Source organism: Colwellia sp. 12G3, assembly GCF_002836775.1.
Lineage (GTDB): Bacteria > Pseudomonadota > Gammaproteobacteria > Enterobacterales > Alteromonadaceae > Colwellia.
Map to the genome: position 1 here is coordinate 115,344 of NZ_PJAQ01000068.1, position 230,686 is coordinate 346,029.

Sequence of the window (230,686 nt, forward strand, 5' to 3'; positions counted from 1 at the left end):
TTTGTCCAAAATTCAATATGTGTTCGCAACAGCCTTGGCTAATACAACTCAATAAAGTAATTTTAAAATAATGTGAACTAAACAACAAAACAGCGCTCTTACTTAACAGTTATGTTATTCCCTTAGTGTTTCATGTTTTATGCGCTCTCTAAAATTAGTTGGGCGCTTTTTTTTGTCCAAAATTCAATATGTGTTCGCAACAGCCTTGGCTAATACAACTCAATAAATTAATTTTAAAATAATGTGAACTAAACAACAAAACAGCACTCTTACTTAACAGTTATGTTATTCCCTTAATGTTTTATGCGTCCTCTAGTTTTAGTTGGGCGCTTTTTTTTGTCCAAAATTCAATATGTGTTCGCAACAGCCTTGGCTAATACAACTCAATAAAGTAATTTTAAAATAATGTGAACTAAAAAACAAAACGACGCTCTTACTTAATAGTTATGTTATTCCCTTAGTGTTTCATGTTTTATGCGCTCTCTAAAATTAGTTGGGCGCTTTTTTTTGTCTGAAATTTAACACCTATCAGTATCCGGCATGTTATACCAAACGGATTTATTTGCAGGGTTATTGATTTTGACAAGGACGTTACATGGATGGTGTTCTTAGAGAATGGAGCATATTCTCCTGAATAACCATTCTCATCAATCAATGCCTTGTCTCTAAGCCTTTTAATTCTCGCTGAGTGGGAAAGAACTTAATAAACTTGGTATCAGATTGATATTGTTGATGGTCTGATTTTTCAACGTTTATCTTAGGAAGAAAAAATGACATGTTTTATATAACAAAGGACTCAATTTAGCTTTCGTGGTTATATGAATGATGGGTCAGTTATGCAAGGGAGAAGGTGATTAATGTGATTATTTTAAATAAAATGAACTTATCTGTCATTACGACGTCTTAATAAGTGAAACATTCCTCCCTGGATTGCTTTCATTTAATTTAAGTCTTGTTTGCTTAAATAACCGGCGCGTCACCTTGACGCGCTTTTTTTATAGCTATTTTCTATGCGAAATAATCAGTCAAAAAATCATCAAAGTTAAGTTTGTCACCTGCTTCGATATCCGCTTGAGCTTGATGTGAGGCTGGTACACTCTGGTCAAAAAATTCTTGGTCATAAAACTGATAAGCACGTGTTTTAGCTTCGCGTTGATATTCACTTGCTTTATTCAAAGCAAAGCCCGATAAAGATTGTTCTTGAATAATAGAGAGCAGCTGCGCTGAAGGCGTTAAACTAGCGTCATTGATTTTAGCTTGTTCACGAACAATAGCTTCACTATAGTTACTCGTTTGGTATGCCTTATCTAATAGCTGTGCAACCTGCTTCATCTGTTCGAACAATTCATTGCCCCACTCAGGAACTGATTTAAGTTTAACTTCACCAGAACAGTTCGCATCACTCAGCAATAACTCAGGATCTCGACCACGTAGGACCACTGCATCCATATTCTTTTCATGAAGTGCCTGGCGCGTACAATCAAACTCTTTGTTATCAATAAAAGCGCAAAAAGTGATAAATATATCTAAGAAATGAACTTGCTCAAGACTAATGCCGGTATCGACAAAAGGATTTACATCAAGCGCTCTTACTTCAATGTATTCAACACCGCGCTCTCCTAGGGCAACTGAGGGCTTTTCACCTGGTTTAGCTACTCGTTTAGGTCGAATAGGTGCATACAGCTCATTTTCAATTTGTAATACGTTATCGTTAAGCTGTTGGTATTGACCATTTACTTTGACACCAATACCAGAAAAAACCTTAGATTTTAATTTTATCGCTTGTTGTACACCATCAACATAATCTGCCAAATTATTATAACAAATTTTTAATGCTGCCTGCTCAGAGCTGGTATAACCTAAATCACTCATACGTAAAGAGGTAGCATGCTCAAGGTAAAGAGCACCAAAAGGTGATTTTTTAAAGGGTAACTTATGATCTTTACCTTGTAAGAAAGATCCACAAATCGCTGGAGAACTACCGTATAAATAAGGAATTAACCAACAAAAGCGTTTGTAATTTCTTAAAATAGAAAAATACCGTTCAGAGATAAAATCATCAAGAGGCAATGATTTTTCGCCTGATGATTGATGGAGTTTTTGCTGAATCTGCCAAAAATCTTGCGAGAATGAAAAATTAAAATGTATACCTGAGATAACTTGCATCATCGAGCCATAGCGATTTTTCAAACCTTGACGATAAACTGTCTTCATTTTACCTATATTAGAGGGACCAAATTGCGCTAACGGTATCTTTTCAGCATCATCCACAAAGCATGGCATACTCATTGGCCACAACAATTCGCCTTCAATATTATCAAAGGTATATTTTTGAATATCTTGAAGTTGAGCAATGGCTTGCTCTGGTGAATGACTTACAGGGGTAATGAATTCAAGCAAGGTTTCTGAATAATCAGTTGTTATCTGTCCGTGAGTAAGCGCTGAACCAAGTTGGTAATAATGACCATGCTCGGATAACTTTCCTTCTGGTAATATTCGCAATGCTTCTCGCTCTATACCGCGTCCAATACCTGCAACGGCAGCCAAATTTTCACTTTGGCTAAAAGCGCCAATATAATCGGTTAATGAAAGTGTCAAAATAATTCCTATATATACTAATCAGCCGAACTCTTAGCTTAACTTAGTATTTAGCGAGTAAAGGTATAAAGCAAAAAGCCCCTTATAGATAACCATATAAATAAGGGGTTTTTAACGATTTTCAATGCTTTGTAAGGTAAATTCCGCTTTATTTTTTATGCCGAATGATTTACTTAGCTAATTCCAGTTCCACCACGTCGATATTAAGTGCTTTTAATTGTGGTCTTACTACTTGACCGTCACCAACGACAATCCATTGCATAGGTTTTGATAATTCTTTAGCTGCAATGGCATTTAACTGCTCTATAGTGATGTTGTTTATTATGTTGCTTTGCTCTTCACCATAATTAACAGGTAAATTGAACTGCAATAACTGTCTTAAAAAACCACTTTTTTGACTTGGTGTTTCAAAACTTAAAGCTTCATTTTGTGAAATAGCTTGACGCATAAAGGTGACTTCATCTGCCGTTAAACCATTTTGCTGGTAGTTCTTCAGTTCAGCTTCAATCTCAACCATCGCATCATAAGTATGTTCTTTTTTGACACTAGCGCCGGCATTAAAACGACCTAAGGTTTTACCCGCAGAAAAGTAGCTTGATGCGCCATAGGTATAACCCTTATCTTCGCGTAAATTTAAATTGATACGGCTATTAAAAGCACTACCTAGCGGGTAATTCATTAACGTCGCTTTGAAATGCTCACCTGTTGCATCATAAGTCATTGCTCTGCGAGATAGTTTAATCACTGATTGGCTAGCATTAGGTAAATCAACAAAATAAAGCTTGTTTGGTGTAACCTCAGGGAATTTATACTCTCCGTTAATCTTATAATCGTTACCTTTCCATGCTTTTAATGGCCATAATCTTTCAATAAAGTCTGCTTTATCAATATCACCAACCATCACTAAGCTCGCTTTAGCCGGAGAGAAGTATGTTTGATAAAAGTCTTCAATATCATCAAGAGTTATTGCTGATACAGTAGCAATAGTACCACTATCTGCTATACCAAAACGGTTGTTTTTACCGTAGGTAACTTGCTTTAACGCTTTACTAGCTAATGTGTTAGCATCTTTATTGCCTTGCTCTAAGCTTTGAATCAGCTGATTTTTAACTCTATCAAAATCATCTTGTGCAAATTCTGGCTTAAACATCATTTCATTCATTAAAGCTAAGGTAGCATCAAGATTTTTTACTAAGCTATTCACTTGAATGTAAGTATTACGTCCACCAGCGCCAATAGAAATATTACTACCAAGTAGCGCTAATTCATTCGATAGCTCTTCTTTACTATGAACAGTAGTACCTTCATTCATCAAACTTGCAGTTAAACTTGCTAACCCAGCTTTTTCTACAGAATCAAGTAACACACCACCATCAAGACTTAATAACAAACTTATAGTAGGAGTTTCACTATTTTTAGTGGCAATAATTTCAATGCCATTATCAAATTTTTCACGCCATAGGCTTGGTACGGTAATTTGTGGATTAGCACCCGAGGTTGGCATCACACTACGATCAAAGCCACTCGCATTTTTCATAATTGGCGTATCAAGTTGTGCGAGTTTTGCTGGATTACTTACGTCAGGTAACGCAAAGTTATTTTCTTTGGCAATTAAGGCTTCTTGTCCCTGTGGTACTATCGATAAAATAGCAGCACCTTTACCTTGAATATATTGCTTAAAGACACGCATAACATCAGCTTCGGTCACTTTATTATAACGAGCAACTTGCTGCTCAGTGTAATTAGCATTACCTAACATTGTCTGATAATGCGCTAAGTTAGATACTTTACCTGAGACACTTTGCAGACCATAAATAGTACCTGTTTCAATACCCACTTTAGTCTTTAATAAATCATCCGCATTAACACCGCGTTGTTCAAACTCAACTAAGGTGTCGTTGATTACTTGCTCTATTTTTGTTAAAGATAAACCTTGCTGTGGGTTTGGCAGCGCATAAAAGCTCATTTGACAGGCTAATTCTCGACAAGGGTGACTAGCACCAGCTTGCACGGCAACACCCGACTTAACAAGATTCTTATAAAGTAATGAAGTTGGGCCATTACCCAAAATATTAGCCAGTACATCTAAGGCTGGCTCATCTTCATGCATACCATAAACGGTAGGGAAGCTAATATAAAGTAAAGGTAGGGAAACGTTGTCAGTAAATGAATAGTAACGATTATCTTCTAGGGTCACTGACGTTTTAGCCATGCTTTCTACAGCTGGTCCGGCATTTAATTTACCAAAATATTTATTAACCCAAGCTAACGTTTGTGCTTCATCAATGTCACCACCTATAGTGACTACCGCATTATTTGGACCATACCAACGAGAAAAGAACTCTTTTAAATCAGTGACTGTACCTCGGTCAAGATCTGACAAATAACCAATAACTGGCCATGAATAAGGATGTTCCCGTGGAAAAATCATTTGGCTAACGGTTTCATTTAATCGACCATAAGGACGATTATCCACATTTTGTCCACGTTCATTTTTAACCGTAGCGCGTTGTATCTCAAACTTTTCAGGGGTGATAGCTTCTAATAAAAACCCCATGCGGTCAGACTCAAGCCACAACATTTTTTCTAACTGATTTTTAGGTACTGTTTCAAAGTAATTAGTACGATCTGAGTTGGTGGTACCGTTTAAATCTCCGCCACTTTGGGTAACGACTTTAAAGTGCTGTTCATCGGCAACATTTTGAGAACCTTGAAACATCATATGTTCAAAGAAGTGAGCAAAACCGGACTTTCCTAACTGCTCTCGGGCTGAGCCAACATGATAGGTAACATCAACATGTACTAAAGGGTCTGAATTATCTTGATGTAAAATTACCGTTAAACCATTGGCTAACTTATACTTTTTAAAAGGAATATTAAGTGTATCTTGCTGAGCGGTAACCGTTTCAACCAAACTTACCCCGATAGGTAATTGTGCTGTTTCTTGACTACTACAAGCAAACAATAATGCTGTAGTAGCGGCTATCGCTGTGATTCTAAATTTATTTATTAACTGTGTAGAAAAGCGGTTTTGAGGAGAGTATCGCAAAATAACATCCTGTAAAAAGAGTAAAAGGTAAAAGTTTGAATTATCATAGCAAACATAAAGACTACTCGGTTAATTAAAATGTATAAAATTATTGCTGAACATCCTGATTTTATTGTTGTTGATAAAGCAGCAGGCGTAAACTTTCATGACGAAGGTGACATTGGCTCAGGGCTTTTTTCGCAGGTAAAGGACATGGTTAAGAGCCAGGTAAAGGGCATGGTAAAGAACCAAGTTAAGAGCCAAGATAAAAAGCAACCGCAAAACCAAGATGATAATGTAGAGCTATATCCGGTGCATCGCTTAGATAAAATGACATCAGGTTTAGTCATTTTTGCCAAAACCTTAGCTTGCGCGCAAACTTTTGGCCAGCTATTTAAAGATCACGATATAGAAAAATATTACCTTGCCATTAGCGATAAAAAACCAAGTAAAAAGCAGGGGCTAATTAAAGGTGACATGGGAAAAAGCCGTCGCGGTATGTTCAAGCTATTACGGACAATGGATAACCCTGCCATCACCCAATTTTTCTCATATAGCATTCCTAATAAACAGCGTTTATATCTGCTTAAACCTCATTCTGGTAAAACTCATCAATTACGTGTCGCACTTGCAAGTATAGGTGCGCCCATTGTTGGTGATCCCTTATATTACAGTACTTCACCAGCAGACCGAGGTTACTTACATGCATTTGCCCTACGATTTAGCTATTTAGGTGAAGCTTTCGAGTTTACCTCGCTACCAACAAAAGGTGAATTCTACTTAGACCCACAAGTGAATGAGCAATTATTGGCAATAAAAAAGCCTTGGCAGTTAAACTGGCCAAGGCTTTAATTAATAATATGTCTCGTCCTAAAAATTTAACTAAGAACTTTGCTTTACAGCGACATGTTTGATATTTAAGCAAGGCAGAGTATGTGACGTGTAGTCCCCTACACGAACATGCGATAACGTAGCTTAAATTTTAAACATGTGCTGCTAAAGGGAGTGCCAAAATACTAAGGCGATTGCTGTTGGGCAAACAAACTTAGTATACCAAGGCCAAATCTTCCAAAACAGGCTGTGTTCCGCATGTTCATTGCCTTGTTTAATCTCGGCTAAAATATCACTTCTATGCCATATCCAACCAGCAAAGACACAACACAACATAGCAATGATTGGTTGACCATATTGCGTTGATAAAATAGCGATAAAATCTAGCATCCATTCTAAATTAACAACAATAATAATACTCAACACTAAAATACCTAAACCTATAAAGGTTGTTGCCTTTTCTCGTGGTATATCATGACGTTCAACCGCAAAAGATACTGGCCCTTCAAGCATAGAGATAGAAGAGGTTAATGCTGCTATCGACATCAAAACAAAAAAGCCAAAAGCGACGAATAAACCGACAAATCCCATACCAGAGAATAATGCGGGTAATACAGTAAAGACTAAATTTGAGCCTGAAATAAGGCTGCCATCTTCGGCAAATATGGCGACGCCTTGTGCTTGAGCAACATACATTGCAGGGATTATTAATAGCCCAGCTAAAAAGGCAATAGAGACATCAATCAGCGTTACTTGTGCGCCAAGTGTGACCAAATTCTCTTTTTTAGCAATATAAGAACCGTAAATGATCATGACACTGGTACCCAATGACAAAGAGAAAAACGCTTGTCCTAAGGCACTTATCAAAAGGTCTGGCTCTAATATGCGAGAAATATCAGGATTTAAATAGGCATTAAAACCTTCTCTTGCCCCATCCAGTGTAAAGACATAAATGATTAAGAGTATTAACAAACCTATTAACATAGGCATAAGACGTTTTGACCACTTTTCAATGCCCTGCTCAACACCTCGACGAATGATAAAAATGGTTAGCCCCATAAAGAGTGCCGTAAATAGGATGTTACGAATTAACGAGTGATTTATCAACCAGTCAGCAACACCTGTTAACCCGCCAAGTCTTGCTAAAGGTTCAATAGCATAAGACATCATCCAGCCAGCAATTATGCCATAAAAGCTTAAAATGAGTGCTGCGCAAATAATACCGCCAAAGCCGACAACAAAACCAAAGCGCTTTTGCCAAGGATTACGGGCAATTTTTTGCATACTGCTAACGGCATTTGCCTGACCATATCGACCAATTAGCAACTCAGCCATAAAAGCGGGGTAAGCTAAACAAAATGCCAATACTAGGTAGACTAATACAAAAGCAGCACCACCATTGCTTGCGGTTTGGGTTGGAAATCCCCAAATATTTCCCAAACCAACAGCCGAGCCGGCTGCTGCCATGATAAAACCGAAACGCGAACTAAAGCCGCCTCTTGAAACACCCATTTACTTCCTCACTTTCTTGCATTTTGTCTGAAAAATATCCGTTAAGTTTAGGTCGCCCTTATTTTCTCAAGGATAATATTATTTTTATAATGACTCATATTTTTATGAGTGCCCTAATCTACGCAATTACGGCTAAGAAAAATAGAGTTAGGGGGTAAATAAAGAAAAAAGCCCCGTGTATCACTCTCTGTACAGAGTTTTACACAAGGCTTTACACGTTTTAACACACTAATCCGTTAACTTTATCCGTAGATTACTTATTATAAACGATAAATATTATCGGCACTGTCTCGGTCAATATATTTTACAAAAGGGTCTACGCCAGCAAAGGTAGGCTTACCTTGAACTCGAATAGTCACTTCATTAGTACCTGTTTTAATTTGATGTTTCGCTAGGTATAAAACAAAGTCCTTTGCTGAAAGGTCTTCAGGGTCTGCGCTAAACAAACCAATATCAATTGAGTCAACAAAATCAACTTCGGTTTCTTTCCCTTGGCCATCGGCTCTTTTAAGTGCAGCATCAATGGTTAGTGTTACATCATAAAAGTCATCCATACCTTCAACAGCAACGACTTTTACGTCACTCGTCTTTAAGTCATATAAACTAATATGCTCAAACATATTGCTAACAAAAGACTTTTCTTCCTCTGTTGCATCATGCGTAATATAAGCGATTAAATCTAATGTGGTTGGATAAGGCGTACTTTGATATTTAAAGTCTTCTAAGAAGCGTTGCAGTGATGCATTAACTCTTTCTTCACCAAAACGATCTTTAAGGGCCATCATGACAACGGAGCCTTTACGGTAATGAATATATTGCTGATTCTCACTACGGAAAAGCGGCATTTCTTCAATAGACTCGACGCTACGCCCACGTAAATATCGGTCTAACTCGTATTTCAAAAATTTACGAATTTTTTCTTTTCCGTATTTTTTCTCCATAACCATCAATGCGCTGTATTGTGAAAGACTTTCAGAAATAATGGCACTACCTTGTACGTTAGCAGCACCTACTTGATGACCCCACCATTGATGAGCAACTTCATGAGCGGTTACATAATATGCAGGATCAATGTTTTCAGGATCACGTACATCACTAATAAAGCCAATTTTTTCAGAGTAAGGTACGGTATTAGCAAAACTTTGCGCAAAACTTCTATAACCAGGAAACTCAATAATACGCATTTGCTTGTGTTGGTACGGTCCAAAGTTATCGGTGAAATAATCGATAGAGTCTTTCACTGACTCTATCATACGGTCAACATTCATCCCGTGGGTTTCATGATAATAGACTTCAATACCTATCCCTTTGTATTGTTCTTTTTTATTAGCGAGTTTGGCTGACATCACAGAGTAAAAATTAACCATAGGGGCGTCCATTTTATAATGGTATATTTTACGCTCACCTTCGGTTTTTTCTGATTGTAAATAACCTGGCGCGATAGCAAACTGATCTTTAGAGGTTGAAATTGTCGCTTCAAAATCAATGAAACCTACACCATTGCCAAAAAAGCTTTCATTATAAAAACGTTTATCTTCGAGTTTATTAGCTCGTTGTAACGGCTCTAAATCGTGGTTCCTGCGATCATGACGATCACTGAGTTGATAACCTGATTGATAACCAAATACTGGAAACAACTCAAAGTTATTAATAAAAGTACCATTTTTAACTAAGCTGAAATCATTATTACCGTCGGTAAAACCATTGTTATCGCGTGTTGCCGTTAGCTTACCCTGACGTATTTCACCTGGCTGTAAAGGCTTATCAAAGACAAACCATGCGGTATTGAATTTAGCATCAACTTCGCCTAATTTACCGCCATCAATTTCAACATTCCATTGCTGTGTATGCTCAGGTTTAGCGACTAAAAACTGTTCAATCGCTTGGCTTGATGTATTGGTTAACGTTAATTCAGCTACCGCTTCAATACGTCTTTCTTTAGGATAGATATCTACTTTAGCGTGAGTTTTAGTCACCGTTGGAATAGCCGCATTAAGCTGTTCAACATACTTTTTCTCATAAGCAGCTTGCAAGTCTTCACGATCGTCACTAATCACATATTCATTCACAACGCGAGTATTGTAATGAATAACACTCCCTGCCCCGACGAATAATACTAAACCTAAAGCTATGGTTACTTTACCTGGCGTAGCAAGGTAATAACTCACTCTATTTAAACGTGTTTTAAGTTTTTGTGCTGGACCTCTGTGCCAAAGTGCATAAGTTAAACTAGCCAGAACAAGCGTTAAGCCGCCCCAATAAAGCATATACCAATGGTTACTTTCTAAAAAGCTACCATAGCCATTAATATCTGAATAAGGTACTTGTGGTGCATTAGCAAACTGAAACATATTATGGCTAAAACCAAAATTACTTAACGTCAATGAACTAATGAGAAAGAGTACAAATAACATCATACCAATATATTTATTTGGGCTAATAACTTGTAAGAAAAAGGCTAAAACGGCTGTGAAAATTAATGGCACTAAACCTAAGTAACCTAGACGAACAACGTATTGAGAGAGATCAATATTGTTATAACCTAGCAACCACTGATTGACAATAGTCACGGCTACACCACAAATATATAGCAGTACCAGCACCAAACTTATCGCGATAACTTTTGATAGCCAAAAAGTTATGTTATTTACCGGCATAGAATCAACAATATCGCCCATGCCCGAATTACGTTCACGCCAGACAATTTCAGCACTGTAATAAGCCAGTACTATCATCATTAATAAGCCTGTTGAACCGGCTATAAGTTCAACCATATTTTGCGTTAAGGGCCAATTAGGGGTACCGAACATACCTTGAGGGTCTACTAGCGGCGCAACAAGCATAAAAATAGTTAACACAGCTAACACTAAAAATGGCGCGCTAAATATTACTTGTTTTATTTCAAATAGTATTCGCATACGTAAATGCGCTGATGTTTGTACGCCAGCACTTTTTGTTGAAATATTATTATTTAATAACTCCGGTATTTTTTCTGTTTGCAACGTTAATTGCTCTTCAGCTTTTTTAAGTGCTTTGTTACTTTGTTTTTTCACTTGTCCTTGGCTTAAGCGTACTTTAGACCTAAAGCCGCCAAAAAGTGCCATTATGACAACAGAAATGCCAAGCCAAAGTAAGCGGTTCTCAAGTAAAATTCCACTTAGCTCAATCGGGCTATTATTTTTATCAAACATGGTCCAATAACGTGTTACTTCGCCAAAGGTATTTAATGCAAAGGGGTCAAGCAACGCTGCTATTGTTCGATACTCTGGCTCATTTAATAACTGACCTGAAATAGTGTAAAGTATAAATAGGCCAACCGCTGAAAGGTATACCGCCATCATCGAACGAAATTTAACAGCCACTGCATAAAAAAAGCAAGACAGCACAAACAAGCTAGGTAAAGACAAATAGAAGTAAGCGGTGAAATAGTGGCTTAAGTTAGTTGCCCCTAAACGCTCAGGATCAATCCAGCCAACTAAGCCACCTAATAAACTACCAATAAGAATACCTAATGGTACAAAGGCAAAAACGGTAGCAACTACAGCAAACGATCCTAAAAATCGCCCTAACTGGTAACTTAGCGGATTAATCGGTTTACTATAAAGTAACTCTGACATTTTACTGGTGTCGTTTCTTGTCGCGGTACTCGCAACAAAATTGACCACTAAAAACATGGCAAATAAGCCCATAATCAGTAGTGTTTGGGCAATAGAAAATGGTCCGTTATATAAAACATTTCCGCCGCCACCAATTTGTACATTTTCACTTACTGTCGCAAAGAAAGTCAGTAAAAAGAAAATCAAACCGGTGACATAAAAAGAGGGTTGTTTCGTGAAATAGCGCCACTCAAAAGCGAACATTTTCATTAACATAAGTAATTCCTTATTCTTTGTTAGCGCGATTAAGCAACGTTGCTCTTTACTGAAATATCAGCGGATGCTTCGGCTGATGTCTGAGCTGGCGTTTCAGATGTGCTTGAACGATGTTGATTCAATGTTGAGAAATAAACATCTTCTAAGTTAGCTGGTGCGGCTTCAAAACCTAATGGCGCATTGTCAGCCATAACATGTACTATGGTTTGTCCGGCAAATAAACGCTTAGAAATAACATTGTATTGTTCTTCAATACTACTTAACTCAGCTTGAGCAATAGCTTTACGCCATATTTGCCCATTTAACTGATTAGTTACCTCAATAGGATTACCTTCAAGTACAATTTTACCTGATGCTAACACCGCCATATTAGGGCAAAGCTCGGTGACATCTTCAACAATATGCGTTGATAATATAATGGCTTTTTCTTCACCTAGACTTACGAGGAGGTTATGAAAACGGTTACGCTCTTCAGGATCTAAGCCTGCGGTTGGTTCATCTACAATTAATAAGTCAGGATCACCCAATAACGCCTGAGCAATACCAAAGCGTTGACGCATACCACCCGAGAAACCACTCACGGCATTTTTTCTATGCTGATAAAGGTTAGTTTGTGCTAACAACCCCTCAACAGCTTCTTTTCGTTCGGCTGAGTTTTTTAAGCCTTTTAATATAGCTAAATGATCAAGTAGCTCGTAAGCGCTGATGCGTGGGTAAACACCAAAATCTTGCGGCAAGTAACCTAAACGTTGTCTTAATGCTTGAGGATCATTGAGTACATCAATACCATCAAAATCGATACTACCGCTATCTGCATCTTGTAATGTGGCAATAGTGCGCATTAAGGAAGACTTTCCAGCTCCATTTGGACCAAGTAACCCGAACATACCTTTTGGTACTTCTAGGCTAACATTATCAAGTGCTTTAACTCCATTATCATAAGTTTTGGATAAGTTTTTTATTATTAACATTATTATTCCTTGCGTTAAGTTCTTTATTATTTTTCACAACAATAGACTACTGCATTGTTAATGCCATGTAAATATTGATAAAAAACAAAATAATTATCAATGGTTCACAAAGAGTTCCGCAACTTATTACACAAATAAAAAAGCCCGTAGTCATATAACTGACTACGGGCTTTTTAATCGTATCTGTACGATTAATTTTGCATTGATTTTACCACAAAAAACTTATTCAGTTTCAGGACGCATATGCGGGAATAAAATAACATCTTTGATTGTTGGTGAATCAGTAAACAACATGACTAAACGGTCGATACCAATGCCTTCACCTGCTGTAGGTGGCAAGCCATATTCTAAGGCGTTGATATAATCTGCGTCATAATGCATCGCTTCATCATCGCCAGCATCTTTTTCTGCTACTTGTTTTTGGAAACGTTCAGCTTGATCTTCTGCATCGTTAAGTTCAGAGAAACCGTTAGCTAGTTCACGACCACCAACAAAGAATTCAAATCTATCTGTTATGAATGAGTTGTCATCGTTACGACGAGCAAGTGGTGAAACTTCCCATGGATATTCAGTGATAAACGTTGGTTGATCTAATAAGTGTTCTGCCACTTCTTCAAAGATTTCACAGATATATTTACCAGGGCCCCAAACTTTAGAAGCACTGTTTTCTTTAACACCAACAGCTTTAGCCATGGCTTTGATTGCATCAAAATTATTTTCAGGGTCACGTAATACCGCTTCATCAAGGTGTGCTGCTGCGCGATGATCTTTACCGTAAGTTAAGATTGCATCAACCATTGATAAACGAACAAACGGCTTACCTAAGTCGTAGAATTTCTCTTCTACTACTTCACCTTCAGAATTTTTAACGGTATTACGAATAGTGGTAGTACCTAATACATCTTGTGCAATAGTACGTAACATTTCTTCGGTGGTGTTCATCAGGTCATGGTAATCAGCGTAAGCTTGATAGAATTCAATCATAGTGAATTCTGGATTATGACGCGTTGAAATACCTTCGTTACGGAAACTGCGGTTAATTTCAAACACACGGTCAAAACCACCAACGACTAAACGTTTTAAGTTAAGCTCTGGTGCTATACGTAGGTACATATCAAGATCAAAAGTATTATGATGCGTCATAAAAGGCTTAGCCGTTGCGCCGCCCGGTATGATTTGCAACATCGGCGTTTCAACTTCCATAAAATCACGCTGCGTTAAAAAGTTACGAATGCCAGCGACAATTTTTGAACGGATTTTAAAAGTATTACGGGTATCTTCATTGATAATTAAATCAACATAACGCTGACGATACTTCATTTCTTGATCCGATAAACCATGAAATTTTTCAGGTAATGGACGAAGTGACTTAGTTAGTAATGAGTAATTATCCATGTTCACGTAAAGATCACCTTTACCTGATTTATGTAAAATACCTTTAATACCAACAATATCACCAATATCTAATGAACCCCATTTAGCTCTTATTTCTTTTTGAACAGTTTTTTCAGCATAACCTTGAATACGACCAGACGAGTCTTGTATTACTAAAAATGGTCCGCGCTTAGCCATTACTCGACCGGCAATAGCATAAGTTACTTGTAGCGCTTCAAGTTCTTCTTTAGTTTTTTCACCATGTTCAGCTTGGATGTCAGCGGCTAAATGTTCACGATTAAAATCGTTAGGAAAACCATTAGCTGAACAATTAGAGCGAATTTTTTCAAGTTTTACACGGCGCTCAGCAATCAGTTTATTTTCATCTTGTGCTACGGGTGCATCACTGGCTTTAGTGGCTTTATCTGTCATTTTATTTCCAAAGTTATCTTTAATTTGTTCAATAATTTAATTGGTTTTTGTAAGTGTAATACTACAAACCAGACTTTAAACTGGCTTCTAGAAACTTATCTAAATCGCCATCTAATACAGCTTGGGTATTTCTATTCTCAACACCCGTGCGTAAATCTTTAATACGGCTATCATCTAATACATAAGAGCGAATTTGACTGCCCCACCCTATATCGGATTTACCATCTTCTAACACTTGTTTATCGGAATTTTGCTTTTGCATTTCCATTTCATACAATTTAGCTTTAAGCAGCTTCATTGCCGTCGCTCTATTTTTATGCTGCGAACGATCTGCCTGACAAGCAACCACAGCCCCTGTGGGCTCATGAGTAATACGGATAGCTGAATCGGTTTTATTTACATGCTGACCACCAGCGCCAGATGCTCGAAAAGTATCGATACGTAAATCTGCTGGGTTGATATCAATTTCAATGTTGTCATCAATTTCAGGGTAAATAAAGGCTGACGCAAATGAGGTATGACGGCGACCTGAAGAGTCAAACGGTGACTTTCGCACTAAACGATGTACACCCGTTTCAGTACGTAACCAACCATAAGCGTATTCACCGGTATATTTAATAGTACAACCTTTAATGCCGGCAACATCACCATCGGTCACTTCAATCACTTCAGTTCTATAACCGTGTGCTTCGCCCCAACGTAAATACATGCGCATTAGCATTTCTGCCCAATCTTGCGCTTCTGTACCACCTGAACCGGACTGAATATCTAAATAGCTATTATTAGCATCTTGTTCGCCAGAAAACATTCGGCGAAATTCTAGTTTTTCTAAGACCTTATCTAAAGCATCAGCTTCAACTTCAGCGTCATCAAAAGTTTCTTGGTCTGACTCTTCTACCGCCAGTTCAACTAAGCCTTCAATATCTTCACAACCCGTTTCGAGTTCAACAATAGTATTAACGACTTCTTCTAAAGAACTTCTTTCTTTACCAAGGGCTTGAGCACGTTCAGGCTCATTCCAAACATCGGGCAGTTCTAGTTCGCGAGAAACTTCAACTAAACGTTCAGCTTTAACATCGTAGTCAAAGGTACCCCCGAAGCAGATTAGCGCGCTCACGGATTTCTTTTAATTTACTTAATATAGGGTTTGTTTCGAACATAAATCTTCAAAAATAAATTTAATGAGTAGCCTTTACCGACATAGGACGGAAAAGACAAATAGTGGCGCATTGTAACGTAATTAAAAGGGTAAATAAATGGCTATAATCGCAGGTATTTCTTAAGTCTACTATTTTATTAATACATGACTTTTTCATGAGGACATTAACACTTAAATTGGCTTCAACGTAAACTGAAATTTACTGGGAGAAAGTTATATATCTGAAAGATATATTCAACTAAATAGTTTATCTTTTAAATGGTACTGGTTCGATAACGCGTGTTTAATGAAGAAGAAGAATAACTTACCGGTAAATAGCTGACTATTGTCAGTGACTTCAATGTAGGGATTGTTACAACTTTTAATGCCATTGAGATAAATTAACAACCATCATCAATAATGTCATAGGCCGGACCGATCGTTTCTGACTTTGCTTGGGTATATCTAAAGTAGCAATTATCATCACTCACTTGATTGTTTTCATTGAAATCATAACCAATAAAGACAAGGTCATTACCTTGCTCTTCAAAAACTTTACTACCAGAGAGTTTAAATTGCTCAGACACTTCAACTTGTTTGTAGATTTCATGATTATCGATATAAGAATGTAATAACCTTAAATCAACACCACTAAGATCAATAACGCCATTACGGTCTATATCAATATCAATTAAATCAGGTCGGCTAGTTACAGGAAATGTACTATAGCTTGGCATTTTTGATTTCAAAAAAATCAAATCATTTGCTGCCTTTACGCTAACACTAAACTGGGTTAACACCGCTACTTTCGCATCTTTTGACAAGCCGATAAATTTAGGTGCTGCCGTTACGGCTAAAATCCCTAATATTACAATGACAACGACTAATTCAATTAAAGTGAAACCTTTACTACTCATAGACTATATACACACGATGATCATTTTGTTGCTTAACGATACAGACATAAACGTTAAGTGGTACGACAAGTAACACATATTCTAACAATATTGCGACCAAAAACAAGTTGTTTGGATTTTGCTTAGCTAATTTTTTTTGTACTATTTTTATTCAAAATTAAGAATATAGCCGAGGCTAAACCTGCTGAGGAAAAAACCATACACATCACCATAATTTGATAACGTGCTGCAATAAAGGGCGAAACGCCAGCAAGAATTTGCCCTGTCATCATTCCTGGTAACGAGACAATACCCACAGCAAATAGGGCGTTAACATTGGGGATCATAGATGCTTTAAAAGCAATGTTACGTGCATTTAGGTAGCTTTCACTGCGATTGATTTCAGCAAAAAAACGTTCGCCACATAAACTTACACTATTCATGCCATTGGCGAAAACCATGCCAGCAAGTGGCACGAGTATTTTTGCCTCATGCCAAGGTTCGAGATTTAACACGCCTTGGGTAATAACCAGCAAGACCATAACGCTACTGATAAAGATGGCCCAGAAAGCACTATTAAAAAGAGACTTCCCTGGTGATTCAATATTATTTAAAGCTATCCAACTTGAAAACAACACCATAACAAGTAATAAGGCGCCGATAATCCAAGCATTGTCACTTTCAAAAATGTAACTTAAAACATAGCCCACCAGTAATAACTGCACTAACATGCGAACCAATGCATGCCAGGTGCGCTTTTGTGGCAGTGACCAACAAGCTAATAGAATCAGTACAAATACCACAGGTATAAAAGCTATGGCTAGTTGAGTTAATGCAATAGTGGCCAGTGCTTGGTCCATAGTTATGTCCTTGTTGCTTTTTTCTTTTATTAATAGTTAGACCGTCACTATCTTTTATACGTTTAAGCGATGCGAATATCTTCAATCATTAACTGTACGGTGCGCTTACCACGAAACTCATTAACATCGAGGCGGTAAGCAAGGTGAACTTGTTTCACTTGGGCATTAGGCCAAGCGTTAACATCAACATTAAAGGCAATACCATCGAAAACTTGCTGACTTTGTGCCCCCGATTGATCAACAACCGTTTTTTGCACCACTATTTTCAAATGTTTTTCACCTACAATTCGCTGCTGTACTAGTGTGAAGGTATCGTCAAATAAAGGTTCGGGAAAGTTTTGTCCCCAAGGACCTGCTTCACGCAATTGCTCGGCAAAGTCAAGGGTCAAAAACTCTGCATTTAATTCGCCATCTGAGAGAATGATGCTGTCTAAATCTTCAGGTTTTAACCATTTACCAGCCACAGTATTAAAGTGCTGTTGAAATTGAACAAAGTCTTTTTGCTTAATCGATAAGCCCGCAGCCATCGCATGCCCACCAAACTTGATAATTAGCCCTGGATTCTGGCTATCAATATGTTCGAGTAAATCACGTATGTGTAAACCAGGTATTGACCGAGCCGAGCCTTTAATTTCTGCATTGCCATCTTGTTCACTATCATCACTCGCATTAGCAAATACAATACAAGGACGGTGACATTTTTCTTTTAAACGACCAGCAACAATACCAATGACACCTTGGTGCCAATCTTTTTGATATAAGGCGATGGCAAACGGTAGCGGGTTTTCTTCGCTACCTTGCCCAATATTGCCATTTACATCAACAGAGCTCATCACGCGCTCTGCTTCTTGTTGCATACCCTGCTCTATTTCTCGGCGAGCTTTATTGAGATCATCAAGTTCTGCTGCCATCACACGCGCACTGGATAAATCATTAGCAAGTAAACAATTGATGCCATAAGACATATCATCTAAACGCCCTGCTGCATTAATTCGTGGACCGAGGGCAAAACCAAAATCACTGGCAACAAGTCGTTGCTGATTTTTATTGGCTATTTCAATAAGCGCTTGAATGCCCGGTCGGGTTTGTCCCGCACGAATGCGCTTTAGACCTTGGGCCACTAATATTCGGTTATTTGCATCAAGTGAAACCACATCGGCGACGGTGCCTAAAGCAACTAAATCTAATAGCTGAGCGATATTAGGCTCTGCAATACCTTGCTCTGAAAAATAGTGATGCTCACGACAATATTTTCTTAAGGCTAGCATTAAATAAAAAGCGACACCCACGCCAGCAAGAGCTTTACTTGGGAAGTTACACCCATGTTGATTAGGGTTAACAATCGCGTCAGCAATAGGTAAAGAGTGCCCAGGTAAATGATGGTCAGTGACAATAACTTGCATACCTAACTCTTTTGCACGTTTTACGCCAGCAATACAGCTAATACCGTTATCTACTGTTATTAACATCTGTGCATTTTGCTGAGCTGCAATATCAACAATTTCAGGCGTTAAGCCGTAGCCATATTCAAAACGATTTGGCACAATAAAGTCGTGATTGTTACTGCCAAATAAACTCAAGGCAATCATCATCAATGCTGTACTGGTGGCGCCATCAGCATCAAAATCGCCAACAATGATGATACGCATTTTATTGACTAGTGCGTCATGGAGTAACTGACATGCTTTGTCCATTCCCATCAGCGCAGTTTCATCGACCATACCCTGTAAACGTGCAACGTTAAGCTCGAGCTCTTGTGCTGATTGCATACCACGGCTGGCATAAACCTGTTTTATGATTTCTGGTAAGCTATCCGGCAAGTGGTTCGTTGATACTTGCGCTCGGCGAATAATTTTTTTATTCATGTTATTCGTTCTCAGTGATTCTGGTGATTAGAAGGTATTTTCGGGGCTATTTTTGACATAAAAAAAGTACTTGGTGAAAATCAGCAAGTACTTTTACAAGGTTATCTATAAAAATAATGAATTACGTGTTTTTCAACAATTCTTCTAATTGTTCTGGTGGCTGATAACCAGGAATCATCATGCCATTTGATAAGATAATCGCAGGCGTTCCGCTAACACCAATTTGTCGACCAAAATCAAACTGAGCTTCAATAGGCGCATCACAAATTCGATCAGCAATACCCGTGCCTGATTTCGCTTTTGTTAATGCTTTCGCTGTATCGTCACTACACCACACTGAACGTAAATCTTTAAAGCCTTGGCTCAAGTTGCCTGTTCGATCTTTAATACCTGAACGTGGGTAGGCTAAATAACGGAAGGTAATACCACGCGCATTGTAATCTGCCATTTGTTTGTGCATTTTACGGCAATACCCGCAAGTGATATCGGTAAATACCGACACGACATACTTTTCATTTTCAGCTTTATAAACAATCATATCATCTTCAAAGTTTTTCAAACCCGCTAGACGAACTTTAGCTAAGCTCTCTTCGCCGATGTCTGTCACTGTGGTGCCTAAGCTGTAGACTTTACCTTGAATAAAAAACTCACCATTATAACTCGCATAAAACAAACCTTGGCTGGTAACGAGTAAAGCAATGCCTGGTACGGCAGTTTTTTCAACTTTAACAACGGTTAAACCTAAAGCACTGTTAATTTTTTCTTTTAAAAACGCTACATCAAGCACACTTTGATCACTTGCTGGCTTGGCTAATGAGGCAGGTACATTAGCAGGCGCTGCTGCATTTGCCCCCTGTAACAATAGAGGTAAAGTGAGAGTGGCAAACACGGCGCTAAAAAATAATATTTTATACATAATGGTTCCTAACAACTTCCTAACAAGTAATAGCAATAAATCTATAAAAATAAGCAAAATAAACATACTCATTACAATAGACCTAGTTATGTGCAAGGAAATTACAGCGATGAGGCATTATTTGCAACTTAAAATAGCCAGTAAATTGAATTAACTTGTAAACAAAGAGAAATGTTTTTGCTAAAATCCCACTCAAATAGTTCGTGTTAAAATAAAAATTGGAAGTAGCTTAATGAAAATTGGTTTATTTTATGGTTCAACCACTTGTTACACTGAGATAGTTGCCGAAAAAATTCAGGCAATAATTGGTGCCGATTTGGTTGATATATTTAATATCAAAGATCAACCATTAGCGCTGTGCCTCGATTATGATTTTATCATTTTCGGTATATCCACTTGGGATTTTGGTGAACTTCAAGAAGACTGGGAATCAATTTGGAGTGATATTAATCAATTAGACCTTTCAGATAAAATTATTGCCTTATATGGCATGGGTGATCAAGTGGGTTACACTGAATGGTTTCAAGATGCTCTTGGTCTACTACATGAACAAGTAACAGAGCAAGGTGCAAAAGTTATCGGTTTTTGGCCAAATCAAGGTTATGATTTTATTGCTTCAAAGGCATTAACAAGTGATGAAAGCCAATTTGTCGGTTTGTCGTTAGATGAAGATAGTCAATACAGCTTAACCGATGAACGTTTAGATACTTGGTGTGAGCAAGTCTTACTCGAGTACAGTAACTTACTTTAGTTATCCCCCAAACGCTAAATTTTTCCTTAGCGAATTTACTTAATCAATTACTTAGCACTTGCGATAAATAGTTACAGCAAGGGCTAAAACCACTATAATTGCCTGCATATTATCATTATACCAATCTCACTAATTAATTAATCATTTCTACAGGTTAAAATAACCCACTACGTCGTTATTTATTTAATAATTAGAACAACTAGTTATTTAAATAAATGTCTTGTAATTGGCATTTTTTTCTCCGTATAAAATAGATAGATTATGTAATGGAATGGGTATTACCAACTCTTAGTGAACTATCCCCTATGTTTGAGCAATTCGATCTAGACTCAGAATTATTAGCCAGTATAAACAAAATTGGTTACACCAAGCCTACCTCAATTCAAGAACTTGTAATTCCACAAGCGATGGCCGGCAAAGATATATTAGCATCAGCCCCCACTGGCACTGGTAAAACAGCCGCATTTTTATTACCTATTGCTCAACACTTGTTAGACTATCCTCGCACCCAACCCGGCTTTCCGCGTGTATTGATTTTAACGCCTACACGTGAATTGGCGATACAAATTGGCGCAGATAGTGAGCAACTTACTGAGCTAACAAAAATAAAAACTGGCGTGATAACAGGTGGCGTTAATTACGGTAGTCATGCAGATATATTAACAACGACTACGGATATTTTAGTCGCTACACCAGGTCGATTATTAGAATATATCGAAAATGAACAATTTGATGCCCGCGAGATAGAGATTCTTATTTTAGATGAAGCTGATCGCATGCTCGATCTTGGTTTTAGTGAAGCGATTAATCGTATTGTTGGCGAAGCTCGCTGGCGTAAGCAAACTATGCTATTTTCAGCGACGTTAGCCAGTGCTGGCGTAACACGTTTTGCCGAAGAAGTACTCAATGATCCTATCTTTTTAGAGTCGACGCCATCGCGTAAAGAAAAAGCAATAATTCATCAATGGCTTCATTTAGCTGATAATTTTGATCATAAGCTTAATATGTTAGTTCATACGCTTAAGCAAGAGGGTGTAGAACGTACCGTAGTATTCGCTAATAAACGTGAAACTGTACAGTACCTTTCAGGCAAGCTTTATGCTGAAGAATTACCGTGTGTTTGGCTAGAAGGAAAAATGCCACAGGACAAACGTAATAAAGCCATTGAACGTTTTAAAAGTGGTGAAATTAAGGTATTAGTAGCAACCGATGTGGCAGCAAGGGGTCTAGATATTGATGACATCAGCCATGTAATCAATTTTGATATGCCACGTAAAGTTGATATATATATTCATCGTATTGGACGTACAGCTCGTGCTGGTAATAAAGGTACCGCTATCTCCTTAGTTGAAGCACATGATATGGCCGTTATAGGCAAAATAGAGCGTTATACCAAAGAACGCCTATCTCGCCGTTTTATTCAAGAGTTACGACCAAAGAATAAAGAATCACGTGTGGTTAATAAAAAGGCAAAAATTAAACTCACTACTTCTCAGAAAAAAGCAAAAACGAAGAAACAAGTGAAGAAAAAGGCTAAGCGCGCAAAAGTAGCAAAATAAACGTAGCACCATTTTACTCTCCCTAAGTGTTACATTGATGTGACACTTTTATTACACTTTAGTCTTGATGTGTAATATTTCTGTCATAAAGCGATGTTGTAATAGCGCCGCATTCACTTTATGGATGAAGTTATACCAAACCTATTAAATAACTGTTCTACATTGACCCGTTAATTAATCTGTTTGGTATTAAACAATCGACATTTATTAGCGTTTTATTCAGACAATGAGTAATAGCCTAAAATTGGGTCTTCAACTTTATGATAGTAATTAATATGAAAAATCATACATTAACTAATAAAACATCCGCACGTGTAAAAACAGTTCTTGCACTTGCTGTGGCCACTTCTCTTAGTACTTCATTCGCTCACGCACAAGCAACTGCAAATGAAGAAAATGAAATAAGCACTCAAAATCAAAACACAGTAGTAAGCCAACATACTGAAAGCAGTGTTGATGATGCTTGGAGTTTTGCTGATTTATATGACAATGAACAAGGTGATTACTTAAAGTTATCAGGCCGATTACAGCTAGACTCTGCTTGGGTTGATAGCGATCAAGGTGATTTTAACGATACTGCATGGCGTCGTTTTCGCTTTGGTTTTAAAGGTAAGTATGGTGACTTAAAAGTCGCTCTAGAAGCTGATGTTAATTTAAATGATTCACTAGACGATGCTTATAATCGTCTAACCGATGCTAACGTTAGCTGGTCGTTAGATAAAGACACTGAACTTAAGTTCTTAAAACAATCTACTGGTTTTACCTTAGATGGTAAAACATCTTCAAAGAAACTACTTACCCCTCAACGAAATAACCTTACCAATAACTTATGGTTTACCTCTGAGTATTTTACTGGTGTTAGCGTTAAAAGTAAGTTGGCTGATGATTGGTCGTATAAAACTGGACTATTTTCTAGCGATGGCTCTGATGAAATATCGATTAGCGATGCCAGTTACTTCGCGATGTTTTCAACGGCTAAGAAATTAGCAAAAAATAGTCTTTGGGATAAAGGTGAGATAAGTTTTGATTATGTTTATAACGATACTCACGAAGATGGTAATACCCGTGACTTCTCCCAAATAATTAGTACTTCTAGTAAGTTTAAACAAAATGACTGGGGTTTACTCAGTGATATATCTTGGGGTAAAGGTGATTTAGGACAAAGTGATATTTTTGGTGTTGTTGTTATGCCTACGTATCAACAAAATGAAAAAATTCAGTGGGTTGCTCGTTACACCTACTTAAGTAGTTCAGAAGATAACGGCGTTCGTTTAGGCCGTTATGAAAGCAAAGTCGTTGATGAACATGGTCAAAGCAGCGTAGCTGGTGAGCGTGGCGATAAGTACCAAGAAGTTTATGCGGGTGTTAACTGGTTCGTAAACGACCACAAATTAAAGCTTCAAGCTGGCTTACAATATGCAAAAATGGATGATAACGCCAATGATGGTGGCGCATTTGATGGTTGGAGTTTCACTGTAGCTATGCGTAGTTACTGGTAAAGATTCTAATAACATCGAAAGTACAAAGACCGGTTTGCTTTGCGCAGCCCGGTCTTTTTTTATAGTTAACATTTACTCAAGTATTAATAGTTGGTTAAGTAAATGCTCAACGCAATAACCTATTGGCATACTCAGTTAACTCGCGTCTTGTTCTTCTTTAGCCACTAAGCGGTATAACTTTGCGCCAACAAAGCCACCCACAATAGGAGCAACCCAGAACAACCATAATTGTGCCACAGCCCAATCACCAACATATAAAGCAACACCCGTACTACGTGCTGGATTTACTGAAGTATTTGTTACCGGAATACTGATCAAATGAATTAATGTTAAACACAAACCAATCGCGATAGGTGCTAAACCTGCGGGTGCACGTTTGTCTGTTGCCCCCATAATGACAAAAATAAACATCATAGTTAACACTACCTCAGCGACAAGCGCAGCGGTCATAGAATAACCGCCAGGCGAATGCTCACCAAAACCATTAGAAGCAAAGCCTGCAGATAAATCAAAACCTGGTTGTCCACTCGCGATAAGATATAAAGCACCGCCGCCAAGAATAGCACCAACAACTTGTGCAATGATATAAGGCGTCAGTTCATTAGCAGGAAAACGTCCTCCTGCCCATAATCCTACCGATACGGCGGGGTTTAAATGACAACCTGAAATATGGCCTATCGCATAAGCCATAGTTAGTACCGTTAAACCAAAGGCGAATGATACACCGAGTAAGCCAATACCTACGTCAGGGAATCCTGCCGCTAATACTGCGCTACCACACCCCCCAAGTACCAACCAAAAAGTGCCAATACATTCTGCAATATATTTATTCATTGTTATTCCCTTAGCTGTTAATAAAATTATATTCACGTGCATTAATTCATAAGTAGAAAATCGCGTTAAAATGTTTTTTTGTTTGAACGCTTAATGCTCCCTACTTAACCAAATAAGTCGCCCAGTTTATTTTTCAACTTATCTTTGGCTTTATCTTCTAGTTTTTTCTGTTGTTGTTTAACAATATCTGAATTCTTTAAATCATCTAGTGCTTTATCGGTATCTGTTAATAACGCTTCAAGGTCAAGTAACTCTGCTGTTTGACTATCACCTAACTTTAAGGCATTAGCCAGTTTTTCATTTAAGCCTTTACTTACTTTTTGTTTAAATTCATCTAATTTTCCTGCAACTTGTTGCTTAAAAGCGCCTGTTAATGCGTCATTTAAAGACGATGCAATAGTAAAGTTTGGCTTGTTAAGCTCCCCACTTACGCCAACATCAACCGTTAAACTATCTAAAGACTTAATGGTATCAAGTAATAACTTAGTGATTTTAGATTGAGCTTCACCTTGATAACTCGCTTGATTAAGTGAGAAGTGATTAGTCGCATCAACTTCGCTATTGATCAAATTAAAGCTACCTTTACCGTCAAGTTGTGCAGAGCTAAGTGATAACGTTAACGCGGTGGTTTTCGTTAATTGCGTATTCGATAACGTTCTATCATTCACAAGCCATTCGCCATCAGCATTAAAATCACCTGATTGTGTTAAGTTAAATTTACTGTTTAGCTTAAGTTCACCATTATCTATTGAACTAATATTGATAAGGCTATCTTTACCTCTAAGCCAATGTTGATGAGTTAACTCACTACCTGTTATCGTTACTTCCCCTTGTTCAAGTTGAACTGAGAATAATGCCTTTTTGATTAATACCGATGGTAACGGAGTGTCTTCTTTGAAATAAATAAAACGTCCCTTAGCATGAGACTTCACTTCACTGACAGTACCATCACTTTTCATATTTGCCATAAAAGGAGAAACTTTATCATAAGCCCATTGCGCCTTTTGCACATACTCTCTTGCTTGTTCGCCAAAGATAATATGAGCAAAGTATTCCGTATCAATGCTGTCCAGTTGATAGGTTTTTTCTATTTGCTGCCAATCTTTAGTCGGAGCGCCTTTTAGTTCATCAACTTGCTTTGCTAATAAGTTTTTACTGGCTAATACCTGTTCTTTAGCTTTTTTAACTAATGCCTGTTCTGCTTTAAACTCAGTTTTAATTTTTTCAAATTCAGTTTTTATTTTTTCTATGTCAGCTAATGAATTCACTTTCATCTTACCCAACGCTTTTACTTTATCTTGGTAAGACTTCAATTTAGCTTTGTTAGGTAATTGAGTTTTTAACGCTTTAAGTTTCGCTTGCTCTACAGTATAACTTTCTTGTAATTGAGTAGTCGCTTTAACCGTTAGCAAGTTACTGTCATTAAGCAATGTTTTGACATCAGGCAACTTCATATCTACTTCGGGTAGCATTGCCTTTGCTTGGTCAGATAAGCTTTCTTCTGCTTTATCGCTTGCTTCATCATTATAATAAACGTTACCGGCTTTAGATCTAACACTAGAAAAGGCAAGTTGGCTTACTTCAAGTTCTTCTATAATAATTTTACCGAATAGATATTGCCAAATATCCACAGCGGCAGTAGCTCGCTCAAAACTAAATAAGTTCTGTGTCGGGGTGTCCTTGTCAGTAACTTGCAAACCTAAAACACTAATTTTTAAAGGCGAGTATGCTAACTTTACTTCAGCAACATTCACTTCAGCACCAAAAGCACTTTCAGCAGAACTAACAATCGCTGTTTTAACTAAGCTTTCTGCAAAAAAATACAATAAGCCAACGACTAGCGCAGTTAAAATAACAAAAGCCATTATGCCTTGCCAACGAATAAAACGAGCCATTACAGACCTCCTTTGGTTAGGCTAGATTCACCTGAGAAACTGGTATATAAGCTATAAAACTTAGAGGCTTTTAGTGCTTTGACAATTCTAAATTTCTCAAAGAATGTCATGATATGCACTCGATACTTCTCAATAATTAACTTGCTGATAAAATATATTGGCGCACATAAGACAACGCCTAAAACAAATGCACCTAATATATAGGTGTGATGCCAATGTGCTAATTTAAACAAGCTGAGTTGATATAATGAGGTAAAAAAATCAGTCAGGCCTGGCTGGGTAAGTATGGACTCACCTACTTGAACAATTATTGGAGATAATAAATAACTCAGCCCTGAAAAGAAGCCAACTGCAAGAATAAAGCTACCTAAATGCACACGAATAATTAGCACAAAAAATATTATGACAATATTGTGTAACGTTAAGATTGGCGATAAACCTACGATAAAGCCTAACGCAATGGCTAACGCTATTTGTCTGATAGAACTGTCACTGTTTAAGGCATGAAATAGCTTTGCTAGTAAAGTTAACATGTCACCTCCTGTTAAAATGTTTAAAATTTCTGATAATCAAAACCATCAAACTAAATTGACTATTGGTTAAGTTGCTTATTATTCGCTTTCTTTACGCGTAAAAACCCAATCATTGTCTTTAGACATAGCTTCGCTATATTGATAACCCGCCAAATCAAATGCCTTTATTTGCTCAATAGAGGTTAGCTTATTTTGAATGATGTAGCGCGCCATAAGACCGCGTGCTTTTTTAGCAAAAAAACTTATGATTTTATATTGACCATTTTTCCAGTCTTTAAATACTGGTGTAATAATAGTGGCCTTCAACGACTTTGTCTTTACAGATTTAAAATACTCAGTTGAGGCAAGGTTAATGAGCACATCATCATTTAATTCATTTAACGTTTTATTAAGTTCATTTGTTATGATATCACCCCAGAATTGGTATAAATTATCGCCACGACTATTACTCAGTTTACAGCCCATTTCTAAGCGATATGCTTGCATTAAATCAAGGGGTTTTAGTAATCCATATAAACCTGATAAAATTCTAAAATGTTGTTGAGCATAATCAAAGTCTTCATCGCTAAAGGATTGTGCGTCAAGTCCGGTGTATACATCGCCGTTAAAGCTTAATATAGCTTGCCTGGCATTATCTTGGGTAAAAGGTGTTGACCACTCCCCAAAACGTGCAGCATTTAATCCGGCCAGTTTATCACTGAGTTTCATTAAGCTAGCAATATCGCTTGGTGAAAGCTTAATGCAGTCATCCATCAATAATTGGCTTTGCTCTAATAAGTTAGGTTGACTAAATTTATCTGTAGCTAGTGAGGATTCAAAATCTAATTTTTTCGCTGGTGAAACAACAAGTAACATATTTTTAAGCCGATTTTTGTTAGTACTTAATAACACATAATATATCATAAGGTTTGAGCAAGTTGACAGTGTTTAATCCATGGCAATATATGGCTAATTAATCACGTTTGGCGTAACTTACAAACAAATACACAATATATTGCTAAAAATACCGCAATAAAGGGTGCTTTTTTATTTTTATGTTGTAATATTTCACCAGCTACGTTCATTATCGAATTTAGAAATGACCCGCAATCAAATTTCCAGAATAATACTAAGGTAACGCCATGACAAATTCTTCATCACAGCTTGCACAATTAAAACAAATGACCACGGTTGTGGCTGACACAGGTGACATTGAAGCGATAGCAAAATTTCAGCCTCAAGATGCTACAACCAATCCTTCGCTTTTATTAAAAGCCGCTTCGATAGCTAACTATCAAGGGCTAGTTAAAGACTCTGTTGCTTGGGCAAAAACACAGTCAACTAGTGCTGAACAACAAGTTATTGATGCTGCAGATAAGCTGTCAGTATTAATTGGTCTAGAAATTCTAAAAATTGTCCCTGGCCGTATCTCTACTGAAGTTGATGCGCGATTATCTTTTGATACTGAGGCATCAATTACTAAGGCGCATAAACTAATCGCTATGTATCACGAAGCAGGTATTAGTAATGATCGAATACTGATTAAACTTGCTTCTACTTGGGAAGGCATTAAAGCGGCAGAGCAACTTGAACAAGAAGGCATTAATTGTAACCTAACTTTACTCTTTAGCTTTGCACAAGCACGTGCCTGTGCTGAAGCTGGCGTTTATTTAATTTCTCCGTTTGTCGGTCGTATTCTTGACTGGCACAAAAAAGATAGTGGTCGTAATGACTATGCAAGTTTTGAAGACCCTGGTGTTGTCTCAGTAACGAGTATTTATAACTATTATAAACAACAAGGCTTTAATACCGTAGTGATGGGCGCAAGCTTCAGAAATATTGGTGAAATCCTTGAGTTAGCGGGTTGTGATCGTTTAACCATCAGCCCACAATTGATGGATGAATTAGCCAATAGTACTGACACTGTTGTGCAGAAGCTAACGACTTGTGAAGCAACAGCAGAAAAAGAAGCCGTGTTAAGCCAAGCACAATTTCGCTGGTTGATGAATGAAGATGCGATGGCAACCGAGAAACTTGCTGAAGGTATTCGTAACTTTGCAATTGATCAAGTCAAACTTGAGAAACAATTAGCTGAAATGCTCTAGTAGATACTCTCTATATTTCGAACAAATAATGACTATTTAAAGCGCATGTTTTATAAAAAACATGCGCTTTTTCGTTTTCATGACTAAAAAACTGTGGTAGAAATAGTACTAAGCCTAACGGCTTATAGAAAAGGCATTTGTTTTTCGATGTGATGGTAAAAATAAGGGGCACTTAATGGATAAGATAAACCAAGTTTTAAAATCAACAAGTCAAATAGCACATAAACGCGCAACATCAACAACTAAAAGAAAATGGCGAGAAATTGAATCAATTCGAGATAAATTTCAGCTAGAAAAAGATCTGCGCATGTACGAAGACTCATTAGAGCATATGTTAGAAGAGTTTTAGCCTGATAAATAGGTCAGTAAAAACCACGTAAAACACAAAAGCCCAGTATACTGGGCTTTTTTATGGCTAGAATTTGCTCGCTATAAAATAAGTAACTTGTTGACAAAATTCAAACACCCGTTTAAATTTTATTTACAGTTTTATCTATAAACAAACCTATGCCAAAAAATGTAATCAATTTTGCCCACGCAAATGGTTTTCCTACGGGAAGCTATCAAACATTATTTAATTATCTGCCTGACAATACCCAAGTTATCGCATTAGATAAATATGGACATGATCCGAAAAAGCCCGTTAACCATAATTGGCAAGCGCAAGTTGAAGAGCTAATAACTTATGTTGAGGGGCAACAAGTTGATAGTAATAAAGTCATTTGCCTTGGTCACTCATTTGGCGGCGTAATATCTTTTATTGCCTGCTGTCAGAGACCTGACTTATTCAAAGGCCTTATTATGCTAGATCCGCCAGCACTTAGTGGAGTTGGCGCATTAGCGGCGAGGTTATTGAAGAAAACAAAATGGATAGATAAATTTAGCCCCGCAGGTAGAGCTCAAAATCGCCGCAGTCATTGGCCTTTAGGCTCTGATATTGCATCAAGCTTTGCTCGAAGAAAGCTTTTCAGACCATTTGATAGTCGTTGTTTAGGCGATTATATAACCTATGGTATTTGTGAGCGTAATAATCAATTAGAGTTAGTATTTGATGCCCAAGTTGAAGCGGATATTTTTAGGAATATTCCGTCAAACTTACCCAGTTATAAAAATAAATTAACCGTACCTGCAGCTTTGGTTTACGGAGAGACAACCGATGTTTTCCCCCACCATATTTTTCGTAAGTTTATAAAATTGAATAAGCACATAAAACTAAAGACAGTTACCGGAGGCCATATGTTCCCCCTCGAAAGTCCAAAGCAAACAGCTAAGTTAATCGCTGAAATTATAGAGGGTTTTCCTGATACTTAGCAATATAGTTTCGTTACTCAGTTGTATTGTATTTATAAAAAAGCGCGGTTACAACCACGCTTTCGCATTCAAAAAGACTTACAAACTATCTAATATGGCTTATAAGAAATTACGATAAATGTTGTATCTTGTTGTGCAACTTTCAAACTATAAGTTTCAATATGCGGAATAAAATACAATGGTAAGTTTTCTGTATCAAAGCTAAGTTTGGCCAAATCTTCAGGGATTTTATTCATCACATAATACACTCCCATATTATTCTTTATTTTAAAGTCAGGAAGTGAATTTTTATAAAATCCTACCACTTTTTCTACACTGTCTTTTGTAGTGAAAGTAGCCACAGGTAACGTTGTTTTACCCATACTATTTTGCATGCCACTGCTGTAATGAGAGGACATAGTACTTGGACTATAGACAGGTAAGCTGATTTTATCTTCAGTGCCTTCACTAGATTTTTTCATCAACGCAGCCATTTCTTCCATGCGTGCCATGCCTTCGGCCTGCTGTTTTGTTAATAGTGCTGCTCTTTCCTTTTCTGATAAGGCAGAGTAATCGACTGCTTCTTCCTGTTCGGCAACATCATCATCTGGAATGCATGAATCGAACTTAGCTTTTGATATGCCAAGTATTTCTGGTGCTAACTCCTCAATGCAATTCCCCTCCAGACCGTCTTTAGGAATACAAGCTTCTACCGTTTTTGTATACGCTTTGATAAAATTTGTTTCTGTTACGCCTAAACAGTTACTCAAACTGTCTAGTTGAACCGTTTGCTTCATCATATTAACGACCATTTCTACCATTGCATCGTTTTTATCTGCTTTGGCTGTTACTGAGAAGCTAAGTAGTGCTGTTGTGACTATTATGGTGACTAGTTTTTTCATTAGTTTTAAATTCCATTTAAAAGTGTGTTTGACTTACTTTTAGTAAGCAGTTGTACAAGTGTTTTTAAATTTTCAGGGGGAATATAACAATGTTTATTTCTTTAGGAAAGTCCATACCTTTTAATAGATAAAAATCTGTAGCCTTACGTTCGTATATGATTGCGATAAAATTTAGACATAAAAAAGCACAGTTGCCTATAGAGGGTCAACCGTGCTTTATTTATCTTCCAGTGTGAACTATGAACTAATTCGCACTTGAAAGTATAATAAGGTAAGACTGAAGCTAATGGTTAAAAGAACAAGGCGCTTGCACGGAGCTGACGTTAGTCAGTGAGTACATGCAACGAAGTTATTTTAACCAGAAGCAAAGGTATTAATTATTATTGACCTTTAACTTCTGACAAGCCATTAAATATAGCTTTATCACCTAAGAACTCTTCGATGCGTAGAAGTTGGTTGTACTTAGAAACACGGTCAGAACGACATAAAGAACCGGTCTTAATTTGACCAGCAGCAGTACCTACCGCTAAATCAGCGATTGTTGCATCTTCTGTCTCGCCGCTACGGTGAGAGATTACAGCAGTAAAGCCAGCATCTTTAGCCATTTTGATCGCGGCTAATGTTTCAGTTAGTGTACCAATTTGGTTAAATTTGATTAAGATAGAGTTACCAATACCGTTTTCAATACCACGTGCTAAAATCTTAGTGTTTGTAACGAATAAATCATCACCAACGATTTGAACTTTATCACCAAGTAAATCAGTTTGGTATTTGAAACCATCCCAATCTGACTCGTCTAAGCCATCTTCAATTGACACGATTGGGTATTCTTCACAAAGTGTTGCTAAGAAGTCAGAAAATTCGTTCGCTGTAAATTGCTTGCCTTCGCCTTTAAGGTCATATATACCTTTGTCTGCATCGTAAAACTCAGAAGCAGCACAATCCATAGCTAAAGTTACATCTTTACCTAATTCGTAACCCGCAGCTGCAACAGCCTCTTTTATTACCGCTAGTGCATCAGCATTTGATGCTAAATCAGGGGCAAAGCCACCTTCATCGCCAACAGCTGTATTTAAACCTTTTGCTGATAACACTTTTTTAAGTGCATGGAAAATTTCAGCACCCATACGTAAAGCTTCACGGAAACTTTTAGCGCCAACAGGTTGAATCATAAATTCTTGGATATCAACATTGTTATCCGCATGTTCACCACCGTTGATGATGTTCATCATTGGTAATGGTAATGAGTAAACACCTGGCGTGCCATTTAAGTCAGCGATGTGTTCGAATAACTGCACGCCTTTATCTGCGGCAGCAGCTTTAGCAACAGCTAATGAAACAGCAAGAATTGCGTTAGCGCCAAATTGTTCTTTATTTTCTGTGCCATCTAAATCGATCATGATTTGATCAATGTTAGCTTGCTCTAAAGCACTTTGACCGATCAGAGCTGCTTGAATGTTAACGTTTATTGCTGCAACAGCTTTTAGGACGCCTTTACCTAAATAACGTGCTTTGTCACCGTCACGTAATTCTAATGCTTCACGTGAGCCTGTTGATGCACCTGAAGGAGCTGCCGCACGACCAAAGGCGCCTGATTCTAGATATACATCGGCTTCAACTGTTGGGTTACCACGAGAATCCATGATTTCACGTGCTAAAATCTTGCTAATTTTTGACATTATCATTCCTACTAATTTTTATGACGCCCAAACAAAGTGTTGAGCAATAAAGGTAATTTTTAATTTTTCTGTGGCTACAGCTAATTATAAATGCGTAGCCTAATATTATTCTTAAACTTAAAGCAAAAACCGTAGCAATAGCTACGGTTTTATATGGTGTTTTCGGTTAGCTTTTTTGCAGTTTAAAACTAGTTGCAATAAAGCTTTCGAATAACGGGTGACCATCACGTGGAGTAGAATTAAACTCTGGATGGAATTGACCCGCAATAAACCATGGGTGATCCGCTATTTCAATCACCTCAACTAAACTTTTATCTGACGATAAACCCGAGAAAATCAAACCAGCTTTGGTTAATTGTTCTCGGTAGTTATTATTTACCTCAAAACGATGACGGTGTCTCTCATTGATTGTTTCACTACCATATACGTCGCAAGCCTTGGTACCTTTCACCAAGTGACACAGTTGTGAACCTAAACGCATAGTTCCACCTAAATCTGACTTCTCATTTCGGTACTCAACTTGTCCTTCTTCGTCTAACCATTCACTGATTAAACCAACCACTGGATGTGGAGTTTCACTATTAAATTCAGTACTATGCGCATCCGTTAACCCAGCAACATTACGAGCAAACTCAATTAGTGCTACTTGCATGCCTAAACAAATACCTAAATAAGGTATTTTGTTTTCACGCGCATATTGTGCCGTTAAAATTTTACCTTCAACACCACGTTCGCCAAAACCACCTGGAACTAAAATAGCATCAAGGTCAGCTAAAATTTCAATGCCTTTGACTTCTACATCCTGCGAGTCGATGTATTTTATATTAACAGTGACTTGATTTTTAAGGCCTGCGTGTTTTAAGGCTTCGTTTACAGATTTGTATGCATCAGGTAATTCAGTATATTTACCAACCATACCAATAGTGACTTCTCCAATAGGATTTGCTTCATGGTAAAGCACTTCTTCCCATTCAGTTAAGTCTGCTTCTGGTACGTCTAAACCAAAGCGCTTAACAACTATTTCGTCGGTACCTTGTGCTTTAAGTAAAGCAGGGATTTTATAAATACTGTCCACATCACGCATTGATACAACCGCTTTCTCTTCAACATTAGTGAAGAGAGAAATTTTAGCGCGTTCTGCGTTAGGAATAGCTCTGTCTGAACGACACACTAAAATGTCAGGCAAAATACCAATAGAACGTAAATCTTTTACTGAATGTTGTGTTGGCTTAGTTTTGATTTCACCCGCAGCAGCTAGGTAAGGCACTAAGGTAAGATGCATAAACATAGCGCGATCACGACCAACTTCTAATGCCAATTGACGAATAGCTTCTAAGAAAGGCTGTGATTCCATATCACCAACCGTACCACCTATTTCTACCATGGCTATGTCGTACCCTTCAGCACCTTCAATAACACGACGTTTAATATCGTTAGTTATGTGAGGAATAACCTGAATGGTTGCGCCTAAGAATTCACCTTTACGTTCTCGTGCTAAAACATCTTGGTAAATTCGACCTGTGGTAAAGTTATTACGCTTAGTCATTTTGGTGCGAATAAAACGCTCATAATGGCCTAAATCGAGGTCGGTTTCTGCGCCATCTTCGGTAACAAAAACTTCGCCATGTTGTATAGGGCTCATGGTACCTGGATCAACGTTAATATACGGATCAAGTTTTAGCATGGTAACTTTTAAACCACGTGCTTCAAGAATTGCTGCCAATGAGGCTGCGGCAATGCCTTTACCAAGAGACGATACTACACCGCCAGTTACAAAAATATATCTAGTTGTCATGTTTACACCGATGTCAGAAAAAACAGAATTTTGTGCTTAATTTGTTAATATTTATAAACTTTATTTCAAACTTACTTTTATATATGACGTTATATTTATGTATTAAAGAAAACTTAAACACAGTATTAACGTAAATATTAAGTAGTAGAAGTAGGAGTTTTGTCAAACAAGCAGGACGGGAAAGTATTATACTTAAAAGCTCAACGAACAACAATAACAACAAGCCATCACAGCTATAAAATTGTCTGTTTATTATTATTTTCTGCTCTGATTTAATCAGGTCTGATTCTTTTTTTATTCGTTGCACGTATAATGATGCTACTTTCCCTACTTAAACCATGATTTATTTTAAAATGACTATAGAAAATTTAAACAATACTTTATCCGCCATTGACGAAATTAATCGCCAAGATCCGAATACAATATTATCTAACGGTAATAGCCAAGCAAAGGAATTGGTTTACGGGCAACAAATGACTGAGTGCTTAAAACAATATTGGCCTGAGGCAAACGAGTTATTACAAATTGCCGTTCGAGCGCAACATATTAAACGTTGGCAATTAAAGCGTACTGAGTTTAGCGACGGAAAAGCAGGATACTATCAATGGAGAATTGCACAGGGTAAGTTTCATGCTGAGCTAACGGCAAGCATTATGCTTGCTCAAGGTTACACTACCGCTCAATCAGAGCAATGTGCTGCGATTATCAGAAAAGAAAATTTGAGTACCAATAGTGATAGCCAAACTTTAGAAGATGTTGCCTGTTTAGTTTTTCTGATGCATTACTTTAATGAGTTTGCCGCTAAATATACCAAACAAGATAATGAAGCGAAAATTGTTCGTATTGTGCAATTAACATGGAAGAAAATGTCAGAACAAGCTCATGATATTGCTTTAGGTTTAACACTACCTGAACATTTAGCTGTAATTGTGACTAAAGCACTCGCTTAAGTTGCTTTGGAACCGAGTACAGTATGCTCTTTATAAGTAAAGACATACTGAATAACTCGGTTATCTGCTTTGTGATTATCTACTCTCGGGTAAACGTGCTACAAAAATAAATGGTCCAATAATCAATGCGACTACAAGTGCAGTTAATAACATACTCTGCAGCATAAAAGCTGACCAGCATACTGAAAGAATCATCATGAATAAGGCGATGCGTTTAGCTTTTTTTGGGATACTACGATATTTTTGCCAATCATGAATCATTGGCCCAAAGGTTTTATTTGCCAGTAATTTTTGTTGCATGCGCGGTGAAGATTTAGCAAAACAGGCCGCCGCCATGATGAGAAAAACAGTGGTTGGTAACACTGGTAATATCGCACCCAATATAGCTAAACCGACACAAAATAGTCCAGTGATGTTCAACAGTAGAACCTTCACTTTACTCTGTACAGAGGGTGACACAGGACAGGAACTGATGTTTATTTTTGCATCTATGGTTACTTCTCGCTCAGTACTAATCATTCTTTCCATATATGATTACTCACCCTTAAGGTAGTTAATTGCCGATGTTAGTTTTAACTTTTGATGTGTTATTCGTATCACGACTTTTTCGAATCAAGGCATTGTCCGCTAACATTGAGTTTTTCTGATTAGTCAAAGATTTTGCTAATCTGTCATAGAGTAAAACATTAACCGTTGCCGCTAGATTCATACATCCCACAGTTGGTATATAAACCACGTCATCCGCTATATCAATGACGTCTTGTTTTACCGAACTATCTTCAGGGCCAAAAATATAAACAGCCTCAAGTGGATGAACAAAATGTGGCAGCGGCGTTGCGCCTTCCACTAAGTCTACACAAATTATTTTAGCAGACGATGGAATACTTTCCAGTGAGTCTTTAATACTTATAAAACTTTCTACCTGCAATAACGGGATTTTATCTTGCATGTTGAAGGTATCAGTTTGTAATGTGCGTTTATGATACTTGGCAGCTTGTGCATACCGATTACCGTTATAAATAATTTGATCCGCTTGATAACAACCTGCTGCGCGCATTACTGAACCAACATTAGTTGGGGTTTTTGGGTTAGTTAGCGCGATGGTAACGTGAGCTTTAGTTATAGTGCTTTTTTTAGTCATATTTTCGGTCATATTTTATGTCTTATTTCTAGGTATAAATGTATCGAGGACACATCCTAACCTTGCTTTTCTTGGATTTTAACTTGCTGCCAATAGTTTTCTAACTCAGCTAAGTCATGTTCAGTAAACGTTTTACCTGATTTATTTACTTGTTCTTCAACGCCAACGAAGCGCCGGCTAAATTTTTTATTCGCCTGACGAAGCAGTGTTTCTGGGTCTTCTTTGGCATGACGACATAAATTTACTACCGCAAACATTAAGTCACCTAATTCTTCGGCTAGCGCTTTTTTATCAAGTGAGTCAGCTTCTAACTCATCCTTAACTTCTTGTACTTCTTCTTCAATTTTAGCGAAGACATCTGTCATGTTATCCCAATCAAAGCCGACATGAGAACAGCGCTTTTGAATTTTTGCGGCTTGAGATAAAGCGGGTAAATTTTTAGGAATGTCTGCCAATATGCTTAAATGATTCAAATCACTCGAGCCCTCAATAATCCCGTTTTTCTGCTGGTTTTTCTGTTGTCTTTCTAGCGTCTTTTCATTTTCCCAATTGGCTTTAATTTCTTCATCTGTTTGCAAACTTGCCTGAGCGAATACGTGAGGGTGACGTCGGATAAGTTTTTCACAAATTGCAGCGATTACGCTATCAAAGTCAAAGTGCTGTTGTTCTTTACCCAGTTGGCTATAAAAAATCACCTGAAAGAGTAAGTCGCCAAGTTCCTTCTCAAGCTCGACAAAGTCGCCTTGTTCGATGGCATCGACGACCTCATAAGCTTCTTCTAAAGTGTGACTTGTTATAGAAGCAAAATCCTGTTTAATATCCCACGGACATCCCGTTTCAGGGTCACGTAACTCAGACATAATCCAACGTAGTTTGGTTATTGAAGCTTGTTCATTTAGCATTATAATTACTTCTTTTTTTACTTATTATCATTTTCAGGCGCCTGGATATTTATATTTAAGAGGTAAACTAAATCCGTTTTACCTGAGTAACATCATCTAATTGGCGTAATTTGTCTAAAACACGCGTTAACAACTCACTACTGGCGACTTCTAACTTTAGGTTCATGCTCACTGTTTGTTTAGTTTTATCCGTATTACTATCCATGCCAACAATACTGACTCTTTCGTTAGCAATGATGGTAGAAATATCGCGTAACAAACCTTGTCTATCACTGCCAATTATTTGAGCTGAAGCTTGATAGCTTTGCTTATTCTCACTGCCCCATTGCACTTCAACTAAACGTTCGGGTTGTAAATTAAGTGCATTGGCCAATTGTTCACAATCTTCTCTATGTACTGAAATCCCACGTCCTTGGGTGATAAAACCCGAGATAGTATCCCCCGGTACTGGTTGGCAACATTTAGCCATATGCGTAAGCAAGTTACCAACACCAGAAACAGTAATGCCGTTATCGTCTTGCACTAAAGCTTTATTCGTTGAGCTTTGCTTAACTAAACTTTGCGGATCTATTTCAGCGGGTGGTTTTAGCTTACTATCAAGTTGGGTAAAGTGATTAATAACTTGCTGTAATCGTGCATTACCCGTTCCTATCGCAGCATAAAGGTCATCAACCGTTTTCATATTGAAACGTTTTGCTGCCGCTAATAAGTCTATCGTTGCTATGTCATGCTTAGCTATTTCACTCTCAAATAGCTCTTTGCCTTGGGCAATATATTTATCTCTATCAAGTAATTTAAAAAAATGCTGAACTTTAGCACGAGCACGTGAAGAGTAAATATAGTTCAAATTAGGGTTAAGCCAGTCTCGGCTCGGATTAGGTTGCTTACTTGTGAGTACTTCTACTTGATCACCCGTTTGTAGCTGGTGAGTAAAAGGAACAATTTTTCCAAACACTTTAGCACCAATACAGCAATGGCCAACATTAGAGTGAATGTAATAGGCAAAATCTAAGGGCGTTGAGCCCATAGGTAAATCGATAACATCGCCACTTGGGGTGAATACATAAATACGATCTTCAAATACCTGACTTCGTAATTCATCAAGTAATTCCCCACTTTCAGCGACATCATCTTGCCACTGTAATATTTTTCTTAACCAGCCAATTTTATCATCAAAGCTATTACTTTTGCCGCTAGCATGACCTTCTTTATAACGCCAATGCGCCGCGACACCAAGCTCAGCATCATCATCCATTTGCTTGGTTCTAATTTGTACCTCAACCGATTTCCCTTCTGGCCCTAGGACCACGGTATGTATAGATTGGTAACCATTAGCTTTTGGCGTTGCTATATAATCTGAAAACTCTTTGGCAATATGCTGCCACTCGGTATGGACAATACCCAAGGCAGAATAACAATCTTGCACTCTTTCGACCACTACACGGACTGCTCGAACATCAAACAACTGTTCAAAATCAAGTGACTTTTGCTGCATCTTCTTCCAGATGCTATAGATGTGTTTAGGGCGACCATAAACTTCGCCATTGATGGCCAAAGCATTAAGTTCACTATCTAAGTGACCCACAAAACTGGCCATGTATTGCTCTCGTTCTAGCCGAGTTTCATCCAAAAGCTTGGCAATCTTTTTATAGACCTGCGGGTGAAGATATCGAAATGAAATATCTTCCAGTTCCCATTTTAATTGACCTATACCTAAACGATTCGCTAGCGGTGCGTAGATATTCGCGCTCTCTTTTGCTACCAGCACACGAGTTTCTTCATCACTATTTTTCTTTTCACGTAAGTCACATAAGCGCTCAGCTAACTTGATCACTACCGCACGTACGTCATCCACCATCGCCAGTAACATACGACGAATATTATCTATATTTTGTGGATCTTGGCCATTTGACTGATTACTTTGTTGACGCAAGGCTTTAATAGCAGCCATCTGTTCAACACCTTGGCAAAGCATAAGGATATCTTTAGAAAACTGCTCTTTGACAAATTCAATGTCGATAATACCGTCAGCTAATAATGGTGCTATAAAAGCAGCGACTAACGAATCAGCATCGAGATTTAAGCCACTTAAAATTTCAACCATTTCCATGCTTTTGTTAAGTAACTCGAGCTTTTCTGCACCTTCCTGCTGATAACAGTTGGACACCTGTAACCATAAAGCTGACAGAGCCTTGGTTTTAACATCGGTTAACTTCAAGTCTGTTAACCATTGTTCAAAACTTTGCACTGTTATCTGATGTGATTTACGTACGGAAACCATGGTTATCTCTTTATTATTTGGAAAGGTAGCTTATCTATTACTTATAAGTAGTTGACTGATACTTATAAGTAGTTGACTGATACTTAGGATAAATATTATTGAGTAAACAATACCATAGTCTCAACATGCTTTGTCTGTGAAAACATATCCAGAAGTGATATTTTCTCAAGGTTATAGCCCTGAGAAACAAGAATTGCACTATCTCTTGCTAAGGTTGCTGGATCACAGCTGACATATAATACGCTAGGTATTTTTAGTTTCGCAATTTGATTCACCGCCTCTTCTGCACCTGCTCTTGCAGGGTCAAGTAATACCTTATCAAAAACATGCCCGCTAGCCCATGACTCTAATAACCACTGGCTATTCAAATCGGAATGATAGAACTGGCAATTATCAAAACCATTAATTTGGGCATTATGGGTCGCTTTATCAACCATCACTTGCACCCCTTCGACACCAACAACATGTTTTGCTTGTTTTGCCAACGCTAAGCTAAAATTCCCTAGACCACAAAATAAATCGAGGACATTATCGGAGGGTAAAACATTTAACCATGCTAAGGCCTGGCTAATCATGGCATTATTAACCTTGTGATTAATTTGAATAAAGTCACTGCTCGAAAAATAAATTTTACTGTTATCAGCTAATTCATAAGAAAGTACAGAAGGGCTCCCCTCCTTGTGACTATTAAGCGGTTGTTGTTTGTCACCTTCATCAATAATGACATGCCAGTCATGCTCTTGAGCATATGATTGCCACAGCCCGATATCAGTTTCATTCATCGCCCTTAGTTGGCGAATAACAAGGACAACTTGATTCTCTTTTTGACTATTATTTTCAGATGTTGTATCAATTAAATCCGCTTGAATTACTTCGATATGACCAATAGCCGATTTTACCGTAAGTTGTGCTAATAGCTTTTTTAACAAAGGAAAAATAGCATTAAGTGGCTCAACTAAAACAGGGCATGATTTTATCGCGGCTAGTTGGTTAGTCGATTTTTGTCTAAAGCCGATAGTCGCTTGGGAGTTTTTGTCGAATTGTACCCCTATACGCGCTTTACGACGATAATGCCAGGGACTACTTTCTACCGTAGCCTGCCATGGCAGATCTTTTTGCCCTACTTTTTTAACGATATTATGATCACTAAAACAACGGGAGAAAAGTTCGCTAATTTTATTTTGTTTGAAGTCAAGTTGCGCTTCTATATCAAGCATTTGCAGATCACAGCCACCACAGACACCAAAGTGCAGACACTGAGGTGTAACTCGACTATCACTTGGATTGTTAATAGAGATAAGTTTTGCTCGAGCATATTTATTCTTTTGCTCGATAATCTTCACCTCAACAACTTCATGAGGTAAAGCGCCAGCGATAAAGACTGGTTTATTTTGCCAACGAGCAACCCCCACACCGTTCATGTCCAGTTTATCAACATTGACTGTCAATCGCTGATTTGACGTTTGTGGTTTAACTGCTGCTTTAAAATAATTTGCCATTTTCACCCTAGAATTTACGCTAACTTTATTAATTAATACTTATTTTAAGTAGATATATACCCGCTCCACTTGAAGATGCTCGTTTCAGGAAACCTGAACGAATCATAATCAAGACACATTTTTTGTTAAGGGTCACTCCCTTAAAAACAAGTGTAACGACGAGTATGGTTTACGCAGTTTCCCCAAAGGGCTGGCTTATAAACGCTTTATGCTGCGTTATTGATTTCGACAATAACCCTACATGGATGTCGCTTATTAGAGAATGCAGGAGCACATTCTCCTGAATAACTATTATCTTCAATCAATGCCTTGCCTAAAGGCGTTTTTAATTCCAGCTGAATCCTGCATGTTCAATTGGAACGGGTATACACCAATCAAACTAATTCATTAATCCGATTGGTCTTAGCTATCGATACTATAAATTTATAGCAGCTTATGAGATTATTTATGTTAAGTTGGATAATCGATTAGATAGCTCATTATTTCAGTGGGTATTTTACCCTAAATTTATCAAAAAAGTTCAACAAAAAAATGCATAAAATAAGCCTGAAAGACTGGGTTATCATACTCACTATCATTCCAACCACTCTGATCGGTTTTGGTTTAGCCAGTTATTTTTCTTATAGCCGTTCTGTTGAACTAAATGATTTCCTTGAACAACGCGCAAAAAGCATCATTGAACCGATTGCAATTGCAAGTAAAGACCCATTACTAAACAAGAACAGAGATAAACTGCGTCAACTAATAAGCTTCACTCACCGCAATCAATCAAGCATTGTTAAAAGCATTGTTATTTTTACTGAAGATAATCAAGTTTTTGTTACTAGTGCATATCATGGTGATACGAATCTAATGCGACTAAAAGCTGGAGCAGAATTACCAAGCCACACGACTATTCAATCTTTATCCGATTATATAATTTTTAGAACACCTATTATTGATGAAAACTATAACTCTCAATCTAATGCAAACTTTACTGCAACGGCTAGTTCACAATATAATTCTGCGTTCAATAACTCAAAACCTGTAATTATTGGCTATATAGCCATGCAAATTGATAAAAATCACCTAAACTTTCAACAACAAAGCCAATTCATAGTTGCTTTTACCTTTGCTTTACTCGGCTCTTTACTTAGCGCTATCTTTGCAATCAGGCTTATTAAAAAAGTAACCAAGCCTATTAACTCTATGGTACAAGCAATTGAACGTATTAGAGAAGGAAAACTGGAAAGTAGAGTCAGTGGCCAACTCATTGGCGAGCTTAATTTTTTGAAGAATGGCATTAATGCCATGGCACAATCACTCGACAGTTACCAAAATGAAATGCATGCCAGTATAGATCAAGCCACCATAGATTTACGTGAAAGTTTAGAGCAATTTGAAATTCAGAACGTCGAACTTAGTATTTCTAAGCGTAAAGCACAAGAAGCCAATAAGGTGAAGTCAGAGTTCTTAGCTAATATGAGTCATGAGTTACGTACACCACTCAATGGTGTAATTGGCTTTACTCGACAAGTACTGAAAACACCACTCACTGAAAATCAGCGGGATTATTTGCAAACCATTGATCGTTCAGCAAACAACTTATTGACAATAATTAATGATATTCTTGACTTTTCCAAACTTGATGCCGGCAAAATGGTTATTGAAAATATTCCTTTTTCTTTAAGAGAGTCTATTGAAGATACCCTAATTTTATTAGCACCCGCTGCCCATAAAAAGAATATTGAATTATCTATCAATATCCCACAAGAATTACCCGATTCACTTGTCGGTGATACAATGCGAATTAAGCAAATTATCACCAATTTGATCAGCAATGCGATAAAATTCACACCACAAGGCTGTGTTGCTGTAGATATTACCAGTGAAGAAGTAAATCAAAAAAATATAAAGTTAAAAGTCACGGTTAACGATACGGGTATCGGTATGACCATTAACCAGCAAAGAACTATTTTTGATGCGTTCACCCAAGCTGACCAAAGTATCACGCGCTTATATGGTGGTACAGGTCTTGGTTTAGTCATTTGTCAGCGACTTGCACAAGAAATGACTGGCGATATAGGTTTTACCAGTGAAAAAAATCACGGTTCTAGTTTTTGGTTTACTTTTCAATGTGAAGTTAATTCTATGCCATTAATGTTGGAGTTAGATAACCAGCACTTGGCAAATAAGACGGTACTCTACTTCGAAGAAAATGATCACAGTCGTGAAGCAACCAAAAATATATTAAAGCATTGGAAAATGCGCGTTACTAGTGTAATAAACAGGCATCAATTATCACAAGTACTTTCCCATAGTAGCCAAGCTAAACGAGGCTTTGATTATGCACTTATTGGCCATAACCAGACAGCTACAGCATTAAGTGATCTCAAAAAAACCATCGCACTGTTAATGCCTATTTCTAGTAATATACATTTAGCTTTAAATAATAATTCTCCAAGCTTACAGGAGGCATTAATTGCTAGTGGTGCGGTTAGTTGTATGAGTAAACCATTAACCTCAAGCAGCTTAAGTAGAGTATTACAGCCCGCTATAGAAGCTAAGTCAGAAAGACTCACGCTAAATGCACCCATCGGAAAAATATTACCAATAAAAGTATTAGCTGTTGATGATAATGAAGCTAACTTAAAATTAATTAAAGCACTGCTGTTAGAACAAGTGGCGGAGGTCGTTGTAGCCGACAATGGCTTAGTAGCGATAGAACTTTGTAAAATTGAAACCTTTTCTTTAATTTTTATGGATATTCAAATGCCTGTTATGGATGGCATCAGCGCGCTAAAAGAAATAAAGCAGTTAGATAATAATAATAAAAATACTCCTATCATAGCGGTTACTGCACATGCATTAAGTGGTGAAAGAGAAAAAATGTATCAACAAGGCTTTAATGCCTATATGACAAAACCAATAGATGAAACGATGTTACGACATATTATTTATGAATATTGTGACTTTAATCACCTAGTAAGCCCTTCTGTGCCAGTAATATCAAGCAGCACTTCGAATCAGACAGAACAACTTACCAAGGTAATTGATTGGCCTTTAGCCCTAAAACGCAGTGCTAATAAAGCAGATTTAGCCAAAGAAATGTTCCTAGGGTTAATAGAGAGTTTGCCTGAAACTCAACAAAATATCAGTGAAGCAATTGAAGCTCAAGATATAGCTTTGATTAAGCGTTTAGTACATAAGCTTAACGGCGCTTGTTGTTATACTGGGGCTCCCAACTTAGCCAAGATTACGATTCAATTAGAGACCCAGCTGAAAATGGGATTAAATTTAGAAGAACTTGAACCTGAATTTTTAGAGTTTTTCGAACATATAGAGCAAGTACTGTTTGCAGTGCCTGAAGCACTAAAAGAAATGAGTCTAAGTAACCAGGACTCTGCTTAATATATATTCCTCTAGCTGCCATTTTTACTTACTTCTGCGTTAAATTTATTTGTAATAGACCAGCTATTGACGCGTAAATTAGCCTTGGATAATGAAAATTTATCAAGCTAGAGCTATTGCAATAATTCTAGTATTTTAATTACATGCTTTAACTATCTATTAAGAGTTTAGGTTATACCAATTTGATTAAATTTCTTCCCAACTCAGAGCTCTGCTCGATGTTCAATAACAAGGCAAATTTGTTTCGGTTTAGTCATTCTAAATCAAATAAACTTAACGATGTTAGTGAACATCGAGAAAGCTCCCAGAGGGCGAGTTTAAAAGGTTTACATGCTGTGTTATTGATTTTGATAAGGACGATACATGGATGCAGATTATTAGAGAATACAGGAGCTTATTCTCCTGAATAACCATTCTCTTCAATCAATGCCTTGCCTCTAAGCCTTTTAATTCTGGCTGAGTGGGAAAGAACTTAATCAACTTGGTATTAAGTAATATTTACCTTCAGCTTACATAAAAAAAGCAACAGATACTGTTGCTTTTTTATGTAATATCACTTGGATTATTATTTATTCATAACTAACTTACGTATAATTAGCGAATTATAATATTTGATGACGTATCTATATCACCATCTTCAGAAATAACTGCAATCCCGCCACTACATTGTAGTACAGCTATACTATGACCATTTTCATTACGAACAAATTTCAGCTCATAGCCAAATTTCCCCAAGCTACTCGCTGAGAATTTTTGTGCTAATGATAACTTATTCCACCAAACTGACTGCTCTGGAGCTTCCCTTCTGCGCTCTAGCATTGGTTTCATCTGTGTATGCATTATTTATCCTCACTTATTTTTACGGAGTCCTTTCCGCACTATATCCCTTATAGTGTAGACTATAATTTATACAAAGATAAAATAAATGAACAAATAAATGAACAAATAAATGCGTTATTAAAAATGTACTAGTTTGAACTGAATACTCGCTCTAGCTGAAGGTACATTTTTTAGAGCCTACTTTGAATAGTAACGGACATGAATACTATGAATTATAAGATCTTGCTTCTAACATCAATTTTTTCATATCACGAACCGCTTTATCTAGACCATCAATAACTGCTCTAGCAATTATTGCATGGCCAATATTTAATTCGATAATCTCTTTAATAGCGGCAATAGGCTTGACGTTGAAATAATTTAAACCATGACCCGCATTCACTTTTAGCCCTAAGCTATGAGCATATTTAATACCTACGGTTAAGCGTTCAAGTTCTATCTGCTGCTCTTCCTCTGAGGTCAGGTCAGCATAGTGACCAGTATGAATCTCTATATAAGGCGCTTTACTGGCAACTGCAGCATCAATTTGTGCTTTATCAGCATCAATAAATAAACTTACTGCAATACCTGCTGCTGTTAGCTGTTCTGTAGCCTTAGTTATTTTATCTAACTGCCCTACAACATCTAAGCCACCTTCTGTAGTTAGCTCTTCACGTTTTTCTGGCACTAAACAACAAAAAACTGGTTTCACATCACATGCTATCGCTATCATTTCATCCGTGACAGCCATTTCAAAGTTCATACGAGTATGCAATGTCTGCTTTAAGACATAGATATCTCGGTCTTGGATATGACGTCTATCTTCGCGTAAGTGCACGGTAATACCATCTGCTCCAGCATGTTCTGCAACACTGGCGGCATAGACAGGATCAGGATAATTAGTACCACGGGCTTGTCTTAGAGTGGCAATATGATCAACGTTTACACCTAATAATAATTCAGACATTTTTAATCTCTTTTTTAATTTTATTGAATATTTTCTAACGTTATAAATAACTCAACTGTATGCTTTATTTGCAAAAAGTTTACGGCTATTTAATGGTTTATTCCCTAATAACTGGTTTATAACCTGTCGCATTAATAACTTAAAAGTATAACTAACTTCTTCTGCAACTTTATTTTCAGATAAAGAGCTTTGGTATAGAGATCCCCGTTGAGCAATTGCTTGTAAATGGGTCCTATCGAAGCATTGGGCGCTGTTTTTTGGGGAAGTACTATATACAGGAACAAAGCCTTGCTCGGTGATATAATGAAAGTATGTAACATCGTGCTCAAATACAGGACTAAAGTCAAATGACAGTCCTAACTCTTCAAGCAGTGCTAGTTCAAATAAACGTAGATGTGGGGCAATTTCTTCGCCTTGAGCTAAGGCGGTCAACGTGGCTTGATATTGAAAAAATAGTTGCTGACAAGCAATTTGCTCTGTTAATAAACGAATCATCAATTCATTAATATAAAAAGAGCTAAACAGGCTATGTTTTTTCAGCGAATATGACTTTGCAATAGAGTCAACTTGGGTGATCTGCTTAACATTACCTTGGCCTTTTAATAGTAATCTTAGCGGTAAAAAAGGCTGAATTAAGCCTTTTTTAATAGAACGCTTAGATTGACCAACATAAACTAAAGCCGTTAGTTTTCCATCATGCTCTGTTAATAAATCAACTATTTGCTGATTTTCACGGTACGGTCGACTATGCAAAACAAAGGCGTTTTGTTCAATCATTTACCGTACACCTACTAACCTGAGTAATCATCACCATAACCTAAGCTACGTAATGCTCGTTCATCATCAGCCCAACCTGACTTCACTTTAACCCAGGTTTCAAGGAAAACTTTACTCTCAAACAAACTCTCCATGTCCCGTCTGGCTTCTTGACCAATGGTTTTCAAACGCTCACCTTTATTACCAATAACCATACGTTTTTGGCTATCACGTTCAACTAATATAAGCGCATTTATATGAATAATCCCCTTATCATCCATCTTAAATTGCTCGATCTCTACCGTGATAGAGTAAGGTAACTCATCACCAGTAAAGCGAATTAACTTCTCACGAATAATTTCAGAAGCCATAAAGCGACTAGAGCGATCAGTAATGTGATCTTCTGGGAACCAAAAAACGCCTTCAGGCAGGGTTGTTAAACACAACTGACGAATAGTATCAACGCCATGACCTTTAGTCGCACAAATAGGCACTATATCTCTAAAGTCATGCATTTCGCCTAATTTTTGCAGGTGAGGCAATAACTCATCTTTATCTGGTATGTTATCTGTTTTATTCACCACCAATATACAAGGTGTACCGCTTTGTTTAACTTTAGATAACACAAGCTCATCATCTTTTGTCCAATGAGTTCCTTCAACTAAAAACATGATTAACTCAACTTCGGCAATTGAGCTACTTGCAGCACGGTTCATTAATCTATTTATGGCACGTTTTTCTTCTGTGTGTAAACCAGGAGTATCTACTAATACTGCCTGTCTATTTTCTTCAGTCAAGATCCCTAAAATGCGATGACGAGTCGTTTGTGGTTTTTTAGAGGTAATACTAATTTTTTGCCCTAATAAGGCATTTAATAACGTTGATTTACCAACATTTGGGCGACCGACAATAGCAATTAAGCCTGCATAGGTATTTGAGGTATCGTTGTGCATAATTTATTTTCTCAGGCTGCTTTTTTTGCTTAGGTTACTTTTAGTATGTCGGGAATTTGCTAATTTAGCTTGCTTTGACGGCTTTATTTTCACTTCTTTCTCTTGTTCAATTATGGCAAGTATCTGCTGTGCAGCTTGTTGCTCTGCCTTTCTACGACTCGTTCCTTTAGCCACAACCACTTCACTTATCACTGAGGTTTCACAGCGGACCGTAAACTCTTGGTTATGTGACTGTCCCGTAGTGTCAATCACTTCATAAGTAGGAAGAGGTATTTTTCTTCCCTGTAAGAATTCTTGTAGCCGTGTTTTGGGATCTTTTTGTTCATTACCTGGCTTAATCACAGTCAAACGTTTCTCAAACCAACTTAATATAAGCACTTTACAACGCTCAATATTTGAGTCTAGATACACTGCACCAATAATAGCTTCAATTGCATCTTCTAATATTGACTCACGACGGTGGCCGCCACTTTTTAATTCCCCTGGCCCAAGTATTAAGCATTCACCCAAATTAAAGTCACGCGCCAATTCAGCCAACGTGACTCCCTTAACTAAACTAGAACGCATACGGGTAAGGTCACCCTCATCATGTTTTGGGAACTTATCATAAAGCGCTTCAGCAATAACAAAACCTAAAATTGAGTCTCCTAAGAACTCAAGTCTTTCGTTATGTTCACCTTTAGCACTGCGGTGCGTAAGTGCTTGGACCAACAATGAAGGGGCATTAAATTCATAACCAAGCTTTTTGGTTAATCTAGCGAGATTATGGGGATTAACGTTCAAGATATAACTCTTTATGCCATGTAAAAAAAGTAGCCATGTTAAATAATTGCGCCTATGCGATCAAAACGAATACCTGTTGGCAACCATTGAGGCAAGAAACTATCTGCATTTCTATCGAAATCAAAACTCATCCATATTGCAACAGCTTCACCAACAAGGTTTTCTTCAGGTACAAAGCCCCAAAAACGCCCATCTAAAGAATTATCACGGTTATCGCCCATAACAAAATAATGCTTTGCTGGTACCAAAAACTCATCTGCAGCAGTCCCTGATTGTTGGAAATAGTGAGATATTCTAGGTAAGGTTGGCTCATCATTTAGTATCTGATGACTTTTATTCAGCATTTTCGATTCAAATTGGTTCATACCAGATTCAGCATCTGGTCCTGTATATTGACCAACAAGATTTTGTTTTATTTGTTCAAAACCAGGGCATTTCTCATCGGATTCTTGGCAAGCACGTTTAATATAAAGTGATTTATTTCGGTAAATAATCCGATCACCCGGCAAGCCAATAACGCGCTTAATAAAGTCAACTTTAGGGTCTTGTGGATACTTAAAAACGACAACATCACCATGTTCAGGTAATCCGTTTTCAAGGAACTTGTGTCTTACAACAGGGTCTTTTAAGCCATAATTGAATTTATTCACAAGAATAAAGTCACCATCAAGTAATGTAGGCATCATTGAACCCGATGGTATTTGAAAAGGTTCGTACAAAAAAGACCGTAAAATTAAGACAAAGGCAATCACTGGAAAGATTTGTACCGCAGTATCCACTAAAGGCGATGGCTCGGTTAACGTTGCTAGGGCTTGTGGTGTTAATTCTGCAGCGCAATCCTCTTTCGCTGAAAGTTGCGCTAAGGTAGCTTTTAATATGCGCTGTGGTGCTAAATAAAACTTATCAGCAAACCAAACGATCCCTGTTAATACGGTAATTATCACTAAAATAATCGAAAAATAAACGGCCATACAATTCCTATTTTAAAATTCTATTAATTAAAACTTAATGACAGCAATTATTTACTGTCATTACTTTTTAAATTAACTTAACGGCTTAAACTAACTATCTAGCTTAAGCACGGCTAAGAACGCTTCTTGTGGTACTTCAACATTTCCCACTTGCTTCATACGTTTTTTACCGTCTTTTTGCTTTTGCAGAAGTTTCTTCTTACGACTGATGTCACCACCATAACATTTAGCGGTAACGTTTTTACGTAGTTGTTTCACTGTAGTACGGGCAATAACATTATTACCAATAGCGGCTTGAATGGCGATATCAAACATTTGACGATGTATCAACTCTTTAAGCTTATCAACGAGTAATCGTCCACGTGCAACCGAGTTTGCTCTGTGAGTAATCATTGCTAATGCGTCAACGCGATCACCATTAATCATGACATCTACACGAACCATGTCTGCGGCTTCAAAGCGAATGAAATGATAATCCAATGAAGCATAACCTCGACTCGTCGACTTAAGCTTATCGAAAAAGTCCATTACGACTTCAGCCATAGGAAGCTCATAGGTAACAGCAACTTGGTTACCGTGATAAATTAAATCTTTTTGTACACCACGTTTTTCAATACATAATGTAATAACGTTGCCTAAATATTCTTGGGGTACTAAAATATTTGCTTGAACGATTGGCTCTCGAATTTCTTCAATATTATTAATTGCAGGAAGATCTGCCGGATTATCTATAGAAATAACATCACCATTAGTTGAAGCTATTTCATAGTTTACTGTCGGTGCAGTGGTAATTAAATCGAGATCATATTCGCGAGCTAGGCGCTCTTGAATAATTTCCATGTGCAACATTCCAAGAAAACCAATACGGAAACCAAAACCTAATGCTGAAGAGTTTTCTGGTTCAAAAAATAATGAGGCATCGTTTAGGCTCAACTTGTTAAGCGCATCTCTGAAGTTTTCATAATCATCTGAGCTAATAGGAAAAATACCGGCGTAAACTTGTGGTTGCGCTTTTTTAAAGCCTGGTAAAGCTTTTGCAGTTTCTCTCTTACTGATAGTGATGGTATCGCCTACTGGTGCACCATGAATCTCTTTAATGCCGGCAATAATAAAACCTACTTCGCCAGCTCTTAATACACCGGTATCTTTTTGTTTTGGTGTGAATATACCAACTTTATCAATTTGATGAACTTGTCCGGTCGACATGACCAGCATTTTATCGCCTTTTTTAACTTCACCATTGATAACACGAACCAGTGAAACAACACCTTGGTAATTATCAAACCATGAGTCAACAATTAGCGCCTGTAGTGGTTCATCTACACTGCCCTTAGGGGGCGGTATATTTTTAACAATCGTTTCTAAAACATCTTCAATACCAACACCTGTTTTAGCTGAACACGTTACCGCATCGGTTGCATCGATACCTATGATATGTTCAATTTCTTCACAGACACGCTCAGGGTCAGCTTGAGGTAAATCAATTTTATTCAAAATGGGTAAAACTTCTAAATCCATTTCAAGTGCGGTATAACAGTTAGCAACTGTTTGCGCCTCAACACCTTGGCCAGCATCAACAACTAGTAGTGCGCCTTCACATGAGGCTAATGAACGTGATACTTCATAAGAAAAGTCTACATGTCCTGGCGTGTCGATAAAGTTCAGTTGGTAAGTTTCACCATCCTTCGCTTTATAGTCTAACGTTACACTCTGCGCTTTAATTGTTATACCACGTTCTCGTTCAATATCCATTGAATCAAGTACTTGCGCTTCCATTTCGCGCTCTTGTAAGCCACCGCAATGCTGAATTAAACGGTCAGATAGTGTTGATTTACCATGATCGATGTGGGCAATAATTGAGAAGTTTCGAATATTTTTCATAAAAGGCAGTCAAATAAAGGGCGTTAAAATAATATAATGGCGTGATTTTAACGAATTTACTGCCTTGGGGCTATCTTTTGTTCAGATATCTTTTGTTTCAAGCCGTAACAGGCTAAGACTTTATTTACCGAGGTTTGTCGAAGGAATAACTTCTATAATTTTAGGTTGTAATTTTTCACTGTGCAGACCTTCTTTTTGCTGAAATTTAGCCAGCCTATAACCTAAATATCCTCCGGTAACTCCAAACCCTAAGGCATATAGTTCATGGGGTAATATTTGTTGTTTTAACAACCACTGCCCAACAGCAGAAAAAGTAATTAAGCCAAGTAGAGGTAATAAATAAACTTGACCTGCACTCGATAAAATATGCTTTTCAGGTAAAGCTAACACCACACAATCGCCCTGTTTTAACTCCTTTCCTATTATATTAATATCATAAGGTAAAGTTAGGGTCAGTTTAGCTTGCGGTAATGCTTTAGCAATTTGCCCACTACCACAAGTATCAAGTTGTGCACAACCACTACAAGTTGATTTTATTTGACTTGTAACAGTAACTTGCCCTGCATCAATTGCAACAACATTAGCGAGTTCTTTTATCATCTTATTTTTCTCTTACCGAGTGCGGGGAGTCATCTTTGATATCATCAACCTTTGCTGGGACAATTGATTCTGCCATTTTTATAGCTGTGGCTAAGGGGATATCACCAACAATACCAACTTCTACTCCCTGCAGTATATGGTTAAATACCATTGTCGCGCCATCACTAGCATATTCAGCTGCTCTAAATGTTTCTTTGCTAGGGTTAACGTAGACCGAGACTTCAGTTAAGCCGTCAGAAAACAACATAAACTCAACCGCTTTATCGTCACCACGATTATAAGTATTTAGATTATGCTGATTTGATTTTATTACAGCAAAACCCGGTGGCAACCAATCGACCTGCCATGAGAGTACTTTGTTTTGTTTTTGACTAGTTACCTGAATAATATTAGGTAGTTCAGTTAACTGTAGTTGCGCTAAGTTATCTGATAATTGCTCACTCACTTCAAGGTGAGTAAATTGAATTTGCTCTAGTAGCTGTCCTTGACGTGTCAGTACCGCCATTTTTAGCAGTAAACCTGTTTTCTGATCTAGCCAAAGCCAATAACTAAAGCGATATTTGTCTTTTGCGACAATGCGTACTAGTTGAGCAACACGTCCCAAAACTCGGCTACGGCCAACAGAAATGAAGCGGTAACTTTCTTCAAGCTTGGTGATTTCACCCCGAAATATCGCAGGAATTGGACTCTGAATATCATTAGAAATAAGTGAATAGGGTTCTTGTTCAGGTTCAATATAACTAACAATCGCACCTTGACGTAGGACATCACGTCGCGGTCCATTTAATCGAGTAAATATCTCTAACTCTTGTTCCTTATCACCAATACCATGCAACCAATGATAAGGCTCTGCTTGGTTGTTTTTAACCACCACAAAAGAGGTAGTGAAATTAAGTTGACGTAATGATTGAGAGAGTCGCTCTAGCCAAAGCTTAGCGGACTGTGTATCAGCAGTTATAGCTGATACATTAAAGCTAAACAGCAATAAAAGAAGTGCTGATAATTTCATATATTCTCGTAGGTGATGGCTGAAAGGTTAATTATCAACTAATTCAGCCAATCAAGCTATTGTATATTACTACCTAATTTCACTTGTTGGTTATGATCTTTTAGCAGTGCTTGTAATCGACGTTGTTGTGCAACTCTTTCAGCAACTATCTGCTCATTCATTGCTTGCTGCGTTTGTTGCTTACTTTGAAAACTCTGCTCTGGTTGAGCAGATTGAACACTAAAGCTAACTGGATTAGCATAACCAGTTAAAGGCACAGTTTGTACTACTTGGCTTGGTGTAATCTCATTATTGGCAACATTATTTTGAACACCAACAATCATCAAAGCGGCAGCAGAAGCAGCTATAGCGACCTGTCCCATCGGCTTAACTAAAGCGGATATTTTTGCTTTAAAACGGCTCGTTGCATCAATAACACGATTATTACTTTTCTCTTCTTCAATTTTATCGCCAGTAATGCCCTTACCAGAAGATGAATCATTGTTTTGTAATACACTCTGCGAAAATGCCTGCATTGACGAATTAGGTGACAATATCGTTGCTTCTTGCGCAATGGCAGCTGAAATTGTTTTACTTAAATCTAACTGCAATGATTGTGGCACTTCATCTCGCAATACATCACCTATTAAATGATAGTTTTGCCATGTACTTGATAAGTGTTCATCCTTGAGCATATTATCAACTAAATGCGCACTAACACTATCATCTGTTGATGGAGAGTAATTATCGACTAATGAAGATATTGACTCTGATTTAATTTCACTCATATTTTACCTTAATAAAACTTAGTTAATTTCTGCTTTCACAAATGACTTAATTATTTTTTTGCAACAAGGGTCTAATCTTCTTGTCAATTGCATCACGCGCTCTAAAAATTCGCGAGCGTACGGTGCCTACAGGACACTCCATTATCGTAGCAATCTCTTCGTAGCTTAAGCCCTCGATTTCTCGAAAGTTAATGGCTAAGCGCAGATCATCCGGTAGTGATTCCATAGTACTAAAAATAACTTTTTTAATTTCAGCTGTAAGTAATATTTTCTCTGGTGATGCTGTCTCTCGCAGGGCACCACCTGTATCATAAAGTTCCGCATCACTGATTTCGACATCATTACTTGGTGGCTTTCGACCCAATGCTACACTGTGATTTTTTGCACAATTAACAGCAATCCGATACAACCAAGTATAAAAAGCACTATCACCTCTAAAGTTAGGTAATGCTCGATATGCTTTAATAAAAGCTTCTTGGACAATGTCAGGTACATCACTATGATTTTTAACATAGCGACTTACTAGGTTTGCAACCTTGTGCTGATATTTCGTTACCAGTAAATTAAACGCATTTTTATCACCACGCTGAACCCGCTCAACTAATTGTTGATCTATATTTGGTTCGCTCTTTTGAGCCATATCTTTTAACACTGACAATTGATTTGTACTCATATTTTCCATTGCCTCGTAACAAACGCATAAAGTAGGACTAATGTTTTTCAAAAAAGTTCTTTTTATTTGTGATCTTTTTTAATAATTAGACTTATGGACTTATTAAGCAATGATATTATTAATTACCAGAGTGTACTCAAGCGTTAATTAAACGCAATTATCTGGCGGCTTATACCTATGTATTATAGAATACCTGAAACTTCTTTACTTAAATATTCGCCTTAATAGCCGAACTTAATCCAAAAGTATGACTCAACAAAACAATTGTGATGTTTTAATCATTGGTAGTGGCGCCGCAGGTTTAACTTTGGCTCTGCATTTAGCTAAAAGTGCTGATGTTGTCATTTTAAGCAAGGGCCCATTAAACGAAGGGTCAACTTTTTATGCCCAAGGTGGCATTGCTGCAGTATTTGATGAAAATGATAGTGTCGCCGCTCACGTTGAAGACACTCTTATTGCAGGTGCCGGTCTATGTGACGAAGAGATTGTGCAATTTACTACAGAAAATGCAAAATCTTGTTTGGAGTGGTTAATTGACCAAGGTGTTGCCTTTGATAAAGAGCAGAGCAATACGGGCGAAACCCGTTATCATTTAACTCGCGAAGGCGGACATAGTCACCGCAGAATATTGCATGCCGCTGATGCAACAGGACAAGCAATCCAAACCACTTTAGCGGATCAAGTAAAGCAACATTCTCGTATTCGTATATTTGAGCGTTTTAATGCTATTGACCTAATTTGTCAGTCAAGCACAACAGGTAAAAAACCCAAGAAATGCATAGGCGCCTATATTTGGAATAGAAATACTGAAAAAGTTGAAAGTATTTATGCCCAAAAAACTATTTTAGCCACAGGCGGTGCGAGTAAAGTTTATCAATATACTTCGAATCCAGATGTAGCCAGTGGTGATGGTATTGCTATGGCATGGCGTGCAGGTTGTCGGGTAGCAAACATGGAGTTTAATCAATTTCATCCTACTTGCTTATTTCACCCTTCTGCTGGCACCTTTTTGCTTACGGAAGCACTTCGTGGTGAAGGCGCTAAATTAAGACGCCCTGATGGTAGTCGTTTTATGCCCGCCTTTGATGAGCGCGCAGAGCTAGCACCTCGTGATATTGTCGCGCGTGCTATTGATTATGAAATGAAGCGTTTAGGTGCAGATTGCATGTATCTGGATATTAGCCATAAGCCCAGCAGTTTTATCAAACAACACTTCCCAATGATTTATGAAAAAACCATGTCTTTGGGTATTGATATCACTAAACAACCTATTCCTATTGTACCTGCCGCACATTATACCTGTGGTGGAGTCATGGTTGATAAACAGGGTAAAACCGATGTTAATCAACTTTATGCTATTGGTGAAATGTCATACACCGGCTTACACGGGGCTAATCGCTTAGCAAGTAACTCCTTGCTTGAGTGCCTTGTTTTTGCTCGCGCTGCAGCCCTAGAGATTAGTGAAACTTTAATACAAGACAATCGTATTTTAACTCTTCCACATTGGGATGACAGTCGCGTAACCGACTCAGATGAAGAAGTTGTTATTCAGCATAACTGGCATGAGCTTAGATTATTTATGTGGGATTATGTTGGTATTGTTCGCACAACTAAACGTCTAGAGCGTGCATTACATCGTGTTGAATTACTACAGCAAGAGATGGAAGATTATTATCAAAATTTTAAAGTGAGTAATAACTTACTTGAGTTGAGAAACTTGGTGCAAGTTGCAGAGCTAATAATAAAATGTGCTATGGAACGAAAAGAAAGTAGAGGTTTACACTATACCTTGGATTATCCTGAGTTATTAACAATTGTTGAGCCAACAATACTGACGCCGACTTCATAAAACGGCTCAACCAACCGTATTAATAAAGAGAAAACAGAAAAAGAAACTATTCTAATTGTTTTATCACTCTGGCAATACGGGAGTAATCTTGTTTATTTATACTATCCCTGAAAATAAATACTAGTTTAGGGATAGTTTCGGATACATTGATACGTGGAGAGAGTAAAGGAACATCCTTTATCATAACTAGCCAGCAGCCAATAAAACTGAGTCGGCTATCAGATAAAAGTTGATAACTTACTTGCTCGTTATTAAAATGAATATTACCCGTATTCGTTAAAATTAATGAGTTGGTGAAGGGTTTATCATTACTCACTGTTAACAATAAACTAAGAAAAATAATGCTTACTACAGCTACAGTTTGAGCCAGGATATAATAAAAAGTAAAACTAACCAAAATAACTAAGAAAATGAATATTCCTAAAGCGCTATAACCGACCAGTTTATATCGAGACTCTCTTACATTAATATTATACTTTAACGCGTTTGAGTATAAATTGAACGATGGCGTTGAGCTCTGTATCTTCACAAATTTCATGTCCCATAAACCATGCAAATAACTCAGGATCTTGGCCGGTAAGTAAACGTTCAAAAGTGAATTGATCTTTCGTTGATAAGTCATCATATGCTTCTTCAACAAATGGAATAAACAACATATCTAACTCTAACATACCGCGACGACATGCCCACTTTAAGCGAGCCTTATTGACTTTTAAGAGATTAGTCGAGTTTTCATTATTTGTCACTGTGTTGCTTGAAGCTTCGTTACCTGACATAAGTACCCCTTATTGATTGATACCGTTAATCAATAGTGTAGATTAACGCAATTAAATTTTACGTCGACATTGTAACAATAACTCTCAAGTCACAGCTATACAAAACAGCCATTATCACTAATTAAATCTACCATAGTAGTTGTTTTTACTCTTTTCGCCCCTATCCTATAGTTAACCTTAAATATATTAAGCATAGCTAATCCCACGCTTTTTCATAGAGTTCATTATGACAATTATCGCCAGCACACAATTACCATCTCTAACACAACTACCAGAGACCTACCTTATTGAACTTAGCGACTTTGGGGCAATATCTTTATCTGGTGCAGAACAAACTAGTTATTTACAAGGACAAGTAACTTGTGATGTTAACAACAGCACAGAATCAAACTTACTTGTCGGTGCTCATTGCGATGCCAAAGGAAAAGTTTTTTCCGTTTTTCGATTAATCAATCGCTCTTCTGCGCATTTATTATTACAACCTAAAGCCAGTATAGAAAGTTCACTTAAAGAACTGAGAAAATTTGGTGTATTCGCTAAAGTTACCATTGATGCGATTGAAGATTTAAGCTTTATTGCTTTAGTTGGTGAGCAAGCAAATACCTTGTTACAACAAGAATTCTCACAAGTCCCAGATAGTTTAAGCCCTGTGGTTCAAGTTGGTACAACTAGCTTAGTGTACATCTGTGGTGATCAGCCTAGATACATCATTATTGATGAGCAAGTGACTATTAAATCTTTAGTCCAGAAATTAGCTCTGCCAACCTATTCTCAAGCAGTATGGAATTTATTAGAGATAACTCAAGGTTTTCCAATTCTATCAACAAGCACTAGTGGTCATTACGTGCCGCAGATGCTGAATTTACAAGCAATTAATGGCATAAGTTTCACCAAAGGCTGTTACCTAGGTCAAGAAACTGTCGCTAGAATGCAATATTTGGGAAAAAATAAGCGTGCCCTTTTTTGCTTAAAAGCACAACTTGAGCAACCTTTTCAATCGGATGACGTAATTGAAAAGCAATTAGGTGAAAACTGGCGAAAAGGTGGCGATATACTAGCCCATTATCAAGCCGATGATGGCAGTTGTGTCATGCAAGCGGTATTGGCTAACGATGGAGATCTCCCCTCACTGCGCATTGCTTCTCAAGTTGATTCGGTAGTAACAAATCAAGCTTTACCTTATACTCTTGTAGCTGAATAATCTCAATACTTAAAATCACTAGGAATAAACATGAAAATAGCTAAAAATAATGTCGTTGTTATGCACTATGCCGTATCTGATAACGAAGGCACTTTAATTGATAGCTCATACGAAGATAAGCCAATGTCTATTATTCAAGGTACCGGTTATTTAATCCCTGGCTTAGATGATGCCCTTATCGATCACAAAGCGGGTGATAAATTTGAAGTTGCCGTTGCATGTGAAGATGCTTACGGTGAAAGACATGATGATTATGTTCAAACGGTTCCTAGAGAAGTACTTGCTGGTGTTGATGATCTTTCCCTTGGCACTCAATTACGTGCAACCACTGATGATGGCGAGCAAACGGTTATTGTTATTGATGTCCAAGATGACGAAATTACTGTTGACGGCAATCACCCACTTTCAGGTTTAGACTTAAGCTTTGACGTTGAAATTATCGAAGTTCGTGAAGCTACTGCGGATGAACTTGAGCATGGTCACGTGCATAGTGAAGGCGGTTGTGGACACGATCACTCATAACGTTTGCTGCTGTACATATAACCTCACTGCTCAAAGTCCAATAAGTATGACTATTGATTAGTAACTAGTTACTAAAATATTACTAAATAGCAGACATAAAAAAACGTAACCTTACGTCTAAGGTTACGTTTTTTTGTCGCTAAGTTTTACTAAGGAAAAACTTGTGCTAATTATTCAGTTACTACTACTGCTTCTTCTTTTTTCTCTTCAGTCACAACTGCTTTTGTTAAAAACATTTCACGTAATTTAGTATCAACATCTTTAGCCATTTCCGGATGTTCGTCTAAATATTTTGCAGCATTCGCTTTACCTTGACCAATTCGTTCACCATTACAGCTATACCAAGCACCCGCTTTTTCTACAAAACCATGTTTAACGCCTAGTTCAATTAACTCACCTAAATTGTTAATGCCTTCGCCGTACAAAATTTGGAATTCAGCTTGTTTAAACGGTGGAGCAATTTTGTTTTTAACAACTTTCACTCGTGTTTCATTACCAACGATTTCATCACCGTTTTTAACTGCGCCAATACGACGAATGTCTAAACGTACTGAAGCGTAAAATTTTAACGCATTACCACCAGTAGTCGTTTCTGGGCTACCAAACATAACACCAATTTTCATACGAATTTGGTTAATAAAAATAAGCATGGTATTCGATTTTTTCAAATTACCGGTAAGCTTACGCATCGCTTGTGACAACATACGTGCTTGCAAGCCCATATGTGAATCACCCATATCGCCTTCAATCTCAGCTTTAGGTGTAAGCGCGGCAACAGAGTCGACTACAATAACGTCGATTGCACCAGAGCGCGTTAACATATCAACAATTTCTAATGCTTGCTCACCAGTATCAGGTTGCGATATTAATAACTCATTAATGTTAACGCCTAATTTTTCAGCATAAACAGGGTCAAGGGCATGCTCAGCATCAATAAAGGCACAAACTTTACCATTACGTTGTGCTTCAGCAATAACCTCTAAAGTAAGCGTAGTTTTACCGCTAGATTCTGGACCATAAATTTCAACAACACGGCCTAGTGGTAATCCACCTGCACCTAATGCGATATCTAAGCCTAATGAACCCGTAGAAATAGTTTCTACATCCATGGTGGTATTATCACCAAGCTTCATTATTGAACCTTTACCGAATTGACGTTCAATTTGGGCTAAGGCTGCTGATAGTGCTTTATCTTTATCGTCTTTCATAGTTGCTCCGCGACTCTAAATCGCTAGTTCTTGTTTATGGTTTCGTTTTGATGAGACAAGTATACTGTATAGTCGTACAGTATCAAGCTTTTTATCGTTTTTTATTTTAACTGTGAAAAAAACAAAGAGCTGGTACTTTTAAATGCCTGATATAAAAGAATAATTTAACAGTTAATAACTTTTTATTATTTTATTGTAAAAAGTTACTATTCAATTATTTATATTTATTTGACTGATTTTAACTTTTATATTTTTTATAAGGCTGTGCGATTTAACCTGTATCATAGGGGGGAATCTATTTTGGCTAAAATTAAACTTTTTAGACAGTTACGTCTTGATATTTTTTTGGTGGTGAGTGGAGCACATCTTGAAATATTTTATTATGATATTGCCACAACACATTGACTAGAAGGTAAGCCTTGAGGGAAAACACTGTTTATCGTTGAGGGTTAGAACAGTGCTTTTTTTGCTACCGATTGAACCATCCCATCAACAACAGTCTATTATAGGTTAGTTTATTATTAGCTCACCTCAAACCAAGGTTCAGGTTTGTGAATATGGTAGCCTTGCCCATAATCAATACCAATGTCGATAAGCATTTCTTCAATCACCGAGTTTTCAACAAATTCTGCAATAGTTCTTTTATTCATCGCATCGGCAGTACGTTTAATATTTTCAACAAAAACACGGTTGATCGCATTTGTGTCCATATCTTTAACAAAAATACCATCAATCTTTATTATGTCCACAGGTAGCTTTTGTAAGTAGCTAAATGATGACATACCACTACCAAAATCATCTAATGAAAAGCTACAGCCAAATTTTTTCATTTTATTAATAAAATATAATGCAGAGTCTATATGGCGGATAGCAGATGTTTCAGTTATCTCAAAACAAATTCGATTGGCAGGTACTTGGTATTGATCAAATAACTTAATTACCTGACTATAAATATCGCGGTCGGCAATCGTAACACCAGATAGATTGATACTGTAACTTGTATTATCATCCGGCTGAGAAGCAAGCATTTTAAAGGTATGCTCAATGACCCACTGATCTATTTGTCTGATTAATCCGTATTTTTCTGCCGCGGGAATAAAGTGAATAGGTGGTACAAATACTCCCTGTGCATTTTTCATCCGAACGAGCACTTCATAGTGTGAATTACGTTTTTTATTAAGCGACTTGATTTCTTGTCGATATAATAAAAGACGATTCTCTTTTAAGCCTTCCGCAACATCATGTAAGGCCTCCATTTCTTTCGCATGCAAAACTAATTGCTCATCGTCACTTTGATAAACTTGTACTCTGTTGCGACCTTTTTCTTTTGCTAATCTAACCGCTTGACCTAAGGATGAATACACTTGTTGAGCATCAAAAATAGAATGGTCTAAAATAATCACCCCAATACTGGCAGTGATGTGTGTGTTTTGTTCAAGTTCCTCAATGCGAATGTTCTGTATTTCTAAACGAGTATTATGAGCAAAGTCTTTAGCCTCACTAAATAACATTTCAGGCAATAACACAGCAAATTCATCATTACCTAGTCTACTTATAATGGCATTATCAGGAAGGAAATCTTTTAGTCCTATTGATATTTGATGTAAAAATTTATCACCAACCGCATAGCTAAGACTATTATTTATCACTTGAAATTTATCTAAGTCGATGTGCATAACTACACCTACTTGATTATTTACTATGGTATTTGCATTAATTGAGTTATGAGCAAGTAAACGATTCGCTTCAATATGTTCTGATAATTGCCTATCGAAATTCACCCTATTTGCTAAACCTGTTAGTTGGTCATGGTTATCTACATAAACTAATGTCTGTTCCACTTTCAGCTGTTTTTGTAAACTATGCTTTTTTTGGCGGTAAAAAACGTAAATAAAGAGCGTCAACAATCCCCAGATGAGTATTGCTTTAATCAAACCTTGCCGATATAAATCGTTACTGTATTTAGGAGATAAGCGGATAGCTAACTGCCAACGCGTATGTGGAATTACTTTAACAAAATTAAAAGAACTGAGCTCTTCGCCCAAAATCAATTCGTTATAATTACTATCATATTTCTCAGTGGTGAGTTCTACTTCTCCAAGAAGATCCGCTCGCATTAAAAAAAGTTGCTGATGCGGTAACTGATATTTTGTTAAAATATCAGTTAATATATCGGGATTAAAAGCGACAAAGAAAAATGAGCCCGCTCCAGATGTAGTGGCTAATGGTTGTAGTAAATCAAAATGAATACTACTTTTACTTCGGTGTAAAAATAATTTATTTTGTGCCCCATCTGCAATAGTTGTCGCTATTTCATTTTCACAATCAGGTAAAAAGCTTCCTGTTATGTGTTTTAAACTGCCTTGACCGTTTTGATCTATCAAGGCGAATAAACGGGTATTATCTATATCGTTTCGTAACGATGTTAATACTTGCATATACTCTTGCTGCGAAACGTCACCTGATTTTTTCTCTAATTGTTCAATGGCATTTAACTGTTTTTGTTGGAAAAGATCTATTTCTAAACGAAGATGAGTGAAATACTCTTGATAGTCAGAAAGGATACGATCCGTTACTGAATCCATCAATGACTCTTGGTAACTGTGGTGAATTTTATTCGCGGAAAAAGATTGTGATATCAACAAGATTAAGATTAGAAAACTCGTCAGAATAACGACAGCTTTTGATGTCTTTAATGCTTTACTTTGCTGCTGTTGTAAAGATGAGTAAGTCAATAAACGCTCAAATAATAAGTCTTGGTAACAAAACAATATAAACAGTCACTTTATGTTACGCAAGCACTATAAGTTGCCAAAAGGTTAGTGAGCTAGTTTTTCACGACCTATACTAACAATTTGCTCGGAAATCTTCTTATTAACTCCTTTGACCAGCACCCAGCTATGCCAATACAGGGTTTCTACCAATTCATTTTCTGGGCATAAGTTTATTAACTGACCTGTAGTTAATTCTTTTTCAATTTGTAATTTGGGTAACAAACAATAAGCTACCCCCTGCTTAACTAGCGCTACGAATGCTTCTGATGAACGAACACTGTGGCAATAATATTCACTGGCGGCCAAACTAAAGTGCTTTGCTATATAGCGTACATGCATATCATCTTTATGATCATAACTTATCGCTGGCGCCATTTTTAATGAGCTCTGGTTCACTCCTTTGGGAAAATATTTTGCTGCAAAACCTTCACTCGCCACCAAGCAATACTCCATCTCACCAAGCTTGAAAGAGCGATAACCTTTTAAGGGTTTTTCAATAACGCTTACCGCGCCGATTGCTTGGCCGCTTCGTAACTTGTCTAAGGTTCTCTCTTCATGTTCAATAATTAAATTCAATTCAACTAAATGATTTTTAAGTACAGGAGTAATCGCATCGATAAACCATGTGGCAATACTATCTGCGTTAACCGCTAAAGATATCTTCATCGGCTTTATTGGCTTATCCGGAGATAACAGTGGTAGCAATTCATGTTCAAGTTGTTTCACTTTTTTAAAGTGACTTAGCAATTGTTCCCCTGCCGGTGTTGCAACAATGGGTTGATTACGAATAAGAACCGGTTGGCCAACATGCTCCTCTAACGCCTTAATGCGTTGAGATATTGCTGATTGTGAGATGAATAATTTTTGTGCTGCTAACTCAAAGCTCTGTAGCTCAATGACTTCGGCTAGTGCAGCTAAAAGCTTATAATCAAAATTTGCCATATTTTATCAAAACCCCTCATAAGTTTTACTAATGATAGTTAATTATTATTAATTATATTTAAATAGAGAATTAATGCAAACTAGCGCTTATCAAATTCCCAGACAAATTATCGAGTACCATTATGAGCTTATTAGTTCTAGCAAAAGGTTTTACCCTAACATTAAGCATGATCATACCGATAGGCACACAAAATTCTATGCTCATCAATCAAGGTATTCATCAAAACCATCATAAAATGACTGCAGCTCTTTTTGTACTTTACGATGCTTTATTAATAAGTATGGGTGTACTTGGCGGAAGTATTTTACTATCCCGTAATGCCACTTTGTTCAACGTGCTCACTTGGGGCGGTATCTTGTTTTTAAGTGTCTATGGTTTAATGTCAATGAAGTCGGCTTTTGTACAAAGCAAGAATACAACTGATACCGTTTTGAAAAAGAAATCAGCAAAGATTATTTTCCTAACAACTTTAGCGGTTACGTTCTTAAATCCACATGCCTATATTGATACCGTTATGGTTATTGGTAGTGTTGGTGGTCAATATTCTGATGAAGTGAAAGTGTACTTTTTGATTGGCTGTGTTTTTGGATCATTAACATGGTTTAGTTGTTTAGCATTTGGCGCAGCTAAACTTTCAAAACAATTAAGCAGACCAAAAGTAAAAATGACCATAGATATAATTATAGCTTTAGTTATGTGGTTAGTTGCTTGGTCACTGTTTACTACATGGATGGCGCGATAATAAATCTCGCCTCTTCCATTATTAACCGCTTAGGAAGTGCTAAGACTCAAAGTGTTAGCATTTCATCATTACTTCCACAAAATCCCTTTCACCATTAATCTCTTAGACTCACAACATTTTTCCTTATTATTAAAGGCCTAACCCTGTTCCGAAAAATACTTTCACTAACAAACATTATAAATACGAAAGTATAATTAATATAAATCATGCAACTCAATAGATTACTTCTATACTCAAATATATTTCGTTGAAGCACAACCTACGTACATCTATAGTAAGTTAAAGGAGCACCATGAGCATATTATCAGGTTCAACGGCATTACGTCCCGATCTAGATTGGAGCCAACTGAAAGAAACCGTATTGATGTTAAATCTCGCTGTCGCGCAAATTGACGGTTCAATGAGCGAGGGCAATTCTTCTATTGAAACGCTTTCTGCCTCATTTACTGGACTGGCCACAAATTTAAGTGATATTCAGTCCTCAATATTACAAATGAAAGACAAGGATGATGGTGATGATGTTGGCAAATTAAAGCTCATCATTGAAGGCTCAACCACAACCGCATTAGATAAAGTCCATTCAGCAATTATAGCTTTTCAATTTTACGATAAATTAACACAACGCCTTGACCATGTAAGTCAAAGTTTAGGTGCATTAACAACATTAATAACGGACCCTGCGGCGCTTTATTCTCCTGTCGAATGGCGAGCATTACAAGAATCTATTCGAAGTAAATATACGATGAAAGAAGAGCGTAATATGTTTGATAAAGTTATCGCTGGTATGCCTATTGAAGAGGCGTTAGCTGATTTTAAAAAAGCACTGTTAGATAAAGTTAACTGCGAAGAAGATGAAATTGAATTATTTTAACTTTTACTCTGGTTCTACCTGATATAGGGGTTTGCGCCCCTTGATTAAAACCTTTCTATAACTACTATCCCTATTATAATGCTATAAATTGTCAAACCCCATCAACAGTAATAATTCAATCTTTTCACACGGTTTTTAGCTTATAAACTTTAAGCAATAATTGTATTTAAACGCTTTGCAGCAAGCGCAGTAATTACTGTAGAATTAGATCTAGCCAGCTTGCTTACTCTAAATAACATTTATTTGTTTTTTAAGCGGTTAAAGCACCATAATGCCAGATACATAAAAACTAAATTAGAACCTCCTAATAGCCGATTTGTTTTGATAAAATTTAAAACAGCAAGTCCAATATATACGTTAGCCCGAAAGAAGAATAAGAGACCATCAAATAGTATGAATAAACCTTTAAAAGAAAGTGATTTCTCCTCGCACACCCCAATGATGCGTCAGTGTTGACACCTTATAAATAGAGACAAACAGAAGACCACAGCAAAAAACCTATACCAAAACCTACACTTAACAAACCAATCGAATATTTCTTCATTTTATTCTCTAAAACAATCATTTTTTCACTATTCCTCAACCCAACAACAGCACCCTTTCATCACCATAAAATCCGGGAAACACATCATTAAACGCATAACCTCGTATAAACAACAACTTACAAAGAAATAACCAATTAATGTAAAATAAACGAAATAAAAATATATTTTGGGATAATATAGTTTTTGAAATATGCAGTAGTAGACAGGAGGTCACATGTATTTCGAAGAAGAATTTATCACGCAAGATCAATTAGCAAGAAAGCTAAAGGTCAGTAAAGTAACCATCTGGAGGATGATCAATGATGGTCGTTTACCCAAAATGATCACTATTGGAGCACGTTCAAAACGCTGGGTTAGTGCTGATATAAACGGTTGGTTGCAATCACTTAAACATAATTAGAAAGGAACTCTATTATGACAAACAAAAGTTCATGCGAATCGCATGGACTTTTAATCAATATCCCCTTTATCAATATAGTGTTATATTAACGCATTTAAACACTTTTAATTCAATAACTTAAACTTTGATTTACCGATCGTTTTTGACTATGATTTTAATATAACATAAATAGTCGATTATTTGGCGATATTTGTAAATAATAGGGAGTTAATAATGGAGCTAGAGCGTGATGAATCTAATTGTCAAAACTTAACGCGGTGTTGTGGGGAGTTCTTTGACGAAAATGAGAAGTCATACTTATTTTCTACATTACTTGCTTGGGCTGGCTCAGATATTGAAGCTACTGCATGGTTTGAATCTGAAGCCATTTCAGCATTTGGCGGTAAAACTGCATTTCAAATTTGCAAAAAAGGTCAAGCAGATGCCGTGATTAAATACATTCGACACATAGAGCTAGGAGGTTTTGCATAGTGTATTCCAATGTATCAGGGTTTCATATTGAGTAGAAAAACCGTTCTGTTAAACAACTGTCTGAATTACAAAAAACAGTGGATAATGTAACCATTTTACTCAAAGCTGACACAGAATTTGAGCGCCCATAATTTAGAGAAATAATCCTACTTAATTTGTAGACGCACAGCCCCCTCAAGAATGCTCACTAAAACGACACAATCAACATAAATACAACAACTTACATCTAAACCCCTGTTCTACTTATTTAAAAATAGTAGCAGCACCAGTCATTTGAGATCAATAGCTTACATCTTAATTAGCAACCAAGTATTCACTTCAAATTAATTTCAATATCTTCAATAACAGCAGCAACATAGTACTTTTGGTTATGACCATCTTTGTCTGAAGCTATCTCTATTTTTTTTACTAACCCTGAAGGTAGTGCTTTTCTAAGTTTTGTATTGATAGCGGATCGATTTTGTTGGACAAAGGCTCTTTCCATTGCACTTAAACCTTGTAGATCACCATCACGAAAATCTTCTGGCTCAATATTAAATGCTTTAAAAACTCTAATATCGGTGCCTACTTTGCTGCATTCATTTAGAAATCCAAAGGAAGCGTCGGTGTTATCTTCGAATTTTCGATCAACAATAAGTCCATTATTATTGCTTTTTGTTAATTTAAGGAGCCATATGTAAAATGAAAACTCTTTCGCGGTAAGCTTAATATCAACTCCTGAAACGGAAATTGTTTTGGCCTTCTGATATAGATCTAAAACTAGTGACTTACTATGAGTTGAATTCATGGTGGCAACAGTTTGACTAAAGGATGCTTCCCCCATAGACGTTATCAATTGTGGATCTACTGATTGACGCATTCTTACAAAAGGAATTTCGGCTAAAGTTATTTTGGCTTGGCTTGTATCTAACTCACCTTTACCAAATTTACCTGTGATCCAATTAGTTGTTTTGGTCGGATAATAAAAATCTTTTACAAATTCAAATTCATCGTTCACAAATACATGACTTAATGTGTCTTGCGGGCGACCTAACAATGACATGGCATAACCTAAATAAAATGCCATAGTTTTACGACCACCAGCAATAGATGCATGTATTGCTACCTCTTCTTGGTTGGTTAATTCAAAGACTTTATGAGTAATAAAATCAGCCATATAGGTTTGATCGTCAATTGTTTTGGCATCATCGATTGGATTACCATCTTCATCTTCAATAAGCCAAATATGTGATTCATCGAATCTTAAGTCTGGTAAGCCATGTTCTTGTTGTAATGCAGCTAAATGTCCATTATCAAATAAGCCTTCCATCAACATTGCTTTGGTGCTTGTTGTGGTAATAACAAACATTTCGTCTGGAAAAGTTTTACCTTCAGTGTGAAGTGCGTATAAGGTTTCGGTTACAACTTGTGGGCTAGCGCCAGTTATTGCGAGTAAGATGTTTTTCATCAAGCATCCGTTTGATAATTTTGTATAACATCTTACTGTATTTAATAAATAATTGTATCTATAAACTTGTAATACCTTGATCTAATTCATTGTTTAAGCTATTTATTTTCGTTTTGCTTTACGGGCAGACTTTTTAGCCTTTTTTAGCTTTTTACGATCAACATGTCCATGATTACGATTGACAGAGACTATACTATTATCACGTAATAAAGCACGCCCCTTGGGTGACTTGATAAACTGTAAAGCTTCAATACAGCCCTCTTTCGCTGACTCTCTGAGTAAATTTTTAATGCCATGTGGCGATTTTGCTTTTCCATTTTCACGCAACTTCCTCCAGATCAACATTGCTAAATCAAATTTAATTTTAGCTTTACCTATTACAGTTTGATTGATCCGCAATGCATTTGTTGACATCACTAATGCTATTTCAATGTACTCATGCTGATCTTTTAGCAAATTAAATAATATCTCTTCGTAATATATAAATTGCGGAATATCTTTATAGCTTTCAACCATCTTCTTTAAGCCAAGCTCCGCATTAGCCTTTTTCCCCCAACACCCAAAATATATGCAGTAGCCTTCAAAATATGAAATCCCAGGAGAACAACGTGACTGTGCACTAATAAATGCACTTCGGGCTTTCTTCTTTAAAAGCTCATTATCTACATCTAATTGCCACTGCAATAACTTGTATTCAAAATCTAAAGTGAATGACCTTATTTCTGATGATTCCACACCTATATTTAACCAATGTAAGTATTTTTTAGTTTCTTTCTGATAGTGCTTCTCTTGCAAAAATCTAATTGATTTGTGGTGATTTTTAAGTCCTGCTTGCTCAATTAAATTACAACCCCTGTTATATTGGTTATGATTAATTAAATAAACACCAAACTGATATGTTGCCTCACCCTGCTCATCATTTATCAATGCCTGTTTGAAACACAGCTCAATAGTTTGACCTTTAGGTAACGGAAGGTGATTGTCTTTATACACAAGAGCAAACAACAACCATGTATCAGGATGTCCCTGTTGATGGGCCTTATCTAGCCAGTAACATAAATCATGCTTTAGCATTTCCATTTGTTGTTTTCTTTTTTTATTATTAAGCTCTTTTTGTTGGGATAAACTAATAATTGAGGCGAGAGTACGCTCTGCTAATGAGTATGTTGCTTCATTATTTCCATTCAGTGCTGCATAGACATGATCAGCCATTTCTTTTGGTATAGGCTCTTGCCAGCTTTCTTGAGGCTGAGTTTGCTTATTTAACTTAAATGCCAAATATTGCGCAAGTTCAAATAAGTTTACCATTAAGTGTTTAAGTTTTACTCGACTTAAACTACTGCTACAGCTCCATTGCCCCGTTATGCTCTGTGCAATATGAGCACTCTTATTCCCTTCTATACGAATATGATGTAAAGACTCTACAATGTATGGAGGGACCTTATTACTTGCTGAAATTTGTTTTATTTTATCTAATAAATCACCCGTTACAGGTGGACGTAGCCCTAGCTTTTCTCCTACTTCGTGACACCATAACTCAATGAATAATCGGGCTTTTAATAAACAGCACCCATGATCATTAGAATAGAATTGGTCTACCTCCTGACTTAATCTATATAACTCAAGATGGCTATATTGCAAAAATTTGTAGTTATCTATTTGTTCTGTGGGTGTTGGTAAGTATGATAATTGATTCATATATGATCCTATTTAATTGTTATTAACTAGGATCACATCATATTGATATTAGAATATTTTTGACGATAACAAGCTTGTGAAGTATAAATTTTCGCTAAGGTATTGAAAATGCGAACCGGCCATCTTTATCTCCCCCATTATTTAATTTAAAGAAGGTATCTTTGTTTTGGTCATGCACCCATACTGAGTTGCATGATCTATCATGGCACTGGCCTTTAAAATATCCACTCGGTTTAGTTACAAATGAGTGTTTATCACCTTCTTTTCCACAATAAGGACAATGGCGAACAAATGTTGCAATCGCATTTTTCAATTTGATTTTTTCCACAAGTTCTTGATTAGCCTGTTTGATAATAATATCGGTCTGTTCTTGGGTTAATGGAGTGTAGATTGACTTATTTTCAGATAATGCATGCTCAATAGGAGTTGGTAATTTATCTTGTAACGGCTCAATAAATATACCTAATAACCATCTCCATACACTTTTCACGATAAGTCTTGAAAGTGCTTCTTTAGCGTGGAGGTTTAAAGGTGATAACTCAACGATTGTACCGAAGGTTTTCAGCACTCTTAGTTGGGGAGAGATAATGAAAGTCTCATCATCATAAGCCTGTGGCAAATCGTTTTCTTGTAATGGTTCTGCATTAATTATAATCCGCGCAATATCTTGCTGGTTGTGTCGAAATTCGAAACATCCTTGCTGTGGTCTATCTACCTTTATGCTCAAGTTGGAATTAATATCAATACTTGTCATGTCGGTATTTGTTTCCCACCCTATATCTGCAAAGATTTGTTTAATAACCGTAGTGACATAATGTGTGTAGTCTAGCTGCCTTTGCTGCTTCATTGCTAACATCTGCTGCGGGTTAAGACGATTTTTGGCGGATACTTTCGACCAGCATCGCCAAATTTCAGCTAACCGTCGGTAATTGTCATCATGAGCTAATATATTGGTGGCTTTAAGCGCTATTCCTACCTGTAAATTTTTCGGTATTGACCGATAAAGCTCTCCATTTTTCATCTGAATTAATTTAGCGCTATATTGCTGAACAATATCCATTTGATCATGACTTTTCTGTTCTAATTCGCTCACATTAGCAGTTTCATATGCTCGCCCCCAGTCTTTTGATATTTGAATAATGTAGTGATGAATATTACTTTGTGCATCAAGCTTCCCAAATTCGGCTATCACATCCAATATTTGTTGGATACGTGCTTGTGCGCCAGACAAGTATCGCAGTAAGTTATCAATTAACCGGGCATATACTTTATTTTCATAAATAATGACCTCATCTTCACTGACTTGTCCTTTGAGTTTTTTAGGAATAATCCCCGTGAAAGTGCGTTGCTGCCAACATTCAGAATGAGCAACTAGATGCGCTTGATAGTTTGAGGCATAACGCTTCACACGGCTTGTTTCCATGAGCTCAACATCATAACGCATGCTCATTCTAGGACATTGGTTTATCGTTTGAAATATACCATTACTAAACCCTGACATAATTGCTTTATCTAAATCAGTTGGCGCAATAAACTCAGAGACCTCTGGTGGTAATAAGTGACTAAAGTTAACAATCGAATTATCTTCGTATTTTTCAGTAATATTCGCAATCGCATCAAAAGTTATATTTAATGCTTCGTCATTGTTTATTTTATCTTTCTCGGTTTGATTCCGTTCATCTTGATTGAAGAACATGTCAATATCGCCCTGATGATAAGCTCCACTGCCATCATCAAATAGAATGACTTCCTGTTTGCCATCCATCAGAGTATAAAGCCCCGATGCTATAGTTATGCCTTTGTCACATTGCATTAACTCGCCACTTAGGCGTGAAAATAGCTGCATTAAAAAACACCTTCTGCTTTAATCTCGGTTTCCGTCATTAATATGTGTGAAGATTCATCACAATCATTATCCAGCAGGGTTTCTAAAGCTATGAGTAACTTGTCTAGTTTTGTTTGAGATATATCAAAACGATCCAACACTTTGCCTTTACGAAGTACACGAGTGATTAGAAGATGTTCAAGTGCTTTAATCGCTTCACCACCACAATCAATATAAACAGCAATAAACCGTAGAGCTTGAGTTTCAAATCGATTACCCCAGCCTATGCCAAAATCATTTTCTAATACCTTAGTAAATTCCGACTCTTTGAGTTTCGTTAGTAACTTGTTCACTTCATTTTTATTCTGTGATACTGCTTTGTCAAAGAGATCTCTGACAGATTGAATATCAATGGTCCCTTTAACTACTTTATTGTGTTTCCAGCCTTCGGGTTTATGCTGACGTTTAAGTTCCATCATAAATGAACGATCATGGGTTTTGTCTGCAAATTCAAACGTTGTTTCGTCATGATTAGCTGTACCCATAAACCAGGTATTACTTGCCAATGGTATTTTACGATCTTCAACAAAGTATTTCGGGGGACTAGCAACACTTGAGTCCATCAATACTATATTTCGTTCACCATCGCGCATTTCTATGGCGGATAGAAACTCAGCAAAGTATTGCTCAGGGCGAGAAAGATTCATCTCATCAAGTAAAATAATATTAAACCGATTTTTGTAACTCGGGGTATGCGCTTGATATAGTCCTTGTAAGCATTCTTTTTCATAATAGCGCTTTTCAAAGGCATTAAAATGACCTAATAAATCATCTCTGTCGCGCCAGCCAGCTTGTACAGGAACAGTTGTTACATGACCACCAACAGCTTTAGCAAAGGCCTTTACCAAGCTAGTTTTACCTGTACCTGATATCCCTTCAAAGACATGCAATTGACTCATGGCAAGGCCCGCCACAAATTTACGAAGATCATTGATATCATAATAAAGCGTGACATCTTTTTCAGCGGTAGCAATTCTATGCTGTAGCTCTTCGGTAAATTCACTTAATGAAGAGATAGCTGTTGTAGCTACAGGCTCTGCAAACTTTCTATCCATTTTGGTGAGTTCACTAAAGGCTTGCTGTGACTGTTGTTTGTCTATGAGGTCATCTAAGGTAGCTTTAAGGCTATCGATGGATACTTTGAGTGTTTTATTATGCAATTCTAATGTATCGTTTTGTGCTTTAAGTTCGAGTTTTTCACGAATACTTAGCTGGTTTTTTCGAGCCTTAGCTTGAGCTTCACCTAATTCTTGACGCATTATTTCTAACTCTCCAGTTTTTTCTTCAGCGATATCTTTGTAGTGCTCAAGATCATCTTCAAGATCAGTCTCAGAGCGTCCTTTAAGTTTTGAACGGGCTTCTTTTAATTCTTGCTCAACATTGTCAAGATACTCTAATACATCATTAGGATCCGAAAATTCACGCATCTTAGCTGCGCGTTCTAATTCATAAAATCCGGCTATCTTTTGTTGCAGCTGTTTAAATTTATCGAGATCTCGTTGACGGTGTGTTTCAAGTAATTCAATTTTTTGTTCTAGCTGTTGCTCTTTAAATTTAAACTCATGGGCTAACTCTTGTTGTAAAGCCTGTGCTGTTAATTTTTGTTGATTTAACTGTTCATTAAATTGAAATTTCGCTGTATTTAATTCTATTTGATCTTCTTTTAATTGTTGCTGTAATTGCTCAAAGGAATGCCTTTGTGCATTTAAATTTTCAATTTCATTAGACAGCTTAGATTGTAATTGATCTTGAAAACCTGCTGCTTGTTGGCGCTGATGTGAAATTAAATCAACGTCACTTTTAAGCTTCTGCTGTTCTAGCGCACTTATATTTTGCTGCAGTTCGTTAAAGCTCTGCTTCATTGAGGCAACTGATGCTTGGCGTTCACTCACAAATCCAGCTTGTGCGTTGGCTTCACGTTCTATTAACTGCGCTTCAATGTCGGCACACTCTCTTTCGCGCTTTAGCAACAATTCTGAATTTTTTTCTATGACTTGCCGTGTTTGCGTTAACGCCTTATCTTCTTCCATTATGCGTTGTTTACGAGCATCAAATATCGTAACGTCTTTTTGAAGGTCTTGCTGTTTACTGGTTAACTCAGCTTGACTCTTCTCATTGTCGGTAATCGATTTGTTAAGGCTCGTTATTAATTCTGATAATTGGGTATCTTGTTCTGCATTAAGCTTGTTTTCAAGCTCGGGATCTAAGTCTATGTCCGCCTTATTAAATAAGCCCTTTAACAAACCCGATGGTTTGACAGAATGATTTGATACTGCTGGAGCACCCGTTGATTTTTTATTCTTTTTTCCTTTAGCCATTTTTTTCAATTCCAATAAATAATTTGTTTAAAAAAGTGTCGATCAAACCTACAGCGTTATTAACTGTTGTTATTGAGACATTGGGGGGGGATTTGTGCGCACAATCGTCACGTAAAAAAGTTAACGCGTAGAAGCGCTTAAAATATGTTTGATCATCAAGCAGAAACTTTAATGGATGCTGACGATGATTACCCATTGATATAAAAATGGCGACAAGCTGTGCCCTAAGCGAACTATTTTTCCCTTTCGCTGCACTAAATATTTTTGAGGGTTGAACCTTAGTAGACTGGTTTAACATATCTACTGACATGCCTGTCGCTTCTGCTATCAAATGTTTAATGATCTCAGTACCATTTTTAGTTTGTGGTTTGGGTAATTCGTAAGGGTTTTCTAACACATAGTCTTTCAAAACCTGCGTACAAACGACTTCGAGAACCTGTCCACAGCTAACAATTAATTTTGTTTTAGTGCTGTTATGAGGCGATTTTTCATGAGAAATCCTTTCATGTGCTTCAAACATTTCAAAAAGAGCATCAGTTAACCCAGGTGTTTTTTTTGCGTTAGGGTATTTAACTAACACTGTAAAGTTAGCTTTTTCTGAAAAATTTAAACAAGCTTCTTCATAATCCATTTTCGCATTACCTACATCAAGTGCTGCAAGTGCAAATTGGCCTAACGCTTTATTAGACTTACATCCTTGTTGAAATAATTCTTTCATCCATGTTGCTTTAGTTGAAATACCAAAGGGATCATATAACGTCCATTCAAAACTCGTTTGAGTATCACCCCAAACAGTTAAGTAAGCGGGTGTTGCACCTTGCGGTGCGAGCGTTAGTCTGTCAACTTTAGACTGTTCCGGCTGCCATTCATCGTTATCACGGGTGTTTTTGGCAATATAAATAGCCTCTTGAAAATCAGTCGAAATTGACCTCAAGTCCTCTTCGTTTGGTGGCATTGATTCAATACTTCTTGAAGCAATAACAAAAGGCACTGACACATAATCACTCGATCGCTTAAATTTAAATTTAAGCCTGTCCGAGTTATTAATTGAATATATTTCTTCAAGATTAAAACACACTCTTGGTAACCATTGATGGGTAATTGCACACTGGAATACATAGGCAGTAGTTAAACTAGCATTTACCTCATCATCGAGTATTTTAGTACCGCTTTCTGTCACTTGCCCTTTTTCAGTTAACCAGCCATTAGGTATAAGCTGCGCGGTGATAATATAGCTTACCATGTCAGTTTCTAGCCCTAACCAGTTAGCTATATCTTCATTTTTTAAATTACGTTTATCTGAAACATTAAATAGTTGTAAAATTGTTTTTTCAAATATGTTTAGCTCTCTTCCTTTTGGACTATTGGTATACACCTGCCACATATGCACTGGCCATAACATCGACTTGGCATCATAGTCTGGCTGCTTTGTTTGTAAAAAATAAGTATTAGCGAACACAGCCATGCTCTCCTTGACATAATTGATAAAATGCATTGAAACCTGGCAATACTTGCTGCTTCGTTCCATCTTCAAATTCGGTTGTTTCCGCTAACTCAGGATTGGTGAGTGATTTGTCACCAACAACTATTAATAACCGTTTTTGCCTACTCATGGCGACATTGATACGATTTATAATTCTTAAAAAACCAAGCTGCTTATTAATATCGTCACTATTAAATGAAGTACCTGATCGCCAAGATCTCACTGTGGACAGTAAAACAACATCAAATTCTTTCCCCTGAAACGCATCGACTGAACCAACACGAAAACGTTCATCACCATTAGATAGCTGGTCATAACCTGTAGCAGGCTCATACTCGTCAAAGGTCTTTTTCATTATTCCTTTATCGACCATAAGGTCTTGTATCCGATCACGCTGTGCGGAATAAAAGGTAATAATCCCAACTGACAAATCAGGACGTTTGTTTAGAATATTAGCCGCTTCTTGGGCGACAATAACAGCTTCACATTGACGATATTTGGAACCATTTAATTCGTTCATTTTCCCTGACTTTTTATCAACATCTAACCAAGCAGCTAATTTCCCTTCATAATTAGGCACATCCAACGGAAAGTCCTTATCTTTTAAACCAGACTTAACAGCCGGTAAACCTGCCGATTCATAAAATTCTTTACTGTGGAATGCACCAAGCACCGGGTGCATTCGAAACTGAGTATCTAGCATCACAACTCGCTTTGGCCCACCCTCGTTCTCAAATTTTGTTAAATCATGATATAGCCGCTCAAATAAACTTTGCTTGAGTAATTCATGACCAGTGATTTCTATTTCATTTTTGTCATGCAGCTCTTTCTCAACTTGGGGTTCAAGCATATGTGGTAATTGCTTATGGTCGCCCACCAGCACTATGCGCGTTCTTGCCATAGCCATAGGTATCATTAGATCAAGTGGATTAGCACGAGCAGCCTCGTCAAGGATCACGGAATCAAACTTGATATTTTCACTTTGTTCAACTGATTTAAGTGAAACCATTTTGTCACCAGCCGCTTGCTGACAAGTTGCACCGAGTACCGTAACGTATTCTGCAATTGATCGTTCGACTACGGAGGGTTGATTGCGTAGTGTCTCTATATATTGCTGTCGAAAATATAGTTTCCCTAACGTAGGGTTGTTAGTGAGTGTCAGCTCCAGGTCTTCTTGTAACAGTTCTAAATTATCAATCTCTTTTTCTGTCACATGACGTGCACCTGGTATCACATAAGGTGATTTTAAACCTTCTAGTAAACCTTGTTTAACTGATTCGTATTGTGAGGAACTAGCGTCATCATTTATTAGCGCTTTTATTTTTTTGGCGTACTCTTGGGTTTCCTCTAATGTCTCTAAGGTTTGTAACAAGCTCTTCGCTCGTAACAAGCCATCATCATTAAATGCGATATCGGTTGTTCTTACCCCTCTAACTTTACGATATAGTAATGTTATTTGTTCTTTAGATAGATTAAGACAAGGCAAGCTTGAAAACCTTTCAGTTAAAGCATCAATACCATCTAGAATTGATGCTTTGATATTAAAGCCATAATCAATTTGCCACTCATTAAGTTTTTTTCTTAACGATAATAACAAGAATTTATGGTCGCTCGGAGTAGTGGCAAGACGAATTGATAATACAAGCTCATTGATTGACTCAAATAATTTATATTCTGAAAACTTTTGTAACTCATAGCTAATATTCGGATTTAAGCTTTCAATACGCTGCTGGGTCCACTGTGATATTCCCGAACCCGAGTTTCTATTTCTTTCTCTTCCTCCTACTTTTAATGCGGGTAATCCAAACACTCCCGATCTGTCTACAACGTTAGTTACGGCATCATGCTGATAGCTACTGAGTAACACTTGATGTTGAATCGGCGAACCAAATTTATCTCCTTCTTCAGCTATACGTTGTTGTAATGCAGAGATAACTTGTGTTTTCCCAGTTCCGGGTGGTCCGATAATTAAAGCTATATCCGGTGTATTTAACGCTATTTTTAGTGCTTTCTCTTGTTGCCTAGTAGGGTCACTCTTAAAGCGCGCTTTAGCTTTTTTTGATAATGCCTTAATACGTTTAGGTCTTTGCTGTGGAGGCTGTAGCCCTTCAAAAATATGTTTAATTTGGGGCAATGGATTATTGCCTTGGCGGAGAGAATTGAACGCTGACATTTTACGTTCTTGTGCGGTTTTAATACCATTAAGAGATATATAGATTACCCCCTTACTCGGTGGCCTTTCTTTGAGAGTTCCTTCTAACACGCCATTAGTAAATTTCAATTCTTTTAACCAATTAGGCTTTCCACCTTGTTTCGCTGATAAATTTAACGATTGAGCAACATCAGTTAAATAGTCTGGTGCGTCTTCAGCTACCTGCAACTCTAAGTTATCAATGTTGAATCGTTCACCTATGTTCTCTAATTCAGCTTTATATTTATCGAGAAAATTATTAATTGGAGCTTCGCCTAAAACAAATCGATATCGAATTTTTTCATCCGTGATAGATTCACAATCACAATAAGATAAAAATCCAGCAGACTTGGCTATACGAGACGCTTGTTGCCAATGAGTTTCTGAATACTTAAGCCATAATTGAAAATAGCTACCATGTTCTTTGGTGTGCTGCTCAAGCATCAATTGCTGCGTTGGTTCATCCACTGCGCTACTTGAGTTAAATTCGACTAACTGATGTTCACCACAAAACATGGTTAATTTTTCGGGGGTCCTATTTAATGGTATTACGGTGTTGATATACCACGATTTATCATTCTTAATAATGTTAGCTGCATATTTTTCACCAATAATTTTAAAACTATCTCCTAGCGCCGTTGCATGAAACTCGCATAACATGGCATTTTGTTGTTGATAATTAAAATAGAACGTCTGCTCAAACCACTGTTGTGTTGCCGAAAAGGTAAGTTCGACTCCAGATACTTTTGCTATGGCGCTAATTGAAGATTGGTCAAGATTGATTGTCACTTTTTCAGGGCATAGGTTACGTAAGTACATAAACTTTATGGCAACTGCCGTAGTTTTTTTATAACAAACTACGGCGAGAACAACTTGGGGATCATTTCTATTCACTGCTTTAGCTAAGGGCAAATGTGAAAATGTTACTTCCTCAAAACAGTCACCTTGCTTAAGGTAGAACAATCCATGATCTTCAAATATCTCGACGCTCTCACCGACAAGCCAATTAAATGAAGTTTCTGATGAATTTTCTAATATTAATTCTACAACATCCGACTCTAGTAACTTTGATTCTAATAATCTCATCATTTACCTCACACAAAACGCCAGCGATAACTTTGTATCAATAGAAGATGTTCATCATCTTCTATTGCACTAGGTTGCCATGCTGAAAAATAATAAGGGTTCTTTGTCGTACTGTTACTTAAAGCAATTCTTTTTTCTCGGGTGAATTTTAAATCAGAGTCACCTTTATGAATCAGAACTGTCGCATGATTAATGGGTTGTAAATGAAGCTTATCCTCTTTCCAGTTAATGTTGAGCAAAGAACCTGTTTGGTTCCATAGTTCAGTTCCATAAGGGGCTGAACTAAAACTCAGAGTCCCATCTTTGTTAAGTATGCGACGATTGTTTAATGAGTAGAATTGAGTGTTGTCACCTTCTTCCACAATAACCTGCTCAAAAACAATAAAGCTACCAGGTTCAGCTTCTTGATCGCAAAATGAACATGTTTGTACCTTGTTACTTTCTTGATAGAAAAATTGATGACGGCAATGCTGGCAATCGAGTGTTTGATCTACGGCTTGCTGGAGCACTTTTCGCCACTGACTTAACGATGGTCGCAATAATGGATTTGGTTTACCTTCTTCAAAACAACGCTTAAAAAGTTCAGCCATCTGAGAGTTGGCAACCAAACTTAACGGAATACCACCAACAGATTCATTAGAGTCATCATAGGAATCGTATACCCAAGGTAATTGTCCTTCAAAAGCTTGTTGCTCAACAATTTCAGGCTCACCATCTTCAACATGCAAACCTTTATAAGGATGTTGATGCGTCAATAACTCAAATGCGATAACGGAAAATGACCATGCATCGGTAAGACTATTAACGTTTTTCTCATTACGGACAACTTCAGGTGCACCATAACCTGGTGTAAAAAGGTGAGTAGAACCTTCACGTTCATTAAAGCAAATATTGTCACAATCAATAAACCAAACTTGTGAGTCTTCAACACGTTGTGAAACAAAAATGTTAGCCGGTGATAAGTCACCGTATGCGTAACCACGAGAATGTAGTTCAGATAGTGTTGTCGCTATTTCTAATAATAACTTGGTTCGTCTAGCGAGCCCCCCTGTAAGTAGGTATTGCTCAGTGCTTTCATTGTCTTGAAGATCATTAAAGCTTTGTTCTAATACTTCTTGTAATGAAATGAGCCCATCCATTAACTCCATGACATAACCCTGTTTCGGTCGAGTAATGGCAATTTTTGGCAGTGCCATATTTAAATCACTAATGTTTTGCTGTCCAATCCATTGTATTTGTCTTATAGCTTTATCAATTTTAGCTTTGTCTTTTGTGTTAATAATTTTAACTAAAGTGCCTGGGCGATCTGTACTGCATACCATTCCCTGCCCACCTTCACCAACTTTACCTGTCAGTACATATTCATTTCCCTGACTGTCATAAACTATTTTCTTTCTACTTTTTGTCATTTAAAATTACCATAGTTAAACTTTTATCATCTGTATGAAAAGGGGTTGGCCAGTTAATTAGCATATTTTTTAGATGCTTCTTAACTCGCCTTGATGATTTATTCAAAGAATAGCTTTCAAGTGCTTCTGTAAATGCGCAATGGTCAGTAATATCTTCACTAATACCATCACTCATCAATAGCAACGTATTGTTTTTCTTTGATAAGACGCCACTTCCTACAACCCAATCACTGTAATCTTTTGAGAGACCTAACCCTGTTGTGATATTAGAAAAATCATCTGATGACTCTGGTGAATAGACTTGCTGTTTTGAGCTAATCACCCCATCACCTAACTGAAAAGTTCTGAAGTTTCCTTTATTGTTTCCCCAGGCAATTAACACAGTAGTAACGGCATCATTTGCCTTTATTGCACGCTTTTTCAATGTATTAAGCCAAAGCTGATAAAACTCAGTTATCACAGTTTTAGGAGAAGCATTAAAGTCAGATTTTTTAAGTACTGTTTTAATCAATTGAACTGCAAGCACGGATCCGATATCCGCATTAACTCGTGATCCCATGCCATCACAAACTACGATTGCCCAATGTTGACCGGTAATAAAATGGCCAATCGCATCTTGGTTCGGTAAATTATCACTAATATGTCCGGGACCAATGACAGAAGTCTTAATAAGCTTCAGCATTACTTAGAAGTCTAACTCGAAATCATCTTCAACAAGTTCGCCTTCTGCTGCTTCAGCAAAATCGAGTTTCATTGGCTCATTTGGTGCCTGGCTTTTTGAATGATTAGATACACTCATAGTCACTGCACGGAAAAAACGATGTATATCACTAGCATTTTTTGCATAAAAGAGAGGAGCTTCGATGTCATTATTGAAATCACCTAACACACTATCATCTGCATCTGCACCAATAGATAAAGCTAAGCGGGTTGCTTTTTTTGCACTATCACTATTTATAAGTTCATTGAATGCTGAGCTATAATTATCGGTTGGATGACCATCAGACAATAAAATAATCACAGGTCGATATGCTCTTGATGGGAGGATCTCTTTATTTTCAATTAAATCTTTAGCTAGCAAACACGCCTTGCCAAGTGGAGTGCCTCCAGTCGCTTGTAGCTCTTCAAATTGTTCAATTTGGTAGGCGGGGGTTAAATCTAAATGAACTTCAGCCTGGCCACCAAAGGTAATAACAGCAACATTAATCTCAGCTCTACTTCTACCTTCTTGAGCGAAGCTGTTAATCATTTCTTTTAAAGATTGATTAAGAGAGTTTATTTTTCCATCGATAGACATGCTTCCGCTAGTATCAGCTAAAATAATTACAGGAAGAGCACGAGGTTTATTTGCTACAAATTTTTTTAGGGTCATAGTTATTCCGTTCTTTTTATGGTTTGGATTAACTACATGATGGACGGTTATTCTCACTATAATGACTTCACAAGCTTGAGAAGTGACTCATTAAAATGTAGAGAGAAGGGTAAATTTAATTCAATCTAGTGCTGAGTTAAATTCTTTAACATCCATATTAGTTAATACATCCTATTTACTTTTTTACTATCTCCTATAAAAGCGATAATTACCATTATTTCTAATAAACTTTCCTTATGTTTTACAAAAAGATAACAATTTCACTCTTACTATCATTGAACTTCCCATCCCTTACTAGAAAGCAAATAAGTGATATAATAATTTCAACTAAGTGTGTTCATGAGCAAAATCAATTGAACATACCTAACTAATATCTAATCACTAACTCTCCCGCTTACTCTTTTCGTTAAAGCATTAAACTCACCACTTCTGATATTAGCTACCCCATACAGTAATCGACATGACCATTTATTTAGCTTAGCCCACTAACTCTCTTTGGTAAGCACTCTAAACTCAACTCTACGCGACCTTTCACTATCTTCAACACCATTTGTACGATATAACAATTGCGAGAAGGCCATGCCATTGGCTCGCAAATATTTTTTCAACCACACCTTATTTCTAAGAATGACTTTATCGTCAAGCAAGAAGGTATATGCCAAAACATTACTCGCACGGTTTTGTGATAACCGCATATTTTTTAAATAAATTTCATCCTCAGATAATACTTGCCCCCAGCCGTAGGATGTATGCCCTTCTACACGAATTTCATCAATTTCTTTTTTAAATTGATGTTGCGTTAACAAATAAATATACCGAGGAAAGAATTCTTTTATTGCCTGCATAAAAACAACAGGAACTTCACTACTTCCTAAAGAAAATGGAGAGCTAAATCTTAAAATATTATCGGGAGTAATTTCAGCTTGCCAGCGAGCTAAGTCTTGATCAAACTCTTGATGCAGTGCTTTGTTTAGCTGTGCAGAGTATATTGCTTTATCCTCTTGAAGCTGATACATAAAAAAGATAGCGATAAACAAAAAAACCATCATTAATGCTGACATCATATCGGCAATAGGAAGCCAGTGACTGTTTTCGTCAATATCATGGTTCATCGGCCGTTTGCTTCCCTTAATAAAAGCTGTATATTTTCTTCAACAATCTGGGTAGATTGCTTCAGATTGTTAGTAATAACTATTGAACTTTTAGAAAGGTTATTAGTGATATCTGCTGAGCTTCTAGCTAAATTACCAATAACATTTGAAATGTTTTTTTCTTGCTGTCCCTGCATTTTTGTTACTGTAGTTAAGCTGTTTAATACCTGAGTTACGCTCTCTTCGTTTAACTGTATTTGCTCTTTATAATTGCTCTGCCAAATAACTAACGCCTTTACCGCACTATTTAACTCTTTAAAGTTTTGACCAAATTGTTCTGTTAAGTTTTGGTTAAATTGCTTAACTACCTGCTCTAACGAGGAAATAATGTCTCGATTAGCCGACCTAGCAATATTATTTAAAGATGACTCGAGTACTTCAATCATTTTTTCTTGATTAGCACTAATATCAGCTAACGTCGTTTTATTTTGCTGAACGGGACGTATTATCGAAATTAAAATGGAGAGAGAAATACCAATACCTGATGTAACAAATGCGGTTTTTAGCCCATTAATTAATGCGGGCATACTGTCTTTAATATTTAAGGCGTCAAAGCTATACAATCCCATAGCAATACCTACAAAGGTTCCTAATATACCTAAGCTTACAATCTCATTTTTATAATACCGAGCACTATTCTTCTTAATACTAAGAATAAACATTACGCCCATAAGCAACACAATAATCCACAACATAATTGGCTCCCTTTATTCTTTTGCTATTACAATAATTTTAATATTAAATTTATCAGCAACCTTTTTAAGACGTTTTAAATAACGCTGATCTTGGGTACTGGTAGATGCAATTAATGCTACCCCTGGTTTTTTACCTGTAACCTGTGCGTAATATAGCGCTTGGCCGATACCTTCAGCCCATTTTTTTGCCCAATCTACTTCTATCGCATATTCACTGGTTAAACAGTCAACACGGGTTTTATCGAATAAGACATGCTCAATTTTTCCCTTTAATTGCTTACACATTTTTGTTTGATAATATCGCTCATTTTTCTTTACGTTATTAGCATTACTCGCGTCTGAACAAGAGACTATCGACGCTAAAGACACTAGCATTACTGTTAAATAATTGTGCTTCATCATGTTACTTCTTAAATGGATGTTGGGGGGCATAAATACAGTTAAAGGTTTGAATAAGCTTTCTATTCCTTTGAATACTCTGTTGGTATCTGTAACGATACTTGTAAGCTAAATCGTCACTTTTATTTGCCATTAATAACTGTGAAAATGCCAACAACATATTGTGCAAGTCGTTATACCGAGTAAACGCGACGTCTTTTCTAAGGCTTTCAATATTGATTTTTTTAGCTATAGGTCTAAACTTTTCAATCAACAGCTCTTTTTCTGATAATAATCGACGCTCTTGTTCACTAAGACCCTCCATTGTTCTTTCTGAACCAAAGGCCTTTTTATTGACCCCTCTAGAGAGTAGCCACCCCACAATAAACAAAAGTATTCCACCGATAAGTCCAACTGCAGCAAGCCCGATAAGTGCCAAAATAGCCGAGCCGATACTAACAAAAACTGACGCTATCGTTATGCTTACTAGTTTTTCCACAACTAGATCGCTTTTGTCCTTTTGCAGGATGGTGTTTTCTACGTTGTTAAGCTGGTCAGTTAAATCATTAATCCATTGCCTATAATCGCTAAGGGCCTTTTCATAACGGATAAAATAAGTCATTAGCGGTGTTCCCTGTATTTATTTTTAATACGATCACCTTTTGACAATAAATGCTTCTTTACCAATAACTCTTGCTTATGTACCGACATGTCTTCTTTTTCAACAAACAAATAAATACTTTCAACGGGTTTAACACTTATTATATATATAACCCGACAAATCCCGACAATCAGCAACAGTAATATTGCCCACTTTATTAGTACCCAAGCAAGGCGTGAAGATGACGCTACCAAGGTTAATATATCGTCAAAAATATGCGGAACGATATAAAACAACAAGATCAACATAGCCAGTGTAATAAACTGTTTAACATTACTTTTTATAAAGTTAATAGCAAAAACCAACTTGAAAAAGTTAAACATATTAACCGAGTAACCCAAGTAAAAATAATGCGCCCGCACCTGCAGCAGCTCCGGTAGACAAGTTTTTCTGTTTTGCAATTTCTTCTACCAATAACGCTTCAAACTCATCTTCCGATAAATCATTTATATCGATGCCATCGGCTTTTAAATCACCTAGCACCGTGTTGTAGGCATTTTCTTTAATTAGCTCATCTACTTTTTCCAGAGCACCCTTTTTAAAATTTTCAAAAACCTGTTGGTAATTCATGCGTATTTCCTTGTATTAATTACTATAAATAGCTTGTTAATAGTCATGCATTTAAAAAGGGATGTCATCAAAGTCATCAAATGTGGATAATGGTGGTGCAATGCTAGCTGCGTTGTTACTTTGCAATGATGCAGGCTCATGTGTCATGTTACCGCCCTGAACAGAGCCTGTATTTTGGGAGCTAGGTGACATATTAGTATGGGTATTTACAGATGACGGTTGACCAACAAAATCTCCTGCTCGTTTACTATCTAACATTTGCATTTCATTGGCATTAACCTCAGTGGTATAACGATCGTACCCGCTGGCATCTTGCCACTTACGCGTTTGCAAACGCCCTTCAACATAAACTTTTGACCCTTTCGTTAGGTATTTCCCTACAATGTCGGCTAAATACCCAAACATAACAACACGATGCCACTCGGTTTTTTCACGTAATTGCCCGGTATTTTTATCTTTCCACGATTCGGACGTTGCAATAGACAAGTTTGCCATAGCGTTACCGTTAGCAAGCTTTTTAAGCTCTGGTGCTTGCCCTAAATTACCAATCAAAATAACTTTATTAATGCCTTTACTAGCCATAATACTTCTCCTAAAAATTAAATATAAATTCCATCACATAAATAAATTCTGCCATTGGCATCTTCACAACCAGCCAGTGCACTTCGTAAACTTGACGAGCTGTCGCTCGAATAATGCGCCTGTTTTCTTGGTACAACCTTTCTAGAGGGTTTAGATACCGTACCTAACTCTATAACTTGCCCTCTTTGCCATATAGCATCGCCACAAGCTTTAAAACCAATGACTTTATAGGCTACTGATGATTTATTTTTACTCTTCGACACTTGATCCCAGTACTCACCATCTAGCCATACAACTTCATGCATTTTAGGGCTTGGGCAAGCTTTAACCATGCGCTGCTGCCACTTAGATAATTTGCCTTTTAAACCTAATGGCTTTGGTGACCATTGATTTTTGTTTTTTTCTTCGAAAATATATGACATATAACCACCAACTAAAGACTAAAAAGGTCTGTGCGTTTCAATGGTTATATAATAATAAATATTTACTGCCGTTTTGAATTCACAAGCTTGTGACGGATCGTTTACTAAAGCCTATACATCAATAGTTTATGACTCATCGTATGAAATTAAGTGGTCGATCTTTATACATAGGTAAGCATTCAAGTAGTTGTGGGCCGTAACGCTGGGTATTTACTCGCGAGTCTAAAATAACCACTTCACCGTAATCGTTCTCTGAACGGATTAATCGACCGACACTTTGAATCAGCTTTTGTGAACATAACGGCAATGTTTGCTTAAAAAAACTCGATTCATGCTTAGCCTCTAAGCACATAGCTTCATATTTAAACAGTGGTGCCGACATTTGTGGAAAAGGTAATTTAGTAATAACGACACACGTTAAGTACTCTTTGGGTAAATCCACCCCTTCCGACAAACCGTCAACACCAAAAAGAATGGAAGCTTTACCGTTATCAATATTATTTTTATGTTGTTTTATTAATTCACTTTTGCTGTAACTATGTTGTCGTAATATCAGCTCTTTTATCGATGCAGAACAGAGTTCATAGGTACTTTCCAATGATTTTTTAGAGGTAAATAAAACCAAAATAGCCTTATGTCTTGACATGAGTTGCATTAACTGATTTACCACAATAAGGTGATGCTGTGGTGCATTTGGATTGCCAGACTTTATAGGTGTAGTTAGCTGTGCATTGTTATAGTTGAAAGGAGATTTAAACAACTTAACAATATTATTGGGGTGTTGCTTATCAATAGAAAGTTCATTGAGAAAGCTGTCACAACGACCTAAGCGCTCTAATGTGGCACTGGTCAGTACTACAGAATGATACTCTTTAACAAAGTATTCTTGAAAACTGCAACCCACATTAAGTAGGTTGCCATGCAGCTCAAAATGACTCCCATCTTTTTTACTTTCAGTACGTGAGATCCAGCGAGCAATTCCCGATGCAACCTTTGCTTCAGGTCTTTCTAACAAAGCGAAACTGGTATAATACGCCAAGCAAGCAAGTGCTTTTTTTATCTCTTGAAATAAGGTATTTAAACTCATCACTAGCGTATGAAAAAATTTGTCTGATTTGTTTGCGCTATCGCTAAAATAAGCCTGAGTATCCTCATTGTTTTTTTTACATACTGCTCTTAGTACCTTAAATATACCTCCAAGCTCCACGCCACATTCTTGAATAAGTAATACTAAAGTGCTGTCTATGCTTAAGGGTGACATTACCCATGAATCTTTATCGTCAAATTGATTGATTTTTCCCCGCAATACATTGAAGTTATTTTTTAAGAAGGAATTTAAGGCAATAACAGCTTGAGATGCACGCTCACTTCGTTCGATCAGGGGCTTAATCTCCAATTGCATCGCTTGAACGGCCTGATGCTGAGAGCTTTGTTGCGCCGCCCCGATGAATTTAGTTATATTTTTCGCCATTGCTGCTGGCTTTTTTAATAACTTTGTCAAACTACCTAAAGAAAATCTTTCCTCATTAGCGTCTCGTAGAACTGACGGAAAACGATGTGCTTCATCAATAACCAACAGGCTATTGCCAAAACCGCCATCAGAAAAGGTTGAATGTCCCCCTAGCGTGGTAGGCGCTAAAAGTGCATGATTTGTAATAACAATATCTGCCTTCTGCACTTTACTCCGTTGAATATAAAAAGGGCATACATTGGATTTACTGCATTTTTTACTACCTGGACAATGATTTGTATTACGATTAACCATTGAAATAACTTTAGCGCTAAGTGGTTTTACGCTTTTATCTAAATCACCATCAAAAACATTATTTTCAAAGTCATTATGTAGATTGTTAACACTCTGTTTATCATATGTTGAGAGGGCACTTTGCTCCTCAACATCAGCAAACATATCTTGTTTTTGTGCTACATCACTATTTTCCACAGAGGCTATCGCATTAGTCGCTCGAACAGGACAAAAATAATGTCCTGCACCTTTTGCGACTTCAAACGTTAACTCTGGGGCTAAATGCGCAATCAGTTCGGGTAAATCTTTCTCTTGTAACTGCGTTTGTAGTGCCACTGTATAAGTAGAAATAATAAGTTTCGTATTTTGTTGGCTCAGTAGTGGTAACGCACCCAATACATAACTCATGGTTTTACCAATCCCCGTACCGGCTTGAGCTATCAAAGTGTGCTTATTGTAATTAGCACTTGCACACGCTTTTATAATATCTCTTTGGCTGTCACGTGACATGAACCCTTGCTTTTTAGTAGCTAAGTCATCATAAAGTTCAATAGCCTTAGCGGCAACATCATTGGCAGAATTACAAACCATACTCGTAATGTTATCGTTATTGCTTGAACTGCCACATTCACAATTTAGGCCATTGATATTAAAAACATTATTATATTGAGATGAATTCATATGGACCTATTAAATTTGGAAAAACACAAAACCGATATTGAATTACAGGCTACTGCTGTGCAGGCCTCTTTTTCAACCGTAATAAGTATATTGTTTTCGACAGCTTGTAATGTTTTAACAAGCTTGTGAAGGTGCTGTCACTTGTAGAGTGACTCGACTAACACATCACCAACTTGTTTATGCAGGACCGATAATCCTTCTAAACATAATAAGTCATTAAAATCTGTTGGTTTATGCCCTAAACTTGTGAAATGAAACAGTGGGCCACGTACAATGTCATCTTCATTTTTTGCCTTCATCGCCGCTATTCTGCCAACATTACCAACCTTGTTTTTCCACACGTCTTCATCACAAAAAATAACAACAGCTTTTGTTATATTTTTTCGTACCGGTAATAAATTATTAGCACTTAACGCGATTCTTATTTCACCCGGCCACACCAAGGCAAGCGACATACCGGTTACAACGCCTTCACACAACACAATAGGCAATTGAGAAAACTCATCGTTTGCTTTTATATTGATATAACTTCCTGAAAAAACGCCTTGTTTTTTTGCAAAGTGGAATTTTTTATCTCCCTTTTCTTGGTTTATTATTTTATGAAAGCCCGTGTGTTGATGTTCATCATGATACAGCGGAAACAGCAGTGCATTGGCTGTTCGTTTAACATTTATACGGTCAAGTAAAAGGGTTGTTGCATGAGAGTTTAATCTTGACTCAAGCCACATATCCCTTAACGTTAATGAGATAGCGTTACGGTATTGTGCTTGTAAGTTAATAAAGCGGGATAAACGTTTTTCGTCTTCAAGTGCGTTTGTGGGTGAGGAGTTAAATATCTGGGCAGCGTTATTGTTAATCATATTTTCTGAAAAAACGTCAAGCTTGTTCGCGCACAACCTAGGAAGTTTTACTGCAGTATTTATGTTTAAAACTTGCCTTTCTTTTAACCAAGTAGATCCATTAAACACACACGATAAGCCGCCATGTTTAAAGGTAGAAAAACGTAAAAAAGGCCAATATTCACCTTGAGTAGATTGATTAATATAGAACATAACACTGCATGTTCCTCTGTACTTTTTATGTATCACAGGGACATTAATCCCTTTCAACAACACCCCGCTTGCAGGAAGTGATAGCAACAAAGCACTTGCATCAACACCTACTTCTTTCGCGATAGCAATAACGTCACTGCTTGCCCGAGCAAGAATAGTCAACGCGTCTGAAGGAGAATTAACATTGTCCATAGTAAATAAATTATCCTTGGCTGCTTAATAACGTAAATTTCAGGAGATACCGATAAATAATACAAAAATAATTGTGCTGGTTAGGCTTCACAAGCTTGTTAAATTTTTCAGGCTGACGGTTTTGTTTATAGTGTATTGGCGCAACCAAAATTTTTTTGTAAATCGAGGTTAAAAGCAAATATATAAATTCATTCGGGAGACATTATGTCGAAAAAACTGTATGTATGTTGTTACGATATAAGCTGTAGTAAACGACGTAACAAGGTATTTAAAACCCTAAAAAAACATCAGATTGGTGGGCAGTATTCCGCTTATGAATGTTATTTAACTGCCGAACAAAAAATACAATTAGAACAACACTTACTCAGTGTTATTGATGAAAACGATACGATAAAACTACAGGTAATTAATAACGTTGAAAATATAATCTGTTTAGGCATTGCGCATATGCCCGTAAATACCAACTACCTCTATTTTGGCTAACACTCTATAGAGAATAATGTGGAGCACTGTAATGGAAACTATATTTATTGACCGAAAGTCCACTAAACTAAAGTGTAATCAACAACGTCTGTACATTAGTAAAAGCATAGACAGTGATAAAGAAAACAATACAACCGCTAGTATTCCGTTAAGTCATTTACGCTCGTTAGTGATCAGCTGTGATTGTGAGTTATCATCAGGCATGTTAAGGCAACTCGCCAAATTTGACGTATCACTCATTTGTTTAAACAACAGAAATCCTGACGCCAGTTTTATAAGTATTAACGAAAGTCACGGGAATGTGCTGCGAAGAATGAATCAATATTACTTGCTAAGTTGCCCGAGCTTACGGAGTAGGTTTTCAACCATCATTATTAAACGAAAAATTAGTGCGCAGCGTACTTTATTGAAAAACATGAGTAATCATTACAAAGCACTTGCAGGTCCCTTATTGTTTGCCTCTAAAACATTAAGTCAGCAACAAATAAAGCTAAACAAGCCCGAGATGATCGTAAATGAAGTAATGGGGGTAGAAGGCTACGCATCTAAAGTTTACTTTCAAGCCTACAAGCGTATTTTTTCTGCAAACTTGCTATTTACCAAGCGCACAAAACGTCCTCCTGAAGATCCCGTCAATGTAATCTTATCACTGAGTTATACTTTATTGTATTACGAAGCACAGCGTGCGTGCCATGGGCAAAGCCTAGACCCTATGATACCTATATTACACTCTACCAGCTATGGTAGAGCTTCACTTGCTTGTGACCTGCAAGAATGTTTACGGCCCGATATAGATTATTGGGTATGGCGACTTTTTCAACAACGGATATTGCGCTTAGATCACTTTACCCTGGTCGACTCGGCCTGTATTTTAAACAAATCTGGACGAAAACACTATTACAACGCCCTACCCGAGGTAATGACGTTGTGGCGTAATAAACTACGAAAACATGCAATGTTTTTAGTGAAAATTATTGATAACACCCCTAACTTTAATCAAACAGAACGTTACTAACAACCTTTGGCAAAGATAATAATTACCGTTGTTACTCTTATAGCGTTTAATAATAAGGACCGAAAATGCCGCAATCATACTTAATATGTTACGACATACGTAATCCAAAGCGATTACAAAAAGTTCATAAGGTTATTATTCACTATGGTGTGCTTTTACAATTCTCAGTGTATTACGGTTTAATGGAGCAACATACCTTAAAAGAAATGGTAGATAAATTAATCACCATTATTAATGATAAAGAAGATGATATTCGCATTTATCCAATACACGGTTCTACCCTTGAAAACTGGCCTAAAGAAGGGTTTAGCGGCAATGATAAATTTTTATTATTAAACTAACGGAATACATTGAAAAACATTAGCAAATTTAATAAGATAATTAGGTTATGTCGATATACGTTTATGGATTTTATAGATGGTAAAAAACAAAGGTTTTCCCACCAACTTTGCACTAACAATTAAAAATTGTGAGGCTGTTTTTAATTGTATGAAAAGTATAACTAAATACAACCATACCGTCATAACAAAGCCCTGTTTATAAAGGGATTAAGACAACTCATCAGCTACAGTGCCTATGAATTCATTCTGTCATAACAAAGCCCTGTTTATAAAGGGATTAAGACAACTCACCACGCCAAATTACTTCAAGTACTGAGTCATAACAAAGCCCTGTTTATAAAGGGATTAAGACCGTTTTACTTGTACAGCTTTCAGTGATGTAGCTAGGTCATAACAAAGCCCTGTTTATAAAGGGATTAAGACTGGTGCAACGTAGCCATAAACAAGCCAATTATGTCATAACAAAGCCCTGTTTATAAAGGGATTAAGACGATAAACTACAGTTAGTGCTGCAACCTACTACGTCATAACAAAGCCCTGTTTATAAAGGGATTAAGACCTATCTTACGTTCTGCTGTTACTTCAGCTACTAAGTCATAACAAAGCCCTGTTTATAAAGGGATTAAGACAGGCTAATGCCGCTGGCTAGTCTGTGCTCCCGTCATAACAAAGCCCTGTTTATAAAGGGATTAAGACGTCTAGACCTGAGTCTAGTATGTCGATGGCTTTGAGTCATAACAAAGCCCTGTTTATAAAGGGATTAAGACTGCTGATGCTAGGTTGTTGGCTGATGAGAAGGTCATAACAAAGCCCTGTTTATAAAGGGATTAAGACCAGAATCAAGATTCTTGTAAATAGGTTCTTCGTCATAACAAAGCCCTGTTTATAAAGGGATTAAGACCTAGTGATGAAGGCGAAGAACATTGCGAATGATTTGTCATAACAAAGCCCTGTTTATAAAGGGATTAAGACCTCAACAATTTGTGAAACAAGTTTCTTCTGTGGTCATAACAAAGCCCTGTTTATAAAGGGATTAAGACCAGCACGAAGAAGTGTTCTAACACGCTTCATGTCATAACAAAGCCCTGTTTATAAAGGGATTAAGACTTGTTAATAGTACCTGGTACATAATCGCTATAAGTCATAACAAAGCCCTGTTTATAAAGGGATTAAGACATGATGGCTAAGTCTTCTAACTAAATCGTTATACGTCATAACAAAGCCCTGTTTATAAAGGGATTAAGACGGTAGCCGTAGCAGCTTCGAGAGCTTGGGCTAGGTCATAACAAAGCCCTGTTTATAAAGGGATTAAGACTTTGTAGGTAAGTTTGGTAACGTTGCTTCAATGTCATAACAAAGCCCTGTTTATAAAGGGATTAAGACGACGAATATCTTTTGTTACTGGTGCGCCGTTACGTCATAACAAAGCCCTGTTTATAAAGGGATTAAGACAAACCCTCGGCATCACGTAAATTTGCCCAGCGTCATAACAAAGCCCTGTTTATAAAGGGATTAAGACCAGCATGAACGTTGATGAATGCTGCTGCTTTGTCATAACAAAGCCCTGTTTATAAAGGGATTAAGACTACATAATACCAGTAGCTAATTGGTACATTAAGTCATAACAAAGCCCTGTTTATAAAGGGATTAAGACATATGGTCGGGTGTATCGGGTGTTGTCTGGTAGTCATAACAAAGCCCTGTTTATAAAGGGATTAAGACAGCTTCGAGAGCTTGGGCTAGGTTGTTAGCTGTCATAACAAAGCCCTGTTTATAAAGGGATTAAGACAAACCAATGTTAGAGGTAGCAAGGGCAAGAGCGTCATAACAAAGCCCTGTTTATAAAGGGATTAAGGCTGGTATGTTTACCTGATTAACGCGTTTAACGTCGTCATAACAAAGCCCTGTTTATAAAGGGATTAAGACAACTAAATAACCAGTAGTTAAAGATTTTTCGTTGTCATAACAAAGCCCTGTTTATAAAGGGATTAAGACCAGCTGTAATTTTAGACATGAAATTCTCCTTAGTCATAACAAAGCCCTGTTTATAAAGGGATTAAGACTACTTTGTTACCTGATGCTATCATCATGGTAGTCATAACAAAGCCCTGTTTATAAAGGGATTAAGACTTCCAGTTTAGCTAGACGCTGTTTGTTTTCTTCAGTCATAACAAAGCCCTGTTTATAAAGGGATTAAGACTTCCAGTTTAGCTAGACGCTGTTTGTTTTCTTCAGTCATAACAAAGCCCTGTTTATAAAGGGATTAAGACTTAAATATTAACGCTAAAATCTCACCAGTATCTGTCATAACAAAGCCCTGTTTATAAAGGGATTAAGACTTGAGTCGAGTGCCACCTGCTAGTCTGTGTTCCGTCATAACAAAGCCCTGTTTATAAAGGGATTAAGACCCTTGTATCTATTGCAGCAGTTTCTATCAACGTCATAACAAAGCCCTGTTTATAAAGGGATTAAGACATTTCCAAATCAGTCATTGGACGAGTGTTATAGGTCATAACAAAGCCCTGTTTATAAAGGGATTAAGACATATGATTATTAGCTCACTTCTCACGCTCACTTGTCATAACAAAGCCCTGTTTATAAAGGGATTAAGACTAGTACAGAACGGAACACGTTTGGTAGCTTTAAGTCATAACAAAGCCCTATTTATAAAGGGATTAAGACTCACTGACTTGATGCAGTTGTTCATGATGGTTGTCATAACAAAGCCCTGTTTATAAAGGGATTAAGACTTCATCGGCATCTGTTATGCAATGGAAGTAAGTCATAACAAAGCCCTGTTTATAAAGGGATTAAGACTACTATTTACTTCTTCCAGTTCAATGCACGTTGTCATAACAAAGCCCTGTTTATAAAGGGATTAAGACATGGATGTAGATTGATATGCCCATGATGGTTATCGTCATAACAAAGCCCTGTTTATAAAGGGATTAAGACAGTGATGAAGGCGAAGAACATTGCGAATGATTTGTCATAACAAAGCCCTGTTTATAAAGGGATTAAGACTTGTTGTACATGCCATATGACATGTCACTGTTGGTCATAACAAAGCCCTGTTTATAAAGGGATTAAGACGTATAATAATTCAATCATGGATTGTACTCCGATGTCATAACAAAGCCCTGTTTATAAAGGGATTAAGACTTCAGCTGCTAGGCATGTTGTGCTTAGTGCTGGTCATAACAAAGCCCTGTTTATAAAGGGATTAAGACGGGGAAGCTATCCCCTTTAGACAGTTGTAAGCAGTCATAACAAAGCCCTGTTTATAAAGGGATTAAGACTTTTATCAATACTGCTCATGGTTCTACCCTATGGTCATAACAAAGCCCTGTTTATAAAGGGATTAAGACGTTGTGCTTAGTGCTGAGAACACTGCCTTTATAGGTCATAACAAAGCCCTGTTTATAAAGGGATTAAGACTGATACTGCTAGCTCTATTTCTTTAGACATTATTCATAACAAAGCCCTGTTTATAAAGGGATTAAGACTTACCACTTGAAGTCTTTGAGGCCTTCGTTAGGTCATAACAAAGCCCTGTTTATAAAGGGATTAAGAGAAGAATATGAACAGGGCTGATAAAGGCAGATTAGTATAATTCCTTTATACAAATTTTTTATAAAAGCTAAAATACCCGAACAACATTACACGACCTCTGGAGGGTTATATGGGTGAACGAAGATTAGATTTAGTAGCGAAGACATCTGGCGTAAGCCTCAAGAATGTATGCAAAGTGATAGCCTCTTTACAGCTAGTAGGTGATTGGTCAGGCAATACGCTTGAGGAGCTTGTGTACCAAGACCAACTAGACACCTCACCACCTGAGCCTAAGCAGGTAGCTGAAGTAGAAGCACAGTACGATTCCATGGTGAAATACTTCGATGATCGGGGCAGCCGTGACATTGTGGTATCGGTGCGTAAACTAAAAGGTAGCAAGTTCATAGTCATAACACCACCTTGCTTATAAAGGGATTAAGAAGCCTTTAGGTACAAACACGTTTATTCTTATTAGTCATAACAACACCCTACTTATAAAGAGATTAACACATCAAAAAAAGAGTAGAAATTTCTACTCTTTTTTCATAACAACACCCAGTTCATTAAGGGATTAGACGTGTGGATGCCTTTATGAAAATCGTAAAGTGAAAAATGTAAAAATGAAGCACTGACAATCATTACAACTGCGTTTTATCTGAACTAGCTAGAATTAACTAAATCATCGAGTTATTGATTATGGTTTTATTTTTCATCTTTAATTGATTAATATAACGTTTACTTTAATCAATTAAGTATTTACTTTTATTGGTTATATTGTCACTTTAGCCCCTATACTTTATCGAAAGGATTTCACTTTGATCATTCATATAAACTTAATTTCACATCAGTTATTACCTAATGTTATTGGTAGCTTTAGCAATCCTGATAAAGAAATGAAAATAATTTTAGTATTAGGTGATAATAAATTAAAAGAAAAAGCGGTATTACTCGAAGATTTTTACCGTAAAAAAGGGGTTACTCACATTGAAACGATTAATTGCCAAACGAGTACTGATCATGCAAAAATTTTTGTTCGCGCAGAAGCTTTATTTGAACAATTAAGATTTGAATACCCCAATGCTATGATTGCGGTAAATGCAACCGGCGGCACCAAACCTATGTCAATTGCCTTTACTCAGGTTTTTGATAAGTTAACTGAAAAATCTATGGTTTTTTATACTGATACTATCGAAAAACAAAATACTATTTTAACCAACCCTCATCAAAATAAATTCCCTCCTTTACCTTATGTAAGTGTGTTAAATGTTGATGACTATTTATATTTAAATCAATTTAATGTGAATAGTGAAATAAATAAACATTGTCGAGAGCATGACAATATTATTGATCGCCGTCCTGTCACTGATTTTTTATTAGGTCTGTGCAAGCGAGAAACTAATTTGATTTCACTCTTGAATGGTCTTGCCGGACAAACTAATTTTAGTAGCAACAATAAATTTAAGCCTGTTGTTGAGCGCGTGCCTCAATTTAACAGCATGGTAAGTTGTTATCAGCATTTTGAACGCGCTAATTTAGTGACTTTTAACGAAGCAGAGGCAACTATTACCTTCTCTTCTGAGGAGGCTGCAAGGTATATTGGTGGCGCTTGGTTTGAAGAATTTGCTTATTTAGCCGCTTTTGATTCGGGTATTGATTATGTTTCTACGAGTGTTGATGGCCATTGGTTAGATAAAAATAATACGGAAAGTTCTGTAAGTAACGAGCTTGATCTTGTGCTGGTACATAATAACCAAATGATGATTGTTGAGTGTAAAACCAGTAATTGGCGTGAAGCCGGTAAAGGCCAAGATGTTACGTTAAAGCTGGAAAGTTTAATGCGTAATTTAGGCGGGAGTCATGCTAAAGGCATTTTGTTGAGTGTGTTTGAATTACCTGAGCATACTCACGACAGAGTTAAGAACTTAAACAATTTAACGCCTTTATCTGGCGGTGCTATTCATGGTTTGGTGAATCAACTAAAAGACTGGAAATCCAAGGTGAGTTAATTATTTTCACAAGCTTGTGAAGACAAGACAACAAATGTAAGTCTGTAAACTTCTAATTATTGAAACAGGTGCTGCTTAACACGCACACCTTTTTATTAATAATTTAGAGGTACAGACATATGGCTTATAACTTTTCTCATTTATCGACAGTTGATCACATGACTCATATTGCTAATCTAGAAGGGATATTAGCAAATGGGCTACTTGCCCATAATAATCCTTTTCAGAAAGTTGATATAAGTAATCAGGCTGTTAATAATCGCAGAAGCGGTCGTGAGCCTATATATAATCGTAGTATTCATGATTATGTTCCTTTTTACTTTAATCCTAGAAACGCCATGCTATTTCGTAATCAGCAAAGTTTTTCACAAGGTTTGATTATTGTTTTAGGCTTCAATAAAAATATTATTTCCACACCAGGAGCTGTTTATACTAATGGTAATGCTGCTCGAAATGATACTAGCTTTTCTAATGATGAGGCCTTTTTAGAAGCGTTAAACTGGGATAGAGTTTTTAGTCAACGGTGGGTGAATTATGGCAAATATGATGAAAGTATTAAAACCGCTATGATGTCTGAATTACTGATACACGGTGAAGTTGGTATAGACGATTTAGAGGTGATTTATTGTGCGACTAATGAAGCTAAGCAATATATTATTGATAACATAGATATTCATGATATTTGTGTTGAAGTTTGCCCTTCGTTATTTTTCTAGGAGTTGTCATGATTAATATAAAAACAGGTAATATTTTTTCAACACATTGTCAAACCATTGTAAACACAGTAAATTGTGTTGGTGTTATGGGTGCAGGCATTGCCCTTGAGTTTAAGTTAAGATACCCAGAAATGTTTACTTTGTATCAAGGCTATTGTGCTAAAGGCCAATTAACACTTGGTAATTTATGGATTTATAATGACAAACAAAAAAGTGACGCCTGCTCTAGGGTTTTAAACTTCCCCACTAAAAATCATTGGAAAGATCCGTCTTCTCTTGATGATATAAAGTTGGGGTTAAAAAAGTTTATCGCTACGTTTAAGGAGAAAGATATTACGTCTATTGCTTTTCCTTTACTTGGTGCAAGTTTAGGTGGCCTTAGTGAAAGTGTAGTTTTGTCTTTAATGAAAGAGTCTTTGACAGACCTAGAGATAGATATTGAGATTTGGCATTTTGATCCAACAGCAGAAGATGATTTATACCATAACTTTTGCCGTAAATTTAATAACTTACCAGAAGATGAATTAAAAAAATTATCGGGATTAAATTTAGGAGCCATAAAAAAAATAAAAATAGCGTTAAATGACCCTAATATCAATTCATTGAACGGTTTACTCCGCGTTAAAGGTATAGGTAAAACAACGGTAGAAAAATCATTTAAATTTATTATGGATAACAACTCAAATACAGCAAATACTTCCCCTGTAGAGCTCTCTTTATTTTAATGTTTTATTAGGTAATGAGGCATGTTTATTAAAATATACATGCTAAATGTTCACAAGGTTGTGAACAACAAGCCTAACAATTAACTCTGTAATATGAACTACACAATGAGACGGTGAAGGATTACTGCTCGCCAAACAACTTTATCTTTTTTGATATAAAGCCTTTTTTGAAAAAACGTCCATCGTCACAACTTTAGTTTGCTCTTTGAATAAAACCGAAATATTTTCAGGGGCTATTTTTAATCCAAACAGCATGGCTGAACTTCTTTCTGAGAGCTTCTTTATTGCTTGCAAACTAAAGTTTTCTGCTGAGCGTTGCCCTAATGCCTGCTTAAATGCCGTTTTTACTTTGGTTTTTCTATCATTAAAGTAACTTTTATCCATCCCCTTATGTAGTGATAACTCTACCTTACTGGTGATTCCGTTATTAATAATTTCATAGAACTCTTTAAAGCCTTCTGCGTACTCTTCACTAGGAGAGCCCTCTGTTGGAATACTGACGCCTTCAGCACCCTCTTCACCTAATTGTGCAATCCAAGCCAAAAAGGCTATTTCTGCATTAGCCATCGGCACATCAAAGTTATTAGCTAAAACTCTCTTATTAACTAAATCAATCACTAATTTAGGCTCTTGACTGGCAACATTTATCAATTTAATGGTTTCAGTATAACTCGCCTTTTGTTTTATCATTCGCTCTGGCATTTCATCACGCATACGAACAAATGGAATTTCAGCTAGCGTTACTTGAGCGTTTTTTGCATTAAAGGATATATTATTATAATTGGTAACCCGCTTATCTTTAATTGTTGGGTAAAAGAAGTCTTTTACATTTTCAAACTCTTCACTGACCAATACATGAGATAAACTATCCTGAGAACGTCCAAATAAACTCATGGCGTACCCCATGAAAAAAGTCATTGTTTTACGCCCACCAGCTAAACTTGCAAAAATATTAACGTTATCATGCTCAGCAAGCTCTCTTACGTGATTAATAATGTAATCAGCTAAAGCATTATGATCTCCTACTGAACGAGCATCAGCGACGGCGTTTCCGTCGGCATCAGGAATAACAAAAATATTTTCTTTGGTAAATGGTATTGCGGGTAAATTATACTCTTTACATAGCTGGACAAGTTGTGACGGCTGCTCGCCATCTTCCATGCCTAAGCCTATCCAAGCTTGTTCACATCCTTTTGATGTAGTTATTATTTGTACTTCATCAATAATTACGTTTTTATTTATATATAGGGCATAAATTGTTTCTGTAACAACCTGTGGTGACATACCAGTTACAGCCACTAGAACATTTTTTATTTTCACTTATTGACACTCCATTCTTTTTAATATGATTTCTTATTCTATTAATTGATATTTTCCTAAGCCGAATGTCGTTTTTCCACCGATGTTCAGCTGCTCTCCAATTTGCAACCAGGGTAATACTTGAGCAATTTCACCAAAATAACTTACCTGCCCCTTTAACCCACCAAACGGCAGTTGCCTTTTGTCTTTTAATGAATAACGTTCCCAATTTTCAAAGTAGATATGTTCGTTTTGTTCGTAACCTCCAAGAACGGGCAGTTCTTGAATAAGTGCTTTAATCAGTTCAGGTTCATCGCACACCCAAAACTGACACAGCTGACTAAAACGACGAGATATTTGCTTAAGTAGCAAAGTAAGGTTAGGGGCTTGTTTTTGCAGGATTTTCCCATGCACCTTTAGTCGCACCGGCGTAATAAAGTTGATCGCGAACTCTCGTTGTTCATAAACATCAGGACGTATTGTTATCCAGTCGAGTAATGACGTTGTGTGAATACCGGCTTTGCTTTTACCCGGTAACAAAGAGCTAACACTGATTAATGAGAAGGGTGTTCTTTGTGAACCAAAACCTAATGCTTGCCCATAATCGATCGCCTTTAAAAGGGTGGGAGCCAGTTTGGTTACCTGACCAATAAGTACAATGTCAAAATAATAAATCTCTTGAGCTTGCCAGTGCGTTTTATGATCTTCATTAGGACAAATAATATATGGTTTAGGTTGTTGGTTGTCGTGTTCACCGTATAAGGCAAAAAAAGCGCGTTCATCTATATGTTTTACTGCATGGCCTAACCAGCCATGCAGCATTGAACCTTTAAAAGCGGGTAATACGGTATCTTGCTTAAACTGAATATAAATACGTAGTTTAAGCAAGTCGCACTGCTGTGCGAGTAAGGTTAATGCTTGCATTAACTTTTTACCGTTAAGCTATATTTTGCAATTAATGACGTTATTAGTTCTTTGCGGGGTTTAAGTTTTTTCTTGTTACTAATATTTAAGTATTCACATACTCTTTTGTTAGTAACAAGCTCATATAGTTTTTGTGCAGCATCATTTGAGACCGTTATTTCAATAAGTTCATTTAGCATTTCTTCTATAGGAGCATTAAATTCTCGTTTTGCTTCTATGGTTATCGCTTTTTCTAGGGTAAATTGAAGTTGAGCTACTTTTTTCATCTCTTCTGGCAGAGCATCCATTTGTTTGGCTACTTGTGCTTCCTGTTCAGCTTTTTGTGCTTGTTCAGCTTCAAAGGCAAGATCTTTAGCTAATTTAATCTGTTTTTGTTTTTCACTATTAAACCAAGTATCGTCTGTATCTTCACTTGTGCATAACTGCGCTAAACGCCCTTTCGAGAAACTTAATGAGCCAGAAGGCACTTGCCCCTCAATACGCTTTATAGCCTTTCCTGCTGAGGTCATAGCTGGTAGTGAAGCTTTATAATTTTTTGCAGACTGGTAATCACCAAGTGCCATATAATTTAAATTTCTATCTTTGTTTTCTTCCATATTAGTCATTGATAGAAAATTTTGTAGCTGTACACTTTCGCTCCAGCCACTATCGTCTGAAGAGTGTTGAGAGTTCATGTGCTCAATAAATTGCTGAATATGAAAATCAGTGCAATCACTTACCTCGTTTTCTATATCGTTTGCATTTATTGATAGTTTATCTACAACTAATTGTACTGCACCAGCACCTAATGACTTACCATGGCCTAAACCATGATATTGCTTTTGTGCCACTTCGCTTTTACCTAACGATAAACTCCACAGCAAAGCCCCTAACTCTTCATTCTTTAAGTTATGAAAAACTATTTTTCCTGAAAACTGACTATTAATGTTCAAAAGCTCTAACTGGCTTTTTACATTTAAATTTTTATTATCACTAGGGTTTTCTTCAAATTTGCTTTGAGTGACATAACGCTTCCAGCCCGCAATCTTGGCGTTTTTATTGTCATAATCAGTATACTCACCTCCACTTTTTTGCTCTAAGTATGCGCCTTTAAATGTTGCTTTCGGGCCATTAAGTGTGACCGAAGTTGATACCATAACCCCTTGGTTTTTAGTAACACTTGCATCACTAAAGCTAACTCTACTTTTTAAACTGAAGCCTTGTTCACGTAATGTACCAAACATGAGTTCACTCATATCAAAGTAATGTTCACTGGTGCGTGCTTGTGTTTGGTGTATTGTAGCCAAGTCTGTAGCTGAATGGTTATAAAGCACACGTGGCATTTTTGCTAAGCCTAATGAATGCAATTTAGCTTGCCCTTTTTCAAACAGGGCAAATACCGGGATCCCTTTTTCAGACTGGTTATTCACTAAATACGCAATTTGTTCCTCACCATGACTAATAAACATTTTATTTGCTTTGTCATTTATTTCATCATTTGATACCGATACTGATTGTTCATCGCCATAAAAACAATAACTAAACTCATAGTCATCTGGTTTGCTTTGCCCCATTCCTTTGATGCGATTATTACAAAAAACTAGGTGGCCTTCTTCTCCTGCTGCTTCTATATTTTCAACCCAGGTAACACGACCTTGTTTGCCTTCTTTTACAAACGTAGTGATATTTATCGACTGAGAAAGCGGTAAGCTTTTATATTTAGTAACCGCGGGGTCAATATTTTTAATCGTTTTACCTAAAGCAGCTTTCAACTTACTATGTTTTACTTTAGCTGCTTTACAGGTTGTTAACTCCCAGTTTTTACTATTCGAATTGAATTTCAACCATGCTGGTAAAACAACATTTTTTTGAACTACATTGGATAAATAATGACTTTTACTTGATACATCACGGTAAGCAAAATGGCTATCATCAATCCCAGAAAACTTACCAAATGTAGCTATTTCTAATACATTGCGGATCATGCCTTTTAAGCTTGAACCAGGAATAACAGGGTTACCTTTTGGATCTTTAGCCCATTGCACTAAAGTAGGTTCTCCGTTAGCTTGTTTTTGATCACCCCCGACACATAATGGGGTTGAATTGGTTAAGGTGTAATCAATAACGCCTGAGTAACCGTCTTTAAAGGGTACGTCATGGCTAACTAAGTGTGCCCAATCGGGCATGTAAATCCACTTGGATAATGGAACAAAGTGATATGGCGTATGAACTTGGCTCATTATTGTACTTCCTTGTTATTTAATGCATCGAAGCCTAGAAATTGCTGTGCTAGTGGTAACCAACGTCCTTCGTTAACACCTTCGCTTTCAAGTTGCCACCATAAGCGGTAGCTTGCAGTTGTTGCTTGTTCTTTTAAGTTATTACGAATAATCAATTGTTGCTCGGTATAAAATTGCTTCTCCGCTTTAGTTTCCTCAACGAGGAAACTAGTTAAAAGGTAACTATCCCCTTGTTGTAACTTAACGTGCAAACTATCGTTTTTTGCATTGCAGTATTGCGCTTCTAAAATATTAGGTTTACTTGGTGCTTGCGCTGAAATAACAAGTTCATCACTGTATTGTACCCAGCCTTGCGTGGCTGAAAATGTTTCAATAACGATTACTAACTGCCTTACGCTCACAACTTCTGTCTTCACAGTTAAGTTTGCTGAATATACTTTAGGCAGCTCTAGTTCAGAGATATCCGCTTTAAGATGTTCATATTGAGTTAGGCTTTCACTTAAGCTCATGAGCTTGCTCCTTGTGTTTCTTCAGTTACTGCCAGTATGCTTTCTGTTTTTATGTGGTCTAAATTAACAAGCCAAGACTTTTCCGGATTAGCCATAACTATGCTAGTACCTCTGCCACTTCCAGCTCCCATAGGTAATAAACCTATTTTTAAATCATCTAAGGTATCACTGAGTGCTTGTTTTAAGGAGTGGGATAATACCGTTCCTTTTTTGATATTTAACGTTAAGGTAAATTCAGGTTGGTATAAAAGTTCTTCACTGTATAAGGCGCCTTTTCTTACGCCTCCGGTAAACCGATCTATGCTGTTGTGGTGGCGAATAGTGGTATCAACAAAACTAATATCACTATCATCAACATATAAGCTGCCCGCTAGGCTGTTTTCATGATCATTTTGGTCAGCAAAGCCTAATAAGTATTTTAACCCTTCGGGACGTGTTTCCCATTGTTCATGGCTTGCATGTTCCATCTCTTCTGCCCACATACCAGTTTTACCTAATAAAGCCTCATGTCGGCGCCAATGGAAAGTAATACGGTGTGCTAATATTCCTTTGATACTGCTGCCACACAATACTGCTTTAGGTTCTGAAATTTCGGCTTGAGTTTTTCCAGCCTTGCTATGCCATTTTACTTTGGGTTCACTGTAAGTGATCATCGCAATGCTTTTATCTGCTTCACCTTTATTATATTTACCTAAAAGCTGCGAACCTGCTCCTGAACGCCAGTTATCAAGTGCTTTTAAAGGTAATGTTGCAAATACATTTTGCTCTGCAATAAAATTAATATTATTCTTTTCAGGGATGTTTTCCCGTAATGCATGGCTTTGCATTTTATGAGATGCGCTAATAACGTCGCTTAAGTTAATGACTTCGGTATTACTTGCAACAACTGTTAATTTCCCTAATCCATTTCGGGTATTTGCACCTAATGCAAACAACGGGTTTTGCCAACAATTTAATAGGTCATCCCATTCTTTGGAGATTGTGTCATTTGCCAACCTGTCATCATAAAACTTTATGTCAATGCAGAAACGTATACCTGCCGGTAACAAAATCTGGTCAAATTTACCCGTATTTTTAGCTACGCCTCTGTCGTTAATGCTCACTCGTTCTCGGTGATGAGGCCTAGCCTGCACTAACATACTTAATAAGCTGTCTTGGTTGATTGCTTCAGGGGTTAATAAGCCTTGAACTGGTTTGTTTTTACTGTTGTGCAATACACCGTCGCTTATCGTTAACGTTGATGATTGGCTTTCTTTACCTGTATATCCAAACCAGTTATCAATGCTATTTTCACTTAAAACCTCTTTTGCTAAGTGTTTCCATACTCCAGCAATACTAGTTGCAGGCACATAAGGTAAATTGTTGGCATCTCTTGCAAGTTGGCTATCAAAACCTACTTCTCGGTTACCGGTATTTATGGCCATAGGGCTTTGCGTTTCAATGATTAAACGCGTTAAATAAACTTTACCCATGTGCGTAACTCCCTTGTTCGCTGTTTTGCTCATTAACGTGATATTCTTTCGCTATTTTTTGTAATTGCTTAAAGTTAGATAGATCATATCGGCATAGCTGCTCTAATAATAAACGCATAGTGGCAATGTTTTGCTCTTGTAATAACATTTTTATTTCATCGGAAAAAGTAGTTTGCCCTGAGGTAGTTGCAAGCGTTATGCCCCAACCTAACTCATCATTTTTAGCCTTACAAATTGCTTGTTCACTATTAAAAACGCCTTGGTACCATTGAGGGTTATCAACACGGACTTCTTCACTTATTCTACGCCATTGTGTGGATGACGGACCGGCTTCATTGCTATGTAATATGTGGTGATATTTTCGAGCACTTTGGTATAAGCTTATAATTGTGCTGATAAGTTTATTAACACTTTTCTGTAGGTCATCTGAATCTTGTTGTTTATTTACTTGTGATGATAACCATTGCACTAATGTACTATCGCTACTTGCATACTCTTGTGCAGGAGTTTGTATCCTTTCTAAAGGCAAAGGTGTAAATAAACCGCTACTACTTAATGTGTCTTTTAGCGACCATGAAGGGTTTACACTAACCCAGCCTAAACCATATTGTTGATTAATACCTACGCCGCTAGTGCTGATGTCATTCAATACGCTTTGCTCTAGTTGCTGAGTTAATTTAAATGTTAAAACACTCCCCTTAGCAACCAACACTTGCTCGGTATCTAATCCTTGTCGTTTTTGATTAAAGCGACTTACTTTGATACTTCGAATAAAGCTTTTTTCAGCAATTAATGTGGCGTTTTTTAATGCCGAATGAATATTAGCCCCCGAAGGCGTTAATGTAGGTAAACCGGCGTCGTTAATAAATTCAGTATCACTTAGGCACCATAAAATAAGCTCATCTGGGTTGTTTGTAATTTTTGTTAATGATTGGGTTTCTACAAGGTTTAGCTCTACACGGCCAAATTCTGTATTGCGTGAGCGACCAATACGAATATTGCCATCAAGTAAGGTCTTAATAGCAAGGCTTACTTCGTTATCACTATCATCAAGTTCAACCCACCCCGAAAACGTCTGACCTGCTTCAATAAAGCTGTAGGTAAACAATTTTGCATCTTCTGCGCTTCCCGTGGAACTACTTAAAGCAGTTTTAGTACTATTGCCCATTTCTATGTTCGCAATATAGCCATTACTGTTTACGAAACCATTTCGACATTGTTTGTATTGAATACTTTCATCTCGAATGAAATTAGCTGCACTGTGATTACTTAAAATAGCGTTATTGTATTTATTGTTGTTCGTAAGGTTTTCACTTTCTACTTTAGAATAATTCCAACTAGCGGGTGTAGGTAAAGCAATTTCATTATTAACTACCGGATAACAAGGGCTAAACTTTACTTGCCCACTATGAAATACTCGCCAACTTTGATCTACTGAGAATTGAGGGTAAAACTTAGCCGCAAAAGCCCCTAAAATGGAACTGCCAGGGATATAATCTAAACACTCATGGTTATTCGTTGTTCCATTATTTTGACTGACAATAATGGGATCAATTGTGGTTAAGGTATAATATATACGCATCTTTATAGCTCCTGCTTCACGTTAACAATTACTTTACCTAAACCTCGATGACGCTTAGCGCCTATTTCAGTAATAAAGCTGACAACCTGTTCTAACCACACATTTAGCTTTTCATTAACTAAACTCTTATTTTCTAAATATGCTACATGGCTTGTATTTAGTGCTATTTGTGCTGTTAATAACATTGGTACACAAACTTCTAAACTGCGTAAGCTCGTGTTTTTAGCTACACCTGTTTCGCCATTTATAGCTGTGGAGTAAGTTATTTTATAGAGTTGAGATTTAGCTTGAGGGTGTTGCGTTAAAAAATTAATTTCTTGCGACGATAAAACACCACTACTTATTTGCAATAACCCTTGATTAGAGCTGCCATCTTTATTTTCATGGCCAAATAACAAGTCGACTAAAGTATTTTTATTCTCGACATCTGTACTTATAACATCAGTAAACCAGTTGTTTTTTTCTGCACGTGTAAACGCATCTCGCAACAAGCCTTTAATGCTTTTACCGGGTAAATAAGGTAATTGCTGAGTATTTTTAAGCACTAGAGCATCGGCATAAGCCCCACCTTCTAATCCGGACCCGACATGCCAGTAGCTTTGAATATTAAATTCCATATTAAAAATCATTATGCTATTTCCTCAATATTGGTATTGCTAAGCTCTACTGTGTTAACTTCTGCAAAGTGATCAACTATTAACATATCGCTAATAACCGATTGTAATTGGGTAGGATCTTGATTATTTATCGGCCAATACCATTTTTCAAAATTGTTATTACCACTTGAACGTCCTGATAACCTCCTTAACTGCTCCTCTTGCTGTTGACTTAACTTAACATCGCCAAGATTTACCGCACGGTCATAAATTCTATCTGCTTCAACTTTGTTACCCAAGGCAAGTGCTGTTGCCATTTGTCTCCATTTAGTCATTGAAATAGGAGATTTTGGTTCATTAGATAAATTTATGCATCGTAATAAGTTGTCTATACTTTGATGATTATCATTTTCATCCACTACATAGGCGTTAACGCCTAGACTTAGTACTTGTTCGTTGTCTTTATCTTTTACATTAAAGCGCTGACTTTGAGTACAGAGTGTTTCGATGTCACTAGACACCGAGTTAGACAACCTAAAGAAGGCTAACGCTGCAGGACCAATGTTTTCGTCAATTGTTTTGGTTAACTTCTTAGCTTTAGCACATAAGCCTTCCACTAAGTGATGGCTATGGATAAAAGGGTGATTTGCTTTATGGTATAAAATACCTCCACTTGCCGTTAAGTAGGGCTTAATTTTTTCTGCATTAACTAAGTGCTCTTTATACAGTCCCACTAATGCTTTTTGAGAAGACTCTTTAAAGGCTTTACAAAAGATAGTGCTATATTTTAAAGCTAAATCAGCACGACACAGTAGGGTTACATCATCGCCCCCTAGTACAAGGGGACGCATAGGTAAGTAAACTTTACTGCTATTTGGTAATTGGTAATTGGCAACATTATAGATTGCTAGTGTTGCTTGTTGCGCGGCCTGTTGCGTTGCGGTAGAAAGTGCTTCGGAAAACTGACGAAATGCATTACAAAATTGGTCGTCAGTTGCCTTTTTTAATGTACTTTGCAGCGCTCGTAATAAAAGCCCTAAGCCATTACCATCTATATGAATAAGCGCCATGTCTTTAATGGCTTCTTTATCTGATTTTTTAATAGCATTTTTAGCTAAAAATTGAAAATTATTTTCTAGATCAACAGGGTAATAAACGTTACGAGGTTCACCTTTATTACTTTTAAGCGATGGTGGTGTAAATTTGTCTTGTAGTGCAGAACCTTCTTTCATCCCTAAGTTACGATAAGCCTGCCGATGTAAATTGGTGTCTAAATCTAAACATTGTTTATCTTCAGGGCTTTCATGCTTAGCCTGAGAAGATATTGGCGTAGCCGCTTCCCCCGTTCGAGTAGAGCGTTCAGCTATACTAGTAGCAATAGGAAACTTAACGGTTGGTGTATTCCTGTCTGCCGCAAGTTGTTTATGGCCTTTTTGAATAGCTTTTTGTAATGTATCAGCTGAAACTAAAGCATCTGTAAACTCGAGTGTTGGAAACATTTGCTGCAATGCTAATGTCCATAGGTTTCTTAACTTAACTAAAGGTAACTTATCTTTGCTGTAACAATAAAATGCCCCCCCTTTACAGCGTATAAAGCGAATAGTGTTATCGCTTATTTCACTCTTATGACTCACTAAGTCAGAGGTTAACTGAGCGCTGTGTAGTACCTTAGATAACAAACTTTCTTTGTTGTCGTCTATAAGTAAGTCTAATCGCTCACTAGTGGCAATGATGTCCTTTACTTTCCCTGTTTTAAATAGATAGTGCTGAATAGATTTTGCTTCAAATAAATAGCTGTAAACCATTAGAATTCCTTTTACTGTTGTTTTAATTTTGATCATTTAGCACTTTAAAATGCAATTTATTTAAATAGTAGAAACATATTATTATGTGACCCTAATTTTCATTTTGTAGCTTCTTGTTACGAACAAAAAATATTATTTTCCTCGTATTTGCGTATGATTGAACTCGTTGACGTGCTTTAATTCTGACTTTTACTCTCTTCATCATACTTCCAAATATAAGACTATATGTAAATGATTTTATTGTATTATTTATGTTACAAAATTCACCTTCAATTAATGATGATGTATGGGAAGTCCAGTATATTTAATCAAACCAGGAAGCTATTGCATTAAAAGCACTACCAACAACTTTAAATGGTGCTTCTACAATATCAATAGCGGTATCAACTGTACCTTCAACAAGGGTGGTAACTGCATCGACTATTTCACCTTCAGATAGTTTTTCATAAGTATCTCCGACAGTTTTACTTACCCCTATTACACCAGCCTCTAAAGGTTTTGCTAACAGGTCTCCTGGCGTACCAATGACTGTATTTATGCTGTCAGGTAATCCTACGTACTCGCCAACAGCTTTAGCTCCTGTAGATACTATTGCGATAGTCCCAACGGTACTTTTAGCAAATTCAGCTGCCGTTGAACCGAACACTCCGTTTCTAGCCGCAACATGAGTAATGAGATGAGCTGCATTACTCACTTGATTTGAAGTATGGATTTTATCAAGACAATAATTAACAAACTGCTCACAATTTTTAAAGAGTACATGATATCCAGTGGTTCCTAGCTCTTCCTTTGCAGTTTCAATTGCACATATAGGATTACTTGCGGAACGTTTTATCCGCACTTCCTTCCCACCTGAAAAAGAATGAACACTTGTTTTTAAAATTTCTGAGTATTGGCCCGTTAAATGAATTACATCACCTTGGCCCATATACAAACCGTGATGCTCAGTAACACCTAAAATATCGATATTCGTTACAAGGTGATCACCCGTTTTAAATACAGTCATAATTTTCTCCAAACACATTAAATAAGTTACTAACGTGATTGAATATATAATGAATAAATGACTGAATAGATTTAACAAGCTTGTGAATGAGATGAAACACCGAAACTGTTCATATGAGAGACTGTTGATGTTTGTTTTAATTTTATACGTAAAAATCACACCGTATAATTTACTTCGCTAAAAGCCAACATTAGGTGATTAACATGCTCTATTGATGATTAATGCTAGCTGAGAGTTCTAGTCAATATTTACTACAATTACCAATACAATTTATTCTCGATGTAATATAGTTATAATTCCATTAATGAAATCCGTTTTCTATGCAACAAGAACTATTATTTTCCTCTAAAGAATTTAAACAACTTCTAGGTGTTTCAGATTGTGAGCTGATGCATATGCGAGTCTCTGGTGGGTTGAAGTTTATAAAAGAAGGACGTGCCTTTTTATATAAACTTCATGATAAAAAATTATTACTAAAACACCCTTTAGCTAATCAATTAATTAATTGGTATCAGGAAATGCACGCCATAAACCTAGACAACTCCCCTAAAGAAAGTGAATCCATCAATTCAGCTTTATTGATGATAGAAACTGTTTTACTACCCATCAAGAAAAAGTTTGGCGATATTAATATCACATATGGCTTTGTTTCATCTGAACTCAATAAGTATATTCAGAAGAATAGTTCATCAGGTACATATCCCTCAATTGATCAACATGCGGCTTCTGAATTAAACAATGCTGAGAATAAAATATGCAAAAGGCATGGCTTAGCTTGTGATTTCACTGTTAGTGGTTATGAAAAAAAAATGGATATTGTCATGCAATTTATAGTGAATAATTTAGATTTTGATAAAATTTACTATTATGGTGAGAGTAAACCAATACATGTAAGCGTTGGAGAAAACGCTGAAAAGCACTTACAAATAATGAATGTGAGTGATAAAGGTCGACGTATTCCCGGAAAAAAGGCTTTTGGTAATAAAGCTAAAGCATTAGCAGAAGAGCAAATAAAATGAATGCTGAGCAGTTTAAAGAACTAGTTAACTCACTTACTGTAGGTAAAAAGCTTCCAGATTCCATTTACTTTCATAAAGATGCTTTTACCGATGTACCTGAAGTACTGTCGAAATTTATCAAAATTGTGGCAAAAGCTTTAAAAGTTGATGACGACAACTGGAATCTAATCAAAGTCTTTAGGAAAGATTTTCGTTTATCTCTCCTCAATTACCCAATGTTTATTGAAGACTCATATCCAGCTCTTGAGCAAAGTGTGAATATCGATTTAACAAAGCTATCCCATCGAATTACAAACTACTCAAAACAAGAAAACCCTCCGATCCTTCATCGAAAAGAAACAATGATCCCAAAAAGCCATATGTCATATGAGCACTTTTGTATGATCACCCAAGAGGGAGAGGCTATTGGCCTTTATGAAAATAGTCGGATGATTGGTTTTAAAAACTCATGGGAACGATTAATTGAAAAGCATGGTTATGAGTTAGTAGATGGTCGCCTCTTTAGAAGTTCTGCCGTTAGTAAAGTGGCAGATAATGATAAAGAAATTGATAGGCATAAAACGGCTATAGTTCGGCATGAATTATCAGCCCCTATGAAAACCTTGGCAAAAAATGGCTTTTTGTCAGGTCAATATTCAATATTTGATTATGGCTGTGGTAGAGGCGATGATCTTCGAGAACTGGAAGCTCACGGCCTAGATGTGCTTGGTTGGGATCCAAATTTTCGACCAGATTCAGAAATAGTTAATTCTGAAATTGTAAATATTGGCTTTGTGATTAATGTTATTGAAGATCAAGATGAAAGAATTAGTGCTGTATTAGGTGCATGGGAAGCAACAGGTAAATTATTAGTCATTTCTGCAATGCTAGCTAATGAAAGCTACTTAGCTCAATTCAAACCATACAAAGACGGTGTTATTACCTCGAGAAATACCTTCCAAAAGTACTTCTCGCAAGCTGAATTAAAGTCCTATATTGAAAGAACGCTTGATGATGAGCCTATAGCCATATCTCCAGGCATATTTTATGTATTTAAAGATAAGGTTCTAGAGCAGCACTTTCTTCAAAATAGACATAAACGAAGTTACCAATGGAAACAACTAACCGAACCTAAGCCCGTTAGTGAAGATCAGGCCAGAATACTCTTTACAAAGCACCAAGAACTCCTAGAATCTTTTTGGCTTAGTTGTTTAGCTTATGGGCGTGTTCCAGCTAATGAGGAGTTCAACAAAAGCGAAGAAATTAAAGATATCATTGGGTCCAATAAAAAGGCGCTTAAATTAGTAACTGATTGGTTTGGGCAAGAAGAATTAGACCTTGCTGCAAATATGAGAAAAGAAGACTTACTTATCTATTTCGCATTAGGGATGTTCGAAGGAAGAAAAGCCTATACTCACCTAGCAGACGACTTGAAAAGAGATATTAAAGCATTTTTTGATACACACAAGGTTGCTTTATACCAAGCGAAAGATCTTTTGTATGATATTGCCAATATAGAAAAGATTACTAGCGAATGTATTAAAGCAAAAGAGGAATTACCTGCTTCTAAACTCGCTTTAGAAAACGGGCAGCCGCACTCTCTTACATTACATAAAAACTTTATTGATGAGCTATCACCTCTACTCAGAGTATATGTTTATTCTGCATTGCAACTTTATGGTGAGCTTGATGAGATTCAACTTGTTAAAATACATATAACATCGGGCAAAGTAACTTTATTAGGATATGAAGGTTTTGATGATTCACCGTTACCCCAGCTCAAAGAGCGTGTAAAAATAAAAATGGCTGAGCAAGATGTCGACTTTTTTGATTACGTTAATGAGAGTAAACGCCCTATTTTACTAAATAAAATTGAATACATTGATGGGAGTTTTGAAGATTATAAAAAACAAAAGACATTTAATAAGCGGCTGAACAAGGAGTTAACTAAACTAGAAGTTAGTCAACTTAATTTCACAAGACTACAGCTTAGTAATATTTTAATGTCTAGCTTAGAGATAAGAGGATATAAATTTTATAAAACTTAAATTAGTCCTAGATGGTATTATTAACCCTAGAACGACCCTCGAACAAATACAACTACAGAATAAGATGATTTTCCCACAGCTAATTAGGGTTGCTCTGTAGTCGTAGAAGACACTTGATTATCTACAGTCGTTTTTGGTTTTTTTTATTAATCAACGTATTGTGATTGAGCCACATTACTTACTACAACATTTTTTTCATTTTCACCTGTATCCCAAATTAGAACAGTTTCTTTAATCTTTCTTTTACCCAAGACTGATCTAATGTCAATACAACCAAAACGTGATGATTTAAACCTTAAGTTTATTTGCAGTATAAAATCTAAGTCATAATATGAATCAAATCGATCTACGTTGATGCCAGTGTTAGGTTGTATATTCTTATATTCATCCCCTTTATCCGACACAGTAGTTAATTCATCATCATTAGTGAAAACCCTCCACTAGAAATAACAATTGAATCTAGGACTTCATCTGAGCTATTTACTAGATACACTTTATCTTCTTCAAATCGAGATATATGTGATCTTCCTTATTTTTTTATAATCTAGAAGGTGTCGGTGGTGTCATCAAACGTGTATCCACACCTCGAAACCTACTGTGTAGATGTTTATTCTTTTCTACCAAAATAGGTAAAACCTGTAATTTTGCAAGATAAATCACCATCTAATGATGTCAATTTTTTATTATACAAATTCTCTAGCTGTTTATTTTTTTCATCTATAGGAAGTCTATGAATAATTTCAGGTACTTCTTCTCGAAGCAACGCCTTTAGCCAGCCTCGATGAAATAAAGGTCTAATAGTATCTAGTGGTGGATAAGTTAACTGAATAAACGGCTCAGGGTATGGAGCAATATGCTTTTTTCTTTCAGCTATTTTTTCATATAATTCAGCCATATCTAAATTTAACTTTAAACATATAGCTTTAATAAACTCATTATGAGTTTTGTGGGGTTGCTCCAAAAACTCATTTAACCTTCTTAGCCCCTTTGAAGTATTTATATATCCCACTTGCTCTACTAAATTGAGTTTAGCGACACCAAGTGAATGAAGTTTTTGTTCAAACCATTGCTTGAATTCATTCATATCAAGTTCACTTATAAAAACGTGTTAAATAAATTTTACTTTTTGACTGCTGAATTGATTTTGATGACATGCTCCCAACAAAGAAGGTTTCATCACCAACAAACGGTTTTAGAGCACGTCCTATTTTTTCAAGCCACTCTAATGTTAAATTGCTATCGACTGCTTCAATATTGCAAGTTATCGCTGTAAGAGGTTTACTTGGTACTTTTGCAGACAAAAATGCACTCAAATCATCAGCATTATTTATATCAATAATATCTAAATTCAAGCTACTACTCATTTTCAAACAAGAAACGTAATCGGCATAATCATGGCCAACAAGGTTTGCTAAAAACCATGATGAAGTTAGTGCATATAACAACTCACTAAGTTGCTCTTTATTGAGCAAGCTGACCTTAAAAGCATCATCATCTCGGGTAATAACAATATCATCTGCCTCTACTTTTATTACATAAACAGCACTATGAAAATTCAATTCATCTTCTTCCACTAAAATGAGCTTTCCGCCATTAACATTCAAAGTTGTTAATTGGTCGCAACTTTTTAGAACATCTTCAGTAACCTGCTTATTGCAACTCTTGGCGGCACCAATATAAACAGTAAAGCCTGTATCTTCTTGCATTTTAAGTTACCCCTTCTCAGCTATAGCTACAGGCTTTGAGTTAGCACCTTTAATTCAGCTTTTAACCTTTCTATTGCAAGGTAAATTTTCGATTGTTGCTCCGCTTCAATAAACTCTGACACCACAAGTTTGCCATCAATATTAATCTCAATAAGCTTAAGTGAATTCAAATCTAAAATATCTCTCATAATTCCAACCTCATTAATTAAACCTAAGACACTAAATATCTTGCCAACCATCTATAAAGTAACGCATTATTAATAACTAAATATTTAATGTAGCCAGAGCAATGACAAATATAATTTACCGTAGCCTTTCAAAAACATCATACTCAGCAGAGCTTAAACGACATAAAGCAACCAAACGCGCGCCAAGTAATGTTCCTTACCTGGTTGACAATATTTGGGAATGGTTACGCCCCGATAATATGCCCACTCGTCGTTTAACGGTTTGTGCCTCCCCCTTTAAAGAGCTAGCACTTAAATATGCAACGTCTAACGATTTACTTTGTAATGTTAGGTTTGCTGGCAAAGTAAATGTTGTGCAAATCACTAATTATCAAGACGCTAAACTTCATCCTGACGTTAAAAAGCTTCCCCGCATTATTACCAAATACCTAGGTCAACAGTGGCTTGATAGCGAACTAGATAATAAGCAGACCCACGGGCAACTATTTATTCCTTTATTAAGTAGCGAAGAAGTCGCAGGTATTCTCTCGACTCCTGAACTACTTGACTTAAAAGAACAACTCATCAAAACATCGACTTTTTGGCAAGATGTTAATCATGTAAATGGTGATTACCAATTAACTGACGGAGAACTGTTCTTTTACGCTGATGATGGCTACTATCTTGATATTTCAGAGAAGTAACCAACTTTACTTGCAGTTAACTCACCACTAACTGCAAATGAATTCCTAAATTATACTCTTGCTCCATTGCAACATGTCGAATATAAATTTTTGTATGATCAGGTGCCTTTTCAAATAGATTTTTCCAATCGAAAAATCCACAGCCCATACCAATATAATCCTGGTGCTTTAAGAAAGTTTTTGTTTCTTCAACATGTTGCTTGATGTCATAAAAACGACCTTCGGGAACTCTCTCAAGTAACGAGGGGAGTTGGCTTTCAAAGTCTGTGATTTTGCTTGCTAATATAGGCTGTAAAAAGACTTCATGACGCTTTGATGAAAATACTTGGTGTTTAGGTCGATGTTGCTCAGCTAACTCAAGCAGTTGCTCACTATTTTCAGTGACAAAACCTTTCGCTAAATCAAAAACTTTCGCTTTGTATGCATCGCTTATTTGTTGTAGTAAAAGGGACCGTTGAATAGACTTTTCATAATCACTAATTCTCTCATGATGAAACCTAAGTCTAGACATTGGCTCCATGCTTTGGGTTAAATTATCAATACCAAATGCAGCTAAGTTTTTATCATTAGTATTAGCGTAACCAACACTCATAGGTTCCCAGTCATCAGTATTACGCGCTTTAATATTTTTACAGTGTTCGGTTAGTTTATATATCCAATTAAGATATTTTTCATTAGAAAAACGCTCTTTAATAAGGGTAAAAGTTCCTGCTACAGAAAGTATTTCAATTGCCCATAACAATAAATCTTCAGGCGAACGTCCACCACCCGATAAGCCTAACTGAATAACAGAGGCTAACCTTTCTTCAAATAGTGGCACTAGCGTTTCATCATCTATGTGGTGGTTAAGTGCGATGGTAAGAAGAGCAAGATGAAGAACGGTTGGTTTACGGACAAAATCATTACAAGCATCACGTGGTAGCCTTAAGTTTGGCTCATAAATTAACGCTGTAGCATTGTATTTAACCGGGTTTAGCTTAACCATTTCATTTAATGGCTTTAAAACTTTCATTAAGTGAATAACCGCTCGGCTATTTTTCCCTTGTAAAGCCCAATCAACAGTAGAATTTACTGCTTCTTCCCAATCTTTTATTACTTTTAGCAGGTGCTCAATATCAAACTTACTCTCCGATACAGGCATTAAGTAATGCTGCTCAGGATATTCTAGGCCAGCATCAAGTATAACTTCTGGTAAATCTTCTCTTTGCTCTTCTGTCCATTCATCATCACCACAAAAATATTCTAGTATTACTTGTTCCATAATTTTCTCACTTTTTAGCAGTTTAAGTTATGCGCCCGCAAGTTGTGTGTAAATCAGCGTGTACTTCATATAGTGCCACTTTGTAGCACCATATTACTTTAACATTAAATTTAACTATGTCAACAAATGATGCTATTAAATAGCACTATTTTATTTCATATATTTCAAAAAGTGATTACAATGTGGGTATTACTGACATTCATAGATGATAAAATGAAAGCAACAACTAAAGAGCGGCTAAAATTTTTAGAATTGTGTTTATTATTATTAGGCGAGTTCAAGAAAAGTTATTTTCATTTACTCTTCGATACAAAAAGAGCACAACAGACAAAAGACCTAGAAACTTATATCAAAAATGAATGTCCTATGAATATTCGTTACGACGACTCATTGAAGCGCTACGTTCCAACACCTCACTTTGACGCTAAATTCCTTCCGGATGATGCCTCAACTTTACTGGCTTATCAAAAATACGTAGAAGACCTCATTGCAAGTAAAGGTGAAGAAAGTCCCTTCCATCGGATTGAATATATCTCTCAACCTTTCTTAACTGCTCCTAACATCGAGCTATGGGGCATACTCAACAGAGCGATAACAAAAAAACAAGTATTGAGTATTAACTATTCTGGTTTAAGAAAAAAAGAAGCGCGCTATACTATTCAATCACTAGCATTGGTTCACAACGGCTTTCGTTGGCACGTTAGAGCTTATGTTGTTGGAGAGGATAGATATAGAGATTTTGTGCTTAGCAGAATAAGTCAACCTCAAGTAGCTGAAATGGCATATTGCAACTCTGGTGTGTTAGAAAATGACGATAACTGGAATTCTACTGTTGAGCTAGTTTTCAAATCGCACCCTAAATTAACTCCTGAGCAAGCTAAGTCAGTGGAAGAAGATTATGGTATGGCTGATGGTAAAAAAACTGTTCAATGTAAGGTATGTAATATTCAACATTTACTTAAGTTGACTCGAACAGGTTTAGATACTGAGCAGCGAGAGGCGCATTTATTCCCACTAATTTTGGATTATAAGAGTAACCCAGAATTAACTGTTATTTTAGATAGATTGAAAAGTAAGAAGCTTATAAAAATATAATTTTTGAATATACCACTGTACTATAGTGAAATAAGGACATTGGATAAAATAAATTATGGCCAGGTTAGCAAACCTTCCTGGTCCTCCTAAAAAGAAACTATTTATAAGTGGTGATAAACGGAAAAGGTACTTTCTAAAAAATTAACTTCTGGTGTAGGATGTAAGTTGATTTTCAAGCCACCATATAATGAGTATTACTAAAGCTATTTAAAGTAAGCCGTTCTTGTATAAAACAAATTCTAGGTTTGAAATTATAGTCTAGCTCCCGATAATTTATTTTTTTGAAAAACTAAACATAAAAGAAAAATATGATAAAACCAGCGAAAGAATACTCCTCAATAAATATTGATGGGATTCGAAGTATTAGAGGTCATTGCTTAAGAAAATTAATGCGAGGGAAGAATAAAATCCCCGATTATGCAGGCATATATGTATGGAGATATTGGCCTGACATTCCTTCGTTAGATTCAGATAATTTAAAAGACTTTATTAAGGAGCTTCAATACAAGTTTCCCCAACACTTAGAAAACATCAAGAACTCTAGAGTTGATATTTCAGTAAAAAGAACGCCTTTTGGCTCTAAAAATGATGGCCGATTGTTAGGTATTAAATCAGAAAATAAAATTAATAAAATCTTGAAAATACTTGATGGGGATGAAGATAGCAGGCAAGTTTTCGCTCATACTCTTGAAATATTAATATCATCATTCCCCCCTATTTATATAGGTAAAGCAGATAATTTACAAGAACGACTTACTGACCACTTTGAATATAGAACCGACGTCCTCCGGAATATTGAAGGTGCGGATATTTCAATCGAAAATGTGTATATATCATTTATTAAGGATGATTTATCTAACCCTAATATGGAGATTTCCACAGGGATTGAAGAAATTTTACAAAGACTAACAAACCCAGTATTCACAAAAAGATATGGATAATGCAATGACACAACCAAAAATAAAAAAAAATAAGAAGAAAGTAACCCCTCAGCAATCTCAAAAATCGTATGATTTCTCTATTTTGTACAGTTATCACAACAGTAAATTTGGAATGAAAAACAATAAGGTTGATGAAGAGGTTAATGTTAATGTATTAAATATCAACGTTGGCAATTTACTGCAAGACTTCAAAATCTTCGAGGATTTAAACAATGTGCATAGTTGGCCTATTAGCACACTAATTCAACGAGAGCTAGATCATGATAGAGCAAACCTGATAGCAAGGGATTACCTACTTAAAGATAGTTCAACTAAGTATTTCCCTTCCTTAATCGCCGTGCTTATACCAATAGGGGATGACTATAAACCACTAGATAAGTATGGAACGATAAATCCTAATGAGCTTAAAACAATCCAATCAAAATTCATAAATGGTGAAGATTATTATGACAATTTTGGAGAGTGTAAAGGGTTAGCAGAGGGAGTTACTCTTGTACCTTTCTCTGAAGAAGAAGGAAGCATTGTTTGGGATAAAAATACTGTGTCTGCCGTTATTATTGATGGTCAACATAGATATAAAGCTTTAGAGAAAGCTCTGGAACGAGACAAAGCATTTGATGAGTTTAGAATTTCTATAACTTTGATAGATTTAACCTCAATTTGTAATAAAAACTCATTATCTCCTACAGATGTATCAAGAGACTTATTCGTAACAATAAATAATACCCCTGAAGAAATTGATGAGACGCGCATAGTATTAATGGACGATAAAGATGTATTATCAACATTCACTCAAGTTTTAATTGATGATTCATCAAAAGATTATCCGCCTAGTGTGCCTCCAATGTTAATTGACTGGGCATGCGACGGAGCAAAACATAATTCTACCAATAGCTTAACAGGTGTTTTAGTTATTAGACAAATAATACTCTCCGCTATGTTTGATGATAGTAAAATATCAACAGTTGATGATAGAACCTTAGTAAAAAACGTTCGTAAGTGGAAAAGTAAAATTGATTCATGGTTATCTCCTGATCCAATTATAGAGAAAGAACTAGGGCCAGATGAAACTTTAGAACACAGGTTTAAACTCGCAGAAGGCCAACAACAAGATGAGTTGGATGATGATGAAGAAGAAAGTATATTTCTGTTCTCATACAGCACATCAGTTTCAAAATTATTGAAAGAACGATTTAAGAGTCTATTCCTTCCAACATTTAGAGAAGTATTTAGCGAATTAACTCCATATAATAGAATTCAGCAGCTAGCCAAGGATCACGGTGTTCTCCGTGAAGATAAACCTCTAAATAACTACTACCGTTCATTTAAGGGTAAGAGAGAGTCATTAAAAAGAACTGCAGAGCTTAATAAAGCAATTAAATTATATGAAAAAGATTTTTCGATAATTACTACAAAATCGATACCCCATACAGTTATGGGACAAAAAGCTATTTTTAAAGCTCTTTTCGATGGTTTCTTGTCAAGCTCAGAAGATGTTTCTTGTGATGATTACTCTGAGTTAACTGAAGTGTTCATTAGTAGCTTTAATGAAGTGTACGAAATACTTTGCCCATCAAACAATGCTGATGAGAATTTCTTCTTAATCGATTATAAATTAAAATCCAATAGAACAATAAAGGCAAAAAGTATAGGAAGTGAATTTTGGAAAGGCATCATCATAAAAAATAATGGGGAAATTGATTATTCCAAAGCAGCTATATCAATTCTTAGCCAGATCATCCAAGATATTGTTTTTTATCATATAGATAAAAACACTGATGATGAAGAAACAGAGTTTTCATTCACCGATTCGCAAAAACTAGTAACTAGACACCTTAGGCTAATTAGAAAACTCGAGTTTGAGATAGACCCTGGTGAAGATGAATTACAATCTATTGCTCAAAAAGCCGTCAACAATAAAGAAATTTATTTAAATAAAATATTTAAAGATCTTTAAATAAAATTGCGAGTATAATCAGCTAAAGAACGCTATGGTACTCGCTAAAAACGCATCTATAAAGGTTAATATATATCTAGTCTAGATTCTATAAAGCGACTTTTCCTGAAGTATTTATATAAATGGTTAAACTAATCAAACCTGATTAGGATTCAATCGATACTTAGCGTAAAAATTAAAGGGTTCGTTTAGGTAGAAAAAGTAATTTGAAGTAAATCTAGCTTTATTTTATTTCAGTAAGTCTTATTACTTGGCTTCTTCTACCAGGTACATAAACTTCTATTTCATCTGATGCATACAAAGCCAAATATTCATATAAATTCGCTTGAATACCCTTTATATCTCTACGATATGGTGCAGGATCATCACACAACTCATCATGCAACAAACTCGATATTTGGCCAAAGCCTAGGTCTCTATCTCCCTTGTATTCAGTCAATATTGATATCAACCAGCAGTATGCTTTAGAGTTTTTGAATAGTGATTGAGCATAAGTAAAGTTAGATTTATTTGCTTCAATAATTGCGAACTCTAACGATGGATTAACATCATACATCTCGTGATTTTCACCCTGTTTTGATAAAGGGAAATCAGATACGAATAAGTCCTTAATTTTAGGCATAATATGTTCTGGCCATACGTTAGGTATATCGAGCAAATTAGATTCAGAAAAACCATCTATAATTTCCTGCATTTGATCGATCATTTCAATTGTTAAAGAAACAGATACATTGACTATTCTTTTGATAAAATCTTTAGAGCTATCTGAAGGGGTAACTTTAGTGCATGCCTCAAGGTTGCCTTCATTAACAAGGGCGAGCCCTTTTCCAGTCATATTAGCTGAGCCTGTAAAAATCAAATCCTCATCAACTTGATAAATTTTCGCATGTAAATTTGGTAAGCACTTAACTTTATAGCCCGATAATATACATTGCCTAATAGCTTCTATATTACTTGCACCTACAATAAAATCGTTTGGTGAGAAGCGACCGACAATACATACTGAAGAATTAACAATAAGAGCTTCTAACCATGTAATTGCTGGCTTCGTAACAAAAGCAGAAATAATATTCAAATTATCACAATTAGGAATACCCCTTTCTAAGGCAGCTGTTAAATCATTACTTGTCATCAAATTATTCATTCTATTCCTCTAGTAAATACTCTTCTAAATATTCACTCCATCTAGAAAATAATTTTTTATCTTGCTGTTTAACTGTTTCAGAAATATTTAGGTGGGATAAATGACACAATGAGGAAATCATCATGTCGATAACACGTTTACTTTCAACACTAGAATCTCGATAAAGCTTGTTATAAAAAAGGTGATTGCTATTTATTATGACAACTAATTTATTATTAATGGACTCAAAGTCAAAAGCGTCAAAAGACTTCAGTGCTTGAACTTCAATACCAATTTCACTCTTTTTGTTAAACTTCACAAAGTGACATTCTTCAACCCTACTTGGTTCACTTTGTACTTTACTATAAACAATTTTTTCTGCTGATTCTATAGGTTTTAGTTCTTTAACTGCAGGAGTTTCTATTGTAATGTTGGGAGCAATAACTTCTTCTGTTTTTATCGCAGTCCCAAACTCTTTAATTGAAGATGTTATGACTGTAGTGTTTGTATCATCAAAAATATCCCTAGACCTATTGGTTTTGAAGATTGAAGATAGTTTTGAAAGAAAGTTCTTTTCTGATTTGTTCTTATCGTAAACAGCACTGTTGCTTAACTCTTTAACCTTCTTTTTTTTGGCTGATGCTGCTACGTTATCTGTTGGTTTGTATACTGTAGCTTCAGATAAATCCTCTTGTTTTTCTTTACTAGACACTGAAGCTTTAGGTGATAATTTTCCAACCCCGTTTATTAAATGTGAAAGTTGCTTTACATAATCACCAGTAAATAGTTCTTCTGCTGACTTCTTAAAGCTACCAACTTCATTTTCATAACCTTCCTTAGTCAAGCCATCAATGTCATAAAAACTACTAACCTGAACTTTTAATGCTTTTAATTGCCCAATAGGATCATTTGGGCACTCCATTAAGGTAATGTTCAAAGTTTCTTCCCAATCCCAGGCCCTAATCTCTTTAGGCCTTAAGTTAGCTATTTCTTTAGTCGCAATTTCTTGATGATTCACTTCTTCTTGTTCACTATCTAAAACCTTCAATGAAGCCTTAATGGAGTGAAACTGACCTTTATAATCCCCCGGAAGATCCTCTCTAGCTGCTTGCTTGATTTTTCTTACCTTTTCCGAGCTTTCTAGACTTGAGATTGACTCTATAGACATGTAACTTTCTATATGCTGTTGTACCTCTCTTAATTGGCCTGTAAAGTCACCAATATATTTAGATTCTGTATAATCACATATAGATTTCCAAGCCCACGTTGGCATTTCTTTAGGCTCTGCATCATTTAACGCTATGTATGCATTACTTTGCTCTTGAACGAATATGCTGTACATTTCTTTGTCATCAAAATATCCCTCAAAAGCCCATTCTTTGATCTTTTCTAAAATATCATTTGGAATATTTTTATAGGATTCCTCTTCTAAATCAGTGGAGAGTTTATCTAGTTCTAGTTCGATTTCGTTTGATTCATTGAGTATTGACGATGATTCTTCACTAATAATTGCGGGTTCTGAAGGAACTTGTTTTTCAACTTCTTCATTTAAGTAAGATAGTTGCTTGTTGTAGTCGCCAGGAAAAAGCCAATCAGCTGTTTCTTTAAGCTTTATAAGCTCTTGACTAAAGCCTGTAATATGTTTGTCACGAACATCATAATAATGCTGTATTTGAGATTTAATGTTTTCTAATTGGTTAGTTTTATCATTAGGGAACATTTTAGATGTTACTTCTAATATATCTTCCCAATCACCAATGCAGATATCATTAGGCTTCAAACTATTTATATTACTTTCAGCTAAACGTTGTTCTTCTCTAAAGAGACTAGGTTCTTCTTGTACTTCCCTACAACTTGCAACTAACTGGTGAGTGTTAGCGAAAAGAATGTCATCACTTTTCTCATTTGGTAAATGATGTGGCGCTGTTTTAATACCTTCTACAGTATTACCTGAATTATCTTTATTTATACAAACGTCTAACTTCATAGCACTCTGCAAATATGCTCTAAGATCTAAGAAGTCAGAATAATGCTTTGACTTTATTCCGCTTAACCCTAAAAACCAAGAACTATCTATACTAAGAAAGTCATACACTGTAAGAGAAGTTCTTTTAGCTTGGTTAAGCCTATTTACGACACCTGTATAAGCTAAGGATAAATCCATTTCTTTTAGCTTACTTTTTAGTGATATATTTAACTCAGGACAAGCTCCCTTTTCTTTAATTAAACTATTACTATGAATGTTTGTTTCTGGTGGATTATCTATTACTTCTGTAGCTTTTAATAATAATGTATTAGTACTAAACCCTGTTACAGCATCATTTAACATAGCTTTAAATATTTTAAAGCTATGAATCATTTCAGGTGTTATGCCCTGCAACCATTCAAATTTATACTCCTCTACTTTCAGCAATTTTTCTACATTGAATGGTCTGGGTGTGAATTTCCTAATTCTTTCAATAATAGTATTACACTCACTCGGTATCAAAAGGTCATCAATTAGAGTGAGCATAGTGAGTTTTTTATCAAGGCAAACTGTGGCTTCATCATTAGAGCTAGATGGAGATGTAAGACTAGAATGACTTCGCTTTAAAAAATCGGACTTAAGGGACTTTTCATATTCATCAATATTTTCATAACCATAAAATAAACAAACTAAGGAATAATCATTAAAGGTAATATTATTTATTATATATTCTCCCCTTATTCCTTTAAGCTTACCGTTTAAACTACTTAACTTTTGGTTTATTAAATCATCCATTAGTGATTTTTGTTTCTTTATTACTTTTAGTCTTGTCGTTGGCTCAAAAATATCAATAACTCTATAAAAATTACTTGTCTGATCAATTAGCTGAAACTTTTGGGTAGAAAGGTAATCATCATTCAAAAGTAAATCTACTAGAGTGTTTTGATTCAGGGTATTAATGGAAATTTCAATAAGAGTGTGATCAACTGACAGATTAAAAAGCTCGCTAGGAAGTTTTTCGAACATATTAGTTATCGCACTAGGCGCATTTCCTAGTTCAATTGAAAGCTCTTTACTAGTCATACTCACTGAAAAATTTAAGCTGCTAGTAACCCAAGACGAAATAGATTTAACTACAAGTGAATTAGCATTTCCATTAATGATCTTACCGGTTAAGGAATTATATATTTGATTAAAAGTAGGCTGATTTAACTCTGAAGTATGACTAAATAAATAAATTTTGTGACTAAATTCATTTTTATCGAATAGAATAGAGACACTAGCCTGTAGGCCAGCGTCACTATAACTCTTTAATACATCACTCAATAAAAACATTAAGCTTCTTCTAAGGTTTCGAAATCAAACTCCTCAAACATATCTTCAATGATCTCCCCCCAATCATTTCGCGCACGTTCTAGTTGCCGTCTTTTAGTTTCAATTGTTGTTTCATCTTCTAACCTTGCCCAGGCACCTAAAATCACTTTAAATAGTAATTGATCTTTATCTGACATTTTAGATAAGAAATGCTTATAAAGCTCATGTTCCGGGTTTATAACTAAAACAGTTATCCCTTGTAAGTTTTCTACTTCAAAGAATGATTGGTTAGAAGTTTTTCTGTACTGAATACTAATCCGCGACTTTAAGTCTTCCATTTTTCTAGCCGCTTGCGCTGCTTGATCTTTATCGTAACCAAAATCTTCAATTAGCTTTTTCTCTAATTCTCCATAATTTGGATCTTTAGAAATAGTTGTACCCGGATTTACCTCATCCCTTTTTTTAAAGCCTGCGTTTATGACAATGCCTAAACGGTCATCTTCAGTTATTTCTGTATCGACAACTTTCGCTTTAGAGAGGGTCAACTTGCCCATGTCTTTTTTCCGATTAGCTATAACTTGACTTAGTTTTCTTGATACATCAAATAGGATAGCTGTATCTTCTTCTCCTATAAGTTTAAGGTGAGAAATGATAGATTTTTCATTTTTCAGTTCATTTTCACCATTAAAAAATTCATTTTGAGACATGTCTTTTAAATTATGTGCATGCTGCTTGTTATTCGTGACACCAAAAACCTCATCAAGTGCAGGAGGGATTTCAAGCTCGATCCCTATAAATCTTATTTGGTAGACGTCACTTTTTAAAAAGAATTCATTTGTGATAACTTCTAACTCACGTTTCGCCCTTAATACTGATAGACCAATATTTTTAGCACAATGTTTCCCCCAATGAGTATCACCTATTTTATTGAAGCTTGTTGCTTGAAGCATTCTTTGTATGATTTCATTTCTTGCGACTGAGCTTCTAATAGTCAACGTGTGCACTTTTCCTAAATATTCTACTTCCCAAGAAAATGAATGCTCTTTTTCTTCAAAAAAAGTTTGAGCTTCATCTCTATGCAAGCCTGGTAGCTCCGGTAACGATGAATCACCGGTCAAATATAGAGGGTCATTAGCCTTAATTATCCCTGTTTTTGTCAATGGCTCGAGTGCCTTAGTTTTGACAGAGCCATGAAGATCACATACTTTGAACTGGACACTACACTGATTACTAGCTATGAAATATCTATACATCCGGCCTATTTCAGACTCCGATTTTTCAAAAAGAGTTTTTGCTCTCTTCCATTTTAGCTTATCTAAATTTGACCAAACAACTAATGTACCTGAGCTGGGTATATCACCATTAAACATAGAATTAAGATATTTTTCTGGAATTCTTGAAGATGAAGGTGTCGGTAAGTCGAGGTAATCACCATCAATAATTTCTTGTACGTCAAGGTAACTATAGTTAACTTCTCCTACTGCTTTCCAGCTCCAAACTTCCACACGCTTACATTGAGAAACAGAAGCATTTGGCAGTCCCATCCCAAACTTTCCCATACCTTGAGTATCATCATTAAGTAAATTACCTTCTTTATCCTTATCCCTGCCTGATTCACCAAAACCTAGTGCTGTAGCTAGTAGTTCCTTGCTCATGCCTTTACCATTGTCGGCAATGGCTATTTGGTCAATACTTCGGTTTTTATTTTCAAAGATGAGTATTTCAACTTTATCTGCACCTGCTTGAATTGAGTTATCAGCAAGTTCAGCAATTGCGTAGGCCGTATCTTTGTACCCATTTGAACGGGCCGATATAATATATTGTTTAGGGTTTACCAATGACATAAATTAGTCCTTTATTAATTAACTTGCTCAAGCTCTGTCCACATTTCATTCCAATGTTTAAAAGCTAAATTGACATTATTAAAATCTGAAATTTCATCTAATACAGTATAAATTTTTGCGTCTTTAGGTGATTGATCCTTATTACCCCGCAGTGCTCGTCCAATCATTTGCAGGTATAGCACTAAGGATTTTGTCGGCCTAGCAATAATGGCAACGTTAGTTTCGGGGGCGTCAAATCCTGTAGTTAACATTTCGCAATTAACTAAAACACTTAAATCTCCGTGTTTATACTGATTAATTATACTTTCCTTTTCTTTCTGGGAGGTATATTTACTATCAACAGAGGCGGCCTTAATTCCTAAGCAACATAGTGCAAAGGCCATATTTCTGGCATGCTCTATATCACAAGCAAATAAAATCACTTTAGCGTTGTTTTTTTCTACTTCATTAACAACCGTTTGAATAATAATTGAATTTCTATTTTTTGATGCCCCTAAACGAGACATTAACTCACTTTCCGTTACAGTATTTTCTGATAAATTTTCATAAAGATCTAAATCATCATAATTTAGCTCTATGAAGTTAGGGTTTGCAAGGTAGTGATTATCAATAAGGTAGTCCATAGGTTGAGAAGGGCTAACATCCATTGTTATCTTATTATTCCCAAACATATGTGCTAAAGCCTTGTTTTCAGGATCTAACTCAGGTTTATCATCCTTATAAACTCTTCCAGGTGTAGCTGTTAAACCTATTAACTTAGCTTGAGGAGAAACTTCTAAAAACCTTTCAATTAATTCTTTATAAGTACTTGCTAATGCTTTATGTGCTTCATCAAAAACAACTAAAGTTAATTTTCTATCGAACGATTGAGTCGAATTAGTATTTAAAGAGTTGTAATGTGAGTGAAGTTTTTGCAAGCCCCCAACAACAAAACCACTATTTATACTGTCTAATGAAAAGTCATTAGATTTATAAAAACGGCCTTGAATGATTTCACGGTTTCCTAGATATGACCAAGCTTCTTCAAATTCTTCAGATGCTTGCTCACACAGAATATCTGAATTAGCTAACCATAAAACTAATGCATTTTTTTTAGTCATTAAATGACGGCAAATGATATGCATAGCGGTGCGGGTTTTCCCGGCGCCTGTTGGTAAATGTATTACCGCACGGTTATTATTGCCGGTTTCAATTGAGTGAAATGTTTTCTCAGATATTTCGACTTGATAGGGATATAAGGCATATTTCGGTTTAACCGTTGTAAAAGCAGAAAATTCATTTTTATCTTTTTCTTGTAATAAGTAGGTGTTTTCGATACCGAGAGTACTCAAAAATACATTTAGGCTACGATCACTTTCACAAAATAACTTTACTTCATTATATATATGAGGGTATTGCTCAGGAAGGATTTCCCCTAAAGTCTCGCCATTTATAGCTTCAATGACACAAACAATATCTTGTTTATGCATTCTGTCTATGAAAAAATTTCTACTTTCTTTATTAATAAATAGCTTTATAGGGTTTGAATTCAAAATAGCCTGAATTAATAATGTACTTTGACTATTGGATTCATAATAATCAGAGCTTATATTTAATGTCTCTTCAAAGAATTTTAAAGAGTCAGTACCAGCAAGTACTTTTAATGAATTTAAACTGAAATTATTGAGGGTCTTTTCTAGCATACGAACTCCTTTTTAATGCTAACAATCATACAGTTTTAACCAATTGATAATGTAATAGCTTGTAAATTATCAAGGTAATATTGTAATCCTTTCAGATTAACTAAATATTACCTTAAATCAAAGAACTAATGCATAAATGTACTGAATTTATTTTTCACACCAACCACTGTAAATATAAACAGCCATAACAAAAAATTACTTTAATCTGCTTTAAAATAGTAATACTATCTCTTCTGGACAACTTCTCCAGAGACTCAAGAAACGATGAAAGCTAAATTTTCCGGACACGATACATTCCCCTTAAGATATGGATGGCTTTACAAAGCTGTTAACCATATGAATTCAGGCCATTTTTTGAAAACATCTAAAAGTGAAGATGTTGAAAAAGCCGTTATAGAACTTGGTGTTGGTAAAAATATGGTAAACGCTATCCGATATTGGTCGGATTGCACTGGCGTAATTTTCGATAAAGTTAATAAAGATCCCTATGTAACAGAGCTTGGTAATTATATTTTTGGTGATTTTGATAGACATCAAGGAAAAGACCGGTATTTAGAACAGAAAGGTTCTATTTGGTTAATTCATTTTTTACTTAACTTTGAAGATGAATATTTAACTTCATATCGATATTTTTTCAACTTTTCACATGTACAAAGTTTTGAAAAAGAAAAATACTTATTCGATTTTGTCGAGGATGCTCAGAGAATTTGTCAAAACGATGGTATTACGGATAAAAGTCTAAAGAAAGATCTCGATTGTTTTCTGCATACCTATTGTCGAAAAAGAAAAGCTAATTCAGCTAAAGCAATCAAAATAGACGAAGATCATTTTTCATCTCCTTTAGCTGAACTAAGTTTAATTAATGATAACGGTAATGGATTTTATACGAGTCCTCTTCGCGAACAACAAGATTTACCTATCGAAATTTTCATTTATGCAGTAGCTAGATTTATGAGTTTAACTATTGATTTAGAAGACGTTAACGTAGAGACAGAAGAGCTAACTATTGGTTTTGACACTTTACTAAGTAATCCATTTTCTCCTGGTAGAATCTTTAGATTATCAGAACATGGTCTTGGCCAAAAACTTGATGATGCTCAACTCACTACAGATGGTGGATTAACTTGGGTTGATTCTAGAGGTTTGAGACAAATTTCATGCCCTATGAATTTAATAAAAAACCCTATTCAAATTCTAAATAAATACTATGGAGTTGAATGAAATGTCATCTATGATTGATATCAACCAAAAATACAAAAGTTCAACTCGTCTAGATAATGACGCTTTTAATTATAAAGATTTCATAGATAGTTTCATCTTACATGGCACAGCTTTAAATGTGCTTGATACCATCAGCCGAGATTTCACTAAAAGTGAACAACGTTGTTTTACCATCACAGGGCCTTATGGAACGGGTAAATCAACCATAGCACTCTTTTTAACGCAATTATTGTCTAATAAGAAAAATGTACGAAACTACGCGAATGAAAAACTAACAAATAGTACTGAGGAAAATGACTTTCAAGCAAGCTTCAACATAAAAAAAGGTTGGAAAGTTGTAAAGCATGTTTGTGGTTTAAATGTGCCCTCAGCAACTATTACTTGCTCTATTTTAAAAGCACTAGAACATGAATATAATGAAAAAGATATTTTTCAATTAAACGATGATGAATGCCTTTCACTAATTGCTTCAACACTTAATAAAGGGGTTAAAGCTGATGGTGTAATCATTTTATTAGATGAAATGGGTAAGGCGTTAGATTACCAATCAAGAGAAAATAAAGATTTATATTTTTTCCAAAACCTTGCTGATGTCATTCAAAAGTCTAAAACGCCTGCAATTTTAATTGGCTTCTTGCATCAAGCATTTAGTGAGTATTCTAAAGCAATGAACGCTTCAGCTCAAAAAGATTGGGCTAAAGTACAAGGTCGCTACCGCGATATGGGTTACATTCCTTCTATTGATGAATCGTTGGTATTAATTGGTGATTCAATTGATAAGACAGACGAAGTAGAAAGAAGATTAGTTCAAGAGAATGATAGCTTAATTTCTTCAGTACTTAGTTATTTTCCCTCTCAAACTGACCGAAAAGCGCCTCTGTTAAAGTCTTTACCGTTAGATCCAATAGTAAGCTTACTGTTAGGTCCTATATCAAAAAGAAGCTTCTCTCAAAATGAACGCAGTTTATTTGGCTTTTTAGCATCTAACGAAAAGTTAGGATTTAAGCAGTTCCTTGAAAAAAGCTACCCTTCTGAATTTAATTTTGAGAGCAAGAAGTTAGATTTGTTTCACCCTGAGCTATTCTGGGATTACCTACAATACAACTTGAATCATATTATTCTAGCAAGCTCAGACAGTAAGGTTTGGTTGGAAGGCCAAGATGCTATTTATAGAGCTGAATTAAAAGGTTCGGACTTACATTGTCTGATAACTAAGACTATTGCACTGTTAACTCTATTTGGATTTCAACACCAACTTTTTGCAAAAAGAAAGTTCTTGATTAGCTACTTTAGCTCACGAGGGTTTTCAGTAAAAGATGTGACTCTAGCCATAAAAGAGTTAGAAGAGTGGACAGTTATTATCTATCGTCAAAACTACGGTGCATTGTTCGTTTTCCAAGGCAGTGATATCGATATTAATCAATTGATAGCAACTACAATAGATGAAATAAAAGACGGTGTTGATTGGACTTCTCAAATTGCACAAGCAAATAATATACTAGCGACAGCTCATTACCACAAGACCGGCACAATGCGCTGGGCCCAAACAAAAATAATTGGTAAGCACAATTTCACTGAATTAGAGAGCTTAGATACAAGTCCTGTCAGCGGTGAAACCTTTTTGTGGTTTGTTCTACCTGTAGAAGAGTCTTTATTTGAAAGAGCAAAAGCCATTGCTGATAATAATGAACATATTATCTTAGGCCATCAATCTCAATTTTCTCTATTAAAAACCCAGGCAATTGAATTGATTGCTTTGAATAAAGTATTAAGAGAGCATAAAGAAATTAGCCATGATTTCATTGCAAAAAATGAGATCAATCACCGTATAGAGCTTACAAGACAAACTATTTTTGAAGCGACTGATATCGCTTTTAAAACAGCTCAATGGAAATATGATTCACTGTCACTTGAAAATAAAACGTTAGCATCAATAACCTCTTCCATTGCAGAGCATATTTTCAATAAAGCTCCTGTGATTAAGAATGAATTAGTAAACCGATCTAAACCATCGGGTAGTGCTAACTCTGCAATTAAGAAATTACTTATCGCAATGGCTGAAAATTTTGAAGAAGAGAACCTGAATTTCCCTACAGGTAGCTTTCCAGCTGAGAAAGGATTGTATTTTTCATGCTTGAAGAATAAAGAACTTCATACAGAAACTGAAGGCGTTTTAGGTTTCAGTCAACCAAGTGATGTAAACCTTAAAGCGTTATTCGATTCTGCAAGCAACCTGATTAAAAAGCGCGGAGATATTGTTTGGTTAAATGAAATTGATGATCTTTGGTCTCAAAAGCCTTTTGGTGTTCCTAAGGGGATTAGATCCATTTGGATGCTTGCCTTTGTAATGACACATCTTAAAGACTTTGCGTTTTTTGACAAAAATGATGCGACAAACGAACATATGTTCATTACAGCACCAGATGAAGAGTTTGTAATAAAGTTAATGCTGAAATCGTCGTTTGTTGGAGTTCAACTTGTAAAAGTTGACCAAGAAAAAACGGCGTATTTAAACGAGTTGGCTATTGCTCTTCCAAACTTTACTGGCAACCCAACACCTTTAGCAATTGCACAAGAATATGTAACTTTATTTGCAGGGCTTTCAACTTGGACTCGTAATACTAAATCATTATCAAAATCAGCTAAAGATTTTATCTTATATTCAAAAACCGCATCAGACCCTCATCATTATTTATTTGAGAAAGTCACTTCTCTTTTTTCAAATAAATCTATAGTTGACATAAAATCTAACGATATAAAAACTATATTGAACGAGATTATTAATGCTCATATGGAAATGGTTAAGGCATTTAAAACCGAAATAACGAGTTACCTGCCTATTGATGAACATTTATCCAAGCAATGTACAAATGTCGCTGTGTTCACATCGGATGCTAAGCTACAAACATTTGCCCAACGTTTAGGTGAGTTTGCAAGTAATAATAATTGGATTTCCAATATAATCTCATTATTATCAGGAAAAGCTGAACGTAATTGGGATGATAATGCGATTAATAAAGCTAAAACAGAACTTATCGGAATAATTGAACGCTTTAAGTTAGCGAATTATCAAGCTTCATTTAAATCGTTAGAATATAAATCTGTTAGAAAAAATTATAATAGTCAAATTAGTAATATCGAAAGTTCACTTTCAATGTTAGAAGAGCATGAACGAAGAGCTGTTTTAATGGCTCTATTAGATGAAATGACAAAGGGAATTGAACATGCCTAAGACTCTTCACGTATTAGGATTGTCGGGCGGTAAGGATAGTGCAGCACTTGCTATGTATATGCGCGATAATTACCCTGAGCTTGATATTCAATATTACTTTACAGATACAGGTAAAGAGCTGCCTGAGGTAATTGATTTTGTTAATCGTTTGGAAGGTTACTTAGGTAAGCCAATTATCGACCCTTATGATGAGGTTTTTTCTTCTAATCGAACGAAAAAAGATTTTGATTATCATCTAGAAAAACATCAAAACTATTTGCCATCACCTCAAGCACGTTGGTGCACTATTCAAATGAAGTTGGTTCCATTTGAAATGTGGATAAATAAGAAGATGATGGATGAAGGTTATGATTTGGTCGTTTCATATGTGGGAATTCGTGCAGATGAACCCGCACGAACAGGATTTTTAACTAACTCAAATAACGAAGCGTATCTCAAAATTGAAATGCCATTTCGTGATGATGGATTAAACAAAAAAGATATTTTTGATATTTTGCAAGGTGCTGACCTTCTTTCAGATACTGAAGAAGTTATAAATTATCGTAAACTATTTATAGACAAAAATACGAATATGCCAACAACGCCAACAAAAGAAGACGTTATTAAGCATTTTGAGAATGAAATAATACACACTACTAACTCAACATATAAAGACTCAAACCTCACTGTAGAGATTTATAAAAAGATTGTTGAAGCTATGGATGTTGGAAAGCCAGGTTATTATGGATGGCGTTCAAGAAGTGGTTGTACCTTTTGCTTTTATCAGCAAAAGATCGAATGGGTTAGATTAAAGCAAATATATCCAGATGCTTTTGAAGAAGCGAAAAGCTATGAGAAAACAGCTGAAGAAAAGCGGCCTGATGGTACTTTTTATTGGCTTGGCAAAGATACACCTCTTTCGACCTTAGAAGATCCAGACAGAATTGTACAAATTGAAGCTAATCATGCAAAAAGAATGGAACGTTTTGCTAAAAAAGCACTAAGACGCCAAAACCAATTACAAATAAATATTGTAAATATTGATACCGATGTCATGGATGAAATCTATGATGAAGTAGAAGGCGGTGGAGCATGTGTTACTTGTTATAAATAACACTACTTTTATTCAGATTAAAGCGACTTTTAGTCGCTTTTTTTATGGCCGCTATTAATTTATCAATAACTTATAATGTCAAATTTTATGAAAGTCCTTTAAAGTATTTGTGGTATAGCCAGACATCTATTCCAAAGAGTCTATTTTAAATGGTAGATATACATACCCATACAAGAAATTTTGAAGTATGAGTCTGTAAGCAGTGCTTCTAAACGAGATCTAAATGCTCTTATTTATCAAAGTATTGATTGATTTAACGATTTCAATAGGTTGCTTTATATATTTGAGCAACCAAATAGTCTACATTTTCGATTGTTACATCAAGTGAAAAACTGATTCTAAATGTATGATCAGCTAACTCACGATCAAGACCGATAGCGGTTAAAACATGTGATGGCTCTATTTCTTTTGAGGAACAGGCAGAGCCTTGTGCTAAGCACAGTTCATACTCATTATCTCTAACTAAGACATCTGTATTAGTCTTAGGTAGAGTTAATGAGATACAGCTTTCCAGGGCTAATTCGGAACCATTCAGCTGATATTCAATTTCATTGAGTTTCAGGTGTTTTAGAAAATAAGATTTAAAATTGTTTATTTTAAATCTTTCGTAGTAAGAAGGGAAAGTCTCAATTGCTTTACCAAAACCTATGATAAGAGGGGCTGCAACAGTTCCACCCCTGATAGCTTCTTCTTGGCCTGCACCGTGAATAACAGGCATTAAATGCTTTTTACGTAAATCACGAATATAGATAGCTCCGATTCCTTTTGGACCACCTATTTTATGAGCAGAAAATGACATAACGTCTACATTTAGGTCATCAACATCAATATCTATTTTTTGAAAGCTTTGGGCTGCATCACTATGAAATAACACCCCTGCCTCGAAACAAGCTTTGCCTATATCAGAAATAGGATTAATCGTGCCTAGTTCATTATTTACATGCATTACTGAAACCAAAGCAGTATCTGGTCTTATGGCATCGGCAATTGAAGCCGCCTCAATTATCCCATCTTTGTTTGGCTTCACATAAGTAACTTCATAACCTACCGACGTAAGATAATCACAAATAGCAAATACACATTTATGCTCAATCTGTGTCGTTACAATATGCTTTTTATCTTTGGGTATTTCATCCCCTAAAAGTAGACTTTTAAAAGCGATGTTATTAGATTCTGTTGCGCCGCTAGTAAAAATAATTTCACTTGGGTAAGCCCCTATTTGATCTGCTAGTTGTTCTCTAACTTTATTAATTTCATTAGAGACTTGCCCACCTAATAAATGACTAGAAGCTGAGTTTGCATAGAGAGTATTAAAGGCATCTGATAGCGTGACTTTAACTTCGGGTAGGATTGAGTAAGAGGCTGCTGTATCTAAATAAATCATGAGAATTAATATTGAGTCAATTGTTATTTTGTAAGGTAATCATTTTATCACTAAAGTCACGATAGGACATAATCCTCATGCTTACTCTTTAGGGAAAAACCAGAGAAATATAACTTTCCAAACTTTTATTACAATAATAATAAAAGCGATACCTATGAATACATCGAATAAGGCTAAAATAAAATCCACTTTAATATCCTTGTCATAAACAGCCTTTGAACTTCCAATTACCGTTCGCCAAAAGATGAAAAAATCTTATGTGTATATCCTTCGTATATACTATTGAAAATGTTATATATTTGCATCAAATCAATACAGAATCACATATTAATGAATAAAAAGTAACTATAGCCCATACTATATAGATAAAAACTAATAAGAACAAAAATGATGTTGCTACCAATTTCGCTCCTACTCGTTTGTATTATCGGCTTTTTAGCCCAATCTATTGGTCTGTGTATGGTGAGGGGCGTTAACGAGCTTAAGAGTGGAAAACCAGAGTTTCTACTCGCATTACTGTTGAGTGGAATTCTCGCTTGGATAGCTATGATTTACGCGAATTACTTGGGTATTAATACTAACTTTAAAACCTATGAAGCTAGCAGCTGGTTTGCCATAGGTGGCATTATCTTTGGTTTTGGCACCGCATTCAACCAAGGCTGCGGTGTCTCCACTTTGAGTAAACTATCTCGTGGTGATTCAAAAATGATTTTCACTATAGTCGGTTGGCTAATTGGGTGGACAATTTTGGCTCAATGGAGTCCTTCCACCAATCATACAAAGCTTTTCTTATCTAACAATATAACATTAGGCATACTCATTTCTATTTCAGTAGCCTTGTTAATTTGGGCTTTTATAGGCAACAAAAAACGGAGAGAACTATGGCTGACAATGATGTCAATAGGACTTATCGGGGGTTTTGTCTTTCTGTTCGATCCTAAATGGCCACCATCTGGGCTTTTATATCAAGTAAGCCATGCATTAGCAGGTATTAATGACTCTTTATGGCCACCAGTAGAGAGTTATTTATTATTTTTATCTTTGATAATTGGTATGTTTTCAGCTGCTTGGCATACGAAAAATTTTGAATTGATAGCATCAAGTTGGCAACAATGGATATTACATATAGTAGCGGGCACCTGTATGGGGGTTGGGGCATCGTTAGCTCTTGGAGGCAATGACTCACAACTTTTACTGGCCTTACCAACGTTATCTCCAGGTGGGATCGTCTCAGTTACAGGGATGTTAATAGGTATTTGGATTGGTTTATTTGTTAGAGAAAAACTCACCGTTAGTAAATGATATAGGGCTGGTTGTTGAATAAATCATTTACTAACGTTATTGTTCAACAGTGCTGTCACAATTTATTTAATTTATTGGTTTTCGATACTTTTGATGTATAAAATATGTATTTATAGACCCATCATTTTCTAACTTCGCATACCCTTCTTTAATAAAAAATCCGGAGTAATCCTTATACTCACATTTAAATGACCATAGTGTTGATAAGCTATAACTGCCTTTAAACTCCTCCCATGTATTATTTAGGTGGCCAAATGGCACTTGCTGCACTTCGTTTAATGGGTCAAATACAATCTCTTTTGTTTCTATGTCTAAAACTGACATTACCTCAATTAAATCATTTTTCTTCATACTAAATACATCAGCCTGGAATCGCGGGTTAAACATGAGTTTACATTGGAATAAGTCATAAATGGCCAAATGAATGAACCAACTATTAAGCCTAGAAAAAAATAGCCTATAGATACCTTATTAACCGAAGTACCTTCCGTCTTAAAGAAATGATTATTAAGTAATGCAGCACCTATACTATAGTGATAAGACCTATGGACAAATAGATAATAAGTAAATCATTTTGAGCTTCTATGCGTTATTTCTGACTAAAGCCTTTATGCTCATATTTCATCTGATCCCCTTCTGTAATTCTTAGCTCACCAGTACACCAAGGGGCAAAAACGGGATCAGAAAAGACAGGAAATATATCTTGAATAGTTGTTTCGTTATCATCATCAAATTCGGCGTTAAGTTGTATTAAATACAACCTTTCTTCTTTTATTTCCCATACGCCTAAATACCCTCGCCATAGAGTCATACAGTTTATTTGAAAAGGGGATAGTGTATTGGTCAGTGAAAAGTAATACACCTAGTGAACATGATAAAAGAGATCTACTTTCTCCTTCATATATAATTGTCTCTGATAGTTGTGCCGTCATAAAGTTCCTTTTGATGAAAGTAAATCTAAGTAGTATCGACTGCAGAGAGAAGAGTTGATGAAATACTTGATAATGGCCGTGAATTTAAAACGATAAACTTAGCAAATCTGCAGCTGCCTTTTGCTAAAGCAATAGCTTCAGAGCTTGATGCTCAACAAACTGAATTTGAAAAATAAATGACCGTTATTACGCACTAGATGAAGTGAAAAATGAACTGGCAAATTTATACCAAGATACAATAGAGCAATTAGACTCAAGTTCATCAACATGTTTAAGCGAGCTTGCATAAGAAATTTCTCATCTTAATAAACAAAATGAAGCTATTGAGTTAACGATGGAAGAGCTAAGTAAAAAACTACTCTTCCTAACTTTTGGCTTAACAATAGGTGACTGGATTTGTACCAACTCATATTGGCATGATGGGAGAAAAGTTCATTTTAAGATAGAGCGTGTAGATTACTATCCCAACGAAATAATTTTGTCAGGCCCTATCATCACTCAAAAAGGTGAAGTGGGTAAACGAGAAAAGTCTATTCGAATTAATCTATGTAAGGGCTCTGGTGATGAACATAAATAAGCTCATTCAATCAATAGAGCAAAGAGAATTCGCAGAGCCCTTCCCTATCATAAACAAGAAATAAGAAATAAGCGGCATTAATGTTAGTGAAAAAGAGCTTCCCCAGATATTAAAAGCAATTAAGTTACTCTTCAAGCAGTTTAAATTAAATGAATTTGATATTAAAATTAACCACTGGGGCTAAGTGTTTGTGATTGAGCCTGAAAGACAAATAAAGGTCATATTATCTGTTGGTTATTTTGAGCAAGACCATAGCATTTATTCAGTGAGGGAAAAGCTAAAAACTTGTGACTACTTCAATGTTAGTTCGCTCTATTTTAATAGCAAAAAATTGCTGATAAGAATAAAGGCAGTCAGGGCTAATACTAAATGGCGAGAACATAGTTTTTCTGACTTTGAAAACGAAAAAATTCTAGCTGAAAGTATTGCAGAACAAATTATTGAAATAACTTCATCGCTTGTTTCCTACACAAGGTTTGATCCTTACAAAAATTTTGGTCAAGTTACCATTGAAGGTATATTAGCTATCGCAAGATATAGTTCGGCATTATACGCTAAAGAAAACGCGCTGTTTTTTCTTGTGAGATACAAACATCTTTTATCCTACCCACAAAAAGTTATCATTGATAAAAGAGAAATTAAAACTGAAAACGTTAATGGCTTTGCTAGGAGTTTTTTTCTTAATACCAAAGCGATTAAATTGCTTAGCTTGTTGCCAATTAATTTTGAAGGTCAAGAAACAATCATAGAGCGTTAAATTATCCTTCTACATCCATCGATTCATAGTCGGTGGATGTAGCAAGTAATATTTTATTCTACGACTGATTTTACTACGCTGTAGCTAAGGTAACATTGAACTAGGCAAATAAAAAATATTTTAAGTGACTTTTCAGTGCTAATAAAAAGTTTCACGCTTCTTATTTTATTAACTAAGTTACCTTCATAACTAATCAAACTTTACAGCAGAGTGTCTTAAAAGTTAACAAGACGAAAACCGTTACTCAGACAGAATCAAGATCCGTTACTTCACTAATTTCTAAACCGTTACTAAGACAAAGTTAATGGCCGTTACTCGGACCAATTTATGAAGCGTTACTCGGACAAAATATTTGTCTAAGTAACGGGGGGAGTGACACAAAAAAGACAAAAAAACCTATACACTAAGACAAGCAACTTTTTATGAGTAAAAAAAACAATTTTTCAACTCGATTATTCTTTAATCCAGGACAAAGTCGTCTCTGTCATGAAAATAGTAGCTTCACATCAAATAGGCTTCCAATACAACATCGGGCATTGCATTTTAGCCTAAGAAAAGACCTACTCAATCAATTGGATTTAGGATAGATATTAACTAAGATATCAGGCTAATCAATTACTCAATATATGTTAGACATCTGCATTAATATCACACTCTTTTGGAGTAATTTTATTATTTATAGTTAGGATTTTCACCTAAATAAAATGACTTTTTAGGATATTTAATGGTTAGTTTTTCAATACGTTTTATTAAGGTTTAGTAGCCATTTCTCCCACGAAAGCAGTGCACTTAATTTCTCTTTTTGGTAATCATATCTGTCATAATGACGAGAAGAAACATCCTGTAAAGCATGATTTTGAAGGCGATCTCTCACTGATTTCTCAACACCCAACTCTCCCATTTTGGTCTTAATCGTTCGTCGAAAATCTTTCGGTTGGAATGGTTTTATACCTTGTTGTTTACAGTACCCCCTAATAGCTTGCGCCAGTGTTGATGTTGGCATTGGTTCATCTAAATTATACTTTTTAGGAAATAAAAGTTCACCTTCACCAGTCATCGCCAACAGCTCTTTTAGTTGTGTGATTGCTGATTCAACTAGAGGAACAAGGTGAACCTTTTTGTTCTTTGATACATGACTTTGTATCGTCCAAACCCTATTTTCAAAGTCAATATCTGACCACCGTGCAACTGATAACTCATATGGTCTTTGCCCACCGGTAACTAGTAATAACTTGATGAATTTTGCAACCTGAATTGAGAAATGATTGCCACTTAGGTTATGTAGGAGATCCGCGACTTCTTCCGTTGAAAGTACTCTATCACGAGGCTTTTCAGCTGATGATTGACGAGGTATAGACATAACGGGATTAACATCAACAAGGTACTTTTTTCCTCTATGGGTGTAGCGAGGATCGTTATCAAATTTGATACCAAAATTGAAAGCACTCATGATATATGAACGAACTCGATTCGACTGAACTTCTGCTCCCCTCTGTATCAATCTACCTAAAATTTTACATACATCATTAGAAGTAATTTTCGATGCTTCTACTGATAAAAGTGACTTCATATTAGCTAATAATTCATGTTTAACTTGATTGAATGTTCGCTTACCTTCGAGTTTCATATGACTTGTATAATCAGCAATAAGTTCAACAACAGTGCCTTTTTTTAGCATACTCTGTTGTTCTATTTCTTTTAATAATCTTTGTTCTTTTTGATACTGTTTAAGGCTCTTTTCACCATTCAAACTTTGAATAATCTTAGCCAAGTCACGCATTTTTTCACGTGCATTGGCTAGTGTTAATCCAATAGAATCATCACAAGAATACCTACCGAGCACAGTAAATTCTCGTCTACCTTTATAGCGTTGGAGGACTCTAAAAATCATTGTTCCGGATGGGTTTATATTTAAATAGAGAGATCCTGTACCACGAGGTAAGTCTTCAACGGACACTAAAATATCATACTGATTATTTCGCTCTAATATTCCCTTAAAAGACTTAACTAACGCTTCAATATCTTGCTTTTTATCTATTCGCATAATCACCTCAGACTTACCGTACAAAATTTATAAACGCGAGTTTTACGCCATATTTCTAATGTCATCAGCAATACTATCTATGGTAAATGATAGTTTTTTAGGGGAAAATTTTGACAATAGTTCAAGCACTTCAATCTTCCTTTTTTTATTAAAAACTGTATTGGTATCCTCGGTTTTTTTTAACTGTGGAAGCTCAACAACACCTTTAATTTTAGTAAATTTATTGCTCGGTATTCTGCTTAAGATTTCTGTTCGCATTATTGAAATATGGCTAGGGTAATCGAAGCCAAAACGAACTATATTTTTAGCAATGGAGTGAACAAATACCTCACCTTCTCCCAAACTGAATGTATCCCCTTCAATAAGCCTAACTGTCTTAATTAAGCCTTCTTGCAAATGAATATCCACATGCACCGCTGAATTCATTATATGGACAACTTCTAACAAATCAGACCCGATCAAAATTGACTCCAAACGCTTTCTTGATAATGACAACATAATTAATACTCCATGATATTCAAAATAAATGTACACCAATTGGTGTACGTTTAATTTATTACATAGAACATTAGATGTCAACCATTAGGTGTACACACTAATGACAATATAAATTTAATAACGAATACCAAAAGGTGTACAATAGTTCTTTGAATTGTTACAATGTCAACCATTAGGTATACAAAATGAATGCTAAATATAGTCAATGGAATGAGCTATTAGATGAAGCGAAAATTGCTCACAATGTAAAAAGTGATGCTGCGCTTGCTAAGTTACTTGGTAAAACAAGAAGTCATATATCAGCAGTACGGGTTGGTGATAAAAACCTGTCTATTGAAACTGCTGAGAAATTGTTTGTTCTATTAGGTATAGATATCGATGATTATGTTCATAAGATTTTTATGCCCATTCGAAATGAAAAGAGCAAAGAAAGGCTTGAACCACAAATTAAAGAGCTCAGAGCTGCTTTACTTGAGCGTTCAGGAGGTATTTGTGAGCTATGTGAAAAGTTTATGCCTTTTTGCTTGCCTGATGGATCTCCGTATACAGAATTGGCATATATTGAACAAGGCGCCAGTGCTGATAAGTATCAAGCGTGTAACTTTGCTGCACTCTGCCCCAATTGTCACCGACAACTAGATGTACTAAAAAATAAGGCTGATATAAAAAGGCTACTAACTAAGATAAAATAAACAACCGTTAGCTATTCAATCCTATTTTCAAAACAGAGTGATTAAATTGAAGTAATCACTTTTTTTGAGCTCACAAGTACCTCAAAAGTCTACTAAGGAGACTTTTGCCAAGCACCCTATTAAATTCCTCGAATATCACGACTCCACTAAGGAATTGCTGAAGTTCTTTTAAAATTGGTGTAAAACTTTTCTATATTGATAGTTACAAAACAATGCCTAATACTATGATGCCCATTGGTATTGAGTGAGCGCAATGCATGAGAATATGCAGCTTATTTAGCAAAAGCTTCTAGTTCTTTCTGGTTCATGTGTTTTACCTTTCTTTTGATACCACTCGGGTAACCTTATCGACATTAATAGGGCATGCAACATGACGAGGCGCACAATCAATGGCTTCGTCTAGAACTCCCCCGACCAACAAATTAAATAGATAAATCAAACAATCCTCGGCATCATCTAACACTACTGGAATGGATTACGGCTATTATTTTGCATAGCACAAAGGTTAATACCATTATAATAATCAGACAGGCAAAACGATGTACTTGGGGACACACTTACCATTCAAAATAGGGTGATGGCCATTTTTGACACGATTAAATGTTCCTATATCATTAGCCTAATATTACAGACCACATAAAGAAAAGACATGAACTCACATACAGATATTGATTTAGCAACGACAACCAAGTACCACGCACAAGCACTGGCATACTACACGAAAGTACTGGCTGATTTTGAAGCAGGAAAAGTAAATAGACCTTTAGGCGTAAAATCAAAAAATTACCTGATGGCCTTATCAGAATTGCTGTTCAAAATAACCAAACTTCAAAAATTCTTCCCTGGCTCTGGCCATAATGACATTGTCGCCAATATTCATTTTCTAATGAATCATCGCGACGTATCTCGCATAGAATATGAGGCCAACGCTAATGAAACACACTACGCATGGGACTTTGATGAAAAAGTAAGTGCACCAGTCAAAATAGAGAAAATAGGTTATGAAGTCGTTGATAAAAGAAAAAGGTATTTTGTCCTATTAGAAAACGGAAACATCAAATTGGATAGCACCCCTGTGGCGTATAAAGAATTCTCAGAACAAGAAAAACACCACCACTCGAACACCCAACTTAAAGCAATTCCGGATGACTGGGCAATAGAGGTCAAAAGAGCCATTGAAGAATCACGCAAAGATGGGCTGTACCTTCCAAATCACGATGGCAAGGTAAAACAGGTTCAAAAAGAGACAGACCACGATAACCTGCCTAGTAACGTGATATCTATCTTCAAAAAATAACTATAAAAAATGATGTCCGCGTTAGCGTACATCATTTCTATAAAAATACGCTAAGCGCATTTTTGTCTTGGTCCCAGCTGTGAAAGGTCCCTCCTCATTGTAATGACATAATTAAAGTCATAACCCTTAAATGACGTGTTATTGTTAAGTAGTCGTCCTAGCAGATATCTTGCAATAATTGAGATAACATGAGAGATGACACTATTTTTCAAAGTCAGAACATAAATAGAGGAATAATTATGCCACCTGAACTAGAGGCCGCAATAAAAAGGGCTGAATTACAAAGAATGCTAAATAAAAAATTTGAAGATAGTCGATAGTTTGAGAAATGACTTAAGTTAACATTATTATTTTTGTCAGGAATTCCCCTCACATCAGTTACAAAGAATATCTAACGACTCAGGTATATAGAGTAAAAATAGAATTATTAACTATTCCAGAACTTTCTACAGAAAAGAAGATAATCACTGGAAAGATCTTGTGAAGTGTCATGAATCTGACAATAACGATGATTTGTAGAGGAAAATCTATTAGTGACATCGAGATAGAAGTATTATCTTTATTTAACACGGGATTAAATTTCGGTAAATATAAAAGGAAAAAACAATGATCGAATTCAAAATTAAAGCAGTTTTAGGATTGTTTGGTTATCGCGTTATTAGCATTAAAGAAACAGTATTAGAGAGTAACGATTTTTATTCAACAGGCGCAAAGTATATTCAAGATGATATGAACGACAATGGTGATAATGAATGGCTTCAATATATCCCAGATAGCTCTATCGGATATGAAGATGCTGGGGGTGTTTATGAATTCACGGGGACTGTTGAATACACTAAATTAGATATGATTGTTCATAACTCAAAAAGGATTAAATTATCAAATTTATAATTGGCGAATGGGTAGCTTAAAATTAAATTAGGAGGGATCCTTAAAGTGAATTTTTTATTTTCAACTCCTATCTTTAATTAAAGGTAAATGTGAAATAATACACAAATATAGATCTAGCTACTTCATATCGATGATTAATAGGTAAACGGTTTGCAGTTAAAGGAGCGATCCAAACAGGGCTGTTTGAACATGCTCTGGATTAACTACCGCTTTATGCTCTGATCTGCCGTTAGTAACTCAACAGCTAATGTCAGTTCATGGCTACTTAACGCCCCTTAAGCCACTGTAAAATAAAACTTCTAGTTTACTGAGCTTTGATATTAAATCGCCCACACATATAGCCTTAGCCATTACAATTGTCCACTAAGCCTTAAGTTGAACTTAATAGAGCAATAAAAAGTGATTAAGTAAGTTCACCAAGTAACTCCCTTTATTTATAATTAAAGTAAAACATGATTACAAAAAAACAAAATAAACAGCAACAAGCCAATGAAAACTACAATAAAAAAGTCCATAATGGTGAATTGCATTTAATAAAAGCCCGGCTCAATAAAGAAGAAGCAAACTACGTTAACCAACTGAAACAGGAAAAAGGAATATCAACAAGCTCTAAAACTTTAAAACATATTATTAATGACTACTTTAAGGCACAACAGGAAACTGACATTAGTACTCATAAAGTTCAAGATGAATTGTCTTCAACTAAAATTGAAACTTTAGAGGGAGAGATAGCTAAGTTAAAGGAAGAAAACTCGGTACTTGTTGAAGAAAATGAACTATTAAAGCTGAATCTTTCAAAAATACCATTCGAAGATAAACTAAAAAACTACTCAGTATTAATTATTCAAGAAGCATTAGATAAATCAGGCATTAAAGGCGAAATAAATTTCAGTCTTGGTGAGCTACACTTTCTTTGCACAGGCTTTCCAAAAGATATAGTTGACCTTTATCAAAATGATTTTTTCAATCTAATGGAGGTATTCATTCAAAAAGTAATAGATATAAAAGAAAAAAAAATAAAAACATACTTAGAAAAAACAGACACTAAAAACCGTGATGAATTAATACAGCAAGCAATTGAAATAAAAGAAGAAATAAAAGAAGGAATAGAGTTTATGAACCTCGATGAAAATTTAATTAAGCCCATAACGGACGCTGCTTATCGTTCGTTCCGTAATATTTATCCCAATAATATTTCTATGATAAATAATGAAGGTTTTTCTAGATGGTACATTAAAGCGATACAATCAACTATTGTAAAACTCCAATCGATTAGTCATGAATAGATCAAAAAGTCGCAAGGTTACCAAATATAGCCTTTCCCCACAAAACTATCATAAATTAATCACTGTAGACATAGTAATTAAACTTTTTAACTTAGCTATCTTTACCATTTACACTATTAAAAAATAAAATCAAAATAATTGTTAGGCTGACACTTGGCTTAATAATGTATCACAACGCCAACCTTAGCATTTTTTACCAATCAAAATGATGCAGGTAGCACTTGAATTACCTAACTTTACTCAAGCGTTGTGTCTTACACGTAATAAACTTAAAATTAGTGAATATCATTCGATGAGGTAAACATGGCTTGAGTAGAGAGTATTACCCTTAGCCTACTCAAATATTTATATGGCGCACAGTCAAGGGCCTCGTCTATATCTCCTCCACCAACGACTTAAATAGATGAATCCAACAATTCTCGGCATCAGCTAACTACTTTTATTTATTTAGTTAAAATAAAAATAAACACAAAAAATAATAACCATAACAAAGGCTAATAATTTATACTTTTCAGCTTTATTATTAGACTCTTCAACTTTATTATTTACTATAGCCTGAGTTGCTAAACTTTCAATTTCATCGTGTAAAGATGAAATACGAGATTGAAAATGTTCCCTCAAACTTACTAGTGTTTCTGGTAGTCCTTTATTCAATATATCTTTAAACTCATTGCAAGTATTGTCATTATGGCTTTTGATCTCTCCAGCAAAAGCACTGGGGGTTGCACTCTCATAATCAGCTAATTTATAGATGAAAGGTCTATCTGATTCATGTCCAAGTGCTACACAAACAGGGATAGCAGAGTTTATAATTGCATCAATGATAACCTCATTAGAAAACATGTTCATGGCTTCGTCTTCATGCCCCCCCCTATATAAAACTAATAAGTCAAAACCTTGCTGGTTATCATTGATATAATCAGCAACTTGTTGTGAAGTTGAACAATTTTCATGTTGGAATTTACTAGAAAGTTGATCGTTAAGCTTTAATAAATCACCTGATATATTTGAATGCTCAGAAGTGAGAGCTAAGACGGATGTAATTAATTTAGGTAAAACATTTTTTTCTTTTTCGAAGTAACCTTTCGTACTGCAATATTTTTCTAATCTTCGTATGAGCAGTTGACGATCAGAGATACCAGTCTCCCTAATACCGCTGGCTATAATGGTTACAGAACCCCAGCGATTTATATATAAAGATTTTATAACAACGTCATATTTTGCAGAACAGGATTGATGAGGAAGTAAATTGGATAAAACGCTTTCCATTAGAGTTTTCTTTATTTGTATATTTATTTTACCGTCTTTATCACCTGTCTTAGCTGTCCCACTTAAAAATCCATTCCAAGAATCAGTGTCCTTATGAATAATTGAAATGCCAGATATGGTTAACCCTTCAAAGAAATCTAATTTGTCATCTAATACGTCAGTAATTTTTTCATACAATCCATCAAGGGTTAGCGTATTAGGTTTAACACCCATAATTATTGAGCCTTTTTAAAGTTATCATCTAAAAAAGACTTCAATTGTGCTGCCAGTACTCTAGCTTCAATACGTAAATTTATAACTATTTCTAGGTTTGCTTTATTAGCATTAATTTCTTTATCTAACAGGTTCTTAATTTCTTGAAGTCTTCTTTCTTTATCTTGCCAGTCTTTCACGTCTGTTATTTCATTAACTTTATCTATTTCATCATTAACCATATATTACCTCTAAAAAACAACTTCATATATCTGGATCGGGAACATCATATTTTATATGGAATAACAAGGCTAATAGTTTATGTACCTTTTTAGTGGTCGATTAATTTTGGTCACGGATTTTTATTAAAGATAGTTAGCAAATGTTATTTAAATACATTACATCCTCTATATCTCTAGTTTAGGCAAGTTTAATTTGGCTTTTAAATAATACGGCAGAGCATATTCAGAAATTAACTTCCTCTAAATTTCCATTAAACCACGTCACTATCTGTTGCTTAGTTGCGCGCTTACTTTTATTCCAAACAAGTAACTTAATTTTGCTATCTACAGTATTGCGCTGATGAAGCAACCATTGAAAACAAATAGTTATCACGGTACGTCAGCCGGAATAAATCATACCCCCATGCCTAAGTTATTAACTTTAAAACCAATCAGCTATCTGTTGATTGGTTTGTCTGCCTTAACCTGAAATAAACAGAGTTCTGCAAATTCTCCCCCCAACCTCTATAAATATTGATATGTAAAAATTGGACCAATATATTTTTAGCCCTTTCCCATTTTTGACTAAGTCTCTAGGTGATAGAAAATAGATACCAATTAACAGGTTATTAAATTTTCAGGAGAAAACCATGACAACTAAATTATTACCAACAGGATATGTTATCTCAAAAGTACTTCAACGAGTAACAAATCAAACGGGATACTGTTTTGAAATGATCAACTGTTGTTTTTATGATTTTGCCATCTTCAATTTAAGGCACAAAGAAGTGGTTTCATTCGATGAAGTAGAAAGACTTTGGGAAGAAAATGCAGCCCCAAACTTACATGTGTATCTATATGATGCTGCCTAAATTGGTCCAATATACAGTTCAGTTTTCTCTTTTTGACGAAAGAATTAGCTGAGAGACAATAGGCAACTTATTAACAATTAACTTTAATTTACTAAGCATATAAATGACTAGATATATAGACGACCAAAAAATAAGACAGCTTATAGAAAATTTTAAGACACAAGAAAACTCTGAATATTTAATTTTGTGCTTAAGCTCCAGATTAATTGAACTGTGTATTCAATATGACCTGACCACCTCAGAAGAAGAACAAATATTTATACGAGATATTTATGCAACAAAAGATATCCGTTTTGAAGACTTAAACAAAACTCATTAGGAGATAATTATGCCATTAATTTTAGCGCTAAAAGATAAAGAAAAGTTATTTATAAATGCTCAAACATTACAAGTTCACTTGGAGGGAGAAGGTGTTGAGCTAACAGATTTAGAGAATGGTTCAATGACTACTTGTAAATTAAACAATATTAAAGAAGTAACCAATGGTGTTTGTTTGAAGTTAGCTCGTATATCTAAAGGTTATGCTGAGTTCGTTTTCTTTACCAGCTTCAATAATAAGATTTACCGAGAAAGCTACCTAAATAAGGTGGGAGTAAACTCAATTTAAGAGCCTATAAATGTTCAAAAGCAATAATTACAGCGTTTTTGACAGCATAAAACGACATGTTACAAAGACACTGGTTTTACTATTTTTTTAGGGGGCAGCTTTGAAAGATAAAGAATTAGATATAGAAGAAATAGTAGAGTATTTCCATCAACAACTTGAGGAGTGCCACATGAGTCCAAAACAACTTTATGGCTTATCGTGCATGCTACTCCGAGAAGTTGCGAGTACCAAAAGTCATTTTTATTCATTAGCTCATTTTCATAAATTTGAATCTGAGTACAACAGAAAATTATAAGTTATTAATAAATTAAATCATAAAGGGAAAAAACATGAAAACATCTTTAATGCTATGTGTTGTTATCGTTGGCTTTATTTCAAGTGGCTGTAGCTCTTCTGTCGAAGAACAAGTACATGAATTTAAGGTAAATCAACAAAAAGAAAAACAAGAGGAAGCTGAAAAAACAGTTGATAACATTCCTGACTGGTTTTTAGAGGAGGAACCAAGTGCAACGACACTACTGAGTGGAAAAGGAACTATAAGAAGAGGCAGCCCTGTATCAGCTTTGCAAGATGCTAAAACCCTAGCTTTGTATGATTTAGCACAAAAGCTAAAAAATAATGTTTCTGGCATATCCAAACTTTATCAAAATAATTTGGATGTAAAGAATAGCTCTAGCTCACAGTTAGCGATTGAAGCGATCGTTAAACAAACAGACGTTACTGGTTATGTTATCCATAAAAAAGAATTGATTGCTGAAAATGGTAGTTACCGGGCATTTATTTGGCTTGTTTGGGATGTTGAGAATGCGGTTAATCAATACCAACAGAATTTACAAAACTCTAAAGGGGCTAAGCAAAGTGCAAATGAGTTATTTGAAGAGCTTAATAACAAGTCTAGTAATTAAGTTATTTCTTGTTTCTTCGTTGTGCTTAGCAGGCGAACCTAAATGTGCTGACAACTATGAGTACTTAAATTCTTTACTAGATAAAAGCCAAGAAAAAAGTACTCAAGTTGCAGGCACAAGTAAATTGTTGATTGCTAAACAATCTGAAAGTCTACATAGAATTCAGGTCATTGAAGGTCAACAGTTATCGCCCCTGGAACTAAAGAAAATTAGCCTGCTAGAGCTGAACTGCAAGAAACAGCTTTCAGATAAAATAAAAGATAAGTAAGGCCATATAATTACCTTACTGAATAATTAAGGAATTGAGATATTGAATATTAAATGTGTAATCGCCGCTTTACTTATTTTACAAGTAAGCTTTAAAGCATTTTCTGCAACACCTTTTACAATTGAGTCGTTCATGCAGAAAGGCATTACGGAAACGGAATTAGTAAATCAAATGAAGCATAACTTTAAGTTAGAAGTGCTCGGAACAAGTAAAGAATTATTATTGAGAACCACTGAGTACTCAAACAAGGGGGTTTCGACCGAAGTTATCAAGCGTTTTGCTTTGGCCTCAATCCAATTTAATAATGTGGCTGTCAATTATAAAGTTGAAATTGACAAGTTAAAGCTGATTCTTTCCGGTGATTTTGAGATGTCTACCAACGATTATGATAACTATGCTGATGCTTATTTTAAAAACAAAATGCTGGCTAATAGAATAGAAGCTATTGCACATAAAGTTAAAATCCTAGAAAAGCAATTGGCAACAGGTACAAATAAAGGTCAGGCACATGAATTAATAAGGTTGCAGAATGACATATGGAAAACCAGCAGCAAACTTAATGTTTCCGTTAAACAGTTAGCTTTTGAGGATGTAAGTATTCTTTTGCGTATTGCTAAAAATGAACATATTGAATTGAAAAGAAACTTATCAGATGCCTTTTTATTTGCAAAAAGCTCCTTTGGGGTAGAACACAAAGATCTTGATGTATCAATACACCAAAGTGGTGAACATATGTGGAGTGCAAAGGTAGACATAACCATGGATTGGGAAAAGTTAATATCTACTTTGCCATCAAGTATAAAAGTACATACATGTGAAATATATGGTAATGAATATTACATGCTAGAGAAACCTTTAAATGGTTGGAATGAGTCCGTTAACTCTGTATTAAGCAAAAATAAAGTATTAACAATTGACTTGAACGGTACTGTTAAAGAGCTTGTTTATGGTATGGGAAATCATTGCGGGAGCTTTTTTGAGGGAGGTAGTCGTTTTACGCTCTTAAAAAAGGCAACATTTGAATTTCATATTTGGGCTAGGGAGGGTGCTGATATTGTACAAAGATTCGAAGGCATTCATTTAAATGAACACAATTCTCAGTCATCAAAGTTAATTGGTTATTAAAAGTAATTGTATTTTAAAGTCACCACTATTTAAATTAATTAGAGATGAAACCATGACAGATAGAGAAGTTGATAACTTGATGATTTGTGCAATATTATACACTTGTATGCCTTTATTTATATTAGCTTTTTCCCCCTTAGACCTATTAGGAGTCAAGCTATTAATCCTTAATGTGGTCAACCTTACTATTTCTTATTACTTCTACCAAAGATGGTATTCAAAACCTCTAAAGAGCAATTCGTTAAATATTTTAGCGTTATATGTATTTTCTTTTTCACTAAGCTTTTTGCTGATACCAATGTCCCATAAAAAGTACTGGAAAAGCCTTGGAATAAAAAAATAAGTTACTAAAGTCATTCTTTCATGGAAGGTAAAAGTGATAAAGAATGGACTAAATATATATAGTGAATTAGATGAGTACAGCAACTCAGATGGAAAATATCTACTACCAGTGCCACCAAATTGCATTTTAGTTTGCCACCATAAGCTCTTTAAACCAACATAAAGCCTAGGTCAAAAAAGGATCACTTTGATACGTTAGCCCTGACTTATCTACCGACAAGTGATCCGACAAAGCAGTCCTTAACTCTTTATAATTTAATGGCAAAAAACATTCTGCCCTACATACCAATAAAATTGCTTATTTTCATTTTACAAATATCTTTACTTAAGAATCAAACACCTGATTAAAAAGGTCAAGATTTGGCTCTTTCTCCTTATTTTCATTCAATCCTTTCCCTAGCATTATCTGGTCACTGTCCAAGTAACCTCGATAATATTCAGAACTAGTGGGTATAGATATCTTTTTACAAGTCCCTAATTCACCGTGTTTTTCCTCATACCATTTAGCTGCTATTTCAAACCTAGCATTAACTGGTATTAGTTGGTTACCTCCTATATAATCCTTTCCTTCTTTACGCTTTCGCTCTCTATCCATAGTACGGAATCTATCTGCTAATCCATCAACTAATCCAAATTGATAATCTTCAATATTCCCCTTAGAAAACGCTTCACCTGAAAGATACCTACCTTCTTTATAAACATCAGTCATTTTCCTTATGATACTCATCGCAGCTAAGAAAGTTTCCACTGCTATATCAATGGAATACTGCTCTCCTGTAAAGTCGATATCTAAATTGAAATAATCATCGCTTTCTTTTGGATCCCCAAATGCAGTAAAAACTTCTGTTGAAGCGCATATGGCATTAATAAGTGACCTTTCTATTATTTGCTGAATAGGTAGTATTTTTGTGATCATGTTCATTTTTTCTTTTTCAACATCTTCAAGCTTCACAATTAACCCATACTTTTTCATTAACTTATTTGCTTGTAATAATGCAACCTGGGCTTCATGTTCACTGCTATTATCTCCTGTACCTTTCGCTAAACATGCTCTTATTTTGCTTTTAATACGATCAATTTTTTGCTCTGAGGTTCTTTCTTTCATAGATTAGTCCTTTCAAATAAAAACACTCATACGAATGCTTCTATTTAGAAATTTTATTATTTGCCGTTATTTTTCTTAGCCCTGAAACAAATACTAGGCTTAGTAGAGTTGAGGATTTGAAATACACCAGGGTATTAAAATGACATTAAACGTATTTACTTTTAATCAATATCATTTGTGAAAGCCCAGATAAGGGCACCAACCCAACCAAAAAGCATCCAACCTAAAAACAAGTTCAGAATAAGTATTGCTTTAGCATTCCTATGATTTCTCTTTGAAGCGATAATTGCAGGAGTTAGATATATTAATAAAGCAATAATACCTAGAAAAATAAACAATATGACTTCCATCACAACTCCTTAATAACTATTGAATGAACATAAAGTATGGAAAAAATAGCAGTGTAAATGTAATGCTCTATCACTCTAGAATATTCAAATGGCATCAGCGGCTCCTTGTTCAGCAGCTTTTTTGTACCAATAGATGGCTTCTGCTGTATCTTCAAAACCGCCATTAACATCATCATATATAAGTGCTAAATTAAATTGGGCTTGAACATCCCCTTGTTCGGCAGCTTTTTTGTACCAACAGATTGCTTCTGACATATCTGCAAAATCACCATTAACATCATCATATATAAGCGCTAAATTAAATTGGGCATCAACATCCCCTTGTTCAGCAGATTTTTTGTACCAATGGATTGCTTCTGATGTATCTGCAAAATCACCATTAACATCATCATATATAAGCGCTAAATTAAATTGGGCATCAGCATCCCCTTGTCCAGCCGCTTTTTTGTACCAATAGATTGCTTCTGATGTATCTTCAAAACTGCCATTAGCATCATCATATATATGAGCTAAGTTAAATTGCGCTTGGACAAGTCCATTCAGAGCTGGACCTTTATAAAGCTCTATTGCTTTCTCGTAGTTTTGCTCAGTACCTAAACCATCATGGTGCATTAGTGCTAAATGGTATTTAGCTTTAATAGAGTTCTGTTCTGCTGTTTTAGTATTCCAAAATAAAGCTTCTTTATAATTTTGGGTTGTTTTGTCTCCATTCAAATACATCAATTCAAGTTCGTACTGTGATTCTTCGCCCCCATTTTCAGCAGCAGTTATTGCTTGATCAAATGAAGACTGTGCAAAGCAAGCAGGCATAAATAACAAAGTAATAAATAACCATTTAACAGAAGTCATAGACCAGTTAAATGTTCTGTTTAAATTGGGGGAAATCCATTGGTTGGAATTTTGTTTGTAGCTCATATTTATATCTCCTGAATGTTTATTAGAAAGCAGATTTTCTGCCTTCATTTATATAAACGGATATAAAATGTTGGAATTAACATTTAAATTAAATTATTTTTAAAAACAATTTAATTAACTAATTTAACCTTAGGATCGTATGGTTAAATTAGATGTATTATAAGGGGGGGGTTGATTTATAAGGTGGGAATTTTTAGCGTCAACTAACATTACTGGTGAAAACCCTTGTTTTTTCAGACTTTTCATACCAACTAACCGGATGTTGATTTTTTAGATTTGCACCAATTTGTAAAACCACTAAAATTCTCTCTTTTTTTAATCGTCTTTTAAGTTGATGTCTAATTGAAAAATACACATAAGCTCGGTTTATTGTTGAGTAGTATTAATTATCCGCCCCTTTAATAGACCACCCAGCAGCATACAAAATACTTTTATCATAAGTAGAGTCTAATGATGTGTTTTTATCGATAATTACCTCATAAGCTCTAACTCTACTAATCTTAACGTTACTTTCAAGACCTAATCCTATCTTTTTTAGGCCAGATGATGTTTCAAGAATATCATCTATTGAATTGGCTGGTAGGTTAGTTATTCTTTGTACTTTTTGTGTTTTTGTAATCTTAGTTTTTTTCTTGGCTTTTGCTTTATTCCTTTTGTCGGTAAACCTTGCGATTGCCTTTGGGTAATTAATAGAGCGTAAGAAGTTTATTAACGAAGTTTCATTTAAAAAGTTATTACTTATAGCGCTAACATGAAAACCTTTTAGCTTCTTTTTTTCAATGGGACTCAACTTTAAATGAAGTTTTTGTAGATCAAGGTGAATCTTACAAATTCCATTTTCAACAATTATTAATTTGATAATGTTATTAATTATTTTATCTCCAATTCCGACATATACTTCTTCTAGTTCCTTTGTCTTTTTTTCTGATTTTTCTTGCTCTAATTCCTTTACCCTTTGCTCTTGTTTTTTAGCACCTTGATCTAAAGAGGAATCAAAAGATTGTTGCTCAATACCTTTAATCTGGCAGAACTCTTCCATCATCAAGTGTATAGCTGTGGGGAAAGGTATTTCCACCTCCTCATTTGATTTTTCAGAGTGTTTCTCTTGAAGGTAGTCCCGAATGGCTCTAAGCATATTACTACCTGAAGCACTCATAGGTGTTTTCCTAACGACTACAGGGCTATCAATTCGTAATATTTTTGTATTTTGTTGGTAGATCATAATTCTATCTCCTGAATGTTTATTTAAAGACAGATTTCAGTCTTCATTTAAATAAACGGAGATAAGCCGTTAGAATTAACATTTAATTAAAGTTATTTTAAAAACAATTTAATTTACTAACTTAACCTTAGAAGTTTATCTGCGATTAAACGTGATGGTTGAGCTATAAGATAGTGGTCAAGAATAGCAATTATTGAAATTTATCTAAGGCTTCTGGAGAGAATACATAGCCATTAGCTTTTTGATAGTTTTTTACCTTTTTCATCATAATAAAGGGCCTCGGTTTGATTCCCTGACTGATCATTTTTTAGCAATGCTTTAAGCTTTTTATTAGGATAATAATGACTTATTGATTTTAATCGGTTGTATTCATCATAATCATAAGAAGATTTCCAAACACCACCTTTATTTGCAACAGGTTCTCCATTTACTCCAAAATACGCACGTCCGCTATTAAGATCAACTTCATCGTAATAAAACTCTAGTTTGTGATAATAATCATCAAAAAGAGCAGGTTTCCCTGCAGCAGTATAAGCTGCTTGTTCGATAATGAACCCTAAATAATTATACTTATATTTAACATATGCGTGATTACCACTTTCGCTTAAGAAGAGATCTGATTTCCCAGGAATCCTTTGCTCAATTAAATTTCCACTTGAATCATACTTAAACTTTATTACGAGGTAATTGTCTCTTATCGATTGCTCATGTTCTGAGCCGTTAGTAATTTTTTTGATATGGCCTGATTCGTCATAAAAAAACATGATGGTATCAATGTTTTTCCAACTATTAATGGTGTTATTTTTAGATTTAATATCATGGATGTATTGCTCCAATTGGCTTGCTCGGCCATTTTTGTCATATTTAATAACCATCCGGGCATAACCATTAGTGTTTTTTATTGGCGACCCTTTTACACCATATGTAGACCTTTGAATATTATTGCCTAAACTATCATACTCAAAAACAGTGCGAGCTGGCTTGTCGTCATTTCCAATTAATTCTCCAAGTATATTAGTCTGTATAGTTTCCGTGTTATTACCCCATTTATCATATTTTCTAATTTCAATATAAGAGTCGCTTTCAAAGATATTAACCTTTTTTATATTAAAACCTTTTTCGTCTTGTTCATATTTTATAACAGCAGGTACGGAAGATTTTAATGGTTGATTATTTATGGCTAAAAATGACTGAGTGGATACTTTTCCTCTTTCGGTGTAAGTATACTCCTCTCCAAACCAAGCACGTTCTGGAACTTCAACCCTCTTACCAAAAGCATTTAAATAGTATTTTTTACTAATAAATCCTTCTTTGTTATAAAAATATTTATATTGGGATATACCAGAAATTTCTAATTTAAGTTTTGTGTCAGCTTTAAAATTCTGTAATTTATCTAGCATATTAAAAATATTTTCATAACCATAACTTTTACCTATGAATACATTTGACTGGTTTTTCTCAAATAGGTATTTATCAATTCTCTTGAGTTTTCTTGTATCAGTTTTTATATATACAGATAATAATTTACCATCGGCAGTATATTTATACTCCCACAGGGCTGCATTGTCCTTTTCCTTGTTTTTTATCAATATTCCAAGACTATTTTGATAGCTTAGTTTTTTTAACACGCCTCCTTGATAATCAAGTCGGTAGTATTTCCCTAAGTGTTCTTTTCTCTCTTCGTTTAACTCATAAATACCAAATGGTACGCTCCACTTTTCACCGATATTAGCGAAGTAATAGCTCTTAACTCGATTGTGATCCCAATAATAAATAGAACCGATCAATATAGGTAACACAAGAAAAGTAAAGGAAAAGCTAAAACGAACATTGGTTTTATGCCGTCTAGATAACTTGAGATATTTTGCTAAACGGTTATCACTAATAATGCCATTTTTAAAATAACGCCAGCCTTCTTTGAGTATCCGGTTATCCTTAATGAGGTAATTATTTTTTTGTCCCGTACACCAACGTATAAACTGACCATCAACACTGTAGCGCCACTCTAAATAATCATTATTTTTTGCAACCCATTGCTTCAGTTCGTTCCAGTTAGCAAACAAACTATCATGTACTAATTTAATTGTTGTGTGGTCACCGTTATTGTTCGTACTAACAATTAAATTTGCATCAATAAATTGCTGAGCCAGTTTAAAAACTTGAGCAGCGTCTGCCTCTAATTTATTAATATCAACATGTTTAGCATATGGTAAAAATTCACCATTTAAACCAACGAAAGTATCAAAAAATTGAGCCGTTAATTTTTCAGAGGCTTGATTGTCTTTTAATACTTGAGTTGCTCTATAAGCAATGGCACCAGTAAGTCCACCTAACTCTTTATAATGTTGGTACTGTAATTCCGTTGCATTAGGGTTTTCTAACGTAGCTTTGAGGTAAAGCTGCTCTAATAGAAACTCTACCATAGGAAGTGCATAAGGAGTTTTATATGCCTCATCCATGATGACTTTATCTAAGTCACCACCCTCGCCATCATGCTCAAAAGTAATCCCAGAAAATGCTGATTGTTCATGAATAATTGCTTGCCAATCATCTAGTTCAAGCTGTGATGCCACATTAGATATAACGGGTGAACTAAGTGCCTGATTATCTAACAAACGACCTAGGTACTCATTACGGATTGCCAACACTATATCTAGCGGCTTCAATTGGTTTGCTAGGTCGTTTAAAGCTTTTAATGTAATAACAATACTTTCGTCTGCTTGGCTGAAAACCTCTTCAAACTGATCAAAATAAATTAAGCATGGAGGTGTATTATCGTCAACAAGAGCGCTAATTTTCTCAATGGCTTTAGTGGGAGAGTTCGTAATGGTTAATATTAACTCTGCAATCGACAGCCCTTTTATCTCTAATTGCCAAGCTTTGTTTAACTCTTCTAAAAGAAAGCCGAGTAACCCAATATTTTCCGATACTTTTGATGGTGTCGTATAAGCCCAATTAAATTGATTACTAACTCGCTCTAGTTTAGGTATTAACCCTGCTTTAATTAATGATGATTTTCCCGTACCACTTGCACCACTGACAATTAGCAAACCTTGATTTTGTTTTAAATCTTCATACAAACGATTAACGTCTTTGCTTCTGCCAAAAAAGCGAATACTGTCTTCATAATCAAAACTACTTAAGCCTTTAAATGGTGCCCAACGACCAAGAGGATCTCCATCGTAATTGTCACCTAATAGCTCACCAATTAAATTTTGTAGCCGAGTTTCTGTTACTAAACTCCCACCTAAGTCAGCAATTTTTTTACGTTGTTCTTGTGTTATCTCATTATCGTTTTGTATTGGATAACATATAGAAAATTGGGTAAATTGGTCTTGATTTTCTTCTACATAAACACAAACAGAATCAATCTTCTCGCATATATGGCTTATTGGCAGTACATGCCCTGATGTTAATATTTCGCCTGTGGCAAAGATTGGGAAAGCGAACTTACCTGGTTTTTTTAATACTACTCGCCACCAGCTTTCAAAAAGAGCGAGTGCATAGCCTAAACCACTGCTAGAACTTCCTTGGCTGAAATTGAAACTATCATCATGTTGTGTTGTTAAATTAATACCAGCACGAAAACGCTGGCGCTGGTCCAATTTATTTAATGAAACATAAGCGGCAATAGCACTACTATTTAAATAGCGTTGCTGATCTTGAAAAGATTGTGGAGTTAATTTTCGTTTAAGCGTTAAATTTAACTGCGCTTTAACTGACGGGTCACCAAATTGACTTTCTTGTGGGCGAACATTAGTTTGCAAGACTGTTGTTGTATTGGTGAGTATGTAAATCATTAGTTTAAAATTTTAACCGTCAATTTGTATATCATTATCTACATTACCATGAGCTGACTTTTCTCTAGTGGTTTTAATTACTCACTATCTTTTATCTCTAGGACTAAACAAGTCAATTTTGCTAAGCAGGATAAAAATTATAGCGCTATTGTATCAACGCTATAAAGATTTAATGCCGCCATTTAACAAAGTAGATCATTCAATTACATGTTAGATAAAACCTAGCCAACAATGCACTCAAATTTAGATGTTTTTTAATTAATATTAACAGATACAAAAACATCATGCTTTTTACCAACTAACTGGTTGCCGCTAGCATGCCAACTCACTAAAACCTTAACGTGCGAGCCAACTGGGTGCCCTTTGCGCGCTGCTCTTGAGCAATTTATTTTATAGCCAGCGGGGAAGTTCCCATCTTTACCTGTTGAAACTAAGCTCGTAGGACTAGTCCTTCCATGCTCAATACGAGCAATACAAACATCACGATCTGCATCATCTTTAGCAAGCCCCCACTCAACATCACGGCTTTCATCCCTAAATAGCATTACCGTATCTTGCCATTGACTGAGCGGCTTAAACATTTCAGTAGCATCACTATAACCCCAGTGACCTGTTGCATTAAGTTCGCTTTTATATTTGCAAATAGCTATGTTTTCAAATTTTCTGATCTCATTAGCGCAATTACTAACAGCTAAAATGTAATGCTCCGTTGCAAGCCATTCGTTTTGTACATTTCTTAATGCCACTTTAAAGGGGGTGCTATATTCACTATGCGTTGTATTGCGGGATGCATCATAGTGAGTATTCCAGCGGTAAACGGGATCTTTAGTTTTCCCTATGTATACTTGTCCATTAATCTTATGAGCATAAATAACAAAAAGGGCGGCCTTTACTTGGTTTGCTGTTAAGCCATTACATAATCTAAAAGTTGTTTGCATTATTTTACCCTCATCATTTCAAGATGTTGCTTTTTGGCCTTTGGTGTATGCACTTTTTTCAAGGTGAGATTTTGGTTATTTATCATCACCAAGCTGCCCAAATATTCAGCAATAAAATCATAATAATCTGGGTAAGTGTAATCATGCTCCCTTACGTTACCAGCTAAGGTGTTAAGGGTAATTTTAGCCTCACCCTTTTTGATGATTTTAATTCGAGAAATTATGCCAACAGTCCACTTATTAGGCACATCTTTTGTGCTTATAACAGGGGGCGAATCATCAGGGTAAAAACATTGATGTTTATTCCAAGGCGCACCCAGCTCATCAAGCCAAACGCTGCCCCCGTTATGCCTGACAAAATAAATTTCACTTTGGCAATACTGGCAAGTAGTAGGCGAACATACATCATCATGTTTGTATTCCTGTACGGTGCTGTTATATGTTCTAGGTTGGAAAGCGTAGCTTTCAGTTAATGAGCCACCGCCTAAATGACCTTCACCACCAAATCCGCAAGTACAACCAGCACTATGATTATGAGAATTACACATATTTACTTCCTTAATATTTTTCAATAGTTTCAGTGCTCTTTTTGAGTTAAAACTTATAGTTAGTTAATTTCTTTATGTTCTGTATAGGTAAACAACCTACATTGATAAGAATTAACAAATTAATTTAAAAACATTAGAAACAGCCATTAAGATATTGTAATCAAGGTGCTTTTTACGCGTTTATTTAAAGAATCTTATAAAGCAAGGTGATTTTTTGACTAAGGGAGGTTTAGTGATGTTTAGATCTGTTGATTTATAAAGATAAGGAAATTAATGTTTGGGAGTATTTTTTCAGGTGTTGATTGGCTTTATGTAATTCGAGTATACAAAATCACATAAAGCCAACAGGTGAAATAGATAGGGGTGGGGACGAAAGTTAATGAATATAAGAGCAAACATTATCCTTCCATCTATGGTGTTTATTTACAATTTTAATTGTCGTTCATAAGAATATTTATACTAATTTTACCTTTGATCCCTTTCATGTTTGCACTATTACTCAAATAGCCACTTCCTTCAGCAGACGTGCCTTCTTCATCAACATATATAGTGGCAGTTAATAGATCTTCACCGTCATTTAGAATAGAAATATCTAATGACTTACCAAGATATGATGATAATGAACTCTTCATTTGAGTGCTGTTATCTGTATTGGGAGTAAGATATAAGTCAACTTCATTATCTGAGCCTATCACACGCCTTACATCTAATATAAAGCCAGCGCCACCAAAGTTAATAGGTTGAGAAAACCATTCGGCTAATGAGGTTCCTGATGCTGCGAGCAATACCGTTTCAGCAAATTCGTATAGTTTTTCTTTCTTTTGTCTCTTAAAGGGAATGATATTTTCTGTAGATTGTTCAGCAGATGAGCCTACTTTCGCAATAAGTATATCAAGTTCATCTTGCAATGATTTAGGTACACCTTCAGCTAATTCTTTTTCTACCTCATTAACCATATCGTTAAAAACATCGTTTTCATGCATTAATAAAATCTGCTTAGTTAAATCTATCTTTTTCATGTCCTTGCCTCTGAATGATCTATTAGTTCTCGTAAAAACTGGATTTGCTCATGCGGATTAGTTACGACAACACCATGGGGTTGGGTACACAAAGATACTTTATCAATAAATCGTTTCAATTCTTGCGTTGGATTGCTAGAACTGTAGCCAATATGAACAGCTAATTTATTTAATGGTAAATCATATTCATTAAAGCTCCAAAAAGCCGCCTCGAAAAATTCTCGTCTATCAAAATTAGATATATTAAGAAGTAATTTATCAAAACAACGTTTTATCCATTGATATGCTTCTTTTACAAAAATATATTGTTCTGGGCTTTCAACTTGTGAAAGTGCTATTTCACTTTCACAAGTATCTTCAATTTGATTGTTTTGAATGTTTTCATACTTATTACCTGAAGATTCACTTTCTGCTTTAGTTAATCTTCGATTAAAGCCCAAAACTTTCAGCTGATCCAAATAACAAGAATGGACAGCTTGACTTATATAACTAGTTATCATTTTTCGCTCATCTTCAGATTCAAACTTATTTTCATCAAAAAAGTTCTGCTTAAATAACTTAAGGAATACCTCTTGAACAATATCATCAACAAAACCTTTGTGGTCTGGAGATTTTATTTTCCAAGACGTTATTTTCTTGATTAACAACAAGTACTCCGCTAACTCCTTATTGTTCGCTCTCATGAAGTTACTATCCTTATTCATTTAATTAATACAGATGAAATATCAGTATATGGCATTAAAGAGTTCATTCAAATTAAATGAGTTGTACAATTCTTAACATAGAGGGTAAGTGCTTTATAACCTGCCCTTTTATCAGATAACTTCGCCAGAGCGATTGAAGCCTATAACCATGTAACCTATGACTTTACTAGCATCACCTAACCAAACGCGGCCAAAACTAGGGGATGGATAAGTTTTTCATTCGTTTAATTACCTAAGTTTTCGTGTTCATATAGTAAAACTAGCTATTGATGTGAAAGTTAACATTTAATTAAAACAAGACGAATCATTACTTAGTCAGTTATTAATTCATCCATGTGATCAGCCCATTTCTGAAGCCATATTTTGCATCTACTTTCATATTTATGAAGATCATAGGTACCCTCAATTCCTGAGCGTGCATGCCCTAAAACGGCTTCACCAACCTCATTAGGACAATCCAACCGAGATAAACCCGTTCGCACTGTACGCCTTAAATCATGGGGAACCCAGTGGTCGATATCGAGCATTTTATCATCTCTACGCATTAACCAAGCTTGCTCTGTTATAGCTTTTTGTTGGATAGGTAACTTTGTCTTGAACGACGGAAAAAGGTACTTCCCCGTTTCTAACTTTAACTGTCGAAGAAAATCCATCGCTTGCTTAGATAATTGAACATAACGTTCAACATCAGTTTTTGTCGCTTTGAGGTGCCATGTTGCCTTATTTAAATCGATATCATCCCATTCTGCACTTGATACTTCGCCTGTACGGCAACCTGTCCATAGAGTAAACCGAAGAATTCGTTTTTGGGTTTGAGTAAAAGCTGAGCTTGGTAACCAGTTTAATAATTTTGCCAACTCATTGTCAGATAATACTCGCTGTCCTTTTTTAGATGTTAAGCGAATTTTTGCTTGTCGAAGGCTATTTTTCGCTAATAATGCAGGGTTAGCAAATTCATCAGGAAATTTCTCAATCCCTATAGAGTATTCATAAGCCGCTGTAAATTCTCTCAGCACGTTACCAGCTTGGACATTTGAGCCTCGTTCAACTATTCCCATAATCATATTAACGATATTTTTTCGGGTAACGTCCTCAGCATATCGATCACCTAACTCTTTTACCGCATCACAGTATAGTGTTCTTCTAGTTTCGGATTGTCCCTTCTTCTTTCTTGCACCAGCTATGACCTTGCCGTTAACTGTACGATCTTCGATATACTGAGATAAATAAAGTTCTATAACATCGGCTACTGTCATTCTTGATGACAGCTTTTCCTCAATTATAGCTTTATCCTTTTTAGCTTTTTTTTGTTCACTAGCGGGGCAACGGCCATCAGTACGAATAACTTTTAACTCTTGCAACTTCACTCTAGCTTCGGCTAGCGATGTTGAAGGAAAACGACCTATTTTAATCTGGCACAGCTTATTTGTAATTGGGCTTTTATATCGATAGAAAAAAGACTTCGTACCAGACTTATTACATGACACACGCAAGCCTTCATTCTCTTCAATATCAGAAAGATATTTGTCTTCAGGCTTCATTGCTTTAATTGTCGCTGCGTTTAAAGGTTTTCGTTCTTTTAGCATTTAATTACGTCCTTATTCATTGCAGGTATAGCACTAACTTTTTAATATCAGTATGATTGCATTTATAACTTAGAATGTTAGTAAACTAGCAGATCTGGTGTAGGTTTTTTAATGGTTCGATTATACACTAAAAAAACCTATACCAAAACCTACACTTATTAGTGGGATTACATGGAATAAATTGAAATTTCAGTTTATTTCACTAGATTACAACAAACACACAAATAGCCACGCAGTAGGCTGTACAGAACTAAAAAGTGTAATAAAAACATGCAAGATTTGTCTTCACATACCCCTATGATGCGTCAGTACTTAACCATAAAGGCTGAGTTTCCACATATTTTGATCTTTTATCGCATGGGTGATTTCTACGAATTATTTTTTGATGATGCCAAAAAGGCCTCTGACTTATTGGATATTTCGCTTACCGCTAGAGGTAAAACAGGTGGTAATGCTATTCCAATGGCTGGCGTACCTTACCATGCAGTTGAAAATTACTTAGCAAAGCTAGTCGCCTTAGGTGAGTCAGTCGCTATTTGTGAGCAAATAGGCGACCCTGCCACCAGTAAAGGTCCGGTTGAGCGTAAAGTAGTACGTGTTATCACTCCTGGTACGGTTAGTGATGAAGCACTACTTGCAGATAAGCAAGATAATCTAATTGTTGCCATCGTCGATAACCAATCTCCTAACGCCAAGCTAAAAACGAGCTCAGCACCTGCTTTTGGACTTGCTTATTTAGATATGGCCAGTGGCCGATTTGTACTAACTGAGCCACAAACCAATGAGCAACTTCAAGCTGAACTACAACGTTTATCACCTGCTGAACTACTTTATAGTGAATCGCTACAGGATTTTAGTTTAATAGAGAACAGAAAAGGTTTACGTCGTCGCCCAGAGTGGGAATTTGATCTTGAGACGGCCATTAGCTTATTGAACAAACAGTTTGATACTAAAGAGTTAACTGGCTTTGGTGTTGATGATAAGCCGTTAGGTTTAGCTGCTGCAGGTTGTTTATTTCAATATGTTAAAGATACCCAGCGCACTGCCCTACCGCATATTCGGGCCATAGTCTGTGAATCTGCCAATAAAGGCGTGGTTCTTGATGCGGCTACTAGACGTAATTTGGAGCTAACCCAAAATTTACAAGGTGGCTTAGATAATACCCTTGCAGCGATTCTAGATAAATCATCTACGCCAATGGGTTCACGTTTACTTAAACGCTGGTTACACTTTCCATTACGGGATTTAACGGTTCTTAATAATCGCCAAAATACGGTAAGTGATATCATAGCGCTAGATCTAATCACGCCAATCCAGCCATTATTAAAAGGCTTAGGCGATATTGAACGTATTGTCTCTAGAATAGCGTTAGGCTCTGCCCGACCTCGAGATTTTGCGCGTTTACGCCATGCTCTACAGCAACTACCTGAGTTGCAGGATGAATTAAAAAGTGAGTTGACACAATCTCCCACTAATTATTTAACCACTATTGCCCAACAAAGCCAGCCAATGCCTCAACTACAAGCGTTGTTGGAACATGCCATTATTGAAAACCCACCTGTACTTATACGTGACGGTGGTGTTATCGCACCAGGTTATAATAGCGAGCTTGATGTATTACGTGATTTAAGTGATGGTGCGACTGAATTTTTGGCACAACTTGAGCAACGAGAAAAAGAGCGTACTGGCATACACTCATTGAAAGTTGGCTATAACAGGGTTCATGGCTTTTTTATTGAAATGAGTCGCACCGCCGCAGTTGATGCACCTGATGATTATATTCGTCGCCAAACATTAAAAAATAATGAACGATTTATTACCGAAGAATTAAAGCAACATGAGGAAAAAGTTCTTAGTGCTCAAAGCAAATTCTTAGCCTTAGAAAAAGTACTCTATCAAGAACTATTCGATAAAATCTTACCCGATTTAGCGCAACTGCAGCAATTAAGCCAAGCCATCGCGGAGCTTGATGTATTAACCACCTTCGCAGAACGTGCATTAGCATTAAACTATGTAAAACCCCATTTAGTTGAAGCGCCAGGCATTAGCATTGATGCGGGTCGCCATGTCGTCGTTGAACAGATGACTAACAATGCTTTTATCGCTAACCCTGTATCCTTAACAGAGCAGCGCAAGATGTTGATTATTACCGGTCCAAACATGGGCGGTAAATCGACTTATATGCGCCAAACAGCTTTAATCGTATTGCTAGCTCATATCGGTTGTTATGTACCTGCTGACAGCGCAACGATAGGTTTAGTTGATAGAATATTTACCCGCATTGGTGCTTCTGATGATTTAGCGAGTGGCCGCTCTACTTTTATGGTCGAAATGACGGAAACCGCCAACATATTACATAACGCTACTGATAAAAGTTTAGTACTGCTTGATGAGATTGGTCGAGGCACGAGTACTTACGATGGCTTATCACTGGCTTGGGCTTGTGCAGAAATGCTAGCGCTTAAAACCAAGGCATTTACCTTATTCGCTACACATTATTTTGAGCTGACTATGCTAGCAGAGCAGATCCCAATCTTAGCCAATGTGCATTTAGATGCTATCGAACATGACGATAACATCGTTTTTATGCACGCAATACAAGAAGGTCCTGCCAGCAAGAGTTTTGGCTTACAAGTTGCGCAATTAGCGGGCGTACCAAAAATGGTGATAAAGCGTGCTAAACAACGATTAAGTGAATTAGAGCAACAGCAAACACCAACGTTACTCTCTGCAACACCTTTGCAAAGTGATGCTTTTGAGCAACTTAGTTTCGCCTCAAATGAGCACCCTGCACTTACAACGCTTATCGACACCGACGTTAATGAGTTAAGCCCTAGACAAGCACTAGATTTATTATTCGCTTTAAAAGAGCAACTCTAAGCATCTAGTAACACTGCCAATTAAGTATGAGATACTCCATTGGCAGTAATTTTTTAGGCATCAACTATCTAATCAATAGTCAGGCCTTCAGAAACGAAAAAAGCCTCAGCATTATTAGTGCTGAGGCTTTTGTCTTTTTATGGTGCCCCGACCCGGATTTGAACCAGGGACACGAGGATTTTCAATCCTCTGCTCTACCAACTGAGCTATCGGGGCATTCTTTATTGAGCAGTACTCTCTAAAGAGCGCGTATAATATAGTGAAATTTTGGCGCAAGCAACCGTTTTATAATAATAATTAACTTAAAGTTTAATTTACTCCTTTACTGCGACATAAGTGTTCAATTATTAAACCAATACCTATCACAACGGTTCAAGTTAAACGTAAATAGCCGCTTTTAATAATCGTAGTATTAGATAGTTAGCGCTAAAGACAAGCGGTAAAAAATAACTTTTATAATTCAAAATCACTAAAGTCTATGTCGGTATCATCTGCTATCTCAGTTTTACTTGGGGGATCAAGTAAAGAGGGCTGCATATCTGTTTCACGTTCTGATGTAGATACAATCTGCTCTTGCTTAGGATTACTCTTATTTTTCTTACGCTTTTGCCGTTGAAGGCAACGTTTAATGACTTTTTGCTTTTCATCATTATTAAAATTTTTCCAGTCTTGTCGTTCATCACGCGAGCGCATACAACCCAAGCAGTGACCTTTTTCATCCAACTGACAAATGCCAATACAAGGGCTAGGAACATCAAAAAACTCTAATTGCATTTAATACCAATCTCACTAATTAATTGTCCATCTGCACGAGGTAAAATAAATAAAAAAAATGCGCTGTAAGTTAATTATAACTTATCAACGCATTTTTTATAACAGCTAGCTTAGCTAGATGATTTAAAGCGAATTTTACGCTAATTTATCACTAACAATATGATAATCAGGGTCTTCAATGATATTCAGTTCAACCAATTTATCTGCCTTGTCTAACAGCTCTTTACACTCTTTATTTAAGTGTTTCAGATGCATAGCCTTGTTGCGCGATAAATATCGTTCAGCCAAGGTATCAATAGCTTCAATGGCTGAATGGTCGACAACACGTGCATTTTTGAATTCAACAATAACATCATCACTGTCTTCTTCTGGCGTAAATTGCTCAAGGAAATTAGCGATCGAACCAAAAAATATTGGTCCATTAACTTCATAAACGGTTGAACCATCTTCATTCACACTACGATGAACTGCAATATGCTTCGCGTGTTCCCAAGCAAAAACTAATGCTGAGACAATAACACCCACAATAACGGCAACAGCCAAATCAGAATAAACAGTAACCCCTGAAACCAATACAATAACAAATGCATCAGCTTTAGGCACTTTGCCTAAAATACGAAGACTTGACCATTCAAAAGTACCAATCACTACAATAAACATAACCCCAACTAACGCTGCCAGAGGTATTTGCTCAATTAAACCTGAAGCAAATAATATAAAACCTAATAAGGCTAACGCTGCAGTAATACCTGATGCTCGACCACGACCACCTGAGTTTACGTTGATCATCGATTGACCGATCATCGCACAACCACCCATACCGCCGAAGAATCCAGTAGCTGTGTTAGCTGCACCCTGTGCAATACATTCTTTATTACTGCGACCACGAGTACCAGTTAATTCATCAATTAGTGTGAGCGTTAATAAAGATTCAATAAGACCTATTGCGGCAAGAACTAAAGCAAAAGGAAGAATAATTTTAAAGGTTTCGAAGGTGAAAGGTACATCTGGAACAGAAAATGTAGGTAAACCGCCAGCAATCGAAGCTGCGTCACCAACAAGCTTAGTATCAAGGCCAGTAGCAAAAACTAGTAATGAAACACCTACAATAGCAATAAGCGTAGAAGGCACTGCTTTAGTCAGTTTAGGGAAGAAGTGTATAATTGCCATGGTCAAAAGAATCAAACCAGCCATGGTAAATAATGGCGTACCTTGCATCCATTCAAGTTCACCTGCAGCGTTAGTGACTTTAAATTGCCCTAATTGCGCTAAGAATATGACGATGGCTAAACCATTAACAAAACCTAGCATTACCGGATGCGGCACTAGGCGAATAAACTTACCTAATTTGAATATCCCCGCCATAATTTGCAGTAGACCCGTGAGCACCACAGTGGCAAATAAGTATTCAACACCATGAATGGCAACTAAACTCACCATTACCACAGCCATAGCACCCGTAGCACCAGAAATCATTCCCGGTCGACCACCAAAAATAGCGGTTATTAAGCCAACCATAAACGCCGCATATAAACCAACTAAGGGTTCTACACCGGCCACAAAGGCAAAAGCTACTGCTTCAGGCACCAGTGCTAACGCAACTGTTAGACCTGATAGCACATCATTTTTCAAGTTAGACACTTTACTGGCGTGTAATTCAAACATTTTTATCTCATTGAGTTTATCGCTAATAGTTAACTCTTTAAGTCAAATCATTGGCGAATACGAATTGGCGAGCATATTTCCTTTAGACTTAATCAAGGTTAAGCATAAAAAAGAACAAGCAAGTTTACTGTGGTTTTGAGGGGCGTGAATACTATAGAAATGGAGAGAAAAAGTCAATATTTGCTTACTTTTACTACAAGTAAGCAAATGAATTTAGACCTAATAGCTAAACTAAATATTCGCTGCTTCGCGTTGCTCTAAAAAGGCTTTTATTTCATCTCTTGAGCTTAGGATATGATGTTTTAACACGGCAACAGCTTTGTCTATATCACCCGTCTTACAATAGGCTAATAACTGGTTGTGCTCAGGTCCAGCTTTTGAAATTCCGCCTGCCCACAATAAGTGCATACGAATATATCTATCCGCATTTTTATTCAGGGTGTTAACTAAATCTTGCGTTTGCGGTCTATTAGCCGCTGAATATAAGCAATTATGATAACGAGAATTAAGTTCACTCCAGGTATTTGCCGCATTTTCCTTACCAAGCGCTTTATCTAATTGCGCTAAAATATCACTTGCTTCAGCTAATTTTTCGCTGGTTAGTAATGGTAATGACGCTGCGAGTAAATTTCCTTCAAGCATTGCTCGTAATTCAAAAAGTTCAGCCACATGTCTAGCGTTAAGCTCTGTTACAGTTGCGCCTTTATGTGGTTCAAAGACAACTAAGCCTTCACCTTCGAGCTGAAGCAACGCTTCTCTTACAGGAATACGACTCACATTTAATTCGGTCGCTAACGCTGCTTGACGAAGTGATTCACCCGCCTTTAATTCGCCGCTAAGTATTTTCTCTCTAAGAGTTTCAACCACTAACTGCGTTCTTGTTTTATATACTATAGTCATAAAATGCTTCCGAACAATATTAGCAACCATTATAAGGAGTCATGAATATAACACCATTAAAAATGTACTTTTACCGTTTAAGTTATCTATAAAAACGGCAGATAGATTATCTGCCGTTTTGTTTTAGCTATTTTGAATAAACATCATAGCTTATTGTTAGCGACAACCACTGGATAGTAGTTACTCAACAATCCAGTAAGTTTCTTTCATTTCGCCATTGCGTAAATATTTGAAGGTAACTTTGTCACCTTTTTCAAAGCTAGCAAGGTGTTTCTTAATTTGTACCGCTGAGGCTAAATCAATAATAGCACGTCCTCCTACTTCTAGCAGTATGTCACCACCAAGTAAAATAGGACTACGACCCATTACGACACTAAGATTACCACCTTTGAAGCCAAGTTTATCTGCTAAAGTACCCGGTATAACATGTTGAATTAACATACCATGACCTGCGGTATTGTTAATTGCGTAAGACTGTTTTTTATTCAGTAGAAGCGGAATAAAACCAGAGAATGTACCCGGGTCACTATCAATTATATGGCGTACGGTATCAACCGAAACAACGAAACCTAAGCCATTACTGCCACCACTTTTAGATAATATATGACTCACAATACCAACAATTTCACCATTAAGGTTGAACATTGGACCGCCAGAATTCCCTTGGTTAATTGAAGCATCGGTTTGTAGTAAACGAGGTACTAAGGTTCTTCCTGGTATTGCATTACCATCACGAATACCACTTAAATAGCCTACAGATAAGCTATGACTCACACCAAAAGGTGCGCCAATAATAATAACTTGTTCGCCTATTTGGTAATCATTAGCTTTAGCTAATTTCAATGGTTTTGCTGTGCTAGGAACTTTCCCTGCTTGAATCATGGCCAAATCAATGAGAGGTTCTATCCAAACAACATGACCAGTAGTTTTAGTGCCATCAGCAAACTCAACTTCAATTGATGTTGCTTTATCAACAACATGCGCGGCAGTTAAAATACGACCTTCCTCACTAACTAACGCACCTGACCCCAATGAATTGGCCGTTTTTGCTTTATACGCCACTTGACCAACTTTAGGATCAGCTAATGACTCTACATGCAATTCGACGACTGAAGGATTAACCTTCTTATAAAGTGTTTGAATTGAATTTTCTTTTATTTGATATGCTTGTGTTGTTGTGCAGCCACTTAAGGCGAAAAGACTAAGAATTAGAAAAACTCTACTCATTGATAAAAATCCACTGTGATTAAATTAATAACAGTGTAACCAACTGTGATCTTTTTATCATTACTTTTATGTACTTGAATAGATAAATAATCAAGTTAAGGTGCTATGATAACCGCGATTATTTAAATAGGAAAATCATATGGAAATTATCGCCACATTGGCGTTACTGTCATTGGTTTGGTTGCTATGGCAGTTAGTTAAAGCAAAAAGATTTACGCGTTTTAAACAACAAATTAATACTGAGCTAAAAGACAAAGTGATTGCAGATATTATTGAAGAATTATCCCTAACTCGCAGTGAACTATTTCCTAATAATGATTGCCACCAAGCAGCAACATTAGTTTATTGGACCCAATATAAAAGCCGCATATTGCATGCGGCCTTAGCACGTGAAATTATTGACCAACAATGGTTAATAGACAGCGGAAATTTACGTAACGCCCAACATTTATTTTTCATTGAACATCAATATTTACCAGTACCTAAACAAAGTAAAACCTAAGCAAGCCAAAACTTACTTGGCTAGCTTAACTTTACTAGGTAAAGCAAAAAGGTTTAACAGAAAAGTTATACCAATGACATTAATTAAGGAACAGCTTTCATTTTAAAATAAGCAATGATAATAAATGTTCAAGAACAAGGCGCTTGATTGAGCAATAGCTGGCTATTGGGATTGAAAGCAACGATGTTATTGGATATTTAAGCCATTTGAAAATGATCACTTAGTTAGTGATATTGGTATTAAGCCTTTTTAGCAAATTGTAAATCCCATACGCCATGGCCTAATCGTTGCCCACGGTTTTCAAACTTAGTTAAAGGGCGAGAATCTGGACGCGGCACATAATCGCTTGTTTCTGACAAGTTGTTATAACCTGGTGCACTTTGCATATCTTCTAACATGCATTCCGCATAGTTTTCCCAGTCAGTAGCCATATGGAAAACCCCATCAACTTTCAACTTTTGTCTAATAGTTTCAACAAATTCTGCAGAAACAATTCGGCGTTTATGATGTTTTTTCTTGTGCCATGGATCTGGAAAGAATAATTGCACCGTTGTTAGTGTGCCATCAGCTATACAGTCGGCTAAAATCTCGATAGCATCATGTTCATAAACTTTTAAATTGCTAACACTTTCTTCAACTGCAGATGAAATACAAGCGCCAACACCGGGTTTGTGTACTTCAATACCAATAAAGTTTAGTTCTGGTGCTGCTTTGGCCATTTCAACTAACGATTTTCCCATACCAAAACCGATCTCTAAAACCACAGGATTTTCATTGGTAAATAGTGCTTTGGTATCAATAACGCCATCACTATGGTTTAAGCCCATATTTTTCCAATGATCGTTAATCGCACGTTCTTGATTTTTAGTTAACCGACCTTCGCGTTTAACAAAGCTACGTACTTTACGAATGTACTTACCTTCTTGCTCGGCTTGTTCTATGGTTTTATGTGTTTTTTCAGTCATATTGGATCTTTTACTAATATTTGTTCAATTATATTCAGCAAGCATTATAGATAGTGCTGCATAAGTAGTTATTCGACTTCATTATTCTAAATAAATGGGTTTTAGACAAAGCCGTCAAGTTATTCAGTACCATTGCTTATGGAACATAAGCAATGGTACTGAATAACGCCGACAATGTAGTATAAAAATCATTTATGACGAATAAATTTATTCAGCCCACCACACATCGTAAAGGTCGCTAACAGCTACTGAAGTTGCACCATTATCAGTCAACCATTTTTCAACAATGTTACGATGTTCATCAGTACAAGAGCCTAACGCTTGAGTACAGATTAAACCATGCCATAACGTATCACCTTCACCACCAAAACCTAATTCATTTGGTTGGATAGCTTCTGCGAAAAACTTACTAATAAACGCATCTAATTCTTCGCCATTTATGCCGTCTTTTAATTTCCAAGCAACATCGAAACCTAATTCCTGAAACTCATCAACACGTAATTTTTTACGGATACGGGTACTACGGTTTTTTGCGTTTACTTTCATTATAAAGCCTTATATTTTTTCTTAGTGCTAAGTTGGAACCAAGCGAATAGAATTTCAAAGGCGATATTATATACCCGTTACCATGCAAAGTGTAGGATTTCAGTGGAAATGAAAATTACTCATACATTCTGAAATTTTTGTAATGATTGGCAACGGCTATATACGCTACTTAATCAATATCCGAACTTGCCTATTTGAGCTCAACAAGTTATTTAGTTACACTGCGCGCTATGAAAAATCCTATAGTACTATCAGCCAACTCGGCTGAAAAATTTGGCCAGCAAGTCGTAAGCTGGTACCACCAACAAGGTAGAAAGCATTTACCTTGGCAACAAAACAAAACCCCATATAGAGTATGGATATCAGAGATAATGTTACAACAAACACAAGTTGCGACAGTTATCCCCTACTATCAGCGTTTTATGGCAAGTTTCCCAACAATAACTGATTTAGCCAATGCCGATGAAGACGTAGTTTTACATCATTGGACTGGTCTTGGATATTACGCTCGAGCACGTAATTTACATAAATCAGCTAAAATAATGGCCAATGATTATGAGGGTCAATTTCCTACTGATATTGAGCAAGTTATTGCTTTACCGGGTATAGGCCGCTCAACCGCTGGCGCTATTTTAAGTTTATCGCTAAAGCAACATCATCCTATTTTAGACGGTAACGTAAAACGTGTATTAGCTCGAAGCTACCTAGTAGAAGGTTATAATGGCTTGAGCAAGTTTGATAAAGCATTATGGCAGTTAAGCGAACAATTAACGCCTGCTATAGAAACTGACAGCTTCAATCAAGCAATGATGGACTTAGGTGCTACCGTTTGTACCCGAAGTAAACCCACTTGTGAGCTTTGCCCTGTTGAGAAAAGTTGTTTGGCCAAGGCAGGTGATCAACAATCAAATTTTCCTCAGAAAAAGCCTAAAAAGAAAATTCCTGAGAAGAAAACCATCATGGTGATCCCTCGACTGAAAAACGAACGCTGTGATAGGGTATTAATGGAGAAGCGACCACCTGTCGGTATTTGGGGTGGATTATGGTGTTTTCATGAAATTGAAGAACTAGATGAAATTGATGACTTAATGACGAGTTTGTCACTTAAAGCACTTTCATCACAAACCTTAACTGAGTTTAGGCATACTTTTAGTCACTTTCATTTAGATATTACCCCCGTGGTAGTAGACTGCCAACAACTTGATTGTGCAAATATAAACGAACCTAATCAGCAAAAGTGGTATGATTTACACCAAGAATTAAGTGTCGGCTTAGCAGCCTCAACACAAAAACTACTAACTTTACTTAAGGACTGTTGATCTTTCATATTTAAATTTTGTTTTACTTAAATAATCAATAAAGTTCAAAGCCCACTAATTAACTACTACGTATCTAATATAGAGAAGAGAAACCATTATGAGTCGCACAGTATTTTGTCAAAACCTAAATAAAGAAGCCGAAGGTCTAGGTTACCAACTATATCCAGGTGAAATAGGTAAACGTATTTTTGATAATATTTGTAAAGAAGCGTGGGGGATCTGGCAAAAAAAGCAAACTATGCTAATAAATGAAAAAAAAATGAATATGATGAATGCTGATGATCGTGCTTTTTTAGAAACAGCCATGATTGCTTACCTATTTGAAGGTAAAGAACCCGAGATTGAAGGTTATGTTCCACCGAGTAAATAATCACATTTAATTATTACATCAGTTTGGCTTGCTCGTTTTATAACTCGTTAACGCTCATAAAAAGTGCACAAAAAACAGATGTGCTGTAAAAAGCAGCAAACAAACACTTTTTATAAAAAACTTAGCAAAAAAGAGTTGACGGGGTAAAAGAAAAACAGTTTAATACGCCCCGTCTTAACGAGGTAACGAATTACAGCCAAGTTAGACATGTTTAGCCCCGATAGCTCAGTTGGTAGAGCAGAGGATTGAAAATCCTCGTGTCCCTGGTTCAAATCCGGGTCGGGGCACCATTTTACAGAAGTGGTGCTCAATTATTATTAGCTAATAATATTAAGTAATACTTCGGTGCCAAAAGTATTTAAGTTGTTTAAATAAACTTAAATATTGCACACAGCTTTGTGTGCCGACTTAGCTCAGTTGGTAGAGCAACTGACTTGTAATCAGTAGGTCGCCAGTTCGATTCCGGCAGTCGGCACCATTCCTTCGTAGGAAGCATCAAGCCCTAACATTGTTAGGGCTTTTTTGTATCTATCGATTGGTCGAATTCTATAATAGATTTCATTAACACCAATAAAACTACCTACCCCACCTATGCTGAACGTTATACGTGATTTAATCCTGTCATATAGCTAAGCTACGGCTTTACAAAAGTAATGATCTCAAAGGTTATGTGTTTAAATTGTATACCGTTATCCTTATTGATTTATACGTAATTATTTTTGTCAACAACAACAAAATAATGCGTTTGATGTTTTTTGATTGGCGCTCATACTACATAAAATTTTATTTTGTTTTTATTATGTTAAACACCACTATTGTTATTGATAACCCAACAGACTGGGAACCCTATTTAAAATCTGAGCAGGTCATAACCTTTGAGCTATACATAATAATTATGAGTGAATTTTTACGAAGAATAGAACAGCGCAAAAATTCAACAAATTAATATAATAGATAAACACTACTTTGGTAATAAATATGAGCACTAATAACATAACACCCACTCCAGAAGAAGCCGTTTCTTTCAGCCACGATAGGTTATCCGTTTACAACCTTTGTGATGATGCTTCTGATGATTTAATCGCAATTGATAAGTCTATTACTGAACGAGGTGTCCGGTACAGAGATGCCATACAAGTTGTTTTACCAACAGGAGAATATTGGCTCTTTGACTATGGCGTGATTGTCTTTTGGGGTGTAGGTGAAGATGAACGTCAAGCGTTAATCAATCGTTTACTTCGCCGCGATAAGAGCAAGTCTCAAAATATAGAAGAACATTTTCGTTTTACTTTTACAAGTAACATTAAAATAAGTAAAGACACGATCAATTTGCCTGACGAAAATCCCCTCACACGCCTAGCAATCAGCCATGCATTAGCGCAATCAATTAAACTAATGGAATATGAACTGAAAGCTCAAAACACTATCGCTGATTATTCTCATTTGCCAGAAGCATTAGCAAAAACAGGTAAAATAGCACTAAACCGAAAAGATATTGCGAAAATAAGAGGTACCTTATTTAGTACCAAAAGCGATATTATTTTGCACTATGGATTATTAGATACGCCTGATTTTTTCTGGGAATATCCGGAATTTGAAGCCATTTATAATGCCGTTGTTCGTTACTTAGAAATTCATCAACGGGTGGATTTATTGTCTAAAAAATTAGCAACTATTCATGAATTATTTGAGATGTTAGCCGATGAACAAAAACACCAACATTCGTCATTTTTAGAGTGGATTATTATTGTACTAATCGCTATCGAAATTGTTATCTATTTTGCTGAAGAAATAAGGAAAGTAACCTAGCTCAATTCATTGTAAATTTTATTCTAAAAAATCATCTTTGGTATCAAATGGCAATGAGTTCAATAGGTTTTATTGAACTCATTGCTCATTGTAGTTACGCCACTTTTTCGCTGCTTTTATTTGCTAATTTATGCTTAACCGTCCACAAATGCATTAACTCTACACCTATTGTTGCCGCAGCGAGTGCCGTTATTTCACTATTATCATAGCTTGGCGCTACCTCAACTACATCCATACCAACAAGATTTAGGCCTGATAATCCTCTTAAAATTTTAAGCACTTTATCTGTGGTCATCCCACCACAAACAGGTGTTCCTGTACCTGGTGCATATGCAGGGTCTAAACAGTCAATATCAAAGGTTAGATACACGGGTAAATCTTTCACTCGCTCGAGTATCTGCTTAGTTATTTCTTCAACAGACATATCATTGGCTTGTGACGCATCAATCACCTCAAAACCATGATTTTTCTTTTTATAATTAGTACGGATACCAATTTGTATTGATGAATCTTGATCAATTAGCCCTTCATTAGGCGCATGAAAAAACATAGTGCCGTGGTCATATTGGCTGCCATTACTGTACGTATCGGTATGGGCATCAAAGTGCACTAACGCCAATTTTCCAAATTTCTGAGCATAAGCTCTTAACAAAGGTAGGGTAACGAAATGATCACCACCAAGCGCTAAAATAGTTTTGTTAGCGGCGAGTAGTTGTGAAGCTGCAGATTCAACTACATCACAAAATTGTGCCGCATCACCACAGCTATAAACTAAATCGCCAGCATCAACTATTTTAACATGACGCGTTAAGCTAAACGGCCAAGGAAACCGCTTTCCTTCCCACGCTAAGTTGACTGACGCATGACGAATAGCTGTAGGTCCCATTCGAGCACCTGAACGGCCTGTTGTCGCCATATCAAAAGGCAGCCCTAATATCACAATGTCCGCATCACTATGAACAGGGTCGGTTGCCAAAGGCTGCCGCAAAAATGTCATAGCATTGGAATATATTGAATTATCTTCTTGCAGAAAAATATTTTTCATCTTGCTTTCCTACTAAAAGTCTTCTAAATAAGTGTAACCACTGAGCCCTGCGGCTAGCTCCGCGTATATCTCTTTTCGTTCGCCTTCAGGCAACTTAGCATTCACTAAATATTTATACGTATTTTTGAATTCTTCAGCATCCAAATGTACATAATTGAGCATATCTTCAACCGTATCACCTTCATTCATTTCAACAATATCGATTTCACCACTTTCATCCAACGACACCACGGCACTATGCGTATCCCCAAATAGGTTATGCATATCGCCCAATATTTCTTGGTAAGCACCAACGAGGAAAAAACCTAGATAATAGGGTTCATCTTGTCGCCACTCAGGCACCAACAAGGTGCTTTCTATACCTTGACCGTCAACATATTGATCAATAGTACCGTCCGAATCACAAGTAATATCAAGTAAAATAGCGCGTTTTTTGTCTTTGCTATCTAATCGATTTAATGGCAACACCGGAAAAACCTGATCGATTCCCCACGCATCAGGTAAAGACTGAAATAAGGAGAAATTAACGAAGTACTTAGCCGCTAACTTTTCCATTAAATCGTCTACTATAGGCCGATGAAAGCGGTTTTTGACATCCATTAACTGGTTCAATTCATAACAAATACGTAAATTAATTTGCTCCGCCCATGCTCGTTGAGACAAATTGACGAGTCCTAACGCAAATTGATGATGTACTTCACTGAGATCATTTTGAGTATCATGATAAATTTCGATTAACGCTCTATCATCAACCCCTTCACGTAACTGTTGCAATGACCTCCACATGTTATTCAGTAATATATTATCGTTACTGTCTAGTGGTGCTAATTGCTCAGGCGTGTAGCTTTCCGCGCCAATCACATTGGAAATTAATACTGCGTGATGGGCTGTTAGAGAACGGCCAGACTCAGAAATGATCATTGGCATTGGCTGCTCATATGTCTTACAAATATCACCAATGGTATAGACGATGTTATTCGCGTATTCGGCTAAGCTATAATTCATAGAATTATGAGACTGGCTGCGCGTGCCATCATAATCAACGGCTAAGCCCCCCCCAACGTCCATACACGTTATATTTGCACCAAGTTGGCGTAACTCGCAATAAAATCTGGCTGCTTCACTGACGCCTAACCTCACATCTCTGATGTTGGCAATTTGTGACCCCAGATGAAAATGTACCAAGATCAAGGTATGTAACTTGTCTTCTTTTTTTAAAACGTCAATGACTTTAATAATTTGTGAGGCTGATAAACCAAATTTCGATTTTTCACCACCACTTGCTTGCCACTTACCTTTCCCTTGTGAAGCCAGGCGAACACGGATGCCAAGCCTAGGCTCAACATTTAGCTTTTTCGCTTCGGCTAAAACCATTTCAAGTTCAGACATTTTTTCTAAAACGATATGAACTTTGTGTCCTAGTTTTTCACCGATCAACGCTAAACGAACATATTCTCTGTCTTTATAACCATTACAAACAATCACTGACGACACTTTGTCAGCTAGTGCCAAAACGGCAAGTAATTCAGCCTTGCTACCCGCTTCTAAACCCAGCTGCTGTACTTCTTTATTAAACTGACTCGCCAGTATTTCATTCACAACCTCTCGTTGTTGATTTACTTTGATCGGATAAACCAACAAGTACTTTTCATCATAGCCATATTGTTCAATGGCACTATTAAACGCTTCACACAAGCTATTAACTCGATGGTGAAGTATTTGAGGGAAACGTACTAAAATAGGCAAGGACAAGCCTTTTTCTGCTATTTTTTCGACAATAGTGCTTAAATTTACCGTCAGCTGAGGGTTATCATGGACAGGAGCTACATAAACATCACCACCGTCATTAATACCATAATACCCTTGACTCCAATGGCGTACGTTATAACAGGCTCTAACATCGTCGAGTGAGGAGATTTCTTTCATTTTCTTTCCTTTGGCTGTAGAGGTTGCATTCAGTGCGAATACAGCACCCACCTAATTAAGCGTATTAGAGTAAAGTCGCGCTTCAAAGTCCAACAAATAAAAAATGACTAGACGATAAAATATTTTGCACAGCCAATCTACCTTGATGTGCATTTAAAGGCGTTACTCGATTCAAAATAGCTTAGCCAGGATAAATATATGAATATTACACCCTCTAAACTTGAAAGCGCTGGAGATGGGGACCTTGGTATTAAAGAGTTTCAACCTAAGTATTAATGCGCTATTTAAATTATTAGCTCAAAAACTCGTAGGGCTAATATTCTATTTAAATCTGTTATTCATGAGGTTAGATCACACAAGTAGTAGTTTCATTAATACCACGTAGCTGCCTTGTAATCAGTAGATCGCCAGTTAGATTTCGGCACTCGGCACTATTCATTCCAAAGGAAGAAACGAAACATTAATAGCAATGTTAAGTTTTTTTTTCGCCCCCAGAAAAGTAAAATGAGTTACTGATTGAATCAGTAACTCATGCAAGCCAAGTCATTCCATTAAGTTAGCCCACTTGTGCTGGTTAAAATATCCCAAAGCGGCGCTGCTCTCAATCTCCATCTATTGGCCAATAAAACAATCTATCCTTGAATTATTTTGCTGCCCACAACAAGATCACAAGCTTAATGGAATTGGTATTCCTATTGCTGAAATCTATAAACAGAGCCTAAATTCAAAAGTTGGGTAAGCTCATCTAACGCAAATCTTGATTCAATCAATAATTGCGGATCCCTTAAATCATCAATAATTAATTTGTCACGGTAATGTTTATTAACCCATTCAACTAGTTGCTCATAAAGAGTGTTTGTCATTATACATGAGGAATTCACTGCGCATAATTCCTGCTCTGTCAGCGCTACTCTCAATCTTAAACATGCAGGACCACCACCATTTTTCATACTTTCGTTAACATCAAAAAAATGAATGTTATTTATAGGGTTATTGGCAGCAATTAAAGTCTGTAAATAATCATACACTCTAGTATTCTCGCGGCAATGCATAGGCGCAATAATGGCCATGGAGCCATCTTGTAGCGTGATTATTTGAGTATTAAATAAGTATGTACTCACAGCATCTTTTATCGAAACTTGCTCTGTAGAGACTTCAATCAAATGAAGATTGTCACCCTTAAATTTATCTACAACTTCGGCTTTAAAGGAAGCATTATTTAAATACGCTTGTTCATGATAAAAGAGTACATTCTGGTTACCCACTGAAATAACATCATTATGAAAAACACCTTGATCAATCACATCAGGGTTTTGTTGAACAAAAATAGCGTTGTTATCAGTTATTCCATGCAATCTTGCTATCGCCTGACTTGCTTCAAAGGTTTGTCTTGCTGGATATTTCTGTGGTCTAGGTTTATTTTTATCAAAAGCGTAACGACCAAAAGTAAAAATTTCTACTCCTCTTTCTCCATAGTCTGCACATAGTCGCGTATGGTTCGCTGCACCTTCATCACCAAAGTGTTCATTGTCATTCAAATGTTGATGATGCTGAAAATACCTTTCATCACAAAAGATAGCTTTAAGTATATTGCTAGTGGTCTTAGGCTCTAAGGAACGATGAAATTTATTCGCTAAATTCGCCGCTGTAAAATGAACTTTATTGTTTGATGTATCTGCCGAAGGAGATACGGTTGCCGCATTAGCCGTCCACATAGTTGAGGCAGAACAGCAAGATGCTAGTAGCGTAGGTGATGCTTTGTATGCTGCAGACAATATTTGTGCATCACTCCCATGAAAGCCTAACCTTTTTAATGTATAAATGTCCGGCCGCTCTTGCGGAGCGAATACGCCCTGACTTAATCCTAAATCACAGAGAGATTTCATTTTTTTAAGGCCCTGCAAAGCAGCGTTTTTAGGGCTTGAAGTGTTCTTAGCACTTGAAACTGAAGCTACATTTCCCTCAGATAGCCCCGCGTAGTTATGTGTAGGACCAACCAACCCATCAAAGTTCACTTCAATATTTTTCATTTACAGCTCAATATTTTGATAATATATATACAATAAGCAAAATATAAGCCGTTATAATTAACGAACAACATATCAATAACTTAAATGCATCTATAAGCTTTTGCAGTTGATCTCGCATCATATTTAATGCACTAAAATACCCATAGGAGACTATTTTAGTGCATTAAATATCGAGTGAAAATATAGGCCCTTATTTATCTATATTTTACGCTTGCATAACCGTTTATACTTTATTGTTCTTACTCCCTTATATGGATTCTTCTATGATTGATTTTCGCTCTGACACAGTAACTAGACCTTGTTCAAAAATGCGTGATGCAATGGCTCAGGCTGAAGTCGGTGATGATGTTTATGGTGACGACCCAACGGTAAATGAATTAGAGCAATGGTCAGCGAAGCGTCATGGCTTTGAAGCGGCACTATTTTGTAGCTCAGGTACCCAAGCAAATTTATTAGCTCTTATGGCGCATTGTGAGCGTGGTGACGAGTATTTATGTGGGCAACAAGCCCATAATTACAAATTTGAAGGGGGTGGTGCTGCGGTGCTTGGCTCGATTCAGCCACAACCCATAGAAAATGAAAAAGATGGCACTATTAGCTTAACTAAGCTTGAACAAGCAATTAAGCCAGATGATTCTCATTTTGCCCGCACAACACTTGTCAGTATTGAAAATACCATTAATGGCAAAGTACTACCGTTAAGCTATTTGGCAGAACTTCGAACCTTTGTTAACAAACATCAATTAAGTTTACATTTAGACGGGGCGCGAGTTTATAACGCCGCGACGGCATTAGACGTCGACATCACTGAAATAGCACAACATTTTGACACTATGTCTGTATGCTTATCTAAAGGTTTAGGAGCACCTATTGGCTCATTGTTGTTAGGTCCTACCGATTTAATAGTCAAGGCTCGTCGCTGGAGAAAAGTGCTCGGTGGTGGAATGCGTCAAGCTGGTATTCTTTGCGCTGCAGCGAAAATCGCCTTAACCCAAAACGTCGATAAACTTAAAATTGACCACGAGAATGCCCAGTATCTAGCGCATCAGCTTAATAGTATTGCAGGCTTTGATGTTAACGTTGAGCAGGTAAGTACCAACATGGTATTTGTTAAGGTCGATAAATCTATCGATATTTATGCCGCAGCTACAGCGCTAAAAGCACAAGATATTATCATATCACCGAGTGAACATATGCGTTTGGTGACCCATTTAGATATTAGTAAAACAGATATCGATAGCTTTATTACAGCATTAAAGGCGGTGCTAATTTAATTCTATCTCCAATGCTTTATTTCGATCACCTAACTGCCCCTAGTTGCCCGTATTACTGAAAAGATGCTAAAGCTAGGGTCAAGTTATACAGAATGTAATCATTGCATCAACTAGTCCTGTATTTATCTACCGTTTAATCATTAACATAAATCTACTCATAATTAGATTATTTGAAACCATTATCTATACTCGATATATCAAATTAATTACATACGATAAATCAAATGGATAAGTCTCGTAGAAATGCAATTAAGAAAATAGCACTTAGCGGTGTCGCTGGGATAGCGATTGCAAAAGCACCCTATGTATTTGCACGCAATAAAGTGACCTTACGAATATTAGGCACCCATGTAACGTTGCAAGAAGAACTAAGACAAAAAGCCATGGAAGATCTTGGTATTCACTTGATTTTTGAACCTAAAGGTAGCGCTGCCGTTTTACAAAAAGCGTCAATGTTCCCGCAATCGTTTGACTTATATGAACAATGGTCAAATAGCATTAACGTACTATGGCGTTCTGGCGCTATCCAAGGCATCGATAAACGAAGAATTACCCATTGGGATGAAATAAATGACTTAACCAAAACAGGTAAAATCACCCCCTCCGCAAGAATCGGGGATGGCGATGCTCCTTACAAATTATTGCATATCCAAAAAAACAATCAATTAGGCGAAAACCACACTAATGATATAAGTTTTTTACCTTACGTTCACAATGTTGACTCCTTTGGTTACAACACTGATGTTATTAAAAAAGGTATACCTTACGAAACTGAAAGTTGGGGCTGGCTATTAGACGAAAAATACAGTGGTCGTGTCGGCATTATAAATGCTCCAACCATTGGTCTTTTTGATCTAGCGCTTGCAGCGCAAGCGAACAACCTCATGTCCTTTGAAAATATTGGGGCAATGACAAAGTTAGAATTAGATCAGTTGTTTGGCATACTCATTGGTTTAAAACAATCTGGTCACTTCAGTGGTTTATGGACGTCTGTGCCTGAATCGGTTCAATATATGAAATCTGGCCGAGTGGTGATAGAAAGTATGTTCTCTCCTGCCGTATCGTCGCTTAATGGTATGAATGTCCCGGTGACTTACGCTGCACCTAAAGAGGGCTATCGTGGCTGGCACGGTGTTATGTGCTTATCCAAAGCGACAACAGGAAAAGTAAAAGATGCTGCATATGACTACATGAATTGGTGGCTGTCGGGCTGGCCAGGTGCCTATATTGCAAGACAGGGATATTATATTTCCAACCCGCAACGTGCTTCTCGTTATTTATCCTCACAAGAATGGGATTATTGGTATAACGGCAAGCCAGCTGCAGCAGATTTTAAAGGGACTGATAATAAAATATCTGTCTATAAAGGTGATATTCGCTCAGGCGGAAGTTACCAGAAAAGGTTTAGCAATGTTGCTGTCTGGAATACCGTTATGCCTACCTATGATTATAGTATTCAAAAGTGGTATGAATTCGTCAACGCTTAAAAATTACGTTTCAATAAATTGTCATGAGAATAAAGCTAATGGTGCCATAAATGTTTCGAAGCTTAAAATTACAATTAATTATTTCATTAACTATCATTATTTTACTTTTTATTGGACAAGAGTACGTTTCTTATCAAAGTCAAAAACTCTTAGCTACCGGGTTAGCATCTAGCCAAAAAATAGCTGAAGGTGTTGTCCAAGTAAAAACATTAGAAAAAGATGTTTTGGATTTACAACGAAATGTTCTTATTTATAAGGAAAATAAGGGCTCTTCTGTATTGAAGCGATTAAATGACATTATGACGTCTGTCACCCACAAATTAGATATCACTACCCTCTTTATCAAAAAAAATAACATTGGCGCCGATCAAGAAATAGCGATAAACAGTATGCGTAATCACTTGAAGGATTACCGTGAAAATTTTGATTCAGTTGTCTTACTTCTTAATAAAAAAAATGAATTATTTCATGAAAAAATAGTAGACCGACTGAGTATTTTGAAAACTATTACCACAGAAGTGTCTAATGACATAAAGCCCAATCAACCTATTCAATTAACTCTAAATAATAATAAAATTGACGATTTAACGTTAGAATTACAGCTTGCTGCTTATGAGTATTTTTTACTATCTGATGCGGAACGTACCCTAAACTTCCAAAACACGCTAAACACGCTAAACACTAAGATAAAGCCACTTAACATCGACGTATTAAACGCTAGTTTAGCGGCGATATCTGCTGATTTTCTTTTATTAACACAAGTCACTAGAAATTATAATTACCTGGTAAATGTTGTTATGTCAGGCTCTGCAAACGAATTTTTATATTTAGCAAAAAATCTTAGTGATGTTGCATTACAACACCTAAATACCAGTAATTCAAACCTTAATACTGTTATAGACGAATCAATTTTTCACGGTAATATTATGTTTGTTATAGGAATATTACTTACTAGCATTATCACAATATACGCCCTTAATAGACTTATCTTTCCTATACAAAAAGTGACAAAAGTATTCGATACTCTCGCAGCAAATAAAGAACTTCACGAACAACTTGAAGTAGACCGTGATGATGAAATAGGCCAATTAATAAAGTCTGCAAGTATCTTTCAATTAAAAAACCAACAAACAAATGACTTATTAATAAAGTCGCAACGGTTCAATGAACAACTCGTTGCATCACAGGAAAAAGCGGAAAAGGCAACACAATCAAAGAGTATATTTTTAGCAAACATGAGCCATGAAATTCGCACTCCAATGAATGGTATTATCGGTTTAACGGACTTACTGAGCTTAAAGGAACTCGATGAAGAAGAGCGTGATTATGTTGATAAAATTCGTTATTCCTCTAATATTTTAATGAGCGTTATTAATGACATATTAGACTTTTCAAAAATTGAAGCAGGGAAAATAGACATTGAAAAAGTCCCTTTTGAACCAATAAAAATATTTGAAAATGTTATTGAAGCTATCACGATAAAAGCGGCTGAAAAGAATATAAATGTTCGCTGTTTAATTCCTTATGACATGCCAAAACAATTTATTGGAGATCCGGTTAGGTTTAGTCAAATTTTACTCAACTTAGGTAATAATGCCGTTAAATTTACTCACTCTGGCGCTATAACCTTCGATGTAAAAGTCACAGAAGAACATAAAGAACACCTCATAATTCTCGTTGATATCAGTGATACCGGTATTGGGGTAAGCGACGCCCAACAAAAAAATATTTTTAACGATTTCACTCAAGCTGATGATTCAACAAACAGAAAATTCGGTGGTACCGGCTTAGGGCTCAGTATTTCAAAACAATTGGCAGAATTAATGGCGGGAGAAATATCGTTAACATCAACACTTAATCAGGGCAGTACATTTAGTGTCTTAATGCCTTTTGAATTAGTTGCTCAATCGATAGTGCAACCTTTGCCTGCTGCCAACATAAATAAATTATTCATTTGGAATATTGGCGATTATGTTGCAATCATTAAAAATAATTTCACTGCTTATTATTCAAGTATTGAACAGGTAGATACGAACAGTAATTTTATTGAAGAAAAGCAGTGGGCTAAAAATGAAGTGTTAGTAATAAACCTCAGCGGCAAGTTATCACAACATCAATTAGCCACCATCAAGGTCTTATTACAAGATAATATTAAAGTAGGCTTCTGCTGTGATGCTCACGCATTGACTGCTTGTTCGGCCATAAATAACTTTGTAAACCAACCTAAAATTCATCATCCATTATTGCCCAGTAAGTTAAAACGCTTTAATGATGAGCTATTACACTTAAATGAGGCTCAAGCTACACAGTCAAAAAAACCAACGGCCATTGTTACTACCCCGCAATATAAGGGTCACGTATTAATCGTTGAAGATAATACAATCAACCAAATGGTAGCGAGGAAGATCATTATGAGTTTTGGTTTAACTTATGATATTGCAGAGGATGGTCAGCAGGCCGTTACCAAGGTTCTTAATTCCCCTGATTATGATTTGATTTTTATGGATGTTCAAATGCCTATTATGGATGGCTATGAAGCGACACGTACAATTCGAGCAGCAAAATTAAACAAGCTGATAATCTGTGGTTTGTCTGCGAATGCAATGGCGTCTGATATTGAAAAAGGTAAATCATCAGGAATGAATGACTATATAACAAAACCAATTTCACAAAATGACGTCCAAAGAATATTGCATAAATACTTAACTGCTTCATCACATTTGGACTAAAAAATAATAACCTCATAAACCTACCATGATGAATGCATGCTTATTAAATAATACTCCACATGAGTAAGTGAATTAATTAGTAAGTGAATTAATTTAACCCATTACGTTAAATTATTTCGTTTGCTGAGTTCAAGGTAAAAAATTACTATGATCTTGTTTTCTGAATCTCCCCGATTCTTTTAGAACACTTAAGTACATTGTTTAATTTGATTCACTTATAGGACATCTTTTGATGTCCTTTTTTTTTATGCTAATTTTTACTTAGGCTGATAGTTATATTAAATAATGTTCTACATGATAAGTGAAATAATTTAACCCATTGAGTTAAGTTATTTCGTTTGCTGAATTTAAGTGAAAAAATTACTATGATCTTGTTTTCTGAATCTTCCCCGATTCTTTTAGAACACTTAAGTATATTGTTTAATTTGATTCACTTAAAGGACATCTTTTGATGTCCTTTTTTTTATGCTGATTTTACTTAGGCAACAACTATTTAGTTAAAAAATCCAAAACGGTGCAATCCTCCTGAAACGGTGCAAACAAAAAGATATATCTTATTCTTAAACACACCATTTACTATAGAATCAATAGGTTAAAAGTAGGCACGAGTATTGCTCCTTATATTTGTCGTCATCTATATAATTTTAACTATGCCTATTCAAACACCAATACGTGGCTTACGTTCATTTTGCGTCGCCTCAAAATGCTTAAGTTTTAAACACGCAGCAGCACAATTATTTTTAACTCCGTCAGCGGTTAGTCACCAAATAAAGCAATTAGAAGAACAATTAGGCTTTATGCTATTCAAAAGAAACACCCGCTCAATTGAACTAACAAGTTCAGGTAAACAGTTTTACCAATCTATACAGCCGATAATTCACCAATTGGAATCGACCATATCGGAATTTACCCACAATCAACAAAATCAAACCATTGTCATTAGTTTGCCCGAGTTTTTTGCCAGTGAATTATTTATTCCTCGCTTAAGTGAATGGTCTGAAAAGAATCCAACAATCAATCTTCAATTAGAGACGGTAAAAGCTGGCAGTGAACCATCGCAAATTGCCGATCTATCTATTGTATTAGCCAATGGAAAACCAAATGCAAGTATCGTCCAGGAACTATTCCCAATTCGTTATGCTGCTGCTTGTAATAAAAAACTCTATAAAAAATTAAAAAACACTGGCTTTAAAGCACTAAAAAGCACACCGCTAATATTGCATAGGTCCCGACCTTGGTCATGGCACCAATGGGCTGAAAACTTAGACGTGGACGATTTCGATCCTAAACAAATTATACAATTTGATAGCATGTTTGGTGTCGCTCGCGCAGCGCAACAAGGCATGGGAATAGCATTGGTTCCTTTACCTATGAGTAAAACATGGTTTAGTGAACAGTTATTAGTTAAGTTATTTGACGAAGAACTCAATACCAATGATCGCTATTATTTAATTCAACATGAAAATATGGAGAGCAAAGTAGAGTTAACCTTATTTGCTGACTGGGTTAAAGAAACCTTCACCGCTGAATACTTATAGATGGCTATTTCATACGTGAAATTAATTCATGCAATGAGTGTTTTTTAATAGTTTGTCAGAGATATGAAAATTCCTTAAATTAAATGTGTATCAGGTGATACGCATTTTAACTGGAGAATTAACATGACAACTAAATCTATAATTTTTAACACCCTTTTAGCAAGCATTGCATTAGCTACACCTATCTCGGCTTTGGCTAGCGGTCTAGCATTAAAAGTTGCCGTAATTAAAGATACTATCGGTAGTAAAAACATTATGGCTGGTGATTCCGCAACAGGAATAAAAAGACTGACACGAATCAATATGGCTGAACAAACTTTCGAAAATAACATGAGCTTATGTGTCGCATATATACAGTCGAATAACGTACTTAAATCAGAATCAGCTTGTTCTGCAGCAATTAAAAGTACTAAATCAATGCCACTCCATAATGAACAAGCCATTTATCTTAAATCGCTTAGCTATAGCAATAGAGGGATTTCACGTTACTTCAGTGATGACTTATCCGGTGCGATTGATGATTTAACAACGGCCATATCAATTAACTCAAATCCGATAACTAAAAGTAATTTAAGGCTTGTTACTGGTCTTTCTGTTGAGCCTAATGAATCAACAGCTAGCTTACTTACCGATTAAAACTTCGTACCTAATGATTAACTGGAGCACTAAAATGTTTAACAAAATAGTAAAAACCTTCCATTGCATAAGCTTATTTATTGACGAAATAAAACATGTCTCAATAAGTCAGTGGGATGTAGAACATAAAGAAGAGAGCGGGAATAGCAACAACACACCTCAATAAAGGTAAAATATGGTTAAATTAATACTTAGCGTAGCAACATCTATATTGAGCCTAAAATAGTGCTTAGTGTCAAACCCACATTTATAGATGTTGCCCTTTTAACAACGGTGAAAATCCTATTTATCCCTTCAACAATATCACCTACAACGACAAATAAGGTAAGTTGAGGCATAAAATCATACTGTTCATTCAACATAAAGATAAATCTACCGTATTTTACCGGCCCATTCAGTAGTAAGGCCCCAAATTGATTTATCACTCACCTTTCGCTTACGTATAAACAAGCTCAACGATAAAAGTAAAACCGAGTGAGTCATAGCACGGCTACTATAACTTGATAACACTCGCTAACATTCACCAACCACAAATAGCATTAAAATGAATAATTTATTCATAAGTCGCTATATTTACCTCATCATTTTTATTAATGTTAATCTGCTGTGCAACTAGCACAAGCTAATTTCATCAAAAGGTTGCAATATACGTTAGAGGAAACACAATGTCAGCCTAATTGGTTAGAGGTTGAGCAAACTGAAAGTTGGATCATGAACAACCCTGAAGAAAACATTAGTGTGCTTAATAAGCTAAAAGAATTAGGCGTTTATTTATCTTTAGATGATTTTGGTACAGCGTACTCATCGCTAAGCCAAATTGGACGTTTACCCCTTGATGTTTTAAAAATTGATAAAAGCTTTATCGATAACTGTGTAAAAAAAAATCAAGATCACATGATTGTTCGCACCATTATTCAACTTGGTCATAATTTAAATATGAAAGTTATTGCTGAGGGGGTTGAAGATGAAGAGCAAAGAGATCTATTAATCGCTGAAGGCTGTGATGAATATCAAGGATACCTCTTTTCCAAACCCGTCGCTGCCGAACAATTTGTCGAGACATTGAATAAAAAGAAGGAGTAATATTAAAATATTTGACAAAAAACAGGCGATATATCCCTCTGTTTGGCAACTCAAGTGACTTTCAATATTAACGACTGCACACAGGACGTTTATACTTCATCGTATATTCCCTCCTTCTATCTTACATTTTTTGCATTTAATCGCTTGCCGCTGTCCACTCTTTGATAAGTTAGGTAAGCTAATCAACTACTCACCCAAATAGATAAATTCATTACCATTTAATCTGCCAATAAAGCGATGATTTAACTGCATGAAAAATAGAATGATAAAAAAGAAAGAACAAACACATTATGTTAAAAGCCTAGGGGTTTTATTACTCGCGATATGGCTTGGTTTGGCATTTTTCACCTTGTTATCACAAGTTTCAAGTTGGCTAACCAGTCACCATTATACAATGAGTTTTGTTTCACATTTAACCTTCTTCACCACCAAAATTTGGTTACCTTGGCTGGCGTTAACCCCTATGGTACTTTGGTTAGCATTAAAATTTCCGATAAGACCAGAAAACTGGCTTAAAGCCATGTTAACCCATGCGTTATTCTTACTGTTATTGTCGCTTACCGCGGGTTTATTGATCAGTTTTCATTATCATTTTTTCACTGATATGGCAGCTGGAATGGAAGGCTATCAACCTTGGCAACATATAGGACACTTTCTTTTTGGTGATAATTTATTTCTCTTTAATACCATTATTTACACTATTTTAATCACTCATATAAATATTAAAAATTTTTCCCAAATAGCCCAGCAAAAGGCATTAATTGCCAGTGAGTTAAATCGTCAGCTTATTGAGTCTCAGCTGCAAACATTAAAGATGCAAATTAACCCTCACTTCTTATTTAATACCCTCAATGTTATTTCGGTATTGGTGCTTAAAGAGGAAAATAAACAAGCCAATGCCATGATAAATAAGCTAAGTAGCTTTTTTCGATACTCTCTGGATGAAAAAGATCGACAGTGGCTACCGCTTAAAAAAGAACTGCAACATGTTGAACAATACCTCGCCATTGAACAAATTCGTTTTGGCGAACGTATTCATATAGTTCAGGAATATGACGAGCAAATAATGTCTACCCCTATACCGGCAATGTTACTGCAACCGCTTATTGAAAATGCTATGCAACATGGGCTCGAAGCAAAAGCTGGCCAAGTAACCTTAATTATTCGCTGTCAACGCCAGCAAGACTATTTAGCTATTGATATTATCGACGACGGCGCAGGTTGCGACTTTACTGGGGCATCCTTTAAAGAAGGCATTGGCTTGAGTAATGTAAAAGGCAGGTTGCAGCGTTTATATGGTAATGAGTATCAATTTACCTTGAATTCAAATAACAATAACGGCGTAACTGTATCCTTAAAGCTCCCTATAAATCCTAGTGAGGCAATGCAATGACAATAAGCGTATTGATTGTTGATGATGAACCTCTTGCAAGAGAAGGGGTCTCTTTACGCCTGCAACAAGAAGCGGATATCGAAATCATTGGCGAGTGTGAAAATGGCAGTGATGCCATTAGAGCTATTTTATCGTTACAGCCAGACCTGGTTTTTCTCGATATAAAAATGCCAACCGTAAACGGTTTTGATGTAGTTAATGCTGTCGGTGCTGACCATATGCCGCCGGTAATATTTTTAACTGCTTATGATGAATATGCTATTGATGCTTTTAACAGTCACGCAATCGACTACCTATTAAAACCGATAGATGATGACCGTTTTAAAGAAAGTCTCAAACACGCTCGCGCACAAATATTAAAAAATACCATTGCTGAGCGTAGTGAACAACTCACGCAATTACTCAGTCAAACAAATCCGTCACAAAAACTACCGACAAATACTTCAGCTATTGGTACAAGTGGTAATCAACAACACAAGCGTTTAGTTATCAGGGCAAGCGGCCACGTTTACTTACTTGAAGCGAGTGATATCTATTGGGTTGAAGCCGAAGGTGATTATGTCAGTGTGCATACCCCACAAAAGTCTCACTTGGTTCGCGATACCATGAAAAACATGGAGCAGCGTTTAACAGAGCAAGGTTTTCAGCGTGTCCATAGATCTAGCATAGTCAACTTACACTATGTCAGAGAGTTAATTAGCTTAGACAGCGGTGATTATCAAATTATATTGCGCGATAATACCAGCGTAAAACTAAGTAGAAATTATCGTGACGCCCTCTATCAACGACTCAATGCAGAGCCTTAATAGCTTAGACTGAAGATAACTTTGAACCAAGATAGCGCCTGATTTAACCCCTAAGTATTGATGCTTGGGGTAATATAATTACTAACTATTCTTATCACTGTCCTCCTTATCAGTACTTCAATTCAATAACTCACTTAGCTGTTTTCATCGAATCACCGAAGCAAATTTTAATCGCTTAAAATCGCAGCTTAACGACAACATATTGAAGCTCAGCGAATGCAGTCCGCATCAGAAATAAAAACAGTTAGTCTAGCTTTATCTTGAATAGACAGGCTAACTCATGCAAACAATACTTGAATCACAAAGCGAGACTAAAAAACCACTTAAGCATTACTTGGCTTTACTCACCGCTGTTATTAGCTCAGTGGCTCTAGCCGGTTTTTACTCTTTTGATAATGTTAATAACCAGCAAGCTGAAGTGTCGGTCAGCGACCTTACTATAGCCACAGTAAAGTCGGGTGATTTCATTGTAGATGTTAGAGCCCCTGGCAACCTTATTGCCAAGAACAGACAGTGGCTATCAGCTAGAGTTAGTGCCAAAGTAATTAAACGTGTGCTAGAGCCTGGCGCTATCGTAAATCCTGATAGCATTATCCTTCAACTTTCCTCTCCAGAATTATTACAAGAATATAAGCGGGAACAAATACAGTTTAAGGTGGTTAACGCACAACTAGCTGCGCTAAAAGAACAGCAAATTACCGAACAGCAAAAGAAGCATGCAGAAGTACAAGTGCTCACGGTGGAATTACAACAAGCCACCGCAGATGCCGCCGCTAAAAAGAGCCTGCGAGCAAATAATATCATCCCTATCTACCAATACAATGAAGCACAACTCCGCGAAAAGAAGCTGCTATTGCAACTTGAAATAGCAAGATTTGAATTGACCCAACTACCAAGGTTACAGGCTAGCTTATTAAATGTTGAGCAGGCAAAAGTCGAGCAACAACAATTACAAGTCAGCTTATTACACGAACAAGTTGACTTGCTTAACGTACGCGCAGAAATTGCCGGCATATTACAAAGTATTGCGGTAGAAGAAGGCCAAGAAGTATCACAAGGCATGGAATTAGCGCGAGTTGCCGATCAACACAGTTTAAAGGCTGAACTGAGAGTACAAGAGAGCCAAGCTAAAGATATCAAAATAGGTCAAATTGTTGAAATAGATACACGTCGCAGCAAAATTTCAGGTGTTATCTCTCGCATTGATCCTGCCGTTATCGGTGGCACGGTAACGGTTGATGTGGAACTGCCTAAACAACTTCCTACAGAGGCTCGTCCTGACCTAAGAGTTAATGGCACCATTGAAGTTATGCGCCTAGAACAAGTATTACTGCTAGATAAACCTAGTCACTGGAAAGATACCCAGAGCGCCTATTTATACAAACTTAGCAGTGACTCACTCGCAGTAAAAACGAAAGTTAATATCGGCGCAATATCTGCCAACTCAATTCAATTATTAGACGGTATTCAACAAGGCGATCAAGTGATCATGTCCGATATAGCTCATTTACAGCAATACTCGCAGCTAATTATTAATTAAGACCTATAACCCAAAATTATAAATAAAAAATCAGCACAAACTATAATCATAAAAAATGGATGACAATAATGACTAATCAAAAAGCACTCATCAAAATTACACAATTAAGTAAAGTTTATCAAAATGTTAACACTGGCAGTAATTCAAAAGGATTGTCACAAAACCCATCAGAAGATAAATCATCAAACAATGGAAAAACCCAGGCACTAAATAATATAAACCTCACCATAAACCAAGGTGACTACCTCGCTATTCAAGGTCCATCTGGTGGAGGTAAGTCAACCTTGTTATCAATTATAGGTCTATTAGATAATGCCAGTAGTGGTGATTATTACCTGAGTGATGTTTGTGTTTCCAAATTATCTGCAACGCAAATGGCCAAAGTGAGAAATAGAGAAATTGGCTTCATATTTCAAGACTTTAATTTAATCGGTGATATGACAGTAAGTCAAAATGTTGAACTGCCCTTGATTTATCGCGGCGTAAAAAAGGCCGAAAGAAAAGCTAAGGTGGCAGAGGTACTTAAGCGAGTGAATATGTCTGAGCGAGCAGAGCATTTACCCAATCAATTATCCGGTGGTCAACAGCAAAGAGTCGCAGTTGCTCGTGCTTTGGTTGGCAAGCCAACACTATTACTTGCCGATGAGCCTACAGGTAACCTTGATTCAACTAATGGCGACTCGGTAATGCAATTACTGAGTGAACTTAACCAGCAAGGCGTAACTATTTGCATGGTAACCCATGATAGCCGTTATGCGCATTTTGCTAAAAACACACTTAATTTATTCGATGGTAAAGTGGTCAGTAATGTCAGCACTAATGATGAACAAATATCACCAAAGCAAGCAATCCCTAGCGCAATGATCCTAGGAGCATAATGATGTCAAACCAAGACACAATAGCAAATAATTTTATCGAGAACATACTGATAGATATGCGTTACGCTATCACACGCTTTATCGCTCAGCCGGTAATCACTTTGACCATCATCTTAACATTGGCATTAAGTATTGGTGCCACCACGGCAATTTTTTCAGTCGTTAATGGTTTACTGTTCCAAGCAACCCCTTTTAAAGATAGTGAGCAGCTAGTCATACTTGAGCAAAAAGATCTGTCCACACAGCAAAGCTATGGTTTTTCTGCCAGTGAGTTAATGGATTATCAACAACAAGCTAACTCCTTTGAAAACATTGCTGAATATCACAATATGACCTTTACCATGTATGGGCATAACGATCCTATTCGAGTGAGAACAGGTGTCGTCTCTACTGATTTTTTTACTATGCTAAATTTAACGCCTATCTTAGGCAGAACGTTCACTGAAGCAGAAGATGATATTGGTGCTGAGCCTTTAGTTATATTGACTTATGAGTTTTGGCAGAAAGAGTTTAATGGCAGTGAGTCAGTTATTAATCAAGCGGTAGAGTTTAATAATCGCAGTCACAAAATTATTGGTGTATTGCCAAAATTCCCACAATTTGTTGATGAAAATGATGTCTTTATGGCAATCCCTTCTTGCCCGTGGCGCAGTGGTGAACACGCCTTAGCTAATCGCAGCATGCGTATGATGACAAGTTTTGCCAAAATAAAACCGGGCTATACCTTTGAACAAGTTAATAAAGAAATTAGCGAAATCGCCAAAGGGTTGAGCAAGTCATATCCTGAGGCCTATGCTGATGGCGCTGATATTAGTGCGAGTGCGTTATCATTACACGATGAGTTGGTGCGCAGCAGTCGTCCTTACTTATATACTTTATTAGCAACGACTTTATTGTTGTTTATTATTGCCTCAGCCAATGTTACTAACCTAACGTTATCACAGCATGCCAAACGTAAACGTGAATTTGCCGTTAGAGCCTCATTAGGCGCAAGTAAGTTAAGGATCATGCAATTATTGCTTACCGAAAGTTTGTTACTGTCGCTAATCGGTGGCGGCCTAGGTTTACTGCTGGCCTTTTTTACACTCGATGTTCTAAAAGACATCGTCAGTCAGTTTAGTAGTCTTGCTAGTGAAATTACTATCGATAGCAAAGTAATGTCGTTTAGCGTAATTATTGCGATTATCTCAGGTATTATTAGTGGCCTAGCGCCAAGTTTCACTAAAGTGAATTTAGTCAGTTCATTAAAAGAAGGCGGAAAATCTTCTTATTCAACAGACCATGGCATCTTAAGAAATGGCTTACTAATCTGTCAATTTTCGCTATCTCTTATGTTATTAATTTCTGCTGGTTTAACCATTAAAAGCTTAAGTAATTTACAAAGCATTGATGTCGGTTTTACTTCAGAAAAAGTCGCCATTTCTCAAATTGATTTAAACTGGACGGTTTATAGTAATGCGCAAGAAAGATGGCAAATAGCTGAACAAATACTGCAAGAAGTCCGTAAATTACCTTACCTCGGTAGTTCAGCACTGAGCATGACTTACCCAAATGATACTGTCGCTGCGAGTTACAACAATATTAACGAAGCCGTACAACTTGATGATCGCGACTATAACCCCGATGATATTTTGAGTAATTCGTTTGTTCGTCCTATCACGGACGGTTACTTTAAAACCCTTGATAGTCAAATACTGTTCGGCCGTAGTTTCAGTCAATATGATGATAGTGCAGCTGCAAATGTCGTCATTATTAATGAGAAGCTTGCTAAACAGTGGTGGCCTAATGAAAGTGCGATTAATCACAGCATATCCTTAGACAAAGGTGAAAACTGGTTCACTATTGTTGGCATTGTTGAAAATATCCATGAGCAAGGTGCTGATGTCGCGCCAAGCTTTCAAATTTATGCACCTATGGCACAAGCGGCTACACCACATATTGCCATATTGGCAAAATATAATACTGACAGTGATTTAGCTAATTTTAACCAAGACATTAAAAATATTATTGGCCAATTAGATAATCGTCAGCCCATATCTAAGTTTGAAAGCTTGCAACAAGCAGCCGATAATGCGCTAGCGCTGCAAAACTTTCTCGCGCAACTGTTAAGCATATTTTCACTCTTAGCATTACTAATTACAGTGAGCGGTGTTAGTGGTGTAATAAGTTACATGGTGAACTTACGTACCCGAGAAATTGGCATAAGAATGGCAATAGGCGCAACTAAGTTAAACGTCATCACGTTAATATTGTTTTACGGCATTAAATTGACCTTAGCAGGCCTATTCTTAGGTGGAATTGCTGCTTACTTTAGCGGTAACTGGCTCAGTCAGCAGCTTTTTGATATTAATGCTTTTGATGTGGTTATTTATGCCTCTACCTTTTCAGTCTTATTATTAATTTCAATTCTGGCTTGTTTACTGCCAGCTTGGCGAGCAAGCTCTATTGCACCGATGAAAGCGTTAAAGAGTAACTGATAACATCTCCTCATTAGCATTGCATAATAACTGAAAAGTTATTCTGAAATGCTAATAGCTGCATTAACTATTCATAGATAATAACTTGAGCAATATGACGATTTCGATCATATTGTCTCGCTCATAGATTGGATATAATTAGGATAAAGTATAAAGCCACTTAATCTAAGTTGTTAAGTGGCTGCTCGCGAATAGATAATTGCACGGCAGGAAACATAATGAATAGTCACCCGATAAAAAATTCACTTGGTATTTTTCCAAAATCATGGAGTGAAGAACATGCAGGAAGAATTCCCGGTAATATTCCGATCTGGGTAGGGATACTTTCAGAGCTAACAGAGTTTGGTATTTTTTTTGCTGCGTATTTTATTGCTAAATTTTATTACCCCGATACCTTTACCCAAGGTCCTCAAAGTTTACACACTTCATTGGGTGTTACTAATACCATTGTATTATTGTCTTCTAGCTACTTTATGGCCAAAGCCATGTCTTTTATAAGGGTAAATAATAAAATTAAATGTGAGCGATATTTATGGTTGGCATTAAGTTGTGGTGTGTTGTATTTGATCATTAAAACTTGGGAGTTTCACTGGAATACGCTACAGGGTTTTAGTGCCAATACTAATGAATTTTTTACCGTTTATTACTATATGACCTTTAACCATTTTATTCATGTTGGCTGGGCTTCATGTGCCATATTGTGGGTGATATTTCGTTTAAGACGTGGTGCTTATTCATCAACAGAGCATTCAGGCTTAGAAGCGTTGGCCGTGTATTGGCATATGATCGATTTAATGTGGATTCTTATTTTCCCATTATTATATGTACTTAGGTAGGAAATGATAATGAAACATCCAATAAAATTAGAATACTATTTAGCTGCATTAATAGTAATAACATTACTTAATACCTTTTTGGGCGAAAAATTTTCTTCAACAACGTTAGTGAGTATATTGATTGCAATAACAGTAACTTATAAAGGTTTTATCGTTATAGATCACTTTATGGAGCTAAAAGGCGCAAATAAGAACTTACGTTTTTTAATGCGACTCTACTTTGTTATTTTCCCTTCACTAATAATTGTGAGTGCTTTTTATTAAACTATTAGATTCTGAAGCAAAGACGTAAAACGATTGCAGATTTAAAGTTGAAATTAGACATCCGCGCAGGGCTTGATTAGAAACGCTTTTGCTCTGTTATTGCTTCCGGCAATAGGTTAACTATTATCTTCAATCAACGTCTTGCTAAAGACTCTTCTAATTCCAGCTGAATTCTTCGTTTTGAGGTAACATGGCTACATACACTTATTATTTATCATAAGGAAATCACATGAACATATCAAAATTAATCTCTACGTACCTATTATTACTAGGAGCTCTGGTAACTACCTCGGCTATAGCTAGCGAACATGAACATAGTCGAGGACACGCATACCCTGAACAAAAAATTCAATTAGATCAAGGTCAGAAATGGTCGATTGATACTAGCTTACATATCGGTATGACCAGAATCAAAGCGTCTATGGAAAAGAACATCAATGCCATCCATGATAAAACCTTCAAAGCTGAGCAATATTCAGTGTTAGCCACAGAATTACAAAACCATTTAAGCTATTTATTTACCCATTGTAAGTTACCCAAAAAGGCCGATAAGCAACTACACACCTTGTTATTTAGTATTATTAAGGGAAATGAACAAATGACTGACTCTGGTAATGAACGTACAGGGGCTATCAAGATAATTAATGCACTGCAACAGTATCCACAGTTCTTTGATGATAGAAAATGGCAAGCCTTACAACATTAGATGTGTACTTTCATAACGACTTTATTATGATTAGATTCAAATAAATAGCATCTACAAAGGGTAATTTAACTAATTTATAACCAAAAAAAGGAGCCATTAAGCTCCTTTTTCTTGAATTGATTTATTTGGCATTACTTCGAAGTAAAAAAGAAACGTTCTAATACTTTCAACGCCGAAACGATGTAAATAATAGCGCCTGATATCAATAAAATACGTTGGACTAAAATAGCATTAAAACTTGAATCTGCCGCCATTGCACTATTAATGATGACTAATAAAGCAATAAACCCCGAACTATAGTACTTCGACATATTAGTACCTGAAAATATGTGACGACCAAAAAACAAGGTTGTCGCCAGCAAAAGTATCAAGTAAAAATAAAACTGTGGTACAGCAACAATTAACCAATAGAAAAACCAGGCAAAAACACCACCAAGTAATGTTGATAATAAAGAGTTTCTGCCCGCTTCTTTTCCTTGGGTTAAATCAGGTTTTAAAATAAATATCGCTGAAAAAATCATCACCAATAAATAATCACTTAAACCATAAGTAATAAATACCGCAGCAATAGGAAAAGCGACTAAGGTACTTTTAAGCGCAAGCTGCGCGGCAACTTTTGAGTAAACATTACTGTATTTAGCTTTAACGGGAAAGTGGGTAAAATTCGGATCAGGAAAAACAAAATGCGCCAACCATAACATCGCGATAGTCAACCAACTTGAATAAACAAAACCCACTGAAAATCCTATCGCCAAACCTTCATTAGTATTGGCAATCATAGGTAACACTAAAATGGCAATCATCGTCATTAAGGTAAACCAAAATGAGCCGCCACGGTTTAAATAGTAATAGAGATGAAATAAAACTAAGGCGAGTACGACTAAATAAACAATGGGATATTGTAAAAAAAACAATGAGAATGCTAACCCGATAGCAAATGCTTTTAGGGTACTCATCATATTATTTAAACTGGCTTTAACCGAGGGTTTTGGCAACGGCATTGCCAAAATCATCGCAGTAAACACTGGCATTAAAAAAGCTAACGGCCACTTTATACCATAGGCTAAACCACAGGCTGCCGTGACACCAAAAGCAAAGCGTAAAACCCGCATAGTTTTAACATCACTATAGATTGATGCCAACGTTTTAGTTGGTATTACGCCGACTTTAGTAGACATAAGAAAGTATGCTTAATACTCTGATCCAAAGCCAACCAAGGCTGTTTACAAACCAATTATCACCGGTATAAATTTGTACATCCGCTTGACCACCTAATCGGCGTTTTCCTTTCGTACTGTCATCATTAAAGGTAATCATCACAGGAAAACGCTGTGCATCTCTAAGCCAGCCAGTTTTTGACTCAACAGTCGCTAAACCACCGACAGCGCTAGACGATGAGGTATCAACCGCAAAGCCGATACTACTAATTTTTCCCTGATAGATAGTGCCTGGGTTAACATCCAAGGCGATTTCAACCGAGTTGCCTATGGCTAAATTTGCTAAGTTATTCTCACGTAAATTGACTTGGATCCAAGCAGTATTGCCTTCAATAAAGGTCATCGCAGCGGAGCCAGCTTTAGCATAAAATCCGGTGTCTATTTGTAAGTTGGTGATACCACCAAAAGAAGGCGCTAAAACAACGGTTCGATTTAAATCTAACTGCGCTTTTTTTAGTTGCGCCATCGCCGAGCGAATTCTTGGATTTTCATTGCCTGCTTTGCCCAGTGATTGTTTGGCTTTATCTAAGTTAGCTTCGGCGCTGACCACTTCAGCCTTACTTTGTTTGATTGCCGCACGGGCTTTATCACCGTCAGAATGAGAGAGCACATTTTTGTCTTCCATTTCAAACACACGAGCACTTTGCGCTTTCACATGTTCTACATTCGTTTCGGCGACAACCAATTGCGCTTGTGCTGTAACCACGGTTGCCATACCTGCGCCAATTTCTTGGCCGGCTAATTCCAGTGCCGCTTCGGCATTTTCTACTGCTAATTCATAATCACTGGGATCTATTTTAAATAAAACATCACCTGGAGCAACGATTTGATCTTGTTTGACAAAAACTTCAGTTACCCGACCTGATACTTGTGGCACCATAGGGATAACATAGGTTTGAACTCGCGCTTGGTCTGACCAAGGTGCATGCCTGTCAGCAATGATGTACCAGATAAAAATTAAGGCGGTAATGGCCAATACATATTTAGTGATCTTGCGCACAGGATCTTTTGTTTCTAATGTTGCATTTACTGGTGCTGTAACTTCTTGAACAGACGTTTCTTTTTTTTGTTGCTCTTGCTCTGACATGTTTTTTTATTATTCCATAATAGATTGTTTTTTGGTTTTATAACATCAATATCAAGGTTGTTATAGGTAACTTTTATAGACGAAGTTTAAAGAAAGTTAATCCTCAAATACATCCATATATTTATCTTTTATTTCTAGGACTCTCGGTAAACACTCTAAAAATTTAGATACTAATGCTGGATCAAAATGCTTTCCGGCCTCTTCTTCCAATAATGCAATAGCTTTTTCTACAGGCCAAGCCTCTTTATACGGACGTACTGAAGTTAAGGCATCAAATACATCCGCAATAGCAACAATACGCGCACTTAAAGGAATATCATCACCGGCTATGCCATTAGGGTAACCACTGCCATCATATTTTTCATGATGACAAAGGGCTATTTCACGTGCCATTTTCATCAAATCTGATTCATGGCTGCCAAGAATGTCTACGCCACATTCAACATGTGTCTGCATAATGGCCCATTCTTCTTTATCCAGTTTCCCAGGTTTAAGTAATACTCTATCGGGTATCGCTATTTTACCAATATCATGCATAGGTGCGGCGCTATACAATAAATCAACCCAGTCATCGTTGGCCTGAATCTGCTCGGCTAAAAACTTCGAATACCAACTCATTCTAATAACATGTAAGCCAGTTTCATTGTCTTTATATTCAGCCGCGCAGCCTAGACGTTGAATAACTTCTAATCGCGTATCATCGAGCTCTTTTGTTCGTTGCTTAACTAATATTTCAAGCTCGCGCTGTTGATTATATAACGCTAATTGGGCTCGTACTCGAGCAAGCACGATGGGAACACTTATTGGCTTAGTGATATAGTCAACTGCGCCTAATTCAAATCCTGCTTGTTCATCTTTTGTTTCAGTTTTAGCGGTAACAAAAATAACAGGAATATTAGCTGTGCTAGGGTTTTTCTTTAATTGCCGACAAACTTCATAACCATCCATACCTGGCATCATAATATCAAGCAGGATGATGTCAGGCTTATTTTTTGCTGCCGCGACTTTAAGGGCCAGTTCACCATTAATCGCTGCTTTTACTTTATAAAAAGGTCGTAATACACCACTTAATACATCTAAATTATCTGAGTTATCATCAACAATGAGTACTGTCGCTTTGCTCTCTTCTACTACTTCATTTTTTGATAATGTCATATACACCCCTGCTATTATTATAATTGATAGTACATCGAACCGGGCTCATGCTCTATTAATTACTTTATGATCAGCTTATTGATAGTTTGTTACTTATCATTTAGGCCATCGATGAATTCATTTAAACTGGCTTCCGCTTCAGTAAACTCATACCCCTCTATTTGCTGATAAATCTTTGCAAAGACTACTTCCTGCTTAGTGCCTTTTAATTGTTCTAGCAACTCTTCAGCTATTTCAATTGACTCTGTTTCAAAATCTTCAATCAAGGCTAACAACTCAGCAAGCTGTGCTTTAAACGCTTCAGTAACAATAAAGTCGTTAGTTGACCCAGTGTTTTCAATACTACTCTCCTCTGCTAAATATCCAGAGAGCTCATTTAAGACCAAGGTTAACTCTTCCGCTACTTGATGAAGTAAGTTACCTAGTTCATCATTATTGGCATCGTTTGCACATACCAGCTCCAATTGGTCAGCATAGCCTTGCAATACTGTAGCACCGATATTACCCGCACTACCTTTTAGCGTGTGGGCAAAACGAGTAACTTCTTCTTTATTTTCTTTTAACATTGAGGTTTTAAAGCGCTCAACAAAATCATCTTGCCCACTAATAAACCGGCTTAGTAATTTAACATATAACGATTTATTACCGTTCGCCACAGCTAAACCTGCACGGGTATTAATAGTATTAAAGTCCGGTATTTCGATAACTATTTCAGGTGAGCTAGAGGTGATTACTTCTCCTTTATTAGTGCCATGAATGACATTAACAGAGGGTGAAATCCATTTTGCAATGGTGGCAAACATGGTATTAACATTAATAGGTTTTGTGATGTGATCATTCATTCCGCAGGCCAATACTTTTTCTTTATCACTTACCATTGCATTGGCAGTCATGGCAATAATAGGAATGGAAACGTTACTTTCTCTAATGATTTTCGTGGCACTAAATCCATCCATCACCGGCATTTGTAAATCCATCAAAATGCCATCAAAATTACCTTCTTTGAATTTTTCTACGGCTATGGCACCATTTTCAGCTAACTCAACATTAATATTAGATTGCTTTAATAACTCCATTGCTAACTCTTGGTTTAACTCGTTATCTTCAACTAATAATATTTTCGCACCGCTTAAACGTTGTTGATTTTGTACAAGTTCATCATCGCGCTTCATTTCCCGGGTGCTGCTAAATGCTTCATCGCCATTAAGACGCATCATTTCATCAAAAATACTTGAAGAAGTAACGGGCTTAACCAAAACGCTGCTAATACTATTTTTAAGTTGTTCAACCGCTTCGTTATCATTGGCATTAGAGGTCACTAAAATAAATTGCTTATCTTGGTAATTATTTTGAGACTTAATTATTTGGTAAGTTTCAATGCCATCCAAGTCAGGCATTTTCCAATCAAGCATGATGAAATCAAACGCTAGCGTTGCTTGTTTAGCGAGTTCAATGGCTTCTTTGCCACTATTTGCTGCCACAACATGACAATGAAAAGAGCTTAAAATGGAGCTAAGTACATCTAATGCTAACAAGTTATCATCAACAATAAGAATACGCTTATTCGCTAAAAAGGATTTTTGCTGATCAATTAACTTATGATCAATGACGTCAGAAACTTGTAGTTTGGTGGTGAATGAAAAACAACTGCCCTCACCTGCTTTACTTTCTAACCATATTTTGCCATCCATTAACTCGACTAACTTTTTAGAAATAGTTAAGCCTAAACCTGTACCACCATATTTTCGTGTTGTTGAACTATCTGCCTGGCTAAATGATTGAAACAGTTTTTTCTGTTGCGCTTCATTCATACCTATACCAGAGTCTTTTACTGCAAACTCTAGGCTAATATCATCACAATGACTTACCTTAACTTGAGTGTTGGCATTAGTGGCTAGGTTAACTGAAATGACCACTTGGCCTTGTTCAGTAAACTTAACTGCATTGCCCGCTAGATTTATCAAAATTTGATTTAATCTTAAAGGATCCCCTTTTAACATCACAGGTACCTCAGCAGAGATATCAAACAACAGCTCTAAGTTTTTCTCACTGGCTTTTAAGCCGACAATATTAGCTAAATCAGCAAAGGCATCGTGTAAGTTAAAATCAATGACTTCAATATCTAATTTACCGGCTTCAATTTTTGAAAAATCAAGAATGTCATTAATAATGCCTAATAGCGATTCTGCCGCCTTATAAACTTTGGTAACGTAGTTATGGGGTTTTCGGTCTAATTCACACCCTAATGCTAAATGAGACATCCCCATAATGGCATTCATTGGAGTACGAATTTCATGACTCATATTGGCTAAAAAGTCGGATTTGGCTTTAGAAGCATCATCAGAAATTTGTTTAGCCTCAATCAAAGCCTGTTCAGCTTGTTTATCTAAGGTGATATCACGCACCATTACAGCGGCATAAACACCATTATAAAAATGCACAGGCGTAAACACCGCCTGAATTTCAATTAATTTTCCAGATTTATGTTTAACTTTAAAATCTCGTTCTAAACTTCTGGTGTCGATGACTGCTTCTTCTTCAAAAAACTTTTTAAGTAAAGCTTTATGACTCTCTACTTGTTCATGAGGAATAAACAAATCTACTTTTTTACCTACTATTTCATCTCTTTGATAACCCAGTAATTCGATGCCCGTTTGGTTAATTTGTTCAACTTCATTATTTTGATTCATGATGACCATACAAACGGGTAAATGCTCGAGCATTTTTTCAAGGCGTTCAGTTTCTTGTATTCGTAAAGAAATATCTTTTAGCGCAATAACACATGCCAAGTCAGACTGGTCATCTTCAACCGGGGAAATACTGTATTCAAGGGGAAGTTTTCTTGCTCCGCTCATTGATACAGCTTCATTAGTAATTCGAATAACTTCCTTTGTTTGAATGGCTTTATAAACCTCGGTATCTTCAAATGTTAGATTTTCTTCATTATCGCCAGCAAAAAGTGAAACGAGATCACTTGATAAAAACTCCTCTTCGCTATAGCCCGTTATTTTTGTCGCTGATTCATTGGCAAATATAAAGTTACCTTTTTTATCAACGCCGACAATACCATCGGCAATAGAGCTGGTAATGAGTTTACTCTTTTGCTCCGATTCTTCTAACGCTTTAGTTCTCAGCTTAACTTGTTCTGTTAGTTCATTCTGAGAGCGCCGACTAATTTCATTTGCTCGATTAGAAATAGTGATCATAAAGATGGAAATAGAGAGAATAAAAGAGCTGGCAATGATCAAACCAATAAGTAATAAGCTGCGTACATCGTAATACTCAGCGAACATTTCACTGAGTTGAATTTCACTGACAACGGTAAAATTCCCCCTTTTTAGACTGATCCACTGACCTACAACCGTTTTTCCTTGATAGTTTTTATAGCCTACTAAATTTTGCCCATTCAATTTAAATTTTGCGGCTTGCACTATCGGATTATTTTCAGGATCCTCCAATTGGACATTAAGCACACTGCTTTGGCCAGCAGGTATAATACCCTTTTGCTGTAACTCGGGGGTAAAACGACTAGTTGAAATGATATAACCATTGTTGTCTACCGCGTAACTTTCAAAGCTGTGACCTAAGCGAGCATCAATAAATAACTGGGAAAACTCTCTATCCGGGTCAAACCTAATACCTAATACGGCAATAATTTCCTGCTGTTTATTACGTACTGGTGTCGCAATAAATATTTCGGCGTCTTTGTCATCTTTATTGTCATTATTATCAATGTCTACATTTGACCAAACAGGGGGAATAAATTCTGTACTACCCATCACTACTTTATTGAATAACTCAGGGCGCTGGCTCTTTATCGGAGACATTTTTCCCTCCGCACTTGGTACAAGGTTCAATAAATAACGTCCTTGTAAATCACTGATGCTATAAGCCCTCCCTCCATGCGTGGTATAATAGGCCCGTTTAGAAAAGTATTCTCTCAGCGCGGCTTGAGCTTGACTGAAACTTTCTTTATCATCCGCTTCATGAGTGACTACAAGATTGGTTACTAAAGATTCAAAAGTGTCTGATTGAGCTATATTATCTGCAAGTAATTCACGTTCTCCATACCAAGCTTTGAGTGATTTTTCAGTGACATCTCGAGTGACATTGAAGGTTTCTTTTTGATCAATTAGCACCTGCTCTTTATAATCATTTAAGAAAAGATAGATAGCACCTACCGATAACGATATAAGAAGAAAAAGCACGGTAAAATAGGTTGCTCTAAATACCAAGGTATCAAGTTTTCTCGCGATAGTGCTGGCAAACTTCCGCGCAAAAAACAGCGCAAGTAAAACGAAGATAGTCGCATAAATAGCAACACTTATTAAACTAATTTCTTTATTTATTTGAGTTATAGCATTATGTCCCTCTTCTATAGAAGCTTCAGCCCACTTACTCTGCATCGCAAGAATAAAATCATCACCCAGTTGATCAATGCCCCAATTTAATAACTCAACTAGCTTGGGTTTATCTTTATTGACACAAAAGCCGATAGGTAAACTTTCAAACTGACTGATGGCTATGGGCCTAATATTTTTGAAGTTGTATTTATTAAGCATGTATTTATACAAGTATAAATAAGTAATAAATCCATCATACTGTCCACTTTCAATAGCTTGATAACCCTCTAGATTGCTACTTAGTCCTACTGTGTTAATTGATAATTGTTTGGCAAAAGCAGCATCGGCATAACCCGCTATAGACGCTATTTTTTTCGCGGAGGTGATGTCCATTTCGTTTTTAATGTGACTCTTTTTACTCACCACGACAATAGGTGTCATTTGTAAAAAAGGCTTGGTAAACAAGACTTCGCCATGTCTTTGCTCAATATTGCCACACACCGAAATAGCATCTATATTGCCATGCAACATCGCATCATATTCAGCACGAAAGTCTGATACGGAAGTTTCTTGTAAATCTACTGGCAGTATTGAGGATAATTGTTTGCGTATGAGCTTACCTGCGCCCTGAGTGACACCTTGCTCGTCGACATAATCAAAGGGAGGAAAAGTACCGTCTACCCCAATACGAACAATGGGGTTAGCATGGGCCCAATCGACTAAATGAGTAGGTAGGTTTTCTGCCATCACATTCAGGTTCAAAAATGATTGCAAAAATAAAAATGCGATGAATGTACACTTGTTTAATTTTATCATAGGAAATAAACACTTAAATTAGAAATAACATTTTTTATTTTAATAGAGTCTAGTCTATTATGAGTTAAATAATAAGCGATTAGAACATATTGTTATGCCAAGCAACTTTAATGAAATTAATGCATTAGTTATCGATAACAACAGTAGTATGAGGCAAATAATGGTCTCTATGCTTCGTGCTATGGGCATGAATACAGTGATAGTTGCCAACAGTGAAAATCAATGTGCTGAACTAATCACTACAGAAAACATAAATCTGGTGGTATGTGGCTGGAGTTTACCGAAACTGAATGCGCTTTCAGTGTTAAAAATGCTTCGTGACAATAACAAAACGCTGAAAATTCCCTTTGTTATTGTTTCAACCATGATAGAGCAAAACCTAATTAAACAAGCGATTGCATACGGCGTATCTGAATATTTAGTGCCGCCATTTAATACAAAAATTTTTGAAAATCGCATTAAAAAAGCACTTAAAGTTCCCATACAAGCAAGCGCTACCAACCTATCACGTACAATAAATAGTAAGCGATTTATTCAAAAAGACCGTATAGAAGAATTAGATGTACTCATTGTTGATGATATTGCCGATAACATTGCAATTATTAAAGAACTCATTAAAGATAAGTGCAAAGTAAAAGCAGCACTCAATGCCAAAACAGCGATGAAGATTTGTTTATCTGACTCGCCACCTGATTTAATACTACTGGATATTATGATGCCAGAAGTTGACGGTTTGACCTTATGTAAACGACTTAAAAACAACCCATTAACACAAAATATTGTCGTAATCTTTTTAACTGCACTTTCTGATACTGCCGATGTCGTTAAGGGTCTTTCACTCGGCGCGGTCGATTATATTACCAAACCTATTATTCCTGCGATATTGTTAGCGCGTATTGAAGTACACAGTAAAATAATTTTAAATCAGCGCACCATACAAGGTCAAATAGACAGTTTGTTGCAGCAAAGTGAAATACTCCATCACTATAATGAAGATATTTATACTCAGTTAAATGAACTCTTACATAACAGTTCTGAAAACTTAGTTGAAGTATCATCTAAGGTTAATACAAAAGTCTCACAGCTTTCATTATTACAATTAAAGTACAATATAGGTATGACTAGGTTGTTACTTGATAAGAGCCATATCTTAACTAAATTACAACAAAGTAATTATACGCTAACTCAAACTAAAGAAAATATTAGCAGTATCATATTGCCTGTGATGGATATTTTTGATTTTGCTATTGCAAACAAAAATATAGAGGACTTTACTGAAGTTAATGAAAATATGTTTATCTATAGCGATAAAATGTTATTAGCCCTTGTTTTCTCTTGCCTTTATGGGTATGCAGTAGATGTTGCACCTAGAGGCTCTAAAATTGCAGTAACGACAGAAAACCAGCCAAAATTCATACTCATCAAAATCCATAATATTACCGTGATCCCCGAAGAGGAACTCGATTCTTTTTTGGGTGAATTCCTCATTACACACTTCTCGCTAGTGAATAAAGCTGATGTTTCTAACGATATTGGGATCAAGTTAGCGTTCTTAGCCATGAATAAATTACAAGGTGCACTGTATTTCCATAGTAGCGAACAATACGGAACAACTTTCTACATAAAGTTACCTAGTTAACATGACACTTTGATAAATAAATTAACGTAATAGTTACTTGAATAACCTTTTAGAAAAGCGATAATAACAGCAAGTAATGACTTACATACCAAACGGATCAGAGTAAATAGGTCCTTCCTCCGGAGATAAAATGCCTTTAGTAAACCTATATAAAAAACTGAGCCCCTTTCAACGGGTAATTATTGCTTTGATACTCGGTATATCAACGGGTATTTTTGTTGGAGAGCCTGCGGGGCATATAGCAGTGATTGGCGATGTTTATATTCGTTTACTGCAAATGACCGTTTTGCCCTATGTACTCGTCTCAATTATCGGAGGCCTTGGTCGATTAGATAGTGATATGGCGAGTCGCATTGGTCTTCGCGCGATAAAAGTAATCGTTATTATGTGGTTGTCGGTAATGGCGACTTTGTTATTACTGCCTTTAGCTTATCCGAACTGGCAAACCGCAGGTTTTTTCAGTACCAGTATGATTGCTGAACCCGCCGCTTTTAACTTTGTAAAACTGTATATCCCCAGTAATATTTTTGCTTCTTTATCTGAAACGATTGTCCCTGCCGTTGTTTTATTCTCATTATTGATGGGTGTTGCCTTAATTAAAGTAAAAAATAAAGAGACGCTATTAACCTTAACCACCAATATTGGTGATAGTTTGATGAAAGTTGCCTCTTATGTTGCTAAGTTGGCGCCATTAGGCATTTTTGCTATTTCAGCCTCTGCCGCTGGTACTTTAGAAGTTGAAGAGCTTGGTCGATTACAAGTATTCTTATGGGTATACATCACCGCAGCTGCGCTACTGGCTTTTGTGTTTTTACCACTACTGATTCATTGGGCTACACCTTTCTCCTACCGTGAAATTTTATCAACTGCGGGTGAAGCCGTGATAACGGCGTTAGCTACCGGTACGGTTTTAGTCGTTTTACCTATGATCATTGAACGCAGTAAAGCGTTGTTAGCCAAACACGGTATGGAGTGTGAAGAAACCGACTCAACCGTTGATGTACTGGTACCTACGGCATATAGTTTTCCTAGTACGGGCACTTTATTAGGCTTAGGATTTATTCTATTCTCCGCTTGGTACGTTGGCTCACCATTAGGATTTGATGACTATATTTCCTTTGTGGTGATGGGCGCTTTAACCGCCTTTGGTAGTATGGCTGTTGCTATCCCCTTTTTACTCGACTTTTTTGACTTACCTGCCGATCAATTTCAGTTATATCTGTTAGGCAGTGTGGTGACCGCACGTTTTGCTACAGGTTTGGCTGCCTTACATGGTTTTGTCGTAACGTTACTCGTTGCTTCTGCGGTATTGAAAAAGCTAAAGTGGCATAGAATGATGCAAGCCATTGGCCTGCATTTAGCGGTGACTTTAGGCGTTATGGTTGCCGCCGGTTTTATTTTAAAGTCATTAATCCCCTACAAGTACGAAGGCGTGCAAACATTTGAATCAATGAAGTCAATGAATGCTAGTGCTAGCATTGATCAATATAATGAACTTACGCCATTGGGATATTTTGAACAGCAACTACCTCGCCTTGAGGTAATTCTTGCCCGTAAAAGTATTCGTATTGGCTATTTCGATGCCAGCTTACCTTATGCTTTTAGAAACAAAGATAATCGTATGGTCGGCTTTGATGTTGAGCTAATGAACCAATTTGCTAAAGACCTTGATATCAATATTTCCATGATCCGCATTGAGAACAAGGATGATGAAGCCGACTTATTAGCTGATGGCAGTATTGATATCACTATTGGTGGCCATACAATTACACCAAAACGCGCATTAGAGGTGACGTTTTCAGACGCTTACACTTTCCATACGGCAGGTTTATTAGTGAGTGATGCTAAGCGAGATGAGTTTTCTGATCTTTATAAGATTCAATCAATGAAGACGTTAAAATTGGGTGTGGGCAGTAGTAAGTATTATCAAGACATGGTCAGTGAATACCTACCCAATGCACAATTAACTGAAGTCAATAATGTTAGGCAGTTTCTCAAAGGCCAATATGAAGACGTCGATGCCTTAATTTATTCTACTGAGGCAGGTTCGGCTTGGTCTATGTTGTATCCTAATTACTCAGCCGTTATCCCTAAAGGCTTGAAGTTAAGAGCGCCCGTAGCCTTTGTTTTACCTAAGGGCCAACTAGATTATGTGCAGTATCTGAATACCTGGCTCAATCTCAAAAAAGAAAATGGCTTCCAGGAAAAAGTATACGACTATTGGATTTTAGGTAAGAATCCTAAAGCAAAAAAACCACGCTGGTCGGTGATGAAAGATGTACTAGGTTGGATTTAGCTAACAGGTAATAAGCAGAAATAAGCAGAAATAAATGATAAAAAGCACGCTAAATTACTTAGGGTGCTTTTTTAATGACGGTATCAACAGGAGGAAATTAGTTTTTGTGGTAATTATTGATATACCACTGGCTATGCTTAGCAATGGTATCATTATAAACTTGTTGTAATGAAGGCAAAACAACGGCATACGCCTGCCCTGTTAACTCATCCATAAAGACTTTTTTGGCTTCAGTTGCCAATACTAAAACATTGTCATAACGACCATGACAAAAACCCGCTAAACGTCCTTTACCATAGAAAATATCATTTTCTGCAGCGGTAACATCAACCCCGTCAACATCCATCCCTTGTAAAGCACTCACCCAACTATCAATAATGCCGCGCCATTGCTCGCCTTTAACAGAGGTTGTGCCTAAATTGAATACCGGTAAATCTTTGCGTTCATGACGCTTAAAGTTATAAGAGTGGTTATCGTAAACAACACATTGACCAAAATCTTCAACTAAGGCTTCTACTACTGCCGCAACAATACGATAAAATAGTGCATGCTTAGCCTTACTTTTGGCAATAGTCTCCTCGCTCAGCGGAATTTTCCAAATGTCTTTGCCCCAAGCGGTTTCATAGACACATTCATCAGTATCACGATTTAAATCATATTCATAGCGCGAATCATGAGCAATTAAGGTAATGGCTTGCTGCGCAATAAAGCTACCGGTGTAAGGATCCTCTTCATAATAGCGAGAGGCTTTGTCAAGTAAGCAGTTATCTTCAAGTTCTGCTCTAAAATTACCACCGTCGTGAATTGCCGCCGACATAACCGGCAGGTATTTATCAATTTTGAGAGTAAAAGCACCTCCCACTACCGTCGCGATAAAGCACTGACGTTGATTAATTTTATCAATGATTTGTTGTTCTGTTATTTGTTCGGTAAGTTGCTCAGTCACAATCCAACTCCTAAGCTAAATAGTAAAGACAATTTATATAATAGAATATATACCCGTTACCATTCAAGATGCATGTTTCACAGAGCACTTTGATTGGTGAAGGGTATAGTACAGTAAAGATAGATTAAATTAAGCTATTAACAGTTATTTCAAGTAGTTAAATGTAATTTTTTTGTTTACACTAATGATTATAAAGCCATTTTCAATGGCAACAATTTGTCACCAAAGTCACTTAAGGATAACTAAATGCCTCGTTTTAAAAATCCCATGACAATAGTCAGTGCAATACTAATTCTACTGTCATTAAATGCCTGCTCATTAAGAACGATAAAAGAGCAATCAACAAGGTTTGATAAACTAGCACAAATATCAGGACAAGTGAGTGTGACCTATAAAACCGATAGCCCCATTGTAGTAGCAGTATTGACATACGATGATGCTAAAGTAGATATAATTAAACAAACCCTAGTTGATGGAAATGGTAACTATCAATTTAACTTACTACCGGGTGAATATTTAGTTGGCGCTTATATCGATAGCAATAATAATCTAGTTCGAGATCAGGATGAAAGTGCAGCGATGCATAATGAACTCGATGACATATTTACCAAAATAGAGTTAACAGACAACCAAAAGATTATACTGCCATTATTGGAGGTCAATATAGATCAAAATATAGGCACCAAGCGAAAAGTTGCTTATAGCCGCAGTAAAATCAGAGCAAATATTGGTCGTGTCATCTCTTTAGAAGACCCTATGTTTAGCAAAGAAAACTCGACTATGGGGTTGTGGCGTCCTTTTGACTTTACCAATAAAATTGGTGGTGGTTTAATGTTTTTACAAGATTATGATAAAAACAAAACACCGGTACTTTTTGTCCATGGTATCTCAGGCAGTCCGACTGAATTTAAAGCGGTTATTGAACAACTCGATAGCAATAAATTTCAGCCATGGATCTTGTATTATCCCAGCGGTGTTCCTTTAGATCTTGTTAGTGATTACCTGTTAAATTCACTTATAAAATTACACAGTCAATATGGTTTTGAACACCTCCAACTTATTAGCCACAGCATGGGCGGCCTTGTTACCCGTACTTTCTTAAGAGAATATGAAAAAGCTAATACCAACTTTGACGTGTCTTTATACGTCACTATTAACAGTCCGCTTTATGGTATGGACAGTGCTGCAAGCGGGGTAAAATCATCTCCTATTGTTATCGCCTCGTGGCGCGATTTAGCAACAGGTAGTGACTACATTAAAGCTGCCCATCAATGGAATGTACCTAAAACCTTACCTTACCACCTGTTTTTTTCTTATCTAGCAGGTGAAGAAGGTGATGGTGTTGTTCCACTGAGCAGCCAACTATCATTATCACTTCAAGAAGAAGCGACCAAGATTTATGGTAGCCAAGCGTCTCACGCAGGCATATTAACTAAACCTGACTTTATCCAACGTTTACTAAAAGTCATGCGTTCAACTAACCAGTAATAGAAGTATCTTTACTCGTTATGAACTGACTAAGAGCTTAGATAAAAGTACTAGGTGATGACGACTATTCGCAGTTATGAACCTGCGAATAGTTATTAGCTAAGCCTGAAATGCCACAGCGTTCTTCGCTTAAACGTCCTTACTTACCAAGCAATTGATAGTTTATATTTCGCAAGGCGTAAGGCTGATAGTCAAGCAGTTGCTGAAACCGTTGAGCAATACTGATATGCACAACAGGCAAATATTGAGAAGGTAACTCATCTACATTAATTCTTACTCGGCGAGCCGTATGAGCTTCACTAAGGATATCATCCATTTCACCGTAGGTTGGCGTAAACGCGGCATTAATCGTACGTAATAACCAATTACCTCTATTACCTATACCGCTGTAATAAAAGCTCTGTTGATTTGTGATTAATTCGGATTTACCGTTGTTTCGGCTCAGTTTTCCACCCAATAAGATATGCAATTTCATAATATTAATAATACTGGCATCATCAAAAAATCACTAACATCTTCAGGGCCATTGCAGGTGCCATCAAAGCAAAAAATTAGCTTTTTTATCGTGTCTTCCTGCCCTATTCATTAATAACATTTACAGCGATGAACTTACTTCTTTGAGTAATTTTTTCATCAGTTGATTGTTATAGTGATGAATAATTTTTTGACTATTAAAAAGCTGTGGTAACTCAATAATAAAAACCAGTAAGACCATACCACCACCTAGCAAAGGCAGCAGATGAGAAAAGTATAATAAGCCACCCATAAACATTAACGTTAAATTAAGTAAACCTCGTTGCCATTTACCTAAATAAAAGTGATGCAATCCGGCGAGAAATGCCCAATTTAATGCAGCATAAGTATCCGGGTCTTTTACTTGGGCAACTTCTAAAGCGTAATAACGTTTTTTTTGCTCATTGCTAAGCTCAGCTATTTGCTCTCGTAATTGTTCTTCTTCTTGGCGCAAAGAGTTTTCAGACATGATTACTTCCATCATTATTTATTCGGCACAGGGTCATCAATCACATTGATACAATCGGGATCGTTACAACGTTTAATGCGCTTAACCCCCATGCTGATACCTTTAACCACGCCAAATTGTTCAATCGCTTGGTAGGTATAATGTGAGCAACTTGGGTAAAAATTACAGCTAATAGCGAAGTGCTCAACAGAGCCACCCGTGGTTTGATAAAAACGAATAGCCCTGAGTAACGCGGCTTTAACCACGACTACGCCCTAAAGTAATAATGATTGCTTCGCGTGACCAGAATAACCAAAAACGTTTTTGTTCAATAACTTGAAAGACTAATTGCCAACCATCAGCTGCCTCTTGATTTAAGGTGGCTTCTAATCTTTTTAAAGGTAAGCCACTCGAACCTAATAATAACGTGCCGCAACCGCCCTCGGTAACGTAAAGCACTTTGTATTCATCATACCTATCCATAGTATTCCTTTGATATTATTGTTATTAAAACCAATAACTAAAGTATAAAAGTGGCACTATAAAAGCAAGAATTTATTTTACCTAGTACGCCAAAATTAGTTCTTGAGATTATCTATTTAAGTGAAAGACTGTTTAGAACAGTTTATTGCTAATTTATAAGCATCAACACTAGTCAACGCCCCTGTGTGGCTGGTAGAATCTAGCGCATTATATTTTTGAACATAAAAGAAGACATTGAGATGGGCAGAGCATACCAAAACCGCAAATTATCTATGGCCAAAACCGCAGGGGCCAAAACTAAAGTTTACTCTAAGTACGGTAAAGCAATTTACGTTTGTGCTAAAACTGGTGGTGTGGATCCCGATGGTAACCTTTCTTTACGTGGTTTAATTGATCGTGCAAAGAAAGATCAAGTACCTACTCACGTTATAGACAATGCCCTTAAAAAAGCTTCTGGTGCTGGCGGTGAAGACTTTGTTGAAGCCCGTTATGAAGGTTACGGCCCTGGTAACTGTGTGGTAATTATTGATTGCTTAACAGATAACGGTAACCGAACCATTAAAGATGTACGTCAATGTTTCAGTAAAACAAACGCTAAAATAGGTACTTCAGGCTCTGTATCGCACATGTTTGATCACCAAGCTGTTTTTGCTTTTAAAGGTGAAGATGATGAGAGTGTTTTAGAAACACTGATGATGGCTGATATTGATGTAACTGATGTTGAATTAGAAGATGGCATTATTACTGTTTACGCACCTCACACTGAGTTTTTCAAAATTAAAACTGAGTTTACTAACTCAATGCCTGAATATGATCTAGAAGTTGAAGAGCTTTCTTGGGTACCACAAAATTACGTTGAACTTGAAGGCGAAGAAAACTTAGAAAATTTTGAAAAATTTATTGCTATGTTAGATGACTGTGATGATGTTCAACACGTTTACCATAATGCTGAAATTAAAGATTAATTCTCTTTATTGTGCTTAAGTAATTAAGCGATAAAAGAGTAAATAAAAAGCCAATATTACTTGTAATATTGGCTTTTTTTATCCTAGTGAAACAAAGGATAATAATTTACTGATGAAAGAGTGGTAATACTTTACCGCTCAAACTTCCTCGCCACTTTTTACCCTTTTTAATAAAGAGTATTTCACCATAACTGCCACGTTTTATGCTCGAGTCAATGGCAATGACTCGGCCTTGAGTACTGATGACGGTTTCAATTTGTGAGTAACTGATTGTGAAATGTTTTACTGATGAAAGAGTGGTAATACTTTACCGCTTAAACTTCCTCGCCACTTTTTACCCTTTTCAATAAAGAGTATTTCGCCATAACTGCCACGTTTTATGCTCGAGTCAATGGCAATGACTCGGCCTTGAGTACTGATGACGGTTTCAATTTGTGAATAACTGATTGTGAAATGTTTTACTGATGAAATAGTGGTAATACTTTACCGCTTAAACTTCCTCGCCACTTTTTACCCTTTTCAATAAAGAGTATTTCGCCATAACTGCCACGTTTTATACTCGAGTCAATGGCAATGACTCGGCCTTGAGTACTGATGACGGTTTCAATTTGTGAGTAACTGATTGTGAAATGTTTTACTGATGAAAGAGTGGTAATACTTTACCGCTTAAACTTCCTCGCCACTTTTTACCCTTTTCAATAAAGAGTATTTCGCCATAACTGCCACGTTTTATGCTCGAGTCAATGGCAATGACTCGGCCTTGATAACGCGTTTCAATTTGTTTTTGTGACGTGTGACCAACAATTAAGTGCTCGACATCAAAGTGTTTTAATAACAAATCAATTTCTTTACTGGTCGCGCCATCATCTCTTGGTTTAGCCTCTTTTGGGTTGTCGCTAGTAAAATAACCGCGATACCAAATAGGGCCATTAGTTTTATGCAAAAATTTTGCAAAACCTTGCCTTGGTGTATCAAGCTCTGCTTTAATCAAACTGTCTTTAAAGACGGTATTTATTTCAACTAAACTGCGCTGCTCAGTCGCTAGACTTGGATGAAAACCACCATGGGCAAACAGCATATTATTCACTTTGACCAACACCGATTTACTTCGTAACCAATTACCGATAATGCTGTCTTTAGTAAAAAGTTTTTCAAAAGGTTTATTTAATTTTTTTGCAGTCTCAACGTATTTAGGATGTAAATAACGTAAATCACCATTAAGTACCATCACCTCATGATTACCTAACGTGAGATGAATATCACCGCCGGCTTGTTGCGCTTGCTGCTCTAAGTCGTATAAAAACCATAAAATTTCAGTGACTTTATCACCTCGGTCAAAAATATCACCCGTGATAACAAAGTGTCCTTTGCCAAACGCCCAGTTTTTATCTGCATCAATGATGTTGTTATTGGTTAATAACTCAATCATCAAATCATATTTACCATGAAAATCACTTAATGCCGCCACGGGATAATCCCCTGAAAACTCAAGCACCTTATTTTCAAAGCTACTTAAAGCGTGTATATCAGCAGGCATATTACAGGCTGAAATAGTCAGTGGAAAACTAACCGCTTCAGTAGTGTTTTTTACTACTTCACCTTGGCACAACCAATACGATTCAAGTTGTTGTTGGTCATTAACAAATATATAAGGACCGTCATTCACTAACGCTAATACTGGTATTAATGCCTCACCCTTTGATTTTTCAGCTAACGTGGAAAAAGCAAAGGTTGAAACACTAGTGCAGAGTAATAAGCTGGTAAGTAGGATTGAGCAAACCGTAGTGTAAAAAGAAGAAAACATTGAAACTCCTGAAAGTAAGAAATAATAAATAGCATTAAAGATAGAGATAACGATATAACGTAACGATGAAAACTACACCCTAATATGAATATTAAAAAGGAGGTTAGTTAGCTAACCTCCCTAATAACGTGTTTATTAAGTTAAATTAGAAGCTAACTTCAGCACCTAAATAAACAAAACGACCAACACTACTGCCGTAACCACTATAGAAATGCCCTTTACCGTCTAGACTATATTCGCCACGATTATCAAAAATGTTGTTCACACCACCAAATACTCGTAGGCCTGCATCTTGAGCAAGGTCTAGTGTATAAGATACCGACAGGCTATGTTGGGTATATGAACTTATTTCATTAAAAGCTAGAGCTTCAGGGTTTGCTATACAATCAGCACTTCCCTCAGTACATAGCTCATTATTAGCAACCATATCCTCTTGCCAGCTCTCTTCTGCCGCTTGGTTAACTGTAATTGGGCCTTTGTATTTAGTGCTCCAACGAACACGCCAATCATCGTTGTACCACGTTAATGAGGCCGAACCTTGCGTGTCATAAATATCATTATCGTAATAGCCTTCATAATTACTTTCTTCAGCGCCACTTGGTGATTGTACTGTTTTAGTCCAGTCAAGCACATGAGTCCAATCTGTTTTAAACTTAATGCTACCAAACTCATTAAAATCATAGACATATTCTAGCGCCAAATCGATACCACTAGTGCTGATTTCATCAACGTTATAATCACGTTGCATAATTTCAATTAACGAGCCATCTTCATCACGTTTTAAATCATTACAAAAAGAATTGTCTCCACCTTTTACATCCCATGCTAAATCAGAGTCATAACAATATTCCATAATGTTTTCATTTGAATAACTAGAAAGAGCGTCTTCGATGGCAATGTCGTAGTAATCAACGGCAATGCGTAAACCTTCTACAAATGAAGGGGCTAAGGTAATTCCAAATGTGACTGTATTAGCCGTTTCTTCAAAAAGATTTTCATTTCCAACGCCAGGGGAGTAGTTGTTATCACTTTCATCAAACTCACCATCGGCGGCAATAGCATTAGCAATTGTTGGTTCTTTACGACAGTTGTCATGGCCAGCATCCGTAGACGTTGCTGTTGTACCGTAACAAATATCAGTATAGCTATCGTAATCTCCTGCTGGTGGCGATAATAAGTTATCAATTGACGGTGCACGCTGAGCTCTTGCCCAATTGGCACGAACCGCATAACCCTCAACAACTTCCCAAACCACACCTGTTTTATAACTTGTAACTAAATCAACACCTTTTGCACTGTAATCAGCCACACGTGCTGATAGTTCAGCCGTTAAACTTTTAGCTGCCACGACATCTTTAAGTAATGGCAATGCCACTTCACCAAAAACTTCAGCTATATCCATTTCACCTGAATATTGAGGAACATAGTTAAAGGTAATACCACCTTCAACTGCGCCGCCGCCGGTAACAACCTTTTGTGAATCTTTTCTGTATTCAAAACCAAATGCTGACGCAACGGGCCCTGCTGGAAGATTAAATAAATCACCCGCCATGTAACCGGTAAATGTCAGTTGTTCTACTTCTGTATCAATTGTAGGGTTTGCACGAATATAATTAGCAACGTCTGGGGTGATAGAGCCTGCGCCAAACAAATTCATTGGCACACAACCTTCAGCACGAGCCGCTTCGTCAGCACATTGAATAGTTTCACCATCAGCAGCATACTCAGCATCGAGAGCATAATTAGCTTTTATGGTATTTATTTCATTACCACGAACTTGCTCTTGAGTGAATTTACCGTAACCAATTGAAACATCCCAATCCCATTCATCATCAAAAATAGTCCCCTGTAAACCCGCCCACGTTCGCAATGTAGTACGCGTATTGTCGGTATATATTTGACCAACTTCATCGAAAGATCTATCCCACTTTATACTACTACCACCAGCATCAGCAATTTCAGCCGGCACGTATGGGTTATCACGAGAAATTTTACCCATGATGACTTCACCAAACTGACCGGTAGCGGGATCATAGGTAATAACTTTGTCACTTTCATCTTCACTTTCAGGTGCTTTGTTATTAAATGATTTGTTTAAGCTATGCTGAACTTGACCATAAAAACTAATATTATCCGTTAATTCAAAGTCAACTTTAAGCGCTGTATTTATACCTTCATCGGGAACTTTAAGCATAACAAACTGATCAGTATCAACACCATGAGCCATTTGATTCCAGTCATTTCTTAACGTTTGTCCTTCATACCATAAACCGCCAGAATTAGATTTCTCTTCATGGAATACGCCACCTGGAATGGCATCATTTTTAGAACGCCAATCTGCTTGGTTAATATCACGCATACATTCACGGTCATTAGGCTCCGCAACTGTGTACATAGCATTACACATTCTGTCACTATCATAACTGTGAGATTCTTGCTGCTGAGCACGTTTACGATCTTCATAGGTTAAACCAAATTGTTTATCATAAGCTGAACTTAGAAAAACATAACCGCGACCATCAGCGAACTGTGTACCATAGTTTAAATCTAAAGAAAGTTCTTCGGCGCCACCTTCAGTGCTACTACCACCACGTGTGGATAATGAGAAACCTTCTTTGTCCTGTTGAGTAATAATATTAACCACACCAGCAATAGCGTCAGAACCATAGGCTGCAGAAGCGCCACCGGTAATGACTTCAACTTTTTTTACCATACCGGTAGGAATAGTCGATAAACTCACCGCGTTACTGCTGTGGCTGTTTGATACGACACGTCGACCATCTATTAAGGTCAACGTACGACTTGAATCTAAATTACGTAAGTTAATCGTTGAAAGGCCAGTCGCGGTGATATTAGATTGGCTATTAGAATTACTGCTACTCTCAGATATTTGTGGTAATTCATCAATAAGAATTTCGGCTAGTGAACCTAAGCCTGTATCAGCTATGGCTTCATTATCCATGGTAGCTAATGGTGTTGCTACACTAAAACTATCACGACGTAAGCGTGAGCCTGTCACGGTAATTTTTTCATCGGTTTTAATTTTTTGTACTTCTTCTGGAGCAGTTTGTGCAACCGGTTTAGCGACTGAAATTTCAGCATCAGCAGCGAAAGTTGTTGGAGCAAAGGCGATAGCACTACCAGCAAAGGCTGTATATATCGCAGCTTGAATTGCAATGGTGATTGGACTCTTATTCATCATTCATCTCTCTTAATGTTTTTGTTTAGTTATGTTTTTATTTTTATATTTATATTTATACTTATATTTATACTTATATTTAGGACTATCTCTAAAGGCAGCGAGTTGGCGACGAATAGAAATGGGTAAGCTACTTATAAAATAGGTCATGACAGATCAGGTCATAAGCAGAACTCACAAAAGCAAACACTCCAACTTCTAGTAACTTTTTGTTAATAAAGCACCGATGAAATTAAGCTTTTCTCTGTTTTAAAAAACTCAGCCAACTTATGCAATCTGTGGAAGGTCATTTGTACATCGATTTAATATCTATTATTAAAAAATGACAAAATAACACTTTTAAAACAGCTGGTTACACAAATAACAAGCAAAAACATTTTAACGTCATTATGAGAGCTCTTTGAACAAAAAAACAAAAAGTCAGATAAAAAAGTTACTTAGCTTTAATAATTTTGTTAGCATGAATTTAACCTACGCAGAGGTTAAGAAGATAAGAAGCAGAACACATTTCGACAATTCACTCATTTCATAAAACATACCAAGCTGAGCAAAAAATAGTTCACATCATGCGCAATAAGTCATTCAAAATTAATCGTTATCAAGTAATCCCCTCAGAATTTAGCATTCAAATCGATGATGGCGAAAAACAATCATTACAGCCTAAATTTATCGAAGTACTGGTTTATTTAGCAAACAACCATGGTCGTGTTGTGCCAAGAAATGAACTCATTGATCACATTTGGGGACAAGACAGTTTTGTCGGTGAAAAAAGTTTAACCAATGCTATTTGGCATTTACGTAAAACGCTCATCTGCGTGGAAGGTGAAGAAGAAATAATAAAAACCATTCGCAAAGCTGGCTATCAATTAATGGCCGAACCAAAGTGGCGAATGTCGGTGACAGGTAAGGTAGTAAATCAGGAACTAGTAGAGAGCTCTATCAATTACTCCATAGATAGCTCCATTGAAAATTCAGTCGATACTGCACAATATCAAGAACAAGGCATTAATAAAAATAGTCAATCCGAAAATTCCTCAGAAAATAGCGCCAAGAGTACTAGAGTAAATAAAATAAACAGCACCTATGTGCTACTTACGTTAATCGCCTCCTTATTAGTATTACTTTTTATCCAGCAATTACCCGATGATGAAAGCCCAAAGATTACCGCGATTACTTCACACCCCGGCAGTGAGCTTTTTCCTGCCCCCTCACCCGATGGCCGTTTTTTGGTTTATAGCCAAGTATTAACAAATAAACCAACCAATTTATTTATGAAGGATACTCATCAAGTTGAGTTGCCGCCTAAGCAGTTAACGTTTGATAATGCTACCGAGGGACATAGTGTTTGGAGTAACGACGGTCAATATTTGTATTTTTCTCGTAAAAATAAAACAAACAATAGCTGCCACTACATCCAATTAAAAGTACTTAGCCAGCAAGAAAAAACGCTAGCGACTTGCCCTATGCAAGGAGGCTATTATTACCTAGATATATCCCCAGACGGTCAAACCCTTGCTGTATATAACAAAGGCGCACTAGCAAAAAGAACCGGTATTTATTTTATTGATTTAACGTCAAAAAACTTTGCTATGACGCGTTTTTCTTGTGATCGTGATTGTAAGTATAAAGATAGAGATATGGCCTTTTCTCCCGATGGTAAATATATAGCTGTTTCGAGGCGAGTGAATCGTTTAAGTGAAAATATTTATCTGATTAATCTAGAGACTAAAGAAACCGAACAACTTACTTTTGACGAAGAAGATATTGTCGGAATGTCTTGGTTTGGTGATAGCCAAAAGTTAGTCTTTGCAACACAACGCGCTGATAATCGCTTTGGTTATGTTATAAATATTGAAAGCAGAGTAAGCCAAGCATTAAACTTAACTGGTTTTAGTTATCCAAGTATTGCCAAGCAGTCACAACAACTGTATTACCAAGAAAGAAAAGAGAACTCTTCACTGGTGAGTTTACAGCTTAATGATGCCATAGCTAGTAGCCCTTTCCCGGTATTGCAATCAAGTTTCACTTATGAATCTCCTGATTATAGTGCTGCAACTGACTTAGTGGTATTTTCTTCTAATGAATCAGGTTTTGATGAGTTATGGTCCGCAAAATCCGATGGTAGTGCACGCAAACAGTTAACAAATTTAAAACAAACTATTCGTTATCCTAAATGGTCACATGATGGACAAAAGGTTGCCTTTTTAGCGCCACTATCTGAAGACAGGGGAGATGGAATATATATATACTCCATTGAAAACGAGAGAGTTACCTTACTGAAAAGCCCTTTTTTACAGCATAATCGTCCAAATTGGTCATTTAATGATAAGGCCATTATCTCTGCAATCTATGGCGACAAACATACCGATCTTTATAGTATTAATATCGCTGACGCCAGTACCAATCGTCTTACTTTTGATGGTGCCCGCCATGGCGTAATGATAGCTCCCGATATTTTGCTTTATACCAAACTTAAGAAAGGTTTGTGGCAAAAAAACATCAATAAGGTCGACGCTATAGAGAAGATAATTGATGGCAGCTTATTTAATACCTTATACGCATGGACCTATGAGAAAGGTCATGTTTTTTATCAAAAAACTTTTGATGACCACTATCAATTAATAGCCTATGATATCGAAAAAAATATCCAAACCCCGTTGGTTAAATTGCCGTTAAACTCCATATCGCAGAGTGATAGCATTACCTACCTCGCCACTAAAGATCGCTTACTTTATACCAGCAGTAGCTTTCCACAAGCCAATATTAAAATGATCCCAACCAGTAATTTGTTCTAATTATGCAAGTATTCAAGCGCTCAGTGATAAAGGGTCATCTGTAAAAGATAATACTAAGCAAATAAAAAGGCCAACAAATGTGAATCATGTGTTGGCCTTTTAGTGATATCGTTGCAGCTAGTTATGTTTTTGACACTAGAATACGACTTATCATTTATAAACTGTAATGGCTCTACTCACTCGTTTGAGTGACTTCATCATCACTTGTATTAACGTCTGTAGCACCTTCCAGTTCAATGGCTGTGACACGTTGTAAGCCTCTAGGTAGTTTATTACCACGACGACCTCGTTCACCTTTATAATGCTCGATATCAGCCGTTTTTAAGGTAAGTTTACGTTTACCTGCATGCAAGGTAATTGCTGCGCCTTCCGGAATGATACAAAGTAAACTAACAAACTCTTCCCGTGTTTTTGATCGTGCCGCAGGGATATTAATTATCTTATTACCTTTACCTTTACTGAGTACAGGTAAGTTTTTAACAGGAAAAACTAACATTCGTCCTTCACTGGTAATCGTAAGACAGTTATCACTTTCAATATTATTAATATATGTTGGCGCCATCACTTTAGCGGCTTCAGGCAAACTAATTAATGCCTTACCATTTTTATTGCGACTGACCATATCAGCAAAGCTGCTGACAAAACCATAACCCGCATCACTGACTAATAAGTACTTAGCATCGTCATCCGACATGATGCTATGTACAAAAGCTTTGCCTGGCGAAATATTGAAGCGCCCTGTTAATGGCTCTCCTTGAGATCGAGCCGTTGGAAGGGTATGAGCGTCAGTAGTAAATGCACGACCATCTGAGCCGATAAAGACGACAGGACGATTACTTCGCCCTTTTGAGGCACATAAGTAACTGTCACCCGCTTTATAACTTAAACTGGTAGGATCAATATCATGACCTTTAGCACAACGAGCCCAACCTTTTTCAGATACCACAACAGTTACCTGTTCACTTGGCACTAAATCTTTTTCGGTTAATGCTTTTGATTCGCTACGTTCAACTAATTGAGAACGACGATCATCACCATAGAGTTCTGCTGCTTCAAGAATCTCTTTTTTCATCAGCGTACTCATACGCGCTTTTGAATTAAGGATTTTTTCTAAGTACTCTTGCTCAATATGTAATTCATCTTGCTCTGCACGAATTTTAAATTCTTCAAGCTTGGCAAGTTGACGTAATTTAATCTCTAAAATCGAATGAGCTTGCGTGTCTGATAAGGAAAATCGAGACATCAACTCTGCTTTGGGGTTATCAAAGCTACGGATTATTTCAATGACTTCATCAATGTTTAAGTAAGCAACTAATAAACCATCAAGAATATGCAAGCGAGCCAATACTTTATCTAAACGATACTGCAAACGACGACGAACTGTTTCACGGCGATACTCAAGCCATTCAGATAAAATAACCAGTAAATTTTTAACCGCCGGACGATTATCTAAACCTATCATGTTGATATTAACGCGATAGCTTTTTTCTAAATCAGTACTGGCAAATAAGTGCTGCATTAACTGTTCAACATCAACGCGATTTGAACGTGGGATAATAACAAGGCGAACCGGGTTTTCGTGATCCGACTCATCACGAAGATCAACAACCATAGGCAGTTTTTTCGCTGTCATTTGACCAGCAATTTGCTCTAATATTTTGCCGCCAGATGCTTGATGAGGCAGTGAGGTAATGACAATATCACCTTGTTCAACATCATAAACAGCACGCATTCTGATGCTACCGCGCCCCGTTTGGTAAATTTTTTCAATTTCAGCTTTCGGGGTAATAATTTCAGCGTCTGTTGGATAATCAGGTCCTTTGACAAACTCGAGTAAATCACTGACTTCTGCTTTAGGATTTTCAATTAAGTGCACACAGGCATCAGCTACTTCACGTACATTGTGTGGAGGAATATCGGTTGCCATACCCACGGCAATACCGGTAATACCATTCAGCAAAATATGAGGTAAACGCGCAGGCAGTGTTTTAGGCTCTTGCATGGTGCCATCAAAGTTTGGCTGCCAATCAACAGTGCCTTGCCCTAATTCAGCGAGCAGGACTTCACTAAAGCGTGATAATCGAGACTCGGTATAACGCATTGCAGCAAACGATTTAGGATCATCAGGTGCACCCCAGTTTCCTTGACCATCGACTAAGGGATAACGATAAGAAAAGGGTTGCGCCATCAACACCATAGCTTCATAACAAGCACTATCGCCATGAGGATGAAATTTACCCAATACATCACCAACAGTACGTGCTGATTTTTTATATTTAGCCGTCGCAGATAAACCAAGCTCTGACATTGCATAAACGATACGTCTTTGTACGGGTTTTAAGCCATCACCAATATGTGGCAAAGCTCGATCCATAATTACGTACATGGAGTAGTTTAAATAAGCATCTTCAGTAAAACGCCTTAATGGGACTTGTTCTACTCCATCAAGGCTATATTCGAGCGCATCTGACATGAATTGGTTTTCCTGATATGGCGAGTCTAATTATTTGTATTTTTTAAGATTATGGCTTTGCTTATACCTTTAGCTAGGGTAGCCAATCATAACCTGATGGTAACGGCTATAGCTTATCTGATTATGTGCTTAGACAAAATAGGTAAAGTAACAAAAGGGTTAATAATACCCAGTCTATTAAGTAATTTCCCACCAGCGATAGCTAACAGCTTAGATGTCAGGCATTGATTGGACAAAATCGGTATTAGCCCGTCTTTCTTGTACAGCGGCAATATCCTGATAACAAACAACTGTATTTCGTCCTTGTTCTTTCGCTTGATACATAGCTAGGTCTGCACCATGCAATAAATCGTCAAAAGTCATTTGATTATCCTTCATAGTTGCAACACCAACACTAATCGTTACTTTACTTTGCAACATTATCGGTGAAAAGTCGTATTGTGCTATTTTGTCATTAATACGCATGGCAATAGCTTTCGCTTTATTACTGTCTGCAAAAGGCAATAATGCAACAAATTCCTCTCCGCCTAAACGAGAAAATATATCACGAGTGCGCATAGTTTCTTTAACTAACTGAGACACTGTCACTAATATTTGATCTCCAACCTGATGACCAAAATTGTCATTAATCTTTTTAAAGTGATCTAAGTCCAATAATAACACGGATAATTCGGCTGGTTGGGAGGCAAAACTGGTCACCATTTGCTCGCCTTTTTCAAACAAAGCACTTCGGTTGGCTAAGCCGGTTAAAGCGTCTGTTCGAGTCAGTCGAATAAGTTTATTACGTATTCTTAACTGTCTGAAAAAAAGCAAGACAAAGACAATTGCCGTACTAATAATCAGAGTGAAATTGTATTGCTGTACAGATTTTTCGTCCTGTACTTCAGCAACTCGGCGAATTTGCAATTCATTTTGACTTTCCATCAAAGCGTTATTGGCTTTTTTACCATTTACTTCAAACGATTGTTCTAAGGAAGCAATCATAGCCACGCGCTTATTTTCACGATAAATATAATACTTTTTCAAGTAGGACTTTTTCTCTAGATAAGCTAATTCATATTCACCTTGCCTAGCGTAGTGTTCTGCTAAGAGTAAATGCAGTTGTAAAAAATCAGGTTGCGCTAATTGTTGCTCGGATATTTGGTCCGATAATTTACCTGCTCGCTGCAAAAGAGCGATAACATCAGCACTATCAGCATCTTTTCCATTGGTATTTGCCTGTAACAACGCTTGCGCTATTAATAGTAAGTACTGCTCGGCGGCATTACGTGTTGCCTTCGACTCGGTCAATTGGGTCAGTACTATTTCAACTTGCTGATTATTGATGGTTGTTAGCTTTAATTGAGACATCAAAGCGAGTAAATTGGTATTGATGGGTAATATCTCCATTACGGGGATATTTAATACCTTATTACTCGTTTTTTTCTCTGTTACTGCGGGCACATTAGCAGGCTCGCTAGCCTGACAAGTCAATGTAAAAACCAATGGTAGAAGTAATATTCTCAACATACTTTGACTGAAAAACGTCACGGTCCGCATACCTTGTTTCTTCCTGTTATTTTCGCTTGATAAAGCTGTGCGTCGGCCCGTTTTATCAAGCTGATTAAATCCTTATCATCTTCTAAGGTCGCTACGCCAATACTAACAGTGACTTTTTCAAGGTTGTTAAACGGCCATTGGTATTCATTTATACTTAAGCGAATACGTTCCCCTATTGCCATTGCTGATTTTATGGTAGTTTTCGGTAAACAAATCATAAACTCTTCACCGCCATAACGTCCAAAGATATCACTTTTTCGCATCATATTAACGCCAAGGGAGGCTACTTGCGCTAAGACTTTATCGGCGACACTATGGCCAAAACTATCATTGATGTTTTTAAAATGATCGATATCTATCATCAATATACTTAAATGAACTTGCTGGGTTTTGGCAAACTTAAAAGCCTTATGAGACTTAACCATTAAACTACGCCTATTGGCCGCCCCAGTAAGAGTATCAATATTGGAAGCAACTTTAAGCTTGTGCTGACTTTGAATTAACTTCACCAGAACCCAAGCAAAACATAAAGCCACTAAAGCACTAATGATGAGGTAAGCACGTTGCTCTTTATTTTCTAAATTGGCTTGATGTAAACTGGCTTCATGCAATATTTTTTGGTTGTATAATATCTTACTTTGCTTATCTGCTTTTTCCGCTTCAAGTCTAAGACGAACTTGCGCAATAGATCGGTTATCTTCCTTTTCATATAACTTATCTGTTAAGGCTATCACTCTTGACTTTGTTTGATAAGCTTGTTGGAATTGCCCTTGTTTATAATAAACAGCCGCTTTAAGGTTGATAATACCGACATAAACCTCCTTTTTCACTTGAGGCATTTCTTGGTGAT

182 protein-coding genes, 3 tRNA genes and 1 CRISPR repeat array (1 of these 186 running past the window's edge) are annotated in these 230,686 nt (G+C 36.4%); of the genes, 69 read left to right on the forward strand and 116 right to left on the reverse strand.

The genetic code is table 11. From position 1 onward, the window contains the following. Positions 1 to 1,008: 1,008 nt before the first annotated feature. The gene (gene gshA, locus CXF71_RS18115) at positions 1,009 to 2,598 is read right to left on the reverse strand and encodes a glutamate--cysteine ligase (protein ID WP_101234343.1); all 1,590 of its coding nucleotides are present in this window, start codon (positions 2,596 to 2,598) and stop codon (positions 1,009 to 1,011) included. Between the two features lie 169 nt (positions 2,599 to 2,767). Continuing rightward, positions 2,768 to 5,647 (reverse strand): M16 family metallopeptidase, encoded by a 2,880-nt coding sequence (locus tag CXF71_RS18120; protein WP_101234344.1) that lies wholly within the window; start codon positions 5,645 to 5,647, stop codon positions 2,768 to 2,770. A gap of 78 nt (positions 5,648 to 5,725) precedes the next feature. Here CXF71_RS18120 and CXF71_RS18125 point away from each other — a divergent pair, with 78 nt between their 5' ends. Continuing rightward, entirely contained in the window at positions 5,726 to 6,478 is a 753-nt protein-coding gene (locus CXF71_RS18125) for a TIGR01621 family pseudouridine synthase (RefSeq protein WP_101234345.1), read from the forward strand. A gap of 144 nt (positions 6,479 to 6,622) precedes the next feature. Here the strand turns inward: CXF71_RS18125 and CXF71_RS18130 are convergent, their stop codons facing one another. The 9 genes from CXF71_RS18130 to dsbC all read right to left on the reverse strand — a co-directional run bounded on the left by CXF71_RS18130 (position 6,623) and on the right by dsbC (position 20,293). Further along, on the reverse strand, positions 6,623 to 7,969 hold the full coding sequence (locus CXF71_RS18130) for a sodium-dependent transporter (protein WP_101234346.1): 1,347 nt from the start codon (positions 7,967 to 7,969) through the stop codon (positions 6,623 to 6,625). Between the two features lie 260 nt (positions 7,970 to 8,229). Further along, positions 8,230 to 11,841, reverse strand: a complete 3,612-nt coding sequence (locus CXF71_RS18135) for an ABC transporter permease/M1 family aminopeptidase (RefSeq protein WP_101234347.1) — start codon at positions 11,839 to 11,841, stop codon at positions 8,230 to 8,232. 29 nt (positions 11,842 to 11,870) lie between these two features. After that, the gene (locus tag CXF71_RS18140) at positions 11,871 to 12,812 is read right to left on the reverse strand and encodes an ABC transporter ATP-binding protein (protein ID WP_232771543.1); all 942 of its coding nucleotides are present in this window, start codon (positions 12,810 to 12,812) and stop codon (positions 11,871 to 11,873) included. A gap of 222 nt (positions 12,813 to 13,034) precedes the next feature. Beyond that, a complete protein-coding gene (lysS, locus tag CXF71_RS18145) occupies positions 13,035 to 14,618 on the reverse strand; it encodes a lysine--tRNA ligase (protein WP_101234348.1) in 1,584 nt (527 codons plus the stop codon). A 61-nt stretch (positions 14,619 to 14,679) separates the two neighbouring features. Further along, a protein-coding gene (prfB, locus tag CXF71_RS18150) for a peptide chain release factor 2 (protein WP_198559911.1) occupies positions 14,680 to 15,778 on the reverse strand; the annotation gives its coding sequence in 2 pieces (ribosomal slippage) (positions 14,680 to 15,702 and positions 15,704 to 15,778; 1,098 coding nt in all). 379 nt (positions 15,779 to 16,157) lie between these two features. Next, entirely contained in the window at positions 16,158 to 16,673 is a 516-nt protein-coding gene (locus tag CXF71_RS18155) for a type II secretion system protein (RefSeq protein WP_101234350.1), read from the reverse strand. A 122-nt stretch (positions 16,674 to 16,795) separates the two neighbouring features. Further along, positions 16,796 to 17,512 carry an ABC transporter permease gene (locus tag CXF71_RS18160; RefSeq protein ID WP_101234351.1) on the reverse strand — a complete coding sequence of 239 codons (717 nt, stop codon included), beginning with the start codon at positions 17,510 to 17,512 and terminating at the stop codon, positions 16,796 to 16,798. 62 nt (positions 17,513 to 17,574) lie between these two features. Continuing rightward, positions 17,575 to 19,377 carry a single-stranded-DNA-specific exonuclease RecJ gene (recJ, locus tag CXF71_RS18165; RefSeq protein ID WP_101234352.1) on the reverse strand — a complete coding sequence of 601 codons (1,803 nt, stop codon included), beginning with the start codon at positions 19,375 to 19,377 and terminating at the stop codon, positions 17,575 to 17,577. Positions 19,378 to 19,498: 121 nt separating this feature from the next. Next, complete coding sequence (gene dsbC, locus CXF71_RS18170) at positions 19,499 to 20,293, reverse strand: bifunctional protein-disulfide isomerase/oxidoreductase DsbC (RefSeq protein WP_101234353.1); 795 nt, start codon at positions 20,291 to 20,293, stop codon at positions 19,499 to 19,501. A 232-nt stretch (positions 20,294 to 20,525) separates the two neighbouring features. Here dsbC and fldB point away from each other — a divergent pair, with 232 nt between their 5' ends. The 3 genes from fldB to CXF71_RS18185 all read left to right on the forward strand — a co-directional run bounded on the left by fldB (position 20,526) and on the right by CXF71_RS18185 (position 24,102). Continuing rightward, entirely contained in the window at positions 20,526 to 21,044 is a 519-nt protein-coding gene (gene fldB, locus CXF71_RS18175; protein WP_101234354.1) for a flavodoxin FldB, read from the forward strand. 305 nt (positions 21,045 to 21,349) lie between these two features. Further along, positions 21,350 to 22,603, forward strand: coding sequence for an ATP-dependent RNA helicase SrmB (gene srmB, locus CXF71_RS18180; RefSeq protein ID WP_101234931.1), 1,254 nt, complete (start codon positions 21,350 to 21,352; stop codon positions 22,601 to 22,603). A gap of 275 nt (positions 22,604 to 22,878) precedes the next feature. Continuing rightward, positions 22,879 to 24,102 carry a porin gene (locus CXF71_RS18185; RefSeq protein ID WP_157826790.1) on the forward strand — a complete coding sequence of 408 codons (1,224 nt, stop codon included), beginning with the start codon at positions 22,879 to 22,881 and terminating at the stop codon, positions 24,100 to 24,102. A gap of 135 nt (positions 24,103 to 24,237) precedes the next feature. Here the strand turns inward: CXF71_RS18185 and aqpZ are convergent, their stop codons facing one another. From aqpZ to yaaA, 4 genes are all read right to left on the reverse strand, one after another. After that, on the reverse strand, positions 24,238 to 24,936 hold the full coding sequence (gene aqpZ / locus CXF71_RS18190; RefSeq protein ID WP_101234356.1) for an aquaporin Z: 699 nt from the start codon (positions 24,934 to 24,936) through the stop codon (positions 24,238 to 24,240). A gap of 104 nt (positions 24,937 to 25,040) precedes the next feature. After that, the gene (locus tag CXF71_RS18195) at positions 25,041 to 26,831 is read right to left on the reverse strand and encodes a TIGR03545 family protein (protein ID WP_101234357.1); all 1,791 of its coding nucleotides are present in this window, start codon (positions 26,829 to 26,831) and stop codon (positions 25,041 to 25,043) included. After that, entirely contained in the window at positions 26,831 to 27,364 is a 534-nt protein-coding gene (locus CXF71_RS18200) for a DUF2062 domain-containing protein (protein ID WP_101234358.1), read from the reverse strand. The genes CXF71_RS18195 and CXF71_RS18200 overlap by 1 nt, the downstream gene beginning before the upstream one ends. Positions 27,365 to 27,442: 78 nt before the next feature. After that, positions 27,443 to 28,219 (reverse strand): peroxide stress protein YaaA, encoded by a 777-nt coding sequence (yaaA, locus tag CXF71_RS18205; RefSeq protein WP_101234932.1) that lies wholly within the window; start codon positions 28,217 to 28,219, stop codon positions 27,443 to 27,445. 266 nt (positions 28,220 to 28,485) lie between these two features. On the opposite strand from yaaA, the gene tal reads away from it, so the two are divergent. The 3 genes from tal to CXF71_RS18220 all read left to right on the forward strand — a co-directional run bounded on the left by tal (position 28,486) and on the right by CXF71_RS18220 (position 30,759). Further along, a complete protein-coding gene (gene tal, locus CXF71_RS18210) occupies positions 28,486 to 29,448 on the forward strand; it encodes a transaldolase (protein ID WP_101234359.1) in 963 nt (320 codons plus the stop codon). Between the two features lie 175 nt (positions 29,449 to 29,623). Then, complete coding sequence (locus tag CXF71_RS18215; protein ID WP_101234360.1) at positions 29,624 to 29,797, forward strand: DUF3545 family protein; 174 nt, start codon at positions 29,624 to 29,626, stop codon at positions 29,795 to 29,797. Positions 29,798 to 29,955: 158 nt separating this feature from the next. Then, positions 29,956 to 30,759, forward strand: coding sequence for an alpha/beta fold hydrolase (locus CXF71_RS18220; RefSeq protein WP_101234361.1), 804 nt, complete (start codon positions 29,956 to 29,958; stop codon positions 30,757 to 30,759). Between the two features lie 89 nt (positions 30,760 to 30,848). On the opposite strand, the gene CXF71_RS18225 is transcribed toward CXF71_RS18220, so the two are convergent. The 3 genes from CXF71_RS18225 to CXF71_RS18235 form a co-directional block, all read right to left on the reverse strand. Then, a complete protein-coding gene (locus tag CXF71_RS18225; RefSeq protein ID WP_101234362.1) occupies positions 30,849 to 31,640 on the reverse strand; it encodes a hypothetical protein in 792 nt (263 codons plus the stop codon). A gap of 380 nt (positions 31,641 to 32,020) precedes the next feature. Next, entirely contained in the window at positions 32,021 to 33,319 is a 1,299-nt protein-coding gene (gene eno, locus CXF71_RS18230; protein WP_101234363.1) for a phosphopyruvate hydratase, read from the reverse strand. Between the two features lie 166 nt (positions 33,320 to 33,485). Then, on the reverse strand, positions 33,486 to 35,114 hold the full coding sequence (locus CXF71_RS18235) for a CTP synthase (protein WP_101234364.1): 1,629 nt from the start codon (positions 35,112 to 35,114) through the stop codon (positions 33,486 to 33,488). 353 nt (positions 35,115 to 35,467) lie between these two features. On the opposite strand from CXF71_RS18235, the gene CXF71_RS18240 reads away from it, so the two are divergent. Then, positions 35,468 to 36,064, forward strand: coding sequence for a DUF4202 domain-containing protein (locus CXF71_RS18240; protein WP_101234933.1), 597 nt, complete (start codon positions 35,468 to 35,470; stop codon positions 36,062 to 36,064). Between the two features lie 75 nt (positions 36,065 to 36,139). Here CXF71_RS18240 and CXF71_RS18245 read toward each other — a convergent pair whose 3' ends face one another. The 5 genes from CXF71_RS18245 to rlmD all read right to left on the reverse strand — a co-directional run bounded on the left by CXF71_RS18245 (position 36,140) and on the right by rlmD (position 41,887). Continuing rightward, positions 36,140 to 36,592 carry a YbaN family protein gene (locus CXF71_RS18245; RefSeq protein WP_232771544.1) on the reverse strand — a complete coding sequence of 151 codons (453 nt, stop codon included), beginning with the start codon at positions 36,590 to 36,592 and terminating at the stop codon, positions 36,140 to 36,142. Between the two features lie 25 nt (positions 36,593 to 36,617). Beyond that, positions 36,618 to 37,217, reverse strand: coding sequence for an RNA methyltransferase (locus CXF71_RS18250; RefSeq protein WP_198559912.1), 600 nt, complete (start codon positions 37,215 to 37,217; stop codon positions 36,618 to 36,620). 44 nt (positions 37,218 to 37,261) lie between these two features. Further along, positions 37,262 to 38,107: a nucleoside triphosphate pyrophosphohydrolase gene (gene mazG, locus CXF71_RS18255; RefSeq protein ID WP_101234366.1), complete on the reverse strand. Its 846-nt coding sequence runs from the start codon at positions 38,105 to 38,107 to the stop codon at positions 37,262 to 37,264. Positions 38,108 to 38,174: 67 nt separating this feature from the next. Next, the gene (gene relA, locus CXF71_RS18260; RefSeq protein WP_101234367.1) at positions 38,175 to 40,388 is read right to left on the reverse strand and encodes a GTP diphosphokinase; all 2,214 of its coding nucleotides are present in this window, start codon (positions 40,386 to 40,388) and stop codon (positions 38,175 to 38,177) included. A 95-nt stretch (positions 40,389 to 40,483) separates the two neighbouring features. After that, positions 40,484 to 41,887 carry a 23S rRNA (uracil(1939)-C(5))-methyltransferase RlmD gene (rlmD, locus tag CXF71_RS18265; protein WP_101234368.1) on the reverse strand — a complete coding sequence of 468 codons (1,404 nt, stop codon included), beginning with the start codon at positions 41,885 to 41,887 and terminating at the stop codon, positions 40,484 to 40,486. A gap of 531 nt (positions 41,888 to 42,418) precedes the next feature. On the opposite strand from rlmD, the gene barA reads away from it, so the two are divergent. Further along, on the forward strand, positions 42,419 to 45,277 hold the full coding sequence (barA, locus tag CXF71_RS18270) for a two-component sensor histidine kinase BarA (RefSeq protein WP_101234369.1): 2,859 nt from the start codon (positions 42,419 to 42,421) through the stop codon (positions 45,275 to 45,277). A gap of 594 nt (positions 45,278 to 45,871) precedes the next feature. Here barA and CXF71_RS18275 read toward each other — a convergent pair. The 11 genes from CXF71_RS18275 to rpoE all read right to left on the reverse strand — a co-directional run bounded on the left by CXF71_RS18275 (position 45,872) and on the right by rpoE (position 55,456). Next, positions 45,872 to 46,117, reverse strand: a complete 246-nt coding sequence (locus CXF71_RS18275) for a hypothetical protein (RefSeq protein WP_101234370.1) — start codon at positions 46,115 to 46,117, stop codon at positions 45,872 to 45,874. 205 nt (positions 46,118 to 46,322) lie between these two features. Further along, a complete protein-coding gene (pdxJ, locus tag CXF71_RS18280) occupies positions 46,323 to 47,063 on the reverse strand; it encodes a pyridoxine 5'-phosphate synthase (protein WP_101234371.1) in 741 nt (246 codons plus the stop codon). Between the two features lie 51 nt (positions 47,064 to 47,114). After that, positions 47,115 to 47,840 carry a DNA repair protein RecO gene (gene recO, locus CXF71_RS18285; RefSeq protein ID WP_101234372.1) on the reverse strand — a complete coding sequence of 242 codons (726 nt, stop codon included), beginning with the start codon at positions 47,838 to 47,840 and terminating at the stop codon, positions 47,115 to 47,117. A 14-nt stretch (positions 47,841 to 47,854) separates the two neighbouring features. Beyond that, positions 47,855 to 48,772 (reverse strand): GTPase Era, encoded by a 918-nt coding sequence (gene era, locus CXF71_RS18290; protein WP_101234373.1) that lies wholly within the window; start codon positions 48,770 to 48,772, stop codon positions 47,855 to 47,857. Between the two features lie 3 nt (positions 48,773 to 48,775). Further along, a complete protein-coding gene (rnc, locus tag CXF71_RS18295) occupies positions 48,776 to 49,555 on the reverse strand; it encodes a ribonuclease III (RefSeq protein WP_101234374.1) in 780 nt (259 codons plus the stop codon). Positions 49,556 to 49,593: 38 nt separating this feature from the next. Further along, complete coding sequence (lepB, locus tag CXF71_RS18300) at positions 49,594 to 50,526, reverse strand: signal peptidase I (RefSeq protein WP_101234375.1); 933 nt, start codon at positions 50,524 to 50,526, stop codon at positions 49,594 to 49,596. A gap of 90 nt (positions 50,527 to 50,616) precedes the next feature. Further along, complete coding sequence (lepA, locus tag CXF71_RS18305) at positions 50,617 to 52,407, reverse strand: translation elongation factor 4 (RefSeq protein WP_101234376.1); 1,791 nt, start codon at positions 52,405 to 52,407, stop codon at positions 50,617 to 50,619. Positions 52,408 to 52,527: 120 nt separating this feature from the next. Further along, positions 52,528 to 53,007: a SoxR reducing system RseC family protein gene (locus tag CXF71_RS18310; RefSeq protein WP_101234377.1), complete on the reverse strand. Its 480-nt coding sequence runs from the start codon at positions 53,005 to 53,007 to the stop codon at positions 52,528 to 52,530. Position 53,008: 1 nt separating this feature from the next. Continuing rightward, positions 53,009 to 54,016 (reverse strand): MucB/RseB C-terminal domain-containing protein, encoded by a 1,008-nt coding sequence (locus CXF71_RS18315; protein ID WP_101234378.1) that lies wholly within the window; start codon positions 54,014 to 54,016, stop codon positions 53,009 to 53,011. A gap of 56 nt (positions 54,017 to 54,072) precedes the next feature. Beyond that, positions 54,073 to 54,783, reverse strand: coding sequence for a sigma-E factor negative regulatory protein (locus CXF71_RS18320; RefSeq protein ID WP_101234379.1), 711 nt, complete (start codon positions 54,781 to 54,783; stop codon positions 54,073 to 54,075). Positions 54,784 to 54,829: 46 nt separating this feature from the next. Beyond that, positions 54,830 to 55,456 carry an RNA polymerase sigma factor RpoE gene (rpoE, locus tag CXF71_RS18325; protein ID WP_198559913.1) on the reverse strand — a complete coding sequence of 209 codons (627 nt, stop codon included), beginning with the start codon at positions 55,454 to 55,456 and terminating at the stop codon, positions 54,830 to 54,832. Positions 55,457 to 55,703: 247 nt separating this feature from the next. Here rpoE and nadB point away from each other — a divergent pair, with 247 nt between their 5' ends. After that, the gene (gene nadB, locus CXF71_RS18330) at positions 55,704 to 57,305 is read left to right on the forward strand and encodes an L-aspartate oxidase (protein WP_101234380.1); all 1,602 of its coding nucleotides are present in this window, start codon (positions 55,704 to 55,706) and stop codon (positions 57,303 to 57,305) included. A gap of 46 nt (positions 57,306 to 57,351) precedes the next feature. On the opposite strand, the gene CXF71_RS18335 is transcribed toward nadB, so the two are convergent. Together CXF71_RS18335 and CXF71_RS18340 are read right to left on the reverse strand one after the other, a co-directional pair. Continuing rightward, positions 57,352 to 57,621: a hypothetical protein gene (locus tag CXF71_RS18335; protein ID WP_157826791.1), complete on the reverse strand. Its 270-nt coding sequence runs from the start codon at positions 57,619 to 57,621 to the stop codon at positions 57,352 to 57,354. A 154-nt stretch (positions 57,622 to 57,775) separates the two neighbouring features. Continuing rightward, a complete protein-coding gene (locus CXF71_RS18340; protein WP_101234382.1) occupies positions 57,776 to 58,081 on the reverse strand; it encodes an FAD assembly factor SdhE in 306 nt (101 codons plus the stop codon). Between the two features lie 226 nt (positions 58,082 to 58,307). Between CXF71_RS18340 and ygfZ the strand changes: the two genes are divergently transcribed. After that, positions 58,308 to 59,282 (forward strand): tRNA-modifying protein YgfZ, encoded by a 975-nt coding sequence (gene ygfZ / locus CXF71_RS18345; protein ID WP_101234383.1) that lies wholly within the window; start codon positions 58,308 to 58,310, stop codon positions 59,280 to 59,282. 30 nt (positions 59,283 to 59,312) lie between these two features. Beyond that, on the forward strand, positions 59,313 to 59,804 hold the full coding sequence (locus tag CXF71_RS18350; protein ID WP_101234384.1) for an FKBP-type peptidyl-prolyl cis-trans isomerase: 492 nt from the start codon (positions 59,313 to 59,315) through the stop codon (positions 59,802 to 59,804). Positions 59,805 to 59,974: 170 nt separating this feature from the next. Here the strand turns inward: CXF71_RS18350 and recA are convergent, their stop codons facing one another. The 3 genes from recA to CXF71_RS18365 all read right to left on the reverse strand — a co-directional run bounded on the left by recA (position 59,975) and on the right by CXF71_RS18365 (position 64,728). Beyond that, entirely contained in the window at positions 59,975 to 61,012 is a 1,038-nt protein-coding gene (recA, locus tag CXF71_RS18355) for a recombinase RecA (RefSeq protein WP_101234385.1), read from the reverse strand. Between the two features lie 521 nt (positions 61,013 to 61,533). Beyond that, complete coding sequence (locus tag CXF71_RS18360) at positions 61,534 to 63,747, reverse strand: putative bifunctional diguanylate cyclase/phosphodiesterase (RefSeq protein ID WP_157826792.1); 2,214 nt, start codon at positions 63,745 to 63,747, stop codon at positions 61,534 to 61,536. 84 nt (positions 63,748 to 63,831) lie between these two features. Next, a complete protein-coding gene (locus CXF71_RS18365; protein WP_101234387.1) occupies positions 63,832 to 64,728 on the reverse strand; it encodes an ArgP/LysG family DNA-binding transcriptional regulator in 897 nt (298 codons plus the stop codon). A 122-nt stretch (positions 64,729 to 64,850) separates the two neighbouring features. Here CXF71_RS18365 and CXF71_RS18370 point away from each other — a divergent pair, with 122 nt between their 5' ends. The 4 genes from CXF71_RS18370 (at position 64,851) to CXF71_RS18385 (ending at position 67,758) form a co-directional block, all read left to right on the forward strand. Continuing rightward, a complete protein-coding gene (locus tag CXF71_RS18370) occupies positions 64,851 to 65,471 on the forward strand; it encodes a LysE/ArgO family amino acid transporter (RefSeq protein WP_101234388.1) in 621 nt (206 codons plus the stop codon). A gap of 292 nt (positions 65,472 to 65,763) precedes the next feature. Continuing rightward, positions 65,764 to 66,342 (forward strand): hypothetical protein, encoded by a 579-nt coding sequence (locus CXF71_RS18375; protein WP_101234389.1) that lies wholly within the window; start codon positions 65,764 to 65,766, stop codon positions 66,340 to 66,342. A 759-nt stretch (positions 66,343 to 67,101) separates the two neighbouring features. Then, on the forward strand, positions 67,102 to 67,287 hold the full coding sequence (locus tag CXF71_RS18380) for a helix-turn-helix transcriptional regulator (RefSeq protein WP_101234390.1): 186 nt from the start codon (positions 67,102 to 67,104) through the stop codon (positions 67,285 to 67,287). A gap of 213 nt (positions 67,288 to 67,500) precedes the next feature. Continuing rightward, complete coding sequence (locus CXF71_RS18385) at positions 67,501 to 67,758, forward strand: hypothetical protein (protein ID WP_101234391.1); 258 nt, start codon at positions 67,501 to 67,503, stop codon at positions 67,756 to 67,758. 313 nt (positions 67,759 to 68,071) lie between these two features. On the opposite strand, the gene csm6 (CXF71_RS18390) is transcribed toward CXF71_RS18385, so the two are convergent. From csm6 (CXF71_RS18390) to CXF71_RS18480, 19 genes are all read right to left on the reverse strand, one after another. After that, entirely contained in the window at positions 68,072 to 69,205 is a 1,134-nt protein-coding gene (csm6, locus tag CXF71_RS18390) for a CRISPR-associated ring nuclease Csm6 (protein ID WP_101234392.1), read from the reverse strand. A 102-nt stretch (positions 69,206 to 69,307) separates the two neighbouring features. Then, on the reverse strand, positions 69,308 to 70,903 hold the full coding sequence (locus CXF71_RS18395) for a DUF4145 domain-containing protein (RefSeq protein WP_101234393.1): 1,596 nt from the start codon (positions 70,901 to 70,903) through the stop codon (positions 69,308 to 69,310). A gap of 94 nt (positions 70,904 to 70,997) precedes the next feature. Next, positions 70,998 to 72,749: a hypothetical protein gene (locus tag CXF71_RS18400; protein ID WP_101234394.1), complete on the reverse strand. Its 1,752-nt coding sequence runs from the start codon at positions 72,747 to 72,749 to the stop codon at positions 70,998 to 71,000. After that, positions 72,749 to 75,106 carry an AAA family ATPase gene (locus tag CXF71_RS18405; protein WP_101234395.1) on the reverse strand — a complete coding sequence of 786 codons (2,358 nt, stop codon included), beginning with the start codon at positions 75,104 to 75,106 and terminating at the stop codon, positions 72,749 to 72,751. Before CXF71_RS18405 ends, CXF71_RS18400 begins: the two co-directional genes overlap by 1 nt. Then, a complete protein-coding gene (locus tag CXF71_RS18410; RefSeq protein ID WP_101234396.1) occupies positions 75,099 to 76,571 on the reverse strand; it encodes a hypothetical protein in 1,473 nt (490 codons plus the stop codon). Before CXF71_RS18410 ends, CXF71_RS18405 begins: the two co-directional genes overlap by 8 nt. Next, positions 76,555 to 79,869 (reverse strand): DEAD/DEAH box helicase, encoded by a 3,315-nt coding sequence (locus tag CXF71_RS18415; RefSeq protein WP_101234397.1) that lies wholly within the window; start codon positions 79,867 to 79,869, stop codon positions 76,555 to 76,557. The genes CXF71_RS18410 and CXF71_RS18415 overlap by 17 nt, the downstream gene beginning before the upstream one ends. 5 nt (positions 79,870 to 79,874) lie before the next feature. After that, a complete protein-coding gene (locus CXF71_RS18420; protein ID WP_101234398.1) occupies positions 79,875 to 81,275 on the reverse strand; it encodes a protein kinase domain-containing protein in 1,401 nt (466 codons plus the stop codon). Next, positions 81,262 to 81,957, reverse strand: coding sequence for a PP2C family serine/threonine-protein phosphatase (locus CXF71_RS18425; protein WP_101234399.1), 696 nt, complete (start codon positions 81,955 to 81,957; stop codon positions 81,262 to 81,264). The genes CXF71_RS18420 and CXF71_RS18425 overlap by 14 nt, the downstream gene beginning before the upstream one ends. 3 nt (positions 81,958 to 81,960) lie before the next feature. Beyond that, the gene (locus tag CXF71_RS18430) at positions 81,961 to 82,647 is read right to left on the reverse strand and encodes a vWA domain-containing protein (RefSeq protein WP_101234400.1); all 687 of its coding nucleotides are present in this window, start codon (positions 82,645 to 82,647) and stop codon (positions 81,961 to 81,963) included. 485 nt (positions 82,648 to 83,132) lie between these two features. Beyond that, positions 83,133 to 83,759: an OmpA family protein gene (locus CXF71_RS18435; protein WP_101234401.1), complete on the reverse strand. Its 627-nt coding sequence runs from the start codon at positions 83,757 to 83,759 to the stop codon at positions 83,133 to 83,135. After that, positions 83,756 to 84,493, reverse strand: a complete 738-nt coding sequence (locus tag CXF71_RS18440) for a hypothetical protein (protein WP_101234402.1) — start codon at positions 84,491 to 84,493, stop codon at positions 83,756 to 83,758. Before CXF71_RS18440 ends, CXF71_RS18435 begins: the two co-directional genes overlap by 4 nt. A 12-nt stretch (positions 84,494 to 84,505) precedes the next feature. Beyond that, positions 84,506 to 84,895: a hypothetical protein gene (locus CXF71_RS18445; protein WP_198559914.1), complete on the reverse strand. Its 390-nt coding sequence runs from the start codon at positions 84,893 to 84,895 to the stop codon at positions 84,506 to 84,508. Position 84,896: 1 nt separating this feature from the next. Then, positions 84,897 to 85,493 carry a hypothetical protein gene (locus tag CXF71_RS18450; protein ID WP_101234403.1) on the reverse strand — a complete coding sequence of 199 codons (597 nt, stop codon included), beginning with the start codon at positions 85,491 to 85,493 and terminating at the stop codon, positions 84,897 to 84,899. Continuing rightward, the gene (locus CXF71_RS18455; RefSeq protein ID WP_101234404.1) at positions 85,493 to 85,855 is read right to left on the reverse strand and encodes a hypothetical protein; all 363 of its coding nucleotides are present in this window, start codon (positions 85,853 to 85,855) and stop codon (positions 85,493 to 85,495) included. Before CXF71_RS18455 ends, CXF71_RS18450 begins: the two co-directional genes overlap by 1 nt. A gap of 1 nt (position 85,856) precedes the next feature. Beyond that, positions 85,857 to 86,102, reverse strand: a complete 246-nt coding sequence (locus CXF71_RS18460; RefSeq protein WP_101234405.1) for a hypothetical protein — start codon at positions 86,100 to 86,102, stop codon at positions 85,857 to 85,859. Positions 86,103 to 86,153: 51 nt separating this feature from the next. Then, positions 86,154 to 86,684: a single-stranded DNA-binding protein gene (gene ssb / locus CXF71_RS18465; protein WP_101234406.1), complete on the reverse strand. Its 531-nt coding sequence runs from the start codon at positions 86,682 to 86,684 to the stop codon at positions 86,154 to 86,156. Positions 86,685 to 86,701: 17 nt separating this feature from the next. Next, on the reverse strand, positions 86,702 to 87,106 hold the full coding sequence (locus CXF71_RS18470; protein WP_101234407.1) for a hypothetical protein: 405 nt from the start codon (positions 87,104 to 87,106) through the stop codon (positions 86,702 to 86,704). A 133-nt stretch (positions 87,107 to 87,239) separates the two neighbouring features. Further along, the gene (locus CXF71_RS18475) at positions 87,240 to 89,531 is read right to left on the reverse strand and encodes a helicase C-terminal domain-containing protein (protein WP_101234408.1); all 2,292 of its coding nucleotides are present in this window, start codon (positions 89,529 to 89,531) and stop codon (positions 87,240 to 87,242) included. A gap of 137 nt (positions 89,532 to 89,668) precedes the next feature. Next, positions 89,669 to 90,775, reverse strand: coding sequence for a hypothetical protein (locus CXF71_RS18480; protein WP_101234409.1), 1,107 nt, complete (start codon positions 90,773 to 90,775; stop codon positions 89,669 to 89,671). 204 nt (positions 90,776 to 90,979) lie between these two features. Between CXF71_RS18480 and cas2 (CXF71_RS18485) the strand changes: the two genes are divergently transcribed. The 7 genes from cas2 (CXF71_RS18485) (at position 90,980) to CXF71_RS18515 (ending at position 99,613) form a co-directional block, all read left to right on the forward strand. Further along, complete coding sequence (gene cas2 / locus CXF71_RS18485; protein WP_101234410.1) at positions 90,980 to 91,258, forward strand: CRISPR-associated endonuclease Cas2; 279 nt, start codon at positions 90,980 to 90,982, stop codon at positions 91,256 to 91,258. Positions 91,259 to 91,289: 31 nt separating this feature from the next. After that, positions 91,290 to 92,273 (forward strand): CRISPR-associated endonuclease Cas1, encoded by a 984-nt coding sequence (gene cas1, locus CXF71_RS18490; protein WP_157826793.1) that lies wholly within the window; start codon positions 91,290 to 91,292, stop codon positions 92,271 to 92,273. 65 nt (positions 92,274 to 92,338) lie between these two features. Further along, positions 92,339 to 92,614, forward strand: a complete 276-nt coding sequence (gene cas2, locus CXF71_RS18495; RefSeq protein ID WP_101234412.1) for a CRISPR-associated endonuclease Cas2 — start codon at positions 92,339 to 92,341, stop codon at positions 92,612 to 92,614. Positions 92,615 to 92,792: 178 nt separating this feature from the next. Continuing rightward, a CRISPR array of direct repeats spans positions 92,793 to 96,188; the repeat unit is 36 nt; unit sequence GTCATAACAAAGCCCTGTTTATAAAGGGATTAAGAC. A gap of 108 nt (positions 96,189 to 96,296) precedes the next feature. Then, positions 96,297 to 96,596 (forward strand): hypothetical protein, encoded by a 300-nt coding sequence (locus CXF71_RS18500; RefSeq protein WP_101234413.1) that lies wholly within the window; start codon positions 96,297 to 96,299, stop codon positions 96,594 to 96,596. Positions 96,597 to 96,981: 385 nt separating this feature from the next. Beyond that, on the forward strand, positions 96,982 to 98,172 hold the full coding sequence (locus CXF71_RS18505; protein ID WP_157826794.1) for a Card1-like endonuclease domain-containing protein: 1,191 nt from the start codon (positions 96,982 to 96,984) through the stop codon (positions 98,170 to 98,172). A gap of 119 nt (positions 98,173 to 98,291) precedes the next feature. Continuing rightward, on the forward strand, positions 98,292 to 98,888 hold the full coding sequence (locus CXF71_RS18510; protein ID WP_101234415.1) for a DUF4433 domain-containing protein: 597 nt from the start codon (positions 98,292 to 98,294) through the stop codon (positions 98,886 to 98,888). 8 nt (positions 98,889 to 98,896) lie between these two features. Further along, a complete protein-coding gene (locus tag CXF71_RS18515; protein WP_101234416.1) occupies positions 98,897 to 99,613 on the forward strand; it encodes a macro domain-containing protein in 717 nt (238 codons plus the stop codon). 141 nt (positions 99,614 to 99,754) lie between these two features. On the opposite strand, the gene csm6 (CXF71_RS18520) is transcribed toward CXF71_RS18515, so the two are convergent. From csm6 (CXF71_RS18520) to CXF71_RS18560, 9 genes are all read right to left on the reverse strand, one after another. After that, positions 99,755 to 100,933: a CRISPR-associated ring nuclease Csm6 gene (csm6, locus tag CXF71_RS18520; RefSeq protein ID WP_101234417.1), complete on the reverse strand. Its 1,179-nt coding sequence runs from the start codon at positions 100,931 to 100,933 to the stop codon at positions 99,755 to 99,757. Between the two features lie 33 nt (positions 100,934 to 100,966). Continuing rightward, the gene (cas6, locus tag CXF71_RS18525) at positions 100,967 to 101,836 is read right to left on the reverse strand and encodes a CRISPR system precrRNA processing endoribonuclease RAMP protein Cas6 (protein ID WP_101234418.1); all 870 of its coding nucleotides are present in this window, start codon (positions 101,834 to 101,836) and stop codon (positions 100,967 to 100,969) included. Beyond that, positions 101,836 to 104,055, reverse strand: a complete 2,220-nt coding sequence (locus CXF71_RS18530) for a TIGR03986 family type III CRISPR-associated RAMP protein (RefSeq protein ID WP_101234419.1) — start codon at positions 104,053 to 104,055, stop codon at positions 101,836 to 101,838. The genes cas6 and CXF71_RS18530 overlap by 1 nt, the downstream gene beginning before the upstream one ends. Then, on the reverse strand, positions 104,055 to 104,564 hold the full coding sequence (locus CXF71_RS18535) for a hypothetical protein (protein ID WP_101234420.1): 510 nt from the start codon (positions 104,562 to 104,564) through the stop codon (positions 104,055 to 104,057). Before CXF71_RS18535 ends, CXF71_RS18530 begins: the two co-directional genes overlap by 1 nt. Further along, positions 104,561 to 106,036, reverse strand: coding sequence for an RAMP superfamily CRISPR-associated protein (locus tag CXF71_RS18540; RefSeq protein WP_198559915.1), 1,476 nt, complete (start codon positions 106,034 to 106,036; stop codon positions 104,561 to 104,563). The genes CXF71_RS18535 and CXF71_RS18540 overlap by 4 nt, the downstream gene beginning before the upstream one ends. Further along, positions 106,029 to 107,618: a type III-B CRISPR module-associated Cmr3 family protein gene (locus CXF71_RS18545; RefSeq protein WP_101234422.1), complete on the reverse strand. Its 1,590-nt coding sequence runs from the start codon at positions 107,616 to 107,618 to the stop codon at positions 106,029 to 106,031. The genes CXF71_RS18540 and CXF71_RS18545 overlap by 8 nt, the downstream gene beginning before the upstream one ends. Before the next feature lie 2 nt (positions 107,619 to 107,620). Then, a complete protein-coding gene (locus CXF71_RS18550; protein WP_101234423.1) occupies positions 107,621 to 108,247 on the reverse strand; it encodes an RAMP superfamily CRISPR-associated protein in 627 nt (208 codons plus the stop codon). Then, positions 108,247 to 110,019 carry a Cas10/Cmr2 second palm domain-containing protein gene (locus CXF71_RS18555; protein WP_101234424.1) on the reverse strand — a complete coding sequence of 591 codons (1,773 nt, stop codon included), beginning with the start codon at positions 110,017 to 110,019 and terminating at the stop codon, positions 108,247 to 108,249. Before CXF71_RS18555 ends, CXF71_RS18550 begins: the two co-directional genes overlap by 1 nt. A 304-nt stretch (positions 110,020 to 110,323) precedes the next feature. Further along, positions 110,324 to 111,025 carry a lecithin retinol acyltransferase family protein gene (locus CXF71_RS18560; RefSeq protein WP_101234425.1) on the reverse strand — a complete coding sequence of 234 codons (702 nt, stop codon included), beginning with the start codon at positions 111,023 to 111,025 and terminating at the stop codon, positions 110,324 to 110,326. 320 nt (positions 111,026 to 111,345) lie between these two features. Between CXF71_RS18560 and CXF71_RS18565 the strand changes: the two genes are divergently transcribed. Together CXF71_RS18565 and CXF71_RS18570 are read left to right on the forward strand one after the other, a co-directional pair. Beyond that, positions 111,346 to 112,044, forward strand: coding sequence for a hypothetical protein (locus CXF71_RS18565; protein ID WP_101234426.1), 699 nt, complete (start codon positions 111,346 to 111,348; stop codon positions 112,042 to 112,044). After that, positions 112,041 to 114,071 (forward strand): DNA phosphorothioation-associated putative methyltransferase, encoded by a 2,031-nt coding sequence (locus tag CXF71_RS18570; protein WP_101234427.1) that lies wholly within the window; start codon positions 112,041 to 112,043, stop codon positions 114,069 to 114,071. Before CXF71_RS18565 ends, CXF71_RS18570 begins: the two co-directional genes overlap by 4 nt. 607 nt (positions 114,072 to 114,678) lie before the next feature. On the opposite strand, the gene CXF71_RS18580 is transcribed toward CXF71_RS18570, so the two are convergent. From CXF71_RS18580 to CXF71_RS18590, 3 genes are read right to left on the reverse strand one after another with little or no spacing between them, the layout of a single operon-like run. Continuing rightward, a complete protein-coding gene (locus CXF71_RS18580; protein ID WP_101234429.1) occupies positions 114,679 to 115,155 on the reverse strand; it encodes a hypothetical protein in 477 nt (158 codons plus the stop codon). Positions 115,156 to 115,162: 7 nt separating this feature from the next. Next, positions 115,163 to 115,777, reverse strand: coding sequence for a hypothetical protein (locus CXF71_RS18585; protein ID WP_101234430.1), 615 nt, complete (start codon positions 115,775 to 115,777; stop codon positions 115,163 to 115,165). Positions 115,778 to 115,803: 26 nt separating this feature from the next. Next, a complete protein-coding gene (locus tag CXF71_RS18590) occupies positions 115,804 to 115,965 on the reverse strand; it encodes a hypothetical protein (RefSeq protein WP_157826795.1) in 162 nt (53 codons plus the stop codon). Positions 115,966 to 116,066: 101 nt separating this feature from the next. Between CXF71_RS18590 and CXF71_RS18595 the strand changes: the two genes are divergently transcribed. Further along, positions 116,067 to 116,648 (forward strand): hypothetical protein, encoded by a 582-nt coding sequence (locus CXF71_RS18595; RefSeq protein WP_101234432.1) that lies wholly within the window; start codon positions 116,067 to 116,069, stop codon positions 116,646 to 116,648. A 16-nt stretch (positions 116,649 to 116,664) separates the two neighbouring features. Here CXF71_RS18595 and CXF71_RS18600 read toward each other — a convergent pair whose 3' ends face one another. Then, positions 116,665 to 117,909 carry a hypothetical protein gene (locus tag CXF71_RS18600; RefSeq protein ID WP_101234433.1) on the reverse strand — a complete coding sequence of 415 codons (1,245 nt, stop codon included), beginning with the start codon at positions 117,907 to 117,909 and terminating at the stop codon, positions 116,665 to 116,667. 213 nt (positions 117,910 to 118,122) lie between these two features. Here CXF71_RS18600 and CXF71_RS18605 point away from each other — a divergent pair, with 213 nt between their 5' ends. The 3 genes from CXF71_RS18605 to CXF71_RS18615 all read left to right on the forward strand — a co-directional run bounded on the left by CXF71_RS18605 (position 118,123) and on the right by CXF71_RS18615 (position 121,902). Beyond that, on the forward strand, positions 118,123 to 119,004 hold the full coding sequence (locus tag CXF71_RS18605) for a WYL domain-containing protein (protein WP_157826796.1): 882 nt from the start codon (positions 118,123 to 118,125) through the stop codon (positions 119,002 to 119,004). A gap of 308 nt (positions 119,005 to 119,312) precedes the next feature. Next, a complete protein-coding gene (locus CXF71_RS18610; RefSeq protein ID WP_101234435.1) occupies positions 119,313 to 119,945 on the forward strand; it encodes a hypothetical protein in 633 nt (210 codons plus the stop codon). Positions 119,946 to 119,949: 4 nt separating this feature from the next. Then, positions 119,950 to 121,902 carry a DNA sulfur modification protein DndB gene (locus tag CXF71_RS18615; protein ID WP_157826797.1) on the forward strand — a complete coding sequence of 651 codons (1,953 nt, stop codon included), beginning with the start codon at positions 119,950 to 119,952 and terminating at the stop codon, positions 121,900 to 121,902. Between the two features lie 223 nt (positions 121,903 to 122,125). On the opposite strand, the gene CXF71_RS18620 is transcribed toward CXF71_RS18615, so the two are convergent. Genes CXF71_RS18620 through CXF71_RS18635 form a run of 4 tightly spaced genes read right to left on the reverse strand, consistent with a single transcriptional unit; the run spans position 122,126 to position 129,831 of the window. Continuing rightward, entirely contained in the window at positions 122,126 to 123,046 is a 921-nt protein-coding gene (locus CXF71_RS18620) for a phospholipase D-like domain-containing protein (RefSeq protein ID WP_101234437.1), read from the reverse strand. Position 123,047: 1 nt separating this feature from the next. Then, the gene (locus CXF71_RS18625; protein WP_101234438.1) at positions 123,048 to 126,326 is read right to left on the reverse strand and encodes a hypothetical protein; all 3,279 of its coding nucleotides are present in this window, start codon (positions 126,324 to 126,326) and stop codon (positions 123,048 to 123,050) included. After that, positions 126,326 to 128,149 carry an ATP-binding protein gene (locus CXF71_RS18630; RefSeq protein WP_101234439.1) on the reverse strand — a complete coding sequence of 608 codons (1,824 nt, stop codon included), beginning with the start codon at positions 128,147 to 128,149 and terminating at the stop codon, positions 126,326 to 126,328. The genes CXF71_RS18625 and CXF71_RS18630 overlap by 1 nt, the downstream gene beginning before the upstream one ends. Before the next feature lie 14 nt (positions 128,150 to 128,163). After that, complete coding sequence (locus tag CXF71_RS18635) at positions 128,164 to 129,831, reverse strand: DEAD/DEAH box helicase (protein WP_101234440.1); 1,668 nt, start codon at positions 129,829 to 129,831, stop codon at positions 128,164 to 128,166. A 264-nt stretch (positions 129,832 to 130,095) separates the two neighbouring features. Here CXF71_RS18635 and CXF71_RS18640 point away from each other — a divergent pair, with 264 nt between their 5' ends. Genes CXF71_RS18640 through CXF71_RS21565 form a run of 3 tightly spaced genes read left to right on the forward strand, consistent with a single transcriptional unit; the run spans position 130,096 to position 135,377 of the window. Then, positions 130,096 to 131,052: a DUF4007 family protein gene (locus CXF71_RS18640; RefSeq protein ID WP_101234441.1), complete on the forward strand. Its 957-nt coding sequence runs from the start codon at positions 130,096 to 130,098 to the stop codon at positions 131,050 to 131,052. A gap of 1 nt (position 131,053) precedes the next feature. Further along, entirely contained in the window at positions 131,054 to 134,284 is a 3,231-nt protein-coding gene (locus CXF71_RS18645; RefSeq protein ID WP_157826798.1) for an AAA family ATPase, read from the forward strand. Further along, positions 134,277 to 135,377: a phosphoadenosine phosphosulfate reductase domain-containing protein gene (locus tag CXF71_RS21565; protein ID WP_232771545.1), complete on the forward strand. Its 1,101-nt coding sequence runs from the start codon at positions 134,277 to 134,279 to the stop codon at positions 135,375 to 135,377. The genes CXF71_RS18645 and CXF71_RS21565 overlap by 8 nt, the downstream gene beginning before the upstream one ends. A gap of 262 nt (positions 135,378 to 135,639) precedes the next feature. Here CXF71_RS21565 and CXF71_RS18655 read toward each other — a convergent pair whose 3' ends face one another. Further along, complete coding sequence (locus CXF71_RS18655) at positions 135,640 to 136,761, reverse strand: cysteine desulfurase family protein (RefSeq protein ID WP_101234443.1); 1,122 nt, start codon at positions 136,759 to 136,761, stop codon at positions 135,640 to 135,642. Between the two features lie 387 nt (positions 136,762 to 137,148). Between CXF71_RS18655 and CXF71_RS18660 the strand changes: the two genes are divergently transcribed. Next, positions 137,149 to 138,063, forward strand: coding sequence for a YeeE/YedE thiosulfate transporter family protein (locus CXF71_RS18660; RefSeq protein ID WP_101234444.1), 915 nt, complete (start codon positions 137,149 to 137,151; stop codon positions 138,061 to 138,063). 66 nt (positions 138,064 to 138,129) lie between these two features. Here the strand turns inward: CXF71_RS18660 and CXF71_RS18665 are convergent, their stop codons facing one another. Both CXF71_RS18665 and CXF71_RS18670 read right to left on the reverse strand, forming a co-directional pair. Beyond that, positions 138,130 to 138,414 carry a hypothetical protein gene (locus CXF71_RS18665; RefSeq protein WP_157826799.1) on the reverse strand — a complete coding sequence of 95 codons (285 nt, stop codon included), beginning with the start codon at positions 138,412 to 138,414 and terminating at the stop codon, positions 138,130 to 138,132. Positions 138,415 to 138,652: 238 nt separating this feature from the next. Further along, positions 138,653 to 138,874, reverse strand: a complete 222-nt coding sequence (locus CXF71_RS18670; protein ID WP_157826800.1) for a hypothetical protein — start codon at positions 138,872 to 138,874, stop codon at positions 138,653 to 138,655. A 455-nt stretch (positions 138,875 to 139,329) separates the two neighbouring features. On the opposite strand from CXF71_RS18670, the gene CXF71_RS18675 reads away from it, so the two are divergent. Further along, on the forward strand, positions 139,330 to 139,572 hold the full coding sequence (locus tag CXF71_RS18675) for a hypothetical protein (RefSeq protein ID WP_101234447.1): 243 nt from the start codon (positions 139,330 to 139,332) through the stop codon (positions 139,570 to 139,572). Positions 139,573 to 139,762: 190 nt separating this feature from the next. Further along, on the forward strand, positions 139,763 to 140,329 hold the full coding sequence (locus CXF71_RS18680; protein WP_101234448.1) for a hypothetical protein: 567 nt from the start codon (positions 139,763 to 139,765) through the stop codon (positions 140,327 to 140,329). A gap of 736 nt (positions 140,330 to 141,065) precedes the next feature. Here the strand turns inward: CXF71_RS18680 and CXF71_RS18685 are convergent. Together CXF71_RS18685 and CXF71_RS18690 are read right to left on the reverse strand one after the other, a co-directional pair. After that, complete coding sequence (locus CXF71_RS18685) at positions 141,066 to 142,373, reverse strand: tyrosine-type recombinase/integrase (RefSeq protein ID WP_101234449.1); 1,308 nt, start codon at positions 142,371 to 142,373, stop codon at positions 141,066 to 141,068. Between the two features lie 42 nt (positions 142,374 to 142,415). Continuing rightward, positions 142,416 to 142,871, reverse strand: a complete 456-nt coding sequence (locus tag CXF71_RS18690; RefSeq protein ID WP_101234450.1) for a hypothetical protein — start codon at positions 142,869 to 142,871, stop codon at positions 142,416 to 142,418. Positions 142,872 to 143,056: 185 nt separating this feature from the next. On the opposite strand from CXF71_RS18690, the gene CXF71_RS18695 reads away from it, so the two are divergent. From CXF71_RS18695 to CXF71_RS18710, 4 genes are all read left to right on the forward strand, one after another. After that, on the forward strand, positions 143,057 to 143,563 hold the full coding sequence (locus tag CXF71_RS18695) for a helix-turn-helix domain-containing protein (RefSeq protein ID WP_101234451.1): 507 nt from the start codon (positions 143,057 to 143,059) through the stop codon (positions 143,561 to 143,563). Positions 143,564 to 144,212: 649 nt separating this feature from the next. Then, on the forward strand, positions 144,213 to 144,860 hold the full coding sequence (locus CXF71_RS18700) for a hypothetical protein (protein ID WP_101234452.1): 648 nt from the start codon (positions 144,213 to 144,215) through the stop codon (positions 144,858 to 144,860). 606 nt (positions 144,861 to 145,466) lie between these two features. Beyond that, positions 145,467 to 145,751, forward strand: coding sequence for a hypothetical protein (locus CXF71_RS18705; protein WP_101234453.1), 285 nt, complete (start codon positions 145,467 to 145,469; stop codon positions 145,749 to 145,751). A 452-nt stretch (positions 145,752 to 146,203) separates the two neighbouring features. Next, positions 146,204 to 147,037, forward strand: a complete 834-nt coding sequence (locus CXF71_RS18710) for a hypothetical protein (RefSeq protein ID WP_101234454.1) — start codon at positions 146,204 to 146,206, stop codon at positions 147,035 to 147,037. A gap of 447 nt (positions 147,038 to 147,484) precedes the next feature. Here CXF71_RS18710 and CXF71_RS18715 read toward each other — a convergent pair whose 3' ends face one another. Next, a complete protein-coding gene (locus tag CXF71_RS18715; protein WP_101234455.1) occupies positions 147,485 to 148,519 on the reverse strand; it encodes an exodeoxyribonuclease VII large subunit in 1,035 nt (344 codons plus the stop codon). 2 nt (positions 148,520 to 148,521) lie between these two features. Next, positions 148,522 to 148,740, reverse strand: coding sequence for a hypothetical protein (locus CXF71_RS18720; RefSeq protein ID WP_101234456.1), 219 nt, complete (start codon positions 148,738 to 148,740; stop codon positions 148,522 to 148,524). Positions 148,741 to 149,369: 629 nt separating this feature from the next. On the opposite strand from CXF71_RS18720, the gene CXF71_RS18725 reads away from it, so the two are divergent. The 4 genes from CXF71_RS18725 to CXF71_RS18750 all read left to right on the forward strand — a co-directional run bounded on the left by CXF71_RS18725 (position 149,370) and on the right by CXF71_RS18750 (position 152,496). Continuing rightward, positions 149,370 to 149,591, forward strand: a complete 222-nt coding sequence (locus CXF71_RS18725) for a hypothetical protein (protein ID WP_101234457.1) — start codon at positions 149,370 to 149,372, stop codon at positions 149,589 to 149,591. 328 nt (positions 149,592 to 149,919) lie between these two features. After that, on the forward strand, positions 149,920 to 150,198 hold the full coding sequence (locus tag CXF71_RS18735; protein WP_101234459.1) for a hypothetical protein: 279 nt from the start codon (positions 149,920 to 149,922) through the stop codon (positions 150,196 to 150,198). Between the two features lie 329 nt (positions 150,199 to 150,527). Continuing rightward, on the forward strand, positions 150,528 to 151,103 hold the full coding sequence (locus tag CXF71_RS18740; RefSeq protein WP_101234460.1) for a hypothetical protein: 576 nt from the start codon (positions 150,528 to 150,530) through the stop codon (positions 151,101 to 151,103). A gap of 310 nt (positions 151,104 to 151,413) precedes the next feature. Then, a complete protein-coding gene (locus CXF71_RS18750; RefSeq protein ID WP_101234462.1) occupies positions 151,414 to 152,496 on the forward strand; it encodes a hypothetical protein in 1,083 nt (360 codons plus the stop codon). A 667-nt stretch (positions 152,497 to 153,163) separates the two neighbouring features. Here the strand turns inward: CXF71_RS18750 and CXF71_RS18760 are convergent. The 10 genes from CXF71_RS18760 to CXF71_RS18805 form a co-directional block, all read right to left on the reverse strand. After that, on the reverse strand, positions 153,164 to 153,943 hold the full coding sequence (locus tag CXF71_RS18760; protein WP_101234464.1) for a DUF2786 domain-containing protein: 780 nt from the start codon (positions 153,941 to 153,943) through the stop codon (positions 153,164 to 153,166). Between the two features lie 161 nt (positions 153,944 to 154,104). Further along, a complete protein-coding gene (locus tag CXF71_RS18765; protein WP_101234465.1) occupies positions 154,105 to 154,293 on the reverse strand; it encodes a superinfection immunity protein in 189 nt (62 codons plus the stop codon). Positions 154,294 to 154,377: 84 nt separating this feature from the next. Beyond that, positions 154,378 to 155,208, reverse strand: a complete 831-nt coding sequence (locus CXF71_RS18770) for a tetratricopeptide repeat protein (RefSeq protein WP_198559917.1) — start codon at positions 155,206 to 155,208, stop codon at positions 154,378 to 154,380. Positions 155,209 to 155,590: 382 nt separating this feature from the next. Next, the gene (locus CXF71_RS21570) at positions 155,591 to 156,430 is read right to left on the reverse strand and encodes a DUF7195 family protein (RefSeq protein ID WP_198559918.1); all 840 of its coding nucleotides are present in this window, start codon (positions 156,428 to 156,430) and stop codon (positions 155,591 to 155,593) included. Positions 156,431 to 156,663: 233 nt separating this feature from the next. Further along, on the reverse strand, positions 156,664 to 160,230 hold the full coding sequence (locus CXF71_RS18780; RefSeq protein ID WP_101234467.1) for an ATP-binding protein: 3,567 nt from the start codon (positions 160,228 to 160,230) through the stop codon (positions 156,664 to 156,666). 254 nt (positions 160,231 to 160,484) lie between these two features. Beyond that, on the reverse strand, positions 160,485 to 161,168 hold the full coding sequence (locus CXF71_RS18785; RefSeq protein WP_101234468.1) for a GIY-YIG nuclease family protein: 684 nt from the start codon (positions 161,166 to 161,168) through the stop codon (positions 160,485 to 160,487). Beyond that, positions 161,168 to 161,716: a hypothetical protein gene (locus CXF71_RS18790; protein ID WP_101234469.1), complete on the reverse strand. Its 549-nt coding sequence runs from the start codon at positions 161,714 to 161,716 to the stop codon at positions 161,168 to 161,170. Before CXF71_RS18790 ends, CXF71_RS18785 begins: the two co-directional genes overlap by 1 nt. A gap of 431 nt (positions 161,717 to 162,147) precedes the next feature. Next, positions 162,148 to 162,735: a hypothetical protein gene (locus CXF71_RS18795; RefSeq protein ID WP_101234470.1), complete on the reverse strand. Its 588-nt coding sequence runs from the start codon at positions 162,733 to 162,735 to the stop codon at positions 162,148 to 162,150. After that, the gene (locus CXF71_RS18800; RefSeq protein WP_101234471.1) at positions 162,732 to 163,418 is read right to left on the reverse strand and encodes a hypothetical protein; all 687 of its coding nucleotides are present in this window, start codon (positions 163,416 to 163,418) and stop codon (positions 162,732 to 162,734) included. Before CXF71_RS18800 ends, CXF71_RS18795 begins: the two co-directional genes overlap by 4 nt. 332 nt (positions 163,419 to 163,750) lie before the next feature. After that, positions 163,751 to 165,025 carry a tyrosine-type recombinase/integrase gene (locus tag CXF71_RS18805; protein WP_101234472.1) on the reverse strand — a complete coding sequence of 425 codons (1,275 nt, stop codon included), beginning with the start codon at positions 165,023 to 165,025 and terminating at the stop codon, positions 163,751 to 163,753. A gap of 270 nt (positions 165,026 to 165,295) precedes the next feature. On the opposite strand from CXF71_RS18805, the gene mutS reads away from it, so the two are divergent. Further along, positions 165,296 to 167,905 carry a DNA mismatch repair protein MutS gene (gene mutS / locus CXF71_RS18810; RefSeq protein ID WP_101234473.1) on the forward strand — a complete coding sequence of 870 codons (2,610 nt, stop codon included), beginning with the start codon at positions 165,296 to 165,298 and terminating at the stop codon, positions 167,903 to 167,905. A gap of 140 nt (positions 167,906 to 168,045) precedes the next feature. Here mutS and CXF71_RS18815 read toward each other — a convergent pair. The 5 genes from CXF71_RS18815 to CXF71_RS18835 all read right to left on the reverse strand — a co-directional run bounded on the left by CXF71_RS18815 (position 168,046) and on the right by CXF71_RS18835 (position 172,471). Beyond that, a tRNA-Phe gene (locus CXF71_RS18815) sits at positions 168,046 to 168,121 on the reverse strand. A gap of 237 nt (positions 168,122 to 168,358) precedes the next feature. Further along, positions 168,359 to 168,679 (reverse strand): DUF1289 domain-containing protein, encoded by a 321-nt coding sequence (locus CXF71_RS18820; RefSeq protein WP_101234474.1) that lies wholly within the window; start codon positions 168,677 to 168,679, stop codon positions 168,359 to 168,361. A 135-nt stretch (positions 168,680 to 168,814) separates the two neighbouring features. Then, complete coding sequence (locus CXF71_RS18825) at positions 168,815 to 170,344, reverse strand: SulP family inorganic anion transporter (protein ID WP_101234475.1); 1,530 nt, start codon at positions 170,342 to 170,344, stop codon at positions 168,815 to 168,817. 231 nt (positions 170,345 to 170,575) lie between these two features. After that, positions 170,576 to 171,244: a GntR family transcriptional regulator gene (locus tag CXF71_RS18830; protein ID WP_101234476.1), complete on the reverse strand. Its 669-nt coding sequence runs from the start codon at positions 171,242 to 171,244 to the stop codon at positions 170,576 to 170,578. 180 nt (positions 171,245 to 171,424) lie between these two features. After that, entirely contained in the window at positions 171,425 to 172,471 is a 1,047-nt protein-coding gene (locus tag CXF71_RS18835; RefSeq protein WP_101234477.1) for a S1C family serine protease, read from the reverse strand. Positions 172,472 to 172,610: 139 nt separating this feature from the next. Here CXF71_RS18835 and CXF71_RS18840 point away from each other — a divergent pair, with 139 nt between their 5' ends. Then, a complete protein-coding gene (locus tag CXF71_RS18840; RefSeq protein WP_101234478.1) occupies positions 172,611 to 172,973 on the forward strand; it encodes a hypothetical protein in 363 nt (120 codons plus the stop codon). A 239-nt stretch (positions 172,974 to 173,212) separates the two neighbouring features. On the opposite strand, the gene trmB is transcribed toward CXF71_RS18840, so the two are convergent. Next, on the reverse strand, positions 173,213 to 173,938 hold the full coding sequence (trmB, locus tag CXF71_RS18845; protein ID WP_101234479.1) for a tRNA (guanosine(46)-N7)-methyltransferase TrmB: 726 nt from the start codon (positions 173,936 to 173,938) through the stop codon (positions 173,213 to 173,215). A gap of 207 nt (positions 173,939 to 174,145) precedes the next feature. Next, complete coding sequence (locus CXF71_RS18850) at positions 174,146 to 174,484, reverse strand: YggL family protein (RefSeq protein WP_101234480.1); 339 nt, start codon at positions 174,482 to 174,484, stop codon at positions 174,146 to 174,148. 230 nt (positions 174,485 to 174,714) lie between these two features. Here CXF71_RS18850 and mutY point away from each other — a divergent pair, with 230 nt between their 5' ends. From mutY to CXF71_RS18880, 5 genes are all read left to right on the forward strand, one after another. Continuing rightward, positions 174,715 to 175,803 carry an A/G-specific adenine glycosylase gene (mutY, locus tag CXF71_RS18855; RefSeq protein WP_101234481.1) on the forward strand — a complete coding sequence of 363 codons (1,089 nt, stop codon included), beginning with the start codon at positions 174,715 to 174,717 and terminating at the stop codon, positions 175,801 to 175,803. A gap of 97 nt (positions 175,804 to 175,900) precedes the next feature. Further along, positions 175,901 to 176,173, forward strand: a complete 273-nt coding sequence (locus CXF71_RS18860) for an oxidative damage protection protein (RefSeq protein WP_101234482.1) — start codon at positions 175,901 to 175,903, stop codon at positions 176,171 to 176,173. Positions 176,174 to 176,387: 214 nt separating this feature from the next. Beyond that, positions 176,388 to 176,463 (forward strand) — tRNA-Phe (locus tag CXF71_RS18865). Positions 176,464 to 176,575: 112 nt separating this feature from the next. Then, positions 176,576 to 176,651 (forward strand) — tRNA-Thr (locus tag CXF71_RS18870). 500 nt (positions 176,652 to 177,151) lie between these two features. Next, positions 177,152 to 177,982: an RMD1 family protein gene (locus tag CXF71_RS18880; RefSeq protein WP_101234484.1), complete on the forward strand. Its 831-nt coding sequence runs from the start codon at positions 177,152 to 177,154 to the stop codon at positions 177,980 to 177,982. 94 nt (positions 177,983 to 178,076) lie between these two features. Here CXF71_RS18880 and speB read toward each other — a convergent pair whose 3' ends face one another. The 3 genes from speB to astB form a co-directional block, all read right to left on the reverse strand. Then, a complete protein-coding gene (speB, locus tag CXF71_RS18885; protein WP_101234485.1) occupies positions 178,077 to 179,027 on the reverse strand; it encodes an agmatinase in 951 nt (316 codons plus the stop codon). Between the two features lie 12 nt (positions 179,028 to 179,039). Then, positions 179,040 to 180,953 carry a biosynthetic arginine decarboxylase gene (gene speA / locus CXF71_RS18890; RefSeq protein WP_101234486.1) on the reverse strand — a complete coding sequence of 638 codons (1,914 nt, stop codon included), beginning with the start codon at positions 180,951 to 180,953 and terminating at the stop codon, positions 179,040 to 179,042. Between the two features lie 692 nt (positions 180,954 to 181,645). After that, positions 181,646 to 182,983, reverse strand: coding sequence for an N-succinylarginine dihydrolase (astB, locus tag CXF71_RS18895; protein ID WP_101234487.1), 1,338 nt, complete (start codon positions 182,981 to 182,983; stop codon positions 181,646 to 181,648). 263 nt (positions 182,984 to 183,246) lie between these two features. Here astB and ltaE point away from each other — a divergent pair, with 263 nt between their 5' ends. The 14 genes from ltaE (at position 183,247) to CXF71_RS18970 (ending at position 200,630) form a co-directional block, all read left to right on the forward strand. Beyond that, positions 183,247 to 184,257, forward strand: a complete 1,011-nt coding sequence (gene ltaE / locus CXF71_RS18900) for a low-specificity L-threonine aldolase (RefSeq protein WP_101234488.1) — start codon at positions 183,247 to 183,249, stop codon at positions 184,255 to 184,257. Positions 184,258 to 184,481: 224 nt separating this feature from the next. Then, complete coding sequence (locus CXF71_RS18905) at positions 184,482 to 185,744, forward strand: ABC transporter substrate-binding protein (RefSeq protein ID WP_101234489.1); 1,263 nt, start codon at positions 184,482 to 184,484, stop codon at positions 185,742 to 185,744. Positions 185,745 to 185,794: 50 nt separating this feature from the next. Beyond that, positions 185,795 to 188,473 (forward strand): ATP-binding protein, encoded by a 2,679-nt coding sequence (locus CXF71_RS18910; protein WP_101234490.1) that lies wholly within the window; start codon positions 185,795 to 185,797, stop codon positions 188,471 to 188,473. Positions 188,474 to 189,129: 656 nt separating this feature from the next. Then, positions 189,130 to 190,011, forward strand: coding sequence for a LysR substrate-binding domain-containing protein (locus tag CXF71_RS18915; RefSeq protein WP_232771573.1), 882 nt, complete (start codon positions 189,130 to 189,132; stop codon positions 190,009 to 190,011). Positions 190,012 to 190,134: 123 nt separating this feature from the next. After that, positions 190,135 to 190,647 (forward strand): hypothetical protein, encoded by a 513-nt coding sequence (locus tag CXF71_RS18920; RefSeq protein ID WP_101234491.1) that lies wholly within the window; start codon positions 190,135 to 190,137, stop codon positions 190,645 to 190,647. Positions 190,648 to 191,253: 606 nt separating this feature from the next. After that, positions 191,254 to 191,730, forward strand: a complete 477-nt coding sequence (locus CXF71_RS18930) for an EAL domain-containing protein (RefSeq protein WP_101234493.1) — start codon at positions 191,254 to 191,256, stop codon at positions 191,728 to 191,730. 250 nt (positions 191,731 to 191,980) lie between these two features. Further along, entirely contained in the window at positions 191,981 to 193,123 is a 1,143-nt protein-coding gene (locus CXF71_RS18935) for a sensor histidine kinase (protein WP_101234494.1), read from the forward strand. Then, a complete protein-coding gene (locus CXF71_RS18940; RefSeq protein WP_101234495.1) occupies positions 193,120 to 193,929 on the forward strand; it encodes a LytR/AlgR family response regulator transcription factor in 810 nt (269 codons plus the stop codon). Before CXF71_RS18935 ends, CXF71_RS18940 begins: the two co-directional genes overlap by 4 nt. Positions 193,930 to 194,209: 280 nt before the next feature. Next, positions 194,210 to 195,469 (forward strand): efflux RND transporter periplasmic adaptor subunit, encoded by a 1,260-nt coding sequence (locus tag CXF71_RS18945; protein WP_101234496.1) that lies wholly within the window; start codon positions 194,210 to 194,212, stop codon positions 195,467 to 195,469. Positions 195,470 to 195,537: 68 nt separating this feature from the next. Then, positions 195,538 to 196,347 carry an ABC transporter ATP-binding protein gene (locus tag CXF71_RS18950; protein WP_101234497.1) on the forward strand — a complete coding sequence of 270 codons (810 nt, stop codon included), beginning with the start codon at positions 195,538 to 195,540 and terminating at the stop codon, positions 196,345 to 196,347. Then, positions 196,347 to 198,824 (forward strand): ABC transporter permease, encoded by a 2,478-nt coding sequence (locus CXF71_RS18955; protein ID WP_101234498.1) that lies wholly within the window; start codon positions 196,347 to 196,349, stop codon positions 198,822 to 198,824. Before CXF71_RS18950 ends, CXF71_RS18955 begins: the two co-directional genes overlap by 1 nt. Positions 198,825 to 199,042: 218 nt before the next feature. Then, positions 199,043 to 199,660 carry a cytochrome c oxidase subunit 3 family protein gene (locus CXF71_RS18960; protein ID WP_101234499.1) on the forward strand — a complete coding sequence of 206 codons (618 nt, stop codon included), beginning with the start codon at positions 199,043 to 199,045 and terminating at the stop codon, positions 199,658 to 199,660. Between the two features lie 9 nt (positions 199,661 to 199,669). Further along, on the forward strand, positions 199,670 to 199,924 hold the full coding sequence (locus CXF71_RS18965) for a cytochrome C oxidase subunit IV family protein (RefSeq protein WP_101234500.1): 255 nt from the start codon (positions 199,670 to 199,672) through the stop codon (positions 199,922 to 199,924). Positions 199,925 to 200,153: 229 nt separating this feature from the next. Next, the gene (locus tag CXF71_RS18970) at positions 200,154 to 200,630 is read left to right on the forward strand and encodes a hypothetical protein (protein ID WP_101234501.1); all 477 of its coding nucleotides are present in this window, start codon (positions 200,154 to 200,156) and stop codon (positions 200,628 to 200,630) included. 131 nt (positions 200,631 to 200,761) lie between these two features. Here CXF71_RS18970 and CXF71_RS18975 read toward each other — a convergent pair whose 3' ends face one another. From CXF71_RS18975 to CXF71_RS18990, 4 genes are all read right to left on the reverse strand, one after another. Continuing rightward, a complete protein-coding gene (locus CXF71_RS18975) occupies positions 200,762 to 201,808 on the reverse strand; it encodes a DUF2955 domain-containing protein (protein ID WP_232771546.1) in 1,047 nt (348 codons plus the stop codon). After that, positions 201,798 to 202,934, reverse strand: a complete 1,137-nt coding sequence (locus tag CXF71_RS18980; RefSeq protein ID WP_101234502.1) for an HlyD family secretion protein — start codon at positions 202,932 to 202,934, stop codon at positions 201,798 to 201,800. Before CXF71_RS18980 ends, CXF71_RS18975 begins: the two co-directional genes overlap by 11 nt. 96 nt (positions 202,935 to 203,030) lie before the next feature. Further along, a complete protein-coding gene (locus CXF71_RS18985; protein ID WP_101234503.1) occupies positions 203,031 to 204,089 on the reverse strand; it encodes a response regulator in 1,059 nt (352 codons plus the stop codon). Between the two features lie 89 nt (positions 204,090 to 204,178). Next, positions 204,179 to 209,248, reverse strand: coding sequence for a response regulator (locus tag CXF71_RS18990; RefSeq protein ID WP_101234504.1), 5,070 nt, complete (start codon positions 209,246 to 209,248; stop codon positions 204,179 to 204,181). Between the two features lie 94 nt (positions 209,249 to 209,342). Between CXF71_RS18990 and CXF71_RS18995 the strand changes: the two genes are divergently transcribed. Both CXF71_RS18995 and CXF71_RS19000 read left to right on the forward strand, forming a co-directional pair. Continuing rightward, on the forward strand, positions 209,343 to 210,887 hold the full coding sequence (locus CXF71_RS18995) for a response regulator (protein ID WP_101234505.1): 1,545 nt from the start codon (positions 209,343 to 209,345) through the stop codon (positions 210,885 to 210,887). A 130-nt stretch (positions 210,888 to 211,017) separates the two neighbouring features. Next, complete coding sequence (locus CXF71_RS19000; protein WP_101234506.1) at positions 211,018 to 213,183, forward strand: cation:dicarboxylate symporter family transporter; 2,166 nt, start codon at positions 211,018 to 211,020, stop codon at positions 213,181 to 213,183. A 97-nt stretch (positions 213,184 to 213,280) separates the two neighbouring features. Here CXF71_RS19000 and CXF71_RS19005 read toward each other — a convergent pair whose 3' ends face one another. Beyond that, complete coding sequence (locus CXF71_RS19005) at positions 213,281 to 214,129, reverse strand: N-formylglutamate amidohydrolase (protein WP_101234507.1); 849 nt, start codon at positions 214,127 to 214,129, stop codon at positions 213,281 to 213,283. Between the two features lie 246 nt (positions 214,130 to 214,375). Here CXF71_RS19005 and CXF71_RS19010 point away from each other — a divergent pair, with 246 nt between their 5' ends. Next, entirely contained in the window at positions 214,376 to 215,617 is a 1,242-nt protein-coding gene (locus tag CXF71_RS19010) for an alpha/beta hydrolase (RefSeq protein WP_101234508.1), read from the forward strand. 139 nt (positions 215,618 to 215,756) lie between these two features. Here CXF71_RS19010 and CXF71_RS19015 read toward each other — a convergent pair whose 3' ends face one another. The 4 genes from CXF71_RS19015 to CXF71_RS19030 form a co-directional block, all read right to left on the reverse strand. Next, positions 215,757 to 216,092, reverse strand: a complete 336-nt coding sequence (locus CXF71_RS19015) for a hypothetical protein (RefSeq protein WP_101234509.1) — start codon at positions 216,090 to 216,092, stop codon at positions 215,757 to 215,759. A gap of 120 nt (positions 216,093 to 216,212) precedes the next feature. Next, a complete protein-coding gene (locus CXF71_RS19020) occupies positions 216,213 to 216,599 on the reverse strand; it encodes a hypothetical protein (protein ID WP_101234510.1) in 387 nt (128 codons plus the stop codon). A 14-nt stretch (positions 216,600 to 216,613) separates the two neighbouring features. After that, on the reverse strand, positions 216,614 to 216,844 hold the full coding sequence (gene yidD / locus CXF71_RS19025; RefSeq protein WP_101234511.1) for a membrane protein insertion efficiency factor YidD: 231 nt from the start codon (positions 216,842 to 216,844) through the stop codon (positions 216,614 to 216,616). Next, the gene (locus CXF71_RS19030; RefSeq protein ID WP_101234512.1) at positions 216,837 to 217,061 is read right to left on the reverse strand and encodes a DUF4177 domain-containing protein; all 225 of its coding nucleotides are present in this window, start codon (positions 217,059 to 217,061) and stop codon (positions 216,837 to 216,839) included. Before CXF71_RS19030 ends, yidD begins: the two co-directional genes overlap by 8 nt. 239 nt (positions 217,062 to 217,300) lie before the next feature. Here CXF71_RS19030 and CXF71_RS19035 point away from each other — a divergent pair, with 239 nt between their 5' ends. Continuing rightward, on the forward strand, positions 217,301 to 218,026 hold the full coding sequence (locus CXF71_RS19035; protein ID WP_101234513.1) for a YebC/PmpR family DNA-binding transcriptional regulator: 726 nt from the start codon (positions 217,301 to 217,303) through the stop codon (positions 218,024 to 218,026). 634 nt (positions 218,027 to 218,660) lie between these two features. Here the strand turns inward: CXF71_RS19035 and CXF71_RS19055 are convergent. Next, positions 218,661 to 219,830, reverse strand: coding sequence for a metallophosphoesterase (locus CXF71_RS19055; RefSeq protein WP_101234514.1), 1,170 nt, complete (start codon positions 219,828 to 219,830; stop codon positions 218,661 to 218,663). A 145-nt stretch (positions 219,831 to 219,975) separates the two neighbouring features. Next, positions 219,976 to 223,029 carry a TonB-dependent receptor domain-containing protein gene (locus tag CXF71_RS19060; protein WP_101234938.1) on the reverse strand — a complete coding sequence of 1,018 codons (3,054 nt, stop codon included), beginning with the start codon at positions 223,027 to 223,029 and terminating at the stop codon, positions 219,976 to 219,978. A 566-nt stretch (positions 223,030 to 223,595) separates the two neighbouring features. Here CXF71_RS19060 and CXF71_RS19065 point away from each other — a divergent pair. Then, positions 223,596 to 225,824: a winged helix-turn-helix domain-containing protein gene (locus CXF71_RS19065; protein ID WP_101234515.1), complete on the forward strand. Its 2,229-nt coding sequence runs from the start codon at positions 223,596 to 223,598 to the stop codon at positions 225,822 to 225,824. A 172-nt stretch (positions 225,825 to 225,996) separates the two neighbouring features. Here the strand turns inward: CXF71_RS19065 and parC are convergent, their stop codons facing one another. From parC to CXF71_RS19080, 3 genes are all read right to left on the reverse strand, one after another. Next, on the reverse strand, positions 225,997 to 228,297 hold the full coding sequence (parC, locus tag CXF71_RS19070; protein ID WP_101234516.1) for a DNA topoisomerase IV subunit A: 2,301 nt from the start codon (positions 228,295 to 228,297) through the stop codon (positions 225,997 to 225,999). A gap of 210 nt (positions 228,298 to 228,507) precedes the next feature. Next, the gene (locus tag CXF71_RS19075) at positions 228,508 to 229,827 is read right to left on the reverse strand and encodes a GGDEF domain-containing protein (protein WP_232771547.1); all 1,320 of its coding nucleotides are present in this window, start codon (positions 229,825 to 229,827) and stop codon (positions 228,508 to 228,510) included. Continuing rightward, a protein-coding gene (locus tag CXF71_RS19080) for a GGDEF domain-containing protein (protein WP_232771548.1) crosses the window boundary here: on the reverse strand, positions 229,824 to 230,686 show its end. 1,051 nt of this gene lie beyond the right edge of the window; 863 of the gene's 1,914 nt are visible here — the last part of the coding sequence; its start codon lies off the right edge, out of view — the gene reads right to left on this strand; the stop codon is at positions 229,824 to 229,826. Before CXF71_RS19080 ends, CXF71_RS19075 begins: the two co-directional genes overlap by 4 nt.

Coding starts and splice junctions, on each gene's coding strand:
- CXF71_RS18125 (WP_101234345.1), top strand. CDS start 5,726: ATGTATAAAATTATTGCTGAACATCCTGATTTTATTGTTGTTGATAAA.
- CXF71_RS18130 (WP_101234346.1), bottom strand. CDS start 7,969: ATGGGTGTTTCAAGAGGCGGCTTTAGTTCGCGTTTCGGTTTTATCATG.
- CXF71_RS18135 (WP_101234347.1), bottom strand. CDS start 11,841: ATGTTAATGAAAATGTTCGCTTTTGAGTGGCGCTATTTCACGAAACAA.
- CXF71_RS18140 (WP_232771543.1), bottom strand. CDS start 12,812: ATGTTAATAATAAAAAACTTATCCAAAACTTATGATAATGGAGTTAAA.
- lysS (WP_101234348.1), bottom strand. CDS start 14,618: ATGACAGATAAAGCCACTAAAGCCAGTGATGCACCCGTAGCACAAGAT.
- CXF71_RS18155 (WP_101234350.1), bottom strand. CDS start 16,673: ATGAGTAGTAAAGGTTTCACTTTAATTGAATTAGTCGTTGTCATTGTA.
- CXF71_RS18160 (WP_101234351.1), bottom strand. CDS start 17,512: ATGGACCAAGCACTGGCCACTATTGCATTAACTCAACTAGCCATAGCT.
- recJ (WP_101234352.1), bottom strand. CDS start 19,377: ATGAATAAAAAAATTATTCGCCGAGCGCAAGTATCAACGAACCACTTG.
- dsbC (WP_101234353.1), bottom strand. CDS start 20,293: ATGTATAAAATATTATTTTTTAGCGCCGTGTTTGCCACTCTCACTTTA.
- fldB (WP_101234354.1), top strand. CDS start 20,526: ATGAAAATTGGTTTATTTTATGGTTCAACCACTTGTTACACTGAGATA.
- srmB (WP_101234931.1), top strand. CDS start 21,350: ATGTTTGAGCAATTCGATCTAGACTCAGAATTATTAGCCAGTATAAAC.
- CXF71_RS18185 (WP_157826790.1), top strand. CDS start 22,879: ATGAAAAATCATACATTAACTAATAAAACATCCGCACGTGTAAAAACA.
- aqpZ (WP_101234356.1), bottom strand. CDS start 24,936: ATGAATAAATATATTGCAGAATGTATTGGCACTTTTTGGTTGGTACTT.
- CXF71_RS18195 (WP_101234357.1), bottom strand. CDS start 26,831: ATGGCTCGTTTTATTCGTTGGCAAGGCATAATGGCTTTTGTTATTTTA.
- CXF71_RS18200 (WP_101234358.1), bottom strand. CDS start 27,364: ATGTTAACTTTACTAGCAAAGCTATTTCATGCCTTAAACAGTGACAGT.
- yaaA (WP_101234932.1), bottom strand. CDS start 28,219: ATGTTACTTGTTGTTTCACCAGCGAAAAAATTAGATTTTGAATCCTCA.
- tal (WP_101234359.1), top strand. CDS start 28,486: ATGACAAATTCTTCATCACAGCTTGCACAATTAAAACAAATGACCACG.
- CXF71_RS18215 (WP_101234360.1), top strand. CDS start 29,624: ATGGATAAGATAAACCAAGTTTTAAAATCAACAAGTCAAATAGCACAT.
- CXF71_RS18220 (WP_101234361.1), top strand. CDS start 29,956: ATGCCAAAAAATGTAATCAATTTTGCCCACGCAAATGGTTTTCCTACG.
- CXF71_RS18225 (WP_101234362.1), bottom strand. CDS start 31,640: ATGAAAAAACTAGTCACCATAATAGTCACAACAGCACTACTTAGCTTC.
- eno (WP_101234363.1), bottom strand. CDS start 33,319: ATGTCAAAAATTAGCAAGATTTTAGCACGTGAAATCATGGATTCTCGT.
- CXF71_RS18235 (WP_101234364.1), bottom strand. CDS start 35,114: ATGACAACTAGATATATTTTTGTAACTGGCGGTGTAGTATCGTCTCTT.
- CXF71_RS18240 (WP_101234933.1), top strand. CDS start 35,468: ATGACTATAGAAAATTTAAACAATACTTTATCCGCCATTGACGAAATT.
- CXF71_RS18245 (WP_232771544.1), bottom strand. CDS start 36,592: ATGGAAAGAATGATTAGTACTGAGCGAGAAGTAACCATAGATGCAAAA.
- CXF71_RS18250 (WP_198559912.1), bottom strand. CDS start 37,217: ATGACCGAAAATATGACTAAAAAAAGCACTATAACTAAAGCTCACGTT.
- mazG (WP_101234366.1), bottom strand. CDS start 38,107: ATGCTAAATGAACAAGCTTCAATAACCAAACTACGTTGGATTATGTCT.
- relA (WP_101234367.1), bottom strand. CDS start 40,388: ATGGTTTCCGTACGTAAATCACATCAGATAACAGTGCAAAGTTTTGAA.
- rlmD (WP_101234368.1), bottom strand. CDS start 41,887: ATGGCAAATTATTTTAAAGCAGCAGTTAAACCACAAACGTCAAATCAG.
- barA (WP_101234369.1), top strand. CDS start 42,419: ATGCATAAAATAAGCCTGAAAGACTGGGTTATCATACTCACTATCATT.
- CXF71_RS18275 (WP_101234370.1), bottom strand. CDS start 46,117: ATGCATACACAGATGAAACCAATGCTAGAGCGCAGAAGGGAAGCTCCA.
- pdxJ (WP_101234371.1), bottom strand. CDS start 47,063: ATGTCTGAATTATTATTAGGTGTAAACGTTGATCATATTGCCACTCTA.
- recO (WP_101234372.1), bottom strand. CDS start 47,840: ATGATTGAACAAAACGCCTTTGTTTTGCATAGTCGACCGTACCGTGAA.
- era (WP_101234373.1), bottom strand. CDS start 48,772: ATGCACAACGATACCTCAAATACCTATGCAGGCTTAATTGCTATTGTC.
- lepB (WP_101234375.1), bottom strand. CDS start 50,526: ATGGCCGTTTATTTTTCGATTATTTTAGTGATAATTACCGTATTAACA.
- lepA (WP_101234376.1), bottom strand. CDS start 52,407: ATGAAAAATATTCGAAACTTCTCAATTATTGCCCACATCGATCATGGT.
- CXF71_RS18310 (WP_101234377.1), bottom strand. CDS start 53,007: ATGATAAAAGAACTCGCTAATGTTGTTGCAATTGATGCAGGGCAAGTT.
- CXF71_RS18315 (WP_101234378.1), bottom strand. CDS start 54,016: ATGAAATTATCAGCACTTCTTTTATTGCTGTTTAGCTTTAATGTATCA.
- CXF71_RS18320 (WP_101234379.1), bottom strand. CDS start 54,783: ATGAGTGAAATTAAATCAGAGTCAATATCTTCATTAGTCGATAATTAC.
- rpoE (WP_198559913.1), bottom strand. CDS start 55,456: ATGAGTACAAATCAATTGTCAGTGTTAAAAGATATGGCTCAAAAGAGC.
- nadB (WP_101234380.1), top strand. CDS start 55,704: ATGACTCAACAAAACAATTGTGATGTTTTAATCATTGGTAGTGGCGCC.
- CXF71_RS18340 (WP_101234382.1), bottom strand. CDS start 58,081: ATGTCAGGTAACGAAGCTTCAAGCAACACAGTGACAAATAATGAAAAC.
- ygfZ (WP_101234383.1), top strand. CDS start 58,308: ATGACAATTATCGCCAGCACACAATTACCATCTCTAACACAACTACCA.
- CXF71_RS18350 (WP_101234384.1), top strand. CDS start 59,313: ATGAAAATAGCTAAAAATAATGTCGTTGTTATGCACTATGCCGTATCT.
- recA (WP_101234385.1), bottom strand. CDS start 61,012: ATGAAAGACGATAAAGATAAAGCACTATCAGCAGCCTTAGCCCAAATT.
- CXF71_RS18365 (WP_101234387.1), bottom strand. CDS start 64,728: ATGGCAAATTTTGATTATAAGCTTTTAGCTGCACTAGCCGAAGTCATT.
- CXF71_RS18370 (WP_101234388.1), top strand. CDS start 64,851: ATGAGCTTATTAGTTCTAGCAAAAGGTTTTACCCTAACATTAAGCATG.
- CXF71_RS18375 (WP_101234389.1), top strand. CDS start 65,764: ATGAGCATATTATCAGGTTCAACGGCATTACGTCCCGATCTAGATTGG.
- CXF71_RS18380 (WP_101234390.1), top strand. CDS start 67,102: ATGTATTTCGAAGAAGAATTTATCACGCAAGATCAATTAGCAAGAAAG.
- CXF71_RS18385 (WP_101234391.1), top strand. CDS start 67,501: ATGGAGCTAGAGCGTGATGAATCTAATTGTCAAAACTTAACGCGGTGT.
- csm6 (WP_101234392.1), bottom strand. CDS start 69,205: ATGAAAAACATCTTACTCGCAATAACTGGCGCTAGCCCACAAGTTGTA.
- CXF71_RS18395 (WP_101234393.1), bottom strand. CDS start 70,903: ATGAATCAATTATCATACTTACCAACACCCACAGAACAAATAGATAAC.
- CXF71_RS18400 (WP_101234394.1), bottom strand. CDS start 72,749: ATGCAGCTATTTTCACGCCTAAGTGGCGAGTTAATGCAATGTGACAAA.
- CXF71_RS18405 (WP_101234395.1), bottom strand. CDS start 75,106: ATGGCTAAAGGAAAAAAGAATAAAAAATCAACGGGTGCTCCAGCAGTA.
- CXF71_RS18410 (WP_101234396.1), bottom strand. CDS start 76,571: ATGGCTGTGTTCGCTAATACTTATTTTTTACAAACAAAGCAGCCAGAC.
- CXF71_RS18415 (WP_101234397.1), bottom strand. CDS start 79,869: ATGATGAGATTATTAGAATCAAAGTTACTAGAGTCGGATGTTGTAGAA.
- CXF71_RS18420 (WP_101234398.1), bottom strand. CDS start 81,275: ATGACAAAAAGTAGAAAGAAAATAGTTTATGACAGTCAGGGAAATGAA.
- CXF71_RS18425 (WP_101234399.1), bottom strand. CDS start 81,957: ATGCTGAAGCTTATTAAGACTTCTGTCATTGGTCCCGGACATATTAGT.
- CXF71_RS18430 (WP_101234400.1), bottom strand. CDS start 82,647: ATGACCCTAAAAAAATTTGTAGCAAATAAACCTCGTGCTCTTCCTGTA.
- CXF71_RS18435 (WP_101234401.1), bottom strand. CDS start 83,759: ATGAACCATGATATTGACGAAAACAGTCACTGGCTTCCTATTGCCGAT.
- CXF71_RS18440 (WP_101234402.1), bottom strand. CDS start 84,493: ATGTTGTGGATTATTGTGTTGCTTATGGGCGTAATGTTTATTCTTAGT.
- CXF71_RS18445 (WP_198559914.1), bottom strand. CDS start 84,895: ATGATGAAGCACAATTATTTAACAGTAATGCTAGTGTCTTTAGCGTCG.
- CXF71_RS18450 (WP_101234403.1), bottom strand. CDS start 85,493: ATGACTTATTTTATCCGTTATGAAAAGGCCCTTAGCGATTATAGGCAA.
- CXF71_RS18455 (WP_101234404.1), bottom strand. CDS start 85,855: ATGTTTAACTTTTTCAAGTTGGTTTTTGCTATTAACTTTATAAAAAGT.
- CXF71_RS18460 (WP_101234405.1), bottom strand. CDS start 86,102: ATGAATTACCAACAGGTTTTTGAAAATTTTAAAAAGGGTGCTCTGGAA.
- ssb (WP_101234406.1), bottom strand. CDS start 86,684: ATGGCTAGTAAAGGCATTAATAAAGTTATTTTGATTGGTAATTTAGGG.
- CXF71_RS18470 (WP_101234407.1), bottom strand. CDS start 87,106: ATGTCATATATTTTCGAAGAAAAAAACAAAAATCAATGGTCACCAAAG.
- CXF71_RS18475 (WP_101234408.1), bottom strand. CDS start 89,531: ATGAATTCATCTCAATATAATAATGTTTTTAATATCAATGGCCTAAAT.
- CXF71_RS18480 (WP_101234409.1), bottom strand. CDS start 90,775: ATGGACAATGTTAATTCTCCTTCAGACGCGTTGACTATTCTTGCTCGG.
- cas2 (WP_101234410.1), top strand. CDS start 90,980: ATGTCGAAAAAACTGTATGTATGTTGTTACGATATAAGCTGTAGTAAA.
- cas1 (WP_157826793.1), top strand. CDS start 91,290: ATGGAAACTATATTTATTGACCGAAAGTCCACTAAACTAAAGTGTAAT.
- cas2 (WP_101234412.1), top strand. CDS start 92,339: ATGCCGCAATCATACTTAATATGTTACGACATACGTAATCCAAAGCGA.
- CXF71_RS18500 (WP_101234413.1), top strand. CDS start 96,297: ATGGGTGAACGAAGATTAGATTTAGTAGCGAAGACATCTGGCGTAAGC.
- CXF71_RS18510 (WP_101234415.1), top strand. CDS start 98,292: ATGGCTTATAACTTTTCTCATTTATCGACAGTTGATCACATGACTCAT.
- CXF71_RS18515 (WP_101234416.1), top strand. CDS start 98,897: ATGATTAATATAAAAACAGGTAATATTTTTTCAACACATTGTCAAACC.
- cas6 (WP_101234418.1), bottom strand. CDS start 101,836: ATGCAAGCATTAACCTTACTCGCACAGCAGTGCGACTTGCTTAAACTA.
- CXF71_RS18530 (WP_101234419.1), bottom strand. CDS start 104,055: ATGAGCCAAGTTCATACGCCATATCACTTTGTTCCATTATCCAAGTGG.
- CXF71_RS18535 (WP_101234420.1), bottom strand. CDS start 104,564: ATGAGCTTAAGTGAAAGCCTAACTCAATATGAACATCTTAAAGCGGAT.
- CXF71_RS18540 (WP_198559915.1), bottom strand. CDS start 106,036: ATGGGTAAAGTTTATTTAACGCGTTTAATCATTGAAACGCAAAGCCCT.
- CXF71_RS18545 (WP_101234422.1), bottom strand. CDS start 107,618: ATGCGTATATATTATACCTTAACCACAATTGATCCCATTATTGTCAGT.
- CXF71_RS18550 (WP_101234423.1), bottom strand. CDS start 108,247: ATGATTTTTAATATGGAATTTAATATTCAAAGCTACTGGCATGTCGGG.
- CXF71_RS18555 (WP_101234424.1), bottom strand. CDS start 110,019: ATGGTTTACAGCTATTTATTTGAAGCAAAATCTATTCAGCACTATCTA.
- CXF71_RS18560 (WP_101234425.1), bottom strand. CDS start 111,025: ATGACTGTATTTAAAACGGGTGATCACCTTGTAACGAATATCGATATT.
- CXF71_RS18565 (WP_101234426.1), top strand. CDS start 111,346: ATGCAACAAGAACTATTATTTTCCTCTAAAGAATTTAAACAACTTCTA.
- CXF71_RS18570 (WP_101234427.1), top strand. CDS start 112,041: ATGAATGCTGAGCAGTTTAAAGAACTAGTTAACTCACTTACTGTAGGT.
- CXF71_RS18580 (WP_101234429.1), bottom strand. CDS start 115,155: ATGAATGAATTCAAGCAATGGTTTGAACAAAAACTTCATTCACTTGGT.
- CXF71_RS18585 (WP_101234430.1), bottom strand. CDS start 115,777: ATGCAAGAAGATACAGGCTTTACTGTTTATATTGGTGCCGCCAAGAGT.
- CXF71_RS18590 (WP_157826795.1), bottom strand. CDS start 115,965: ATGAGAGATATTTTAGATTTGAATTCACTTAAGCTTATTGAGATTAAT.
- CXF71_RS18595 (WP_101234432.1), top strand. CDS start 116,067: ATGACAAATATAATTTACCGTAGCCTTTCAAAAACATCATACTCAGCA.
- CXF71_RS18600 (WP_101234433.1), bottom strand. CDS start 117,909: ATGGAACAAGTAATACTAGAATATTTTTGTGGTGATGATGAATGGACA.
- CXF71_RS18605 (WP_157826796.1), top strand. CDS start 118,123: ATGAAAGCAACAACTAAAGAGCGGCTAAAATTTTTAGAATTGTGTTTA.
- CXF71_RS18610 (WP_101234435.1), top strand. CDS start 119,313: ATGATAAAACCAGCGAAAGAATACTCCTCAATAAATATTGATGGGATT.
- CXF71_RS18615 (WP_157826797.1), top strand. CDS start 119,950: ATGACACAACCAAAAATAAAAAAAAATAAGAAGAAAGTAACCCCTCAG.
- CXF71_RS18620 (WP_101234437.1), bottom strand. CDS start 123,046: ATGAATAATTTGATGACAAGTAATGATTTAACAGCTGCCTTAGAAAGG.
- CXF71_RS18625 (WP_101234438.1), bottom strand. CDS start 126,326: ATGTTTTTATTGAGTGATGTATTAAAGAGTTATAGTGACGCTGGCCTA.
- CXF71_RS18630 (WP_101234439.1), bottom strand. CDS start 128,149: ATGTCATTGGTAAACCCTAAACAATATATTATATCGGCCCGTTCAAAT.
- CXF71_RS18635 (WP_101234440.1), bottom strand. CDS start 129,831: ATGCTAGAAAAGACCCTCAATAATTTCAGTTTAAATTCATTAAAAGTA.
- CXF71_RS18640 (WP_101234441.1), top strand. CDS start 130,096: ATGAAAGCTAAATTTTCCGGACACGATACATTCCCCTTAAGATATGGA.
- CXF71_RS18645 (WP_157826798.1), top strand. CDS start 131,054: ATGTCATCTATGATTGATATCAACCAAAAATACAAAAGTTCAACTCGT.
- CXF71_RS21565 (WP_232771545.1), top strand. CDS start 134,277: ATGCCTAAGACTCTTCACGTATTAGGATTGTCGGGCGGTAAGGATAGT.
- CXF71_RS18655 (WP_101234443.1), bottom strand. CDS start 136,761: ATGATTTATTTAGATACAGCAGCCTCTTACTCAATCCTACCCGAAGTT.
- CXF71_RS18660 (WP_101234444.1), top strand. CDS start 137,149: ATGATGTTGCTACCAATTTCGCTCCTACTCGTTTGTATTATCGGCTTT.
- CXF71_RS18665 (WP_157826799.1), bottom strand. CDS start 138,414: ATGAAGAAAAATGATTTAATTGAGGTAATGTCAGTTTTAGACATAGAA.
- CXF71_RS18670 (WP_157826800.1), bottom strand. CDS start 138,874: ATGACTCTATGGCGAGGGTATTTAGGCGTATGGGAAATAAAAGAAGAA.
- CXF71_RS18675 (WP_101234447.1), top strand. CDS start 139,330: ATGGAAGAGCTAAGTAAAAAACTACTCTTCCTAACTTTTGGCTTAACA.
- CXF71_RS18685 (WP_101234449.1), bottom strand. CDS start 142,373: ATGCGAATAGATAAAAAGCAAGATATTGAAGCGTTAGTTAAGTCTTTT.
- CXF71_RS18690 (WP_101234450.1), bottom strand. CDS start 142,871: ATGTTGTCATTATCAAGAAAGCGTTTGGAGTCAATTTTGATCGGGTCT.
- CXF71_RS18695 (WP_101234451.1), top strand. CDS start 143,057: ATGAATGCTAAATATAGTCAATGGAATGAGCTATTAGATGAAGCGAAA.
- CXF71_RS18700 (WP_101234452.1), top strand. CDS start 144,213: ATGAACTCACATACAGATATTGATTTAGCAACGACAACCAAGTACCAC.
- CXF71_RS18705 (WP_101234453.1), top strand. CDS start 145,467: ATGATCGAATTCAAAATTAAAGCAGTTTTAGGATTGTTTGGTTATCGC.
- CXF71_RS18710 (WP_101234454.1), top strand. CDS start 146,204: ATGATTACAAAAAAACAAAATAAACAGCAACAAGCCAATGAAAACTAC.
- CXF71_RS18715 (WP_101234455.1), bottom strand. CDS start 148,519: ATGGGTGTTAAACCTAATACGCTAACCCTTGATGGATTGTATGAAAAA.
- CXF71_RS18720 (WP_101234456.1), bottom strand. CDS start 148,740: ATGGTTAATGATGAAATAGATAAAGTTAATGAAATAACAGACGTGAAA.
- CXF71_RS18725 (WP_101234457.1), top strand. CDS start 149,370: ATGACAACTAAATTATTACCAACAGGATATGTTATCTCAAAAGTACTT.
- CXF71_RS18735 (WP_101234459.1), top strand. CDS start 149,920: ATGCCATTAATTTTAGCGCTAAAAGATAAAGAAAAGTTATTTATAAAT.
- CXF71_RS18740 (WP_101234460.1), top strand. CDS start 150,528: ATGAAAACATCTTTAATGCTATGTGTTGTTATCGTTGGCTTTATTTCA.
- CXF71_RS18760 (WP_101234464.1), bottom strand. CDS start 153,943: ATGAAAGAAAGAACCTCAGAGCAAAAAATTGATCGTATTAAAAGCAAA.
- CXF71_RS18765 (WP_101234465.1), bottom strand. CDS start 154,293: ATGGAAGTCATATTGTTTATTTTTCTAGGTATTATTGCTTTATTAATA.
- CXF71_RS18770 (WP_198559917.1), bottom strand. CDS start 155,208: ATGAGCTACAAACAAAATTCCAACCAATGGATTTCCCCCAATTTAAAC.
- CXF71_RS21570 (WP_198559918.1), bottom strand. CDS start 156,430: ATGATCTACCAACAAAATACAAAAATATTACGAATTGATAGCCCTGTA.
- CXF71_RS18780 (WP_101234467.1), bottom strand. CDS start 160,230: ATGATTTACATACTCACCAATACAACAACAGTCTTGCAAACTAATGTT.
- CXF71_RS18785 (WP_101234468.1), bottom strand. CDS start 161,168: ATGCAAACAACTTTTAGATTATGTAATGGCTTAACAGCAAACCAAGTA.
- CXF71_RS18790 (WP_101234469.1), bottom strand. CDS start 161,716: ATGTGTAATTCTCATAATCATAGTGCTGGTTGTACTTGCGGATTTGGT.
- CXF71_RS18795 (WP_101234470.1), bottom strand. CDS start 162,735: ATGAAAAAGATAGATTTAACTAAGCAGATTTTATTAATGCATGAAAAC.
- CXF71_RS18800 (WP_101234471.1), bottom strand. CDS start 163,418: ATGAGAGCGAACAATAAGGAGTTAGCGGAGTACTTGTTGTTAATCAAG.
- CXF71_RS18805 (WP_101234472.1), bottom strand. CDS start 165,025: ATGCTAAAAGAACGAAAACCTTTAAACGCAGCGACAATTAAAGCAATG.
- mutS (WP_101234473.1), top strand. CDS start 165,296: ATGCAAGATTTGTCTTCACATACCCCTATGATGCGTCAGTACTTAACC.
- CXF71_RS18820 (WP_101234474.1), bottom strand. CDS start 168,679: ATGCAATTAGAGTTTTTTGATGTTCCTAGCCCTTGTATTGGCATTTGT.
- CXF71_RS18825 (WP_101234475.1), bottom strand. CDS start 170,344: ATGTTTGAATTACACGCCAGTAAAGTGTCTAACTTGAAAAATGATGTG.
- CXF71_RS18830 (WP_101234476.1), bottom strand. CDS start 171,244: ATGACTATAGTATATAAAACAAGAACGCAGTTAGTGGTTGAAACTCTT.
- CXF71_RS18835 (WP_101234477.1), bottom strand. CDS start 172,471: ATGAGTAGAGTTTTTCTAATTCTTAGTCTTTTCGCCTTAAGTGGCTGC.
- CXF71_RS18840 (WP_101234478.1), top strand. CDS start 172,611: ATGGAAATTATCGCCACATTGGCGTTACTGTCATTGGTTTGGTTGCTA.
- trmB (WP_101234479.1), bottom strand. CDS start 173,938: ATGACTGAAAAAACACATAAAACCATAGAACAAGCCGAGCAAGAAGGT.
- CXF71_RS18850 (WP_101234480.1), bottom strand. CDS start 174,484: ATGAAAGTAAACGCAAAAAACCGTAGTACCCGTATCCGTAAAAAATTA.
- mutY (WP_101234481.1), top strand. CDS start 174,715: ATGAAAAATCCTATAGTACTATCAGCCAACTCGGCTGAAAAATTTGGC.
- CXF71_RS18860 (WP_101234482.1), top strand. CDS start 175,901: ATGAGTCGCACAGTATTTTGTCAAAACCTAAATAAAGAAGCCGAAGGT.
- CXF71_RS18880 (WP_101234484.1), top strand. CDS start 177,152: ATGAGCACTAATAACATAACACCCACTCCAGAAGAAGCCGTTTCTTTC.
- speB (WP_101234485.1), bottom strand. CDS start 179,027: ATGAAAAATATTTTTCTGCAAGAAGATAATTCAATATATTCCAATGCT.
- speA (WP_101234486.1), bottom strand. CDS start 180,953: ATGAAAGAAATCTCCTCACTCGACGATGTTAGAGCCTGTTATAACGTA.
- astB (WP_101234487.1), bottom strand. CDS start 182,983: ATGAAAAATATTGAAGTGAACTTTGATGGGTTGGTTGGTCCTACACAT.
- ltaE (WP_101234488.1), top strand. CDS start 183,247: ATGATTGATTTTCGCTCTGACACAGTAACTAGACCTTGTTCAAAAATG.
- CXF71_RS18905 (WP_101234489.1), top strand. CDS start 184,482: ATGGATAAGTCTCGTAGAAATGCAATTAAGAAAATAGCACTTAGCGGT.
- CXF71_RS18910 (WP_101234490.1), top strand. CDS start 185,795: ATGTTTCGAAGCTTAAAATTACAATTAATTATTTCATTAACTATCATT.
- CXF71_RS18920 (WP_101234491.1), top strand. CDS start 190,135: ATGACAACTAAATCTATAATTTTTAACACCCTTTTAGCAAGCATTGCA.
- CXF71_RS18935 (WP_101234494.1), top strand. CDS start 191,981: ATGAAAAATAGAATGATAAAAAAGAAAGAACAAACACATTATGTTAAA.
- CXF71_RS18940 (WP_101234495.1), top strand. CDS start 193,120: ATGACAATAAGCGTATTGATTGTTGATGATGAACCTCTTGCAAGAGAA.
- CXF71_RS18945 (WP_101234496.1), top strand. CDS start 194,210: ATGCAAACAATACTTGAATCACAAAGCGAGACTAAAAAACCACTTAAG.
- CXF71_RS18950 (WP_101234497.1), top strand. CDS start 195,538: ATGACTAATCAAAAAGCACTCATCAAAATTACACAATTAAGTAAAGTT.
- CXF71_RS18955 (WP_101234498.1), top strand. CDS start 196,347: ATGATGTCAAACCAAGACACAATAGCAAATAATTTTATCGAGAACATA.
- CXF71_RS18960 (WP_101234499.1), top strand. CDS start 199,043: ATGAATAGTCACCCGATAAAAAATTCACTTGGTATTTTTCCAAAATCA.
- CXF71_RS18965 (WP_101234500.1), top strand. CDS start 199,670: ATGAAACATCCAATAAAATTAGAATACTATTTAGCTGCATTAATAGTA.
- CXF71_RS18970 (WP_101234501.1), top strand. CDS start 200,154: ATGAACATATCAAAATTAATCTCTACGTACCTATTATTACTAGGAGCT.
- CXF71_RS18975 (WP_232771546.1), bottom strand. CDS start 201,808: ATGTCTACTAAAGTCGGCGTAATACCAACTAAAACGTTGGCATCAATC.
- CXF71_RS18980 (WP_101234502.1), bottom strand. CDS start 202,934: ATGTCAGAGCAAGAGCAACAAAAAAAAGAAACGTCTGTTCAAGAAGTT.
- CXF71_RS18985 (WP_101234503.1), bottom strand. CDS start 204,089: ATGACATTATCAAAAAATGAAGTAGTAGAAGAGAGCAAAGCGACAGTA.
- CXF71_RS18990 (WP_101234504.1), bottom strand. CDS start 209,248: ATGATAAAATTAAACAAGTGTACATTCATCGCATTTTTATTTTTGCAA.
- CXF71_RS18995 (WP_101234505.1), top strand. CDS start 209,343: ATGCCAAGCAACTTTAATGAAATTAATGCATTAGTTATCGATAACAAC.
- CXF71_RS19000 (WP_101234506.1), top strand. CDS start 211,018: ATGCCTTTAGTAAACCTATATAAAAAACTGAGCCCCTTTCAACGGGTA.
- CXF71_RS19010 (WP_101234508.1), top strand. CDS start 214,376: ATGCCTCGTTTTAAAAATCCCATGACAATAGTCAGTGCAATACTAATT.
- CXF71_RS19015 (WP_101234509.1), bottom strand. CDS start 216,092: ATGAAATTGCATATCTTATTGGGTGGAAAACTGAGCCGAAACAACGGT.
- CXF71_RS19020 (WP_101234510.1), bottom strand. CDS start 216,599: ATGTCTGAAAACTCTTTGCGCCAAGAAGAAGAACAATTACGAGAGCAA.
- CXF71_RS19030 (WP_101234512.1), bottom strand. CDS start 217,061: ATGGATAGGTATGATGAATACAAAGTGCTTTACGTTACCGAGGGCGGT.
- CXF71_RS19035 (WP_101234513.1), top strand. CDS start 217,301: ATGGGCAGAGCATACCAAAACCGCAAATTATCTATGGCCAAAACCGCA.
- CXF71_RS19055 (WP_101234514.1), bottom strand. CDS start 219,830: ATGTTTTCTTCTTTTTACACTACGGTTTGCTCAATCCTACTTACCAGC.
- CXF71_RS19060 (WP_101234938.1), bottom strand. CDS start 223,029: ATGAATAAGAGTCCAATCACCATTGCAATTCAAGCTGCGATATATACA.
- CXF71_RS19065 (WP_101234515.1), top strand. CDS start 223,596: ATGCGCAATAAGTCATTCAAAATTAATCGTTATCAAGTAATCCCCTCA.
- parC (WP_101234516.1), bottom strand. CDS start 228,297: ATGTCAGATGCGCTCGAATATAGCCTTGATGGAGTAGAACAAGTCCCA.